Here is a 221630-nt window from a genome sequence, read left to right as displayed (position 1 = left end):
GTAGCTTGCGGCGTGTGGACGGCAAATCTTGCCGCCGGGCAAAAACGAGACCCGTCGGGAACCCGTTTCAAGTCACGGTGACGCTCGTAACTAACTGAAATAGCTCATTGTTTATTGCACCCGAGGGTTGGCCCGCTCCTTGCTGACATAACGCCGGAAGTCTCATTTGCGAGGGTTGGCAGTGGTCAGCGTGACGTCGGAAGCATTGGCAAGCCGGTCTTTTCAGGCCACGACGCGGTCGGCGCGGCCCGATCCCGCCCCGCAGGCGGGGAACGACGGCTTTGCCGCGCTGGTCGACAGCAGCACAGCGTCCGCGAGCGACAGCAGCCGCTACGACTCGCCGCCGGCGCCGGCGCCGGCGCGCCGTTCCGACGATTCGTCCTCGGCGACCGACACCGGCTCCCGCGACGCCAGCACGGCCCCCGACGGGACGTCACGCGACGACAAGACCGTCGCCGATGACAGCGACACCGGCACGCCGCGCAAGACCAAGTCGAAATCGAAATCGGACGACTCGAACTCGAGCACCGATGCGCCATCTCCTGGCGACAAGTCCACCACGACACAAGCGACCCCGACGCAGGACCCAGCCGGTGCGGCAACGGCCGCCACCTTGATTGCTCCGGTCGCCGCGGCGGCGACTGCCCCTGCAACAACGCCCACCACGCCATCGGACCAGCCCACCGCACCGCTTGCGATTGCAGCGGCGGCCATCGCAGCAAGCTCCGCGATCGCCGGCACCGGTGCCGTGACCGGCACCGGCGTGCCGGCCGGCGCAGACACCGCAACCGCGGCGACCACCACAGCGAATGCCGACAAGGTCACCAAGGCGGCCGGCGTCAAGACCGAGGCGCAGCTGGTCACTCCCGATGCGGCAACGGTTTCCGGCGCAGCAACCGCGACTGGCGATGCGACACTCGCCGCCGCCGTTGCCGCCGGAACGCCGGCCGCGAAAACACCGACACAGGCCAAGGCGCAGATCGCCGCCAACGACGCAACCTCCGCAGCGCCCGCCGACCCGGATGGCCCGGCCCCGAGCAGCATCACCACCGCGCCGACCGACCCGACGACAATCGTCCCCGCGGTCGCGCAGCCGGCTGCGGTCTCCGGCAGGGCCAAGGCCGCCGCGGACGGTGCCGCCGATGCCATCAAGGCCGATACGAGCGGCAGCGACGGCGCCACGCCGACGCCTGCGGTCGGCGGCCACACGGCGGCGCAGGCCCAGGTCACGACAGCAGATCCGAGCGCGCCGGCCGCAAATACGTTCCAGGCGCAACTGGCGAGCAGCCAGACGACACCGTCTGCGACCGCGCCCTTGACCGTGACCAGCGCCGCGCAAAACGCCGCCGTGCCGCTCGCCGGGCTGGCGATGCAGATCGCCGCCTCCGCCAAGAGCGGCAAGAGCCGCTTCGAGATCCGGCTCGACCCCGCCGAGCTCGGCCGCATCGATGTCCGCATCGATGTCGATCGCAACGGCCAGGTTACCTCGCATCTCACCGTCGAACGCCCGGAGACGCTGTCGATGCTGCGCCAGGACGCCAACCAGCTGCAACGCGCGCTCGACAATGCCGGCCTGTCGACCGGCAACGGCGGATTGCAGTTCAGCCTGCGCGATCAGTCGCAGGCGGGCCAGCACAACAATGGTCAGTCGAATCCGAACGCCCACCATTTGATCGTCGCCGAGGAGGACAGCGTTCCTGCCGCGGCGGCTGGCCGCTCCTACGGCCGCGCAACCGGCGCCCTCGGCGGCGTCGATATCAGAGTGTAAGGAGTTCACCATGGCAGTCGATGCAACCATGCCGACGCCCGTCGTCTCGGCACCGGGCACCAGCAACGGGACGAGCACCGGAGGCAGCAGCAGCGGCAGCGGCCTGACCACGTCGTCGCAGGGCATCGCCGATAATTTCCAAACCTTCCTGACGCTGTTGACCACGCAGCTGCAGAACCAGAACCCGCTCGACCCGCTCGACACCAACCAGTTCACCCAGCAGCTCGTGCAGTTCGCCGGCGTCGAACAGCAGCTGAAATCCAACGATCAGTTGAAGCAACTGATCGCGATCGAGAAGAGCGCGCAGTCGACCCAGGCACTGGTCTATGTCGGCAACACGGTCGCGGTCGACGGCAGCAAGACGCAGCTCGACAAATCCGCGACCTGGAATCTGGTGTCCCCGCAGGCCACCAGCGCCACCATCACGATCACGAGTTCGACCGGCCAGACCGCCTATTCCGGCAATTTCAACCTGAAGCAGGGCAACGCCAGCTTCGTCTGGGACGGCAAGGGCAATGACGGCACGCAATGGCCGCCTGGCACCTACACGCTGACCGCCACCGGCAAGGATTCCAAGGGCAACGACCTCGCGATCTCGACCGAGATCCAGGGCATGGTCGACTCCGTCGACCTCACCGCCTCCCCGCCGCTGCTCTCGATCGGCGGCCAGACCTACACCACCGACAAGATCAAGCGCGTGGTGCGCGGCGCGACGAGCTCGAGCTGATCGCGCCTGCTGGCGCTGTGCGCATCGGGACGAGCGGGCAACAGCTGCGCGACAGGCAGCCGCAGGCTGACCGGCCCGCACAGTCTCTTCCATCTATCGATCAGGGCCGCCGGCTCAGTGAGCCGCCTTTCGCGCGAGCCTGACGCCGCGTGGAGAATCGCCGAAACGAGTTCGGAACAAGCGATTGAAGTACGAAACATCGGAGAAGCCGACCTCCAGCGCGATATCAGAAATTCGCCGGCCCCCCGCCTCAGTCTCGGTCAGCAACGCGTGCGCCCGCTGCAGACGCAATTCATTCAAGCGTTCGGTGAACGATGTTCCGGATGACGCCATCAGGCGCTGCAGATAGCGAGGCGAGATGCCCTGGCACCGTGCGACTGCTTGAACGCTGAGCCCGGGCTCCTGGAAGTGGACGGCTATGTAGTCGAGTGCCGCGTCGTGCCGTGCAGCCACCACGGCGCTCGTGCTGCTCTCTCCCAAAGCAGGGCCCTCGTCGAGTGCGAGCGCGACGAGATCGTGGATGTGGGTCACGACCGTATGACGAAGCCTGGGGGCAGTCAGCGCTCGCGCCTTGAGTGCCGACTTCAGGTAGGCCGTCAACAACCAAAACGCCTCTGTGCGGTGTCCGATCGGCCGCATCACCAGGCTTTCGACGTTGGTTAGCCGTTGCTCGAGCGCCTCGCGCGGAACGGCCAGGCCGAATTGCAATCCATCGACATAGGTCACGCTGGCTGGCTCCGAATGCAGAATTGCGATCGCATCGCCCGTGCGGAGTTCGACGTCGCGGCCACGTTGCGACATCTGACTGCTGCCGGGAGAGCAGAAGATCACGCCGACGGAATCATCGCCGTCGGCGAGGTTCGCCTGCAACCGCCTGAAGCACATCGACGTGCCCTTCAGCGCCAGCATGCGCAAGCCGTGCACTGCTTGGAGGCAGGCATCGGCCTGGAGCGGAATACGCGACAGAGGCTCGATATCGGCATGCACGACGCATCGACCAAAGTGCTCGCGCCATGCGGGAATACGAATCCGCTCTGGAAGAGCGCGCGTCGAAAATCGATAAGATACAACATCGGCTGCGTCCGTAGGCATCGGGACCTCCAGCCTTCACTGAAAATCGGAATGCACCGTTGCGTGCACACCAGAATAAATGCGTCTGCATTTGCAATTCACGCACCGGCCTGCCCTCGATCCGTGCGCGCATGTCCAAGAAGCGATGCTATCGATCTGCTAGTCTCAACTGCTTGTGATCGTTGCTGATGTGAACTGGTTCACTCATCGATCAGAATATTACGTTTATACTGATCGCGAAAGCCGCGGCTTCCATTTTCTCCCTCAGGAGGAGCCGGCCGCGATGGCACTATCTGTAATTGCCGCCATCGGATTCATCGGAAATCCCATGCGGTGTGCAAGTGCAAATCGGCCTTACGTCCGTGTTCGCAATTGATCCGGCTTACGGAGCCGCGAGCAGGCTACTTTGGAAGATGGCGATACCGATTTTATTTCGCTGCTCAGCCAAATCGCTAGCAGACTTCGTCGGACATAAATGCCTGCGGCACTGTTGGCTTTGGCCGCCGGTTGAAATGGTCGAAATCTGTCACGTGGTAATTCAACCTTAGTGATCAAGAAGGCGTTCGATCATGTCCACCATATTCGACATGCTTTATCATGAGTACTGTCGTGCCCGCCTCGCCGAAATGCGAAAGCAGCTTTTGATACCGATCGTCGGCGAAGTCTTGCAGGCACCGCCGCAAGACGGCGATTCTTCCGGGCCCCGTGATTGTGGCTGGCCGGCGGAAGCGCCGCCAACCCTCGGGTAGCTGGAGCGCACCATCCCATTGGTTACGCCGGAGGCTCGTCCGGCACGCGCACGCTTCGGAGCACCTGGGAACGTCCCATGGACCGATGCCCGCTCGAGGCCGTGCGCACGCCCGATAGATCGACAGATGCATGATCGAACCCACACCTCGAAGCGATTGATCGGCGAGACTCCGCCGGAGTTCAGATCGACCGGTCGCGACCCGCGCATCGACGTCTGCCGCGGCATCGCATTATGGTGGATCTTTCTCGACCACGTTCCAAACAACGTCGGAAGCTGGCTGACATTGCGCAGCTACGGCTTCTGCGATGCCGCCGAGATATTCATGTTCATCTCGGGCGTGACTTGCGCGCTGGCCTACGGCAGGACGCGGCAGCGGGACGGCTGGCGAGGCATGATCGGCCGCTCGCTGCGGCGGGGATGGGATATCTATGCCGCCTTCCTCCTGCTTACGCTCGCCTGCGCCATCCTCATCCACCTTGCGGGCAGCGACGATCTTGCTGACAACAGCAATACGCGGGTTCTGTTCGAACATCCGGGCGAGGCATTTGCGCACGCCGCGATCCTGCAATACCGCCCTGTCAACACCGACGTGTTGCCCGTGTTTGTGATCTGCCACGTGCTGTTCGCGCCGCTGTTGTGGCTGCTGCTGCGCGCACCAAATGTGACGCTCGGCCTTTCGTTGTCGCTTTATGCACTGGTGCAGGTGTTCGGCTGGAGACTTCCCGCCTGGCCCAACGGCGTCTGGTTCTTCAATCCGCTGGCCTGGCAGCTGCTGGTCGTGCTCGGTGCATGGTACGTCATCGAGGTCGACAAGATCCGAAAATGGCTGACGTCGCGCTCCGCGCTCGTGGTTTCCGTTCTCTATCTGGTGCTCGGCCTGATTGTTGCGCTCGGCCATGACATCCCGCTGCTGCCGCAGACCTGGACGGATCGCGTGCTTCCGTTGGACAAGTCGAATCTGAGCCCATTGCGGCTGCTGCATTTCCTGGCTCTTGCGATCGTGGCGCTACGGCTCGTTCCCGCGGGCTGGCGAGGGCTATCGACGCCTGTGCTGCGCGGCGCGCGGTGCTGTGGCGAGAATTCGCTGCCGATCTATTGCCTCGGCGTCCTGCTCGCGCTGGTCAGCCAGCTGGATATGCTCGACATCTCGAACCGGGTTTCGATGCAGATCGCGCTCAGTCTCGGTGGGATCATGGTGATGATCGTCGGCGCGACGCTCCTGAACGCGCTCGGCACGAAACACAAGTCCGCGGTGGGCGAGATCGATCGAGAAATGGCCACCGCTGATACAAGCCCCAAGGTTGAGGATCGCACGCGCAGGACCGCGCTTGATCCACGGCCGAGAGCCGTCATCGTTCCATCGACATACTGCCCTTGAAAGCTTGAATCGCGGCGGACACGGTGCGCACATCCTCTGGACGCATGCAGAACGGCCCCGAAAACGTCTCGACGTTTCCGGGGCCGTTGCGTTAGCTACGCGCGGAGGAGGCGCCACTCACTCCACCTGTCCGGCGGCGGCGAGGATCAACCGCGCGATCGGCTCGGGCTGCGAGATCAGCGCGAGATGGCTCGCTTTCACCTCGATCGTGGTGGCGCCCATCCGCTTCGCCATGAAGCGTTCGAGATCCGGATTGATGGTGCGGTCTTCGGTCGAGACAGCGTAGTAGCTCGGCTTGCTGCGCCAGGCCGCGTGGCTGGTCTTGCCGGTGAGCAGCTGCTTGTGGAACGGCTGCTGCACGGCATAGAGCACCTTTGCCTTCGCTTCCGGCAGGTCGCCGGCGAAATCACGCAGGAAAGCCGCTTCGCTTAAGCGGCCCTCGTCGCCATCGAACACGATGCCGGCGCTCGCCGGTGGCGTCGGATAGGTTTTTGCCAGCGCAGTGTAATCCTCATCCGCATCGGGCGCGCGCGCCGCGACATAGACCAGCGCCGACACATTCGGATGCACGCCGGCCTCGGTGACGATCATGCCGGAGAAGGAGTGGCCGACGAGGACGGTCGGACCATCCTGGCGATCGAGCACGCGCTGCGCCGAGGCGACCGCTTCCGGCAGCGTGGTCAGGGGATTTTGCACCGACGTCACATTGAGTCCGGCCGCCTGCAGGCGCGGAATGACTTCGGACCAACATGAGCCGTCGGCGAACAGGCCATGCACCAAAACGACGTTGCGCGCCTTCACCGGCGGCGTGGTTGCGGCCATGCCGCGCGAGGACACCAATGAGGCCGCAGCTCCAGCGAGCAAGGCGGTCGAGAAAGTGCGTCTGTTCATCATCATGACAAGGGCTCGGATCGTAGGGATTGGCCCACCGGCGGTGAGCTGACAATCTCTCCTACGCAGGAAAAGGCGCATGGTTACGCGCGGTGCCGATGGGGCGATCAAGGATCGGTGAACGGGATGCGGACACGACTTTCGGCGTGTCGCGTGGTGTGCAGCCGAGATTGCGAGAGCAAGTCTCAAATCGGTCATCGCGCCCGGGGCCACCCCTCTCCCCAGCCCTCCCCCGCAAGGCCCGCAAGGGGGGAGGGAGCCTGCCCAGCGTGCTCACCTCACATGGCGCCCACTTATGGTGCGCGAGAAATGTCAGGGATGCGCTGGCGGATGGGTTCCCTCCCCCCTTGCGGGCGAGGGGTAGGGAGAGGGGTGCCGCTTGCTCCGCCGCTCGACGAAACCCCTGAAAATCAGCAGCGCGCGCGGGGCGCCCGGCGGCCAATCCAACCCCTCCCCGGCCCCTGTTCCCGGCCATTCCAACGAGATTCGTATTGAACGCTTGGGCTTAGGCAAATTTTAAACCGGGAGGCGTAGCTTACCTCTTGCGAGTTCAGTGGTTGAGAGTTTGTGAGTACGCCATGACAGAACCCCATCGCCCGAGGGTGAAATACGTCATCGGGCCTGACGGCAGCCCGTTAACGATTGCGGATTTGCCGGCCCCCGGTACCAAACGGTGGGTCATCCGCCGCAAGGCCGAAGTTGTCGCTGCGGTCCGCGGCGGCCTGCTCTCCCTTGAGGAGGCCTGCAGCCGCTACACCTTGACCGTCGATGAATTCCTTTCCTGGCAGTTCTCGATCGACCAGCATGGTCTGGCCGGGCTGCGCACCACACGTATCCAGCAGTACCGGCAGTAAGTTTCGCCTGAAAAGGTGCATTTGAAGAAAACCGGCCTCGCTTTGCGAAGCCGGTTTTTTTCATGTCCGCGTTTTTGCCGCGGTTCTTAACCTTCGTTAACCATATGGAAACCATACCCTAGGCAATATTTGCCCAGTCGGACCCGCGTGGGCCGAATCCCTGGGGGCCGTTGGTGCAAAGTCTGGTTGCTTTCCTGAGAGGTCTTGGTGCGGCCCGCCTCGCGGCGATGGTTGCGGTCACCGCGGCCCTGATCGGTTTCTTCGCGTTCGTCATCATGCGCGTCACCACGCCCCAGATGACCACCCTCTTCACCGACCTGTCGACCGAGGATTCCTCTGCAATCATCAAGGAGCTGGAGCGCCAGGCGATCCCGTTCGAGCTGCGCAATGACGGCGCCGCGATCATGGTGCCGAAGGACAAGGTGACGCGGCTGCGGATGAAGCTCGCCGAGGGCGGCATGCCCAAGGGCGGCGGCGTCGGCTACGAGATCTTCGACAAATCGGATGCCCTGGGCACCACGAGCTTCGTCCAGAACATCAATCATCTGCGCGCGCTGGAGGGTGAGCTCGCCCGCACCATCCGTGCCATCGATCGGGTGCAGGCCGCGCGCGTCCACCTCGTGCTGCCGGAAAAGCCCTTGTTCTCGCGCGAGACGCCGGAGCCGTCGGCCTCGATCGTGCTCAGGGTGCGCGGTGCGCTCGAGCCGCAGCAGATCCGCGCCATCCGCCACGTCGTCGCCTCCGCGGTCAACGGGCTGAAGCCGCAGCGGGTCTCGATCGTCGACGAGGCCGGCCAGCTCTTGGCCGACGGCGCCCAGTCCGACGCCGACGCCGCGGTCGGCGACGAGCGCCGCGCCGCCTTCGAGAAGCGGATGCGCAAGCAGGTCGAGGACATCGTCTCCTCGGTGGTCGGCACTGGGCGCGCCCGCGTCCAGCTCTCCGCCGACTTCGACTACAACAAGATCACCCAGACTTCGGACAAGTTCGACCCCGAGGGTCGGGTGCTGCGCTCGACCCAGACCCGTGAGGAATCGAGCCTCACCGCCGACAATTCCGGCCAGGTCACCGTCGCCAACGAGCTGCCGGGCAACCAGAACCAGGACAACGCCGCCCGCGCCCGCGACCAGAGCAAGAAGAGCGAGGAAACCAACAATTACGAGATTTCCCGCACCACCAAGACCGAGGTGACCGAGGCCGGCCGCGTCAACCGCATCTCGGTCGCGGTCTTGGTCGACGGCGCCTATTCCAAGAACGAAAAAGGCGAGATGGTCTACCAGGACCGCAGCAAGGAGCAGCTCGACCGCATCGCCGCGCTGGTCCGCTCCGCGATCGGCTTCGACCAGAAGCGCGGCGACCAGGTCGAGGTCGTCAACCTGCGCTTCGCCGAGCCGCCGACTGCCCAGCCGATCGCTGAACCGACCGGCCTGCTCGGCATCCTGCAATTCACCAAGGATGACGTGATGTACGTCATTGAGCTCGGCGTCATGATGATGCTCGGCCTCGTCGTGCTGTTCATGGTGGTCCGTCCGCTGGTCAAGCGCATCGTCGCGGCCGACGCCATTCCGTCGCTGGCAGGCAGCGGCCTGCCGGCCGTCGCCGAAGCCCGTGCCGAGAGCGCCGGCGCGACCGGCCAGGCGCTGATCCCAGCCGGCAGCGGCGCGGCGCAATTGATCGACGTCGCCCAGATCCAGGGCCAGGTCCACGCCCAGGCCGTGCACCGGGTCGGCGAGCTCGCCGAGCGCAATCCGAACGAAACCGTCTCCATCGTCCGTCAATGGCTGAGCGAGCCGGTAGAGAACTGACATGGCCGCCGTACCCCAGACCACCAACGCCAACGACATCGCCACCGTGCTCTCGACGCTGGCGAACCGGCAGAGCGCCCGGCCCAAGGGCAAGCCGCTGCCCGGCCCGAAGCGCGCCGCGATCCTGATGCTCGCGCTCGGCGAGCAGTATGGCGGCAAGATCTGGTCGATGCTCGACGACGAGGAGGTCCGCGAGCTGTCGGTCCACATGTCGACGCTCGGCACCGTCGAGGCCGACGTGGTCGAGGATCTGATGCTGGAATTCGTCTCGCGGATGTCGGCGTCGGGCGCGCTGATGGGCAATTTCGACGCCACCGAGCGGCTGCTGCAGCAGTACCTGCCGGCCGAGCGCGTCTCCGGCATCATGGACGAGATCCGCGGTCCCGCCGGCCGCAACATGTGGGAGAAGCTCTCCAACGTGCAGGAAGAGGTGCTCGCCAACTACCTCAAGAACGAGTACCCGCAGACCATCGCCGTGGTGCTGTCGAAGCTGAAGCCGGAGCACGCCGCCCGCGTGCTCGCGATCCTGCCCGAGGACATCGCGCTCGACGTGGTCGGCCGCATGCTGCGGATGGAGGCGGTGCAGAAGGAAGTCATCGAGCGCGTCGAGCAGACGCTGCGCACCGAGTTCATGTCGAACCTGTCGCAGACCCGCCGCCGCGACGCCCATGAGGTGATGGCCGAGATCTTCAACAATTTCGACCGCCAGACCGAGACCCGCTTCATCACCTCGCTGGAAGAAGAGAACCGCGAATCCGCCGAGCGCATCAAGGCGCTGATGTTCACCTTCGACGATCTGATCAAGCTCGATTCCGCCTCGGCCCAGACGCTGATGCGCAACATCGACAAGGACAAGCTCGGCGTCGCGCTGAAGAGCGCCAATGAGGAGGTGCGCAGCTTCTTCCTCGGCAACATGTCCTCGCGCGCCGGCAAGATGCTGATGGACGACATGGCCGCGATGGGTCCGGTCAGACTGCGCGACGTCGACGAGGCGCAGGCCCTGCTGGTCAACCTCGCCAAGGACCTCGCCGCCCGCGGCGAGATCACCCTGACCAAGAACCGCGCCGACGACGAGCTGGTGTACTGATGGCCGCACCCGCAAAATTCCTGTTCGACACCGACTTCTCCGCCCCCGACCGCGCCCGCGAGCGCGCGCCGACCCCGGCCGAGGTCGCCCAGAAGGTCGCCGACGCCGAGGCCCGCGCCTATCGCGCCGGCTACGAGGCCGCGCTGCGCGAGGCCAAGGTCGAGAGCGACCGCCGCATGGCGCAGGCGCTGGAGGCGATCGGCGCCGCGATCAAGGGCATCGCGGCGCGCTTTGCCGGCATCGAGACCCGGATGGAGACCGAGGCGGTCGATGTCGCGGTCGCGGTCGCCCGCAAGCTCTGCAATGAGCTGGTGGCGCGCGAGCCGCTCGGCGAGATCACCGCGCTGGTCTCCGACTGCTTCTCGCATCTGGTGGCGACCCCGCATCTCGTGGTCCGCATCAACGACGCGCTCTACGAGGCGGCGCATCACAACATCGAGCAGTTGGCGGCGCATTCCGGCTTCCAGGGCCGGCTGGTGATCCTGGCCGAGCCGACGATCGCGACCGGCGACTGCCGGATCGAATGGGCCGATGGCGGCGTGGTGCTGGAGCGCGCTGCGATCGAAGGCAAGATCAACGAACTCGTCGGGCGCTATCTGGCGTCCCGCGGCCAGACCGGCTGAAGGGCATTGAGGGCTGAACCATGAGCGACACCGACACCCAAGTCCCGCTTCCCGACCTCAACGCCGCCGACGCGCCTAATATCGACGACATCGGCTACAACGAGGATGAAAATGCCGCGCGCATCGCGGCCGACCTCGAGGCCGTGTTCGACGTGCCAGTGCAGGTCTCGGCGGTGCTCGGCCGCTCCAAGATGGACGTCGGCGACCTGCTGAAGCTCGGACCGGGCACCGTGCTCGAACTCGACCGCCGGGTCGGCGAGGCGATCGACATCTACGTCAACAACCGCCTGGTGGCGCGTGGCGAGGTGGTGCTGGTGGAAGACAAGCTCGGCGTGACCATGACCGAAATCATCAAGGCAGAACGCTCTTAAACGAATGCAACGGTAGCGCGCGGAACCTGCGCGACCAGACCAACAGGAGATCATCATGCGGCTTCTCATCGTTGGCACCCTGAAGGGCCAGCTCACGACCGCGACCAAGATCGCGATGGACAACGGCGCCTCGGTGACCCACGCCGAAGCCGCCGAACAGGCGATGAACGTCCTGCGCGGCGGCAAGGGCGCCGACCTCCTGCTGGTCGATGTCGGCCTCGACATCCGCGACCTCGTGATGCGGCTCGAGGCCGAGCACATCCATGTTCCGATCGTCGCCTGCGGCATCTCCAACGACGCCCGCGCCGCGGTCGCCGCGATCCATGCCGGCGCCAAGGAATACATCCCGCTGCCGCCCGATCCCGAGCTGATCGCAGCGGTGCTCGCCGCGGTCGCCAACGACGCCCGCGACCTGATCTGGCGCGACGAGGCGATGGGCCGGGTGATCAAGCTGGCGCAGCAGATCGCAAGCTCCGACGCCTCGGTGATGATCACCGGCGAGTCCGGCACCGGCAAGGAAGTGCTGGCGCGCTATGTCCATTCCCGCTCGGCCCGCGCCAAGCGACCGTTCATCTCGATCAATTGCGCCGCGATCCCGGAGCACCTCTTGGAATCCGAACTGTTCGGCCATGAGAAAGGCGCCTTCACCGGCGCCGTGGCGCGCCGGATCGGCAAGTTCGAGGAAGCCACCGGCGGCACACTGCTGCTCGATGAAATCTCCGAAATGGACGTGCGGCTCCAATCCAAGCTGCTGCGCGCGATCCAGGAGCGGGTGATCGACCGCGTCGGCGGCACCAAGCCGGTTCCGGTCGACATCCGCATCATCGCGACCTCGAACCGCAATCTGTCGGAGGCAGTGCGCGAAGGTACCTTCCGCGAGGACCTGCTGTTCCGCCTCAACGTCGTCAATCTGAAGATTCCGCCGCTGCGCGACCGCCCGGCCGACATCCTCGAGCTGGCGCAGCATTTCGCCAAGAAATATGCCGAGGCCAACGGCCTTCCGGTCCGCCCGATCTCGACTGATGCCCGCCGCGTGCTGACCGCGAACCGCTGGCAGGGCAACGTCCGGGAGCTCGAGAACACCATCCATCGCTCGGTCCTGATGGCGCAGGGCGACGAGATCGGTCCCGACGCGATCCTCACCCCCGACGGCGACCGCCTCGACCTCGCCAAGACCGCACCCGCGGTGGCGCATGCAACGCTGGCCGCCGAGCAGGTCACCCGCGCGCTGGTCGGCCGCACCGTCGCCGATGTCGAGCGTGACCTGATCCTGGAAACGCTGAAGCACTGCCTCGGCAACCGCACCCATGCCGCCAACATCCTCGGCATCTCGATCCGCACGCTGCGCAACAAGCTGAACGAATATGCCGACGGCGGCATCCCGATCACCCCGGCCGGCAACGGCGCGCCCGACTATCAGCGCGTGGCGAACGCCGGCTGAGAGAAAACAGGCGGCGGCGCGATCCCGCCGCCTGCCCCACCTCACGAATAGCTGGGCGCGTCGGGCTTGCGAAAGATCCGGATCGGATCGCCCGGCGTGATGTCGCGGCCGGTGAACATCACATAGGCATAGAGCGCAAGATACGCGACGGCGATTGCGCCGACGAGATAGAACAGCCAGGTTCCCAGGCGCTTCATCGAACCGTCACGTCTCCGAAATCTCGCGCGCTTTTAATGTGGTGATCAAGAAAACGCCACGGCCAACATGCGCGCCAAGCGCCTTGGCCGTTCCTCCCTTGAATCTTGGGAACAGTTGCCCTATTCAATCTCCTATTGCGCTTTTATATTTCGACAACTGGAGAGTGATATGGCCCTTTACGCGCAGACCAGCGGCACCCTGTCCACCAACTCCGGCACTTTCACGCCGATACAAGGCCTCAGCCTGGCGATCCCGGAGGGTGTCGGCACCACCGCAATCGTCACGCTCAACGTTCCGAATCCCTATGCCACCGGCACCGATATCCCGGGCGGCATGTTCGGCGTCACCATCAATGGCAAGGTCTCGCCAGTCGTCGCGAGCTTCACCTATAACGAAACCCCGTCGAGCTTTGGCCGCATCCCGACCACGCTCGTCGTCGGCATTCCGCTGGGTAATGCGGCTCAGACCATCCAGGCCGTATGGGGTGGCGTTCGCGGCAGCACTGTGATCATCGACAGCCCGGCGTCACTGAGCGCAGTCTTCTAAAGGCCGATCCGAACACGCAACGCGGGCTAGCGCACGCCTCTGGCATGGACGTGACGCGACGGCAGGCTGACCTCGGCCAGCCTGGCAGCGTCTTCATCATGGTCGATCGCGACGTATTCGCCGTGCCAATAGGCCAGCGCGGCGGTGCGTTGCGACGCGATCACGTCGAGCACGCGGCCGATGACGATCGCGTGCGAGTGCCGCTCGATGATCTCCTCGACCTCGCAGTCGATCGCGGCCAGCGCCCCGACCAGCAGCGGCACGCCCGATGCGCGCGTGGTCCATTCGGCGCCGGTGAACCGCTCCGCGCCCTTCAGGCCGCCCTTGCCGGTGAAGCGCTCGGCGATCTCGAGCTGGTCCGCGGTCAGGATGTTGACGCCGAACGCGCCATGGCGCGCGATCAGCTGATATGACGAAGCCGCTCGGTTGATGCTGACGATCAAGGACGGCGGCTCGACCGACAGCGACGACACCGAGGTCACCGTCATTCCCGAGATCTCCTTGCCCCGCCCGGCCGTGATGACGCTGACGCCGCCGGTGAGATGGCGCATCGCGCCCCGGAAGTCGGCGGCCGCCACCGCAGGCTCGATCGAAACATTGCGGACGAGGGAATTCATGGCGACCTCACAGAGTATCTTCGCTGCCTTCGAGCAGATGCTTCAAAATCTCGCCTTCCAGCGCAGCGAGTTCGGCCGAGCCGCGCCGGCGCGGCCGCGGCAGGTCGATCGTGACGTCCTGCGCGATGCGGCCATCCTCGATGACCAGCACGCGGTCGGCGAGCGCAACCGCCTCGGCAACGTCATGGGTCACCAGGATCGCGGTGAAGCCCTGGTCGCGCCAGACCCGCTCCAGCAATTGCTGCATCGAGATCCGCGTCAGCGCGTCGAGTGCGCCAAGCGGCTCGTCGAACGCCAGCACGCGCGGCTGGCTGACCAGCGCCCGCGCCAGCGCCACGCGCTGCTTCTGGCCGCCTGACAGCACCGACGGCCACTGCCCGCGCTTGTCGCCGAGGCCGACCTCGACCAGCGCACGCTCGGCGCGCGCCTGCGCGTCGGCCGACGCGCGCTCGCGCCCCAGCCCGACCTCGACATTGGACAGCACCCGCGCCCAGGGCAGCAGGCGCGGCTCCTGGAACATGACGCGGACGTCCTGCGCCCGCGGCTCCTCGCCAAAGGCAATGCTTCCCGCCGTCGGCGCGTCGAGCCCGGCGACCAGGCGCAGTAGCGTGCTCTTGCCGCAGCCGCTGCGGCCGACGATCGCGACGAACTGGCCGGACGGGATATGCAGGTCGATGCCCCGCAGCACCTCATTGTCGCCGAACGACTTGCGCAAGCCGCGAATGGTCAGCGACAGGCCGCGGGCCGCGCCTTCCGCCACGCGCCGCAAATGCCGCGGCTTCACGACGATGTCGGCGTGGTCGACCGGCTCAGCGTCAACGGGCTGGAAACGAAGCGCTTCGTGCATGCTCATTCTCACTTCTTCTGGAAAGCTGGGTGCCACGACAGGGTCAGCCGCTCCAGCGCCCGCGAGGCGCTGTCGGCGAGTTTGCCGAGCAAGGCGTAGATCAGGATCGAGAGCACGACGACGTCGATCAGCATGAACTCGCGCGCCTGCATCGCCATGTAGCCGAGGCCCGACGAGGCCGCGATGGTCTCGGCGACGATCAAGGTCAGCCACATGATGCCGAGCGCAAAGCGCAGGCCGACGAAGATCGAGGGCAGCGCGCCCGGGAAGATCACCCGGCGGAACAGCTCGCCGTCGGTCATGCCGTAGATGCGGCCCATCTCGATCAGCTGCGGATCGACGGTGCGAATGCCGTGCAGCGTGTTGAGATAGATCGGGAAGAACACGCCGAGCGCGACGAGAAAGAGCTTTGCCGATTCGTCGATGCCGAACCACAGGATGACCAGCGGGATCAGCGCCAGATGCGGGATGTTGCGCACCATCTGCAGCGTAGTGTCGGTGAGCTTGGCCGACAGCTGCGACAACCCGTTGGCCAGGCCGAACGCGAAGCCGATGCCGCCGCCGATCACAAAGCCGATCGAGGCGCGCCAGAAGCTGACCCAGATGTTGCGGATCAGTTCACCTGAGAGCAACAGCTTCCAGCCGGCGAGTGCGACATCAGTCGGCGCCGGCAGCACCCGCGACGGCACGTAGCCGGTGACGCAGGCGAGCTGCCAGATCAGCACGATCGCCAGTGGCACGATCCACGGGATCAGGCCGTCGACCTTGGGCAATTTGGGCGCGCCGACGCGCGGGAGTGAATCGATCAAGCTCATGATTGCGATGCCTGTTTCTGCGGCCGATATTCATTGCCGATGGTCTCGCCGAACGGTCCGGTGTTGACCCGAATCGGCGTCACATTGTTGCCGTGCCCGAGCGACAGCAGCGGGAACACCAGCTCGGCGAAGCGATAGGCTTCCTCGAGATGCGGGTAGCCCGACATGATGAAGGTATCGACGCCGATGTCCTGATACTCCTTGATGCGTGCCGCGACGGTCTCGGGATCGCCGACCAGCGCGGTGCCGGCGCCGCCGCGCACCAGACCGACGCCGGCCCACAGGTTCGGGCTGATCTCGAGCTGGTCGCGCCGGCCACCATGCAGCTGCGCCATGCGCTGCTGGCCGACCGAGTCCATCCGCGAAAAGATCTTCTGCGCGGCGGCGACGGTGTCGTCGGTGACGTACTGGATCAGCTCGTCGGCCGCCTTCCAGGCCTCGGCATTGGTCTCGCGCACGATCACATGCAGGCGGATGCCGAACGACAGCTTGCGGCCGCGCTGCGCGGCCACGGCCTTGACCTTGGCGATCTTCTCGGCGACCTGAGCCGGCGGCTCGCCCCAGGTCAGGTACTTGTCGACGGTGTCGACCGCGACATCGATGCCGGCGTCCGACGAGCCGCCGAAATACAGCGGCGGGCGCGGCGATTGCACCGGATTGAACAGCAGGCGGCCGTCCTCGATCCTGATGTGCCTGCCCTCGACATTGACCGTCTTGCCGGCGAGCAGATCGCCGTAGACGTTGAGGAACTCGCGGGTCACCGCGTAGCGCTCGTCATGATCGAGGAAGATGCCGTCGCCCTTGTTCTCGACCGGATCGCCGCCGGTGACGACATTGATCAAGAGGCGCCCGCTCGACAGCCGGTCGAGGGTCGCGGTCATGCGCGCGGCGACGCTCGGCGATTGCAGGCCGGGCCGCACCGCCACGAGATAGCGCAGGCGCTCGGTCCAGGGCGCGACGGCCGAGGCCACCACCCAGGAGTCCTCGCAGCTGCGGCCGGTCGGCAGCAGCACGCCGTAATAGCCGAGCTGGTCGGCGGCCTGCGCGATCTGGCGCAGATAGTTGAAGTTCACCTCGCGGCCGCCGATCGACGTGCCGAGATAGCGGCTGTCGCCGTGGGTCGGCAGAAACCAGAGGATGTTGGCGTTGGTTGCGGTGCTCACGTGCCCGGCCTCCATGCGACGTCGGAAATCTTGATTTGTTTCGGGATCAGGCCGAGCGCGAAGAACGTGTCGGCGACCTGCTGCTGATCCGCGATCACGCCATCGGTGACCGGCTTGATGCCGTAGGCCTGCCGCTTCAGCGCGACCTCGACCACTGGCACCGACAGGCCGATGCTCGGCGCGAGCTGCTCGGCGACGGCGTGGATGTCGCCCTTGGCCCAGTCATCGACCTCGCTGAGCTGCGCCAGCACCAGCTCGACGATCTTCGCATCGCTCTGCAGGAACTTCTTCGAGGCGAAATAGAACTGATAGTTGGCGACGACGCCGGTGCCGTCGGCGAGGGTGCGCGCGCCGGTCGCAGCCTCTGCCGCGGCCTGGAACGGATCCCAGATCACCCAGGCATCGACCGCGCCGCGCTCGAACGCCGCGCGCGCGTCAGCCGGCGCCAGGAACACCGGCTCGATCTCGGAATATTTGACGCCGGCCTTCTCCAGCGCCTTTACCAGCAGATAGTGGACATTGGAGCCCTTGTTCAGCGCGACCTTCTTGCCCCTGAGGTCGGTGACCGACTTGATCGGGCTGTCCTTCGGCACCAGGATCGCCTCGCCTTTCGGCGCCGGCGGCTCGTAGGCGACATACTGCAGCGGCGCGCCGGCGGCCTGCGCGAAGATCGGCGGCGCCTCGCCGGTGTTGCCGAAATCGATCGCGCCGACATTGAGCGCCTCGAGCAGCGGCGGCCCGGACGGAAATTCGGTCCAGACCACCGCGTAGCCGACCGACTTCAACTTCTGCTCGAGCGAGCCCTTGCTCTTGAGCAGCACCAGCTTGCCGTATTTCTGGAAGCCGATGCGGACCACTTTGTCCTGGCCATAGGAGGCGCCCACGCTCGCGGCCACGATGCTGACCGACAGCACCGCGCGGGCGACCCAGCGTCGAAACAAACGCGTCATGGGAATATCCTTTGCATTGAATTGACCAAGGAACTGAGCAAGCAATTGAGCAAGGCGCGCGATCAGGTCTGGGTATTGCGCCAGACGATGTCGCGGATCGCGATCTGCTTCGGGATCAGGCCGAGCTTGAAGAAGCGGTCGGCGACACCCTGCTGGGTCGCGATGATGTCATCGGTCACCGGCCCGACCGAGAAGCCCGCCCGCCGCGCCGCGATGGCCTGGATATCGAGCGGCACGCCGGTGACGGCGGCAAGCGACTGCGCGACCTCGTCGGGATGTGCCCCTGCCCATGCCGCCGTCGACGTGGTGACGTCGACGATCTGCTGCAACAGGGCACCGTGCTTGTTCGCGAAGTCGCGATTGGCGATGTAAAACGAATTGGTCTTGGTGATGTCGCGGGTATTGACCAGAATGCGGCCGTTCTGCTTGGTCTCGGCGATCGCGAAATACGGATCCCAGATCGCCCAGGCATCGATGCCGCCATTGGCAAAGGCCGGCCCGGCATCCGGGGGCGTCAGATAGACCGGGGTGATGTCGTCATAGGTCAGCCCCGCCTTCTCCAGCGTCTGGATCACGACGTTATGGGCGCTCGATCCCTTTGTGAAGCCGACACGCTTGCCCTTGAGACCGGCGATGTCCTTAATTGCCGAATTTTGCGGCACCAGGATGCCCGAGCCGTTGACGATCGGCTGCGCTGCGGCATAGACGATGGCCGCACCGGCGGCCTGCGCGAAAATCGGCGGGGAATCGCCGACCGCACCGTAATCGACGCTGCCGACATTCATCGCTTCCATCATCGGCGGACCCGAGGAGAACTCGACCCATTTCACGCTGATGCCCTGCGGCTTGAAATGTTTTTCCAAGGCTTCGCGCTGCCGCGTGATGACCAGCACGCCGTTCTTCTGGTAGCCGATACGAATTTCCTTCGCGTCGGCCTGTGCCTGCGCGCCCCGTGCCAGCGCAGCAGCGGCGGCTGTGACCAACGACAGTTGAAGGAACTCACGACGCTTCATTCCAAGACTCTCCTGACGATCAAGCGCGCTGTCGCGCTGCACGATCATGCGATGTCGGGATGATGGGGCGCGCGAATGAAGCTGTCGAGCACCGCACAAAAATAGCGATGCCTGCACTTCGGTGCGGGCATCGCGCGTGCGGTTTCTTTTAAAGCGCGGATCGGGTGTAGCGAATTATTTTCCTCACGAGATCGCGAGGACGCTGCACAAAAATAGATCAGCCTGCCGCGGCGACTTTCGACCCGACATTGACAGCGAGTTTACCGTAGCGGTCGGTGAATGCCTGGGTGTCGATCTCCTCGAGCTGGATCGAGCCGTCGAGCACGCCTTTCTTCCAGGCATCGTGCTCGGGATCGTGCTGGAACTCCGGCATCACTTCCTTGCCGAACAGCTCGAGCGACTCGCAGATGTGCTCATGCGTGTTCTTGCCGGCCTGGTTGAGCAGGATCACCTGGTCGATATGCGAGGCGCGGAAGCGGCGCAGCTTCTTGGCGATCGTCTCCGGCGAGCCGATCAGGCCGCCGCGCAGCGCCGCCTCCTGCGCCTCCGGATTGTCGCGCTTCCACTTGTTGTACTCGTCCCACATGTTGACGGTGCCGGGCGCCGGCCGCTGCCGGTTCTGCGCCTGACCGTAATAGCGCAGCGCGAACTGGAAGAAGGTCGCGCCGTCGGCACGCCGGCGCGCTTCTTCGTCCGTCTTCGCGCACATGAAGAACGAGACCAGCGCCATGTTCGGATTGATCTCGTAATCGGCGAGCTTCTTCAGCCGCTTGGTGATCGCGTTGTAATAGGCGTGCACCCAGGCATGCGCCGCCTCGGCGCTGACGAACTGGAAGCCGAGCGCGCCGAAGCCGTTCTGCCCGGCGCGTTCGATGGTCGGCAATTGCGAGCACGCCATCCAGAGCGGCGGGTGCGGCTTCTGCACCGGCTTCGGCACCACATTGCGCAAGGGGATGTCGAAATATTTGCCGTGATGCTCGGTGCCGACCTTGGTGAACATCGGGAAGATCGCTGCGACAGCCTCCTCGAACACCTCGCGCTTGGTCTCCATGTCGCGGCCGAACGGGGTCAGCTCGGTGATCGAGGCGCTCTCGCCCATGCCGAACTCGCAGCGGCCGTTGGAAAGCAGGTCGAGCACCGCGATCCGCTCGGCAACGCGCGCAGGATGATTTGTCGTGAGCTGGAAGATGCCGTGCCCGAGCCGGATGTTCTTGGTGCGCTGGCTCGCGGCGGCGAGGAAGGATTCCGGCGCCGGCGAATGCGAATATTCCTCGAGGAAATGATGCTCGACGACCCAGGCGTAATCGTAAGCCAGCCGGTCGGCGGTCTCCAATTGGGTCAGCGCGTTCTGGTAGAGCCTGAGCTCGTCGCCATCGTTCCAGGGGCGTGGCAGTTGCAGCTCGTAGAAGATGCCGAATTTCATGGCGTCACTCCCAAGGTCCGTCCCCGACCGTTTGTTGTTTTCGGTCAGTCTAGTGCCACCCCGGATCAAGTCTAGCCTTGGGGACGAAACCCCAATTCCGCGCAGCGGAAGCACGCTTGATTGGGATGCACGAATGGTTAGCTTGTGCTGGCCTGAGTCGCGGCGTTATTGATCGCGCGCTCATCCCTCCGAAAGCTCATGACCACTTTTACGCCGCACCAGGATTCCGCGCTGAAAGCCGTCGCCGATTGGCTGAAAGCCAAGCCCGGCCGGAACGGCACGCCGCCGGTGTTTCGCCTGTTCGGCTATGCCGGAACCGGCAAGACCACGCTCGCCCAGCACATCGCCGAAGGCGTCGACGGCGAGGTGAAGTTCGCGGCCTTCACCGGCAAGGCAGCGCTCGTGATGCGCAACAAGGGCTGCGACGGCGCCTCGACGATCCACTCGCTGATCTACCGCGCCCGCGAGTCCGGTGTCGAGCAGCCGAGCTTCGAGCTCTGGGACGATGCGCCGGCGTCGAAGGCCAAGCTGATCGTGATCGACGAATGCTCGATGGTCGACGCCGAGCTCGGCCGCGACCTGATGTCGTTCGACTGCCCGCTGCTGGTGCTCGGCGATCCCGCACAGCTGCCGCCGATCCAGGGCGGCGGCTTCTTCACCGATGCCGAGCCGGATGCGATGCTGACCGAGGTGCACCGCCAGGCGCAGGACGATCCGATCGTGCGGATGTCGATGGATATCCGCGAGGGCCGCGAGCTCGAGATCGGCCGCCACGGCGAGAGCGAGGTGGTGTCGCGCAAGGAGCTCGACCCGGATCGCGTGATGAGCGCCGACCAGGTGCTGGTCGGCCGCAACAACACCCGCCGCGCCTACAACATGCGGGTGCGGCAGCGGCTGAACCTGGAGGATCCCTTGCCGGTTGCCGGCGACAAGCTGGTCTGCCTGCGCAACAACCGCAAGAAGGGCCTGTTCAACGGCGGGCTGTGGCGGGTCAAGGCGCGCGCGCAGTCGAAATCCAAGATCATCACCATGCGCGTGATGCCGGACGAGGATTTCGGCCACAAGGTCACCAAGGTCTCGGTGCGCGGCGAATGCTTCGACGGCGGCGTCGAGGGCGTGCCGTGGGAGCAGCGCAAGCCCTATGACGAGTTCGACTACGGCTATGTGCTGACCGTGCACAAGTCGCAGGGCTCGCAATGGGACGACGTCGTGCTGTTCGACGAGAGCTTCGCGTTCCAGGATTCGCGCGCGCGGTGGCTCTATACGGGCATCACGCGCGCGGCGAAGCGGCTCAGCGTGGTGGTATGAAAGTGCGACGCACTTTATAGACCCGTCATCCTGAGGAGCCGCGGAGCGGCGTCTCGAAAGGATGCGCGGCCCGGCTGGTGGCCGTCGATCCTTCGAGACGGCCGCTTTGCGGCCTCCTCAGGATGACGGGAGCACGTCACCTACCCCCTGAACCACCACTATTTCCCTCACGAAACCGTGTGGCCGGCGCCGTAACAAAACGTGCCCTCGCCCGTATTTTGAAGCGTCGGAGCAGCCCGGCCGATTTGCCAATGCCGGCTCCCGCTCTAGACTGGCCCCCATTGCGATCCCACGAGGAACCCATGTCCAAAAGCTCCCTCAGCCGCGTCTCGCTGTGCGCCGCCGCGATCGGCGCGCTGGCCGTTGCGGCGTTTGCCGTCGCGCCCACGCTTGCTGCCGAGGACGCCGTGATCATCCCGCCGCCTGCCGTGAGCGCGCCGGAAACCGGCATCAAGACCGCGGTGCTCGCCGGCGGTTGCTTCTGGGGCGTGCAGGGCGTGTTCCAGCACACCGCCGGTGTCGTCAGCGCGGTGTCCGGCTACTCCGGCGGCAGCAAGGCGAACGCCGACTACGAGAAGGTCTCGACCGGCACCACCGGCCACGCCGAGTCCGTCGAGATCAAATACGACCCGCAGAAGATCTCTTACGGCAAGATCCTGCAGATCTTCTTCTCGGTCGTGCACGACCCGACCCAGCTGAACCGCCAGGGCCCGGATTCCGGCACGCAATATCGCTCGGCGATCTTCACCACCAGCGACGAGCAGAAGAAGGTCGCGGACGCCTATATCGCGCAGCTCAACGCCGCCAAGGTCTACAAGAAGCCGATCGTCACCAAGGTCGGTGCGCTGGAGGCGTTCTATCCGGCGGAGGGCTACCACCAGGACTATCTGACGCTGCACCCGAACCAGCCCTATATTGCGTATAACGACATCCCGAAGGTCGAGAACCTGAAGAAGATCTTCGCGGAGAACTACATCGAGAAGCCGACGCTGGTGGGCAGCAGCAAGGTCACCAACTGAGCATCTCGCAAAGGAGGTTGAATGTCCGATACCAAAACCGACGGCAAGGTCCGCAAGAGCGAGGCCGAGTGGCGCAAGGAATTGACGCCGATGCAGTACGCCGTGCTGCGCGAGAAAGCGACCGAGCGGCCCTTCACCGGCGAATACGAGCATGATCCGCGCAAGGGCACCTATGTCTGCGCCGGCTGCGGGCAGACGCTGTTCGAATCCGACCAGAAGTTCGATTCCGGCTGCGGCTGGCCGAGCTTCTCCAAGCCCGCGGTCGAGAGCCATGTCGACGAGGAGCGCGACATGAGCCACGGCATGATCCGCACCGAGGTGCTGTGCTCGAAATGCGACGGCCATCTCGGCCACGTCTTCAACGACGGCCCCGGCCCGACCGGCCTGCGCTACTGCATCAACTCGGCGGCGCTGAAGCTCAACGAGACGAAGTAACGGCAGCGATCAAAGCCCCGCGCGCGACCACAACCGGTCCCGCGGGCTTTGTTTCGGCGGGCGGCGCAACTACATCCTTAAGGGTCGGCCGGAGGCTTTAACGACTCGCGGGCCGGAATGTGCTTTGATCCGGAATCGCGGGGCCGTAGGCGTCTCGCCGTGCGGCTGCCCGCCTGTTCTGAGGAGGGCGCCATGTCGCTTGGACTGATCCTCATCATCCTTCTGCTGATTATCCTGCTTGGCGGCTATAGCGGCCGGATCCGCGGCTATGGCTATGGTCTCGGCCACTCCGGAATGGGGCTTTTCGGGGTGATTTTGATCGTGGTCGCGATCCTGGCCTGGCTCGACAAGATATGAGCGCCGTAAGATATTGAAACATAATGCCTTATTTGATTGGAGCCCGTGCTATGCGCGGATTCAGCATGTGCCCTGTCAAGGGCGCTTCTGGGGTCGCATTTTTGTCAAAGAGGCCTATATTAGGGATCGAAATGACATGTACGGCGCGTCGCCAAGTATGGCCGCCGTCCCCAAATCCCTTACGCCACGCCAACTGCCAAGAACACAAGAGGTCGTCGACCATGCGTCCCCTGCGTCCGTTCAACTACAACACGTCTGCCGAACTGTTCCCTGCCGCGATCCGCAAGAAGAAGCGGGCGGGCTTCGCCTACCGCCGTTTCGGCACCGCTGCCGAGGCCGTGCAGTTCGCGATGGAGCAGCTGCCGGCGGATTCGCTGAACGGCGCCTATCTGCAGGTCGAGGAAGCCCGTTTCGATCAGAACGGCATCCGCTCGCTCTATGAGAGCGAAGCCTTCCCGCTGCCGCGCCGTCCGCGCCCGGCCGCCAGCCAGACCGACGCCGACGCCGCCTAAGATTTCTGCTCGTCGCCTAACGAAAAGCCCTCGGACCGATCCGGGGGCTTTTGTTTTGGAGCTGCGCTCCCTCGCCCCGTTCTTACGGGGAGAGGGCTGGGGTGAGGGGCTGTCACCGCGCATACGGTGACAGCTGCGTTTGCGGAGACCCCCTCACCCGGAACGCATCCAACGATGCGGCATAGCCGAAGCTTTGCTTCGGCGTTCTCGAGAACGGCCACCAAAGGCGGCCTACGCCTCTCCCGCACGCGGGGCGAGGTGAAGCAGAGTCCGTTCGATCGAAGGACTGTCGTCTCGAACTAGAATCTCGGCTGCTTGTCGAGCCAGCGCCGCAGCATCCGCACATTGCGGATATTGGCGCGGAACATGACGTCGAACGCATCACCCGCCACCGGCACCATGCCGATCACGCCGTCGACCGCGACATTGGCGAGCATCCGCGCGGTGATGTGCCAGGGCGCGCCGAGCAGACGGGCCTCGCGCACCAGCCACAGCGAGATCGCGGTCGTGATGATGTCGCCGACCACCGGGATCAGGCCGATCAGTCCGTCGATGCCGTAGCGGACATTGGTTCCCGGCACCACGAAGGCGATGTCGAGCAGCCTTGCGATCATCTCAAGCCGCTTGAGCCGCTCCTCGCGGGTCAGATTGCCGAACGGATTGGCGCTGGAGTTGCGGAAGTCGAACTGAAAGCCTTGATGAAACCCATCGAACTGCGGATGCAGCGGGCCATCGGCGAGCTCGCGCCCGTCCTGGTCGATCACCTTGCCGCGCGCCTCCGCCCCGCCGAACGGCGGCCGCGATCGCTTGGCGTTGGGCGTGAAGATGTCGTCCTCGGGCATGGCCATCACATGGTAACGCACGCAAGCGGTTCAAGTTGCGTCACATTACCACTGTGTCACCTTCAAGGTCCGTTACCTTCGCGTTCGCCTGGAGCGCGATGAAGTTAAGTTGAATCGGTTTGGCCACGGATACGGTCGACCTCTCCCCATTGGGGAGAGGTCGGATTGCGCCTGGCGATGCGAAGCATCGTCCAGTGCAACCCGGGTGAGGGTCCAGAGTCCTAATGAGAGACCGTAATCCCTCACCCGGCGCTACGCGCCGACCTCTCCCAAAGGAGGGGAGAGGTGAACCTCCACTGCCGCTCCGCGCCAACCCAATCTCATCGCGCCTTAATACACACCCTTGTTCATGGTCCTGAGCCGCTGCGCCAGCGTTCTCATCACCTTCAAGGCGAAATGCGGCGTCTGGCTGACGAGGAAGAGAAACTGCTTCTCCGAGACCGGGACCAGCTCGACATCGGTGAGCGCGGTGGCGCTCGCGCTCCTCGGCTCGTTGTCGATCAACGCCATTTCGCCGAAGATCGTGTCGGGCGCCAAGTCCGCCATGGTCTTGTTGCCGACCTGGATGCGCACATAGCCGCTCTTGATCACGAACAGCTCGTTGGCCTGCTCGCCCTCGCGAAAAATCACGCCGCCGGCCCGCACCAGCCGCGTTTCGATATCGTTGCCCGTCAGAAGGCTGAAGCTTGCGTCTGCCACTCGAAATCCCCTTTCCCGAACCGGGACGCAGGCGTCCCTGTTGTCTGCGGCTCCGGCTAGAATACATGGGCGAAAACAAGATAGAGCGTGCCCGAGATCAGCATCGCCATCGGCAAGGTCAGCACCCAGGCCATCGCGATGTTGCGCACGGTCGACCATTGCAGGCCGGAGCCGTTCGCGGTCATGGTGCCTGCGATGCCTGACGACAGCACATGCGTGGTCGACACCGGCAGGCCATATCCGTCCGCCGCGGCGATGGTCGCGGCCGCCGTGATCTCGGCGCAAGCACCCTGCGCGTAGGTCAGATGGGTCTTGCCGATCTTCTCACCGACCGTCACGACAATCCGTTTCCAGCCCACCATGGTGCCGAGGCCGAGCGCGATGGCGACCGCGATCTTCACCCAGGACGGAATGAATTTGGTGGCGGCATCCAGCGAGCCCTTGTAGCGATTGAGCGTCGCGAGATCGGCATTGCTCAGCCCATGGTCGCTGCTCTTCATCAAGAGGCGCAACGCCTCCGAGACCAGATACATGTCGTTGCGCGTGTTGCCGACGGTGTCGGCCGGGAATTTCGCCAGCGACCCGTACTGCACGACCTGGTCGCGGATCTCGCCGACCAGAACGGCAAGCGAGGGATAGGTATCGTCGGTGAGCTGCCGGAGCGCGATGTAGTTTGTCACCGCCGGACGCGGATTGCCCGCGACCTTGCGATCGGCGCCCTTGTCTTCGATGACCTTGCTCGCCGCCGCCGAGTTCGCGGTGAACGCCTCGATCTGGCTCGCAGGCATCGCGCGGTTGAGCGCGTAGGCGGTCGGCACCACGCCGATCAGGATCAGCATGATGAGGCCCATGCCCTTTTGGCCGTCGTTCGATCCGTGAAAGAAACTGACCAAAGTGCAGGTCAGGATCAGGATGCCGCGGATCCACCAGGGCGGCGGCTGATCGCCCTTCGGCTCGCCGAACAGCGCCGGCGTCGCGCGCATCAGTGCGGTCTTCAGGCCATAGAGCAGGATCGCGGCCAGCATGAACCCGAACAGCGGCGACAGCAGCAGCGCCTTGCCGGTGTTGACCGCCTGCGACCAATCCACGCCTGACGTCCCTTCCCTGCCGTGCATCAAGGCGTTCGCGATGCCGACGCCCATGATTGATCCGATCAGGGTGTGCGAACTCGAGGCGGGCAGTCCGAAATACCAGGTGCCGACGTTCCAGACGATCGCGGCGATCAGCAGCGCGAACACCATCGCGAAGCCGGCGCTGCTGCCGACCTGGAGGATCAATTCGACCGGCAGCAGCGAGACGATGCCGAACGCAACGGCGCCGCTCGAGAGCAGCACGCCAATCAAATTGAACAAGCCCGACCAGACCACGGCGATGTGGGCCGGCATCGAGCGCGTGTAGATCACGGTTGCGACAGCGTTGGCGGTGTCATGGAAGCCGTTGACGAACTCGAAGCCGAGCGAGATCAACAGCGCAACGAACAGCAGCAGGAAGGCGAGATAGGAGGTCTTACCTGCGCCGGTCGCCCCGACATCGGCGTAGATGCTGTAGGCCACGAACAGCAGCGCGGCGCCGATGATGCCGAGATAGAGGATGCCGGTGAGCGGATGAAAGCCCTTCTCGAGATCGGGCCCGCCACGCCGCGCGGGTTCGATCGAACCAGGTAATGCCAAATCGCTCATGTAAATGCCCTCATAGCCGCGGGAGGACAAAAGCGGCCATGTGACATTGGGACTACGTTTACATGACGCGCATATGACAGTTACATGAAGGTGGACGGACCCGGCTTGCGGCCGAAGCCTAATGCACTAATAGGGCTGGCATTACCTGCCCTAATGCTGGGACACCGGCTGCGCCGGCGCATGCAGCTCTTCGGCATATTTGTGCGCCAGCCAGGACGAGATCATGCTCGGGATGGACCCGACCAGCCCGTACAGGATGAACTGCACCGCGCCGCTTTCGGAGCCGTGCGAGGCGTAGGTCAGCGCCGCGCCGACGAACGCCACGAGACCTACGATCAGCATTCGCAGCGTCGGCGCGATCCGCCGCACATGCATCAGGATGTCGTCGACGGCAGCGAACATCAGCGACGGCACGATGCCGAACAGATAATTGTATTGCAGCGACTTCACGAACACGACGAGCAGCTTCGCCACCTCGCCGCCATTGGTCTCGGTCCAGTAGCCGGATTGATAGGTGGTCATCAGCAACAGCAGGAAGCCGCCGATGAACGGCCCGATGGCTGCGAAGATCAGATAGCGTTTCATGGCGTGCCCTTGCCCGACGTCGGCTAAGTGTAACGCAGTCACGCGATGGTTCTAGGGAAAATAGAAAGCGCCCGGCAAATGTTCGGTAAGCGCGTCGATGCGCTGCAACAACCCGCCGCCGATGTCGCTGCGATACGGAATCGCCGGACGAGGCCGGGCGATGACACCGTGACGCATCGAGGTGAGCGTAACGCTCGCTACTCACCCCACGCCGCGAACGCGTCGTTGAACGCCCGCTCGCCGGGGGCGCCCTTTTCGATCGCGATGATGGCGCGGCGCTGGTTGGTGTAGACCAGCGGCACGTCGAACCAGGAGCGCTCCTTCAGGAGCTGCAGATTGCGCGAGCGGTCCGCGTCGACGTTGGAGAGGCCGACCAGGAAGAAGCCGTCGGTAACCTTGACCGCGAGGCCGGCCAGCGGCGTGCCGCGCGCCTGCTCGTTGGACTTCATCAGGATGCCCGGCACGTTGCCGACGCCGCCATTGGCGAAGTCCTGCGGCAGGATGAAGGTCAGTTCTGCGGTATGGCTCGCCGGCAGCGATGAATCGGTGTTGCGGCGGAACGACATCGTCATCTTGAACTTGCGGTCGGGGATGTCGATGTCGGCGCGCACGGCAATGTCTGGCTTCTGGTTGCCCGATCCCTTGACCTGTTCGGTGCGCCAGACCACCGACCCGACATATTGCTTGCCCTTCGGATCCGACGGGTCCTCGTCATAGAGCACGACGCGTTGCGCCACCGGCGCGACCGGCTCGCCCGATGACGACGGCTGGCCGACGCGGTCGGTGATCTTCTTGCTCGCGGGCGCCGTCGAGGCATCCTTCGGCGCCTCGACCGGGGCGGAGGATGTGAACAGGCTGCTGGCCAGAGTGGTGAGCTGCTGCCGCATCAGGATGCCGGTGCCGACCAGAATCAGCAAAATGCCGATCACGATCGCGGTCTTGAACGGGAACATCGACCCGACGCGCGGCCGCTTCGGCTCGCGCTCGCCATTGCCGACCCGCGAGCGCTGCGGCGGCGCGCCCTGCGGCGCGTAGCGCTCGGCCTCTTCGATCGACTCGTCGTAGGAATACGGCGCCTCGGGATCGCCGCCGCGGTTTTCCAGGCTCGGCTCGAGCCGGTCGAATTCCGGCGAGGGCGACGGCACGTTGGCGTAGGTCTTGCGCGCGTTGCGGCTGGCCTGTGCCGCGGCACGGCCGAGATCGTCGGCGTCGGCGGTGATGTCGCGGAAACCGCGAACGCCCGGTGCGGCCGGCGGCACCGGCGGCGGCGCGCCTTCCGGACCGCGGCGCGGCGGACCCGGCGGACGGGCCTGCGGCGCCTGCGTCTCGGGAGCAGGCGGGTTTTGCGGCCGCGGCGGGGTCGGCTGCGGTGCATCGGGGCGCAGATTGCGCGGCGGACGGGGCTCGGCCGGCGGCCGCGGACGCGCGGCGTCGGCGGCATTGGCCTCGGGCGGCCGTGTATTTGCCTCCGGCGGTCTTGCACCTGCCTCCGGCGGTCTTGCGTTGGCGCGGCTGCTGCGGGCAGCGGCACCGCCGCCCGGGCGCGAGGCGTCGCGGGAGCGCTGCGCGGCCTCTGACTCGACCTTGCGAACCGCCTCCTCCAGCGACAGCCGTTCCCGGGTGATCTCGGATTCGGAGAGCGGCGGCTGCACGCCGCGGAGCTGCTGAATCAACGCCGTTCGCGCCCGCGCATACAGCGCACGGCGGGCTTCGCCGGGGGCGTTGGGGTCCAATCCGGCGATGGCGCGGGCGATCAGCGGGTAGTAGTCAGCCATTTCCACACAATTGGAGGGATATAGGTAATATCCCGTTAAGCCTCGAACGGATTCTGTACCAGAATAGTATCTTCACGCTCCGGGCTGGTGGACAGCAGGGCGATCGGACACCCAACCAGTTCCTCGACCCGGCGCACATATTTGATGGCCTGGGCCGGCAGGTCCGCCCAGGACCGCGCATTGGCGGTCGGCTGCTTCCAGCCCTCGATGATCTCATAGATCGGCTCGACCCGGGCCTGCGCGCCCTCGCCCGCCGGCAGATGGTCGATTTCCTTGCCGTCGAGCTTGTAGCCGATGCAGACCTTGATACTGTCGAAGCCGTCGAGAATGTCGAGCTTGGTCAGCGCCAGCCCGGCAATTCCGCAGGTGCGGACGGTCTGCCGCACCAGCATGGCGTCGAACCAGCCGACCCGGCGCTTGCGCCCGGTGTTGACGCCGAACTCCTTGCCGCGGCGGCCGATTTCCTCGCCAATCTCGTCGTGCAGCTCGGTCGGGAACGGCCCCTGGCCGACGCGGGTGGTGTAGGCCTTGCAGATGCCGAGCACATAGCCGACCGCGCCCGGGCCGAGGCCGGTGCCGGTCGCGGCCTGCCCCGCCACGGTATTGGACGACGTCACATAGGGATAGGTGCCGTGGTCGACGTCGAGCAGCGCGCCCTGCGCGCCCTCGAACAGGATGCGCTTGCCGGCGCGGCGCTCGAGGTCCAGGAGCCGCCACACCGTCTCGGCATAGGGCAGAAGCTTCGGTGCCAGCGCCGTCAGCTCGTTCAGGATGCCCTTGCCGTCGATCTCCTCCAGATTGAGGCCGCGGCGCAGCGCATTGTGGTGCGCCAGCAGGCGTTCGATCTTGTGCGGCAGGGTGTCGAGGTCGGCGAGGTCCATCAGGCGGATGGCGCGGCGGCCGACCTTGTCCTCATAGGCCGGGCCGATGCCGCGGCGGGTGGTGCCGATCGAGGTGATGGCGTTGGAGGATTCACGCAAGGAATCCAGCTCGCGATGCAGCGGCAGGATCAGCGTGACGTTCTCGGCGATGCGCAGATTGTCCGGTCCGACCGCAACCCCCTGTCCCTTCAGCTTGGCGACCTCGTCGAGGAAGGCCTGCGGATCGAACACCACGCCATTGCCGATCACCGCGAGCTTGTTCGGGCGCAGCACGCCGGAGGGCAGCAGCGCCAGCTTGTAGGTCTCGCCATTGATCACGAGCGTATGGCCGGCATTGTGGCCGCCCTGGAAGCGCACGACGATGTCGGCCTGCTCCGACAGCCAGTCGACGATCTTGCCCTTCCCCTCGTCACCCCACTGGGCGCCGACGACGACAACATTGGCCATTGCGAAGATGTTCCCTTCAGCTGTTTCAGAGACCATGATCGCGGCGAAAACGCGTCCGCCCACAGGATCATGCATTGATATGCCCAGCCCAAATCGCGGCGCCCGGCCGCGCACACGCAAGGCGCCTACCGGATAACGGAAGCGGCTCGGCTGCGCAAGCAAGAAGGGGGTCGTTTACGCCTTTTAGGCGAGCTACAACCCTTTGATATCCCCTGAAAATTCCACGCCGCGCCTGACGGAACCGGGCTGGCGGCAATTTAATGTTGGCGGGGCCCGAGGCTGACCCTAGGGCCGATTGATCGCCGGGCCCATTGCGGCGATCATCCAGCCTGATCAACCGGCAGGGTCCATGCCCAATTCGACACCAGCGACGATGGCACTGCGCAAGCTGGGCATTGCCTTCAAGCTCCACACCTATGTCTACGATTCCAGCGCCGCGAGCATCGGCCTGCAGGCGGCCGAGGCGCTCGGCGTCGAGCCGAACCGGATGCTGAAGACGCTGATGGCGGAGGTCGACGGCAAGCCGGTCTGCGCCGTGGTGCCGTCCGACTGCGAGGTCAGCATGAAGAAGCTTGCCGCGGCGCTTGGCGGCAAGTCGGCCAGGATGATGCGCCCGGCCGATGCCGAGCGGCTGACCGGCTACCATGTCGGCGGCATCAGCCCGTTCGGCCAGAAAAAGAAGGTGCCGACCGCGATCGACGAGACCGCGCTCACCCACGTCACCGTGTTCGTCAATGGCGGCCAGCGCGGCCTGCAGATCGAGATCGATCCGAACGACGCAGCACTTGCCGCCGGCGCCTCGATGAAGGCGCTGGTGGCGACGCAGGACTGACCCGAAGTCCGATGATCGCGATCAGTGTGAGGACTTGTCGCGGAAAAACTCCGCGCCGACGAAGTCGGACAGGCCGGTCAATTCCTCTGCCGAAATGTCATTGACGTTGAGCCTGAGCTGCATGATCGCGAGGTCGAGCAGATGTGCGGCAAAGCCTGCGCCGGCCGCCATCACGATGCTGCGTTGCTCGACCAAGACCGCGATGACGTCGCGCAGACTGCGCACTTGCACTTGATCCATGGCCCTTTGCCCGATGCTGGCCGTCGTTATCTGTGTTGTCATGGGGATACCGATTGTAGTGTGCTGATGGACGCCGCGGCGACCGGTGATCGTTCACCAGGAACACCGGTGCGGGACCGAGCCGCAGCGGCACCAGCCCGAGCTCGGCCTCGTTGCCGCGCGTCAGCAACAGGCGCAGCGGATCACGTTGGAACGCTCGAACGTCCGAGAACATGTGTGGCGTCGTGGATCTCCAGTTGCCCCCAAGGTCGAGGAATTTGGTCAGACCGGGATTGTCGGCGGGACCAAGGGGGATTTCTCCGGCGAGCGCCGTCAGCGGGCGGCCCCTGCGATCGCTGCCGGTCTCGCTTCGATCAGCCCACTTGAGGTGCCCCCTGGCCATGCCAAATCTCTCTGGTGCTGAGAGACATCATCATGACCGGCTCGCGAACATGGAAATCGTCTTTATGGATCAGGGCTGATCAGCTTTCGTTATGACCCGGAATATCGCGGGCCAAAGCCGCAATTGCGCCAGGCAATCCCTCGCCGGGAAAAGCCAGCAGGCAAAGAAATTCAGTTTCGGCAATCGAACAGCCGCTTGCGCAGGCGCATCATTCGCCTCGACATGGGCCGGATCCAGTTCAGGGTCCATGCCCAATTCGACACCAGCGACGATGGCACTGCGCAAGCTGGGCATTGCCTTCAAGCTCCACACCTATGTCTACGATTCCAGCGCCGCGAGCATCGGCCTGCAGGCGGCCGAGGCGCTCGGCGTCGAGCCGAGCCGGATGCTGAAGACACGCGCTCACCCACGTCACCGTATTCGTCAATAGCGGCCAGCGCGGCCTGCAGATCGAGATCGATCCGAACGACGCCGCGCTCGCCGCCGGCGCCTCGATGAAGGCGCTGGTGGCGACGCAGGACTGACCCGAGGTCCGATGATCGCGATCAGTGCGAGGATTTGTCGCGGAAAAACTCCGCGCCGACGAAGTCGGACAGGCCGGTCAATTCCTCTGCCGAAATATCGTTGACGTTGAGCCTGAGCTGCATGATCGCGAGGTCGAGCAGATGTGCGGCAAAGCCTGCGCCGGCCGCCGTCACGATGCTGCGTTGCTCGACCAAGACCGCGATGACGTCGCGCAGACTGCGCACTTGCACTTGATCCATGGCCCTTTGCCCGATGCTGGCCGTCGTAATCTGAGTTGTCATGGGGATACCGATTGTAGTGTGCTGATGGATGCCGCGGCGACCGGTGGAACGTAAGGCAGATGCTCCGCTTCCTCACCGAGATGCGGGACGCGCGACGGCACCTCGCGAACTTCGATGTCGATCTTCATCGGCGGCGGAATCAGCGTCACCGAGGCTTTCGGCCACGGCGCCGGATTCGGCGTGACGGCGGTGAAGCGATAGGCGGCGGCGATCTCGAGCGCGAGCAATTGCAGCTCGAGCATCGCAACGCCCATGCCGGCGCAGGCGCGCGGGCCGGCGCCGAACGGGATGAAGGCGTCGGTGTTGTAGCGCCGCGTCATCAGGAAGCGGTCCGGCTCCTCGAAATGCCTGGGATCGCGCTGCAATTGCCAGGGGCAGATCAACAGCGAGGTGCCGACCTTGAGGTCGCATCCGCCGATCGTCACCGGCTGCATCACCTCGCGCGAGAACCACCAGGCGCTGGGATAGAGCCGGCAGACCTCCTTGACCAGCGTCGCGCTCAGATTGGCGTGCTTCACCGCGTCGAGCCGCAGCTCGCCGTCGTCGCCAAGGCATTCCGCCGCCTCGTCGGCGATCTCGTCCATCAAAGCGGGATTGGCGGCCATCTGGTAGAACATCCACGCCGCCGTCGAGCCCGTGGTGTGATGGCCGGCCAGCAGCAAGGTCAGGATCTCGTCCTCGAGATCGCGATCGGTCAGGCCGAGCGCCTCGAGATCGCGCAGCGCGCTGCTCGAGCCCGCCTTGCGCCGCAGCCGCTGCACCACCGTCGACATCGCGAGCTTGGCGCAGACCCGGTTCTGGCGACGCCGGTACCAGGCCAGCGGACCGAACGGCAAGGCGCGGAACATCTCCTCCGCCAGATCGTCCTCGATGGTGCCGACCGCCTGGACCAGGGCCTCCTCGTCACCCGACGACATCACCTGGGAGCCGAAGATCGCGACGCAGATCGTGCGCAGCGCCAGCATCGCGGTGACATGGTGCGGATCGAACGAGCCGAGCCGCGCCAGGCTGGCGCCGACCGCGCGGATCTCGGCGCATATGTGCGGCAGGAATTTCTCGACGCTGCCCTTGGCCATATGCTTCTGCAGCACGGCCCGCCGCCGCTTGTGCTCCTCGCCGCTCAGCATCAGCGAGCTGCGGCCGAGCACCGGCGTCAGCTTCTTGATCAGCTTGCCCTTGCCGATGTCGGTCTCCGGCGCCTTGAGGATCGGGCGCAGCAGGCCGGGATCGTTCACCAGAAAGACAGGCGCAGGACCGAGCCGCAACGGCACCAGCCCGAGCGCGGCCTCGTTGCCGCGCGTCAGCAACAGGCGCAGCGGATCACGCTGGAACGCTCGAACGTCCGAGAACATGTGTGGCATCGTGGATCTCCAATTGCCGTCCAAGGTCGAGGAATTGGGTCAGGCCGGGATTGTCGGCGGGACCAAGCGGGATTTCTCCGGCGAGCGCCGTCAGCGGGCGGCCCCTGCGATCGCTGCCGATCACCTGCGGCGGGCCGTAGCGGCGGGTGCGGATGTCCATGCGGGTGAGGAAACGCTCGTAGGAAAGGTCGGCCAGCGCCACCAGCGCCTTCGCTCCGCGCAGCTCGGCGAAGCGGAACATCAGCGCGTAATTGACCCGTGCCGCCTGCGGCCGCGCGACGTTCGACAGCACGCCGAAACGGCTGATCTCCCACACCTCGCGGCTGCTCGGAAAGCGCAGCACCGCAAGCTGCGGGAACACCGACCTGGTGAGATAGGGATAATCGGTTCGGATCGCCCGGAAGCCGCCGACGAGCTCGACCCCGGAGAACAGCAGGCAGTGCTCCGTATACCAGCAGTCGAACTGATCGCGTTCGAGATCCCCGGTCGTGGTCAAAAGCCAGCCGCAATGGTCGACGAACAGCCGCTTGCGCAGCCGCATCATCGCCTCAACATGGGCTGGATCAAGTTCTTCCCTGGTAATGAGTGCGTGAAAACCGTTCAATGAATAAAGCATTTGTCCCTTCCTCCAAATGCGGGAACATCTGGGACAAAAGGGCTCAACTGTGATACCCCCGGAAACCGGGGGTTTTCGGCAATGGGCCTGGTAGACGCGATTTCGACCATCGAGGCGTCAGACACCATCGACGAGCTCAGCTCGTCCCTGCACCGTATTGTCCAGAATTACGGCTTCTCGGGCTTCGCCTTTGTCGATGCCGGCCGGCCTGATCTCGATCTGCCCTACCATGTCGGCACATTTCCCGACGCCTGGAAGCGCGCGTATGTGCAAAATGAGTTCGTCCACGCCGATCCGGCGCTGGCGCGGTCGCGACGCACCAACACGCCGTTCAGCTGGAGCAGCCTGAAGCTGCCGGAGCGAAGCGGGCACAAGCGCGCGCCCGAGGCCAAGACGATGGATGCCGCCCGCGAATTCGGATTCAAGGACGGCTTCGTGGTGCCGTTCCACTATCGCGACCGGCTCGGCGCCGTGCATTCGAGCTCGACGGTGTTCTTCTGGGAAGACGAGCAGCGCGAGTTCGACAAGCTGTTCATCTGCCATCGTCACGAGCTGCATCTCTTGATGATCTACTGGGTGCAGCGGGCGATGGACATCGTCAACCGCGACCAGCGCAACGCGCCGACCATCCTGAAGCCGGCCGACGCGGCCGAGACCATCAAGCTCACCGGACGCGAAAAGGAAGTGATCGCCTGGGCCGCGCGCGGCAAGACCGTGGCCGACACCGCGCAGATCCTCGGCATCTCGCCGGAGACGGTGGAAGGCTTCATCAAACAGGCGCTGCGCAAGCTCGAGGCCTCCAACAAGACGCATGGGGTGGCAAAGAGTATCGCGCTCGGGATCATCGACCTGTGAGCGGCGCCGCGCTATGTGGCAAGGTCACACATCAGGATTGGGTTCTTTTCAAGTATCCCTCAAAGGTTGCATTCGGGCCCGGTCTTGGTAATAAGCCCAGGCCGATAAGGCGAAAGCCGGATGACGCGAAGGCGCGCGTCTCAGACCATGGGCGCGGACGACACCGCCCGCCCCGCGCGACAGCCCGGCCGACGTGGAGGCGCGGATCGAGCTGTATGCCGCCGGTCGCGGCGAGGCCAGTCGTCGATCCCGGTAATCCGTAGAAGTCCCGTCACGACGAACCGCAGTTCCATTTGCTACCAATCTATCTCTGGGAATCGCCGCCCACGGACATAGCTGGAGATCACCTGAGCGCACCATGAGCACATCGCAGGACGACCAGATCGATCAACTGGTGCAGGCGCGTTGGCGCGCGATCGGTCTGTCGCAGGCAGATCTCGCCGCGATCCTGTGCGCGGGCGCCTCGCTGCAAAAGAACGGCGTCGACGGCGCGGTGAAAGTCGATACCGGACGTCTGGCGACCGTCGCCGAGATGCTCGGGATCGCCGCCGACATGCTCAATCGCCGGCCCGCCGCGACCGCGCAGAGCCACGGCGGCCAGGCAGCGGAATCGCTGCAATCCCTGCTCGAACTGCGCATGCTGCGGGTGTTCCGCGAGGTGCAGGACCCCGACACCAGGCGGATCCTGATCGAGCTCGCCGAGCAGATCGTCAAGCGCCAGACCACGTCGCCGAAGTCTGGGTAGGGAGCGGGCAAAACGCCGGCAGGCTCTCCTTAAGGGGCGTTCTCGCATGGTCGCGATGCGTCCATCTCCATTGATGGAATGGCGGAATCGGTGTCTGTGACAGGGGCCGGGGAGATCCATTCCGGCCCGGCGCCATCAGCCGGGCGGGCCGCGGCGTCGTGAACCCGGGCCTCATCGAATGTCTGCCTCCGATTCCACCGCAACGCCTGCCTCCGGCTCCTGGATCGCCAACCAGCCGTATCTGCTGCTCTGCATCACCGCGATGTGCTGGGCCGGCAATGCGATCGTCGGCCGGCTCGCCGCCGGCCACATCCCGCCGGTGACGCTGTCGTTCCTGCGCTGGACGGCGGCGTTCCTGATCATCCTGCCGTTCGCCTGGAAACACCTGGTGCGCGACTGGCCCACGATCCGCAGGAATCTCGGCATCATGATGCTGCTGTCGGTCACCGGCATCAGCGCCTTCAACACGTTGCAATACTGGGCGCTCGAGCACACCCAGGCGCTCAACACGCTGCTGTTCCAATCCGCGCTGCCGCTCCTGGTCGCGCTGTGGTCGTTGATCCTGCTCGGCGCGCGGCTGACGCTGGCGCAGCTGTTCGGCGTGCTGCTGTCGCTCGCCGGCGTGCTGGTGATTCTGCTGCATGGCGATCTCACGACGCTGTCGAAGATCGAGTTCAACAAGGGCGATTTGATCTTCATCGTCGCGCTGGTGATCTTCGCGTTGTATTCGGTGCTGACCTTGAAACGGCCCAACATCCACAGCCTGTCGGTCGCCGCCTTCACCTTCGGTTGCGGCGCGCTGGTCCTGATCCCGTTCTTCGTCTGGGAACTCGACGCGCGGCCGGTGATGCAGCTCACAATCAATAACCTGCTGTCGCTGTTCTATGTCGCGGTGTTCCCCTCGACGTTGGCCTATCTCTGCTTCAACCGCGGTGTGCAGCTGATCGGCGCCAACCGCGCCGCGCCGTTCTTCCACATGGTTCCGGTGTTCGGCACGGTCATGTCGATCGTATTCATCGGCGAGAATCCGCAAGCCTTCCATTTCATCGGCTTCGCGCTGGTCCTGGCCGGCGTGTTCGCGGCCTCGCGGAAGCAGAGCGCGTAGCTTCCGCTCCCTCGCCCCGTTCTTACGGGGAGAGGGTTGGGGTGAGGGGCTCGCTCCGCAGAGACGGCAAGAGATGAATGCGCGGAGACTCCCCCTCACCCGAAACGCATTCCGCTGCGCTGCATGCGTTCCGGCCTCTCCCCGCACGCGGGGAGAGGCAAGCACGGGCGCGGTGACTATCGGCGGCAAATCCGCTATGTCTTGAGGCCTTCTTCGCGGACAGGTTTTACGCATGGCGCGCGCCAGCAATCTCGTGATCGGCACCCTGACGCTGGCCCTTGTCGCCGGCTCGCTCGGTGGCTGGCTCGGCTATCAGCGCTATGCCGGCATCAAGCGGATGGTGCCGTTCCGCGTCGTGTTCGAGGGCTCGGCGTCGGGCCTGCGCCGCGGCGCCAGCGTCAACTTCGCAGGCGTGCGGATCGGCGAGGTGGTTTCGATCCGGCTCGACCGGCACCGCGTGGTGGCGATGACGCGAATCGAGGGCAACGCTCCGATCAAGAAGGACACCCAGGCCGGCCTCGAATTCCAGGGCCTCACCGGGATCGCCTCGATCTCCTTCACCGGCGGCACCGACGAGGCTCCACCGCCGGCGCTCGGCGCCGACGGCATTCCGGAGCTGACCGCCGACGCCGATGGCACCATGGGGATCCAGGAGAAGCTGCGGGTCGCGCTGCGCAATGTCGACCGCGTCATCACCGAGAACGAGGCCGACATCAAGGACTCGCTGCTCGGCCTCGAGACCTTCACCAACTCGCTGTCGGGCAATGGCGAGCTGATCGCCGGCTTCATCGACGCCGCCGACGACGGCATCAGCGCGGTCGACGCCAAGATGACCTCGGCCGACAAGTTCCTGAAGAGCTTCGGCAGCGACAAATATGGCGGCGAGCTGTTGCCGACCGTGATCTCGCTGCGCGAGCTGATCCAGAGTTTCGACAAGAAATCCGGCGCCATGATCGCCGAGACGCGCAAGACGCTCAGCGACGTCAGCCAATCCGTCAACGCGTTCAACGCTAAAATTGCCGGGCCCGCCAGACGCTAGGGCACGTCAGCGCGCTTCAGCCCTGTGTTGAACCATGATCTCCGCGCAACGCGTTCCGCGCTTGCCGCGAGGCAAAACCGCTTCGCACTTGTCCGGTTCGTGCTCTAGACTGCCTGCGTCAAGAACCAAGAACAACGGAAAACGCTAGACGTGCACGACCGGACCGCAGCCCTTTCCCCGCCTCCCGCAACCGTCAATCGCGCCCCGCCCGCCGTGCCCCGGCATTTGCGGCGCTATCTCACGCTCGACGATTTCGAGCCGCAGGCGCGGCGGCTGCTGCCGAAATTCCTCTACGGCTACATTTCCGGCGGCGCCGAGACCGACACGGCGCGGTCAGACAATCGCAGGGCGTTCGACGAATACGGCTTCGTGCCGCGGGTGCTCAACGACGTCTCCGGCCGCGACCAGACCACGACGCTGTTCGGCAAGAGCTACGCCTCGCCGTTCGGGATTCCGCCGATGGGCTCCTCCGCGCTGTGCGCCTATCGCGGCGACATTGTGCTGGCGCGCGCCGCCGCTGCCGCCAATATCCCGATGATCCTCTCGGCCTCCTCGCTGATCCGGCTTGAGGACGTCCGTGCCGCAAACCCGCAGGCCTGGTACCAGGCCTATCTCGCCGGCCTCCCCGAGCGGATCGAGCCGCTGGTCGATCGGGTCGCGGCCGCCGGCTACGACACTTTCGTCGTCACCGCCGACGTGCCGGTCCCGCCCAACCGCGAGAACAACATCCGCAACGGCTTCCAGGTGCCGCTCGAAATCACGCCGCGGGTGTTCTGGGACACCATCACCCATCCGGACTGGCTGCTCAACACCTGGGCGCGCACCGTGTTCAACCACGGCATGCCGCATTTCGAGAACATGGACGCCAAGCAAGGCCCGCCGGTGCTGTCGAAGAATTTGATGCGCAACATCGGCAGCCGCGACCAGCTGGCCTGGAAGCATGTCGCGCTGATCCGCAAGCGCTGGCGCGGCAAGCTCGTGGTCAAGGGGCTGATCTCGCCGGCAGACGCGCGGCTGGCGCGCGAGCATGGCTGCGACGGCGTGATGGTCTCCAACCATGGCGGCCGGCAGCTCGACTACACCGTCTCCGCACTGCGCACGCTGCCGGAGATCGCCGCGCAGAAGGGCGACATGACCGTGATGGTCGACGGCGGCATCCGCCGCGGCACCGACGTGATCAAGGCGCTGGCACTCGGCGCGGACTTCGTCTGGGTCGGCCGCCCGTTCCTCTACGCCGCCGTAACCGCGGGCGAGGCCGGCGTGTCGCGCGCGATCTCGCTCTTGCATGCCGAGATCGACCGCGACCTCGCGCTGCTCGGCATCCGCAGCCTGAAAGAGATCACCCCGGACCTGGTGCGGAAGTTCTAGAGCATGAGATTGGGTCGAGCTGGAGCGGCGTCGAAACTCCACCTCTCCCTTGGGAGAGGTCGATTTGCGCAGCAAATCGGTGAGAGGTTACGGCCCATCGAGAGAGCAAGAACCCTCACCCGGATTGCACTGGACGATGCTTCGCATCGCCAGGCGCAATCCGACCTCTCCCCAACGGGGAGAGGTGAACCGAAACCGCGCCAGGCCGATTTAGCCCAATCTCATCGCGCTCCAGGTTCACGCATAACGCGCCGCGCCCATGCAGAGCGCGGCGATCGCCAGCAGCCCGGCCGCGATGCGCTGCGCGATCGCCAATCGCGAGCGTGCGGCTGAGGTATCACCCGCATCGCTGCGCAACTGCCGGACGGCGCCGCCGCCGACGATGATCTGCACGGCGATCGCGGCAAGTGCCGCGATCGCGCCGCCGGCCAGGATCCGTTCCGACAGCGCGAACGAGCCTTCGTGAACCAGGCGCCACAGCGTGGCGCCGGTGACGATCGCAACCGTGGCCGCGCCGATCTGCGGAAACAGCAGCTTTTCGCCGCCAAGGGCGCCGGTGCGCGCCAACGTGAAGCTGGAGCCGGCCCAAAACACCGATGACAGGACGTGAAGGGACAGCGCTATGATGAGGACGGTCTGCATGATCTCGCTCCAAATGCGCATTGGAAATTAGATATACATAATGTATAGTCAATCTGACGAAAGCAAGGCAAGCCGATGCCGCCGCGCAGCTATGTGAGCCCGGCGCGCAGCGCCGCCGCCGCCGAGACGCGCGAGCGCGTGATCGAGGCGGCCTCGCGCAGGTTGCGCGAAGGCGAGAGCATCGCGCGCTTCTCGCTGGATACGGTGGCGAAGGCGGCCGGCGTGACCCGGCTGACCGTCTATAACCAGTTCGGCTCGCGGCGCGGGCTGCTGGAAGCGGTGTTCGATGAGATCGCGCGTCACGGCGGGCTGCATCAGCTGGCCGATGCCATGACGATGGCCGATCCGCGGGCCGCGCTCGACCGCATGGTCGAGATCTTCTGCGGCTTCTGGAGCCGGGATTCCGCGGTCGGACGCCTGCACGACGCGATGGCGACCGATCCCGAATTCGCCGAGGCGATCCGCGAGCGCAACGAGCGCCGCCGCCGCGGCGTCACCGCACTGATCGAGCGCATCGCGGACAAAGGCGCCTCGCCGCAGGCCCGCAAGGACGCCGTCGACCTGATCTTCGCGCTGACGAGTTACCCGACCTTCGCTTCGCTCAGCGCCGGGCGATCGAAGGACGAGGTCTGCCGCCTGGTGCAGGCGGCCTGCCAAGCAGCGTTGGCGCCGCTCACGCTCTCAAACCCGTCATCCTGAGGAGCGGCGAAGCGGCGTCTCGAAGGATGAATCGGCCACAGTGGGGCCGTCGACCCTTCGAGACGGCCGCGTTGCGGCCTCCTCAGGATGACGGAGATGGGTTTGCAGACGCGGGGGCAGTCAAGAGGAGGCGCGTCTCTACGCGCCCACCTTGAACTTGCTGTAGGCCTCGCGGGTCGCGATGATGACGTGTTCTTCGCAGCCATTGCGGCGATGCGGGTCGCAGCGGTTCTCGTAGTCGGCCGAGGTCATCATGTCGATGAAGGCGGCGACGCTTGGATAGAAGACCAAAGCGAGATAGTCCCAGCGCTGGCCGGCCGGCTTGCCGAGCGCGACCGTCTCGGCATTGCCGGTCCACAGCAGCGTGCCGCCGCGCGCCTTGATCATCGGCACGGTGAGCGCGCTGTAGCGCAGATAGGCGTCCCAGCCGGAACCGTCGCCATCGAGCGACCGTACGCGAAACCGCATCAGGTTGACCATCACGACCGGAGCCTCCCGGTCCAGCTCGCTCAAGCCTTTGACGTTCAAGAGATCGACGCCCATCACCCGCTCCGCCCGAAGGTCGTATCTGCCCGGCAGCAAACATTATGTCACATCGCGGGACTACCCTGAAATGCCGGCAGGCCGTAAGCTCACCACCTGATCTCGGAGGTCAATGCCGTGATGACCCTTCCCGAACTTGCGGCCGACGCGCTCGGCAAATTCCTCGGCGAATACATGCAGCGCCGGTTCGGCTCGTCGCAGACCGAGCTGGTGGAGATGGTGCCCTCGATCGCGCGGATCGCGCTCGAATGCATCGGCAACAGCGATGCGCTCTATCACAATGTCGAGCACACCATGCTGGTGACGCTGGCCGGCCACGACATCCTGCGCGGCCGCGCGCTGCATTCGCATATGAGCGCCGAGGATTATGCGCATGTCATCATCGCCTGCCTCACCCATGACATCGGCTATGTGCGCGGGCTGTTCGATGCCGACGACCAGAACGGCTATTTGGTCGATGCCGATGGCCGCAAGGTGATCCTGCCGCGCGGCTCGTCGGATGCAGGACTGATGTCCTGTCACGTCGACCGCTCCAAGATCTTTGTGATGGAGCGGCTCAAGGGCGTCGCTCTACTCGACAAGGAGCGCATCGCGCGCGCCATCGAGGGCACCCGCTTTCCGCTCACCGCTCCTGACGACGATGAGGATTTCGGCGAAGAGGCGACCCTGCTGCGGGCCGCCGATTTGATCGGCCAGCTCGGCGATCCCCATTACATCCGCAAGGCCAACGCGCTGTACCTCGAATTCGAGGAGGCCGGACTGAACCGCCAGCTCGGCTACGATTCGCCGGCCGATCTCGTCGACCGCTATCCGCGCTTCTACTGGGACAGCGTCGCGCCGCATGTGCAGAAGGCGATCCGCCACCTCAACATCACCTCCAGCGGACGGCAATGGATCGCCAATCTGTACAGCAACGTATTTCGCGCCGAGCGCGACATCTCGCTGTCGGGGCCGCAGAAGTAGGCTCATCTCGCAAGCCGCGTCACCGTCACCCTGAGGAGGCCGCATCGCGGCCGTCTCGAAGGGTCGACGGCCACCAGCCGGGCCGTGCATCCTTCGAGACGCGCTACGCGCTCCTCAGGATGACGGAATCCAGTTCTCTTGCTGCCGCGAGTGCTGTCGAGTTCGGCCACGCATGGCTCCAATCCGCACTTTCGTCTTGTCGCCGCAGCAGATTCGGGCACAACATCCACCGAATAATGACTGCCTTGCCCGCACCCGCAACCACCCCGCATCGCTCCCCGCTGCACTGGCTCAACAGCCAGCCCTATCTGCTGCTCAGCCTGACGTCGCTGTTCTGGGCCGCCAACATCGTGCTGGCGCGGCATGTCGGCAGCCATGTGCCGCCGGTCACGCTGACCACGATCCGCTGGTTCGGCGTGTTCCTGATCCTGTTGCCGTTCGCCTGGCCGCATCTGAAGCAGGACTGGCCGAAGCTGCGCGGGGCGCTGCCGCTGATGCTGCTGTTGTCCGCGGTCGGGTTCGCCTTCAACAACGCGATCTCCTACTGGGCGATGCAGTACACCGAGGCGCTGAACGCGCTGTTGATCCAGTCGGCGGGACCGCTGTTCGTGGCGCTGTGGTCGCTGATCCTGTTTGGCGTGCGGCTGACGCCGGCGCAGCTGGCCGGCATCGCGATCTCGCTGGCCGGCGTGCTGACCATCATCCTGCGCGGCGACTTCGCGGCGCTCGCCCGCATCTCTTTCAACCGCGGCGACATCATGTTCGGCGCCTCGCTGGTGTCGTTCGGGCTCTATTCGGCGCTGATCCCGCGACGGCCGAAGATCCATCAGCTCTCGCTGATCTCGTTCACCACCTGCTGCGGCGCGCTGATGCTGCTGCCGGTGGCCGTCTGGGAATTCGCCAATGGCGTGACGCTGAAGCTCGACATTCTGACCTTTGCCACGCTGGGCTACGTGCTGATCTTCCCGTCGACGCTGGCCTATCTGTTCTTCAACCGCGGCGTTGCGCTGATCGGCCCGAACCGCGCCGCGCCGTTCTTCCATCTGGTGCCGGTGTTCGGCTCGGCGATGGCGATCCTGCTGCTCGGCGAGACGCTGGCCCCGTTCCACCTGATCGGCTACGCGCTGGTGCTCGCCGGCGTCATCATCGCCTCGCGGCAAGGATCGGCAAAGGGCTAGCTGGCGCCGAGGATATGGCTGATGAGATCAGGTTGAGCTGGAGCGACGTCGAAAGTTCACGTCTCCCTTGGGAGAGGTCGATTTGCGCAGCAAATCGGGTGAGGGATCACGGTCTATCGAGGGAGCAAGAGCCCTCACCCGGCTTGCTCTGGACGATGCTTCGCATCGCCAGCCGCAATCCGACCTCTCCCCGGCGGGGAGAGGTGAACCGAGGCCGCGCTGAGCCGATACAACCAAAACTCATCCCGCTCTAACCTACCTTGCGCAGGCCGGCGGATTTGCGTGGCGAATGAGGCCTTGCCGCTAGCGTTTCCGTGATGAAGTCGATAAACCGCCGCACCTTGGCCGGCACGTGGCTGCGCGACGCGTAATAGACGTAGAGCGGAAACCGCTCGTCGGGCCAGTCCGGAAACAGCTCGATCAGCGCGCCGCTCTTCAGATGATCGTCGAGCCCGATATCGATGACCTGGGCGATGCCGAAGCCGGCGAGGCAAGCGCCGAGCTTGGTTCCTGAATCGGTCACGGTGAGCCGCCCGTTGACTGCGACCGGCACGACCTCGGCGCCGCGCCTGAACTCCCAATCGAACGGACGCCCGGTCGCCGCGTCGATGGCATGGATGCACTGATGGTCGCGGCTCGCCAGCTCCCGCGGATCGCGCGGCCGGCCGTGTCGCTCGAGATAGATCGGCGAGGCCACGGTGAGCACGCGCGCATCGAGCACGCGCCGCGCAATCAGCGCCGACGGCGCCGGCTCGCCGAAACGCACCGCCAGATCGAAACCGTCGCTGACCAGGTCCGCGATCCGGTCGCGGGTCTCGATCCGCAGCTCCATGCCCGGATTCTGCAGCAGGAACTCGCTCAGCTTCGGCGACAGCACCATGCGGGGGAACAGCGGGTCGACATTGACCCGCAGCCTGCCGCGCACCGCATCGCGCGATTTCGAGGTTTCCGCCGCCGCCTCGCCGATCCCGGCGAGATGCGCGGCCACCCGCTCGACCAGCGCGCGTCCCTCCTCGGTGAGCTCGACGGCGCGGCTCGTGCGGTGAACCAGCCTGGCATCGAGGCGCGCCTCGAGCTTGGCGATCGCCTTGCTCACCCCGGATTGCGTCATGCCGAGCCGTTCGGCGGCGCGGCCGAAGCTGCGCGCATCCGCCAGCGCCGCGAGCACCACCAGGCCGCCAACCAGCCGACCGTCAACTTCGTCCATGCCGATGCCTCTCAGTCATCCAAGAGATGACCGCCCAGTCGTAGCACTCCGCCACCATATCGGCCACTGTCGGCGCAGATGCGGCCACCGCCACATCTCGCCCGAGGAGATCTTGCAATGAGCGACATCCAGGCCATCGCGGCCGCGATCGATGGATATTTCGACCTGATGTATGACGTCGACGACAGCCGGTTCCGCGACGTGTTCGCCGATGCATCCATCGTGCACGGCATCCGGGACGGCAAGCACACCGTGCGCTCGGCCGCGGAATTCCGCGACTTCATCCGCAGCCGTCCCTCGCCGGCGTCGATGCAATCGCCGCGCGAGGAGGCGATCATCAGCATCGACCAGACCGCGCCCGATCTGGCCATCGCCAAGGTGCGGGTCAGGGCCGGCCAGACCGGCTTCATCGACCATCTGGTGTTTCACCGGATCGACGGCAGGTGGCTCATCACCACCAAGGCGTTTCACATCGCGCAGGTGTTCCCGGAGGGATCGTAACGCCCTCCGCAGCCAATATTTCGGAATATTAGAATTATGATACTGATTTGCCCGACGTGTCAAGTCGGCCGGTCGTAGCCGGCCGTCACCGGCTCCTTTGCATGGGGTTGTTTTCGCTGTTTTTGGCAGCGCGCCCCGAGCAGCTCGTATTGTGGGAAAAGCTGATCGCCGACGCCGGGGGTCGACAAGCAGTGACTGCGTCGGCTACGGAGGAACGGCACCCGTCCACTCTGCTCGGCTTGCAAGCCTGCCAACTCCGTCATCCTGAGGAGCGCGTAGCGGCGTCTCGAAGGATCGACGGCCACCAGCCGGGCCGTGCATCCTTCGAGACGCCGCTTCGCGGCTCCTCAGAGTCTGACTCATAAATCACCCAACCTTAGCTGCAGCCGCGATTCTGCGGGTCAGGAGCCTGATGTGTGCAATCAGCAGCCAGGCAGCTTCGGTTGCCACCGTCGCCTCGAAGTCCTTGGCGAGACGGCGGCATCTGCCGAACCAAGCGAATGTGCGTTCAACCACCCACCGCCTCGGCAGAAGCTGGAAGCCTTTGACGCCGTGAGGCCGCTCGACGATCTCGATAGTCCATGGACCGCAGTCTGAGAGCGCGTCGAGGAGTTGATTTCCGCGGTAGATCCGGTCGGCAAAGACGTGGCGCAGCCGGGGGAAGTTCATCCGCACGTTCTTCAGCAGCGGTACGGCGCCATGGCAGTCCTGAACGTTGGCCGGATGAACATGAACCCCAAGGAGGAGGCCATTGGTATCCGTCACGATATGCCGCTTGCGGCCGTAGATGCGCTTGCCTGCATCGTAGCCGCGCGGTCCGCCAGCTTGCGTGGTTGGCGCACTTTGACTGTCGATCACGGCTGCCGTCGGCTTCGGTGTCCGTCCAAGCTTTTTTCGCGCCCGTCGGACAAGCACGCTGACAATCCTCTGCCACCGGCCTGTATCCCGCCATCTATAAAAATAGCCCTGCACCGTCGAATAGGGCGGGAACTCCTGCGGCAACGCCCGCCACTGGCAGCCGGTCGAAACGATATAGAGGATCGCTTCGATCACACGACGCAGCTCCGTCTTACGCGGCCGGCCGCGCCGGTTCGCTCGCGGCAACAGGCGTCTGATCACCGCCCACTCCGCATCGGTCATATCGCTTGCATAACGCAGATCGTCCCGCCGATATTGCTCCCGAGTGATCTTGGTCCAGGGCATCGTGCTCTCCCTCGAATCTTTGCAAATCCGATGGAATCACACCCACTGAGATCACTCACCCATTTTTCAGTCAGGCTCTCAGGATGACGGAGCAGAAAATCGCAGGGTAGGCTCGCCGAAGGCATAACCCACCCTGCGCACATACGATCCGTTACGCCGCCCGCACCTTCTGCAGGAACTCGTCGACCGCGTTGCGCAGCATGCCGGACTGGGTGTCGAGCTCGCGCGCGTTCGACAGCACGTCGCCGGCCGCGGTGCCGGTGGCGGCGGCCGCCGACGTGACGCCGCCGATATGGGCGGAGATCTCGCTGGAGCCGGCCGCGACCTGCTGAATGTTGCGCGCGATCTCGCGCGTCGCGTCGCCCTGCTGGTCGATCGCGGTCGAGATCGAGGCCGTGATCTCGCTCATCTGTGCGATCGTCGCGGTGATGCCGCCGATCGAGGTCACCGCCTCGCCGGTGGAAGCCTGCATCGCGGCGACCTGCGCCGAGATTTCCTCGGTCGCCTTCGCGGTCTGGTTGGCCAGCGCCTTCACCTCGGAAGCCACCACCGCGAATCCGCGGCCGGATTCGCCGGCGCGCGCCGCCTCGATGGTGGCGTTGAGCGCGAGCAGGTTGGTCTGGGCGGCGATCGAATGGATCAGCTTGACCACCTCGCCGATCTTCTCGGCGCCGGTGGAGAGCGCCTGCACGGTCGCATTGGTGCGCTCGGCGTCGGCCACCGCCTGGCTCGCGACCTCGCTGGAGCGCGCCACTTGGCGGGAGATCTCCGCAACCGAGCTGGAGAGCTCTTCCGCCGCCGCGGCAACGGTGCCGACATTGTTGGAGGCCGAGTCGGACGCTGCGCCCACCGTCGCGGCCCGCGCGCTGGCGTCGCTGGCGGTCGCGGTCATCGACTGTGCCGTGGTCTGCATGCCGGCAGCGGCGGAGGCCACCGTCCGGACGATGCCGTTCACGCTGCGCTCGAAATCGCTCGCAAGATTCTGCATCGCGCTGCGGCGCTCGGACGCGGCGCGCGCCTGGGTCTCGGCCTCGGCCTGCTCGAGGCCGCGGATACGGATCGCATTGTCCTTGAAGACCTGGACGGTTGCCGCCATCCCGCCGACCTCGTCGCCACGGCCGACGCCGGGAATGTCGCCATCAAGCTTGCCGTCCGCGATGTCGCGCATGCGGGCACCGAGCAGGTTCAGCGGCCGGGAAATGCTGCGCCCGATCAGCCAGGCGATCGAACTCGAGATGATGCCGATGCCGATGATCGCAAGGCCCAGCAGCCAGGCGATCGGCCGCATCTTGGCGTCGATATCGTCGAGATAGGCGCCGGTGCCGAGATACATGTCGAAACCGGGGACCGCGACGGCGTAGCCGAGCTTGCGGATCGGCGTCTCCTGGCCGGGCTTCACATATTCATAGAACAGCAGGATATCGCCCTTGGCCTTCACGCCGTCCATCAGTTCCTGCGACAGCTTGCGGCCGTTGGTCACGACGTCCATGCGGTTGGTGCCGACCTGTTTCGGATCGGGCGCCAGCACCGTGATGCCGTTGTAGTCGGTGCCGAACAGATAGCCCGAGCCGTTGTCGTAGGTCATCGCGTTGCCGCGCTTGCTTAACTCGGCGAGTGCCGCTTCCTTGGTCATCTTTCCGGCGTCGACATCCTTCTTGAGGCTCGCCGCCATGTTCTTGGCCATCTCGACCATGGCCTTGGCCTGGTCGATGCGCGCATTCGTCATCTCACGCTGCATCAGATTGATTGCCAGGATGCCGGCCGTGCAGAGGCCAAGGAGCGCCACGCCCACCAGAATGCCGAGCTTGGGAGTGATCTTCAGATTTGACAGCTTCACGGGGATCTCCAGAAGAGGCGGGGAACGCGACGCGATTGGCGGATTGATTCCATTCACCGTAATGTGAGACCCTTTACTCGATGGTTACGCAGGTTCCCCGTAGAAGCCCGGAGAATCGGGCCGCGGACCAACCGGCAATTGTGGAGAGAACAGCAGAGCTCGCGTAGAAGTATGGGAAGGCGGCGCGACAAGCCGCGCTGCAAGACCAAGAAGACAAGAATCAAGAAGACCAAGCATCAAGACCAAGAAGCAAGAACAGAAGACCTCACATCGGGAGCAGACAATGTCGAAATTCAGGGTGGTGACGCCGAAGGGCGCGAGCTTCACGGTTGCCGGCGGCGGCTATGATTACGAGCGCGAGGCACTCGATCCGATCGGCGCCGAGATCATCGAGGCGCCGGCCAACGAGGCCGATTTCATCACAGCCGCCCGCACCGCGGACGCGATCTACGCCAAGGGCATGCCGATCACCAAGGCTGTGATCGATGCGCTGGAGAACTGCAAGGTGATCACGCTCGGCAGCGTCGGCGTCGACTCGGTCGACGTCAAGGCCGCGACCGCCCGAGGCATCCCCGTCACCAACATCCCCGACACCTTCATTGAGGAAGTCGCCGACCACGCCATGATGCTGCTGCTGTCAGGCTTCCGCCGCCTGATCGAGCAGGACAGGATGGTGCGCAGCGGCCGCTGGTCCGAGGGCCGCCCGGCGCTGTTGAAGATTCCGCGGCTGATGGGCCAGACGCTCGGCTTCATCTCGTTCGGCCGGGTCGCTCGTGCGGTGGCGAAGCGCGCCGCGCCGTTCGGCCTGCGGATGATGGCCTATGATCCCTTCATCCAGGAAACGCTGATGTACGACCACGGCGTGATCCCCTCGACCTTGTCGGAAGTGCTGTCGCAGTCGGATTTCGTCTCGATGCACGCCCCGGCGCGGCCCGAAGTACATCACATGCTGACCGAGAAGCATTTTCGCCAGATGAAAAAATCGGCCGTCTTCATCAACACCGGCCGCGGCGCCACCGTCGACGAGGAATCGCTGATCAAGGCGCTGCAGGAGGGCTGGATCGCCCATGCCGCGCTCGACGTGCTGGAAAAGGAGCCGCCGTCGCACAACAATCCGTTGCTCGGGATGGACAATGTTACCTTGACCGCCCACGTCGCCTCGGCATCGGCACGTTTTGACGAGGCGCGCAAGCGCCGGGTGGGCTACGAATTGTCACTAGTGCTGCAAGGCATGTGGCCGGTAAGCTGCGTCAACCCGTCGGTGCTGCAAAACACCGCGCTGCGCCGCTGGCAGCCCGTCAGCATGGATCGCGGTCCGAACAGCTAAGGCGGGACGACGCTCTTCGCGCGAGGACCCGTCTCATGCGGGCCCTTCGCGCGGCGGGCGCACCGAGACCACAAGACCCTTCACCGGCGGCCAAACGCCGGGAAGGAACAAGAAAAAAGGGAGTGCGAACGACATGAAGTACGAGATCACGCGTCGCGACGCGCTGGCGCTGGGGGCATCTGCAGCGGCACTGGCCGTCACCGGCGCTGCGGCGCAGGAGGCGTCGAAGGTCAAGGCTGCCGACGTGGCGGCGCCATCGCTGCCGATCGAAAAGGGCGCGAGCCTGCGCATGCTGCGGCCGGTGCGCTTCGTGCAGGCCGACGAGGACGTGTTCCGCGCCAACGCCAAGCGCTTCACCGACAAGACCGGCGTCGAGGTCAAGGTCGATTTCGTCGGCTGGGAGGACATCAACCAGCAGACCGCCGTGACCTCGAACTCCGGTGCCGGCCCCGACATCATCATCGGCTTCGGCGATGCGCCGCACATCTATATCGACAAGCTGATCGAGCTGACCGACGTCGCCGATTATCTCGACAAGCGCTACGGCGGCTGGCTCATGCTGGCAAAACGCTACGGCATGCGCTCGAAGTCGAAGAGCTGGGTCGGCCTGCCGTTCGGCGCCTCGGGCGGCCCGCTGGTCTACCGCAAGTCGCTGGTCAATGCGGCCGGCTTCGACAGGGTGCCGGAGGACCACGCCGGCTTCCTCGAGCTCTGCAAGAAGCTGAAGGCGGCCGGCAAGCCGGCGGGATTTGCGCTCGGCAATGCCGTCGGCGACGGCAACGGCTTCGCCAACTGGCTGCTGTGGTCGCACAACGCCGCGCTGCTGGACGAGGAAGGCAATATCATCATCAACAGCAAGGAGACGATCGCCGCGCTGAAATATCTGAAGGAGCTGTATCCGACCTTCATCGCCGGCACGCCGTCCTGGAACGACGTCTCCAACAACCGCGCCTACTCGTCGCAGGAAATCGGCCTGACCGCCAACGGCGTCTCGTTGTATTTCTCGCTGAAGAACGATCCCGCGACCAAGGCGATCGCTGACGACACCGAGCATCAGTTTCTGATCAAGGGGCTGGCACCTGTCGCGCCGATGTCGGGCCTGACGCTGAACGCGATGGCGTTCAAGCACAGCCCGTATCCCAATGCGGCGAAAGCGTTCCTGCAGTTCATGCTGGAGCACGAGCAGTACGAACCATGGCTCAACGCCAACTCCGGCTACTGGTCGCAGCCGCTCGCCGCTTACGCCGACGCTGCGGTGTGGTCGGGCGATCCCAAGGTCGCGATCTTCAAGGACACCATGAAGAGCCCCTACTACAACGGCTACAAGGGGCCGATCTCGACCGCGACCGGCGCCGTCAATGCCGACTACGTGCTGGTGCAGATGTGCGCCTCGGTCGCGACCGATGCGGCAACGCCGGAGGCCGCCGCAGCGGAAGCCGAACAGCGCGCCAAGCGGTACTTCCGGCGGCAGGGCCGGTAACGGCGGTCCAAAGCCGCTGTCATTCCGGGGCGATGCGCAGCATCGAACCCGGAATCTCGAGATTCCGGGTCTGGTGCTGACGCACCATCCCGGAATGACCTTTGAAAAAATCAGACCGGGACTAGGATCTGATGTCTGTCACGACACTGCCCTCACGAGGACAAGCACTGCACCAGCCGGGCTGGCTCACGCGCCTGTTCGACTACAAGCCGTTCCTGATCGTGATGTGCCTGGCGCCCGCGGTCGGCCTGCTCTTGGTGTTCCTCACCTATCCGCTGGGCCTTGGCATCTGGCTCGCCTTCACCGATACCACGATCGGACAGCGCGGCATCTATATCGGGCTGGAGAACTTCCAGTATCTGCTCAAGGATCCGCTGTGGTGGAACGCGGTGTTCTACTCGATCTTCTATACTGCGGTCGCGACCTTCGGGAAGTTCGCGCTCGGCTTCTGGCTGGCGCTGCTGCTCAACAACCATTTCCCGCTCAAGAGCCTGATCCGGGCGATCGTGCTGCTGCCGTGGATCGTGCCGACGGTGCTGTCGGCGCTGGCGTTCTGGTGGATCTACGATCCGCAGTTCTCGATCATCTCCTATCTGCTGGTCGACGTGCTGCATTGGCGTGACAGCAATGTCGACTTCCTCGGCTCGCCCTGGCCGGCGCGGTTCTCGCTGATCGCGGCCAATATCTGGCGCGGCATCCCGTTCGTCGCGATCTCGCTGCTGGCCGGCCTGCAAACCATCTCGCCCTCGCTCTACGAGGCGGCGATGCTCGACGGCGCCACCTCCTGGCAGCGCTTCCGCTACATCACCTTCCCGATGATGATGCCGATTCTCGCGATCGTGATGACGTTCTCGATCATCTTCACCTTCACCGATTTCCAGCTGGTCTACGCCATCACCCGCGGCGGTCCGGTCAACTCGACCCACCTGCTCGCGACGCTGGCGTTCCAGCGCGGCATCGCCGGCGGCGAGCTCGGCGAAGGTGCCGCGATCGCGGTCTCGATGATCCCGTTCCTGGTGTTCGCGACATTGTTCAGCTACTTCGGCCTCGCCCGCCGCAAATGGCAGCAGGGAGAAGCCAATGACTGACGTCGCAGCCCAATCCTCCAACGCCGCCAGCGCCACGCCCGACACGATGGCGTGGGATTCCCGCGCCCGGCGCGTGGTGATGATCTATCTGCCGCTCGCCTGCTTCATCCTGATCCTGCTGTTCCCGTTCTATTGGATGGCGATCACCTCGTTCAAACCGAACGCCGAGCTCCTGAACTACAAGGAGCACAATCCGTTCTGGATCACCTCGCCGACGCTCGCGCATGTCAAGCATCTGTTGTTCGACACCTCGTATCCGCGCTGGCTGAAGACCACGATGCTGGTGGCGATCGGCTCGACCTTCCTGTCGCTGTTTGCTTCCACGCTCGCCGCCTACGCGATCGAGCGGCTGCGCTTCCGCGGCAGCCCCTATGTCGGGCTCGGCATCTATCTTGCCTATCTGGTGCCGCCGTCGATCCTGTTCATCCCGCTCGCCACCGTGATCGTGCAGTTCGGCCTGTTCGACTCGCCGCTCGCGCTGATCCTGGTCTATCCGACCTTCCTGGTGCCGTTCTGCACCTGGCTGTTGATCGGCTATTTCAAGTCGATCCCCTACGAGCTCGAGGAATGCGCGCTGGTCGACGGCGCGACGCGGCTGCAGATCCTGTGGCGGATCACGCTGCCGCTCGCGGTGCCCGGCCTGATCTCGGCCGGCATCTTCTCCTTCACGCTGTCCTGGAACGAGTTCATCTACGCGCTCGCCTTCATCCAGAGCGGCGCCAACAAGACGGTGCCGGTCGCGATCCTGACCGAGCTCGTCACCGGCGACGTCTACCAATGGGGCGCGCTGATGGCGGGCTCGCTGCTCGGCTCGCTGCCGGTCGCACTGTTCTATTCGCTATTCGTCGACTACTACGTGTCGTCACTGACGGGGGCTGTGAAGGAGTAGCGGGATTCCGGTGATGATCGACGTTACACCGCAGCGGTCCTCGCCCGCTCAGTGATCAGCACCTGGAATCCTTCGAATTTTGGGTGTCCGAGATAAAGGCTGCCGCCGGTCTCGTTACCGGCGCGCGCATGGGCGCGGCGGAACGCATCCGACCTAGTCCAGTCCTCGAACGCCGACTTGCTGGCCCACACGGTATGAGTTGCATAGAGCGTGTGGTCCTCGGCCTCGGGTCCCTTCACCAGGTGAAACTCGATGAAGCCCGGGACATCGTCGAGATAGGAATCGCGCGTGTTCCAAACCGTCTCGAACGCCTCTTCCTTGCCCTTGATGACCTGAAACCGGTTCATTGCGATGAACATCAAAGCCTTCTCCTCTACGCAGCGGATGCCTTCGCATCCTGCCAGCTGAACTCGTCGATAGCACGATCTATCCTGCGACATTTTGCGACCATTCACAAAACTGTCAGCCGGCTGTAACAGGCGGCTCGGAGAACACCGCATCGTTTATCCTTTGGGAGATCAACCATGCGCTTGTCCCTGCTCTGCTCCGTCACCTCGCTCCTGCTCGCCACCTCGGCGTTCGCGCAGAGCGAGGGTGAATTCCCGGCAACGCTGGCGGGACATGTGGTAACGCCGGCGGAGAGCTTCATCGACGCGCCGGCCGATGCGCCTGATGATCTGAAGACCTCGGGCAAATACACCACCGGCAAGCGCGTCGACGCCATCGGCACCGTGATGGGCAAGTCCTACGAGCGGCCGACCGGCGTGTCGCTGCCGTTCAAGGGCCAGCCGTTGCAGGGCCACTCCGGCATCAAGGCGATGCCCGACGGCTCGTTCTGGGTGATTACCGACAACGGCATGGGCTCGCGCTACAACTCGGCGGACTCGATGCTGTACCTCAACCGCTACAAGATGGATTGGGCCGGCGGCACGATCGAGCGGCAGGAGACCGTGTTCCTGCACGATCCCGACAGGAAGGTGCCGTTCCGCATCGTGCATGAGGACACCGCCAAGCGCTACTTGACCGGCGCCGACTTCGACACCGAGGGCTTTCAGATCATCAACGACACGTTCTGGATCGGCGACGAGTTCGGGCCCTACATCCTGAAGGCCGACAAGACCGGCAAGATCCTCGCGGTGTTCGAGACGCTCGCCGACGGCAAGCCGGTGCGCTCGCCCGATCACTGGGCGGTGCAGTCGCCCGGCGCGCCCGGCGCCACCTACAACAACGTCAATCTGCGCCGCTCCAAGGGCTACGAAGGCTTTGCCTCCTCGAAGGACGGCAAATTCCTCTACGGCCTGCTCGAAGGACCGCTGTGGGACGCCGACAAGAAGGACTGGGAGAAGGTCGACGGCAAGGAAGCCTCGCGCATCCTCGAATTCGACGTCGCGGCGGAGAAGTTCACTGGACGCTATTGGCACTATGTATTCGAGCAGAACGGCAATGCGATCGGCGACTTCAACATGATCGATCCGGCCCAGGGGCTGGTGATCGAGCGCGACAATGGCGAAGGCACCGCCGACAAGGCCTGCCCGCAGGGCCGGCGCGGCGAGACCTGTTTCCCCGACCTCGCCAGGTTCAAGCGCGTCTACAAGATCGAGCTGTCCGACGCCAATGTCGGCAAGCCGGTGCGCAAGATCGCCTATGTCGACCTCTTGAAGATCCGCGATCCGAACAAGAAGGCGCGCAAGCCGCTGAATGACAGCGTCTACACCTTCCCGTTCTTCACCATCGAGAACGTCGACCGGGTCGACGACACCCACATCATCGTCGGCAACGACAACAACCTGCCGTTCTCCTCGAGCCGCGATCCGAACAAGGCCGATGACGACGAGTTCGTGCTGCTGGAAGTCGGCGACTTCCTGAAGGCGAAGTAATGCAGTTCTCGCCACAAATAACGGTGTTGTCGCCCGGTTCAACCGGGCGACCCAGTATTCCAGAGGCGTTCGAGTTCAATAGATAAGCCGCGGCGTACTGGGCGGAGCATGACAGTGAATTTGTGGATGGCTAGTCCCGTCATCCCCGCGCAAAGGCTTCGCCTTTGTCCTGGAGGAGCCGCGAAGCGGCGTCTCGAAGGATGGACGGCCCCATGCGCGGGGCAGAGACAGCTCGGCCGTCGCCCTTCGAGACGGCCGCTTTGCGGCCTCCTCAGGGTGACGGTGATAGAGCTACGACGCCTCGCTTTGCGCTCCGGTCGTCACAAAACGTCGTATCGCACCTGCGAGCATGCGCATGCGCCGTCTGGCTTCGCCCATTCCCAACGGTTGTTCTACAATTACCCTTCTAGCAACGCGCTAGACGATGATAGCCTCCGCCTATACTGAATCGCTTCGGGGCAAAGCATGAGCGAGAAATCCACGCTAACCTATGTTGAGGCGCTGATCGCCGCGGGCTTCATTGCGTACCTGGCCTGGGACCAGAGCTGGGGCCTGCCGCCGCCATGCACTGCGTTGATACTCGGCGTGATCGTCTACTTTGCCTATCTGTGCCTGATGCGATGGTTGGTGCGGCTTCATCAGAACACCTATCAGGTCGTGGCGACAATCCTGGCCCTTGCATGGGCCGTACTGGCCTATTTCGCAACGGGCGCGCTGCAGGCGGGATTTGCCAACCAGATCCCCGGCTCGCTGCTGATGCATCTATGGCCGTGGATCGTGGCGCTTGCGGCTTTCTTCGGCGCACTCGCCAGCAAGGTGCGCTTCATGGATGATGCCCGCGACCATGTCCTCGGCCGCCGCGCGCATTGGGACAATCAGCAATGGCTGGAGGAGAACGCCGGCTTCTAGCCGGCGTCGACCGCGTCATTCCGCCCGACGCCCGATCTCGGGCTTTTTGCACTTGGCAAAGTGATGCCTGAGATCGGTAGCGATGTCATCGGCTACCAGCGCGGCCTCAGCCCGCCGGCACCATCACCACGCCCTTGTCCTTGGGCCAGCGCATCCGCCAGGCGAAGTTGATATCGCGGACCTCACCGGCCTTGGCCTCGAACGCCCATTCCAGCACGCCGCGCTTATCGCGCAGATTGGTGGTCGTCGCAGCCGTCGACGACGGCAACATCTCGACCACGATATCGTCGTTCTCGCTGACCGGGAGCTGATCCTGGATCGCGACCTTGATCGGGAAGTCGTGGCCGTTGCGCACCGTGGTCTTGAACGCGCGCTCGTCGGTCTTCGATGTGGTGACGATCAGGCCGGCCGAGCCCTCGTTGCGTTTCACCACCGTGCGCTCGATCTTGACCTTGTCGTCGGCGCCGAAGCCGAGCCGCACGGTCTCGTCCTTGGCGGCGGTCGCCATCCGGCTGCGGCCGACAAAGATGCCGTCGCGATAGATCGCGACCAGCCCCGGCAGCAGCGGCGCGTCGTCGGCCTGCACGAAGCTCGCCTCCAGGAATGCGGTCGGATCCAGCACAGGTACCGCACGCACCGCGAGATCGGGCGTAATCGTCGCCGTCGAGATGCGCAGGCTCTTTGCGCCCTCATTGGCGGCGACGCTGACCCGGCCCGGAATCCTGAAGCTGGCCTGGAAGGCCCCGACCTCGGCCGCAGCTTCCTGCTCCTCGGCCTTCTTGAACAGATGCTGCTCCATCGAAGGCGTCGCCGGTGCGGGCATCAGCGCCGAGGGCTGTTGCACGCTGTCAAACGCTCGGCCGGCCGCCAGCGGCCGCGGCAGCTGCGGATATCGCACGATCAGCGAATTGAGATCGGGCGCATTGCCGCCGCGGGCGACGCGTACAGTGGAGACGACAAGTGCCACGTTCGACCAGTCCTCCCCGGTCGACTGGGTGATCTCGGCGCGCCGCACCAGCTCGATCGCGGGCTTGCGGTCCTTGGCGCCGGTATCGAGACGAGCGTCATAGATCGGCATCCAGCGGGCGTTGCGCACCGCATAGGTCACGCGCAGCGTGGCCTTCGTCGCCGCCGCTGATGCCAACTCGATACGGACTTCGAGCTTGCTCGGCGGCTTGGCGGCGCGATCGGCCTCCAGGCGCGCGATCTCGCGATCGATGTCGCGCTGCTTGCGCGTAGCGTCGCGGATCGCGTTGTCGGCGGTTGCGACCTCGTCCCCGACCGCAGAGAACGCGGCACGCCATTCGCTCACCGGGCGCGCCTCGCCCTTCTCGCCGATCCCGACCGGCGCGGCCTCGGCGAAACGCTCGGCGAATTTGCGCCGCGCCTCGGCCGACGTGATCATCCCCTGCAAATCCTCGCGCTGGTCGCGCAGCGCCTCGATCCGCTTGTCGATCTCGGGCAGGTTGGCCGGCTCCACCGGGCGTGGTGGCCGCGCGTCGATGGCCCCGATCGTGAGCTTCGCTCCGCCCTCACCCTCGACCCGCAGCGAGGACGGGTCGAGCCCGATCGGGAAATCCTTCGCGATGAGCGTGTTGTCGCCAGCGGGCAGATCCAGCGTGATGACGCGGCTGACGCTGGCGCCATCGGGATAGACGGTGACGGCGTCGACCTGCGAGGCCGCATCGAGATTGGCCGCATGCAGCGGCCCGGCAACCAGCGCCCCCGCCAGCACCAGGCCGGTGGTGACAAGATAATTCGTAATCCTTGACATGACATCCCTCCGGAAAAGCGCCGCATCGCGCGCGAGATGAACGGCGCGCCGGACTCGAAGGCGCGCCGTTTCTCGTGGTGAGACGCAGCGAGGAAGGGACTGGTTCGAATGAGGTTTCGCTGCGGCACGACCATGGCACCACCGCGGCCGCCGGATGGCGCGGCGATGTCTTTCGGGCGTCAGCGACCTGTCCGGCGCCGGATGAACAGAACATTCGGCACGAAACCGGCAACCGTGATCGCGATCATGATCCACCAACCGCGATGAAACGCCGCGATCCGCTCAGTCATCGTGGCGGGCGTAGCCAGGATCGCGATGAAGATCGCGACGCCGATCGCCAGCGCCGCCTGCCGGATCATGTTGATCACGCCGGAACCGGTGGCGAACGACGACGGCGGCAGCGAACCGGCGCCGACGCCCATCAGGGTCGGAAAGGTCAGCCCGACGCCGATACCCGTGAGCATCATACCGAGCACAAAAGCAGGCACGTTGGGCTCCGCCCCAAGCAGCGTTGCCCAGATCGCAAGCCCACCCGCGAATGACGTGATGCCGGCGGACACCACGGCGGCCGCACCAAATCGCGCGATCAGCCGACCGGCAAACAGCAGCGAGGTGAACGGGACAAGCAGCGGACCCGGCGCGATCGCAAGACCGGTCTTCAGCGCCGACCACCCCCACACGGTTTGCTCCCAGAGCGCTACCGACAGCAGCATCGCGCCGAAAGCCGCCGAGTAAGGCGCCATGACCAGCGTCGCCCCAGTAAACGGCCTGACTGCGAACAGCGCCGGGTTGACGAAGGGATTCTGCGATCGCAGGCAGTGCCATGCGAAGGCGGCGAGCGAGAGGCCTGCGACGACGAAGCCGAGCACGACGCCGCGCGAGCTCCAGCCCCAGTCATCCGTCTTCACGATGGCGAATGTCAGCGCGCCGATGCCGCAGGTCACCAGCAGCGCCGCCCACCAGCTCGGCCGCGGCACGTCGTGGCCGGGCACGTCGGGCAGTTTGAGCCAGCCGATGATCAGCGCAACGACGCCGATCGGGACATTGACGATGAAGATCCAACGCCAGTCGACGGTGACCAGCACGCCGCCAGCGAGCGGCCCGAGCGCTGCGGCAAGGCCGCCGATCGCGGTCCAGGTGCGCACCGCGCCGGCGCGCTGCTCGGGCGGGAACGAGGCCAGCAGCAGGCCGATCGAGGTCGGCGTCATCAATGCCGCACCGGCGGCCTGTGCGATGCGGGCGACGACCAGGAGCTCGACGCTGGATGCCAGCGCGCACGCCGCCGACGCGGCCGTGAACAGCGCCACACCGAGCAGGAAGCTCAGATTGCGACTGTGGCGTTCGGCGAGCCGGCCGAAGAACACCAGCAATGCCGCATAGACGATCGCATAGGCATTCAGGATCCAGGACAAATCCTCCAACGAGGCGCCGCGAAATTCCTGCGCGATGTTCGGCAGCCCGACATTGACAATGAACAGGTCGAGATTTGCCAGGCAGATCCCGACCGAGACAATTGCCAAAACCTGCCGCGGGGTTGCGGTCGCCGCGCGGGGCCGCGGCCGCGCTTCGGGTCCGGCCGCCAGCCCGATGGTCTCCGCCTCGACCTCCGACATCACACCCTCCAGCTACGTGCATATGCATCTATTGCCATTAGGTGTATATGCATGTATCTGTCAAGCCCAGTTTGGAGGCAGCCAATGGCGAAGACGGAAGCCACAAGGTGCAATCTGACCGCGTTGCGCAAGGCGACCCGGCGGGTGTCGCAGCTCTACGATCAGGTCCTCGCAACGTCGGGGCTGCGCGGCACCCAGCGCGCCATCCTGGTCCATGTCAGACGAACGGGAGCTCCGACGATGGGAGAGCTTGCCGCAGCTTTGGTGCTCGACCGCACCGCGCTCAATCACAACCTCAAGCCGCTCGCGCGCGACGGCCTGTTGACCATCGCCGTCGACAAGAATGACCGCCGCAGCCGGCTGGTACGGCTGACCAAGCGCGGCGAAGCCAGGCTTGAGGAGTCGCACGCCGCCTGGCTTGAGGCGCAGGACCGCTTCGAGACGGCGTTCGGCGCCGGGCAGGCGGCTGATCTCAGGCACAAGCTCGAACTGGTCGCCGCGCTCGAATTCGGCGAACCCGCGGCGGATGTACCGGCGTCATGACTGGCCTCAAATGAAAAGCGGCCCGGCGTTGTCGCCGGGCCGCTCCTCTTACACGATCAATATCGATCGCGCTTAGCTGTAGATCTCGAACAGGCCGGCGCCGCCCTGGCCGCCGCCGATGCACATGGTCACGACGCCCCACTTGGCCTTGCGGCGACGGCCTTCCTGTAGCAGGTGGCCGGTGAGCCGGGCACCGGTCATGCCGAAGGGATGACCGATCGCAATCGAGCCGCCATTGACGTTGTACTTCTCGGGATCGATGCCGAGCTGGTCGCGCGAATAGAGGCACTGGCTGGCGAAGGCCTCGTTGAGCTCCCAGAGGTCGATGTCGTCGACCTTGAGGCCATGGCGCTTCAGCAGCTTCGGCACGGCGAACACCGGCCCGATGCCCATCTCGTCGGGCTCGCAGCCAGCCGAGGCCCAGGCCACGAAGCGGCCGAGCGGGTTAAGGCCGCGCTTCTCGGCATCCTTGGCTTCCATCAGCACCACGGCGGCGGCGCCGTCGGAGAGCTGGCTGGCATTGCCGGCGGTGACGAACTTGCCCGGGCCCTTGACCGGCTCAAGCTTGGCGAGGCCCTCCAGCGTGGTCTCGGGACGATTGCACTCGTCGCGATCGACCACATAGTCGACGATCGACTCGGCCTTGGTCGCCTTGTCGACCACCTTCATCTTGGTCTTCATCGGGACGATCTCGTCCTTGAACTTGTTGGCCTGCTGCGCGGCCGCCATGCGGCGCTGCGACTCCAGCGAATACTCATCCTGGTATTCGCGGCTGAGCTTGTAGCGCTCGGCGACGATGTCGGCGGTGTCGATCATCGCCATGAAAATGTCCGGCGCGGTCTTGAGCAGGTCCGGGTCGATCGACTCCTTCGGCGTGCCGCCGCCGGGAATCGAGATGCTCTCGACGCCGCCGGCGACGATGCAATCGGAGCCATCGGAACGAATCGAGTTGGCGGCCATCGCAATGGTCTGCAGACCCGACGAGCAGAAGCGGTTCACCGAGACGCCGGCGGTCGACTTCGGCAGGCCGGCGAGCAGCGCCGCCTGGCGGCCAATGTTCGGCGCGCCATGCGCGCAATTGCCGAGATAGCAGTCCTCGACATACTCCTTGTCGACGCCGGCGCGGTCGACCGCGTGCTTGATGGCGTGCGCGGCGAGCGACATCGGCGGGGTGATGTTGAATCCGCCGCGGCCGGACTTCGCCAGGCCGGTGCGCGCGTAGGAAACGATGACGGCTTCACGCATTGTTTTCTCCCTCTGAGTGGATGATTTCAGCTTGGATGCTGTCTTCGTACACATGGGGCGTCAAGGCAACAGAAATAAGCGCCATCAAAATACCGCTCTGCGGAACGGAAGCGGCCCGAAGCGACCGACGAAGCAGGATCACGTGGCGGCGCGGATGAAGCCTACAATCGTGCCTGGAATTCCGAGGTGCTTCTCACAGGGCCGATTTCGCAAGCATCATGTGAATTCCCTTGTTTGCCGTCGACCAATTGCGTCACGCGCAGATTGCCGGCGAGAGAACACAGCATATAGGCCTCGTTGCGCGTGAGATTCGTGCGCGCGCAGATGTGGTTGACCATCTCGCGGACGGCTTGTTTGGCGGCGTCGTCCAGGTCTTCGTCCAGTCCGATCGAGATGAGATGGGTTGCATTTTCTGCAAACGGCCATTTGACCCGCATGTCCTTCCGCACGGTCAGGCGGACCATACCTGTGACTCCGGTCTCCAGGGCCGTGATGCAGACTTCGCCATCACCCTGAACGGCGTGCCCATCGCCGGCAAAAAACAGAGCGCCCTCATTGAATACCGGCAGATACAGCGTGGTGCCCGCACGGAGCTCCTTGTTGTCCATGTTGCCGCCGAACGCGCGCGGGACCGGAGATCCGCACCGGCCCCACGCCGGCGGTGGCGCGGTTGCCAGGATTCCGAAAAACGGACTGAGTTCGATCTTGCTGCCCCAGGGCATCTTACAAAAATTCCCATCGCGGTCGATGGTCGGATGAATGGTTTCGTAGTCGGTGAATTCGTCCGGCAGCGTGCCGAGCAGAGGCAGGATCGAAACAAATCCCCAGTCCTGTCTGACCTTCACGTCGAGAATGTCGACCTGAAGCGTGTCGCCGACCTGGGCACCCTTCACGTAGATCGGCCCGGTGATGAAATGCGGCCCGGGTCCCGGCGACAGCGTATTCAGCGCATGGAGATAGTCGGCGGGGACCCGACCGAAATCGTCCGGCAAGGTTTCTTTCCCACCCGCCGGGAAACTATGCAGCGTGACCGAGTCACCGGACTCCACGGCAAGGATCGGCTGACTGGCACTGTCCAGGTACCCCCATACCATGTTCTCAGGGGTGGCGGGAATTTCATGGCGGCGCGGCATCGCTCCTCCAAAGCAGTTACCTTCGGGAAATGTCGGCCATCATGCTAGGCAGGACTGGCTGTCAAAAACAGCCGCAGGTTTGGGCCCCTTTGAGCATGGCTGGTCCGTGGTAGGGTATGCGCGGACGCCATGCGCCACCTTTCCGGGGCAGCCGCACGACAAAAGGAGACTCTGATGAGGCGGTCTCAATTCACCGAAAATGAGATCCGGCATCTCCTATACGAGGCGAATACCGGCGTCTCGGTGGCCGAGATTTGCACGACATCCGGCATCTCGCTTCGAACATTCTACCGATGGAAGCGACGGTATGGCGGTCTAAACCACCCAGCCGTGCTCGACATGCGCGGACTTGCCGTCGAGAATGTCAGGCTGCGAAACGTCATAGACAATCTATCGGCATGCCTGAAGGCGACGCCGGCCGGCGAAATCGCAAGCGGCAGCACGCCGCAAACAAGCACGCCGAAGGACCTCGACGACCGGGGCCGTCGTGCGATCAGCATCGCCGCGGAAAAGTGCGGAGGCGCTGTGACGGGCCGTTTCGCATCGATCCGCGTCAATCGCTGATCTCGACGATAACAATTCGGGCAGCCATTCTGGCAAAAGTGACATAATGCGCTGCCCCGTGGTGGGGATTTGATCAAGCTGCCCCTGCATCGAGCGCAATTTTTCGATCCGGGAGCAGACTCCCGGCAAGAGCTGGCACACCGCTGACGCAAATCCAAATCTTGCACAAAACCCGGCAGCAGCTGTCTGCTCTTTCTTCTTGTCGCAAATCCGAACGACCGATTACCCTCGCCGCCAACGCCAACGGTCCTGCAGGGAGTTGAGATCATGACTGGCCTCGTCCGCGATTTTTCCGACGTCAAGACCGGCATCAGCCGCCGCAACATCCTGACAGCTTCCGCTGGTCTTGCTTGTGGTTTCGCGCTCGGCGGACCGACGGCGATCAGGACGGCCGCGGCGGCTGGCTTGAAGGAAGTTCGTTTCAGCGAAGCGGTTCACAACCTCGGTTACATCAACCTTTACGTCGGCATGCATGCCAAAATCTTCGAGAAGAACGGTCTCGACATGAAAGTCAGCGCCGCGGGAGGCGACACACAGACCTTCGCGGCGGTGCTTGGCGGATCGGCGGATTTTGCCATCGGCGATGCGACGATGGCGCAGATCTCCCGCGAGAACGGTGGCCCGGGCGTCGTCGTCGGCACGGTCGTTCAGCGCGCGCACTATTTCGGCGTCTCAAAGACATTGAAGCCCATCACCGATCCAAAGGACTTCAAGGGCCTGAAGATCGTAACCTCGCCGGAGCCGAATACGAACTACAGCGTCGCGAAGCGCTTGTTGGAAAAGGCCGGCCTCAAGGTTGGCGTGGATGCGACCATCGTCCCTGTGAATCCTGGAACCGAGATCGCGGCCATGCTTGCCGGTCAGGCAGACATCGCTATCGCTTATCAGCCCAGTGTGGCCGCGGCCGAGGCCCAAGGAGCAAAGGTGGTGTTCGACTTCTCCACCTACATCGGCCCGTTCTGCAATACGGGAATCATGGTTCTTCCATCGACGATCCAGAAAGACCCCGCGATGGTTCAAGCTCTGGTGACATCGTTCGAGGAAGCCTCGCGCAAGACCTACGCAGACCCCGCCTTCGCAAAGGAAGTCGCCCGCAAGGAATTTCCGGATCTGCCAGGCGAGGTTGTCGACAAGGCGATCGATGCCGAATTGCAGTATCTGATCCCGGCACAGTCCGTGGTGACCAAGCCGGATCAATGGAAGAATCTGATGGAGATGCAGGTCTACCTCGGCAACGCCAAGGGCACGATCCCGTTCGACCAGATCATCGACAACTCCTTTGCCGACAAGGCCGTCGCCAGTCTGAAATGACGGTTACGATCACCACCGGTCACGGCGGCACCGGAGCATCCGCAGCGTCCCTGGTGCCGCTGACCGTCGAAGGCGTCGCCAAAGGTTACGATGTTGCGGGGCGATTTGTCCCGGTGATCGGCAATCTTAGCCTGACGCTGAAGAGGGGCGAGATCGTCAGCGTCGTTGGCCCATCGGGATGCGGAAAAACGACACTGCTCAATACGCTGTGCGGACTGATACCGGCGGACTCCGGGCGTATCCGCTGGTACGGCCAGGAGATCGCCGGCCAGCCGCAGAACGTAGGCTACATGCTGCAGAAGGATCTGCTGTTTCCCTGGCGCACTGCATTGAGCAACGTCAAGCTGGGACTGGAAATCCGCGGCATTGCGGCGAGCGAAGCGCATGACCGCAGCCGCGCGATGCTGGACCAACTCGGATTGCACGGCTTCTCTGATCACTATCCGTCGACATTGTCAGGCGGCATGCGCCAACGGGTGGCACTCGCCCGCACATTGGTGAATGATCCGGAGGTGCTGCTTCTCGACGAGCCGTTTGCCGCGTTGGACTTTCAGAACAAGCTGCTGATCGAAAGTGACACGGCAAAGCTGGTTCGCGAGCGCGGGCGCTCCTTGTTGTTGATTACCCACGATATCGAGGAGGCCGTCTCTCTGGCGGACCGGGTCATCGTGCTGTCGAAGAGGCCGACAACCGTCAAGGCGACGTACGACATAGATCTGGACGGCGAACGAACTGACATGATCGCCGCTCGCGAAAGCCGGCACTTCAGCGCCTACGTTCGGCAGATATGGGCCGATCTCGACGTCGTATTCCAATGACCACGAATGCACAGGACGATTTTGGGAGCATCGTGCAAGGATCACCACCCTCGCCTGCGCAGCGCTGGAAGCGTTGGCGGGTAGCCGGACTCGTCCTGCTCACTCAGGTCGCGCTCCTGGCCGCGCTGCTTGCGTTGTGGGAGCGCGCAACAGGGCAGGACAAGCAGGCAGCCTTCATGTTCGGGTCGCCCTCGGCGATCTTCGGTTTTCTGGGCCAGTCGGCGCGCGACGGCTCGCTGTGGCGCGATATCTACGTCACCGGCTTCGAAACCCTGCTCGGCTTCGTGATCGGTAATTTCTTCGGAACGCTGATTGGGCTTTTGCTCTGGTATTCGCGTTTCGTATCGCGCGTAGTCGAACCTTTCATCATCGCCTTGGGATCGATTCCCATCATCGCGCTTGCGCCGATCATCATAATTTGGTTCGGCACAGGACTGATCTCGAAAGTCGCGATGTCGACGTTGTCGGTCGTGATCGTGGCGCTCGTGACGTCCTACAAGGGCGCGACGGGTGTTGACGCCGACCAGATCAACCTGATGCGGACGCTGGGAGCCTCCAAGTTCCAGATATTCCGCAAGTTGGTGGTGCCCGCATCGCTCACCGATATTTTTGCAGGATTGAAGCTCACCGTCGGATTTGCGCTGATCGGTGCGATCGTCGGCGAATTCATGTCGTCGTCAGAAGGCCTGGGACACGCAATCTTCAAGGCCGGCTCGCTCTACATCATTCCCAAGGTGTTTGCAGCGCTGATTGCAACGATCGGCCTGGCATTGCTGCTGACGTTCGTGGTCGGCCGCCTTGAACGGTTGCTCATGCCCTGGCGCAAGGTTCAATAGACCCCTCTATTTCGGCGACAGCAAGAAAAGGAACGTGGAGATGTCGCAGCGCGTCGCGAAAGAAGGCAATATCAAGTATGCCCTGTCGGGCTTGGACCGTTTCATTGCCAGCGTCTCTCCCGGCGAAACGTTCGTCGTCGAATGCGCGCTCAATGCAAACGACGGGACGATCCGTCATCTCGGGCAGCAGCTGATCGAAGCCGACATCACTATGCCGTTCGTCAATGGGGCGACGGGGCCCATCGAGGTTCGCGGCGCCAAGGCCGGCGACATGCTGAAGGTCGAGATCGTCAACATGGACGTTCGGGGGCTTGGATTTACCGCGCTGTGGCCCGGCATCGGTATGTTTCCGGACTGGGTGCGCCGCAAGGAATTCGGCATTCAGACGCGTGTTGTTGAGGTCAAGGATGGCCTTGTGCACTGGAACGAGCATCTGAAACTTCCGGTTAAACCGATGATAGGCGTGATCGGAGTCGCACCGCTTCATGGCGCGGTTCTCACCGTGGACAACGGCACGCACGGTGGAAACCTTGATGTTCAGGAAATCACCACCGGCAACACCGTCATGCTCCGGGTCCATGCCGACGGTGCGCATCTGTTCCTCGGCGACTGCCACGCAATCCAGGGGGACGGGGAATGCAACGGCATGGGTGCCATCGAGATCGCAGCCACCCTCACCGTCAAAGTGTCACTCGAAAAGGCTCCAGCGCGCCTGAACCATCCCCGGATCGAAACGCCAACCCACATCTGCACGCTCGGCTGTGCGCGTCCGCTCGAAGACGCCATGCGGCTTGCATTCGAAGAAATGGTTTACTGGCTTGAAGACGAATGGAAGATACCCGCAGCCGAAGGCTACATGTTGCTCGGTCAGATCGCGGAAGCGCGCTGCACGCAGGTGGTCAATCCGAAATACACCTATATCTGCAAGGTGAATAAGGACATCGTCCGAAAATACTTTGGGTGATCTGGTGGAGCGCGCGTAGCTTCGTCGCTGAATCGATACCGTCGGGCTTGCTCACCCACCCCGATGGAAGGGCGAAACCATCTTGGCGCAAGCAAACGTCCATGCAGATGGTCCGCCGACGCCGGACCTGGCCCGGCGTCGCCCGAGCCAGGTTAAAACGTCAGCGCCTTGGCCTGCTTCACCTGCGGCAGCGCCTGCACCTTGTTGAGCAGCTCCGCCGGCACCGCACCGTCGACCTCGACCAGCGCAATGGCGTCGCCGCCCTGCTTGACGCGGCCGAGATGGAAGGTCGCGATATTGATTTTCGCATCACCCAGGAGGCTCGCGAACGCGCCGATGAAGCCCGGCTTGTCCTCGTTGGTGACGTAGATCATCGACTTGCCGAACTCGGCGTCGACCCGGATGCCCTTGATGTCGACGAGGCGCGGCTTGCCGTCGGCATAGACGGTGCCGGACACCGAGCGTTCCTGGCGCTCGGTGGTGACGGTGACCGTGATCAGGCTTTCATAGTCGCTCTGCGCGGCGCGAACGACCTCGTCCACTACCATGCCGCGCTCCTTGGCGACGACCGGCGCCGAGACCACGTTGACCTCGCCGAGCATCGGCCGCAGCAGGCCGGACAGCACCGCCGAGGTGATCGCCTTGATCTTCATCTCGGCGACATGGCCCTCATAGGTGATCGTGGTCTTGAGGATGCCGCTCTCGGTCAACTGGCCGGCGAACGAGCCGAGCTTCTCGGCGAGCTCGATGAACGGCTTCAGCTTCGGCGCCTCTTCCGCCGTGATCGACGGGAAGTTGACCGCGTTGGAGATCGCGCCCGACAACAGATAGTCCGACATCTGCTCGGCGACCTGCAGCGCGACGTTCTCCTGCGCTTCCGTGGTGGAGGCACCGAGATGCGGGGTGCAGATCACGTTGGGATGGCCGAACAGCACGTTCGACGTCGCCGGCTCCTCGGAGAACACGTCGAAGGCGGCGCCGGCGACATGCTTGGAATTCAGCGCGTCGACCAGCGCCTGCTCGTCGACCAAGCCGCCGCGGGCGCAGTTGATGATACGCACGCCCTTCTTCATTTTGGCGATCGCGGCCGCGTCAATGACGTTGCGGGTCTTCTCGGTCAGCGGCGTGTGCAGCGTGATGAAATCGGCGCGCTTCAGCAGGTCGTCGAATTCGACCTTCTCGACGCCGATGTCCTTGGCGCGCTCCGGCGATAGGAACGGATCGAACGCGATCACCTTCATGCGCAGGCCGAGCGCGCGGTCGGCGACGATCGAGCCGATATTGCCGCAGCCGATCACCCCAAGCGTCTTGGCGGTGATCTCGACGCCCATGAAGCGGTTCTTCTCCCACTTGCCGGCCTGGGTCGAGGCGTCGGCCTGCGGGATCTCGCGCGCCAGCGCCAGCATCAGGGTGATGGCGTGCTCGGCGGTCGTGATCGAATTGCCGAACGGGGTGTTCATCACGATGATGCCCTTGGCGGTCGCGGCCGGGATCTCGACATTGTCGACGCCGATGCCGGCGCGGCCGATCACCTTGAGCCTGGTCGCCTTCTCGATGATCTTGGCGTTGGCCTTGGTGGCCGAGCGGATCGCAAGGCCATCATAATTGCCGATGATCTCGGCGAGCTTGTCCTTGTCCTTGCCAAGGTTGGGCTGGAAGTCGACCTCGACGCCGCGATCCTTGAAGATCTGCACGGCGGCGGGAGACAGCGCGTCGGAAATCAGAACTTTGGGCTTTGTCATGTGACTGTTCCTCTGCCCTGCAGCGGGCGGGTCTCTCGGACCAAGATGGTGAAGTCTCTGATAACGTCTCCCGCTCCCCGCATTTACGGGGAGAGGGTTGGGGTGAGGGGCAGCCACAGGCGAGGAAAAAGCAGAAAGGGCCCCTCACCCGGATTGCTGCGCAATCCGACCTCTCCCCGTAAGAAAGGGGGACAGGTGACAAGAGAAAACTCAGGCCGCCTTGGGTAGCGCGGCCTTGGTCTCGGCAAAGGCCCAGTCGATCCACTGCGTGAGCAGCTCGACGTCCTTCGCCTCGACGGTGGCGCCGCACCAGATCCGCAAGCCCGCCGGCGCATCGCGGTAATACGCGAAGTCGAAGCCGGCATTCTCCTTCTCCACCAGCGCGACCAGCTTCTTGCAGAAGTCGGCCTGCGCGTCTGATGGAAGCGAGGTGATCGCGGGATCGGTGAACTTCAGGCACACCGAGGTATTGGAGCGGATCGCGGCATCCTTGGCGAGGAAGTCGATCCAGGGCGTCTTCGCCTTCCAGTCGGCGATCGCCTTGGTGTTGGCGTCGGCGCGCGCGATCAGGGCCTTCAGGCCGCCGATCGACTTTGCCCAGTTCAGCGCATCGAGATAGTCCTCGACGCACAGCATCGACGGCGTGTTGATGGTCTCGCCTTCGAAGATGCCCTGGTTGAGCTTGCCGCCCTTGGTGAGGCGGAAGATCTTGGGCAGCGGCCAGGCCGGCTTGTAGGTCTCGAGCCGTTCCACCGCGCGCGGCGACAGGATCAGCATGCCGTGCGCAGCCTCGCCGCCGAGCGCCTTCTGCCAGGAGAAGGTGACGACATCGAGCTTGGCGAAATCGAGCGGCTGCGCGAAGGCGGCCGAGGTCGCGTCGCAGATCGTCAGGCCTTCGCGGTCCGCGCTGATCCAGTCGGCGTTCGGCACGCGCACGCCCGAGGTGGTGCCGTTCCAGGTGAAGACGACGTCGGACTTGGGATCGACCTTGGCGAGATCGGGGATTTCACCGTATGCTGCGTTCAGCTTGGTGACGTCCTTCAGCTTCAATTCCTTGACGATGTCGCTGACCCAGCCTTCGCCGAACGATTCCCAAGCGAGCGTGGTGACGGGCCGCGCACCGAGCAGCGACCACAGCGCCATCTCGACCGCGCCGGTGTCTGACGCCGGCACGATGCCGATCTTGTAGTCGGCAGGCACCTCAAGCACCTCGCGCGTCAGTTCGATCGCGAGCTTGAGCTTGGCCTTGCCTACCTTCGCGCGGTGCGAGCGGCCGAGGGCGGCGTCCTTGAGATTGTTGGGGTTCCAGCCGGGGCGCTTGGCGCAGGGGCCGGAGGAAAAATGCGGCACGTCGGGCCGCGAAGCGGGCTTCGCTGCAGTCATAATCTACCCTTCCAGATAGCTGCCTCTCGGTGGGGAGAGGTTTCCCGCGGCCGGGGATATTGGAAAGGTGCCGAAACGTCAAGGAAGTTCGGACTTGTCCGGAACAATCGCGCGATCACGGCTGATTGATGGGGTGTCTCCGGCTTGCTGCACCGTGTCCCGATCGAGCAAATCCGCCGCCAGAGTCATGATCTTAACCGCCCTGCGCCGGCTCGATATTCTCAAAATGCGCTTATCGCCGGCCTGCACGACGTACTCGTTGCCGACCCGCACGATCGAATATTCCGACATTCCAATCCCCAGTTGCCCGCCGCCACGTGGGAGACGTCCGACATACCGGACTCGTTCCGCCCCGTAAAATCACGGAGGCCGGCTTAGTTTACCGGCTGTTAACCGGATCGCCGAGCGGCGGCTACCGCAGGCATTGCCTTGTGTGCGGCACACTTCGCGCGCCCATGTCAAAAGCGGAGCGTCATGCCGACATGGCTGCGCGCAAATCCAAGCCGCTCATAGAAGCGCTGCGCATCGACGCGGGTGTGATGCGTCAACAGTTCGACGAGCATGCAGCCTCGCGCACGCGCCTCCGCGACCGCCCACTGCACCAGTTTCTCGCCGATGCCGCGGCTGCGGCAATGCTTTGCGACACGGACATCCTCGAGCAAACCGCGCGAAGATCCCTGCGAGCTGATGCCCGGCAGCACCGCGAGTTGCAGGCAGCCGACGACGGCGCCCTCCCCGTCGACGGCGACGACGAGCTGCAGATTGGCATCGCGCTCGACCCGCGCGAACGCGTCGTAATAGCCTTGCGGCAGCGGATCCTCGATCCGCTCGCGCGCACTGCCGAGCGGATCGTCCGCCAGCATGCCGACGATGGCGGCGACGTCCGCGCGGTGCGCAGGGCGGATCGTGATGGACGAGGATTCGATCATGGCAACATTCACCTGCGGTCAGCGGACCGGCGGCAGCGCGAGCACATGCTCGGCAGCCGCGATCCAGCGGCGGATCATGGGATAGGCTTCGAGCGTAAGGCCGCCGTCCTCAGCCATGCGCGTATAGGCAAGCAGCGACACGTCGGCGAGTGAGAACTGGTCCCCGACCAGGAATTGCGCGCCGGCAAGATGCCGCTCCAGATGGTCGAGCGCTACATAGCCGCGCTTGATGAGGTTCGGATCGATCTCCGAGACAGGCTTGCCGAGATAGACGGCCTGAAAGCGGCACACCGCGACATAGGGCTCGTGGCTGTTCTGCTCCCAGAACATCCAGGCATCCATCTGCGCCGCGCGATAGGGATCGCCGGGAATCAGATCGCTGTCGCGCGCGAGATAGCGGATGATGGCGTTGGACTGCGCCAGCGTGCGGCCGTCATCCAGCTCCACCGTCGGCACCTGGCCCCAGCCGTTCAGCTTGAGGAATTCCGCGGTCCGGCTGCCGCCCTCCATGGTGTCGATCTCGACCCATGTGTATGGCAGCGCCAGCCTGTCGCACACCCATTTCACCTTCAGGCAATTGCCTGAATTGGCGTCGCCGTAGATCTTCATGTGAGGTTGCTCCGCTTGCGGAGCGATATCGGACCAGCCGCGCCATACGCTGTCAAGCTGCGCGGCTTTGCCTCAGAACTTGTAGCCGAGACCGGCACGCACGCTGTTGAGCGAGATGCTGGTGTCCTTGATCGGCGAGAACTTCACGTATTCCCATTCGCCGCGCATGAACAGGCCGCCCCACAGGCAGTATTCGAAACCGAGACCGGCGGTCCAGCCTGCCACGAAGGCGTTGGACTTATGCTCGCTGGCGGTCTGCGTCAGCGACGGAACCTGGGTGAATGACGTCGATACAATCGATGTCGTCTGGTTTCCGAATGCATCGGTGGTCGTCGCGGTCACGTCGTCACGCAGCACTACATTGGTGGACACCGAACGCGACACGTCCATGCGCCCCACCGCAAGGCCGCCGAACATGTAAGGCAGGAAGCCGTCGAACGCCCAGCCCGCGCGGCCGCGGAACGTGATCACGTCCTTGATCGTCGCCGCGGCAGCGCCATCCAGCGACGTGTTGTAGGTGTAGGTGTGATTGGGCGGCGCGGCCGAGCCCGGCGGGCTCACGATCGCGAGCGCCATCGACCCTTTCGACGAGCTCGAGATCCTGTTCATGTAATTGTAGTTGGCCTCGACGCCGAACACGACATCTTCCCACTGCCAGTTGCGGCCGACGAAGGCGCCGAAATTGGTGCCTTGCGCGGTGTTCTTGTTCAACAGCGTCCATGCCGACGTCGGCTGCGCAAGCACGCTGTTGCGGAAGATGAAGTTGGTCAGCGACACGATGCTGTTGCCGAAGTTCATGTCGGCGGCCGAGTAGCCGACCTGGCCGCCGGCGTACCAGCCTTCCCAGCTTCTCGCGGGCGCCGGTTGGGCGGAAATACTGCCGCGAAGGAAATCGGGCATGTCGGCCGCATGCGCGCCGGTCACCGCCCCGAACATCATCGCCGCCAGCAAGAACCTACGCATCGCAACGCTCCAATCCACTCACCGAATGCGCGTTGATCATCGCCTGTTAACCTTAACCAATCGTTGTCGCCGGCGGATTTCGAGCACGCAAGTTGCACGACTTCGCGATGCGAGGTGCAAAGCAAAACGGCGCGGGATGATCCCGCGCCGTTGCAATCGTTAACCGCGAAGGGCCGAAATTAACCCTGATCAGCCCTTGCGGATCAGCGGGGGCGGCGGCGGCGGGGGCAGCACGTCGCAGCAGGGCAGAGCGAAGCGTACGCCGAGCTTGACATCCTGCGAGGTCAGGTCGCGGTACTGGAAGCTCGAGGGTCCGGTCGGCGTGTTGTCGAAGAAGTGCCCCTGGCCCTGCCCGACGGTGCCCATGTCGAGGTAGCGATAGGCCAGTTCAACCGTGAAGTTGTTGGTGACCTTGTAGGCGACACCCGCATGCAGCGCCCAGGCGAAGTTGGTCTTGGTCGCACCATCGGCGATGTAGGAACTGGTCAGGCCGGAACCGCTCGGGAAGGTGGCGACATCGGAGAACGCCGAGGTCTTGAGCACAGCGGCACCGACACCGGCGCCGATGAACGGGGTCAAGCAGCCCCAGGTGCCGAGATCGGCATAGATGTTCGCGAGGCCGACCCAGCTCTGAACGCCGCCGTGATAGGTATCGCCGAGCGAGCTCGGCCCGGGGAACGTGAAGAAGTCGGTGCCGTTGAAGCTCACCTTCGAGCGATACTCACCGGTGATGTCGGCGCGGAACCAGCTGTTGAACTGATAGCCGACGCCGAGGCCGAACAGCATGCCGCTGTCGAAACCGTGGCCGTACTGGTTGAACGCGGTGCCGGCCGGCAGCGTGTCGTAGCCGTTGACGTGCAGCCTGGCCTTGGTGTTGGTCATGCCGATATCGCCGCGCAGATACCAGCCGCCGAAATCCTGGACCGGCGGGGGGGCATACGCCATCGGGGGCGGCGGCATGATGGGCATGTCGGCGGCGAACGCCGACGCCGAGGACAGCAGAGATGCCGCGCCTGCGGCAATCAGGATCTTTACGCTACGCATTGGCTTCGTCCTTTTGGGCCAAGTGAGGCGACACGAAAGCCCCACGTCTGAAACTCACGGGCGGACGATGGCAGCAAATGTTTAAGCGGCACTTAACCCTAATTTTTAAGGTTGATTTTCTCTCACCTGTTTCTGCGACTGTTGCTTATGGGTCCATAAATGGGCGCGCATGCCGGTGAAAAATGGCGATTTCGCCACAAGTGCTAATGAAGCGTTGACGCGTGCACGCCGTTTGCGGCGCACGCAAGCCGGGTTCGTTAGCGAATGCTTAATGCCGGCGAAGTGGACGCGCCCTCGCCGCCGGGAAGCTCAGCGAGCCGCCTTCGGCATCTTCGGCAGGAACACCGCGAGCAGGCCGATCGCCGGCAGGAATGCGCACAGCTGATAGACGAAGGCGATCGAGGTGTGGTCGGCGAGCTTGCCGAGCACGGCAGCGCCGAGGCCACCGATCCCGAATGCTACGCCGAAGAACACGCCGGAGATCATGCCGAAGCGATGCGGCATCAGTTCCTGCGCAAACACGATGATCGCCGATGTCGCCGACGAGATGATCAGGCCGATCACCACCGTGAGTACGGCGCTGGCGAACAGGCCGGCATAGGGCAGCGCCAGCGTGAACGGCAGCGCGCCGAGGATCGAGAACCAGATCACGTATTTGCGGCCGAAGCGGTCGCCGAGCGGCCCGCCAATGAACGCGCCCGCGGCGTTGGCGGCAAGGAAGATGAAGAGATAAAGCTGCGCGGCCTGGGTCGAGACGCCGAACCGGTCGATGAGATAGAAGATGTAGTAGCTCGACAGGCTCGAGACGTAGAGCTGTTTGGAGAACAGCAGCGCGACCAGCACGATGAGCGCGATCATCACGCGCCGCTGATCCGGATGGTCCGGATGCCGCGCGTTCGTCGCCGCCTTCTTGCCTGCGATCTGCGGCTTGTACCAGACGCCGATGCGCCACAGGATCACGATGGCGAGGAACGCGATCGAGGAGAACCAGGCGATCGAGGGTTGGCCGAACGGCACCACGATCAATGCGGCGAGCACCGGCCCCATCGAGGTGCCGAAGCTGCCGCCGAGCTGGAACACCGATTGCGCGAAGCCGTAACGTCCGCCGGACGCCAGCCGCGCGATGCGCGAGGATTCCGGGTGGAACACCGCGGAGCCCAGACCGACCAGCGACGCCGCGACCAGGATGATCCCGTAACCATGGGCGACGCTGAGCAGCAACAGCCCGAAGAAGGTGAAGCCCATGCCGATCGACAGCGAGAACGGCTGCGCCTTCTTGTCGGTGAAATGCCCGACCAGCGGCTGCAGCAGCGACGCAGTGAACTGAAATGCCAGCGTGATCATGCCGATCTGCGCGAAGTCGAGCGCGTAATTGTCCTTCAGGATCGGATAGACCGAGGCGATCAGCGACTGCATCGTGTCGTTGAGAAAGTGCGAGAAGCTGATGCCGGCAAGCACGACATAGGCCGGCCCGGCGGCCGCCACTTTCGCGGCCGGCGCAGAGGTCAGCTCGGCGACCTCCACCGGTTCCCCCAGTGCCTGTTCGCTCACGACGGGTTTGTTCACTGCAGCATTCCCGGACAGTTTCGCAAAAATACCTCCGCGTCGTACGACGCGGAGGTGAGCCGGACCAGTTGCGTTAGTCGATAGCAGCGATGCGCTGCGGGCTCCGCATAACGGTGCGGCCTCGCCGTCATCCTGAGGAGCGGCCACTTGGCCGCGTCTCGAAGGATGAATCGGCCACCGGCCGGGCCGTGCATCCTTCGATACGCGCGCAAGGGCGCGCTCCTCAGGATGACGGATCAGTAGCTGATGCGGCCGGACGGCCTCAAGCCGCCGCGGCGTGGCCGAGGGCGCTGACGATGTTGTCGACGATCTCTTCCACCAGGATGCGGTCGTCACCCTCGCCCATCACGCGGATCACCGGCTCGGTGCCGGAGGGACGGATCAGCAGCCGGCCATGGCCGTTGAGGCGGTTCTCGCCGTCGGTGATCGCGGACTTGACCTCGGCGTCGTCGAGCGGCTTGCCGCTGCGATAGCGCACGTTCTTCAGAATTTGAGGCAATGGATCAAAGCGCCGGCAGATCTCCGACACCGGGCGGCGCAGCTTCTGCACCACGGCCAGCACCTGCAGCGCCGCGACGAAGCCGTCGCCGGTGGTCGAATAGTCCGACATGATGATGTGGCCCGACGGCTCGCCGCCGAGATTGTAGCCGCCGCTCAGCATCTGCTCGAGCACATAGCGGTCGCCGACCGGGGTGCGGACCATCGAAACCCCGAGGCCTTGCAGGAAGCGCTCCAGCCCGAGATTGGACATCACGGTCGTGACGATGCCGGGCTTGGCGAGGCGGCCCTCTTCCTTCCAGCTCTGCGCAATCACCGCGAGCAGCTGGTCGCCATCGACGATGTGGCCGCGCTCGTCGACCAGGATGACGCGATCGGCGTCGCCATCGAGCGCGATGCCGATATCGGCGCGCATCTCGCGCACCTTGCGCGACAGCGCTTCCGGCGAGGTGGAGCCGCATTCCTTGTTGATGTTGAAGCCGTCGGGTTCGACCCCGATCGGCACCACGTCGGCACCGAGCTCCCACAGCGCTTCCGGCACCACCTTGTAGGCCGCGCCATTGGCGCAATCGACCACGACGCGCAGGCCGTCGAGCGAAAGGTCGCGCGGCAGCGTGCGCTTGGCGAATTCGATGTAGCGGTCATGGACGCCGTCGATGCGGCGGGCGCGGCCGAGGCTCGCGCTCTGCGCCAGGCGGCGGTCGAGCGATTCGTCGAGCAGCTGCTCGATCTGCTTCTCGACGTCGTCGGAGAGCTTGAAGCCCTGCGGGCCGAACAGCTTGATGCCGTTGTCCTCGAACAGATTATGCGACGCCGAGATCATGACGCCGAGATCGGCGCGCATCGACTTGGTCAGCATCGCGATCGCAGGGGTCGGCATCGGGCCGACCAGCAGCACGTCCATGCCGACCGAGGTGAAACCCGCGACCATGGCGTATTCGATCATGTAGCCGGACAGCCGCGTGTCCTTGCCGATCACGACGCGATGGCGATGATCGCCACGCTGAAACACCAACCCTGCGGCCTGCCCCACCTTGAGCGCGAGCTCCGGCGTGATCAGCCCATTGGCGCGGCCCCGAATTCCATCGGTCCCGAAATATTTGCGGCTCATGTAACCCCCAAGGTGGACCTCTCGAACCACCCGGCGAGAGAGTCCTGAACGCCTACCAGTGTAGCGTGCATCGGCCTTATAGACTGCCAGACGCTAAAATGACTTCAAAAAATATGATGAATCATTACCGCGGACGAACTGCCTCTTTGGACCTTAAGGTGCTGAAAATATAACATTTTTTCTCCTCCGGCAATCCCCGGCAAGAAGCGCTGTCCACTATCCTTTGCCGTCGCGTTTGACGTACCGGTCGCCCTTGGTGGGGGCCGGCTGGGTGACATTGACGGGGTCGGAACCGGGAAACGTCTCCTCGAGCCCCTCTTCCAGGGCCTCGTCGAGCCGGCGCTTCTCGGCGTCGTCTGCTTTCGGCTTGGAGCCTGATTGCGTCATCGCACTCTCCCATCCGTCTTCGATTTGGCGGGCCACCCAACCATGCTAGATGACGGCAAGACCGAACACCCGCAAGACTGACTCGTCGAACCTGCGGCATAGAAGAAGGCCGGGAACGTCCATGAAGCACATTACCTGCATCGAAGACCTGCGCCAGTTGCATAAGCGCCGGGTGCCGAAGGCGTTTTTCGACTATGCGGATCGCGGCTCCTACACCGAGGACACGCTGCGCGCCAACTCGGAGGACCTGCAGCAGATCAAGTTTCGCCAGCGCATCCTGGTCGACGTCTCCAAGCGCAGCCTCGCGACCACCATCCTCGGTGAGCCCTCGGCGATGCCGCTGATCCTGGCGCCGGTCGGCCTGCTCGGCATGCAGCATGGCGACGGCGAGATCTACGCCTGCCGCGCCGCGCAGGCGGCCGGCATTCCCTTCACCCAGAGCACGATGTCGATCTGCTCGATCGAGGACATCGCGGCCGCCGTCGACAAGCCGTTCTGGTTTCAGCTCTACGTCATGAAGGACCGCGGCTTCATCAAGTCGCTGATCGAGCGCGCGATCGCGGCGAAATGTTCGGCGCTGGTGCTGACGGTCGATTTGCAGGTGATCGGCCAGCGCCACCAGGACATCAAGAACGGCATGACTGTGCCGCCGGAATGGTCGCTGTCGAAGCTGATCGATTTCGCGACCAAGCCGGCCTGGGTGTCAGGCGTGCTGCAAGGCAAGCGCCGCACCTTCGGCAACATCGCCGGCCACGTCAAAGGCATGGACGACATCGTCAAGCTGTCGGAATGGACCGCGTCGCAATTCGACACCACGCTGAACTGGAAGGACATCGACTGGATCCGCAGCATCTGGCCGGGCAAGCTGATCCTGAAAGGGATTCTTGACGTCGAGGACGCCGAGCTCGCTGCCAAGACCGGCGCGCAGGCGATCGTGGTCTCCAACCATGGCGGCCGCCAGCTCGACGGTGCGCCGTCCTCGATCGAGGTGCTGCCGGAGATCGTCGACGAGGTCGGCTCCAAGCTCGAGATCATGTTCGATGGCGGCATCCGCACCGGCATGGACGTCATGCGCGCGCTCGCGCTCGGCGCCAAATCCTGCATGATCGGCCGCGCCTATGCCTACGGCCTCGGCGCCGGCGGCCAGGCCGGCGTCGCCAAGGCACTCGACATCCTCGGCAAGGAGCTGACCACCACGATGGGGCTGTGCGGCGTCAACACCATCGCCGAGATCGACGACAAGGTGCTGGCGGTTTAAGCTGACGGCTACCTAATCTTCGTCGTCCTGGGCAAGCCAACGGGTCGGCGCAAAGCGCCGCCCGATGACAGGCTCCGCGCGACCCGGGACCCATAACCACCGATGGTGATCGCTTCGCAACGCTGTGGCCACAGCGTGCTTCAACGACTCAACCCTGTGGTTATGGGTCCCTGCTTTCGCGTTGCTTTCGCAGGGACGACAGCGAGGCTGCCTCCGCCTCACATCGGCGGCGCAATTCCGTCGCGGCCGACATTGACGCGGTTGGCTTCCAGCGTGCCGTCGTCCTTCTGCACCGCGCCGAAGATGATGATCTTGGCGCCCGGCTTCAGCTCCGACTTTTCGCCGGAGACGAACGTCACCACCGGTGTACCCGGCGGCACCACGACCTTCTTCTCACCGTCCTTGTATTTCACCGTGATGTTCTGGCCGTCGGTGCCCTTCACGGTCTCGGCGACGGTGGCGTTGGTCATGGTCGAGTTGGCGCGCAGGTCCCATGGGCGGAAGCCTTCGGCAGCGCCGCGCTGGTTCTCCGGGAAAATGTGAACCGCGACCGCCTTCTGCGTTCCGTCGGGCTCGGGCATCGCGGTGACGCCGATATAGGAACCGGGCTTGATCTCCGACAGATCGGTCTTGGCAACACCGAAGACCGCGACGTTATCCGTCGTCCGAACCTTCATGTCGGCACCGTCGCGCGACTTGATCGACAGCATCGCGCCGTCGACGGCCTCGATGGTGCCGCGAATGCGCACCGTCGGTGGCTGCTGCGCGGAGGCAGCCGAGGCAAAGGCAACGACAAGGAATGCGGCGAAGAGCGGCGATTTCGGCATGGTGTCCCTCATGGGTTTGGCTGGCTACTCAGGGAACACCGGGGAGTTGGTGGTATTCCGTGCAAGCCACAACTCCGCGCGGGAGCGACGGCTCACACGACAAATACGCGCCGGATGAGAGGCCGTTACTGCGGTAACGGACAGGTGATGCGTTTGAGGGTTCTGCCGTAGCCCGTTCAGATCGTCATTCCGGGATGGTCCGAAGGACCAGACCACAGATGCGCAATTGCGCATCGGGGAATCTCGAGATCCCGGGTTCGATGCTTTGCATCGCCCCGGGATGACGCTGCGCATCACATCGGCGGCGTAAGCCCGTCGCGGCCGACGCTGACGCGATCGGTTTCCAGCGAGCCGTCGGGCAATTTCTTCATGAAGGCGATGATCTTGGCGCCGGCCTTCAGGTCGGCCTTGTCGCCGGGAACATAGGTCACGACAGGCGTATCAGGCGGGACCTGGACCGTCTTCTCGCCGTCCTTGTACTTGACCTGCAATGTATGACCGTCATTGCCGACCACGGATTGCGCGACGGTCGCGTTGGTCATGCTGCTGTTCGGTTTCAGATCATAGGGACGCGAGCCTTCGCCGGTGCCGCGCATGTTTTCGGGGAAGACATGCACCTCGACCGCCTTCGGCGTGCCGTCGGGGCCGGGCACCGTGGTGGTGCCGATGAAGGAACCGACCTTGATGTCGGACAGCGCGATCTTGGTGAGGCCGAGCACCACCATATTGCCCGTCATATGCAGCTTGACGTCCTCGCCGCTGCGCGACTTCACCGCCAGCGTATCGCCGTCGACGCCTTCGACGGTTCCGCGCACCCGCGTCGGTGTCGGCGGCTGCTGCGCGAGCGCGTAGAGCGTGGATGCCGTCACCATCGCAAGCGCAATGAACGGACGAACGAGATGGGAACGGCGGGCAGGCATGGTTGATCTCCGGGAGGGAACGCGAGGGCCTAACACGAGACCCCGCCCCGGAGACGCTATTCCAGGCCTCAAGTCTTTGTGAGATCGGCTTCCACGAGCGCGCGCAATTCCGGCGTGACCTGCGGGCGCTGCCCGAACCACAATTCGAAACCGCGCACCGCCTGGTGCAGCAGCATGCCAAGCCCATCGGCGGTCTTGAGGCCGCGTGCCTGCGCCGCGGCCAGCAGCGGCGTCACCAGCGGCACATAGACAATATCAGAAACAACCGCGCCCGGCGGGAGCAGGCCGACTTCGATCTCGAGCGCGGGCTGGCCGTGCATGCCGAGCGACGTCGTGTTGACGAGCAGGCCCGCGCGCGGCAGCAGCTCGCCGACCTTGTCCCAGGTCGCGGGATGAACACGCGCACCATATAGTTCTGCCAGCGCGCGGGCGCGGTCGATGCTGCGGTTGACCAGATGGACGCGCGCGATGCCGCGCTCGATCAGGCCGAACACCACCGCGCGCGACGCGCCGCCGGCCCCTAACACCAGCGCGTCCTCCGTCTTGTCCCAGCCGGGCGCACAGGCATCGAGATTGTTGATGAAGCCTTCGACATCGGTGTTGGTCGAGCGCAACTCGCCGTCGGCAAACCACAGCGTGTTGGCGGCGCCGATCGCGCGGGCGCGTGCGTCCGGCGCCGTCAGCGCCAGCGCCTGCTCCTTGTGCGGAATGGTTACATTGGCGCCGACGAAGCCGCGCAGCGACAAGCGGAACAGGAAATCCTTGAAATCCTCCGGCGGTACCGCCTCGATCACATAACCACCCTCGAGGCCGAGCGTGCGCAGCCAGTAATGATGGATCAGCGGCGAGCGGGAATGCGCCGCCGGCCAGCCGATCAGGCACGCGGCGCGGGTCTTGGTTGCGGAGGTCATGATCGTGACATCGGCCAAGCCAGGCGCGCTGTCAATCCGTCCGCTTCGCGGTTGCGGCAACCAGCGCGCTGAGGGCGAACGCCGTGCCCGCGGCAAACCAGATCGCACCGAGATTGATCCAGCGGTAGGCCAATGCGCCGGCGAGCGCGCCCGCGACCAGCGCCGCCCAGAGCAGGACGTTCGGCAGCCACGCCCAGCCCGCGCCGCCGGTCAACGCGGCTGCGATGAGCTGACCGGCCTTGATCAACGCTCCGGTGACATAGGTCAGGCCGAGCCCGGCCCCGCCTTCGAGCTGGAACACCGCGTTCTCAAGCCCCATCGCCAGCACGATGGCCGCGACCGCGGCGTTCGGCAGGCCGTAGGCATAGGCCAAGGCCGCTGCCGTGAGTAGCAGCCCCTCGGCGAACAGGATCAGGGGCTGCCGATGCGCGATGCGGCTGAGCACGACCAGGCTCCCGGCCGCAGCCCCCGCGACGAACAGCACGATCAGCTCCAGCGCCTCCAGCGCGTGCTGCCAGTGGCCCTCGGCCAAGGTCACGCCGAGCCGCGTCGAGTTGCCGCTCATGAAGGACACGAACAGCCCGCCGAGATGCAGATAGCCGATGCCGTCGACATAGCCGGCCAGCGCGCTGAGCGCGCAGGCCAGCGCCAGGTTGCGGCGGGATTCAAGCATGGGGGCGGAAATCGCTGCCTTTGTTCAGAGCGACAATGTTCATGAAAGCGATCGGCTTGGGAGAGAAGGAAGAGAAGCACCCTCCCCCGTCATTCCGGGGCGATGCGACAGCATCGAACCTCAGATGCGCAATTGCGTATCGGGGAATCTCGAGATTCCGGATTCGCTCGCTGACGCGAGCGCTCCGGAATGACGGAACAATTTACGCCGCGTCGCGATGCGCGGCGATGATCTGGTCGGCGGCACGGCCCGTCACCTCGGCCATGCGGTCGAACTGGCGGGTGAAGGTGCCGGCGCCGGCGGTGGCCGAGCGCAGCTCGACGATGAGGTCGCCGATCTCGGATTCCGGCATCGTGGCGCGCACGCAGTCCCAGCCGTTCCAGCCCTCGCGGGTGTCGAAGCCGAGGATCTGGCCGCGGCGCGCCGACAGGATCGCGTTGATCTTGGCGGTCGCATCGGTCGGACAGACGATCTCGACCATGTGGATCGGCTCCAGCAGCACCGGCTGGCACTGCGGCAGCCCTTCGCTGACGCCGATCCGCGCCGCGGTGCGGAACGCGAGATCGGAGGAGTCGACGCTGTGATAGGAGCCGTCGGTCAGGGTGACGTCGACGTCGATCACCGGGAAGCCGAGCGGTCCCCGCGCCAGCGCGTCGATGACGCCCTCCTCCACGGCACCGATATAATTGCGCGGCACCGCGCCGCCGACCACCTTCTCGTGGAATTCAAAGCCGCTTCCGCGCGGCCTCGGCTTGATGTCGAGCACGACGTCGCCGAACTGGCCGTGGCCGCCCGATTGCTTCTTGTGCCGGCCGCGCTGGGTGATGGCTTTGCGGATGGTCTCCTGGTAGCCGATCGCCGGCGGATGCGATTTGACGTTGACGCCGTAGCGGTCCTTCAGCCGCTCCTGGGCGACGCGCAGATGCATCTCGCCCTGCCCCCACAGCACTGTGTCGTGGGTGCGCGGGTTCTGGATCATGGTCAGCGAGGGATCCTCCTCGTTCAGCCGCAGCAGCGCCTGGCCGAGCTTGACGTCGTCCTTGCGGTCGATCGCGGCGATCGAGATCGACAGCACCGGCGCCGCCGGCTCGACCTTGACCAGCGAGGCCGGCGCCGTCTTGCCGCTCGAGACCGTATCGCCTGTCTTGATCGCGTCGAGCTTGCCGAGCGCAACCGTGTCGCCGGCTTCCGCCGACGGCCGCTTGCTGTCATGCGCGCCGGAGACCGCGAGGATGCCGGAGACGCGCCCGCTCTCGCCGGATGAGGATTGCAGCGTTGCGCCGTCGTCGAGCCGGCCCGTCAGCAGACGCACCAGCGACAGCTTGCCGCCGTGCTGCAAATGCACGGTCTTGAACACATAGGCCAGCGCGTCCTTCTGATCCTTGACGCCGAGCCGGCTGGCGGTCTCGGCGACGCCGGGCGCCTCGTGGCGCAGCGCCTTCATCAGGCGAAGCACGCCGTTCTCGCGGCTCGCAGCACCGAGCAGCACCGGACAGATCAGCCCGTCGCGCAGTTCGCGCGCGAGGTCGTCGAACACGGCATCGCGCGGCGGCTGGATGTCCTCCAGCAACTGCTCCATCAGCGCGTCGTCATGATCGGCGAGCTTCTCCAGCATCGAGAAGCGGGCTTCCTTCTCGCGGTCGAGATTGCCGCCCTCCAGCTCCATCACCTCCGACGGCTTGTGCTCGCGATAGACGAAGGCGCGCTCCAGCGCGAGATCGACGAAGCCCTCGATCAGATCGCCGTTCCAGATCGGGATCTGGCGCAGCACCAGCGGCACGCGCGAGGCCGGCTGCAGCGTCGCAAGCGTCTCGCGGACGCGCTTGTTGGCGCGATCGATCTTGTTCAGAAACAGGAAACGCGGAATCCCGAGCTCCTCGAGCTCGCGCAGGATGATCTGCAGCTGCGGCAGCTTCTTCTCGTCAGCCTCGCAGACCACGACCGCGGCATCGACCGCCGGCAACGCGGCACGCATGTCGTGCGCGAATTCGATCGAGCCGGGGCAATCAATAAAGGTGTAAATGTCCCCCATAAAGCTGGTGGTGGCGGCGGTCAGGCCTACGCCCATCTTGTGTTGACGCGCCTCGGGGCTGGCATCGCCGACGGAGGTTCCGGCATCGACACTGCCGCATGACTTGATGGCGCCGGTGCGCGCCAGGATCGCTTCCAGAAGTGTGGTTTTACCGCTTTGGAAAGGGCCCACCAGCGCGATGCACCGTGGACCTCGGGGACTTCTGACGTCTTGTCCCATTGCCGCCTCCTCGTTTTGGAGCTCGGCCCATGATTGGGTCGGCGACCGTTCATGCTCTGCCTGCGTTTGACTTTTGGCAAGCGGGAAAACGTCGCTGCGGTGCGGCGCGCGTGGCGCGGCGTAAGGCCACGCGCGGTTGGCTAGATCATGATGCGTTTCCACGGAATCGCATCATGATCTCATCTCTTTGTTTGAGCATGATCTTTTCGGAAAGCCGGTTTCCACTTTTCCGGATCATGCTCTTAAGCCTGGTGCCGCCCTTAGCGACCCGGGCGCAGCTCCAGACTTTCGAGGCCCGCGGCGACGTTGACGCCGACCTGGCCCTGCACGCTGAGGGGCTGCAGGGCGATGGTGTTGTCGGAGCCACCGACCAGCACGTTGCCGCCGACACCGATACCGAGCGTCGCACTGCCTTGCGCGCCGGCGTAATTGCCGGAGAGCGCACCCGGTCCGAGCCGCTCCACCGGCGCGTAGACGCCCCAGGTCAATGCCGACTCCTGCGTGATGCCAAGATCGACGCCGACCTTGCGGATGGTCGCGATGTAGCGGTCCTCAGGCATGCCGTTGGCGCGCAGCACGCAGCCGAGATTGGTCACGGAACCGACGATGAAGCCGATGCTCGCGCCACCGCGGCATTCCAGGACGCCGACCTGAACGCGCTGGCTCGGCTGTTGGGCGTTAACGCCAACGATTGCGGTCAGCGTGGCAATGGCAGCACCGGCGAGGAGAGTGAAGCGACGCATGTTGGGGAGTCTCCGGCTGAGAGGCATGACGCGAGCAGAGAACAGAACGGCGCCGTGTCTGCGGCGCCGTTCGCATCCTATGCCATAACATCGCATGGTCAGGCAGAATTTGCGGTGTTCGGCCACCGATTGTTGGGAGATGTTGCGGCACTGCTATGTTTCCTCCAAGCCTGCCGGTCTGGTCGAGCAACAAACAGCAAACCACCGACAACAAAAAAGAGGCCCGCTTTCGCGGGCCTCTCTGTTCGAACACCGACCGGCTTAGCGGTGGTGATGGTGACGGTGGTGACGATGATGACGGCGCGGACCGTAGGTCACCGGCTCGAGATCGATCCCGGCGATGCCGGCCGCAACGTTGAGTCCGGTCTGACCCTGCACGCTGATCGGCTGCAGCGCATAGGCGTTGTTCGGACCGCCGAACAGGAAGTTACCGCCGGCGCCGAGACCGACCGAGGCGTTGAGGCCGACACCGCCGTAGCTGCCGGCGAGCGCGCCGCGCGGAAGCTGCGTGGTCGGCGCGCTGACGGCCCAGGCGAGCTGGGTGGTCGCGGTGACGCCGAGATCGACGCCGATGCGCTTCACGGTCGCAGCATAGGGCTCGGGACGGCGGCCGCCGCTCTGGAACACGCACTCGAGGCGGGCAACAGAGCCGACGACGAAGCCGACATTCTCGCCGCCCTGGCATTGCAGAACCCCGGCCTGAACCTGCTGAGGTGCCGCGTTGGCGGTGGCGAACGGCGCCAGCAACGCAAGCGCTGCAAGGGTGAGAGTCGAAAGTCGCATTATCTGTCTCCGCAAGGTGAACTGAACTGGAATTTGAGCGGCGGACACAAGGCAAGGCTCATGTCCAAAACAAGGCAGCTCGCAAAGAGGCCGTAAAAACTTCCCGCGTGTGGCATCGATGTTCGCACACACGCGCGTGAAGTGAGCTGCTCGTGATTTGACTCTGCGATTTTACCGGCGGGCGATTGAGCCCCACAAATAAAAACGCTCCCGCATGTGGTGCGGGAGCGCTTTTTCTAGATCGAAAACGATCAGCGCAGATTGCCGCAGAAGCGCTGGATGCGCTTGCAGGCATCCTCGAGATCCGAGGTCTTGGTGGCGTAGGAGATGCGGAACGCCGGCCCGAGACCGAACGCCGATCCCTGCACCACGGCGACGCCTTCGCTCTCGAGCAGCTCGGTGACGAACGCCTCGTCATTGTCGATCACCTTGCCGGTCGGCGCGGTCTTGCCGATCGTGCCGGCGCAAGACGGATAGACGTAGAACGCGCCTTCCGGCCGCGGGCATTCGATGCCGCTCGCCTGGTTGAGCATCGCCACCACGAGGTCGCGGCGCTCCTTGAACACCTTGTTGTTCGCGGCGATGAAGTCCTGCGGACCGTTCAGCGCCTCGACCGACGCCCATTGCGCGATCGACGACGGGTTCGAGGTCGACTGCGACTGGATCGTCGCCATCGCCTTGATCAGCTGCGCCGGGCCACCGGCATAGCCGATGCGCCAGCCAGTCATGCAGTAGGCCTTCGACACGCCGTTCACGGTCAGCGTGCGATCGTACAGGCTCGGCTCGACCTGCGCCGCTGTCGTGAAGACGAAGTCGTCATAGACGAGGTGCTCGTACATGTCGTCGGTCATCACCCAGACATGCGGATGCCTGACCAGCACGTCGGTCAGCGCCTTGAGCTCGCTCCTGGTGTAGGCCGAGCCGGTCGGGTTCGACGGCGAGCACAGGATCACCCACTTGGTCTTCGGCGTGATCGCCTTCTCGAGATCCTGCGGACGCAGCTTGAAGCCGGTCGAGGCCGGGCACACCACCGGCACCGACTCGCCGCCGGCGAGCGCCACCATCTCGGGATAGCTGACCCAGTACGGCGCCGGGATGATCACCTCGTCGCCCGGATTGATGGTCGCCATCAGCGCATTGTACAGCACCTGCTTGCCGCCGGTGCCGACGATGATCTGGTTCGGCTTGTAGCTCAGGCCGTTCTCGCGCGAGAACTTGTTGATGATGGCTTCCTTGAGCTCCGGAATGCCGCCGACATCGGTGTACTTGGTCTTGCCGGCCTCGATGGCGTGGATCGCAGCCAGCTTAATGTTGGCGGGCGTATCGAAGTCAGGCTCGCCGGCGCCGAGGCCGATGACGTTGCGGCCCGCGGCTTTCAGCGCGCGTGCTTTGTCCGTGACCGCGATCGTTGCGGACGGCTTCACACGGTCGAGCGCAGCGGACAGGAAGGCCATTATCATCTCCTGGCAAACGTCGTGAGCGGTTGGGCCACGACTTGATTTGAATGGGATCGCGGCACCCTAGGCCGGTCGCCGCTGCACCGCAAGAAGCTTGGCGGTAAAGCACGAAAACTTTCACGCATGGCTCGCGACACGCGCAATTTTCCGCAAGTTCCGGAGCCCAAAGGCTCATATCCGGCAAGACCTGCGGCGGCGTGCATCGGCGTGAATTGCTCCGAGGACAATCTGTCCCGCGGTGCGTCCTGGCCACACCGGCTGCGCACCATCCGTTGCAGCTTCCGGACGCCACCGCGGGCGTTAACGTCTGTGGACCACAACGCATACGCCGAGCGATCGAACGCGGCATCGACCGGCACCGTGCACAGCGTCGCGCAGCCGTGATCTCCTGTGTTCGGCCGTGTTGATGGAATCGTTCTGCACGCGTGCAGTGCGGTAGAGGTTTCGACTTTTTCCACTCTCCAGGGCTTGCGACACACCCCTGTCCGCATCATTGTTTAGCGGCGTTGCGGTGTGACAGGCCGCGCAATTTCGAGCGTACCGTCTCCCTGATCCGAGTGAACACCGACGCAATGTACAAGCTCTATTCGATGCAGCGCTCCGGCAACAGCTACAAGGTCCGGCTGGCGCTTGCCGTGCTGAACACGCCGTACCAGGCAATCGAGATCGACATCCTGCGCGGCGAGAGCCGCACCCCGGACTTCCTGGCCAAGAATCCGAGCGGCCAGGTGCCGCTGCTCGAGGTCGCCGACGGCCGCTATCTCGCCGAGTCCAACGCCATCCTCTGGTACGTCGCGATCGGCACGCCGCTGGCGCCAGAGTCGCGGATCGAGCGCGCCGAGGCGCTGCAATGGATGTTCTTCGAGCAGCATGCGCTGGAGCCGAATATCGGTGCCGCCTATTTCTGGCTGTCGCTGGTCAAGGGCGGGCGCGACCTGCAGACCCACGCGCTGGAGGACTGGATGGAGCGCGGCTACGCGGCGCTTCAAGTGATGGAAAATCACCTCAAGGGGCACACCTATTTCGCCGCCGAGCAGTTCACCGTCGCCGACATCGCCCTCTACGGCTACACCCATGTCGCCGACCGCTGCGACTTCGACCTGACGACATTCCCCTCGATCCGCGCCTGGCTGAAACGGGTCGAGCAGACCCCCGGCTTCGTCTCGATGGATTGGCAGCCCGATGCCGCGCCGCAGGCCCGCCTTGTGGCAGGCCTCTGAACAACCGGGGGTGGAGAGCGGGGAGAACGGGGAAACTGCCTAAACAGCGGGCAAAACCACCCGTTTTGCCGTATTTCGGCCATTTTCAAGGGGCCCCGCCGCCGCAATGTTGCCGGTGACCATCGGCAGATTCGCTCGGATGTCGCGAGTGATTCGCTCGCGGCCTGAGGGATTTAGACCCATGACACGGTGGTCCGGCACGGCAGGCTTCCACGGCCGCCCTGCCCCGGTGGCATCGTCCCGGCTGACCAACGCGATCGCCGCGTCGCTCGCGCTCGGCGCGCTGACGCTGTGGCTGATCGTCGCCGTGACGGTGCTGTCGAGCGGCCTGAGCATGGCAACGGCGATCCCGGCGTAATCAGACAATTCCAGTTGGCACCTGATCCGCGGCAAGGCGCGGGAGAGACAGCGGCGCGACATGATGAAGACCCCCGTCGGACTTGTGACCGTGACGCTGTCAGCGGCGATCCTGCTGGCGGCATCGCTCCTGATCGTGACCGGCACGCAGGGCGAAGACCGCGGCCACCCCGCGCAGGTGACGACCCCCGCCGCCAGGCAGGCTCCGCATCATTGAAGCGCTTCCGCGCTAAAGCGCGGTGAGATTAGGTTTGAACTGGAGCGGCAGCGGAGGTTCACCTCTCCTTTGTGGGAGAGGTCGGCGCACCCGGATCGGCGCTTCGCGCCGTCCGAGCACAGGCTCCGCGCCGGGTGAGGGATTCCGGTCTCTCGTTAGAACTGCGGCCCTCACCCGATTTGCTGCGCAAATCGACCTCTCTCCGCCGGGGAGAGGTGAATCGGGTCAGTGGCCAAACCGGAGCAATCTAATAATTTCGCCGGCACTAGCTCCATTTGTGGAAGATGAAGAACGCGCCGGCCGCGATGAAGGCAAAGCCGAGCGCGTGATTCCAGCCCAGCGGCTCCTTCAGGTACAGCACCGAGAAGCCGGCGAACACGACCAGCGTGATCACCTCCTGCATGGTCTTGAGCTGCGCCGCCGAGTAGAACGCGCTGCCCCAGCGATTGGCCGGCACCGCCAGCCAGTATTCGAAGAAGGCGATGCCCCAGCTCACCATGATGACCAGGGGAAGCGAATGATCCTTGAACTTGAGATGGCCGTACCAGGCGAAGGTCATGAAGACGTTCGAGGCGAACAGCATCAGGATCGGCTGCAGCGAAGGCGAAATGGCGGGCATCGATGTCCTCTTGCAAGCAAAGCCGGCGGTAACCCGCAGGCCCGGAACCGGGTTCCATGGTGATCTCCATATCATTTGATTTGAAAGCAGCGAAAGCTCGTTCAGCCCGCGCAAGACCCGCTTAACGCTCGGGACCGAAATGCCGGCGCCGTTGCGGCCCTGTCGTCAAACTAACGCTTTATCGTTTGTTCGGCAGATAGCGAGAACGCGCATGCGGTTCGACTGGCGTGCAATTTCAGGCCCGGCCCTGACGGCGATCACGGCGCTTGGCGCCTTGCTGATCGATCGCCTGATCGTCACCGTCCCCAATCCCGCACCGCTGTTCGTCTGCATCGTGGCGCTGGCGAGCTCGATCAGCGGCATCACCTCCGGGCTGATCTCCGCCGCGATCGCGGTGGCCGGCTCGGCGCTGTTCTTCCTCGATCATCGCGCGCTGCCCGGTTATGACACCGCCGACGTCGTGCGGATGCTGCTGCTCGCGATCACTGCTGCCGGCACCGCTGTGATCACCGGCATGCTGCGGCAGAAATGGATCGACGCCTTTGCCGCCGACCGGCAGCATCACGCTACGTCAGAGCGGCTCGCCGCCGCGCTCGACCAGGTCGACATCGGCATCGTGCTGCTCGACGCCGATACCCGCGCCGAGTTCATCAACCGCGCCTTCCGCGATTATTTCGCGTTGTCGGATGCGCAGGCCGAGAGCAAGCCGCCCTTCGTCGCGCTGATGTATCATGGCCGCGATACCGGCGCCTATGAGCTGCCGGAAGACGAGCTCAGCGCATTCATCGCCGAGCGCATCGCGATGATGCGTTCAGGCGATTCCACGCCGATCAACCTCAATCTCGCCGACGGGCAGGTGCTGCGCTTCAGCTGCACCGCGCTGCCCGACGGCGGCCGCATGCTGAGCTATACGCCGGTGACCGACCTGGTGCGGCACACCGACGATCCGGCAAAGGCCGACGAATATCGCGCGCAGCGCGCCGGGCGCGAGCGGCATCCGGCGCGCTTGCTGCGCGCTGCCAAGTGAGGCGCGACCTCGTCCGCAATTGATCCCGTACAACGGCGGCGATAAAACGCGGCAGGCGATGCGCAACGCATCGTGCAATGCGGGATCATCCAACCCATGTCCGACGACGTCACCATCCGCTTCGTCACATCAGACGATTACGCCCAGTGGCTTCCGCTCTGGGACGGCTACAACGCTTTCTATGAGCGGTCCGGACCGACCGCGCTCGCGCCCGAGATCACCGCGATGACGTGGCAGCGCTTCTTCGATGCCTATGAGCCGGTGCATGCGCTGGTCGCCGACGCCGGCGGCACGCTGCTTGGTCTGACGCACTATCTGTTTCATCGCTCGACCACCGCGATCGCGCCGATCTGCTACCTGCAGGATCTCTTCACCAGCGAGGCCGCGCGCGGCAAGGGCGTCGGCCGCGCCTTGATCAATGGCGTCTACGCGCAGGCCAGGCTCGCGGGATCACCGCGCGTCTACTGGCAGACGCACGAGACCAACCGCACCGCAATGCAGCTTTATGACAAGGTCGCGGACAGACCCGGCTTCGTGATCTATCGCAAGATTCTCTGAGCGCGCATGCTTGGCCTGTGGATCGAACAAAGCTGTCACCGGCACGTTACAAAGCCCGGCTAGGCTTCGCCCTGCGTAAGATCAGGCCCCCCGTCTCAGATCTCGCGCCCCGAGCGGTCCCCGTCAGTCGCCGCGTCTGACCGGGACCGCTTTTTTTGCCGCACTGCTTTCGTGACATTGCGTTTGTGACATTGCCCTGCGCGGTCGGCGGAAGGACGGCACCTTGCGGGCTCTCGTTCTTATGATAGTGCGCAGCATCCTTGCCTGCCCCACATACCTCGTCATTCCGGGATGCGCCGAAGGCGCAGGCCCGGAATCCATTTCACCGTGTGCGCCGTGGCCCGATGGATTCCGGGCTCGCGACTTCGTCGCGCCCCGGAATGACGGTAGAGCGAGATCTAAGCCACCAGCCCCTTCATCGGCTTCACCGGGGCGCTATCCGGAAACACCGCATCGGCCAGCACGCGCTCGCCGAGGCCGAACTGATCGTGCAGCAGGCCCTTGATCACGGCGCGGAGGTCGGTGGTCGGGGCGAGGTCGCGGGACTGGTAGAGATTGGCGGGCTTCAGCCCCGGCCAGTCGGTGATCATTCGGCCGCCGTTCACCGCGCCGCCGGCGAGCAGCGCGATGGTGCCGGTGCCGTGGTCGGTGCCCTCGGTGCCGTTGATGCGCGCAGTGCGGCCGAACTCGGTGGTGACCACGATCACGGTGTCGCGCCAGCGCGCGCCGAGGCCGTTCTGGAATTCCGCCAGCGCACCGTCGAGGCCGCCGAGCAATTGCGCGAGCCGGCCGACCGGCCCGCCTTCATTGGCGTGAGTATCCCAGCCGTCGAAGGCCAGCGCGCCGATCCGCGGGCCGTCATCGGACGCCATCAGCTTGGCGGCGCCACGCGCCACCAGCCGCATCGCCGCCACGCCACCGCCACCAGGCTTCGGCTTCATCTCGTCGCCCTGCGCCTGCTTCTCGAGCTGCAAGCCCTGCGTCAATGCAGTCGCCAGCGCCGGATCGCGGTGCTGATAGAGATCGAGCAGCCGCATCGCGGTGTCATCGGCGGCCTGCGGCAGCGCGGTCGGCGCCCAGCCGACGGTCGGCGCGGTGCCACGCAACACCAAAGGTGTGGTCGGGCCGACCGCAAGCGCGCTCGTCACCCGCTCGCCCTTCGGCAGCGCTTCGAGCGCGCGATTGAGCCAGCCGGACTGCACCCGGCCGGGACCGGGGAAGCCACTCTCCAGCACATCCTGGCCATCAAAGTGCGAGCGATCGCGATACGAGGTCGCCACCGCATGCACCACCGCGGCCTGCTTGGCGCCATACATCTTTGCAAACTCAGGCATCGCCGGATGCAGGCCGAAGAACGGATCGAGCATCACCGCAGCATTCGGCCCATCGGGACGCAGCGCGATCGCGCCGTGCAGCCCGGCATAATCGGGATCTCCGACCGGCGCCACGGTGGCGAGGCCGTCGAGCGCGCCGCGCAGGATGATGGTGACGAAGCGCGGATCGCGGCCATCGGCCGCGCGGGCGAATTTCGGCAAGTAAGCCCAGGCGGCAAACGAGGCGCCGCCGAGCAGCAACGCGCGGCGCGACGTGGCCCGCATCATCAGGCTCTCGGAGCAATCCATCGTCATCTCCTCTGGAATTCCGGCGACATCAGCAGCAGCGCCAGCGCCTGTTGCCGCGATTCCGCGCGCTCGATGGTGCGCCGCGTCTCCGCCGACGCGGCGTCAGCGGCAACCAGCTCGAGCAGTTCGCGCGGATCGAACTTGTCCGCAAACTGAGAGGCGACCTGCGCCGAGATGTCGAGCCTGAGCTTGAGGCCCTCAGGAGCGGCCCAGGCCGCGCTGGTATCCGGAAAGCCGTTGGGTCCGGCCGGCGACCACAGCGGCTGACCGAGTACATTGAGTCCATTGAGATAGCGCCCAGGGTCCTCGGGATTGCGCGCCAGCAGGCGGCCGGAGGCGACGAGGAATTCGTAAGGCGAGCGCATCTTGGTCAGCGGCGCCTGCCAGGCCTCGTTGGACTGGACCAGCGTCGTGGCCAGCGCCCTGAGACCGCCGTCGGTTTTGGTGAATGTGTCCTGCAGCTTCGCCACCAGCGCCGGCGGCGGATCGTCGGCGACGAAATGGCGGGCGAATTTGATCGCGATGAATTTTGCGGTCGAGGGATGCCGCGCGATGTCGGACAGCACCGCCTCGCCCTGCGCCACGCCGGCCTGCGCATAGGTCTTGCCCAGCACCTGCTGCGGACCGGGCTGATGCGCATTGGCGTTGAACACGAAACTGCCGGGCGTGCCGAGCTGGCCCTGGCGGCCGGCAAAGGTCCAGCCGGTGATGACGCGCGCCAGCGAGGTCACATCGTCCTGGCTGTAGCCGCCGCCGACGCCGAGCGTATGCAGCTCCATGATCTCGCGCGCGAGGTTCTCGTTCAGGCCGCGATGGCGGTTGATGCCGGCGCGCGACTCCGGCCCGAGCGATTGCTGGTTGTCGAGGAAGAACAGCATCGCCGGATGCTGCTCGACGGTCTTCAGCATGTCCGCGAAACGACCGAGCACGTGCGGGCGGATCGCCTCGCGCTCGAACGAGCCGGCCCACATCCGCGCCAGCGCGCCCTTGTTGGCGGAGATGCAGAAATGGTTGGACCAGAACACCACCAGCCGCTCGACGAAGCCGCAATCGGCGACCACGCCGCGCTGCAGCCGTGCCAGCGCCTCCGCTCGGAACGTCTTCTGGATGATGTTGGGCGGCTCCGCCGGCGGCTTGGGTGGATTGACCACCGTCTGCATCGTCGGAGGCTGCATCGTCGCGGATGGAGTCATCGCCGCGTTGGCGTTGTCGACCGCCTGCGGATCCTTGCCGGCGATCTCCTTGGCCGCCGTGGACAGCGACAGATTGCGCCGCTGCGGCGGCGTTGCGTCGGACCCTTGCGGCGCTGTCTCGCTCGCGCCCTGCTGCGCAACCTTCGCGGCATTGCGCGCCTGCTGCATCTCGAACTGATAGTCGAACACCTGCCGGCCGAGCTCCGGCGTCGAAAGCAGGCCCGGCACTTCGAGCAGCGCGCCGTTCGGACGCGCCAGTTCCGCCAGCACGAAGCCGCGCGGATCGGAGGCTGCATTGATGAAGTCGCCGGCCGCCCCGCCGCGGGCGCCAAATCCAAACCGGTTGAGGGCGGTCAGCGCGGCTTGCGAATCACGTGCCATCAGAATTTCCTTTGGCGGCCTATTCCGGCTATATCTGTTGCAGGGCATGATAGCGCGGACCAGGATGAACCCGAGATTAATTCGCGCATTAAATCGCGGTTAGAATGGACCTCTCGTCAGACGACGTTTCCGAACAAATCTCGCCGCGCCGGCTGGCCTGCACGGCATGCGGCAGCGAATTTTCCTGCCAGCTCGGAGGACCGTGCTGGTGTTCCGACGAGAGCTTTCGTTTACCGATGCCGACCGATGGCAGCGACTGCCTCTGCCCGTCATGCCTGCGCAAGCTCGCGGAACAGCAAGCTGACGTGAGCGGCACGTGAACGCACCCTGGACCGTCGACGCCATCCTGCTCGACATGGACGGCACGCTGCTCGACACCGAAAAGGTTTACTTCGACAGCCTGGTCGCGGCGCTAAACGCGTGCGGCTACACTGACGGCGTCGTCGCGCTGTGCCATTCGATGGTCGGCCTTCCCGGCCCCGTCTGCGAAGCGATGCTGCTTGGCCGCTATGGCGCGGCGTTTCCGCTCGCCGAGGTCAACCGCGTCTTCACCGTCACCCGCGATCGCATGTTCGACGCCGGCCTGCCGCTCAAGCCCGGAACGATCGAGCTGCTCGACGGCCTCGCCGACCGCCAGACCGCAATCGTAACCTCGTCATCCCGCCGCACGGCCGAGCGTCATCTCACGCTCGCCGGTATCCGCGACCGCTTCGAGACGCTGCTGACGCTCGACGACGTGACCCACGGCAAGCCGGATCCGGCGCTCTATCTCAAGGCCGCCGCGCAGCTCGGCGTGACGCCCATGGCCTGCGTCGCGGTGGAAGACTCCAACCACGGCGTCGCTGCCGCCCACGGGGCCGGCGCGATCACGCTGATGGTGCCGGACATGGCGCCGCCGACCGAGGAGACCCGCGCGAAATGCGCCGCCGTGCTGCCCGACCTCAACGCCGTGCTGGCGTTGCTGCAGGAGCGCGGCGCGCTTTAGCTGTCATTCGCACGCTCGCGTCGCTACCGCCGCGACAGATTCAGCCTTCAGCACTGAGCGCCAGCGTCAGCGTCACCGGCGCCGCTATTTGGTGAATCTGGGCCTTGTGGATGTCGGCGGCGTTGGCGCCGCGGGCTGAAGATTGAACGTCAGCCAGACGTTCCAGCCTGCCGGCCGATTTTCATTGGCGAATTCGCCGTAGCCCTTCAGGTTCAGATATCCCTGCATGTCTCCGACCGGGAAAATGTAGCCGACCTGCGGGCCGACGCCGGCCACACGCGACCGGAAGCAGCCGACGCGATCGCCGGAGCCGCTGTCGCAGCCGAGTTGCTGATAGAGGTAGCCGACGAGGCCGACCTGCCACTGCTTGGTCAGGAACTGCGATGCGCCCCAGTCGAGATGCATGTCGACGCCGCTTTGATATTGAGTGTCAGGATTGACGAAGTTGTAGGTGAATCCCAGCACCGACGAAAACTCATGTCCGGTCTTTGGATCGAAATAGGTGTAGCCGCCGCCCGCGTCGACCGCCCAGTGCCCAATGCCCAAATTCGACAGGCGGCTCGACTGGTAGGCGCCGGCTGGGAGGTCGGCGGTAACGTAGGTCATGTAATTGTTGACACCGGCATTCCAGCGCAGCGCGAACTGCGGGATCAGGTCGCCGAATGCAATGAGCGAGCTGTCGATGCTGTCGAACCGGGAGAAGGGAAACGTGGCGCCGCCCGGTCCCGTCAATGTCCCAGCGAGCGATCCCGCCAGCGACGTGGAGTTGGAGCCGTAGGTCGCCAGCAGGCTCGCAGAAGCCTGACCTCCCAGCACCGGTGTTGCAAAGGTATAAGTCCCGGCCACCAGGCCAAGATTCACGTTCGCATTGACGTTCGCGTTCACGGTGGCGGTCAGGTTCGCGGGAAAACGACCAAGCGTGATTTCGCGCGACCGCGCCACGTCGCCGCCGGCGGAAACAGAGGTGTGATAATAAACCGTTGTCACCGACCAGCCCGGCGCCTGCTGAGGCACCGCCGCGAGGCTGCCAAAAAATCCGGGCAGCCAAAAGCTGATTCCATTTTCGTCGGCATGAGCCACTTGGGCGGACAGCACCAGCAGAGCAGCAAGCGCCCCAACTCTCAAATGCCGCTGCGAAAAAAATCTGCGTCCCAAATCCGGTCCAAAGCACCGCATCGCCGATCCCCCGACTGTCGCGATCCCGCCATTGCTCCGGCGGGTTAGACACTCGGAAAATAATAGGCCGACGCTGCCGTTCGTCCACGCGAAATCAGCATGCTTGAGTTCAGCCGGAGGTTTATTGAAACGCTGTATCCATGACGCCACAACCTTGGCACTTTTTGCATAACCGTCAGGGCTCTCGCAGGGAAGAGGCGACTTGCTCGCTTGATCTAGATCAATAATGGGGGTTGTGCCGCTGCGAACGTACCGCCGCTTCAGATGTTCGCTCGTAACCTCGAAACTCGTTCAGCGAGTAGTCCATGCACGACGTTGGTATTGCGGCAGGCGGACCTTCGTCGGATGGACCCAGTGAGGGCGGTATGGTCTGGATACCGGGCGGCACGTTCCGCATGGGCTCCGACAGGCACTATGCCGAAGAGGCGCCGGTCCATCGCGTCTCGGTGAGCGGCTTCTGGATGGACCGGACACCGGTCACCAATCGCGAATTCCGCAAGTTCGTCAACGCAACAGGCTATGTGACTTCAGCGGAGATTCGGCCAGAAGCCAAGGATTATCCGGGCGCGCTGCCGCACATGCTCAAGGCAGGCTCGCTGGTTTTCACAGCACCGAAGCGTCCGATCGATTTGCGCGACTGGTCGCAGTGGTGGAATTTCAAGTTTGGTGCCAACTGGCGCGGCCCATATGGTCCCCGTAGTTCGATCAGCGGCCTCGACGATCATCCCGTGGTCCACATTGCCTATCGCGACGCGGAGGCCTACGCGACATGGGCCGGCAAGGACTTGCCGACCGAAGCCGAATGGGAGTTGGCCGCGCGCGGCGGCCTCGACGGCGCCGAGTTCGCCTGGGGCGACGAGCTGATGCCCGGCGGCAGGCCAATGGCGAACACCTGGCAAGGTGTTTTTCCATACCAGAATCTTAGCGGCGATGGTCGCGCGCGCACCTCGCCGGTGATGGCGTTCCCGCCGAATGGCTACGGCCTGCATGACATGATCGGTAACGTCTGGGAGTGGACCACGGACTGGTGGTCTACCAAGCACGAGCCCGATGCCGCCAAGGCGTGCTGCATTCCGGACAATCCACGCGGCGGGCGAGAGCAAGACAGCCACGATCCGTCTCTGCCCAAGATCAAGATTCCCCGCAAGGTCCTCAAGGGCGGCTCGCATCTCTGCGCGCCGAACTACTGCCGTCGTTATCGCCCGGCTGCGCGCCATGCGGAAGCGGTGGATACGTCCACGAGCCATGTTGGCTTTCGATGCATCATTAGGAAGGGAGCAAGTGATGAGCGACGACAAGGATAACGCCTCGCGCGATCTGAGCCGCCGAAATGTTTTGCTCGCGACGACAAGTCTGGCGGCGGCATCCGCGTTAGGCGCCGCCGCATCGGTCGAAAAGGCACTGGCCCAGGCGCAGCAGGCAGCGACCGGTCAGCGGCCCAACATCGTCGTCATCATGGGGGACGATATCGGCATCTGGAATATCGGTGCTTACCATCGTGGCATGATGGCCGGCCGAACGCCGAACCTCGACAAGATCGCCGCAGAAGGCATGTTGTTTACCGATTACTACGCCGAGGCGAGTTGCACCGCAGGCCGCGCCAACTTCATCACCGGCGAGCTGCCGATCCGCACCGGCATGACAACGGTCGGCCAGGCCGGCGCGCCCACAGGCTTGCCTGCGGAGGCCGTGACGATTGCCACCGCGCTAAAGGGCATGGGCTATGCCACAGGCCAATTCGGCAAGAACCACCTTGGCGACAAGAACGAGTTTCTGCCGACCGTTCACGGCTTCGACGAGTTCTTCGGCTATTTGTATCACCTCGACGCGATGGAAGATCCGGCTCACCCCGCCTATCCGCAGGAGCTGTTGAACAAGGTCGGCCCGCGCAACATGATCCATTCGTGGGCGACCGATGTGGACGATGCCACCGTGGATCCCCGCTGGGGCAAGGTCGGCAAGCAGAGGATTGAAGACGCCGGAACGCTCTATCCCAAGCGGATGGAAACGGTGGATGATGAAATCCGCGACTTCGCCTTGTCGTTCATCGAACGGGCCAAGGCCGATAACAAGCCCTTCTTCCTGTGGCTCAACCCGACCCGGATGCATATCGTCACGCATTTGTCGCCGAAATACGAGGCGATGCGCAACTCCAAGAACGGCTGGTCGATTCATGAAGCCGGCATGGCGCAACTCGACGACGATGTCGGCCTCGTCATGAAAAAACTCAAGGACATGGGCGTTGATGACAACACCATTGTCATCTTCACCACCGATAACGGCACCGAGGTCTTCACTTGGCCGGACGGCGGACAGACGCCTTTCGCGCAGAGCAAGGGTACGGTCATGGAGGGCGGCTTCCGCGTGCCGGCGATGATCCGCTGGCCGGGCAAGGTGCCGGCGGGAAAGGTCGAGAACGGCATCATCTCCGGTCTGGACTGGTTCCCGACCTTGCTGGCGGCTGCCGGCAACCCGAACATTGTCGAGGAACTGAAGAAGGGCAAGCAGATCGGTGATCGCACCTACAAGTGCCATCTGGATGGCTACAATCAGATGGACATGATCACCGGCAAGGGGCCGTCCAACCGACACGAAATCTGGTACTTCGGCGAGAGCGAGCTGGGAGCCGTGCGCATCGACGACTACAAGTATCGCTTCATCGACCAGCCCGCTGGCTGGCTAGGTGCAAAAACCAAGGTTGACGTCCCCTACCTGATCAACCTCCGCCTTGATCCGTTCGAGCGAACGGGCTGGCCCGAGAGCGGGACCAAAGACGGCGCCCAACAATACTTCGACTGGTTCAAATATGAGTTCTGGCGCTTCGTGTTCGTTCAACAGGAGGTCGAGAAGCTGGCCATGACCGCAATCGAGTTTCCGCCGATGCAGAAGGGCGCGAGCTTCAACCTAGATGCGGTGAAGGCGAAAATCGAGGCCGCGAGGACGGCAATGGCAAAGTAAGATCCATAATCGTGTTGGGCGGTGTTCATGCCGCCCAAGACCGTCTTCTGCGGCCTTTCGATACCGCAGATCGGTTCACCGGAAGTCGCTACCGGGAGTGGACCGGACCAAGGGCGGACGGGGGCCCGATCGTCGCCTTTACACAGACCGGGCTCAAGGCCGACGTACTTCAGTCCGGATTCTGTGTCGTCTTTTCGGGCGCGCCGAAGCCGCCATCGGACCGCGCTTTTTGCGCAGACCGGTGGGCTAACCCACCATAGGAAGCATCGCGATGCCGCTCAGGTCGTTCGCACCTTGGATGACTTCGCGGTCTTTGCGCGTTTCACCGCGGCGCGATCGGCGTGCGATGCGTGGCGGCTGCGCGTCTTCGCGTCCCGCGCCGCCTGCCGCGTTTTGTCGCCACCGCGGTGAGCGGCATATTCCTTGCCATCGATCGGCGCCAGATGAGGCGGGTCAAAATCGAGATAGGGGCGCGCGACGCCAAACTCCTTGCCGTGCGCGTCGATCCATTTCCAGAGCCTTTCGGACGATTTCCAACGGCCGTCGCGCGTCGCACCGTCGATGCTGACGATGTCGGCCGCGAGCCCATGGCCGTAGCCGCCACGGAAGCTGCCGCCGTGATACGACTTATTGCTGGCCGCCTTGAGCCCGCTTGCAATCGACTGGCGATAGTCATCGCGGAAGGCGCTGGTGATGCCGGGCGACAGTCCGGCCTGTTCCGCCGCCAGAAGCGCACGAAAGAGCTTCAGCTTGAAGCTCCGATCAACGCCTCCGATGACGTAGTCCATCATCGGCATGCCGACCCTTTCGGCCGCCTTGGTGTCCTTCCAGGCGAAATCCTCATCGACAAGCCTGGTGAAGGTTCTGGTGACCGTCACCATTTTCTTTTTTCTCTTGATCGTCACCTGCCTCTGCTCAGGCACCTTGATGGTGTCTTCCTTGGGCGTCCTTTGATAGAGCGCCCAGAGGTAGCGATCGATGCAGACATTGATGTCCCAGCACTCGTCGAGGATTTCGACGGAGTCCACCGCGGGCTTGACCACGCGAGGCTGCGGATCCGGCGTGTGCGCTGCCGGCGCCTGCAGCGGCTGAATGTCCGGCGGCAGCGCCGGATCGGTCAATGCGGCCTCGACGACAGGTTCCGTCTCGCGCACGGTCGGCGCGGCAGGGGCAGTCGCCACCACTTCCTGTTCACTCATGGTCGGAGCACGAGGGCCCTCGGCGGCGTTCGACGTGGCCGTCGCCAGCGATGTCACCGATACGCCATCGGCGACGACAGCGGGTGCGCGGGATTCATCAACCGATGCAACGGTGACGGACGCATCGGTGACTGACGCGCCGATCTTCTCGATACCGGCCGAACCGAACGCCGCAAACCACGAGACAATGCAGCCCGACAGAACGACCGTCCCGCCCAACGTCGCCGCCCGCACCCGCCGCAAGTTCATCATCCCAGCCTCCACGGGCTCCTCGGGAGCCAGATTGCAAGCATGTGACGATGCGATCATCCGCTCAGGGCGTGGTCGCGCAATGGCAAAAGACGGTTAACGATCCATCTTTCCGGACGATGTTGCCCGAATGCAACTCGCGCCCGACCCCTATTTTCGCCCCCTCTTCAGCGCCGTCTCGATCAGCGAGCGCGCGGCTTCGCCCGCGGTTTCCATGTAGCTGGCGTCGCGATGCAGCAGCACGACGGCGAATGAGCCGTCCAGCAGCAGCAGGATCTGCCGCGCCAGTGTCAGCGGATCGGCGATTCCCTGCTCGGCGAAGGTCGCGCGCAGCCAGTCCTCGAACTTCTTCTTGTGCGCGGCGCCGATTTTGATCGCGGGATGGCCGGGCATGTTGGCGAGTTCAGCCGAGGTGCGCAGGAAGCCGCAGCCCTTCCACTTCGGATGCCGCGCCGAGCGCGCCAGATTCCCAAAGATCGCCTCGACCTTTGCCGGCACGCCGCCCTCGGCCTCCGCGAACCACTTCCGGAACAGCGTCAGATTTGGCTGGTCGCGCGCGGCGAGATAGGCGGCGACCAGATCGTCCTTGCTCTTGAAGTGATAATACAGCGTGCGCTTGGTAAGGCCGGCCTTGGCGGCGACCTCGTCGACGCTGACGCGGCGGATGCCTTCACTGTAGAACAGCGAATTCGCCGCCTGGACGATGCGCGCGCGGGTGGGTTCGGAGGGTCTGGGCATGCTTCGTATGTATACTAACCAGTGAATATACACAAATTGCAGCCTGCCCTACATTCGGCCCCGCGATACGCCAATGCTGGAGACTGCATCATGCCCGCCCCCATCCTGCTCGACACCCAAGACGGGATCGCCCTGATCACCCTGAATCGTCCCGAGCAACTCAACGCGCTGAACTACGCGCTGATCGACGCGCTGGTGGCGGCGCTCGACCGCATCGAGGGCGATGCCGCGGTGCGCGCCGTGATCCTGACCGGCGCCGGCGAGCGGGCGTTCTCGGCGGGCGCCGACATCAAGGAATTCTCCGAGAGCGTCAAGCAGGGCGCCGCCGTCGCGGTGCGCGACTTCGTCCGCCGCGGACAAGCCATGACCGCGCGGCTCGAGGCGTTCAAGAAGCCCGTGATCGCCGCGGTCAACGGGATCGCTTTCGGCGGCGGCTGCGAGATCACCGAAGCCGTGCATCTCGCCATCGCCAGCGACCGCGCGCTGTTTGCAAAGCCCGAGATCAAGCTCGGCATGCCGCCGACCTTCGGCGGCACGCAACGGCTGCCGCGGCTGGCTGGACGCAAGCGTGGCCTGGAATTACTGCTGGCGGGCGATCCGTTCCCGCCCGAGCATGCGCGCGAGATCGGCCTGGTCAACCAGATCGTGCCGCACGATCAGTTGCTGGCGGCCGCGCGCGAACTCGCCGGCCGCATCACCAGGCACTCGCCCGGCTCCGTCGCCGGCACCATCACCGCGGTGACCCGCGGGCTCAACATGCCGATCGCCGAGGGCCTCCTGGTCGAGAGCGAACAGTTTGCCGCACTGGTGCCGAGCCGCGATCTCGCCGAGGGGCTTGCGGCCTGGAAGGAGCGGCGGCCGGCGAAATATGTTGGGGCGTAAGGCGCTGGTTCCGCAGCCGCGAATCCGTACGGTGGGCAAAGGAGCGTAGCGACGTGCCCACCGTCACGAGCCGTGCAAGGATGGTGGGCACGCTGTCGCTTTGCCCACCCTACACTCCCCGCAACAGGCTACCGCACCACGGCCGCGGTCTGCCCGAACAGCAGCTTGCGCTCTTCCTCGGTGCGAATCGCGGGCTGGCCGAAATTCGGGTTGACCTCCTTCGCCTTGGCATAGGCGCGCTCGGTCGCCGGGCGCTTGCCGATGGTCTCCAGCCAGCGCTTCAGATGCGGGAAGTCATCGATGTTCTGGCCCTGGTTCTTGTAGGGCACGACCCAGGGATAGCTCGCCATGTCGGCGATCGAATAGTCGCCGGCGATGAATTCGCGGTCGGCCAGCCGCTTGTTGAGCACGCCGTAGAGCCGGTTGGTCTCGTTGACATAGCGGTCGATCGCGTAAGGCAGCTTCTCGACCGCGTAGTTGCGGAAGTGATGGTTCTGCCCGGCCATCGGCCCGAGCCCGCCCATCTGCCAGAACGTCCACTGGATCGCGTCATAGCGGCCGTAGAGATCCGCAGGCAGGAATTGTCCGGTCTTCTCGGCGAGATAGAGCAGGATCGCGCCGGACTCGAACAGGGAGATCGGCTTGCCGCCGCCCTTCGGCGCATGATCGACGATCGCCGGGATGCGGTTGTTCGGCGCGACCTTCAGGAAGTCCGGCTTGAACTGATCGCCCTTGCCGATGTTCACCGGGAAAATCTTGTATTCGAGCCCGGTCTCCTCGAGGAATATCGTGATCTTGTGACCGTTCGGCGTGGACCAGTAGTGGAGATCGATCATGGGCGTGATCCTGCATGTCAATGATGCCGGCGCATCGGCGAGACCGATGCGCGAGAAAGATGCGATTGCATTGACTTGGGCGCATAACCGCAGCCAAGTCAATGGCGCGCGCATTGCACCGCGCGCGAATGTGATCTGCAAACAACGCAAGCGCCCGATTGAGCCCCGCCCCGATTGCACCTAGGCTCCGCATGCTTCTTGCTTAAGAAATTTCAGAACATGGGGGATTCTCATGACGAGAGATTTGGCACGACGTGATTTCCTGAAAGGTACCGCGGCGATCGCCGGCGCTGCGGCCGCGGGCGCATTCTCCTGCGTCGAGATCGCGAGCGCGGCACCGATCGAGGTGCCGACGGTCGACAAGCTCTCGATCCGCGTGCTGGTCGATTCCAGCTTCGACCTGTTCCTGCGGCCAAAGCAGGCGCACGGCGTCTCGATCGCGCCGGCGGCGCGCGGCGCCGACTTCCGCAAATCGCTGCACAACGAATGGGGCCTGTCGCTGTGGCTGGAATCGGAGGCCGCTGGCCAGCAGCGCAGCCTGATGCTGGATTATGGCTATACGCCCGACGTGCTGCTCAACAACATGGAGCTCGTCGGCGTCGATCCGTCGAAGCTCGACGCGCTGATCGTGAGCCACGGACACTACGATCATTTCGGCGGCCTCAACGGCTTCCTCGACAGGTTCCGCGACAAACTGCCGGCCGACGTCAAGCTCTATGCTGGCGGCGAGGACAATTTCTGCCACCGCGTCAACGCGACCCCGACCAAGGGCCAGTTCACCGATTTCGGTACGCTGGACCGCCGCCAGCTCGCCGCGCAGCGCGTCACCACGGTGCTGTGCGAGACACCGACGGTGATCGCAGGCCACGCCTTCACCACCGGCAAGATCACCCGCCGCAGCATCGAGCGCGTGCTGCCGCAGACCTGGGTCGAGTTCGGCATCAAGGACGGGCTCGGCTGCAATTCCAGCCACTATCTGCCGGCCGAGCTGGACGGCAAGATCGTGCCCGACGAGCACATCCACGAGCATGCGACCTGCTTCAACGTGCGGGATTTCGGCCTGGTCGTGATCTCGTCCTGCGGCCATGTCGGCATCGTCAATTCGGTGAAGCAGGCACAGGAGGTCTCAGGCATCCAGAAGGTGCATGCGATCGTCGGCGGCTTCCATCTCGGCCCGGCGCCGAAGGACTATCTCACCGAGGTGGTGGCCGAGATCAAGAAGCTCGATCCCGACGTGCTGATCCCGATGCATTGCTCTGGCCTCAACTTCGTGCAGGAGGCGACCGCGCAGATGGGCGACAAGGTGCTGGTCACGACAACCGGCAGCCGGCTCTCCTTCGGCATATGATCGCGCCGATGCTGCGCGCTATCGCATGCGCCGGCGCCGGCCTGTGGCTGACGCTGGCGGCGGCGCTGGCCGGCGACACGCCGACGCAATCGGCGCGCTCGGCCGCCGAGATCATGGACATATTGATGTGGAACAGGGAGCCGGTCGGCGGCCCTTTCACGCTGACCGATCAGGCCGGCCACGTGCACACCGACAAGGATTTCCGCGGCAAACTGATGCTGGTCTATTTCGGCTTCACCACTTGCCCCGACGTCTGCCCGACCGATCTGCAGGCGATCGGGCTCGCGCTCGACAAGCTCGGCCCCGACGGCGATCAGGTGCAGCCGATCTTCATCACGGTCGATCCGGAGCGCGACACCACTGCGCATCTCGCCGACTATGTGCCGATGTTTCATCCACGGCTGATCGGGTTGACCGGCAGCCGTGAAGCGATCCGCACGATCGCCGATGCCTACAAGGTCTATTACGCCCGAGTGCCGCTCGAGGGCGCCGGCGACTACACCGTCGATCACACCGCCTACATCTACCTGATGGACCGCGACGGCAATTATCTCGGCTTCTTCCCGCCGGGCACCTCGGCCGACCGCCTGGTCGAGATCATCCGGCCGAGACTCGAGCACTGACGGTAAGGATCGGCCGCTCGATCGGTCCACCTCTCCCCTTGTGGGAGAGGTCGGATCGCATCGCAAGATGCGGTCCGGGTGAGGGGTTACGGTCTCTCGTGGGACGTGCCTCCCTCACCCGGCGCTTCGCGCCGACCTCTCCCCGATGGGGAGAGGTGACGAATGCACCGCCTCCGCGGCCTCAATGCATCCGCCCATGCGCGCGCAAAAACGTCTCGCCGCTTTCGGTCACCATCACCCGCATGCCCTCGACCGAGGGACGGCGCGCGACATAGCCGCGGTCGACCGCGTCTTCCCAGATCGTCAGCCGCGGGCATGAGGTGCGCCAGACCTCGAGCACTTCGGCATAGGGCCGCGGCTCGCGCGCGACCCATTCGACGAGATCAAGCACCAGGGCGTCTGACGTTTCGGTCATGTGGTCCTCTCCGATCATTCCGCTCCGACTTCCCCTTCTCCCCGCTTGCGGGGAGAAGGTCGGGATGAGGGGGAGTCTCCGCAAGGGAGGTGCAGTGGGACTCGCGGAGACTCCCCCCTCACCCGGCGCTTCGCGCCGACCTCTCCCCGCAAGCGGGGCGAGGTGAAATCGCACTCGGATTAGACACGGGCCACCGCTGCATATTTCTGCGCCGCTTGGCCTCTTCCCGCAAACTGAGTTATCTTGCCCTTGCATCAGTTTTCCTGAGGGTTCATGCGGCGGCTGCTCTTTCTCAACGGCATCAAGGCATTCGAGGCCGCGGCGCGAACCGGCAGCTTCGCGGCCGCAGGCAGCGAGCTCAACGTCTCGGCCGCCGCGATCAGCCGGATGGTGCATCTGTTGGAAGAGCGGCTCGGCGTCGCGCTGTTCGAGCGCAAGGCCAACCGCCTCGTCACCACACAGGCTGGACGCGCCTATCAGAGCGGGCTGACGCCGATCTTCGATGCGCTGGCGAGCCTCACCGCGCAGGTCACAGCGTCGGCCAGCGCGCGGGTGCTGACCGTCGGCGTCGGGCCGACATTCGCGATGAAATGGATGATCCCGCATCTCGCCGAGTTCCGCAAAGCCGAGCCCGATATCGAGGTGCGGATCACGACCGGCGGCATGGCGGTGCCGTTCGCCGACGACTGGAGCTGCGGCATCCAGCTCGGCGACGGCGAGTGGCCGGGCCTGGTCGCCGAGCCGCTGTTCGCCGCCGACCTGATGCCGGTCTGCACAGCGCGGCTCGCCGGCACCTTGAAGCGCCCCGCCGATCTCAAGGGGCCGAGCCTGATCCGCGTCGCGCATTCGCCCGACGACTGGCCATCCTGGCTGAAGGCCGCGGGCGTGCCGCGGCTGACCGCGCGCGGGTCGGAATTCCAGTTCTACGGCCAGGCGCTGCAGGCGGCCAGCGACGGGCTCGGCATCGCGATGGGCATCCGGCCCTATATCGATGACGATCTCGCCGCCGGCCGGCTGGTGGCGCCGTTTGCGCTCAGCGTGCCGAAGGGGATGCGCTGGTATCTGGTCTATCGCGGCTTTCACGCCGAGCAGCGCGACTTCGCCGCGTTCCGGCGCTGGATCATCCGCGCCGCCGCCGAACCCGCCGCTCGCCGCAAGGGAGCGCGCAGTGCCTGACGAGACCATCGACACGCTGGTGATCGGCGGTGGCCAGGCCGGCCTCACGATGAGCCATCGGCTGAAGCAGCGCGGGATCGGCCATCTGGTGCTGGAGCGGCGGCGGATCGCCGAGCGCTGGCGCAGCGAGCGCTGGGACGGATTGATGTTCCAGTTTCCGAACTGGTCGGTGCGGCTGCCGGAGTTTGCGTTTCCGCACGGCGATCCCGACCGCTTCTCGGACACCGCGGCCATCATCGCCTTCATCGAAGCCTATGCCGCCTTCGTCGCGCCGCCGCTTCGCTGCGGTGCCGAGGTCACGAGGCTACGCCGCGACGGCGCCGGCTTCGTTGCCGAAATGGCCGGCGGCAGCATCCATGCTCGCAACGTCGTGGTCGCCACCGGCCCCTATCAGCGGCCGCTGCGGCCGGCGCTGCTGCGCGATCACCCCGGCCTGTTTCAGGTCCATGCCAGCGCTTACAAAAATCCCGCGCAATTGCCCGATGGTGCGGTGCTGGTGGTCGGCGCTGGCGCCTCGGGCGCACAGATCACCGACGAGCTGATGCGCGCCGGCCGCCGCGTCTTCCTCTCGGTCGGCCGTCACAACCGGCTGCCGCGCCGCTATCGCGGGCGCGACCTGTTCGGGTGGCTGGCCGCGATGGGCATCGACCAGACGCCGGTCGAGCAACGCGGCCCGACGCGCCTGCTGCGGGTGATCTCGGGCGCTCATGGCGGCCACACCATCGATTTCCGCCGCTTCGCCGCCGATGGCGTGACGCTGCTCGGCCGCATCCTTGCGGCGCGCGACGGCGCGCTCGAGATCGCGCCCGATCTCGCCACCAATATCGCCGATGGCGACGCCTACTACGCGACGTTCCTCGGCATCGTCGACGACTTCGTCGTGGCCCGCGGCCTCGATTTTCCCGACGATCCCCAGGCACGCATGCGCTTGCCCGACCCATCGTGCCTGTCTGCGCCGCTTGCGACGCTCGACCTCCACGCCGAGCGGATCAACTCCGTGATCTGGGCCACCGGCTATGGCCTCGACCTCGACTGGATCAACATACCGGTGCTGGATGCCGACGGCGCACCACGGCACCGCCACGGCGTCTCCGACGTGCCGGGCCTCTATTTTCTCGGCCTGCAATGGCTGTCGAAGATGAGCTCCTCGTTCCTCTCAGGCGTCGGTGACGACGCGGCCGTGCTCGCCGATCACATTGCAGCCCGCGGCTAGGGGACGCAGCTGAGTCAAGTTGAATCGATCGTGCGGCAGACCGCTGTACCTCTCCCCGCTTGCGGGGGAGGTCGTATCGCATCGAAGATGCGATACGGGTGGGGGCTCTTTCCACATCGTGACTCGCGGTGATACTCCCACCCAGCCCTCCCCCGTAAGCGGGAGAGGGAGCGCACCCCGGCCGCTACGCTTTCGAGTATCTTGTCGCGCTCCAGCCCAAAGTTGCTTTGCTCGGAAATAAACCGCGCGATTTGTGATCTGGTTCACAGAGGGCACGGTGCGCCCGTGCTTCCTATGAGAAAGGGCATCCCGAGGTCGCCATGATCTACAGCGGTTTTGAGATCACGTCGTTTGAGGTGGGGAAGGGGCAATGGCACGCCAGGATTCAACGGGTCGATCAAAGGCCGGTCGTCATCGATGGCATGCCGTTTCCGACGCTCGACATCGGCTTTGCGTGGTCCGATCCGGATGCGGCGATCAACGACGCGAAGCGAACTATCGACCGGTTCCCACAACGGTCTGGCATGACATTGCCGGAAGCCAAAGTGTCGGCGTGACCGGCAACGTCGTGATTGCCGCCGTTCCGCAATGCGAGCCGGATCCGGTCTGGCCGGCACAGGTCCGCACCGATTGTCCGGAATGCGCCGCCCAGCTCTCCCTGTTGCGGGTCATCCCGGGCCGTGCTGCCGAGTACTGGACGATGCGCTGCGACGGCTGCGGCGGCATCCATCTCGATATCGTGGACAAGCCGCGGGTGTGAGAGGGTGAAACCTTGTCCTCATCCGCTGTTGTCGTCGCACGGCTTGACCGGGCGGCCCCGTACGCTGCGGCTTATCGGCTCAAGCCGCGATCTCTGGAATACTGGATCACCCACATGCGAGCGGAGCGAGCCTCGAAGGATGAATCGGCCCCGGACGGGCCGTGCATCCTTCGAAACTCGCTACGCGCTCCTCAGAGTCTGACTCATAAATCACCCAACCTTAGCTGCAGCCGCGATTCTGCGGGTCAGGAGCCTGATGTGTGCAATCAGCAGCCAGGCAGCTTCGGTTGCCACCGTCGCCTCGAAGTCCTTGGCGAGACGGCGGCATCTGCCGAACCAAGCGAATGTGCGTTCAACCACCCACCGCCTCGGCAGAAGCTGCAAGCCTTTGACGCCGTGAGGCCGCTCGACGATCTCGATAGTCCATGGACCGCAGTCTGAGAGCGCGTCGAGGAGTTGATTTCCGCGGTAGATCCGGTCGGCAAAGACGTGGCGCAGCCGGGGGAAGTTCATCCGCACGTTCTTCAGCAGCGGTACGGCGCCATGGCAGTCCTGAACGTTGGCCGGATGAACATGAACCCCAAGGAGGAGGCCATTGGTATCCGTCACGATATGCCGCTTGCGGCCGTAGATGCGCTTGCCTGCATCGTAGCCGCGCGGTCCGCCAGCTTGCGTGGTTGGCGCACTTTGACTGTCGATCACGGCTGCCGTCGGCTTCGGTGTCCGTCCAAGCTTTTTTCGCGCCCGTCGGACAAGCACGCTGACAATCCTCTGCCACCGGCCTGTATCCCGCCATCTATAAAAATAGCCCTGCACCGTCGAATAGGGCGGGAACTCCTGCGGCAACGCCCGCCACTGGCAGCCGGTCGAAACGATATAGAGGATCGCTTCGATCACACGACGCAGCTCCGTCTTACGCGGCCGGCCGCGCCGGTTCGCTCGCGGCAACAGGCGTCTGATCACCGCCCACTCCGCATCGGTCATATCGCTTGCATAACGCAGATCGTCCCGCCGATATTGCTCCCGAGTGATCTTGGTCCAGGGCATCGTGCTCTCCCTCGAATCTTTGCAAATCCGATGGAATCACACCCACTGAGATCACTCACCCATTTTTCAGTCAGGCTCTCAGGATGACGGAGGAACGGCATGCCACTGGTTGTTGACAGCTCCACATAAAGGTCGCAGACGGTCGGAGCTTGCTGCCCGAACCGATGGACTGCCCGATGACTGCCTCCGAACAAAAAGTCGTCCTCGTGACCGGCGCCGCGCGCGGCATCGGGCTGGCCGCGGCGAAACGCTTTCTCGCCGACGGCTGGCGCGTCGCGCTGCTCGACATCGAGGCTGAATTGCTGCACGCCGCCGTCGCGGCCTTGAAGCAGCCCGACGACACGTTGGCGCTGACCTGTGACGTATCGGATGCCGCCGGCGTGGCAGCCGCGGTCGCTGCGATCGCAAACCGCTTCGGCCGGCTCGATGCGCTGGTCAACAACGCCGGCACAGCGGTGTTCGCGCCGGTGCTGGAAACTTCGGACGCCGACTGGAGCCGCATCATGGCGGTCAACCTCAACGGCCCGTTCCTTTGCACCAAGGCGGCCGCGCCCCTGATGCGCGAGCATGGCGGCGCGATCGTCAACATCACCTCGATCTCGGCGGTGCGCGCCTCGACGCTGCGCTCGGCCTACGGCACCAGCAAGGCGGGGCTTGCGCATCTCACCAAGCAGCTCGCGGTCGAGCTCGCCTCGCTCGGCATCCGCGTCAACGGCGTGGCACCGGGCCCGGTCGAGACCGCGATGGCGAAAGCCGTGCACACGCCGGAGATCCGCGCCGACTATCACGACGCGATCCCGCTCAACCGCTACGGGCTCGAGGAGGAATTAGCGGAAGCGATCTTCTTCCTGTGCTCGGATCGTGCAAGCTACATCACCGGGCAGATCCTCGCCGTCGACGGCGGCTTCGACGCCGCCGGCATCGGCCTGCCGACCCTGCGCGGCCAGCGGCGCAATGGGTTGCCCTAGCAGCGCATTCGTTCCAACACCGTCACCCTGAGGTGGCCGCTTCTTCAGCGGCCCTCGAAGAGTCGACGGCCCGGCTGGTGGCCGATTCATCCTTCGAGACGCGCTACGCGCTCCTCAGGATGACGGTTGAAATAGGCGGAAAACTCTATCGCCCATTCACGGCAACCACGCGCCAAGCATTCGCCAACCGATCGATCCGCGTCAGCGACAGCGGGTCGATGACGAAGCGCAGCGCGAGCTCCGGTGCGAGCTCGAGCGCGATCGCGAGCACCGCGCGGATGGTGCCGGAGTGCACCACCAGCACCACGTCGCCCGCAGGCAGGCGCGCCAGCCCTGCCCGCGCCCGCGCGATCTGGTCGGCAAAGCTTTCGCCGCGCGGCGGCCGGTTGGTCCCCGGCGCATTCCAGAACGCGCGATAGGCCGCGCCGAGCTCGGCCTCGATCTCGCTGTGGCGACGGTCGGTCCAGTCGCCGAAATCCTGTTCGCGGAAGGCGTCGTCCTCAGTTGCCGCGAGGCCGAGCGTTGCTGCGGTCTCACGCGTGCGGCGCGCCGGGCTGCAAACTGCAAGCGCGCCGCTCGGCAGCCGCGCCTGCAACGCGGCGAATGCCGCAGCATCGCCGAGGTCCGCCGGCGCATCCGGCGGATGGATCACGCCGCGCGGTCCGTCGACCGGCGCGTGGCGGATCAGCCAGAAGCGGGTTTCACGATCCATCACGGCTTACCCAAATCGCGCCGCGAGCAGCACCAGGATCGCAGTCTCTGCGACCTGCTCGGCGCCGCCAAGCACATCGCCCGTTTGCCCACCGATCTGCCGCTTTGCCACCAGCGCCATGATCAGCGCGCTCGCACCGGCCATGATCGCTGCCAACAGCGCACTGCTGAACGGCAGCGCTACGATAGCGATCACGAGCGCGAGACCTGCTGCGACCACGGCAATCATGCCGTCAGGCCGGCCGGCATTGGCTGCAAGCCCATCCGCGCGCGCATAGGGCAGGCTGATCGCGATCCATGGCAGCACGCCGCGGCCGAGCGCATGCGCCGCGATCAGGCCCTGCACCACCATGCCACCGGGGAGTGCCGCCAGCGCCGCGAGCTTGGTGGCAAAGCTCACAAGCAGCGCCAGCGCGCCATAGGTGCCGAGCCGGCTGTCGCGCATGATCGCAAGCTTGGCCGCGACATCGCGGCCGCCGCCGAACCCGTCGGCGACATCGGCGAGCCCATCCTCATGCAATGCCCCGGTCAGCAGCGCGCCGCCGCCGAGCGCGAGCGCCGCCGCGGCAAGGTCCGGCACGCCGATCGTCCGCAGCAGCAGGCAGACCAGGCCGATCGCAGCGCCAATGCCGGCCCCGACCAGCGGAAACAGCCGCTGCGCCCGCGCAAAGCTCTCCGGCCGCGCGCCGTCCGGATGCGGCATCGGCAGCCGGGTCAGAAAGGCGATCGCGGTCCTGAGATCGTCGAGCAATTCACGCATGGTCGCGGTCCTGGAATTGAGCTAAAGCGCGCTGAGATCGGGCTGAATCTCACCGCGCTTGAGCTTCTTGTTTGAGCACGATCCGTTCGGAAAACCGCTTCACACTTTTCCGGATGGTGCTTTAGCTTGCGGCCCGCTCGACGAGGGAATCGCATGCAGTTCAGTACTCTAGACGACATCCGCAGCTTTTGTCGCGACCTGCCCCGGGGCGACGAGGCCAGTGCCGCGGCCGCTACGGTTCGCCAGCAGAACCTGACCAAGCCGCCGGGCAGCCTCGGCCGGCTGGAAGAGGTTGCGATCTGGCTGGCGCGCTGGCAGCAGCGCGAGATCCCCCTGCTCGACAAGGTCACGATTGCGGTGTTCGCCGGCAATCACGGCATCGCCGAGCGCGGCGTTTCCGCCTTTCCCGCCGAAGTCACCGCGCAGATGGTCGCGAACTTCGCCGCGGGGGGCGCTGCGATCAACCAGATCGCAAAGCTCGCCGGCGCCGAGCTGCGCGTCGAGCCGCTCGAGCTCAAGCGCCCGACCCGCGATTTCACGATGGCGCCCGCGATGGACGGCGCCGATTTCCTCGTCGCGTTCGACACCGGCTGGCGCACGGTGCCGGAGCAATGCGACCTGCTGGTGGTCGGCGAGATGGGCATCGCCAACACCACGGTCGCTGCAACGCTGTGCGCGGCGTTGATGGGCGGGCGCGGCGCGCGCTGGGCCGGCCGCGGCACCGGCGTCGACGATGCCGGCCTGCTGCGCAAGCGCACCACGATCGATACCGCGCTCAAGATGCATCGTAACCTGCTCGATGATCCGCTCGCGGTCGCGGTCGCGCTCGGCGGGCGCGAGCTTGCGGCGATCGCCGGTGCCGTGCTGGCGGCGCGCGCAAGGTCCATCCCGGTGCTGCTCGACGGCTTCGTGGCGACATCGGCGGTGCTGCCGCTGGCGCGGCTTGCGCCCGGCGGTCTCGCGCATTGCCGCGCCGGGCATGTGTCGGCCGAACTCGGCCACCGCGAATTGCTGCGCGAGCTTGGGCTCGCGCCCCTGCTCGATCTCGAGATGCGGCTCGGCGAAGCCTCCGGCGCCGGAATTGCGATCCTGCTGCTGCGCGCCGCGCTCGCCTGTCACGGGGGCATGGCGACCTTTGCCGAGGCCGGCGTCTCCAGCAAAGGCTGACAAACTCTCGCCGCATGCGTTAGCCTAACTGGAGCCGGCAACGGAAGGAACGGCCGCATGCGCATCGGGGCGATCTGGACGATCTCGACGATCTTGGGATTGGCGGCGCTGTTCGCCAGTATCTCCTCCGCACAAGCCGATGTTCGTATCCTCGCGAGCCCCGGCGGGCAAGTCGGCCCGTTCATCGACCTGTTCGACAAGGTGCGCGAGTCCGGCGAGCGCGTGGTGATCGACGGGCCATGCCTCTCGGCCTGCACGCTGGTGCTTTCGATGGTGCCAAGCAACCGCATCTGCGTGACGCGGCGCGCCGTGCTCGGCTTCCACGCCGCGCGCTCGATCGACCAGCGCGGCCGGACCTATGCCGAGCCGGAAGCGTCCGAGGCGGTGCTGGCCGCTTACCCTCCGCCGGTGCGCGGCTGGATCGTGCGCCGCGGCGGCCTGACCTCACACCTGCTGCTGCTGCGCGGCCGCGACCTCACGGCAATCTATCCGCGGTGCAGGTAGGCTATGTGGGTCTCGTAGGGTGGGTTAGCGAAGCGTCACCCACCGTCTTTGGTCCGCGTGACCGGCGGCGGGTCACGGCTTCGCCTAACCCGCCCTACGATTCTGACTTTGATCCGCGACCTACATCTGCGCCGGGCAGTCGTAGCGCGGATGGAGCGAAGCGCAATCCGGTTCTGCCATGCCGGATCGGACGCCCCCGGATTTCGCTGCGCTCCATCCGGGCTACGGTTCTAGCTGCGATCCCGGACTCGTCATCGATCCCGGACCCGTCATCCTGAGGAGCCGCGCAGCAGCGTCTCGAAGGATGCACGGCCCGAATTGTGGCCGTCGACCCTTCGAGACGCGCGCAATGCGCGCTCCTCACGGTAACGGTGGTGGAGTGCGCGACGGACGAAGGTCGCCCTACATCTGCTGCGGGCAGTTCACCATCCAGGGGATGCCGAACTGGTCGAAGCACATGCCGAAGCCGTTGGAGAAGAAGGTCTTGCCGAACGGCATGGTGACGGTGCCGCCTTCCGACAGCGCCTTGAAGCGGCGTTCGGCCTCCGTGGGATCCTCGACCTGCAACGCGACGTGAAAGCCCTGCGGCTTCTGGAAGTGGCCGGGCGGCGCGTCGGAAGCCATGATGATCTCCCCATCGATCGTGAGGCGGGCATGCATGATCTTGTCCTGCCAGCCGGGCGGCGTCTGCATCTCCGCATTGCCCTCGCCATAGGGGAAGGTTTCCTCGATCCGCGCGCCAAGCACCTTCTCGTAGAATTTCAGCGCGGCGCCGCAATTGCCATCGTAGGAGAGATAGGGGTTGACCTGCATGACATACTCCCTGTGATAACTATTTTTCAGTCAGCTTCTTCAGATTGGCGAGACCCGTCTCGAAATCCCTGCCGATCATGTGATCCAGGTTCATGAACACCTGCATCACCTTCGACATGAAGACGGCCGGACCATACATGGTCCATGTGACGCTCGTCGCATCGCCCTGCGGCAGCATTGTGAACTCGGCGGTGTTGTGGCCCTCGAACGGCTTGATGAAGTCGAGCTTGATGACGATCTTCGACGGCGCGGCGGATTGCAGGATCTCCATGCGGCCGGCCCCGACATTCTTGTTGCCGTCCCAGGCATAGGCCGCGCCCTGCCCGCGTCCGGCGCCGCTATAGATGCGCTTCATCGCCGGGTCGCGGTTCTCGTAGGGCGACCAGACCGTCCACTGCCGGAAATCGTCGATCAACGGAAAAATCCGCTCGGCCGGGGCGTTGATGCTGATCGCTCGCGTCACCCGCAAGGTGCTCGGCTTGGTCGCCGCGAGGACGAGAATGACGGCGATCGCGGCCGCGAGGATGACGGCGATAATGGCGATGGTCTCGAACATGATGGTCTCCGGAATGACTTGAGAAAACTTAGCGGCGGAACGGCAGCAGCGCGCGCAGATTGCCGTCGCGCAGATAGAGCCCGCCCCACAGCATCAGGCCGAGATAAAGCCCGAACAGCGTGTGGGTGAACAGCGGGCTGCCGATCCGCACATGGGAAGCGATCGCGCCGCCGAGATAGCCGGTGAACAGGATGGCGCCGAGGATCGAAGTCGGCGGCACCGAGTACAACAGCGTGCAGAAGATGGTGATGATGCCGAGGCTGCGCGCCAGCGTATCGCTCGCGCCCCAGCCCATCTTGTCCATGGTCTCGGTGACGACCGGCAACGGCAGCAGCTTGAGCGCGCCGTCGAACAGCAGGAACAGGATGACCACGCCGCTCATGACACGGCCGGTGATGCGGGCGGGCTTCGAGATTTCGGTGTCGACGATCGTCGGCATGACAGGCTCCGTGACCCTTGGTGATGCTCTCTGCCTTCATGACGAACGGGGGATTGCGGGGCCGACAGGGCGCGGGAAGAATTTTTGGAAAGCGAGCCGCGAGAGCAACGCATACATTGACGGATTCGCCCGGGGCTTATACCCCTCTCCCCAGCCCTCCCCCGCAAGGTAGGGCTATCGCATATGGCCGAGGGTCGAGAGAAGGAAGTCGTTGTTCCACCTGGCTTGGAGCATTTTGTGGCTGATGCGCGCGGGGCCGGGTGTTGCCTGCAGAGCATTGATAGCCAGCTTGCGGATAAGAGCAAGATTTTCCGCAGCGTGATCCTTGCGGCTGCGGCAGGCATCCTCGTCGAACAGAACGTCGAGGACCCAGTGCAGGTTGTTCTCGATGCTCCAATGAGCGCGCACGGCCTCGAGCAGCTTTTTGGCCGACAGCAGGCGCGATGCCAGGAAGTATCGGACCGTGTGTTTGACAGCCTTGCCAGAGTTGGCGCGCCAACTGTCGATGCGACCGACTGCGGCGATGGCGGGGAAGCCGTATTGTTTCGCCAACCGAGGCGCCGGCGCGACGAGGGCCTGTCGGCGCTCGACGCGGCCGTGGGCGGTGGCTCTTCGTTGACTCGCTCGCGCGGGCTTTCGGGCTGTGTCGACCAGCGTCTTGGCGGCCTTGAACAGCCGGCCACGATTGCTCTTGATGGCCAACACGTAGTGCCCCTTTCGGTCGCGGATGGCCTGCGCGGTGTCAGGCCGGCAATGCAAGGCATCGGCGGTGACAAGAGCCCCATCCAGATCGAGCAGGGCGAGGACTTCGAGAGCCCCGGCAACCTCGTTGCGGTTGGGAGCCTTTCTCTGAGCCAGCGCCATGCGAGTGCCTGCGGCCCAGACATTGACCATATGCAGCGGCGTGGCCTGCCGACCTCGTGTGTAGGCTCCGCGCAGCGCCTTGCCGTCAATGCTGACCACCCCTTTGACGCCGAAGCTCTTGCTGAACTTGCGCAAAACCGCTTCAAGCCCCTTCGGGTCCAGAGCACGGAAGACATTGCTGAACGTATCGTGGCTCGGGATGCCGTGCTCGAGCTTCAGGAAGCGCCGCAACAGCTCCTCGCGGCCTTGGCCAAAGAACTCGAACTCGGTGCAGGTCTTGGCGCCAGCCAGCGTCGCCGCCAAGGCGATGACGAGGATCTCCACCAGATCATGTCGGGTGTTGCTAGCGCGCGGGTCCTTGAGCGGTCGAAACAGGCGCTCGAGCTTGCGCATTCAGGGCTCCCTCGGGAATCGAGAGACACCCAAAGAATCCAGTTCCAATCGCTTGGCAACACCCCGCTAGCGCCATATGCGATTCCCCTACCCCGCAAGGGGGGAGGCAGCCCGACCATCGTGCTCACCTCACACAATCGGCCCGCGACATTCTTGCCTTACGTAAGGGAATCACCGGCGGAGGGGTTCCCTCCCCCCTTGCGGGGGAGGGTTAGGGAGTGGGGTGTCACACGGGAAGTTTCTCAACTTGCACCCGGACGAGTGCACACCAACCAAGCGCTACCTCGCCTTCGCATTGCGCGGCTGGCTGTCGCGCATCAGGCGGTCGATATGCATGCGGATGTGGGCGGCCTCGGCCGTGGTGTTGGCGAGTGCGATGGCGCGATCGAAGGCGACGTGGGCTTCCTCGTTGCGGCCGAGCTGCATCAGGAAGGCGCCGCGCACCCCGAAATAATGGAAGTAATTCGCAAGCCGCGGCGCCAGCGGCTCGATCATCTCGAGCGCCGCTTCCGGCCCCTTCACCTTGGAGACCGCAACCGCGCGGTTGAGCGTGATCACCGGCGACGGCTGCATGATCTCGAGCGCGCCGTAGAGCAGGTCGATCTGGGTCCAGTCGGTATCCTCGGGCTTTTCCGCGCGGGCGTGCAGGGCCGCGATCGCGGCCTGCACCTGATAGGGTCCGCTGCGGCGATGGCGCATCGCCTTGTCGATCAGCGCGAGGCCCTCGGCGATCAGCTTCTGATTCCAGAGCGTGCGGTCCTGGTCGTCGAGCAGGATCACCTGGCCATCGGCGTCGAAGCGCGCCTCGGCACGGGCGTGCTGCAACAACAATAGCGCCGTCAGCCCCATGATCTCCGGCTCGCTCTGGAACAGCCGCAGCAGCAGGCGGGCCAGCCGGATCGCCTCCTCGCACAGCGGCGCGCGGATCTCGGCGGTGTCGCCGCTCGCCGAATAGCCCTCGTTGAAGATCAAATAGATCATCGCTGCGACCGAGGCGAGCCGCTCGCTGCGCTCGACCGCGCCCGGCGTCTCGAACGGCACGTTGGCATCGGCGACGCGGGCCTTGGCGCGGGTGATGCGCTGCTCCATCGCGGCTTCCGAGACCAGGAAGGCGCGCGCGATCTGCTTCACCGTGAGACCCGAGACGATGCGCAGCGCCAGCGCGATCTGCTGCGTCGCCGGCAGGTCCTTGTGACAGCAAATGAACAAGAGCCGCAGGATGTCGTCGCGGTAATGCGAGCCGTCGAGCCGCTCGGCGATCTCGTCCTCGGCGTCGTCGAGATCGGAGATCACCCGGTCGTCGTCGGGCAGCGCTTCCTGCTTCTTGCCGCGCCTGATGTCGTCGATCGCGACATTGCGGCCGACCATGATCAGCCACGCCGCGGGATCGCGCGGCGGGCCGTTCTGCGGCCAGCTCTTCAGCGCCCGCAGGCAGGCGTTCTGGAACGCCTCCTCGGCGGTATCGAGATTGCGGAAGTAGCGCAGCAGTGCGCCAACCGCCTGGGGACGCGCCGACGTCAGCGCGGCGTCGATCCAGGCGGTGTCGGTCACGCTCACGCTTTGGTACCTCCCTGATTGAAGTAGCCGACCGGGCGGATCTCATAGGTGCCGCCGGGATTGGCCTCGCCGAGGTCGCGCGCGATGTCGAGCACCTCGTCGAGGTTCTTGCCCTCGACCAGGTAGAAGCCGAGCAGCTGCTCCTTGGTCTCGGCGAACGGGCCGTCCAGCACCACCGGCGGGTTTTCCTTGCGCAGCGTGGTCGCCGCGGTGGTCGGTAGCAGCCGCGCCACCGGGCCGAGCTTGCCCTGCTTGGCGAGCTTGTCCTGCACGACGGACAATTTCTGCATGACCGAGGCGTCGTGCTCCTTGCTCCAGGAACCGACCATATCTTCGTCATGATAGCAGAGGATGGCGTACAGCATCGAAAAGGCATCTCCGTTCATTGCAAGAACGAACGATTATGCCCGCTGCCGACAGGCGGCGCGAAAGAAATTTGGGTTCCTGATGCCGGCGTTGGATGTCGATCGCGCGCCGGGACATTGGATGCGGCGATGACGCATCACACCATCACCGCAACGATCATGGTGCCGTTACCAGTAGACGCCGTAGCGCGCGGCGATGCGGCGCGCCTTGGCTTCATCGCTCTCCCGGCGATGGACATGGCTCTTCTGCACCGGCCGAGACTCCTGCTGCCGTGGAGCCTCCGCCGGCTGCGCCTGCTGGGTCTCGGCCTGAGCCGGAGCAACGGCCGGTTGCGCCTGAGCGGGCGCATCGGCGTTTGCGAGCACCAGACCGCGGCTCTGGCCGGCGTGGGCGGTGGCCACGGCTGCGAGGACGAGAGCCGAGCTCAGGATCAGTTTGCGCATGGAAGTTCTCCCCTGTTGATGGCAGGAGACTAGGGAGTGGGCCGCGCCCGCTCTGTGACATAAGTCACATTGGTATTGGAGGTATCTGAATGGGTAAGGGCGCACTCGCGCTGCTGATCAATGGCGGCTCGGAAAACTGGTCGCCGGCGCGCTGGAAGGCGCGGTTCGACACCGTCTGCGCCGACCGGGCGGTGGTGCTGCTGCCGGACGGCGCGCTCGATCCCGCGGAGGTGCATTACGCCGCGGTGTGGAAGCCGAAGCCGGGCGAGCTCGCGGCGTTCAGGAACCTGCGCGTGATCTTCAATCTCGGCGCCGGCGTCGACGCGCTGATGGCCGACCGCTCGCTGCCCAACGTGCCGCTGGTGCGGGTCTCGGTCTCCGATCTCACCGACCGCATGACCGAATATGTCGTGCTGCATGTGCTGATGCATCACCGCCAGGAGCTGTACCTGCGCGAGTCGCAGCGGAAGAAGTACTGGGCGCCGAATTATCAATGGGCGGCGAACGCGATCACCGTCGGCGTGATGGGGCTCGGCACGCTGGGCGCAGCCTCGGCGCAGGCGCTGCGCGCGCTCGGCTTCCGGGTTGTCGGCTGGAGCCGCAGCGAGAAGCGGATCGACGGGATCAGTTGCTACCACGGCACCGACGGGCTCGACGCGTTCCTGCGCGCGACCAACATCCTGGTCTGCCTGCTGCCGCTGACACCGGATACCCGCCACGTGCTGAACCGCGACGCGTTCGCCAAACTGAACCGCAACAGCCCGCTCGGCGCGCCCGTGATCATCAATGCCGGCCGCGGCGGCTTGCAGAACGAGCAAGACATCCTGCGCGCGCTCGACGACGGCACGCTGGGCGCCGCCTCGCTCGATGTGTTCGAGACCGAGCCGCTGCCCGAGGCGAGCCCGTTCTGGAGCCACCCGAAGGTGGTGCTGACCCCGCACAACGCCGCCGACACCGACGCCGACGAGATCTCGAAATACGTCGCGCAGCAGATCGCGCGCTTCGAGCAGGGCGGCGAGCTGGAAAACGTGGTCGATCGCAAGCGGGGATATTAGGGGCAATCGCGTAGCCCGGGTGCAGCGAAGCGAAATCCGGGGTCCTTCGTAGGACAGACTGCTCCCGGATTGCGCGGAGGCCTGTCATCGGGCGCGCATTCGCGCGACCCGTTGGCTCCATCCGGGCTACGAAGCTAACTACGACCGTCGTTCAATTCTTGCGCGCGAAGCTGACGTGGGTGGCGTTCGGGCTCGCGACATGCGAGACGACGCCATAGCCGAGCGCGGGCAGGTCGAGCCCCGCGAACAAGCTCTCGCCGGCGCCGAGCACGACCGGCGGCAGCACCAATTGCAGCTCGTCGAGCAAACGCGCCTCTAGGAATTGCCGCACCACCGACACGCCGCCACCGACCCGGATGTCCTTGTCGCCGGCAACGGCGCGCGCCCGCTCCAGCGCAGCGAGCATGCCGTCGGTGACGAAATGAAACGTGGTGTCGCCCGCCATCGGAAGATCGGGCCGCGCGTGATGCGTCAGCACGAAGACCGGCGTGTGATATGGCGGCACGTCGCCCCACCAGCCCTTCCACGAATGATCCGGCCACGGCCCACGGATCGGACCGAACATGTTGCGGCCCATGATCCAGGCGCCGATGTTCTGCATCGACTTGCGGGCGATCTCGTCATCGAGCCCGGTGGTGCCGCCGTCCTGTCCGGTCATCTGGCGAATGTTCGCGTCTCGAAGAACCAGGCGGCGGGCAGCACGAGACCGCCTTCGCCGAATGGATTTTCCAGACTCTGGCGCGGCGCCGCGCCAAATCCGTCGATCGATACCATGAAGAGTGAAGTCCTGACTTTTCCCATGAAGTTCCGCTTCCGTGTGCGAGGAGACCTGACGGAGGACGGCGGGGAAAACCAGCGCCCGACATTTGCTGCGGAGAAAATTCGCGGCGGCTATTTCGGCCCGCACATCACGTCGATGGCGCCCTGCACGATCGCCTCGAGCTCCTTGCGCGGCACGCGGGCGCGGGCGCGGATCGCGATGGTGTGGATGGTCGCGGAGGCAAGATGCGCCAGCGACGCCGGATCGGCGCCGTCAGGCAGCTCGCCGCGCTCCCTGGCATGGCGGAAGCAGATGCCGAACGCCTTGTCGAGCTCGGTCAGGCCCTCCAGCACCATGGCGCGGATATCCGGATCCGACACCGCTTCGGACGCCGCCGTCATCACCGTGAAGCAGCCGCGCGGGCCGGATTCGCCGGAGAGATAGATATCAAGCGCGATGCGATAGATGCGCTCCAACCGCTCGCGCAGCGGCGCCTCGGCGCGGAAGATGTCGGCCATCGCGGCGCGCGCATCGTCCCGATAGCGCTGGTAGCTCTTGATGTAGAGCTCGCGCTTGTCGCCGAACGCGCCATAGAGGCTCGGCCGGTTCATGCCGGTCGCGGCGCTGAGATCATCGAGCGAGGTCGCGGCAAAGCCGTCTCGCCGGAACAGATCGAGCGCCTTGCCGAGCGCGACATCGGGCTCATAGGCGCGCGGCCGCCCGCGGCGCTTCGGTGCGACCGGCGCCTCGATTTTGGCAGCAGATGGCGGCTGCTTAATTTTTTGTACCATTTCGCACTAAATTCCTTGACCCCGATAATATTATCCAGGACAGTACAAAAATCAACAATGGCCGGGACACCCGTGCCAGACGCCCCAAGGAGGCACACATGGACCTTTATTTCTCGCCGCTCGCCTGCTCGATGGCGACCCGCGTCGCGCTCTATGAAGCCGGCCAGCCGGCCAATTATCTCGAGGTTGATCCGAAGACCAAGCAGGTGCGCAACGACGGCTCCGACTTCAACACGATCAACCCGCTCGGCCTGGTGCCGACGCTGCGCACCGACGATGGCGTGGTGCTGACCGAGAACGCGGCGATCCTGCAATATGTCGCCGACCAATTCCCGCGGGCCGGCCTCGGCACCACGTCGAACGCCGAGCGTTCGAAGCTGCATCAATGGCTGTGCTTCATCGGCACCGAGCTGCACAAAGGCCTGTTCCTGCCGCTGCTCGACAAGAAGGCGCCGGCGGAGGCCAAGACCTATGCGCTGGAGAAATACGTTTCGCGGCTCGACTATGTCGAAAATCATCTCAACGGGCGCGAGTATCTGCTCGATCATTTCAGCGTCGCCGACGCCTATCTCGTCACCGTCATCAACTGGACCATGGCGACACCGCCGATCGAGCTCGCAAAATGGCCGACGCTGAAGGCCTATTACGAGCGGCTGCGCGCGCGGCCCTCGATCGCGAAGGCGGTCGCGGAAGAGTTCGAGCTCTACAAGGCCGAGATCGCCCGGCACAAGGCGGCGGCGTGATCTTCTCCCCGCGTCCGGGGAGAAGGTCGGAATGAGGGGGAGTCTCCACAAGATCGCCGTCAGTTGAACTCGCGGAGACTCCCCCTCACCCGGATCGCATCTTGCGATGCGATCCGACTTCTCCCCGCAAGCGGGGCGAGGTGCAACACACCGTCAGAACGGCTCCTGCGCCAACCCCGGCACATCGGCCGGACGCGGGCCCGGCGCGGGCCAGTGGAAGCGGCGATCCTTCTCCGCGATCGCGATGTCGTTGATCGAGGCTTCGCGGCGGCGCATCAGGCCGTGCTCGTCGAACTCCCACTGCTCGTTGCCGTAGGAGCGAAACCAGTTGCCGGCGGCATCGTGCCATTCGTACTGGAAGCGCACCGCGATGCGGTTGCCGTCGAACGCCCAGAGATCCTTGATCAGGCGGTAGTCCTGCTCCTTCTCCCATTTGCGAGTCAGGAAAGCGACAATCGCCTCGCGGCCTTGAAACACCTCGGAACGATTGCGCCAGCGGCTGTCCTCGGTATAGGCGCCGGCAACCCGAACCGGGTCGCGCGAATTCCAGGCATCTTCCGCCATGCGCGCCTTCTGCGCGGCGGTCTCGCGGGTGAACGGCGGCAGCGGCGGACGTGACATTGGCGATCCCTCGGTTGGTTGTCGCGCAAATCTACCGCCGCGGGATCAAGAGTCGATGGGCTGTTTCCTATCGCCCGATAGTTAGGCCAGATCAGCCTTCATCAGCATACGGATGGACTTCGGGATCGGCTGCGCGCGGCCGCCGCTGACGAAGGCGACGCGCACCTGCGCCTTCACAAGCACGTCATCGCCGCGCCTGACCTCCTGCGCCAGCATGATGGAGGCGCCCTTCACCGCGATCGGCCAGGTTACCACGTCGAGCATGTCGTCCATCCGCGCAGGCTTGAGGAAATCGAGCGTCATCGAACGCACGACAAAGGCAAAGCCGCCGGTCTCGGCCTCGGCTTCCTCGAACAGCGCGTTCTGCTCGGCGCCCATCAGGCGGAGATGATTGGTGCGGCCGCGCTCCATGAAGCGCAGGTAGTTGGCGTGGTAGACAATGCCGGAAAAATCGGTGTCTTCGTAATAGACGCGGACCTGCATATGGTGGCGGCCGTCGCGGATCGCGCCGTCGATATGGGGGAAGGTCAATTGCGGCCCCTCGATTGAGGTCGTTTGAGCATGATCTCTCCGGAAAGCCGCTGCGCACTTTCCGGATCATGCCTCGGAAACGACTATCGTGTTGCGCAAATTGCGCGATCACGCAAGCGCGGTCAGGACACCACCGGCGCTTTTGCACCCAGCGTCACCTGCACGATCTCGGGCGGCACGCCGAGGCGGAACGGCATAATGCTGCAGCCGAGACCGCCGGAGACGACAACGTCGCATTTCAGCTTGATGTGGCCGTAGGCGAGCCGCATGCCGTGCTTGACCGGCACCGCCGGCGACCAGCCGAGCAGCCGGATCTGGCCGCCATGGGTGTGGCCGGAGAGTTGCAGCGCGACGCGCGAGGGCACGCGGAGCGCAACGTCGGGCTCATGCGCGAGCAGGATCACCGGCGCATCGTCGGTGACTTTTGCGAGCGTTCCGTTGAGATCGTCGACGCCGATCCGCCGGATCTCGCGATAGCGCCGCGCCGCCATGAAGGCGAGTTGGTCGCCGAGGCCGGCGAGCCAGAACGGACGGCCGTCCTTGACGAGCCGCACCGTGTCATTCTCGTAGACCGGGATGCCCGCGCGCTCCAGCGCACGGCGTGCGACGGGGGTGCCCTGCCCTTGCCGCTGCACCGTCCTGTCGTCCCAATAATCGTGATTGCCGAGCACCGCATGCACGCCGAGCGGCGCCTTCAGGCCCTTGAGCACCGCGGCCCATTCCGACGCCGGGATGAAACGCGTGACGTGGCGCAGCCCGGCGACATAGTCGCCGAGCAGCACGATGATGTCGGGGTTGAGCGCGTTGGTGCGCTCGACGATCTCGGCGACGCGATCGAGCGGCATCCAGGGATCGCAGGCATGAATGTCGGCGAGCGCTGCGATCCTCAGCGGAAAGTCCGCCGGCCATTGCCGCGGCGATAGGTCGTAGCGCGTCAGCGTGAGGCGAACGACCGGCTCGCTCAGGCCATAGGCCGCGGTCGAGGCGGTGGCGGCGGTCAAACCGCCGAAGCCGCGAAGCAAATGACGACGTGAAATCATGGACGTTCGATCGGTGATGCCGAGAGCATGATCCGATCGGATCATGCTCTTATCCCTTCTTTGGTCGCGTTTTCTTCTCGCGAACCGGTCTCCACTTCGCTTGAAAACGCTCGAAGCATAGGCCCTTGATTGGAGCGAAATTTGGCCCCGTTTGTGCAGACGGCCTGCAGAGATGCAGTAATGGTTAGCGCGCAAGGTTACCGGCAGCGCAAATGCGCTGCACCAACACGATTCTTCACGTCTTCGAGAGCAGAAGCTCAGTCCTCGTCGCCATTGCCGCCGAACAGGCCGAACTGCCCGGGATCGCGGTTCGGCTCAGCGAGGCCGAGATGGCGGAAGGCGTGCGAGGTCAGCAGCCGTCCGCGCGGGGTGCGTTGTAGATAGCCGCACTGGATCAGATAGGGCTCGATGATGTCCTCGATCGCATCGCGCGGCTCCGACAGCGCCGCCGCCATGGTCTCGACACCGACCGGACCGCCGCCATAGTTCAGCGCGATGGTGGAGAGATAGCGCCGGTCCATCGCATCGAGCCCGGCGCTGTCGACCTCGAGCGCACTCAGCGCGCGATCGGCGATGCCGCGATCGACGGAATCGGCGTCGGCCGCGGATGCAAAATCGCGCACCCTGCGCAGCAGGCGACCGGCGATGCGCGGCGTGCCACGGGCGCGGCGCGCGATCTCGTTGGCGCCGTCGGGACTCATGCCGATGTTGAGCACGCGGGCGCCGCGGGTGACGATCTTCTCCAGCTCCTCCACGGTGTAGAAATTGAGCCGGATCGGAATGCCGAAGCGGTCGCGCAAGGGATTGGTGAGCAGGCCTGCGCGCGTCGTCGCGCCGACCAGGGTGAATTTCGACAGCTCGATCTTGACCGAGCGCGCCGCGGGACCTTCGCCGATGATCAGATCGAGCTGGAAATCCTCCATCGCCGGATAGAGCACTTCCTCGACCGCAGGACTCAGGCGATGAATCTCGTCGATGAACAATACGTCGCGCTCTTCCAGATTGGTGAGCAGCGCCGCTAGGTCGCCGGCCTTCGCGATGACCGGGCCCGAGGTGGCGCGGAAGCCGACGCCGAGCTCGCGCGCGACGATCTGCGCCAGCGTGGTCTTGCCGAGGCCGGGGGGACCGACGAACAGCACGTGATCGAGCGCCTCGCCGCGCTTCTTCGCGGCCTCGATGAAGATCGAGAGATTCTTGCGCGCCTGGGCCTGGCCGACGAACTCGGTCAGCGACTGCGGCCGCAGCGCGGTGTCGCCGACATCGTCGGAGCGGCGTTCGGGCGAGACCATGCGCGAGGGCGGGTTCACTTCGACAATTCCTTAAGCCCCAGCCGGATCAGCTGCGCGGTCTCGGCCTTCTCGCCGGCACTGCGCGAGGCGGCGGCGATTGCGGCGGCGGCCTGCGGCTGGCCGTAGCCGAGATTGACCAGCGCGGAGATCGCATCCGTCACCGGGCGCGGCGCGCGGTTGTTGTCGATCGCGCCCGAGAGCTGCACCACCGCGGGATCGACATCGGCAAAGCCCGGGGCCTTGTCCTTCAATTCGCTGACGATGCGCTCGGCGACCTTCGGCCCGACGCCCGGCGTGCGCGCCACCGCCGCCTTGTCGCGCAGCGCGATGGCGTTGGCGAGATCGGTCGGCGGCAGCGTGCCGAGCACCGCAAGCGCGACCTTGGCGCCGACGCCCTGCACGGTCTGCAGCAGGCGAAACCATTCGCGCTCGTGATCCGAGCGGAAACCGAATAGCTTGATCGCGTCTTCGCGGACATAGGTCTCGATCGACAGCACCGCGGCGCCCCCTGGCTGTGGCAGCGCCTGCAGCGTGCGGCCGGCGCAATGCACCTGATAGCCGACGCCGCCGACGTCGAGGATCACATAATCCTCGCCGTAGGAATCGATCAGGCCCTTCAGCTTGCCGATCATGCGAGCCACCCGGACTCAGTAAGGGAGGCACCAGCGGACGGGTTCCCTCCCCCCTTGCGGGGGAGGGTTAGGGAGAGGGGTGCCGCTTGCTCGATTGTCCAACGCTTCGCGCGAACAACGTTCGCACCGCGCTCAATTGGCTCGCGAAGTTTGTTGATACATCGTGGTCGCACATCGTTGGTCCGAGCCCGTGGCTTACCCCTCTCCCCAGCCCTCCCCCGCAAGGGGGGAGGGAGCCCAACCGGTGTGCTCCCCTCACCTGGCCGTACGTCGGAAGACCCCATCATAGGTTCGCCACCCTGAGCCGCAGCACGGCGCTCTGGCGGTGATGGGCGTGGGTGATCGCGATCGCGAGTGCGTCGGCGGCATCGGCGGATGGCGGCTCGGCTTTCGGCAGCAGGATCTTCAGCATCACCTGGATCTGGTTCTTCTCGGCATGGCCGGCGCCGACCACGGTCTTCTTGACCTGGTTCGGCGCGTATTCGGCGACCGAGATACCGAACATTGCGGGCGCCAGCATGGCGACGCCGCGGGCCTGGCCGAGCTTCAGCGTGGCCACACCGTCCTTGTTGACGAAGGTCTGCTCGACCGCGGCCTCGGCCGGCCTGAAGTCGCCGAGCACGGCGGCGAGCCCCTCATGGATCGCGAGCAGCCGGCTCGCCAGCGGCAGACCGTCCGGCGGCTCGACCGAGCCGCAGCCGATATAGACCAGACGGTTGCCTTCGGTCTCGATCACGCCCCAGCCGGTGCGGCGGAGACCCGGATCGATACCGATGATGCGGACGGGAGAGCGAATCGGCTGCGATGTCATGCGGTAGTGATACCGCCTGGCCTGCGAGAACGAAACACAAACGGAGCCTCATCCCCTGCCGCGGTCGCGGTCGGCCCCTGATCATCATCCCGCCTTTGCGCGTCATCCCCCGCGAAAGCGGGGGATCCAGTACGCCGCGGCTTATCGGCTCAAGCACTACGGCCTCTGGAATACTGGATCGCCCGGTCGATGACAGCGGAGCAAGTGGATCAGCCGCCCATCTTCGCGATCAGCGCGTCGGACACCTCGAAATTGGCGTAGACGTTCTGGACGTCGTCGTGCTCGTTGAGCAGGTCCATCAGCTTCAACAGCTTTTCGCCGGTCTCGTCGTCGACCGCGACGGTGTTCTGCGGCTTCCAGGTCAGCGCCGCCTTGCGCGGCTCGCCGAACTTCGCCTCCAGCGCTTTTGCGACGTCGCGGAAGGTGTCCGGCGAGGCGTAGACCTCGTGGCCGGCCTCGCTGGAGACGACGTCGTCGGCGCCGGCTTCGATCGCGGCATCCAGCATGGCGTCGTCGGAGGCGATCTTGGCGTCGTATTCGATGATGCCAGTGCGGTCGAACATGAAGGCGACCGAGCCGGTTTCGCCGAGATTGCCGCCCGATTTGGTGAAGAAGGAGCGGATGTCGGAGGCGGCGCGGTTGCGGTTGTCCGTCAGCGCCTCGACGATCACGGCGACGCCGCCGGGGCCATAGCCCTCGTAGCGGATCTCGTCATAATTCTCGCCCTCATTGCCGGCCGCCTTCTTGATGGCGCGGTCGATATTGTCCTTGGGCATGTTCTCGGCGCGGGCCGCCACCACGGCGGCGCGCAGCCGCGGGTTCATCGCCGGGTCCGGGGTGCCGAGCTTGGCCGCGACGGTGATTTCGCGGGCCAGCTTGCCGAAAAGCTTCGACTTCTGGGCATCCTGCCGGCCCTTGCGGTGCATGATGTTCTTGAATTGGGAATGGCCGGCCATGCGACGTCTCTTCGGAGCTTAGGGTCTGAACGGGGATGGAAAACGCGGCCTTATAGGCCCCTGGCGGTCAAAATCAAAGATCGGCTGGGGGCCGTCCGGCGGAGGAATACTACCGCAAGCCGGAACATGAGGCACTTGTTAACCATGACTTCATGCCCGGATGCGAGGATCGCGCCCGTCCCGCCGCAACTTTCCATAAGCCCGCAAAAGAGCTCCCATGGCGTTCGGTTTGTTTCGCAAGCAAGTGCCGGAGCCGGTCGCGCCGGCCGTCGCGCCGCAGGTTCCGACCGAAACTGATTCGGCCCAGGATTCGTCCAGGGATTCGTCCGCGGATTCCTCGAAGGAGATCCTGGAACTGCTGGAACTCGAGCTGGGCGCGATGATCCGCCAGCTCGAGCGCGCCGCGGGCTCGGTGGCCGACGGCGCCGAGGCGACGGCAGCCAAGCTTGCCGCCATCCGTGCCCGCACCGATGCGCTGACCGGCCACAGCAGCGATGCGCAGAGCACCGCGACGACCTTCTCGGAGGCCGCCGACCGTTTCACCCATTCCGCCGAGGGCATCGGCCAACAGGTCCGCAGCGCGAGCCAACTCGCCGACGACGCCGCGGCCGCGGCGCGCGAGGCCACCGCCAATGTCGATCGCTTGCGCGAATCCTCGGCCGCCATCGGCAACGTGGTCAACCTGATCGCGCAGATCGCCCGGCAGACCACGCTGCTGGCGCTGAACTCGACCATCGAAGCGGCACGCGCCGGCGCCGCCGGCAAGGGTTTTGCGGTGGTCGCCACCGAGGTCAAGGCGCTCGCGGTGCAGACCCAGAGCGCGACCGAGGAGATCACCCGCAAGATCGAGGCGTTGCAGAAGGACGCCACCGGATCGGCGGATGCCGTGCACCGCATCTCGGAGGCGATCGACAAGATCCGCCCGGTGTTCGACAACGTCAACGGCGCGGTCGCCGAGCAGAACCAGATCACCGGCGAGATGGGCCAGAACGCCGCCTCCGCCTCGAACTTCATCGTCTCGGTTGGCACCAGCGCCGGCGAGATCGACAGCGCCACCCGCGAAGCCGCCGCGCATGGCGACGATGTCGCCAAGGCCGGGAAGGCGGTGACCGCCTTCGCGCAAAAGCTCAAGGCGCGCTGCGCGGTGCTGCTGCGCCAGGACGAGCGCGGCGATCCGCGCAAGGACGAGCGGCTGCCTTGCAGCCTCACGATCGAGATCACCACCGCGCGCGGCGTCATCACCGCGCCGGTCTACGAGCTCGCGATGGACGGCATCCTGATCGGCGGGCCCGATGCCGGGACGCTGCCGGCGCACGAGACCCTGAGCGCGACCTTGCAGGACATCGGCGCATGCCGGATCAGGATCGCCGACCGCGCCAAGGCGGGCGCACAAGCGCGCTTCGAGGCCGCGACATCAGCGCTGCGCGAAAAGATCGAAGACCGGATGTGGGCGATCCACGAGGAGAACGCCGAACTGGTCACCCGGGCGATGGAAGCCGGCCACGCGCTGAGCAAGATCTTCGAGAACGGGCTCGTCAGCGGCGCGATCACGCTCGCCGATATGTTCGACACCGACTATGTCGAGATCGCCGGCACCAATCCGGTGCAGTACCGCACCAAAATGCTGGACTGGGCGGATCGCGCGCTGCCCGCGCTGCTCGAGGCGTTCCTTGCCAGGGACAAACGGCTGGCATTCTGCGCAACCGTCGACCGCAACGGCTATTTGCCGGTCCACAACAAGATCTATTCGCATCCCCAGCGGCCGGGCGACGTCGCCTACAACACCGCCAATTGCCGCAATCGCCGCATCTTCAACGATCCGGCCGGCCTCGCCGCCGCGCGAAATCAGCGCGCCTATCTGGTGCAGAGCTACGCGCGCGACATGGGCAACGGCACCACCGTGATGATGCGGGAGATCGACGTGCCGATCCGGGTCCGCGGCCGGCACTGGGGCGGGTTCCGCACCGCCTACAAGCTTTGAGTGCACGCTCAGGCAAGACGGCCTTAGCGAATCACGCTCTGGATCGGATTGGGGAATGCTGCGGCGGCTTGACGGGCCGCCGTGACGGGAGGATGTGCTGACATGTCGGCTGCGCAGCTTGCAGTGCTGGATACATCATCGAACCAGACGCTGGCCGAACGGCTGGTCGACCAGCTCGCCGACCGCATCGGCGGCCTCGGGGTCGAGCTGGCCGACATCGCCGGCAACGTCCAGGAGGTCGCGAACCGCGTCAGCAACCAGTCGGAGCGGTTCCACCACTTGCAGGAGACCGCCGAGATCATGGTCTCGGCCAATCACGACATCGCCAACGCCTCGCAGGCAGTGCAGTCGACCGCCTCCGCGGCGGTCGGCCAGATCGCCGAGTCGCGCGACGTGGTCGAGACCGCGGTCAGCCACATCGCCGAGCTCGTCGCCGCGGTCGGACGCATCGAGGCGCGGCTTGCCGCTGTCGGCTCCGCGCTGAGCCAAGTCGCCAAGGTCTCCGGCTCGATCGAGGCGATCGCCAAGCAGACCAACCTGCTCGCGCTCAACGCCACCATCGAGGCGGCGCGCGCCGGCAATGCAGGCCGCGGTTTTGCGGTGGTCGCGAGCGAAGTGAAGAACCTCGCCGAGGCGACCCGCCAGGCGACGCATCAGATCTCCGACACCGTGCGCGATCTCGACGGCCAGATCGGCAGCCTGATCGGCGAGAGCAGCGATGCCTCGCTGCGCGCCAAAAGCGCCGGCGAAGGCGCCCGGCAGATCTCGGGCATCATCAGCCGCATGCAGGAAGGTTTCTCATCGGTCGGCGCCGAGATCGGCAACGTGGCGCGCGCCGCGACCTCCAATCTCGGCCATTGCGACAGCGTGATCACCGAGCTCAACGAGCTCGCCAAGGGCGTCGACCTCTCTTCGCGCGACCTCAAGCACGCCGACAGCCGCGTCGCGAAGCTGCTCGAGCTGTCCGAGAGCCTGATCGTGACCATCGCCGACAGCGGCGTCGAGACCACAGATACGCCGCTGATCCGCGTCGTGATCGACACCGCGAAGCAGATCTCCGAGCTGTTCGAGACTGCAATCGCACGCGGCGAGATCACGCTCGCGCAATTGATGGACGAGAAATACCGCGAGATCGCCGGCACCAACCCGAAGCAGTATCTGACCGACTATGTCGCCTTCACCGACCGCGTGCTGCCCGCGATCCAGGACCCGATCCAGAAGATCGATCCGCGCATCGTGTTCTGCGTCGCCTGGGCGCGCAGCGGCTACCTGCCGACCCACAATCCGAACTACCGGCTGCCGCAGGGGCCGGACCCGGTGTGGAACAACGCCAATTGCCGCAATCGCCGGCTGTTCAACGACCGCGCGGTGAGCAAGGTCGCGGCGAATACCAAGCCGTTCCTGCTGCAGACCTACCGCCGCGACATGGGCGGCGGCAATTTCGTGCTGATGAAGGATGTGTCATCGCCGATCGTCGTGAACGGCCGCCACTGGGGCGCATTCCGGATGGGCTTTCGGCAATCGTAGATCAGTAGCCCGGATACAGCGAAGCGTAATCCGGGAACAGTCGCGCAACCGGTCAGAACCCCGGATTTCGCGGAGCCTGTCATCGGGCGCGCGTTCGCGCGACCCGTTGGCTGCATCCGGGCTACAAGCATCAAATCCAAAACCCCGGCACCGCGGGCTCGAGCCGTCCGCCGGCGCGGACCGGCGCGACCTTGAGCGCAAGGCCGGTCGCATCGTCGGTCTCGACCGCGACGCCGCTCAACGTCGCGACGCCGCCGGCCGGCTCGAAACGGCCGGAGGGAATGCCAGTGAGGAAGCGCTGCAGCGGCTCCTCCTTCTGCATGCCGATCACCGAATCATAATCGCCGGTCATGCCGGCATCGCTCATATAGGCGGTGCCGCCCGGCAGCACCTGATGATCCGATGTCGGCACATGGGTGTGGGTCCCGACCACGAGGCTGACGCGGCCGTCGCAGAAGAAGCCTATGCCCTGCTTCTCGCTGGTCGCCTCGGCGTGGAAATCGACCACGATGGCGTCAGCGCCCTCGCGCAGCGGGCACGCCTCGAGCTCGCGATCGATCGCGCTGAACGGATCGTTCGACGACGGCTCCATGAACACGCGGCCGATCGCGTTGAGAACCAGCGCGCGCTTGCCGTTCTTGGTGTCGACCAGCGTGGCGCCGCGGCCGGGCGAATGGCGCGGGAAATTCAACGGGCGAATCAGGCGCGGCGCGCGCTCGATGAAGACCAGCGCCTCCTTCTGATTCCAGGCGTGATTGCCGAGCGTGATCGCGTCGGCTCCGGCATCGAGCAGCTCCTGATAGATCGCCTCGGTGATGCCGAAGCCGCCGGCGGAATTCTCGCCATTGACGACGACGAGATCGAGCGACCAGTCCCTGATCATGCCGGGCAGGTGGTCCGAGATGGCGGTGCGGCCGGTCCTGCCGACGACGTCACCAACGAAAAGGATACGCAAGGCTAGCTACTCCGGAAATCGAACGTCTTGCGCTCCGTTAGCACATAATCGAGCGGGACGTCGTGCGACAGCGCCGGAATGGCCTTGGTTTCCTGTGCAGCAAAGGCAATCCCGACCCCGATCACATGCTTGGCCTTGCGCAGATGCGCAAAGGTATAGTCGTAATAGCCGGCGCCATAGCCGATGCGGTGGCCGAGCTTGTCGAATGCGGCAAGCGGCACCAGCATCACGTCGGGATGCACCTCGGCCGCGGCCGGCGACGGCTCGGGAATGCCGAGCGGCCCCAGCATCAGGCGGTCATGCGGCGACCAGCTGCGGAAGGTCAGCGACTGGCCGCGCGCATTGATGCAGGGCAGCGCGAGCCGCGCGCCCTTGGCGGCCAGCTTCTTCATCAGCGGCGCCGGATCGAGCTCGCTGCGGATCGGGGCATAGCCCGAGATGATCATGCCCTGCGCGATCTCGAACGGGGCGCCACGCTTGGCCAGTGCCTCGGCCGCGGTCGCGCGCTGCTCGTCGCTCAGCGCGTCGCGCTTGGCGAGGGCAAGCGCCCGAAGCTCGGCCTTCGATGGAGATGCGTGCATGATCCATCTTCCGCTGTCGTCGTCCGCGACAACGGACGATCCATCATTCAGAGACGCAAGCATTCAAAGGGCCACGCCGCGGCGCACTGGACGCCCTGCTTCGCAGGGGACAGCGCTGCACCACAATCGAACCGCCGCCGCGCGACGACCAGGCAACAGCAAAACAAAAATAGTGCGAAGCCGCAGAGGCCGTTGGAGCGCTCGATCCCGGAGTTCCCTACGAAAGTAGGTGGGCACCATATGTCCGGGTCCACGGACCCGGCCAGGGACAGTTCCCTAAAGGATCGATAAGGCCCCGGGGATATATGGCTCCTGACGCACGACGCAGCTTCGCGAGGGTTAATCTAGCCATCGTTGCCGCAATCCGCCAGCGGTAAGGAAGACGCAGTCCACGCTCGTATGATCTTGCTCACCCTCCCCCGGAGCGGCGCCCTGCCAAAATATCGAAAACAACCCCATGCAAAGGAGCCGGCAGCGTGCCGGCATCCGACATGGCAGCTTGACACGTCGGGCAAATCAGCGGCATTATTCTATAATTCAGAAATCGTGTGACTGACCTCACCCCGCGGGATCGATCACCCGCTGGAGGGCCGGGCAATCGCATATGGCAAAAGAACTTCGTCGTCCCGGACAAGCGCAGCGAAGCGGAGCGCAGATCCGGGACCCATAACCACAGGGCGTAGTGATAAAAGCGAGCTGGGGCCACAACCTTGTTCAACAACAAGGCCCTTTGGTTATGGGTCCCGGCCTACGCCGGGACGACACCGAACTTTGCATATGCGATTGCCCTACCTCCAGGGGAGGGTGAAGCCAAATCACCCGATCGCGATGCCGCCGCCGATGGTGCGGTTGAGCACCTGCGTGGTGCGCTCGATCCGCTCGGCCGCGGCGTTGAGCGCGTTGGAGACCGCGGTCTGGGTGGCGCGGGCGCGGTCGGTGGCGGCGGTGCGGGCATTGCGCAACTGCTCGACCTCTTCCTCGAGGCTGCGGATGCGCGCGCTGGCATCGACCAATTCGTCGCAGGCGGTGAGCGCCGCCATCACCGTGAGCCTGGCATCGCCGATCTCGCCGAACTTGCCGCGCAGCGATTCGACGCGCTGCTGCAGATTTTCCGCGAGCTTCAACAGCCGCACCTCCTGGCCCTCCTCGCAGGCCATCCGGTATTGCCGGCCATTAATGGTGACGTTGATGTGGCTCATCGACCCTCTCCGCCGTCGAGCACGGCGCGAATGCTGCCGATCGCCGCGTCGAGCTTTTCCGCGATGTCGCGATTGACGCGCTCGAGCTTGCGCGTCTTGACCAGCGATCCATCGAGCTCGTCGGCAAGCCGTGAGCGATCGGCGCCGAGCGCCTGGATCCGGCTCGCCAATTCGTTCTCGTCGCGGTCGGCCTCGCGCCGCCGCTCCACCGAACTTTCCAGCGCATCAAGTGCTGCCATCAGCCGCTTTGTCGCAGCATCGATATCGGCAGACGGTGCCTCGGTATTGCCAGACCCGTTGGCGAGACGATCACTCATGACACGCGGCGTGGACCCCTCAGGTAGGCCGTTAGAGATGGCTGCCGCACGGCAAAACTGGCGGTTCGGCAAGCGTTTACGGGACGAAATTTACGTGGCGAGCGAGCCAAGCGCAACGGCGGCGCGAAACTATGCACCGTTCAATGAAATAGGGCCATTTCGAGCAACTTTTCCCCGTTTGGGGGCGTTTCATCGCCTTGGACTTGCGGAATTGAGGTGCTAATCCACCCACCAACCCGTAAGGCCATCCACGCACGTATCGCGGCTGCCCGCCCCGATGCGTCCCGCAATCAGCTCCTCATTCCAAGCGGACTTTTCAACATGACGCAGGTCGATCACACCCGTATGGCCAATGCGATCCGTGGCCTTGCCATGGACGCCGTCGAGAAGGCGAATTCCGGCCATCCCGGCCTGCCGATGGGCGCCGCCGACATCGCGACCGTCCTGTTCACGAAATTCCTGAAATTCGATGCCGCCGACACGGCGTGGCCCGATCGCGACCGCTTCGTGCTGTCGGCCGGCCATGGATCGATGCTGCTCTATGCGTTGCTGTACCTGACCGGCAACAAGGACATGACGCTCGACCAGATCAAGCGTTTCCGTCAGCTCGGATCGCTGACGCCGGGGCATCCCGAGAATTTCGAGACCAGCGGAGTTGAGACCACCACCGGTCCGCTCGGCCAGGGGATTGCGACCGCGGTCGGCATGGCGCTCGCCGAGAAGATGCTGGCCGCCGAGTTCGGCAAGAAGATCGTCAACCACCACACCTATGTGCTGGCCTCCGACGGCGACCTGATGGAAGGCATCTCGCAGGAAGCGATCGCGCTCGCCGGCCACTGGCGTCTCAACAAGATGATCGTGCTGTACGACGACAACGGCATCTCGATCGACGGCCCGACCTCGATCTCCGACTCGGTCGATCAGGTGAAGCGCTTCAAGTCCGCCGGCTGGGCTGCCGAGCTGATCGACGGCCATGACCCGCAGGCGATTGCCGCTGCGATCACCCGCGCGCAGAAGTCCAACAAGCCGTCGATGATCGCCTGCAAAACCACGATCGGATACGGCGCGCCGCACAAGGCCGGCACGGCGAAGGCCCATGGCGAGGCGCTCGGCGCCGACGAGCTCAAGGCCGCCAAGGAAAAACTCGGCATCTCGCTCGAGCCGTTCTCGGTGCCCGACGACGTGTTGAAGGCCTGGCGCGAGGCAGGCGCCCGCGGCGCCGCCGCGCACAAGGCGTGGGACGAGCAGTTCGCGCAGCTCGGCAACCGCAAGCGCGCCGAGTTCGAACGTCGCATCCGTCACGAGCGGCCGCAATCGCTCGCCAAGGGACTGCGCGCCTTCAAGAAGGGCCTGTTGGAAAATCCGCTCAACGTCGCCACCCGCAAATCGTCGGAAGCCGCGATCGAGGTGATCGCGGCCGCGATGCCGATGGAATTCGTGGCCGGCTCCGCCGACCTCACCGGCTCCAACAACAACAAGGCGAAGTCGGCGACGGCGTTCGGCGCCAAGACGCCGAAGGGCCGCTTCATTCATTACGGCATCCGCGAACACGGCATGGCGGCGTGCCTCAACGGCATCTTCCTGCATGGCGGCTTTGCGCCGAACGGCGCCACCTTCCTGGTGTTCACCGACTATGCGCGCGGCGCGATGCGGCTGTCGGCGCTGATGGGCACCGGCGTCGTCTATGTCATGACCCACGACTCGATCGGCCTCGGCGAGGACGGCCCGACCCACCAGCCGGTCGAGCACCTCTCCGCGCTGCGCGCAATGCCCAACATGCGCGTGTTCCGTCCCTGCGATGCGGTCGAGACCGCCGAGTGCTGGGAACTGGCGCTCAATCGCGTCGACGGGCCGACGGTGCTGGCGCTGACCCGCCAGAACCTGCCGCAGCTCCGCACGTCAGCGCCGAACGACAACCCGTGCAGCCACGGCGCCTACGAGCTGGTCGCGGCCCAGGGTGACGCAAAAGTGTCATTGTTCGCCTCCGGTTCCGAGGTCCAGATTGCGGTCGAGGCGCAGAAGCAGCTCGCCGGACGCGGCATCGCGACGCGGGTGGTCTCGGTGCCGTCGCTGGAATTGCTGCTGGCGCAGCCTGCCGAGCGGCAAAACGCCATTATCGGCAAGGCCCCGGTCAAGATCGCGATTGAGGCCGCGGTGCGCTGGGGCTGGGATGCCGTGATCGGCCATGATGGCGATTTCATCGGCATGCACGGTTTCGGTGCCAGCGCCCCGGCGAAGGACCTTTTCCCGCATTTCGGCATTACTGCTGAAGCCGTCGTTAACGCTGCCACCAAGCGCGTCTGACGCCGGCCTGACGCCCGCGGGCCACGGTTGAGCTTGTCGTAAAAAAGGATTACCAAAGCTCCATCTTTTCCGTACGCGCCCGGCCGAACCGGGCGTTCCGCCGTAAGAACCTCGTGGGAGCCCTCCCGCGGGGCTGACAACAGCTTTAGAGGAGACGAGCATGGCAATCCGCGTCGCGATCAACGGGTTTGGGCGTATCGGCCGCAATGTGTTGCGCGCCATCGCCGAGTCCGGCCGCAAGGACATCGAAGTGGTCGGCATCAACGACCTCGGCCCGGTCGAGACCAACGCACATCTGCTGCGCTTCGATTCCGTGCACGGCCGCTTTCCGGGCACCGTGACCGTCGACGGCGACTCGATCAGCCTCGGCGACAACAAGATCAAGGTTTCGGCCGAACGCGATCCCTCCAAGCTGCCGTGGAAGGCGCTGGGCGTCGATGTCGCGCTGGAATGCACCGGCATCTTCACCGCCAAGGACAAGGCCTCGGCGCATCTCGCCGCCGGCGCCAAGCGCGTGCTGGTCTCGGCGCCCGCCGACGGCGCCGACGCCACCATCGTCTACGGCGTCAATCACGACACGCTGAACAAGGATCAGCTCGTCGTCTCCAACGGCTCCTGCACCACCAACTGCCTCGCGCCGGTCGCCAAGGTCCTGAACGACACCGTCGGCATCGAAACCGGCTTCATGACCACGATCCACGCCTATACCGGCGACCAGCCGACGCTCGACACCCTGCACAAGGACCTCTATCGCGGCCGCGCTGCGGCGATGTCGATGATCCCGACCTCGACCGGCGCCGCCAAGGCGATCGGCCTGGTGCTGCCGGAACTGAAGGGCAAGCTCGACGGCGTCTCGGTCCGCGTGCCGACCCCGAACGTGTCGGTGATCGACCTCAAGATCGTCGCCAAGCGCGCCACCGACGCCAAGGAGATCAACGAGGCGATGAAGCGCGCCGCCGAGCAGCAGCTCAAGGGCATCCTCGGCTACACCAATGCGCCGAACGTCTCGATCGACTTCAACCACGATCCACACTCGGCCACCTTCCACATGGACCAGACCAAGGTGCAGAACGGCACGCTGGTGCGCGTGATGGCCTGGTACGACAATGAGTGGGGCTTCTCGAACCGCATGGCGGACACCGCCGTCGCGATCGGCAAGCTGATCTAAGCTCGACTGTTCGCGATGCCCGGCCCAAAGCCGGGCATCATTGTTTTGCTCCTCCGTCATTCCGGGATGGTCCGAAGGACCAGACCCGGAATCTCGAGATTCTCGGTGCGCAATTGCGCACCTGAGGGTTCGATGCTCCGCGTTGCCCCGGAATGACCGCTCAGAATTCGAGTTGACCCCATGACAAAATCGTTCCGTACCCTCGACGACGTCAACGTGAAGGGCAAGCGCGTGCTGCTGCGCGTCGACCTCAACGTCCCCATGGAAGGCGGCCGCGTCACCGACGCCACCCGGCTCGAGCGCGTTGCCCCGACCATCACCGAGATCTCCGACAAGGGCGGCAAGGTGATCCTGCTCGCCCATTTCGGCCGCCCCAAGGGCCGCGATCCCAAGGAGTCGCTGAAGCCGGTCGCCGAGGCGCTGTCGAAGGTGATCAAGCGCCCGGTCGGCTTCGCCGAGGATTGCATCGGCGAGGCGGCGGCCAATGCGGTTGCAGCCCTCAAGGACGGCGACATCCTCTGTCTGGAAAACACCCGCTTCCACAAGGAAGAGGAGAAGAACGACGCCGGCTTCGTCGCGGAGCTGGCCAAGCTCGGCGACATCTGGGTCAACGACGCCTTCTCCGCCGCGCATCGCGCCCATGCCTCGACCGAGGGCCTCGGCCACAAGCTGCCGGCCTATGCCGGTCGCACCATGCAGGCCGAGCTCGACGCGCTGGGCAAGGCGCTGGAAGCCCCGACCAAGCCGGTGATCGCGATCATCGGCGGCGCCAAGGTTTCGACCAAGATCGACCTGCTGGAAAACCTCGTGAACAAGGTCGACGCGCTGGTGATCGGCGGCGGCATGGCCAACACCTTCCTGCACGCGCAAGGCGTCGCCGTGGGCAAGTCGCTCGCCGAGAAGGACCTCGCGGCGACCGCGCTGCGGATCATGGAAAAGGCCAACGCCGCCAATTGCGCAATCATCCTTCCCGTCGACGCCGTCGTCGCCAGCCAGTTTGCCGCCAACGCGCCGTCGCACGCCTATGGCCTCGACGCGATCCCGGCCGACGGCATGATCCTCGACGTCGGCCCGCAATCGATCGCGCGCATCCATGCCGCGATCGACGATGCGGCGACGCTGGTCTGGAACGGGCCGCTCGGCGCCTTCGAGCTGACGCCGTTCGACCGCGGCACCGTGGTATCGGCCAAGCATGCCGCCGAGCGCACCAAGGCGAAGAAGCTGATCTCGGTCGCCGGCGGCGGCGACACCGTCGCGGCGCTGAACCAGGCGGGCGTGGCCGGCGATTTTTCCTACGTCTCGACCGCGGGCGGCGCGTTTCTTGAATGGATGGAAGGCAAGCCGCTGCCGGGCGTCGAAGTTTTGAAAAACGGTTGAATGAGTTCAAATCCGAACGTGCTTTAGAGGGAGAAATCGAATGGCTCGCATCACGTTGCGGCAACTGCTCGACCACGCGGCCGAGCACGACTACGGCGTACCTGCCTTCAATATCAACAACATGGAGCAGGCGCTGTCGATCATGGCGGCGGCCTCCGAGGTCGACGCGCCGGTCATCATCCAGGCTTCGCGCGGTGCGCGGTCCTACGCCAACGACGTCATGCTCAAGCACATGATGGACGCCGTCACCGAGATCTACCCGCAGATCCCGGTCTGCGTGCATCTCGACCACGGCAACGAGCCCGCCACCTGCATGACCGCGATCCAGGCCGGCTTCACCTCGGTCATGATGGACGGTTCGCTGAAGGCCGACGGCAAGACCCCCGGCGACTGGGACTACAATGTCGGTGTCACCAAGACCGTGACCGGCATGGCCCATCTCGGCGGCATCTCGGTGGAAGGCGAGCTCGGCGTGCTCGGCTCGCTCGAGACCGGCATGGGCGACAAGGAAGACGGCCACGGCGCCGAGGGCAAGCTGTCGCATGACCAGCTGCTGACCAATCCGGACGAAGCCGTGAAGTTCGTCAAGGAGACCAAGGTCGACGCGCTGGCGATCGCGATGGGCACCTCGCACGGCGCCTACAAGTTCACCCGCAAGCCGGACGGCGACATCCTCGCCATGAACGTGATCGAGGAAATCCATCGCAAGCTGCCGAACACGCATCTCGTCATGCACGGCTCCTCGTCGGTGCCGCAGGAGCTGCAGGAGATCATCAACGCCAATGGCGGCAAGATGAAGCCGACCTGGGGCGTGCCGGTCGCCGAGATCCAGCGCGGCATCAAGAACGGCGTGCGCAAGATCAACATCGACACCGATAACCGGATGGCGATGACCGGCCAGATCCGGAAAGTTCTGAAGGACAATCCGGAAGAGTTCGATCCGCGCAAATACCTGAAGCCCGCGATGGACGCGATGACCAAGCTGTGCAAGCAGCGCCTGCAGGAGTTCAACACCGCGGGCCAGGCCAGCAAGATCAAGAAGGTGCTGACCACGGCCGAGATGGCCAAGCGCTACGCCGCGGGGCAGCTCGACCCGAAGGTGGCGTAAGCGCTCTTCTCGCCGAGGACTGCGATCACCTCTCCCCATCGGGGAGAGGTCGGATCGCGCCAGCGATCCGGGTGAGGGGTTCAGGTCCTCGATAGAGCACATCCCCTCACCCGCGCCTTCGGTGCGACCTCTCCCAATGGGAGAGGTGGAACGTTCAAACGCCGGCCGCGACGAACGTTTTCTAGGCATTTGCCCGAGAACCGCCTATTTTGGTTTGCAAAGGCAATGCGCTCTGGAGGACGCTTTCATGAACCTCGCTGACCTCAACAAAATCGCCCTCGCCATGGTCACCCCGGGCAAGGGCATCCTTGCCGCCGACGAATCCTCCGGCACCATCAAGAAGCGGTTCGACGCCATCAAGGTCGATTCGACCGAGGACAATCGCCGCGACTATCGCGAGATGCTGTTCCGCTCGCAGGAGGCGATGAGCAAGTACATCTCCGGCGTCATCCTGTACGACGAAACCATCTGGCAGAATGCCAAGGACGGCACGCCGCTGATCAAGCTGATCGAGCAGGCAGGCAGCATCCCCGGCATCAAGGTCGACGAAGGCACCCAGCCGCTGCCGAACTGCCCCGGCGAACTCGTCACCGTCGGGCTCGACAGGCTCGCCGAGCGGTTGAAGAAATATTACGAGCGCGGTGCGCGCTTTGCGAAATGGCGCGCGGTGATCGATATCGGGCCGCGTATCCCGACCCAGACCGCGATCCGCGTCAACGCCCACGCGCTGGCGCGCTACGCCGCGCTGTGCCAGGCCGCGCAGATCGTCCCGATCGTCGAGCCCGAGGTGCTGATGGACGGCGATCACGACATCGACCGCTGCTATGAGGTGACGCAGCGCGTGCTGAACCGCACCTTCCAGGAATTGCGGGTGCAGCGCGTCGCGCTCGAAGGCATGATCCTGAAGCCGAACATGGCGATCTCGGGCAAGAAATGCCCGAAGCAGGCCTCGGTGCAGGAAGTCGCCGAGAAGACCATCCGCCTGCTCAAGAGCTGCGTGCCGGCCGCGGTGCCCGGCATCGCCTTCCTCTCCGGCGGACAGAGCGACGAGGAAGCGACCGCGCATCTCGACGCCATGAATAAGATCGGCCATCTGCCCTGGCGGCTGACCTTCTCCTATGGCCGGGCCTTGCAGGCCGCGCCGCAAAAGGCGTGGTCCGGCAAGCCCGACAACGTCCCGGCCGGCCAGCGCGCCTTCTCGCATCGCGCCCGGATGAACGGGCTGGCGAGCACCGGCAATTGGGAAGCCGGCCTCGAAAAGCAGGCGGCATAATTGGCCAGCAAGCCCGTTCCGCCGCGCCCGGCGCCGCGCCTCTATCTGGCAACGCCGCCGGTCGACGAGCCGTCGCGGCTCGCGGCCGAGCTCACCGAGTTGCTCGCCGCGGCCGATGTCGCGGCCGTGCTGGTGCGGCTGCGCGAGAGCGACCCGCGCAGCATGATCTCGACCGTGAAGGCGCTCGCGCCCGCGATCCAGAACGCCGGTGCCGCGCTGTTGATCGACGGCCATCCCGACATCGTGGCCCGCGCCGGCGCCGATGGCGCGCATCTGACCGGCCTTGCCGCGATGGAAGAGGCCGCGCCCGCGCTGAAGCCGGACCGCATCACAGGCGTCGGCGGGCTCGTGACGCGCCACGATTCCATGGCCGCGGGCGAGGCCGGCGCCGACTATGTGCTGTTCGGCGAACCCGACGCCAAGGGACAGCGGCCGTCGCGTGAGGCGATCGCCGAGCGGCTGGAATGGTGGGATGAATTGTTCGAGCCGCCCTGTGTCGGCTTTGCGGCCTCGCGCGAGGAAGCCGAGGCGTTCGCGGCGGCCGGCGCCGATTTCGTGCTGGTCGGAGATGTCATCTGGGCCGATCCGCGTGGCGCCAAGGCTGCGCTGGTCGAGATCGCAGCGGCGATTGCGCAGGCCCATGCCGGCGCGTTCGGCAAAGCCAAGGCCGAGGGAAAGGCCGAGGGATGACGGCGGAATGAAATGCCTGCATCCGATAGCTGTTGCGCTCGGCTGCACGATGCTGGCGAGCGGCGCGATGGCGCAGCTCTCGATCACGCCGCCAGCCCAGACGCCGCCGCCCGCGAAGAAGGAGGCGTCGAAAGAGAAGCCGAAGGTGCATTCGCCGGTCGCCAAGCAGCCGGCGCCGAAGCCTGCCGCGTCCGCGACGCCAAAGCCCGGCGCATCCGCGACGCCCACCCCGACGCCGTCAGCAACCCCGATGCCGGACGATCCCAACGTCGACACCGTCTACGGCGCCTATCAGCGCGGCATGTACAAGACCGCGTTCGACCTCGCGACGATGCGCGCGCAGAACAACAACGATCCCAAGGCCATGACGATGCTGGGCGAGCTCTATGCCAACGGGCTCGGCGTCAAGCGCGACTACGCCAAGGCCGACGACTGGTACAAGCGCGCCTCCGACGCCGGTGACCGCGAGGCGATGTTCGCGCTCGCCATGATGAAGATCGCCGGCCGCGGCGGCACCGTCGACAAGGATGGCGCGGTCAAGCTATTGGCGTCGGCGGCCAAGCTCGGCGAGCCCAAGGCGGCCTATAACCTCGCGCTGCTCTATCTCGACGGCCAGACCCTGCCGCAGGACCTCAAGCGCTCGGCCGAGCTGCTGCGCATGGCCGCCGACGCCGGCAGCCCTGAGGCGCAATACGCGCTGGCGACCTTCTACAAGGAAGGCACCGGCGTGCCGAAGGACCTCGAAAAGGCGGCGCGGCTGCTGCAGGCGGCCTCGCTGGCCGACAATGTCGATGCCGAGGTCGAATACGCCATCGCGCTCTACAACGGCGCCGGCACGCCGCGGAACGTGCCGGCGGCGATCGCGCTGCTGCGCAAGGCGGCCCGGCAGAACAGCGCGATCGCGCAGAACCGCCTCGCCCATGTGCTGGCGACCGGCGCCGGCGCCCCGGTGGACAAGGTCGAGGCCCTGAAATGGCACACCGTCGCCAAGACCGCCGGCAAGGGCGACCCCGATCTCGACGACATCCTCGCGGATATGACCCCGGAAGACCGCGCCAAGGGCGAGGCAGCCGCGCGAAAATGGATCGGAAACAACGTCAAATGACGCCTTGACGGCGCCACGTCCAGAGGGCACCCAGTCCGGAAATCCGGTGCGGCCCTGCCGTCCCCTCTTGACCCGTCATCCTGAGGAGCGCGTAGCGCGTCTCGAAGGATGAACGGCCCGGTCCGGGGCCGTGCACCCTTCGAGGCTCGCTGCGCTCGCACCTCAGGATGACGGGATTGGATTTGAACCCGCAGCCAGCACAATCGCATAAGAAATCATCCTCATGCTCTACTCCGCCCTCATCAATGTCATGGTCAAGGCCGCGCGCCGCGCCGGACGCAGCCTAAAGCGCGACCTCGGCGAGATCGAACACCTTCAGGTGTCGCTGAAGGGTCCGGCGAACTTCGTGTCGCTGGCCGACAAGCGCGCCGAGGAGATGCTCTACACCGACCTCGAAAAGGCCCGCCCCGGCTACGGGTTCCTCGGCGAGGAAGGCGGCAAGCGCGAAGGCCCGGACAAGACCCACACCTGGATCGTCGATCCGCTCGACGGCACCACCAACTTCCTGCACGGCATCCCGCAATTCGCGATCTCGATCGGGCTGCTGCGCGAAGACACCGTGATCGCCGGCGTGATCTACAATCCCGCCAATGACGAGCTCTACATCGCCGAGCGCGGCAAGGGCGCGTTCCTCAACGACCAGCGGCTGCGTGTCGCCGGCCGCCGCCAGCTCAACGAATGCGTGGTGGCCTGCGGCCTGCCGCATATCGGCCGCGGCAATCACCAGCTGGCGCAGCAGGAGATGGCCGCGCTGCAGACCAAGGTGGCGGGCTTCCGCCGCTTCGGCGCCGCCTCGCTCGACCTCGCCTTCGTCGCCGCCGGCCGCTTCGACGGCTATTGGGAGCGCAATTTGCAGCCATGGGACATCGCGGCCGGCCTGTTGATGGTCCGCGAAGCCGGCGGCACGATCTCCGGCATCCAGGGCAATGACGACCCGCTGCAGACCGGCCACGTGGTCTGCGGCAACGAGTTCGTGCACGGCGAGCTGATCAAGATCCTCAAGCCGCTCGGGCAGTAATGCGACGACGACGTTCAATCGTCGTCATCGTCGTCGTCCTCGTCGTCTTGTCCGTCACGAAACTCGCCGCTGAGGGTCAGGCCCTCGATGGCGGTGGCGCCCTTTGCCTTGATCACTCGGCGCAGCGGCACCGAGCTCGCGCTGCGCAGCGCCTCCATCAGCTGTTCCGAATGGGTGACGATCCAGATGTCGGCGCGGCGCGACGCCTTGGCGATCAGCCGGGCCAACGGCGCGAGCAGCGACGGATGCAGGCTGGTCTCGGGCTCGTTCAGCGCGATGAACGGCGGCAGCCGATAGCCCATGAACACCGCGAGCAGGCAGATATATTTCAGCGTGCCGTCGGATAGTTCGTGCGCCCTGAACGCGCGCGGCATGTCCGCCTGCCGCAGCTCGAATTCGCACCGCCCGTTGTCGTCCCATGCCCGGAGCTCGGCACCCGGAAATGCATCCTCGATCGCATCCTGCAAGTCGACCGCATCCTGCCGGATCGCGCTGAGCGTTGCCAAGGCGGCGGCCAGATCGCTGCCATCGGCGCTCAGCGACGGCGTCGTGATCGCAAGACAGGGCTTGCGGATCGGCGACGCCGGATCGGTGCGGAAGTCGTGATAGAAGCGCCAGCTCTGCAACGCGTTCCTGATCAGTCCGACTTCGGGACAGGTCTGGCCGTCGATGAAATCGGCGAGCGCGGTTTCCGACGGCAGCACCGCATTCTTGTGCTCGCTCCAGGCCCCGCTCTCGCCGCGGACGCTGACGTGCGAATTGGTCCGTTCCATCATCAGCACCTTGCGCTTGCCGTGGATCGCCTCGATGCGTTCGGACTTGATCATCGGTTCGCCGGGAAACGCCGCCTCGACCGGGCCGGGATGTCCGAGCTCGATTGCGTAATTGACGTGCTCGAATCTGACCGCCAGCCGCAGCCGCGCATCCTCGCCCCGCCGGCGGACGCCGGACCAGCACACCGAGTTCAACCCACCCTCGTCGGCGATCGTGCGGGTGATCCGGCCGGTCGCCGCGTCGCGCAGCAGCGACAGCGACTTGTAGAGATTGGATTTGCCGACGCCGTTCTCGCCGACAAAGACGGAGAGCGGTTGAATGGGCATCGAGAGCCGTCGGATCGAGCGATAGTTCGAGATCGCAATATCGCTCGGCCGCATCACATGCTCTCAATCCTCGGGTTGCCTGCACGCCCCCCGTTCAATCCAGAGCTGCAATCTGGATTGACTGCCTCGCGAAAGCAAGCCGGAGGCGTCGCCGACGGACATCAGTGGCCTCCCCTTGCCGGCGCAGGCGGGCCGTAGACTTCGGCGTTCTCCGGCGCCTTCTCCCGGTCACCGGCCAGCACGCGCTGCACGCTGACGAAGAACACCGGCACCAGGAGCAGCGCGAGGATCACCACGGCGATCATGCCGCCCATGACAGAGGTGCCGAGCGCCTGCTGGCTGGCGCCGCCGGCGCCGGCCGCGATCGCCATCGGCAGCACGCCGCAGACGAAGGCGAGACCGGTCATCAGGATCGGGCGGAAGCGGAGACTGCACGCCTCGATGGTCGCCTCGACCAGCGGCTTACCCTGCGCCCGCAGATCCTTGGCGAACTCGATGATCAGGATCGCGTCCTTGGCGGCGAGGCCGATGATGGTGATCAGGCCGACGGTGAAATAGACGTCGTTCGGCAGGCCGCGCAGCGTCGCCGCCACCACGGCGCCGAGAATGCCGAGCGGCACGGTGAGCAGCACCGCGAGCGGAATGGTCCAGCTCTCGTAGAGTGCGGCAAGCAGCAGGAACACCACCAGCACCGACAGGGCGAGCAGGAACGGCGCCTGCGAACCCGACAGCTTCTCCTGCAACGACTGGCCGGTCCACTCATAGCCGAAGCCGCGCGGCAGCTTGTCGGCGAGCCGCTCCATCTCGGCGATCGCATCGCCCGAGGTGAAGCCGGGCTTCGCCTCGCCGGAGATGCGCACCGCCGGATAGTAGTTGAAGCCCGCGATCTGCGTCGGCCCCTTGGTCCATTCGATGCTGGCGAAGGCTGAGAACGGCACCAGCTGGCCGCGGCTGTTCTTGACGTTGTAATTGAGGATGTCGTCCGGCTTCATCCGGCTGGCCTTGTCGGCCTGCACGACGACGCGCTGCATCCGCCCGCGGTTCGGGAAGTCGTTGATGTAGTTCGAGCCGAGATTGGTCGAGATCGTGTTGTTGATGTCCTCGAAGGTGAGGCCGAACGCACCCGCCTTCTCGCGGTCGATCATCAGATTGACCTGCGGCGCCGGCGGCAGGCCCTCGACATAGACCTTCTGCAGCACAGGACTGGCATTGGCTTCCGCGACCAGGCGGTCGCTTGCGGCGATCAGCGCCGCATAGCCCTTCTGGCCGCGATCCTGCAGGCGGAACGAGAAGCCCGAGGAGTTGCCGAGATTGTCGATCGGCGGCGGCTGCAGCGCCGAGATCCTGGCGTCGCGGATCGACGACAGGTCGCGGTTGATGTCGGCAACGATCGCCGCCGCGGAATCCTTCGACCCGCGCTCCGACCAGTCCTTCAGCGTGATGAAGGCCTGCGCGGTGTTCATGCCCTGGCCGAGGAAGCTGAAGCCGGTGAGGAACGTCACGTTCTCGATGCCGGCACGGTCCTTCAGGTATTTCTCGACCTGCTCGACCGCAGCCTCGGTGCGCGCGTAGGACGATTCCGACGGCGTCTGCACGTCGGTCGTGATGAAGCCCTGGTCGTCGACCGGCAGGAAGCCGCCGGGCAGCCGCACGAAGCCGTAGGCGACGCCCGCAAACAGCACGAGATAGATCAGCATCAGCCGGCCGGTGCGCTTCAGCGAGCCCTGCACCGTGCGGGTGTAGCCGGCGCGGCTGGTGTCGAGCACGCGGTTGAACCAGCCGAACACGCCCTTGCGGGCATGGCCGTGGCCCTTCTCGACCGGCTTGAGCAAAGTCGCGCAGAGCGCCGGCGTCAGCGACAGCGCGAGCAGCGCCGAGAACGCGATCGCCGCCACCATGGTGACCGAGAACTGCCGATAGATGATGCCGACCGAGCCCGGGAAGAACGCCATCGGCACGAACACCGCCATCAGCACCAGCGTGATGCCGATGATGGCGCCGGTGATCTGCGACATCGCCTTGCGGGTGGCTTCCTTCGGTGGCAGGCCTTCCTCGGCCATGATGCGCTCGACGTTCTCAACCACGACGATGGCGTCGTCGACCAGGATGCCGACCGCCAGCACCATGCCGAACATGGTCAGCATGTTGATCGAATAGCCCACCGCCATCAGCGTGGCGCAGGTGCCGAGCAGCGCGACCGGAACCACGATGGTCGGAATGATGGTGTAGCGGATGTTCTGCAGAAACAGGAACATCACGACGAACACCAGCACCACCGCCTCGACCAGCGTCATCAGGACCTTCTCGATCGAGGCCTTCACCACGGGCGTGATGTTGTAGGGGATTTCGTAGGAGATGTTGGCCGGGAAGAAGCGCGACAGCTCCTGCATCTTGTCTTCCACCGCGCTCGCGGTCGCCAGCGCATTGCCCTTCGGCGACAGCAGCACCGAGAGGCCGGCCGTCGGCCTGCCGTTCACGCGGGTGTTGAACTGATAGCTGAGGCCGCCGACCTCGATCCGCGCGACGTCGCGCAGCCGGACCGTCGAGCCGTCGGGATTGGCGCGCAGGATGATCGCGCCGAATTCGTCCGGCGAGGAGAGCTGGCCCTTGACCAGCACCTGCGCCGAAATCTTCTGCGTGTCGGTGCTCGGCTCGGCGCCGATGCTGCCGGAGGCGACCTGGGCGTTCTGCGCCGCGATCGCCTTGTTGACGTCGTCGGCCGACAGGCCGTAGCCGACCAGCTTGGCCGGATCGATCCAGACGCGCAAGCTGCGCTCGGTCGAATACAGCGTGGCGCGGCCGACGCCGGGGATGCGGCGCACCTCGCCCAGCACGTTGCGGATCATGAAGTCGCCGAGGCCCACTTCATCCAGCGAGCCGTCGGTCGAATTCAGCGTGATGATCTGCAGCACGGCGGAGGAGGCTTCCTCGACCAGGATGCCCTGCTGGATCACGGCACGCGGCAGCCGCGCCTCGACGCGCTTGAGGCGGTTCTGCACCTCGACCGAAGCCTGGCTGGTGTCGGTGCCCGGCTTGAAGTTGGCGATGATCTCGACCTGGCCGAGCGAGTCGGAGGTCGATTCGAAGTTCAGGATGTTGGCGGCACCGTTGAGCTCCTCCTCGATCAGCCGCGTCACGCTGTTGTAGAGGTTCTCCGGCGACGCGCCGGGATAGCTCGTCGAGATCGAGATCGAGGGCGGCGCGATGATCGGATACTGCGCCACCGCAAGCAGCGGAATCGAGATCGCGCCGACCAGACAGATGAACAGCGCCACGACCCAGGCGAAGATCGGCCTGTCGATGAAGAAGCTAGGCATGTCGGATCACCGCACCGCGTGCGCGGTCTGCGGAGAATCCGTCGCTGCCGCAGCGGCATCGACCTCACGCCAGGCCAGCGGCCGGACCTTGTCGCCGGCGGCGAATTTCTGGAAGCCCTCGACCACGACCTTGTCGCCGGCCTTCAGGCCCTCGGTCACGAACCAGGTGCCGCCCTGCAGCGAACCGGTGCGCACCGGCTGCACCGCGACGAGATTGTCGTCCTTGACGACGAACACCTCGCTGCCGCCGCCGCCATTGCGCTGGATCGCCTGCTGCGGCACCGCGATTGCGTCCGAGTCGATGCCCTGCTCGATCTGCACGCGGACATACATGCCCGGCAGCAGGATACGATGCGGGTTCGGGAACTCGCCGCGCAGGGTCACCTGCCCGGTGTAGGCGTCGACCTTGGCGTCGGAGAACAACAGCTTGCCCGGCAGCGGATAGATCGAGCCGTCGTCGAGCACGAGGCGAACCTTCATCGCGTCGGGCGCGATGCGGTCGAGATCGCCGCTCTCGAAGGCGCGGCGGAGCTGGTTCATCTCTGTCACCGACTGCTGGAAGTCGGCATAGATCGGATCGAGCTGCTGGATGGTGGCAAGGCTGGTGGGGTCGTTCTGCACGACCAGCGCGCCCTCGCTGATCACGGCAGCGCCGATGGTGCCGTCGATCGGCGCACGGATGGTGGCGTAATCCAGATTGAGCTTCGCACGCGCGACGTCAGCCTCGCGGCCCTGCACGTCGGCTTCGGCCTGCTTCAAATTGGCGATCGCCCTCTCGTTCTCGGCTTCCGAGGTCGCACGCTGGTTGGTCAGGGTCGCGATGCGGCGGGCCTGCAGCGCAGTCTGCTCGAGCACGGCCTTGGCGCGCGCCAGCGCCGCCTCGGTCGACTGCAATTCGACCTCGAACGGCCGCGGATCGATCTGGTACAGGGGGTCGCCGACCTTCACCTCGCTGCCCTGATGGAACATGCGGTTGACCACGATGCCGGAGACGCGCGGGCGCACCTCGGAGACGCGGGTCGGCGCGATACGGCCCGGCAGCTCGCGCACCATCGCGCGGGCCTGCGGCTTCACGGTGACGACACTGACGTCCGGCTCGGGTGCTTGTGCGGCGGCGGTTGCGGTGGTCGGCTCGTCGCAGCCTGCAAGCAGTGGCGCCGTCACGGCCAGCATCAGAGCAATGCATGCCGATTGCGCGCGAAGTCCAGACATTGAGATGATCGCCCCTGTGGTTGGCTGGGAATAAACAAACGGCGGCGCCACAGCGGCACCGCTTCTGCCGCCAAAAATAAATCCTGCTTGCTGCGACGCAATGCGTTTGTCGGGCGGCTCAATGTCACACAAACCTATCGTTCTGATTTTGCGGCATGTTTTGCCGACTCACTGGATTGTGAGCGGGTTCCATCGGAGGCTGTGGGAATGCGTTAAGGACTGCGGGAGCGGGAACGCGGCCTTCGCTTGTGCAGGAATGTCGCAGGTTACCAACGCGTCATGCGCGGCGCGCGAAATCGCGATCGCGCCCCCGATCGTGGTGCACCCCCGTCGAAGCACCCCGCGTTCGTCTCGCGATCTGCACGCGGGATTGGCACCTTCTGCACACGCCGATGCGCCGGCGCCCCGGAAAGCTGCGCAAAGCGGCAACAGTCCGCTCCGTATCAACCCGAGGTTCTGCCGACAGCCTTTGGATTCGGCTTTCCTCACTGCGCCGCTGTGCCATATTGCTGGCAGATGCGGCCTTCGCGAACGGATGACCCGGCAATGCCCCCTTCCCGCTCCGACATGGAGATCGAACTGAGCAAGCTGTCCTCGCCCAGGATCTTCCTGGTGCGGATGCTGGTGTTCCTGGTGCTCTGCGGCCTGGTCGGGGTCGTGCTGTACAAGCAGATCGTCACCGCCTTCTTCGCCAATCCCGGGCTGAACGCCCTGATCGGCGCGGTGCTCCTGATCGGCATCATCCTGGCGTTCCGCCAGGTGATCCGGCTCTATCCCGAGGTCGCCTGGGTCAATAATTTCCGCATCGCCGATCCCGGCCTTGCGATCGACCGCCGCCCGACGCTGCTCGCCCCCATGGCGGCCATTCTCGGCGGCGAACGCAGCGGGCGGATGTCGATCACGCAGCAGACCATGCGGCATCTCTTGGATTCGATCGCAACCCGGCTGGATGAGGCCCGCGACATCTCGCGTTACATGACCGGCCTTCTGGTGTTTCTCGGCCTGCTCGGCACCTTCTGGGGCCTGATCGAGACGGTCGGCTCGGTCGGCAAGGTGATCGACGGGCTCAAGGTCGGCGGCGATTCCGGTGCGCTGTTCGACACGCTGAAGGAGGGCCTCGCCGCCCCGCTCGGCGGCATGGGCATCTCGTTCTCGTCCTCGCTGTTCGGCCTCGCCGGCTCGCTGATCCTCGGCTTCCTCGATCTGCAATCGAGCCAGGCCCAGAACCGCTTCTACACCGACCTCGAGGACTGGCTCGCCACCACCGTGCGCGGCATTTCCGGCGACGAGGCCGGCGCTGGCGGCGCCGAGATGCAGGGCGCGATCGACCGGCTGCGCGCCACGCTCGAGGAAGGCGGCGGCGGCGCGGGCGGCCGCAACACCACGGCGGCGATGGCCAATCTGGCCGAGGCGATCCAGGGACTGGTCGCGCATATGCGCACCGAGCAGCAGATGATCCGCGAATGGGCCGACGGCCAGGGCGAGCAGAACCGCGAGATCAAGCGGCTGCTCGAACGCCTCGCCCGTCAGCCCGAGAAGAGCTGAGCCACGGAGGCCGATGTGCTGGACCACGTGACCATCGGCATCGGCGATATCGAGCGGTCCAAGGCCTTCTATGATGCGGCTTTGCGCTCCCTTGGCATCAGCCGCCTGTATGCGGAGGGTGACGCGTTCGCCGGCTATGGCGTGCATCCGAAGGCCTTCTTCTGGATCGGCCGGCGCAGCACGCCGCAGACCGGCGCCCACATCGCCTTCACGGCAAACGATCGCGCCACCGTCGATCGCTTCTACGAGGACGCGATCAAGGCCGGCGGCAGGGACAATGGGCGGCCCGGAATTCGGCCGCACTATCATGCAAACTACTACGGTGCTTTCGTGCTGGACCCCGACGGCCACAACATCGAGGCCGTCTGCCATGCGCCGCACTGACTGGAACTAAAGGGAAACCAGATGGCTCTCGCCCGCTCGCGCCGCAGCGAATCCGGCTTCAACTACTGGCCCGGCTTTGTCGACGCGCTGTCGACGCTGGTGCTGTCGATCGTGTTCCTGCTCTCGGTGTTCCTGGTCGTGCAGTTCTTCCTGTCGCAGGAGGTTACCGGCAAGGACAAGGCGCTGGAGCAGCTCACCGCCAAGATCGCCCAGCTCAATGAGCTGCTGTCGCTGGAGAAGTTGTCAAAGCTGACGCTCGATGACCAGGTGTCGCAGCTGCGCGCTGGCCTTGCCTCCGCCGAGAGCGAGCGCGACCGCATGAAGGGGCTGTATGAGGGGCTCGCCAATTCCGGCAACGACGCACAGGGCCGCGCCGCCGAGCTCAACAAGGCGCTGGAGTCCGAGAAGAGCGTGTCGTCGCGCGCGCTGGCGCAGATCGAGGTGCTGAACCAGCAGATCAGCGCGCTGCGCCGCCAGCTCGCCGCGCTCGAGGAGGCGCTCGACGCCTCCGAGAAGCGCGACAAGGAATCGCAGAACCGGATCGCCGATCTCGGCCAGCGCCTCAACGTCGCGCTGGCGCAGCGGGTGCAGGAACTGTCGAAATACCGCTCGGAGTTCTTCGGGCGGCTGCGCGCGATCCTCGGCAACCGCCCCGATATCCGCATCGTCGGCGACCGCTTCGTGTTCCAGTCGGAAGTGTTCTTCGACACCGGGCAGGCAACCTTGCTGCCGGAGGGCAAGACCGAGCTCGATACCGTGGCGAACGCGCTGATCGACCTCGACAAGCAGATCCCGGCCGAGATCGCCTGGGTGCTGCGCGTCGACGGCCACACCGACGTGCGGCCGATCACCAACAGCCCGCTGTTCAAGTCGAACTGGGAATTGTCCTCGGCGCGCGCGATCTCGGTGGTGCAATACCTGATCTCGCGCGGCGTGCCGGCGCAGCGCCTGGTCGCCGCCGGTTTCGCCGAATTCCAGCCGCTCGACACCGCGCAAACCGAAGACGCCTACAAACGCAACCGCCGCATCGAGCTGAAGCTGACGGAGAGATGAGGCCGCTGCGATAAACCATCCGTCGGGCCCGCTGCTCACCCAGCGGTATTCCGGGGCTCGCGAAGCGAGAACCCGGAATCCATCAGGCCGCATCGCTTGGGGAGAAATGGATTCCGGGCTCGACGCTTCCCGTCGCCCCGGAATGACGAGAAGAATTTGCGGTGTCATCACCCGCGCATGCGGTCGAGCAACCCAGCGGCACGCGCGCGTGAGGGAGCCACCGGCGTGAGGGTTCCCTCTCCCCTTGCGGGAGAGGGTTAGGGAGAGGGGTGCCACACGGCGCTCTCCGCATTCGTCACGACGACAACGGAGTGGGATTGCACGGGTTGTGCTTTTCGTCGATCATCTCGCCCGGAGCCACCCCTCTCCCCAGCCCTCCCCCGCAAGGGGACCGCAAGGGGGGAGGGAGCCTAAACAGCGTGCCCTCCTCACGCGTGACGCACGTACGAGAGATGCGTTTTCTTCACGCGATCCGGTATCCACTTCGGTCGAAAACGTTCTAGCGAGCTTTTCCCTAACGCCCGACCAATCCGAGCAATTGCTCCGGATAGCGCGCGCCCTGCACCTCGAGCGCGGCGACGCTCGGCGAACAGCTCGCCAAGGACATGATCGCGGTGCGGATCGGGCCGGATTTCCGCATGGTCGTGGTCGGTGCCCCCTCCTACTTCAAGCGGCGCGAGCCCGAGGCGGCCGCAGGACCTGACCCAGCATGCCTGCATCAACATCCGCCTGCCGACCCATGGCGGCATCTATGCCTGGGAGTTCGAGCGGCGCGGCCGCCCGCTCAAGGTCCGCGTCGACGGACAATTGGTGTTCAACAGCACGACCTTGCGGATCAAGGCGGCGCTGGCCGGACTGGGACTTGCCTATGTCGCCGAGGATCAGGTGCGCACGCAGCTCGGCAAGGGCCAATTGATCGAGGTGCTCGACGACTGGTGCGCGCCGTTTCCCGGCTATCACCTGTATTATCCAAGCCGCCGCCAATCCGCTCCGGCCTTCGCCCTTCTGGTCGATGCGCTGCGCTATCGCGGCTGATATTCGCCGAGGTCCGACACACGCAGATGTGCTTCACGGTTGAGCGACGGCCCTTGCAACGGGACCAACACGTCCGACGTTATCCGTGATATCATCGCGCGGGTTTGACGGACGTCACATCTTCCGCCGCGGCTGCCGCGCCATCCCGGAACAGATCATGCTCAAGACCACATTCGCCATCATCATCGTCGCCGCCGGCCTCACCCTCGCGCCGGCCCAGCTTCTCGCCCAAGGCGTCGGCGGCTCCCCGCTGCCGCCGCAGCCCGGCGACCGCGCCGCTCCGTCGGGCGGCATCGGCGGCAGCGCGCTTCCGACCCAGAGCGGCCAGCGCTATGCACCGTCATCCGGCGGCAATTTCAGTGCGGCGCCGGCGCTTCCGGGCTCCACGACCGGCAATGCCGGCAACAGCAACAACGCGGGCGACGCTCAGACGCCGCCTGCTCGCATACGCCGTTGAAGGCACACTGATGCGTCCGGCGATGCGCCAGGCCGAGCACTCAGTTCAACATTGTTCGATAGATGCGCCGCGTTAGATCGCGCCGGCCGGCTCCGCGGCCGGTTCATCCGGCTCGGCTTCCGTCATCACGAATTTGAGCCCGTAGGTGTTGCCGCGACGCCAGACCACCTCGCAGGGGTAGCGCTTGGCATGATCGGCAAGCAGCGTCAGCGCAAGGCGGTCCTTGACGTCGAACGCGACCTCGGTGGTGATCTTGGCGCCGCCCGGCGAAATATCCACCACGGCGCATTCGTTCTCTGTCACGCCATCATCGACCGTGATCCACGCCGCACGGTTGTTGAGCTGGCGCCGCGGCTCGCGACTGACCTTGATCCGTGCTCCATTGCTCGCCATCGTCATCGTCCTTGAAGACATTGGTCATTGAAAACTGGAGTCCGCGCGCGCCGATCGACGCGCCGGCACAGAACCGCACCGGCCACAATGCCGTCCCCCCGTAAAGTCCGGCTTAGCGCGATCGCTTGAACTTTACCGGAATCTTGACGGGGCTTTTAGCAAACGGGGATTCCACAATTCCATCAGCGGGATACCGGCTGCGCGAACAGCCATCGGCTTGACATGGCGACCGCTTAATTGGTGAAGTGGCGGCCGTGGCCCCCGCCACATCCCTGCAACAAGAGCGCTTCAAGCCGCCTTTTCCGACGGAAACGACCCATGCTTCTCCCCCTCGCCGACGTGCCGCGCTGGTATGCCGAACGCAAGCCCGCTGATGCGATCGCGATCAGTCATGGCACGGAGACGCTGACCTGGCATCAGCTCGAGCACCGCGCCAATGCGCGGGCGCGCGCCTTCGCCGCCAAAGGCGTCAAGCCCGGCGACTTCGTCGCGATCGGGTTGCCCAACAGCAACGCATTCTTCGAGACGACTTTCGCGGTGTGGAAATGCGGCGCGACGCCGACCTCGCTGTCGTGGCGGCTGCCGCGCGGCGAAGCCGCCGCGGTGCTCGAGATTCTCAAGCCGTCATTGGTGGTCGGCGGCGAGGCCGACTGGAATGCGCCGAACTCGCTGCCGGTGAATTTCGTGCCGGATGGATTTTCCGAGGAGCCGCTCGATGCGCCGGTCGCGCGCTACTGGAAGGCGATGACCAGCGGCGGCTCGACCGGCCGGCCGAAGGTGATCCTCGATCACAACCCCGCCGTGATCGAGACCACGACGCCGCTGATGCTCGGGATCCCGCATCAGGCCTCGCTGCTCAACCCGGGCCCGCTGTATCACAACGCACCGTTCATCCTGGCGCACTCCGCGCTGTTCGGCGGCGGAAAGCTGACCGGCATGGTGAAGTTCGACGCCGAGGAGACGCTGCGGCTGATCGAGCGCGAGCGCGTGCAATGGGTCAATTTCGTGCCGACCATGATGCACCGGATCTGGGCGCTGCCTGAAGAGGTGCGCAACCGCTACGACGTCTCCAGCCTGCAGATCGTGTTTCACATGGCTGCTCCGATGCCGCCCTGGCTGAAGGAGAAATGGATCGAATGGCTTGGCCCAGAACGGGTCTGGGAGCTCTATGGCGGCACCGAGCGGCAGGGCGCCTGTGTGATCTCGGGCGTCGAATGGATGGCGCACAAGGGCTCGGTCGGCAAGATCGGCGACACCGCGAAGCTGCGCATCATCGGCGAGGATGGCAACGACGTTAAGCCCGGCGAGACCGGCGAGATCTATTTCCTGCCCAATGACGGCGCCGGCACCACCTATCACTATCTCGGCGCCACGCCGAAGCGGCGGCCGGACGGGTGGGAATCGCTCGGCGACATCGGCCGGCTCGACGAGGAGGGCTACCTCTATCTCGGCGACCGCCTCGCCGACATGGTGCTGCGCGGCGGCGCCAACATCTATCCGGCCGAGGTCGAGGCCGCGGTCAGCGAGCATCCCGAGGTGCGTTCCTGCGTCGTGGTCGGATTGCCCGATCCGGAATTCGGCCAGCGCGTGCATGCGATCCTCGAACTCGCCGAGACTGCCGATGCGCACGCGATCGCCGACGGCATGGGCGATTTCCTGAAAGACCGGCTCAGCCGCTACAAGCATCCGGAAAGTTTCGAGCGCGTCGCCACCGCGCCGCGCGATGATTCCGGCAAGGTCCGCCGTACCATGCTGCGCGACGAGCGCGCCGCCTGGATCAAGGACAACCGCGCCTTCCGCATCATGCCGGCGCGCGCGAAGGCATGATCCGGAAAAGTGCGAAGCGGTTTTCCCGCGCGACAAACCCGGAACGGGTTTGCGCGGAGATCATGCCCAACAAAAAGCAAAAAGCGAACAGGTTCGTTTGATCTTGCGACGGGCAGGTCTGCACGCCAGATGAGCTGTGCAGGCCGCCGCGCAGGGTATATCATTCCATCTTCCCTGCCGGCAGAACCTCGGACTACCATGAGGTTCCAGCACGCTGCACGCCAGGAGATCCCCAATGCCGTCCACGACCGAATGGAAAGTGCCAGCGGCCTTTCAGCCTCGCCCCGAGGACTATCGCTATGACCTCGATCGTGCACTGATGAGTGTGGTCGGGCTGCATTCGATCATTCCACCTGACGCGTTCAGTGCCGAGACGCTCGGCACCGAGCGTACCGGCAACGGCGTGGTGATCGACCGCGGGCTGGTGCTGACGATCGGCTATCTGATCACCGAAGCCGCCACGGTGTGGCTGCATCTCGGCGACGGCCGCGCGGTCGAGGGCCATGCGCTCGGCTTCGATTTCGAATCCGGCTTCGGCCTGGTGCAGGCGCTGGGACGACTCGACATCGATCCGCTGCCGATCGGTTCGTCGGCTGCGACGCAGGTCGGCGACAACGTCGTGCTCGGCGGCGCCGGCGGCCGCACCCGCTCGGTCGCAAGCCAGATCGCGGCCAAGCAGGAATTCGCCGGCTACTGGGAATACCTGCTCGACGAGGCGATCTTCACCTACCCGGCACACCCGAACTGGGGCGGCACCGGACTGATCAACAAGGACGGCGAGCTGATCGGCATCGGCTCGCTGCAGCTCGAACGCGAGCGCTCGAGCCGCTCCGAACACGTTAACATGATCGTGCCGATCGATCTGCTGCGCCCGGTGCTCGGCGACCTGTGCAGGTTCGGCCGCGTCGACCGGCCGGCACGGCCGTGGCTCGGCATGTACACGACCGAGATCGACAACCGCCTCGTGGTGGTCGGCGTCGCGAGCAAGGGACCGGCGGCGCGCGCCGAGCTGAAGACCGGCGACGTGATCCTCGCGGTCGACGGCGACAAGGTGACGAGCCAGACCGGCTTCTACCGCAAGCTCTGGTCACTCGGTTCGGCCGGCGTCGACGTGCCGCTGACCGTCTACCACGAGGGCGTCACCTTCGACGTCACGCTGACCTCGATCGATCGCATGAAGCTGCTGAAGGCACCGCGGCTGCACTGAGCAAAAAAGAAGAGGCAGTGGCGATGAGCGAGGCCGTGGTCGACGACATCGTGGCCGTGCTGCCGCCGCTGTTGCAGACGCTGGAATCGCTGGCCTTTGTCGCGCGCAACCTCAACCCGCCGGACTTCGATCGCGTGATGCAGATCGCGGGCGCGCCGGAGCAAGCCTTGCAGGCGGTGCGGCCGCGGCTGGCCGATTGGCCGGAGAAATTCGCGCACATCAAGGCGGCGCTGGAAGCTGCGATCGAACCGGCGCTCGCCGGCTATGCGGGGCTGCGCGCGGTGCAGAACGGCGAAGGCGACCTCGTCAGCGTGTTCCGCGCGCTGCGCTATCTGCCGCGCGCGCAGGAGGCGCTCTATCCGCTGACCGAATTGCCGCCGGTCAGCGGCTTCTTCATGACGCCCGATTTGCGCGAGGATGCCGGGCTGCTGGCGAAGCTCGCCGCCAAGCCCAACGCCGACACCGGCATCTTCCACGAGCGCAACGAGCCCGGCAGCCGCGGCGGCTTCTCGATGTACGTGCCGGAATATTACACGGCCGACCGGGACTGGCCGCTGGTGATGGCGCTGCACGGCGGCAGCGGCAATGGCCGCGGCTTCCTGTGGAGCTGGCTGCGCGACGCGCGCAGCCGCGGCGCCATCCTGGTGGCACCGACCGCAACCGGCCAGACCTGGGCGCTGATGGGCGACGACAGCGACACGCCGAACCTCAACCGCATCCTCGACCAGGTACGCGAACGCTGGAACATCGACGAAACGCGCATGCTGCTGACCGGGATGAGCGACGGCGGCACGTTCAGCTATGTCAGCGGGCTCGACGGCGCCTCGCGCTTCACGCATCTGGCGCCGGTCGCGGCGACCTTCCATCCGCTGATGGCCGAGATGGCTGATGCTGACAGGCTGCGCGGCCTGCCGATCTTCATCACCCACGGCAAGCTTGACTGGATGTTCCCGGTGCAGACCGCGCGACAGACCCAGGGCTTGCTGTCGGCCGCCGGCGCCAAGGTGACCTATCGCGAGATCGACGACCTCAGCCACACCTATCCGCGCGAGATCAATGCGGAGATCATGCAGTGGCTGAATGGTGGGTGAGCGAACGGTACTTGAGGGACTATCTCCCCGTCATTGCGAGGAGCGAAGCGACGAAGCAATCCATGCCACCACTTGCGGGACGATGGATTGCTTCGCTTCGCTCGCAATGACATGGGGAAAGCGCCGGGCCACTCATTCACCCGCGGCTTGAGTAGGTCGGAGAACCCGACCCGGTGCAGCATCTCGTTGCGGACGCGGTCGATCACGCCGAAGGCAACCTCGGCACCGTCCTGGGTCGGATCGATGTGGACACGGAACGGCCGCTTGCCGAACGGCGTGTCGACCACCTCAACGATCGCATCCGCAACCAGCGACGCATCGGCATCCTCCGGCACGATCGCGGCGAACGCCTTCATGATCTCCTCGCCGAAGCCGGCATAGGGACCGGCCTCATATTCGGCGACCCGCGCTTCATCGGCCGGACGGCCGGAATGCGCGAAATGGTTGGTGCCGCCGGTGAAGGCGCCGGGCACGATGATCGAGGTCTCGATGCCCCAGCGCGCGAGTTCGCGAGCATAGATCACCGCCATCGCATCCATGCCGGCCTTCGCCGCGAAATACGGCGCGAGATAGGGCGGCGTGCCGCCAGCCGAAGAGCTGCTCGACACCCAGATCACCAGCCCCCTGCCCTGCTTGCGCAGTTGCGGCAACGCTGCGCGATTGACGCGCTGGGTCGAGAGCACATTGACATCGTAGAGCTCGGCGAGCTGCTCGGGCGTGAAGGCTTCCGCCGGCCCGAACACCATATGGCCGGCATTGTGCATCACGACGTCGAGGCGGCCTTCCTCAGTGATGATCTGCGCAATCGCCTGATCGACAGATGCCTGCGAGCCGACATCGAGCTCGAGCGCGCGCAGATCGACCTTGTTGTCGCGGGCGAACTCCTCGATGTCGGCGACCGCGGCGGCGTTGCGGCCGGAGGTGTGGCGCATCGAGGCGTAGACGGTGTGGCCGGCCCGCGCGAGCGCAATGGCGGTGAGGCGGCCGAAGCCGCTCGAGGCGCCGGTGATGACGATGACCTGTTTCATGACACATATCCTTGTGAAATCGGGTTGAACGCGCGTTGGATTGAAGGCGAAGACGTCAGACCAGGCCGCCATTGGCGCGCAGGGTCTGGCCGTTGATCCAGGAGCCATCGGGACCGGCGAGGAACGACACGGCATTGGCGACGTCGTCGGGCGTGCCGAGCCGCTCCAGTGGCACCATCTTGGCGAAGCGCTCGATCAGCTCGTCCGACTTGCCGTTGAGGAACAGGTCGGTCGCGGTTGGGCCGGGCGCGACGGCATTCACGGTGATGCCGCGGCCGCGCAATTCCTTGGACAGGATCGCCGTCAACGATTCCACCGCCGCCTTGGTCGCGACATAGATGCCGTAGGTCTCGAGCTTCGTCCCGACGACGCTGGTCGAGAGGTTGACGATGCGGCCGCCATTGCGCAGCCGGCGGGCCGCCTCGCGCATGGTGTTGAAGCTGCCCTTCAGGTTGATCGCGACCTGCTGGTCGAACGCCGCGTCATCGCTGTCGACGATCCTGCCGAGCTTCATGATGCCGGCATTGTTGACCAGCACGTCGACGCCGCCGAACGCCGCTTCCGCCGCGTCGAACAGGCCGCGCACCGCGTTGGCGTCGCTGACGTCGGCCTTCGCGGTCAGCGCCCGGCCGCCGGCGGCTTCGATCCTGTCGGCCACCCCCTGGGCGGCCTTGGCATCGCCGGAGTAGTTGATGACGACGATGAAGCCGTCCCTGGCGAGGCGTTCGGCAACCGCCGCGCCGATCCCGCGCGAAGCGCCCGTCACCAGGGCTACCTTGTTGGTTTGGTTGGTCATTTCCAGTCTCCATCGGGTTGTGCGGCTCAGCCGCGTTCGATGGGAGGACACTACCCTTTGGCATTATCCGGATAATCATGCATTATCCGGCATCACTATTCGTTATTTTCGGATAATGGAATGGACCGTTTCGACGCGATGCGCGTGTTCGTCCGGGTGGTGGAGCGGCGCAGCTTTTCGCTGGCCGCCGACGATCTCGCTCTGCCGCGATCGACGGTGACGGACGCGGTGAAGGGCCTGGAAGCGCGGCTCGGCGTGCGGCTGCTCGAACGCACCACGCGCACGGTGCGCCCGACGCTCGACGGCGAGGCGCATTACCGGCGCTGCCTGTCGCTGATCGCAGACCTCGAAGACGCCGAGGGCGCGTTCGGCGGCGCGCGGCCGAAGGGCCTGCTGCGGCTCGAGGTGCAGGGCACCTTGGCGCGGCACTTCCTGCTGCCGAACCTGCCGGGCTTTCTCGCTGAGTATCCCGACATCGAGATCAACATGAGCGAGAGCGATCGCTGGGTCGACCTGATTCGCGAAGGCGTCGACTGTGTGCTGCGCTTCGGCCAATTGCCGGACAGCGACATGATCGCGCGGCAGGTGACGATGTTGGAGCGGCTGACCTGCGCCACGCCGGATTATCTTGCGCGCTTCGGTACGCCGACCGATCCGCTCGCACTCGACGGTCATCGCATGATCGGCATCCGCTCGCTGACGACGGGCCGGTTGCGGCCGATGGAGTTCGTGATCGACGGCGCGCTCAAGCAATTTCCGCTACCCTCGCCGATGTCGGTGACCGGCCCCGAGAGCTATCTGGCGAGCGCCAAACTCGGTCTCGGCCTCGTACAGGTGCCGCGCTTCCATGCCGAAGCCGATCTCGCCAACGGCACGCTGATCCCGGTGCTGCAGCAATGCCCGCCGCCGTCGGTGCCGGTCTCCCTGCTCTACCCGCGCAACCGCCAGCTCTCGCCGCGGGTACGCGTGTTCATCGATTATGTCATGCGTGTGTTCGCGCGCAGTTGATCGATCGCCGGAACCACAGCGAACCCTCCAACGTTATTCCGCCGACACCGGAGGGATTGAGCGATGCGGACGTTTTTCGGCATGATCTTGGGCGCGCTGCTGCTGGTTTGCGGCGTCTATGTGGCCGATTCGATGCGGACATCGAGTGTGGCCAATGGCGAGGTCGCGCAAGACACCCGCACCATCGTCAATTGGGACGTCGCGGCCCATGACTGGAATCTGCTGAAGACGCGTACCCGCGAGCAGTGGGACAAGATCGCGTCGAAGTAATCGCTGCCGTCACCATCCGATCGTGGACGCCGCTAGCGCAGCGCCAAACCCGGCTCCCAATGCGGCCCATTCCCGCGCCGTGATCGCCATCGTCACCAGCGCGACCACGGTCCCGACCAAGCCTGCCGGCCCGCCCGACAGGCAGCCGCCGACAATGAATGCGATGAACAGATTGCCGGGCGCGAGCCGGAGAAACCGCGCGGCGATGCCGTCCTCGCGCATAGATGCGGCGAGGACGTATCCGCCGGCGCGCATGGCATAGCAGGTGACGCCGAGGATGCAGATGACGCCGAGGACCTGCAAGTCATGCATCGCTCGGCTCCATCATGCTCACCAGCGTGCCGCAGCCGCCTCCGATCAGCATCGACCAGCTGGGATCCACGAAGCGGGCAACGAGCAGCGCTACGACGGCCGAGGTCAGCCACGGCCAGGGCGATCGCGCGTTCTTCCATTGGCTCGGAATAAGGGTCGCGATGAACATCGTCGGCAGCAACGCGGCGGCAAGCCTGAGCGGTCCGTTCGCCGCGAGCGGCGCGGCATAGGCGAGCGCAGTGCCGCCAACCCAGCCGACCGCCATCGGGATGCTTGATCCCAACAGATAGCCCGCGTCGGGCCCGTTGCGGTCCGCGTCCGAGCTCGTCATCAGCCACGACGCATCCGCGAGCAGAAACAGGCTGGGCAGCATCTTCCGGGGTGCCAATCCGCCAAACAGCTGGCGCAGATGGGCGCCCATCAGTAAGTATCGTGAATTCGTGGCGATGCAGGCGACCACCATGGCGACGATCGGCAGCGGACTGGCCCACATGCTGAGCGTGATCGCCTGCGCCGTGGCGGAGTAGACCAGCAGGCTGAACAGGATTGCATGCGCAGCTCCCAGCCCAAGCGCCTTGTAGGTCAGTCCCATCACGAGGCCGGCGGCGCCGTTGCTGAGCAGGAAAGGCAGCGCCGCGACCAGGCCACGCCGGAATCCAGCTGACGTCATCGTCGGGACGGATCGGGGTGGCTGGGCACTTGTAATGGTCATGACCATTATATTAGACTGGGTGGGAGGCCGTGATGTCAAGAGACCCCGCGCGGGCAGCGACGCAGTTTTTTGGAGGACGGGTCTGCCTCGACTTCGCCAACACGCTGGACTGGCGCACCTCCAACGATCCGCAGGAGCTGATCCCGGATTATGCGGCGCTGCTATCCTGGAGCGAACGCCGCGGGACCTTGCCGCTTGCCGCGACCAAAAAGCTGAAAGCGCGTGCGGCGAGCCGCGAGGCCGCTAGCGCGATGCAGACGGCGTATGATTTGCGCCGCGACATCTGGAGCATCTCGGACGCGCTGCGCGGCGGCCGCGGCGCGAACCTTGGTCTCGTCAATCGGTTGCTTGCAGCGACGCCCCGGCAACCCGACCTGGTGCGGCAGGATCGCGGCTATCGCCACGCGCTGGCAGGGACCGACGTGACGGAGCCGTTATGGCCGGTGCTGTGGTCGCTGACGGCCCTGCTGGCGTCCGACGACGCCGGCCGCATCGGGTGCTGCGAGGCCGATGGCTGCGGCTGGTTCTTTGTCGACGAGAGCCCGAACCGAACCCGCAGATGGTGCTCGAGCGAAGTCTGCGGCAATCGCGAGCGTGCGCGGCGCGCCTATGCCAAGCGCAAGGGCTCCGCGTGAGTCCACGCGAAGGGGCTTAGTTCTGCTCGATCTTGCGGCCCATATTGGCCTTGCGGGCGTCGGCGATCGCCTGCTCGAACTGATCCATGCTGAGCACACCAGGCACTCGATACTTGCCGACGATGAATGACGGCGTGCCGTTGAAGCCGAACGCCATCGCCTGCTCGTTGTTGCGCGACAGGATCGCGTCGATCGCCTTGGCGTTGGTGTTGAGATCCATCTTCAGCCGGTCCATGTCGAGGCCGGCGCCCGAAAGCAGCTCGGCGATGCGCGGCTCGGTGATGCGCGAATTGACCGAGATCATCGCCTCATGCGCGGCCTCGAACTTGTCCTGGTACTTCGCCGCCAGCGCCATCCGCGCCGCGACCTTCGAGACGGGCCCGAGGATCGGCCAATCCTTCAGCACCACGCGAACCTTGCCGTCGTCCTGCACCACCTGACGCAGCTCCGGGGCGAGCTTGCGGCAATACGGGCAGTTGTAGTCGAACCACTCGACGATGGTGATGTCGCCCTTGGCGTTGCCGATCACAGGAATATCCGGATCGCGCAGCACCTGATCCTCGGTCAGGACGTTGTCGTCCTCGGCACGCGCGCCGCCCGCGGCCAAGAGCGCGATGCCGGCACCAAACAGGCCGAGCGCGGCGCGGCGGGTGGTTCCGGCCTTGATCAAGGGCGATGTCATCGGGTGGTTCATGGCTGGCTTTCGGAAGGGCTCTTGGCCCTTCTACGTTCAGGACACGTTGATGTTACGCAGCAGCATATAGATCGCCACCACGATAATCACAGTCGCAAAGATAATATTCAGGGCGCCGCGGCGTTCCGACAAGTGCCGGGCACTGCGTGTGCCCAACAGGCCGCCCGCGATGCCACCGGCGACGAATAGCCCCGCCAGGCCCCACGACACCAGCCCGGACCACGCATAGCTCAGGGCCGTGGTCATGCCGAAGGCGGTGACGGCCACCAGCGAGGAACTGACCGCGTTCATGATCGGCATCCCGGTCGCCAGCATCAACGCCGGCACGATCAAAAAGCCGCCGCCGATGCCGAAGAAACCCGACATGGTTCCGGTCGCAAGGCCAAGGCCGATGATCGCGGGCATGTTGGACATCGAGACCTTGACGTCGGTCAGCCCGAGCCGCGCGCGGGTCTTCAGCATCAGGCCCGCGATGACCAGCATCACGATCGAGAACAAGGCGAGCAGCTTCTGGCCCTCCAGCATCTTGCCGAGGATCGAGCCGCCGAACGCCCCCAGCATCCCCGCCAGCGCGAACACCAGCGCACAGGACCAGATCACGGTGCCGCCACGGGCATGGTTGGAGAGATTGATCGCGGCATTGGCGGCGACCGCGATCGCCGAGGTACCGATCGCGACATGCGGCTCGGGCACGCCGACCACATAGACCATCAGCGGCACGGCCAGGATCGACCCGCCGCCGCCGACCAGGCCCAGCGAAAAGCCGACCAGCATGCCCGACGCCAGCCCAAGCACGCTTTGAGTTGCAGAGAAGACCAAGGGGAACAGACTCGCGTTTGCGGCCGCACCCTAGAAGGATTTGCTATTCTTTGCCATAGCAATAGCACAAAACTGCCATGTAACGGCGTCTCTCTATTTGAGCATGATCCTTTCGGAAAGCCGGATGCCACTTTTCCGGCTCATGCTCAGCGCAGCAGATATGTCACCGCCAGCGGCACCAGCAGCGAGGTGACCAGCGCATTCAGGCTCATCGCGATGCCGGCAAAGACGCCGGCGACCTCGTCGACCTGGAAGGCGCGCGCCGTGCCGATGCCGTGCGCGGCGATCCCGGCGGCAAAGCCGCGGCCGCGATAGTCGGTGATCCCGCTGAAGTTCATCAGCGGCGTGACGATGATCGCCCCCATGATGCCGGTGAGGATCACCGAGACCGCCGTCAGCGAGGGATCGGCATGCAGGGATTCGCTGATGCCCATCGCGACGCCGGCGGTGACCGATTTCGGCGCCAGCGACAGGATGATGTCGCGCGGCAGGCCGAACGCCCGCGCCAGCAGCACCACCGAGACGATCGCCGTCAGCGAGCCGACTGCGAGCGCGACCAGCATCGGCAGCACCGCGGCCGCGACCCGCTTGCGGTTCTCGTAGAGCGGCACCGCGAGCGCCACCGTCGCCGGCCCGAGCAGGAAGTGCACGAACTGCGCACCGGCGAAATAGGTGGTGTAGGAGGTGTGCGTCAGCAGCAGGAAGGCGCCGATGATCCACAGCGAATGCAGCACCGGATTGGCGAGCGGATGCCGCCGCGTCTTCAGCGATACCGCATCGGTCACGGCATAGGTCAACAGCGTCACCGTCAGCCAGAGCAACGGCGACTGCGAGAGGTAGACCCAGAGCGAGAACGGGTTGTCGCTCACGGAGCCTCCTCGTCGCGCGAGAACAGGCTGCTCGCCGCGACGAAGGTCGCAACCGTCGCCAGCAGCGTGACGATGACCGATACCGCGAGGATCGCCAGAATCGCCGTGCCGTGCTCGGCGAGCAGATCGAGTTTCTGCACCACGCCGACGCCGGCCGGGATGAACAGCAGCGACAGATTGGCGAGCATGCCGCGGCTGGCGCTCTCGACGCCGTCATTGCCGAGCGGCCCGCGCGCGAGCGCCGGATACCGGTCGCGCGCCAACAGCAGCAACAGCAGCAGAACCAGCCCGATCACCGGGCCCGGCACCGGCACCGCGAGCGCCCGCACCGCAACCTCGCCGACGAGCTGGCAGAGCAGGATCAGACTGAGGCTGGCGATCATGGCAGGGCGCTCGCGCGAAGCATCCAGCTATCAGGTCGCCGGGACGATGGGTTGTCAATGCGTCTGCATGCACACTCGCGTCATCGCGCTCGATCGAACGGCAAGACCCGTCATCCCCGCGCAAAGGCTTCGCCATTGTCGCTGGAGGTGCGAGCCTTGCGGCGCAATTGCGCCGCTGAGCAAGCCTCGAAGGATGCACGGCCCCCGGTACATCCGCGCGTTGCATCTCCGTCTGCCGAGAGTGTGTGGCCGTCGACCCTTCGAGACGCCGCTTCGCGGCTCCTCAGGGTGACGGTGATGGAGTCTGAGTCGTGTCTCTCTGCTCCCGTCGCTGCAGCGCCATCAGCGTCCCGCTCATGGTCGCGACCAGCGTCTCGATGCCGTCCGTCACCGCATAGGCGCGGCCGTCGCAGACGGTCAGCGTGCGGCCGGGCTTGATCACGACGCCGCGGAACACGAACCGCTCGCCGCGGGCCGGCGCCAGCAGATTGGTCTTGAACTCCACGGTGAGGACGTCGGAGCTCTCGGGCATCAGCGTGAAGGCCGCGATCCCGCAGGCATTGTCGAGACCCGCGGTGATGATGCCGGCATGCACGAAGCCGTTCTGCTGGCAAAACTCCGCCGCATAGGGCATCGCGAGATCGACCTCGCCGGGCTCCATCCGCGCGATCGAGATGCCGAGCGTCTGCATCGCACGCTGGCGCGCGAACGTATCGGCCGCGACTGCGCGAAAATCGGGATTCTTCGGCTCGAAGCGAGGCATCGTGGTCACGCGCTCACCGGTTCGGACGGCACGAGATGCGGCATCGCGGCGTAGCGGATCGCCGGCGCGAACGGCGCTGCCTTGCGCGCGGCGCGGTCGATATGCACGGCCGTGATCTCGCAGGTCGCGGCGATCTCGCCGGCTTCGGCATTGCGCATCTCGTGCAGGATGCGGATCGACTTGTCACGGAACTCGACCAGCCGGCTCTTGACCTCGACGAGGTCGCCGGCGAGCAGTTCACGCTTGTAGGAGATGTTCTGCTGCACCGCGGCCATGCCGCGGCAGGACTCGCGCAGATAGCTCGGCGTCAGGCCAAGCCGTGCGAACATGTTCCAGCTCGCCTCATCGAACTTGCCGACGTACCACATGACGTTCATGTGGCCGATGTGGTCGCAGTGCCAGGGATAGACCGTGCCGCGATAGGTCGCCTCGCCCTCCATGGTACTCCTCCTTCGATTTTTGATACGGTAGCGTATCAAGGACGAAGCAGGCTAGCAATACGGTACCGTATCAAAGCATGATCGGGAAAAGTGCGGAGCGGTTTTCCGAAAAGATCATGCTCAAACAACAAATTAGAGACTCGCTCGCGATGACGGTCCTATCGCGCATGAGGATCCGCGGAGATGACATGACTGAAAGCAAGGGCGATGCCTGGGTCGCGGCCGGCTTTGCCGAACTCGCGCATAGCGGCATCGACGGCGTGCGGGTCGAGGTGCTGGCGAAGAATCTCGGCGTCACCAAGGGCGGCTTCTACCGCCGCTTCAGGGATCGCGCCGCGCTGCTCGAGGCCATGCTGACGCGCTGGCGCGACGGCCGCATCGCAGCGATCGAGAAGCAGACTGCGCTCGACGGCGCCAGCGCACGCGAGCGGCTGAAGGCGATCATCACGCTCTATTCGGAGCGCATGAACACCGAGGCGATGGCGGTCGAGCTCGCGATCCGGCAATGGGCACGCACCGACGAGGCCGCCGCCGCGGCCGCCGCGAGCGTCGATGCCGCGCGGCTGAAGCAGGTCGGCCAGCTCTACCGCGCCGCCGGACTGTCGAGCGAAGAGGCCGATGCGCAGGCCTTCCTGTTCTACTGCTTCATCTTCGGGCAGAGCCTCCTGTTCCCACAGCGCGGCGCACGCAAGCGGGCGCAACTGCTGGCGCAATCGGCGGACAAGCTGCTGGCGGAAAGCCGGTAGTAGCGGCGTCGACCAAAAGCGGCCGGCTTGCGCCGGCCGCTGGTGTCAGCTCCGGCCGGGCTCAGGCGCCCTTCAGCTTCTTGTTGCATTCGCTGTAATAGCCGCCGCCCTTCTGGATCCACTTCATGCCGCCATTGCCGCCCGTGGTCTTGTTGGCGTTGTACTGGTCGAGGCAGCTGTGCATGCGCTGCTTGCCTTCGGTCTCCTTGGCGTATTTGGGATCGACCGCGTTCGGAAACACGGCGGGTCCTGACGGGGCAGCCGGCGTCGTGGGCGCGGCAGCCGGCGCCTGCTTGGCTTCCTTCGGCGCGGCCGGAGCCGGCGCGGCGGCGGCGGGCGGCGGAGCAGCGGCGGGGGCCGCAGCCGGGGTCGCGTCGGCGCCGCACTGGGCTTTGCGGAAATCATTCCACTTCTGGCCGCCGAGGGCGCCGGCCGACTTGGCCGCCTGGTACTTGGCGCTGCATTCCTGCGCGGTCAGGGCCTGCGCCGGCGCGCTCACCGCAAAGGCTGCAAAGCCCGACACCGCAATCACGCACAACAATCTGGTCTGAATAGTCATCCCACGTCTCCCATCATCCCTGGTTTCCCGTCGGTTTCCCTTTGGAGGCTTCCCTTGGGGAGCATTGGCATAAGACCATTATCCTAGCGCAACCCCAACTTGCGACAACGTGCGGGCGCGCCTGGGCGCTAAAATATTGTGGTGGCAGCACCTCGGCATGTTCATCCACGGTTCAGCATCGCCGCGCGACGTTTCGGCTCCTTTCCTCACGAGGTGCCCCATGAAGACGATTTCCACGCTCGCGACCGCAACTGCCCTTGCCTCCCTGCTATTGATGGGCGGAGTCTTCGCGCAAACTGCCGCGCCCGCCGCCAAGGACGCCGCTCCCGCGGCCACTGCGGCCAAGGCGCCCAAGGAAGCCAAGCCGCGCACCGCCGAGTCGCTGGAATGCTCGAAGGAAGCCGATGCCAAGGGCCTGCACGGCAAGGAGCGCAAGAAATTCCGTTCCGAGTGCAAGAAGAACGCGGCAGGCGGCGCCGCCGCCGCGCCCGCACCGACCAAGTAATACGCAGATAGATCTCGACGTTCGTCACCCTCCCCATCGGGGAGGGTGAAAATCTGTGCGCCGCACGAGTCGCCCGCGTTTTCCGGCGCAATGCTGCAATCGCGAGATGCATTTGTCGCGCGGTTGCGAATTTGCCATAAGGCGGCGTGACCCTGATCCGCGCTTCGATGGCGTCAGCCATTCCCGACCGCAGCAAAGTTCTGAACGGGCTCGAGACTCTCGTCATCGGCGCCGGCGGCGGCTTGCTGTTTTTATGGGCGGAGTTGCCGGGCGGCCTGATCTCGGGCGCGATGGTGGCGGTCGCGATCGCCGCACTGGCTGGCCGGCCGCTCGCGGTGCCGCCGGTGCTGACGCAGTCGGTGCTGCTGCTGCTCGGCGTCTCGCTGGGCTCGCTGATGTCGCAGCAATTGCTGCAGCATATGAGCTCCTATCCGCTGACCATCGGCCTGTTGGCGCTGGCGACGTTCTGCTCGACCTTCGGATCGAGCCTCTATCTGCAGCGCGTCCATGGCTGGGACCAGACCTCGGCCTTCCTCGCCGGCAGCCCCGGCGCGCTGTCGCAGATCACGATCCTGGCCGCGGAGAAGGGCGCCGACGTCGCGGCGATCGCCGTGGTGCAGACGATGCGCGTCATCATCCTGACCGCGGCGCTGCCAATGGTGCTGGCACTGACCGGCGTGACGCATGCCGCGCCGCCGCCACTGCCGACCACGGTCGCCTCGCCGTTCGGGCTCACGGCCCTGATCGCGCTCTCGATCGGCGTGTCGCTGCTGCTGCGCTGGATCAAATTCCCCGCCAGCTGGATGTTCGGCGCGATGCTCGCCTCCAGCCTGCTGCACGGCTCGGGCCTGATCGATGGCGGCCTGCCGCCCTGGCTCCGCAACATCGCGCTGGTCGGCATCGGCGCCATTATCGGCACCCGCTTCGCGCGGATGAAGACCTCGACCCTGCTGAGCCACGTCAATGCCGGGCTCGGCTCGTTCGCGATCGCGATCATAATCTCCGCAGTATTCGTCGCGGTGATCGGCTTCACCACCCATGTGCGGCTTGCCGATGTCGTGGTCGCCTTCGCGCCCGGCGCGATGGACGCCATGCTGGCGCTGGCGCTGACATTGCACATCGACCCGATCTTCGTCGGCGCGCATCATCTGTCGCGCTTCCTGTTCGTCACCATCTCGACGCCGGGCATCATCCATCTGTTCGGCCGGCCGCAGGACGACGTCGACGATTGAGTCTACCAACCGTCATCCCCGCGCAAAGGCTTCGCCTTTGTCGCTGGAGGAGCGCGGAACGCGGGTCTCGAAGGATGAACGGCCCGGCTGGTGGCCGTGCATGCTTCGAGACGCGCTACCGCGCTCCTCAGCATGACTGATAACGCGCAAGCGTGGGTGTCGAATTCACGCCTTCGCGGCCCGCATCACGCCCCAGCCGGCGATTGCGGCCATCAATAGCGAGATCAGCACGTTGTAGCCGGCGAGCGAAATGCCGAGGAAGCGAAACTGCACCTCGTCGCAGCGGACCACCTTGACCTTGTCGAGCTGGTCCAGCAGCGAGCCGGCCTTGCCGAAATCCACCATCGGGCCGGTGCAATCGGTCGGTCCCGGCCAGAATCCCCATTCGACGCCGGCGTGATAGGTGCCGAGTCCGGCATTGGCGAGCGCGGCGAGGCCGAGGATCGCGAGGCCCGCGAGCAGCAGCGGGCGCGGCGTGCCGCGGGCGGCCGCCAGCGCCACCACGGCACCGAGCGGGACCGCGAGATAGTAGGCATAGCGCTGCTCGAGGCAGAGCGGACAGGGCATGATCTCCAGCACGAGCTGGAAGAACCAGGCGCCGGCCAGCGTCGCGGCCGCGATCACGGCAATCGCCAGGGCCGAGGTCAGCGCCGGATTGCCGGCGGCAGAAGCATGCGACGGATGGGCAGTGGCAATCGTCACGTCGATCCTCCTGCGAGCATCGTTCCGGAAGGTCATGGCCGTCCTCCATGCTCAATCCGGGTCGTATCGCGCGAAATTACCGCTGTCGAGGCGCGGGACAATCACATCCACGCGGGTTGACCGTGACGGGCCGCCCGCTATAGTCCGCCGCGCTTCGCGACCCCGGCCTTATCCCGGCCTGGACCATCGCGAATGCCCCTGTGGCGGAACTGGTAGACGCGCTCGACTCAAAATCGAGTTCCGCAAGGAGTGCTGGTTCGATTCCGGCCAGGGGCACCAACTAGGTCGTTCGGGCCCGTTCGCGAGCGTCCGCAGCCGTCCGCACAGCACTCCAAGCCCTTGAAAAATCGGCACTTCTGCATAAATCGGTGTTCGTCACCGTTTGTTCTCATCCAACCCCAGCCGCGCGATTTGTTGGTATTTTTGTTGGTATCGGGAGAACAGACGTTCACGGTGACTTCCGCTATTCCGAACTATGGAATTGAGCAGATGGCTCGCAAGAACGACGGCGCGTACTCAAACCCCAAGCAGATCAGGAGCGACGTCGACTGCCGCGCCGCCCGACCGAAATTCGGCGGCGGCGCGTGGAGCCCGGCCAAGATTTCCGACGTGACCGGCGGCGGCCTCTATCTATTCGTCACGCCCGACGTGAGTAGGCCCGGGCACGCTGCTTCCAAACTCTGGCGGATGGGCTACCGATTCCACGGCCGTCAGAAAACCTACTCCATTGGCCCTTACGGCAATGGCAGTGATGGCTCGTTCTCTCTTGCTGACGCGCGGCGCGAGCGCGACAAGGCCAAAGAGCAGCTTAAGGAAGGAAAAGATCCGAGCACCGAGAAGCAGCTGGACAAGCACAGGCAGGCGGCCGCCCGGTCTTTCGGGCAATGGGCGGACGAGTGGCTCGCGAAGAAGAAAGTGGAGAAAGTCAAACGCGGCAGGGTCGTAGCGGTGCGCGATCCCAAGACCATCGAGGTGCTTGAGCTTCGCGTCGGCTACGTCAAGGGCCGCTTCGGCAAGCTGTGCAGGCAGGACATTAAGCGTCCGGACGTGCTCGCTTTCATGCGTTCATATGAAGCCGACGGGAAGCTGGAAACCCGCGACCGCGTGCGCAGCATCGGTGAGCAAATCTGCGACTATGCCGATGTCGAAGGAGACGGCTACAATCCATTCCGTAACCTGAATGGACAGATGATTGCGAACATTTCGACGCCGCGTCCTGGCGTCACCGAACCACGCGACGTGACGCGCGTTTTCAAGCTCATCAGCGCACCGTGGACGAGAGCGAGGTTTAGTGACGTTGTTGGCCTTGCCTTACGCTTCGACGCGCTGACCGTTCCTCGCCCCGGGATGGTCAATGAAATGGAGTGGACCGAGGTCGATTGGGACACCGAACGCTGGACTGTTCCAGCCGCCAAGATGAAGACTGGCTGGGACCACGTCGTGCCTCTGTCACGCCAGGCACTTGCGATTCTTAGGAGCGTTCAGAAGCTAACGGGTCATCGCCGGTACGCGTTCTCCTGCTCCAGGGACACGCCTCTGTCGAACAATACGCTCAACAAGCGCTTACGGCTGCTTGGCATTGACACCAAGACTGAACATTGTGCCCACGGATTTCGGACCACCTTCTCGACCTTGTCTCACCACGAAGAGATCAAGGACGCCAAAGCGTGGGACGGTGATGTCGTCGAGCTGCAGCTCGCGCATCTCGATAGCTCTACCGTCGAAGGTCTCTACAAGAAGCACGGACCGCTCGCGCTGATCGGCTCGCGCACAAAGCTGATGCAGCATTGGGCCGATCGGATTGACCACTGGCTCAATCCCAAGAGGGTCATTCCGATCAAGGGAGGCGCGCAGCGCTGAGCGCGCGCCTATCAGGCTGATTAAGGCTTGGTCACGCCGAAATAGTTGTGCCCACAAGTTCAAGAAGCGATCGCACTATCACCAAGCGCCGACGCCCAATCGTTGTTGTGGCAAGTTGGCCCGATCCAATCAACTCATAAAGCTTCGTGCGTCCCAAGCCCGTTACCGTGCAGGCCTCGTCCACCGTGCAGCTGAGTCGCTCCCGAAACGGGACCACTTTCACGTCGCGATCGCTCGTAGGAGAAAGCGGGTTTCTGGGCGAGCTCCGCCCATCCTCTTCCAATAGATCATCCGTCATAGTCTCTCCTTGTCACGAGAGCAGTCGCTTGATTGCAGCACGCGGGAGACAGATCGGATTAGCAAAACCCAATAGTGAAGGCAGTTCAACAGCTCCGAAAATTCACGAGCTGAGCTGTCGCAATTTCAATCGAGTTACGCCACATGCACATCAAGCTCTGGCAAGCTTCAGCGCATGTGATGAAACCGTTCAATAAGGCGTGAGCGGTGCAGGCGTGATAAACTGCCTCGCGTAAGAACGGGAGAAGATTGATGCGCGAAGATTTTGTCAAGCGACGTCAGCCCGACCGCTCATAACGGTCTGGTTGCAGGTTCGAGTCCTGCCGGGCCCACCAATGGGATCAATATCTTACTTGGCTCTCGTTGCTCGCAGAACGACCACCGCACCAGAAACCGCACCAGATGCGTCCACTTTTCGTTCGTGTGCAGGCTCGCGTGCCACAATCATTGGCGTGCCAGACAGACCGTTTGCCCAGACCGTGGCCGGACCCGGCATCTCTTGTCGTGCGCCGGTCGGATACATCTCAAAGAACTGACTTAGAATGATGGTTTCGTCACGTAGGTCAGTCCAGTAGAGAAGCGTACGCGCCGCGAGTGTGTGTTCTTTGGGCAAGAATGCGCAACCACGCGTCATACCAACCTGCTTCATCAAAACCTCCACATGAGACGATTTTAGGAAGGCGATATAGCGACAGGCATCAGGCTTCCTTCAAATGCAAACTTGCTTTTGAACAAATGGGTGGGCGCTGCGCAACCGCAGGTATACGGTGCAAGCGCGCCCCGAAATATCACTAGCCGCAGATCTCAGATTCTGGGTTGACACGGTTGACAGGTTGACACGCTGCTCCCTTGGGTTCGGCCGGTTGGAGGAAGAGTGCTCCCGCCGATCTAGGAGCTTTCCCGAACACTTCTCGGTGGAGGGAGAGAATCTAGAAAAAGAATTGCTCTTCTGCTGCGGCTGGGGTGCCCTCGGTAGGGAGAACATCCGAATCTCCAGGGCTCTCGGTATCACTTGGGCCATGCAAATTAGCCCGAATCCGCCAGCCCGGACAGTTGCTGCCCCTAAAGGAATGCGCTTTCAGTCCTGTAAGAGCGACCACTCATAAAGCCGGTGATGTCCGCTTCCGAGGGCAAAGCCGACACGTGCCCCCTACCCCGGGGATGTCGCTTTGTGATCCATAGGGGACCTCGCGTGCCGCTAACTCGGTCATTTCATCGTTACCAGCGATCACGCTGATCACCTCCCCCAGCCCAGTCTGTCTCTTCTGACTTGGCGAACTTTGCGGCTCAGCGCGTGAGGATGCAATCCACTAGGAGGAACGCATCAACCCGTCAGGCCCGCCTTCCTCAAACCCACAAGAAAGTGCTCGCGATCCAAAGGATCTCGGTATCTGTCCGTCCGCGACAGCACAAGGTCGAGACGGCTCAGCGGTAGCGCTTCGCCTCGCTCCCTCAATTCGCGCTCCCGTTCCCCGATAAACGCGTCTAATTCAGTCCGGGCTTCGTCGAGCCTGTCGATCTGCCCATAGCAGGCGGCCAGCAGGCAATGCGACCAGCGGTCGAGGGTCCGAATCTCTCGAAGCGCTCTGATGGCTTGCTCGTATTCGCGTGCCGAATAGAGGGCAAGCGCGTGGTACCAATGGTAGATATTAGGCGGCAGCGGGTTGAGACGTTTAGCTGTCTCGATCCATGTGAGCGCCTCTCGCCACCTTCCCCAGTAGACGAGAACATTGCCGAAGACGGCGGCGACGTCTGCGTCGTTGGGATTGAATTCAAGCGCGCGCTTGAAGTGGATTTCGGCCTCGTCGTCCCTCTTGAGCAGGAATAGCAATTGCCCGAAGACACCGTGAGACCAGGCATCACTGTCGTCGATGTCGAGGGCTATCTCCACATGTCGCAGCGCCTCGTCCAGCGATGACGCGTCCGCGGCCTCGAGGAACACGTTGCAGACATGCGTCCAGGCCACGTTCGCGTGGGCGCGCGCATAATGGGAGTCAAGGGCCACTGCGCTGCGGAAATAATCCAGCGCGTCGGCCAGGTCTTTCCGCGTCAGACGCCGCCATCGTTCGTTACCAAGCAAGACCAGATCGTATGCGGTGATGTTCGAAGTCTGCTTGCGCTTGGCGAGGTCGCGGTCGGCGTTCTCCAGCCTGCCTGGCAGGGTCGAGACAACGGCTCGGGTGATCTCATCCTGGACTACGAAGATGTCCTCAAGCTTGCGGTCGTAGCGCTCGCCCCACAGGTGATTGCCACTTGCCGCATCAAGGAGTTGGACTGTGACCCGCACCCGTTTATCGGCCTTGCGAACGCTGCCTTCAACCAAGTATCGGATACCGAGCCGGCGGCCAACTTCATTAACATCCGTCTTGCCACGCAGCGAGAACGACGAATTGCGCGCGACCACGAACAACGATCGGAACCGCGAAAGCTCGGTGATGATGTCCTCTGCAATCCCATCGGAAAAATAGTCCTGCGCCGGATCGCCACTCATATTCTGGAATGGAAGCACAGCGATGGAGGGCTTCTGCGGAAGCGACAATGTCGGCAGTGGGCTCGCTGCCGCACCTGCGCCCTTCACTCGGTACACTTTCGCCGGACGCGCTATATTCTTGAGCTGGTGCTCGCCTCTATCTTCGAAAATCACATCAAGCTTGTCGCGCACCTGCTGATACGCGGCGTCGGAGATGTAGATGCTGCCCGGCTCGGCAATGCCTTCGAGGCGGGCGGCGATATTGACGCCATCCCCGAGGATATCGTCACCCTCAATTAGCACGTCGCCAAGATTGATACCGATCCGGAACAACATTCGCCGATCCTCCGGAACATCGACGTTCCGTCCCGCCATGAGGTTCTGGACCGCCAAGGCGCACTCGACTGCGGCCACAATGGAAGGAAACTCCACGAGGAGGCCGTCGCCCATTGTCTTGAAGATGCGACCGCCATGGCTCGCCATGATTGGATCGATTGCCTCGCGATGTTCGCGGAGTGCCCTCGCTGTGCCGAGTTCGTCGGCACTCATGAACCGGCTATAACCGGCGATATCGGCGGCCAGGATGGCGGCTAGTCGGCGATCAATGCGACCCTGCTGAGAAGTGACCATGGCGGTGCCCTTTGAGCGGGTATTCTACACCAACGGCAGCGGCGGTGCATGGCTCGCCAGGCTCGAGCCTGCTCTGGGGCCGAGCCTGACAGAGGTGTGCTGGGCTCACCCCGGGGTCTTGGAGGTCGGCACTTGGCCCATCGCTTCCGTTGGCGCATCGCAGCGACATGCCCGAAGCCAGAGTAAACCGGAAGCGCTCCGGCGTGCTCAAAGGGCGCTTTTGACCCATACGACATGGCCGGATGGTCAGCAGCAACTGTTGCCACTGTGTTATGATTGTAAGCTGGCCCGGCGGCTGATAGCCTGAACGGTCGACGAAGTTGACAGATTGTTACCGTCGAGAGCTGGCGATGACATCCATTGACGAACGGCTTCTTGAAGCCAGGATGACCCAGATCGAGCAGGCCCGTGCCTGGAGCCCGCGCGTCATCTCCAAATTCGAAACGCTGATCCGCAGCGGCGACGAGGTCAGTGTCTACCGCGCCAATCCCCTGGCCTTTGCGCGTGATCGCGGCGTGGCCGAGCCTGAGTCGATCGATCTGTTCCTCCACGCCGCTCGCGCCGGGTTGGTCGACCTGCATTGGGACATTTTGTGCCCCCACTCCGGCCTGGTGTTGGAAAGCTTCGGCAAGCTCCGCGCGCTCCGAAGCCATTTCGTCTGCGGCCTGTGCGATATCGACGGTCAGACGGACCTTGACGACTTTATCGAGGCTTCTTTCTCCGTCTCGCCGCAAGTCCGGCGCCTCGCGTTGCATGACGTTGACAACCTGTCGATTGAAGACCTGCACTGGAAGTTGAAATTCGCCGACAGTGGGCGGCTGCCGGGCGGACAAACCCGATTTGTTGATGTCCTGCGTACCCTCGTGCGCGGCATGACATATCTGCCACCCAGCGTGACGACGACGCAGTATGCCGAGATTGGACCCGGCGCTCTCTCGGGCGTCAACGTCCAGACGCAGGCTGGCTTCATGCTACCGGTCGTGGATTCATCTGCGGCTGCCGGGTCGGCGCCCAACACGCCGACGATTGTACGCGTCACCTACGATGGGCAGCGTTTCACGTCCGCTCTTTCGGCCCTGCCGTTGGGGCCTGCGGTCTTCGAGGTCAGCAACACCGGCCCCAAGCGCGGCTCGCTACTTCTGATCAACTGGCCGCCAGAGATAGTGACCATGCCAGAGAAACCGACGCTCGAGTTCGACCCCTACGTGTCCGGCGGCATGCTGTTAACGCGGCAGACCTTCCGCAAGCTCTTCCGCTCCGAGCGTGTGGACGAGGAGGAAGGCCTCGGCATCCGGCAGGTCACCCTCCTGTTCACCGACTTGAAAGGCTCGACCGCGCTCTATGAGCATCTCGGGGATCTTAATGCCTACGCGCTGGTGCGGGAACACTTCGCCCTGCTCGATGCAGTTGCCCACAAGCATGCCGGTGCAATCGTGAAGACCATCGGTGACGCCGTAATGGCGGCGTTCTCCCGGCCGGTCGACGCGGTGGCGGCGGCGCTCCACATGTTGCAGGAAATCGGCAGCTTCAACCGCGAGCACGGCCAGCCAGCGATCATTCTCAAGATGGGCGCACACTGCGGGCCGTCCATTGCCGTGACCCTCAACGACAATCTCGACTACTTCGGCCAGACCGTGAACATAGCGGCGCGAGTGCAATCATTCGCGGATGCCGGCGAAATCTGTCTGTCGGAGGCACTCTTCACAGCGCCCGGCGTTCGTGAGCTGTTGACGGCCCGGCACGTCGAGGGATTCGAGGCGCCGCTGCGCGGTGTCGAGGGGAGCGCACGAGTCTATCGCGTTACTGGTCGATCGTAGGGGCGAGATTCGCAAATCCGCTCCATGAACCGTTTCGATCAGACTGTGCTTCGGGAATTTCGTGGACGCCTACTGGGATCGCCAGCCGACCCTGAACACGCGTCAGAATGTTAAGGAGCGGGCGATGAGTGAACTCCATCAGAGATGACCGTCGCCCCCCTTCGGTGTGAACGTCCGGAAATGGCCCAAAAACTGACATCCGCAGCGACGCCTACAGTGCTCGCAAAGCTCCGGGCACTAAAAATGCTTCCGCCGACGCTGTGGTCTCGCGTCGGCGGAGTTCAGCTGTTCTATTCAGTCAACCTTGATCACCTGCGGCACTTTCCAGCTTCCGTCGATGATCGAAGGGGCAGTGTCCTTGGGCCAGTACATTCGCAGCATCAGGACAAAATCGCCCTTGGGCGCCGGCAACCAGTTCAACTCCTTTTCAGCACCCGGCGACTCGTTCTGGAAGTAGAGGGTCAGCGAGCCGTCCGGATCGAACTTTGGATTGTCGCGCATGCTCACGGTGAATCTGTTCAGCGGATTGGGAACGAACCACCAGCCCTGGTCAATCATGTACATGGTGAACGACCAGAAGCCATTGACGGGTGGTGTCGCATCCTTTGCAAACGTCAATGTGTATTTGTTTGCACCGCTCAGCTTCTGTCCTGTCGAGTCCTTCTCGGTATTCGGATAGACCGCATCACGCTCCTGATTTGCGGGCCAACCGAAGGCCGCCACAACTGCGCGCTTCATGTAATCAGAGGGACCGTAAGTGCCGAGACCCTTCGTGACCGACCAGCCGTCGACGATCCCACCGAGGTTTTCCTTGTTAGCCTCGATTTTTTTTAGAGCGATATTTGGGATGTCTTTCAACGCTTCCTGTACTGCCGGATCGAGCTTGCTCATCTCGAACGGCTTGCCGGGCACGATGCCGATCTTCGCCATGCTTGCGAGCATCGGTGCATCTGCCGCGGCGGCAGGTGCCGTAGAAGCCATGAGCTTGGCCATCAAACTAAAGTAACCCTCCGTTCCCATGGCGAGAATGACCGTCTGCGGCTTGTCGGTCATGCTGAAGCCGGGATTAGGATTCACCGGAGGCGCGACCGGCGTGTATGGTTTGCCCCACGACGAAAGCGGCGTGATCTTGTATTGAGCCTGCAGCGCGTTGACGGCCTTGTAGTCACCCTCGGTGCCGTCCGCATAGGTACGACCGAGAATGACCATGTTACGCGTCGCCATCGGGAAATGCTTCATATCCGCCGGAACGTCGCCCTTCCAACCCGGGCCGGTGAAGAGATAGTTGGCGGCCTTGCCGCTGGCCGTTCGCTTGCTCGGCGAGTGCTCGGAATCCGACATCCACAGATCGGTGATTTCAAAAAGATAGAAGCGATCGCCCATATCCGGGTGGCTGAATACCTGCGGCTCGGTAAGGTCGAGCCAGGCAACGGAATACAGCGTATCGGCATTGGGCGCGGAAACGCCACGATAGTCCGCAGGCGGATAGCGAGGAACGTTGACGAACTCACCGGTGGGACTTGTGAACCCCTCGACTTTGGGCACGTTGCTCATCTGCACGCGGGTTACTTCAGTCGTGATCAGCGAATAGCCGTAGACATAGGCATCGGTGGCAATCTGCTGCGCTTCCGCAGCTGATATGGATTGCGCGCGCGATGGTTCGGTAGCCGCAAAACAAATCGATATAGCGAGGCTAACAGCGGGAAAAATCCGTCGATTAATCGCGTTCATGCAGTTACCCTTCGGTTTTCCGAATAAACATTGGAGGCGATCGACCCGGCTCAGGATCTAGAAATAAGTATCTACGCAAAGCCATCCTATAGATTTAGACCAACAGTTGTCTACCGGGCCGTTGTCAACCAGAGGCTCACCGCCCGTCGTCTTTTCAGAAAGCGATATCGGTCGAAGCTCGCCCGATGTCCCGCAACGGGGCCAAAAGCTGACATGATTACCTGCGCTGCGTTGGTCACTTAGGCACGTTTGCGCTATTGATCAAAGGCCAGGTACTGCTGATCGCATCTCTGAAGATGCAATGTCCAACTCTCGGCCGCACGCCGTTCTTCGCGAGGTGTCTGCGCGCGCCGGCGACGCCAGCGGCGGCATGGCAGCCTGATAGAACGCGAGCTCGGCACATCCGATGTTATGGAAACAGAATAAGAGCTTCACGGAAAGCTGGTTCTCTGTCCCCTCCGCGCGGCGGGATGTTTGCCTGTCTTTTCAGCACATTGGATTTGGAACCCGCTGCGTTGATCCAACTTATTGCACACCAACGCAACGAGGCAAGACCATGGAAATCGAAGCCGGTTACGATATAGCCTTCCACTGCCTTCAAGACGTGCCCATGGTCCTCATGCTTACCGTTCATCCGTCGCGGCACGCCGACTTGTTGACCCAACATAAAGTCAGCTTTTCTCCCGATGTCGCGCATCGCGATTATCGCGATTCGTTCGGCAATATATGCACGCGCTTGACCGCGCCAGCCGGCCTAATTGAGATACACAATCGCTTCATCATTTCGGATAGCGGCCGACCGGATGAGATCGCCCCTGATGCCCGGCAGGTCGAGATTGATCAAGTGCCGGACGACGCGTTAATCTACCTGCTCGGTAGCCGCTACTGCGATATGCAAAAGCTCAGCGATTTTGCTTGGTCTAAGTTCGGCACCATCATCGGCGGCTGGCAACGAGTACAGGCCGTCTGCGACTATGTCCATAACCGGCTCGAGTTCGGCTATCACCATGCGCGCTGCGACCGAACAGCCGCCGAGGGACATGACGAACAACGAGGCGTATGCCGGGATTTTGCTCATCTAGCCATCACACTTTGTCGATGCCTGAACATTCCCGCTCGTTATTGCACAGGTTATCTCGGCGACATTGGTGTGCCAAAAGATCCTGCCCCAATGGACTTCAGTGCTTGGTTTGAAGCCTATCTTGACGGCCGATGGTACACCTTCGATGCTCGACACAATCATCCGCGCATCGGTCGTATTGTGATTGCGCGAGGCCGCGATGCTGCGGACGTTGCTATATCGACGGCTTTTGGACCCGCGCAACTGTCGAGCTTTGCCGTCATCACCGAAGAACGCTCCACGCCAAACGAGCAGCAGACGTGCAATCATGCTCCCCCTGGACGCGAGGCAGCGTTTGCCTGATTGGGATATTCCTGCGCCTTGACACTCCAGCGCCTGCTCAGCTTTACCGGCTAGGTGATCGCAGAACGCGCGCCGCTGCGCTTCACATTGAGCTCCAAGGATCCGTGAGCGTACCTTGAGGAGCAGGTCGTCGCCGACATACGATCAAAGCGGAAAACTAATCCGGCATACCATACCCTCGGGACGCCAATCAAAAGTCACGGCTCCCTTTCGCTCGACAGCCATTACATGAATGATTTTGCTGCCAAAGCCTGTATGCCTCGGCGCCTCCACTTTCGGACCATTGCTCTCAGCCCAGACAAGCTGCAACTTCCGGTCGGAATCGGACCACGTCACGTCAATACAGCCGTGGCTTGTGGATAGAGCGCCGTATTTAGAAGCGTTCGTCACCAATTCGTGGACGACAATGGCAATCGCTTGCGCCAGGTCCGGTTCAAGCAATACTTGCGGTCCGTTCGTGCGAACGCGATCATTCGCGCCAAATGAATAGGGGGCCATCTCCTGCTTGAGGATCAGCGTCAGTTCCGCTCCGGTCCAGCGACTCGCTGCGAAAAGCGAATGAACGTTCGCGAGAGCCTGGATGCGTCCCTGCACCGACCGTTTTAGCTCATCGACAGAATCGGCCTGCGACAGATTGACCATAGCGCTCACATTGGCGAGCACATTCTTGCTTCGGTGTTCGGCCTCCCGTGCAAGCACGGAAATTCGCTCCTGTATTCGTTTCTGCTCGGTAATATCGCGAGCGATCTTAGAAGCGCCGATGATAACGCCCGCTTTGTTCTTGATTGGAGAAATAGTCAAAGAGACCACAATCTGAGTACCGTCTTTACGCTGACGAATTGTCTCGAAATGTTCGATGCGTTCTCCGCGCCGTACCTTCGACAGTATTTCCCGTTCCTCAGCATGGCGGGTTTTGGGAATGACGATTGTAATGGGCTGTCCGATTGCCTCCGCCGCCAAGTAACCGAACACGCGTTCGGCACCCTCATTCCAGCTCGAGATGATGCCATCCAAAGTTTTGCTTACGATGATGTCGTCGCTTGAGTGGACTATCGAGGCAAGTAATCTCAGCTGCTCTTCGCTATCACGAAGCGCGCTTTCGATCTCTCTGCGCTCGGTAATATCCGTGTTCGTTCCGTACCAACGAACTATCTGGCCCGCAGCATCACGAAACGGGAGCGCTTGCACAAGAAACCATCGATAGGTGCCATCCCTACCCCGCAATGGAAATGTGTCTTCCCACGGCGTTCCGGTTGCGAATGACGCTTTCATCTTCGCGACGACGCGATCCACATGGTCGGGGTGATGAACCTTCTGCCAACCCCAGCCGCGCATCTGTTCGAAATCAGTGCCCGTGTACTCGTACCAGCGACGATTGTACCAATACCTGTCGCCGGAGGCGTCTGCGATCCACGCAAGTTGTGGGATGGCGTCAACCAACGCGGCAAGCGCGACCCGACTAGGCTCATCCAAACGATCGTCCAACATCCGCCCTCGCTCGCGCCATCGCCTCTCTCTACGACGGCCGCAGTTAAAGACGAGAGATGGCTGCGTTCGGACATTTTACCTCAAAAGAGGCCGCTTTTGAATACTTGCAGCTCCTTATGCCTGAGGGTCCGAGTGCGACTGGCTAAACATTGACGACAAATGCCGCGAGGCGGCGGACGGCAGGGACAGCGCCTGGTGGGCTATCAGCATAAGTTATTACCGATTCGGGACTTTCTGGCGAGATAACGGCTGGAATGGCGGCATTGCCAAACCTGGCCAAGAGTTGGTTCTCGATCGGTGAGGACGAATACCTGATCCGAATGGATGCGGTCGTTGTTCCGGAGCGATCCGGCTTGGACGTAAGGCCCTGAGGACGTGGCGCTCGTCGTCACCTACATCCAGATGCCGGGCCTTATTGATGGCTTGGAGTCTGGTCCTGATCGTGAGCGATCGATAGCCGACGGTCGCAATCATCCGCAACATTAGGGTTAGCGTCGGTCGCCGGTGGTTGACGCAAGGCGCGAGATTCTGCCCGAGCCCGATTCAAAGGAGGTGATGCTACATTTTTGTTCTTGGCGTCCTGAACAACATGGAATGCTTCAGTAGCAAATCACGGCGCAGCGAACGCAGTAATGACTGGAGCGGCGGTCTTCAACTTCATTGGGTCGTCTTAAAAAGCATGAGGCCGTTAAGCCTCTTTGAACTCACAGCCAAAATTGCCACTTGTTCCCGATTTGATTGGAACCGCGCGTCGCTCACCGGGTTCATTCGGGGACAACCAACGGAGCTGAGATGGATGGCCGCAAGGAAGCGCGAATATCCGGTCTGGCTATCACGGCGGGTTATATGTGCTTGATGCTCGCGGCCATCGGGACTGCATAGAGGTCATCATATGTCTTCGCAGATCACCACGGCTTCATTTGCTCTATTGTTTGTCGCAACGCTCTTCCTGAGTAGTCAGAGGTTCATAGACAGTCGCGCGCCCAAACTCAATCTAGCGGTACCCTCGCGCTCGTTGCAGTGAGGCTGTGGGTAGACAATCAAGAATTCCAACAAACGCTATAATTTTGCGGGCGCGTCTGCCGCGATCTCGGCGTCCTTAAAAATCAAGGCAGTCGGGATGCCGGTCCGCACGTCATGGTGTCGGCCGGCTTTCACTCAGTGAATCACCGCCTTTAGGGATGGGCTCCCACTGTAGCTGGTGCTCACGCGACGCCGCCTTATTGCTCCCCGCGGACAGATATCTGCTATCCACTTATTTACATTGGGCGGTCAGCCATCAAGCAAGTCCAACTAGTCAGCGACGTTTCTTCATCGCATTTTCTAGCCCCTGCCGGAGGGACTCTGGGGTGTAAGGCTTCACGATTAATAGCGCGCCCAGTCGTGCGGCTTCAGCTTTTACTCCGCTGTCACCTGTTGCGAGAACCAAGCGTAGATCGGGCCGACGCGCCTCGACGTCCCTTGCGAGCTGCAGCCCCGAGACTCCAGGAAGGCCGACGTCCGTGAGTAAAATGTCCACAGGTTGCGCATCAAGGATCTTCAGGGCCTCCTGTGCCGTGCTGGCCTCTTCTACCTCGCATCCGAGGTCGCTCAGCATCTCCTTCGTCGTTAGGCGGATGAGCGGGTCGTCTTCGACGAGCAACACGGTCGCATCCTTGATAGTCTTTGCGTTGGCCGAGTGTTGTGACCCTTGAGCCACGCGCCTTAGAGCTTGATTCGCCAATACGTGTCTGATTTTCCGCGCGAGTGCCTCGCGCGTGTAAGGCTTGGCCAGGAGCTCCACCCCGGGATCGAGCCGTCCGCCGTGCACGATTGCGTTCTGCGTGTACCCGGATGTGAATAGTACGGCGACATTGGGCAATCGATCCTTGGCCTTTCGCGCCAAGTCTGGGCTACGCACGCTGCCGGGCATCATGACATCGGTGAATACCAAGTCTATCGGAATGCCGCTATCGATGACGACGAGTGCGCTTGCCGCATCTCGCGCCTTAACCACGCGGTAGCCGAGCTCGGTGAGCATCGAGACCGCAACCTCGCGCACCTCATCGTCATCTTCAACCACGAGGACGGTTTCCTCTCCGCCTCGAACCTCACCAGCCGGAGCCCCGACTAGAGTGTCTTCGCGCGCTACCGCTCGCGGGAAGTATAGTTTGACCGTAGTCCCGGCACCGACCTCGCTGTAGATTTTGACGTGTCCGCCGGACTGCTTGAGGAAGCCGTAAACCATAGCGAGGCCGAGGCCCGTGCCCTTGTCCTCCGTCTTGGTTGTGAAGAATGGTTCATAGACACGTTCCAGAATATCCGGCGGAATGCCGACGCCGGTATCGGTTACCGCAATCATCACGTATTGCCCCGCGGACAATTCGTCATGCTGCCGGACATATTCGTCGTCGAGGAAGGCATTGCTTGCCTCGATCGTGAGCCGGCCTTCGCCATTCATGGCGTCGCGAGCGTTGATCGCGAGGTTCAAAATCGCATTTTCCAGTTGATCTGGATCGACGAGGCTGTTCCACAGTCCACCCGCGACCACCGTCTCGACTTCGATTTCCCCACCAATGGCGCGACGAAGCATCTCGTCCATGTTCTGGATGAGACGGCCGGCGTTCACGACTCTTGGCTCCAATGGCTGTCGCCTCGCGAAAGCTAGCAATTGAGAGGCCAGTTTCGAACCACGGGCGACACCCGCGAGGGCGCTTTGGACCCGCGTCTCAGCCCTAGCATTGCCGGCGATATCCTTGCTCAGCAGTTGTAGGTTTCCACTGATGACCTGAAGCAAGTTATTAAAGTCATGAGCAACGCCGCCGGTGAGTTGCCCGATTGCCTCCAGCTTCTGCGAACGGATCATGCTCGCTTGCGCGGCCCGCAGTGCCGCTTCCGCCTCGCGGCGTTCGGTGATATCCCGCGTCACCTTGGCGAAGCCAAGGAGCTCGCCCGTGTCGTCCCGGATCGCGTCGATCACGACGTGCGCCCAGAATACAGTGCCATCCTTTCGGACTCGTTGACCTTCGTGCTCCCAGCGCCCGTCTCGGGCTGCTGTCTCCAGGCCTATAAGCGGCAGCCCAGCAACACGGTCGGCTTCCGTGTAGAAGTCGGAAAAGTGCCGACCGATGATCTCTTCAGGGGCATACCCTTTGATGTGCTGCGCGCCCGCGTTCCAACTCGCCACGTGGCCGCTGGTATCCAGCATGAAGATGGCGTAGTCGGTAACACTTTGGACAAGCAATCGAAACTGTTCTTCGCTTTCGCGCAGCTTTGTCTCGGCAGCCTTTCGCTCGGTCAAGTCGCGGGTGATTTTGGCGAAGCCGACAAGCTCTCCCTCAGGCGAGCGGATCGCGTCGATGACAACATGCGCCCAGAACTGCGAGCCGTCCTTGCGAACGCGCCAGCCTTCGCGCTCGAAACGACCGGTACGCTCAGCCTCTGCCAGCGCCTGGGCAGGGACGTTCTGCGACCGTTCAGCATCTGTGTAAAAGGTCGAGAAATGTCGACCGATGATCTCATCCGCATCATACCCCTTGAAGCGCCTGGCGCCCGGGTTCCAACTGGTCACGCGGCCCTCGCGATCCAGCATGTAGATCGCGTAGTCAGTGATTGCTTCGACGAGAAGACGGTAACGGTCGTCGCTGGTCGGTGAGGCTTCGAAGCGGTTTGAGGTGTCCATGCCGATCCTATCCCTGACCCCGCGGGTTAGGACGTAACCTACAGAAACACCGTCCGACCAATTCGGTTCCGTAAACACCGGTGCGGCACTGAAAAGAGCCAAGCTATTGCGCAAGCCGAAGCGCCTTCCACGCCAATCAATACCGTTTCTGCGGCTGAACATCGCTCAACCGCGGTAATACAGTGGGAGGCAGCGGCGTCCTGTTCTTGATGGGCAGCGGGCCGACCAGATCATCGGCGGCGGCAGGGTTGATTATGGCTGCAGTGGCGCGGATACCTACAATATCAGCGCTGCTAGTCGAGAGATCATTTCATCAATGACTTTAACCAAGGCGCGAACGACGTCGTTAACTTCGCGGGTACATCGCTGAATTCGTTAGCTGTCCAAGCAGCTGAGTTCGATAAGTCAACTCCACGATCATCACCGATGTCGCCGGGAGCGCCGTCTAGGTGATTGGGATCGCACCAGGACGGCACGCGAGCATATTCAGGTTCCGGCAGTGTAAGAAACAAAGATGGGGCTCGCGTATGAGACGTTATGGAAGAAGTCGACCGCTGGCCGACCAAAGCCCGTATCAGTGACAGGAAGGCCACCGAGCTTCCCGCGCAAGAATCCAGGACGCTAGGCTGCGGTGCCGCATGGTCGGGTATCGATGCCCATAACGTCAGTATTGGGAGCAACGGCCCACAGATTGACACGGCACCGCTTCCGGCCCGCGCGCAGTTCCTCAATGTGATCGAGTCGGTCTTCAGCGGCATGGCTCGGGCCATCATTCACAACAGCAACTATGGATCGATTGATGAGGCTAAAGCGGCTATCGACCGATACTTTTGCGAACGCAATGCTCACTTCAAGGGTAACCCACGACGCGCGGGCGGCAAGCTCTGGGGCAAGGAACGGGAGCCGGCCGAGTTCTCTCCTTCAAACAACTGCAAAGACCCTCGGTTTGGATAAACGACGGTGGTGCTCCTTTGGCCAAGGCGCAACCACAATTTACGAACGTTCCACCTCGGTGAGCCGCAGGGCAGTCTCTGTACCGGCGACATGCCCGCGATTGGACCTTAGCCTGAGCCTCAGTCTTGGCCCTTCCGCGATGCATGCGCCCCCATGTCTTCGAAGGCTCGGGAGATTCATCCTGCGCATCAACGCGCAAGAGACACGCCGTGCGACTTCTCTCGGTCAAACGGACGGTTCGGGGACGGGCGAGCACTTCGGTTTGCGGCCATAATGTTCGACGAGAAACCATGGCCTGCTTTTGAACCGGCGGCGACGCCTGCGAGCAGCGCGAAATTTCTCGGCCAGATTTCACTGATCGCTCCGATGTGTTTCGCGAGGCTTAGAACTTACCCCTCCCCGATACAGACGTTATTCATCATTGAGACGAAGCGTGTGGCGATTTTGTAGCGACGCCCCACCCACCGCTAGCGACAAATCCTGGATGTGCAGACAACCACTTGGCCGCCCTTTGGTGCTAGTGCTTTTATCTTGCCCTACGCCCTACCCTACCTACCCTGCTCTGTCCTCAGATTTGGTTGCTCTGACTTTTGATCAAATTGCCAGGTCGATCCATCCGCATTCAATCTCGGCAACATGAAATCGAGGCCTTTCGCGCGACAAATGGCAAGCAATTCGAGCTCCGAAAGCGCGTCACTAGTGCTCGTTAGAGCCGATGAAATCGCACGCTGAAGATCAAAAATCAAAGCCAGATCCGATGCGAAATCTCGTTCGCTCAGGCCAAACCACCGCCCGAAAAGCGATCCGATCAATCGCATTTTGAGCAGCGGAGGAGCCTCGCTTCTGAACGCAAAAATGCCCTTCCGCTCTCTCCCCAAGCGGTGCAGGAAACGCAAAAAAAGCCCCGCCTCCGAAGAGGCGGGGCCGCTGATCCGTCAGGTTAGTCGGCGCTGCGGCGCGACCAGATCAGGCTGAAACCCTCGTCGCCTTCGACCTTGACCAGCGAGGCGTAGATCGGGGTGGGGAAGCTCGGATCGTCGAGCTTGACCGAGAGGTATTCGCGCTCGCTGTCGCGGACGGTCTTCTTCCAGGCGGCGCCGAACTCGGTCGCCCCCGCGAAGATCCGGTAGTCGGGAGCCTTGTCGTTGTCCTTTTCGGATGCGACGAGCTTGGCCTTGATGTTGAGCGTCAGCGTCTTGATCGAGCCGGTGTAGCCGTTCTCTGATGCGGTGAAAGTGCCGATGGTCGCCATGATAATCTCCGTCTGTTTTGCTCGGGCCGCGTCCATCGCAGCCTCGATGGCGATCCCTTGCCTGGGGAGCGATCGGCCCGCAGCCGCAAGGCCCGCAGCGCCAGCGGAGGACAGCGAAAGCCTGCTTTTTTGTCTTCCCGGGAGGAATGCCGCCACCTGGCGGCAGGGGAAAAAGGCAGGCGTGAGCCGTTGCGGGAAGGCGATCGAGGCTGTTGCCGTCCCTCGGGCCTGATCAGCCCAATCGAGGATGCGTTGGACGCGAGCCCGTGCCCGGACTGATGGCGATGACCATGGCTGCCGGCGTTCACCGCGGCATCGGAAAGCGGCGGGATCGTTCGAGGAAAAGCCGGCGTCTGCGCATCAATGGAAGGAACGAAGCACCGGGCAAACGAACGCGAACGAACCGCATTGTTCGTAAGGAACCGACGTCGCGGCCAGGACTATCCGCCCGCTTTGCGCTCTCGCACGAGGTTCTGGGCACGACCAAAGCTTCCGGCCCGATTGCCTCGTCCCCGCAAAAAGAAGGCGCGGCACAGCCGCATCGGCCGCTGCAAACAGCGTGACTCGGACGGATCGTGGCCCGGATTTGGGAGGGTCCAGCGTGCGCAGTCGCCGCTGTGCATTGATTGAACCGGCCGCGCGCCGTCAGGTGCGCGGCCGAAAATTTTGGAGCCTGCCGGAGCCGCCATGCGGCCCCAGCGCGCATCTTACTCCGCAGCCTGCGAGCGAAGTTCGCTGCCCTGCACCTCGCTTTGCGGATCGGTTTGGCCCTGCGGCGCGGCCGTCCGCAGCAACATCGGCAGCCAACCGGTTGCCGCCAACAGCTGTTCGGCAGCTTGCGCCATGTCGGCCTTTTTCAGCGACGACAGGCGCTCTGCCGCCTCTTCGCTGACGCCTTCTCTGACCGCTTCCAGAATGCCCGCCTTGGTGACGCGGCCGAGATAACTGCGCACGGTTGGACACCAATAGGAGGTCATGTCGAGGCCCGCGGCCTCGGCCAAACGGTCGGCTGCCGCCATGGCGCGCGGCCTCCGGTCAAACGGCAGTTTGACCGCATTGACGGTCAAGGCGACACAATGCGCGAACAACGCCATGCGGCTGTCGTGGTCGAGATCGGCCACGAATTCCCATAGCCCGGCGACGTCCTTGGGCATCTGCCTCGCCCAATTGGCATGGCGATCCGACCACGCCTTGCCGGCCGGAGTGTCCTCGATTCCGACCGCATGCACGGACAAATCCGTCTTCACCGGCTGGATACCGACCACATGCGCATTGGCTCCGAAATAGAAGATTTGCGCGGCGAGCGCATGCGTCACCGCCACGATGGCAACGTCAGGCTGCTCACTCAGATTGAGCCGCAGCCCTAAGGTGCGGTGCGCAGCGAGGTCGCGGACCAGCGTGTCAGAGAGACGCTGAGCCTCCTCCTCCTCGTCATTTTCACCGTCTTCCCCCTCACCGTCGCGCTCGGCTGGATCGCCTCCGCCGCCCTCCTCTTCCGATGCCTGCGCTTCGCTGTCCTGCCCGGTCTCAGCATGGGGTTTCTCGTCCTCAGGGCGGATGAAGCCCCGTTCGATCCGGACGGTGCCGTCATGACTAAGGATCACAAAGGCGCCGCTGCGCCCGATGTCATCGGGATCGTAGCCCTGCCGTTTTGCCTCCAGCCGGTCGATCTCGGCCTCCAGTTCACCGAACCGCGCGTCCACCTCGTCGGGCAGTTCGTCGGCCGTCTGATGCTGCTCGGTCAGCCGGTCGAACTCGCTCTGGACCGCCTGAAGCGAGGCCTGATCTTCGGCCGAAAGCTCGACCGGATGCGGGTAGACGCGGCGCATGCCGTTGGCGTGCGGGAAGTCGAGATGGGCTTCCGTCCACCGCCATCCCTCGGCCGCCCGCAAGCTATCCGCCTCGCGGCCGAGCCTTGCCGTCACGAAGAGATCGAGCAGCGAGACGTCCTCCAGATAGCCGCCGCGATCGTCGGTGAAGAGGTCGCGCAAGATCGTTCCGCCCGCTTCCGTATAGGCCTCGAGCCCGACAAAACGTGCACGGCGATCGGTGGCGGCGACATGTGTTTCAGTGAGCAGACGACGGATGGTAGGGGCATCGCGGTCATAGGAAAGACGCTCGTAAACAGCCTCCTGCCGTGCCTGATCATCGGTAATGGCAAAGGCCATCACCTGCTCAAGTGCGAGATCGCCGTCGCGATAGAGCTGGATCAATTTCGGGGAAACGGCGCCCAACCGGAGCCGTTGCCGCACCACATTGGGCGTGACACCGAACCGTGCGGCGATCTCCTCCGCGCCAAAACCACGCTCGTCCGCGAGCTTCCTGAACGCCTCGAACTGGTCGGCGGGATGCATGCTTTCCCGGGTGACGTTCTCGTCCAGGCTGATCTCGTGGGGGTCGTTCGCGGTGTCGACAATGCAGCGGATCGGCTCAGACTTCTTGATCTCCTTGCGCTTGACCCGCAGCAGCTGGGCCAGCCGCCTGCCTTCGCCGATGGTCACCAAATAGAACCCGGTCGCCGCTCCCTCTCCGTCCAGCTCCGGCTCGACGACCAGATTCTGCAGGATGCCTTTGACCGCGATGCTCGCCGCCAAGGCCTCGATCGCCGCCTCGCTGTGCGGCTTCTTGCGCGCGTTCTTCGGCGACTTCTTGAGCTTGCCGAGCGGAATGCGAACCTCTGTTCCATCAGGTATTTCAAACGTTTTGGCCGACATGATCATTCTTCCTTTTGCTTCCATGGGTGCAGGGCGCACTCCGCGCCTGCGCCCCTGCCCGTCGGCGAGATCGGGGGTAGCAAGTGCCAGGGCGACCCGGGCGGAGGGGTTTCGCCCGCCCGAACAGGGCCGCTTCGCAAGAAGCGGGTCTGCACAAGCGTGTGCGCCATGTCGTCCAAAGTCGGCAGCGTGAAAACAGCGCGGAAGACCGGGGAGACCGCCCGGGTCGGCGGCGGCGAGCCGGCGCTTTACCCTGGCGCGCGCGAGGGGCAGCGCCCCTTAGATCTAACAATGAGAAAGATGGGCGACCCTGCGGACGTGAAGACAACGCAAAAGTGAGAGAAACCAAAAGAGGCAGCCGGCGAGAGGGCAGTGATAGCGACGCGGGCATGCAATGACCGCGGGCACCGAGGCGACTGCAGTCGCGAGACCGGTTAACAAGGCACCCGAGCGCGGGACAGCGATAGCGACGCCGGCATGCAATGCCGGCGGGGCCCGCGGGCGAGTGCCTCCGGCGAGCGACTCATTATACTCTCTTACTTGCGCGAGGGATCGAAGCCGAATGGCCGAGACGCTATGCGGCTCGGTTGACAAGAGCCCGATGCGGCCATAGCCGCACGCGCCCATCCCCTTAACTTGCGCACAGTGGGACTTTTGGGACTTCGCATCGGAGCGACGTCCTACCCATCGAACCGGTGGATTTGCCCCTCCGAAGGCAAAGGTCACACGTTCGAATCGTGTCGGGTGCGCCAGCATTTCAGGCACTTGGCGGTGTTTTCCGACTCGGCCGTTTCTCTTCGCGTAAGCAGCCCGGCAACAGGACGGCCGCTGGACTTTCCCGACGACGATGCCGGTCGCTTCCATCGATCACGGATGATCGGTCGGAGCCTCTGGAATGCCCCCACCGGGTGACGTTCGCAGAGCTGCCCGTTACCTGGGACAGTAGCTAGGCTCGCTATTGCTTCTCGGCTGGAGCGAGCACCACCGAGGCCTCGGTAGTCAGCACCCGGAAAGTGAACGTCTCCTGGAAATAGAGCTCGACGGTTGTGTCGGTGTGGTTGAGATAACCGATCGAGAGGTCTTGGCCGATATCCAGCGCGAAATCGCCTCCTCGCGTCGTCAGAACAAAAGCGCCGTTGATAGCGGGCGCCCAGAAGACGCCGCCGTCAACGACCCGTTCGACGTGGTGAAAGACGGGGTATCCTTCATCGCTTCCGCCGCTGGCCGCCGTGTACGCGTCCGCCCCAAGGACAAGGGCATACGGCCCATTGCATCCGGCAAGCCTGAGTTCACTGACCGCTTGTGCGACTGCACTTGGATAGGCTCCTGCATTTGTAGGAAGAATAAGCCCCGCATTGCTGCTGGCCTGGCGAATGCCCTCGATCCCGGCAGCCGCATATCCATCGAAAATTGCCCGGTCCTCCGCAAATGCAATTTTGCGGGCAGCGTCCTTGACCGGCGTCCAATCGGCGTCCAGGGCTCCGCGCTCAACGTCATCAATCTGTTGGCGGGAGAGCTGGAATGGGACGCGCAATTCGACGAGCGCCTTCACCTCGCGCTGGTGTGCCGTGATGCCCTCACCGGGAGCCTGGAGTTGCTTGACATGGCCAGTGCCTACCCCCGAAAAGCCACTCCCCTTGGCTTCGGGCACGTCGACAACACGCCGGCCGGCAAGGTGTCGTTTCAGGGTACGGGAGGCTTCCTCCTCGATTTGAGCCCATGCAGCGTCGGATATTGGAGCGAGTTGCCGGTGGAGATTATTCATGGTTCGCCTTCTTGTTTAAGGAGCCAATTCCAAGCGACCCGTCGCTGACGGGCGGATGTTTACGAGCGACATCTGACGAATCTGCCTCACGCCGCTCCGCCTCGACCGGCGCCTCCTCGCTGGACGGCGTGATGCCGATGTCTTCCGGCGAAACATCGTCGAGAAACGTCGCTGACGGCACGAAGAACAGCGAGCCCGTAGCGGCGCGGCTGAAATCCAGCAGCCGATCGTAGTTGCCAGGCGGTCGACCGACAAACATGTTCTCGAGCATCTGCTCGATCCGGTGCGGCGAGCGAGCGTAGCCTATGAAATAGGTGCCAAACTCACCCTTGCCGATTTCACCGAAAGGCATGTTGTCGCGCACGATCTCAAGCTGCTCGCCATCTTCGACGATTGTCGTCAGGACATTATGGGCGTAGGGCGCTTTAGCCGAGTCCTGCTGCTCGATGTCGGACAGCTTGTGGCGACCGATGATATTCTCCTGCTCCGAGATGGATATGGCGTTCCATCGCTTCAGATCGTGCAAATACTTCTGGGTGATGACGTAGCTTCCGCCAGCGAATGCTGGATCCTCTTGCCCGATCGTCGTCGCGTTGACCGCATCCTGATCGACCGGGTTCTCGGTTCCGTCGACAAACCCGAGCAAGTCGCGATCATCAAAGTATTTGAATCCATGAACCTCGTCGATCGTCGCGACGGCCGCGTCCAGTCGGGACATGATCTGGGAGGCGAGCTCGAAACATAGGTCCATGCGGACCGACCGAATATGAAAAAGGATGTCGCCTGGCGTGGAGACCGCGTGATGCACCCCATGGATTTCCTTGAAGGGGTGGAGATCCCTGGGCCGCGGAGCGCCAAACAGTCGATCCCAGGCATCGGAGCCGAGGCCCATCACACATGACAACCGCGCTTCGAGATCGCGAAATCCAACGGCTCGCAGTAGCGCAGACAGATCGGCACATAGACTACGCACCACAATTTCGTTGTCCCGTCCGGGGTTGATCCTGATGACGAGAAATATGGCAGCTCGCGTCAGTTTCGCGACGATTGGCTGCGGGACGACAGATGGCACGCATAACTCCCTGGCAATCTTCCAATACCTGCTCTTGCTCGATTGTCTTCGCTTGTGACAACGATGATTTGCCGAGCAGCGGCTTGCTCAAGTCAGCTGATAGGACTTGATGCTCGAAAGCCGAGCGGCGCCCGCGGAGATGGCACTGGCCACATCCGTCCGCGTGGTCGGCGATGATCGGGATTTCCGACCGCGTGTAGCTCGTCGGATGGCCTGCAACGAGATTTGGATAGAGGACACACAGAACCGTTGCCATCGACAGGTCGCCTGCTCTCCAATCGTCGGACGGAGGCCTTGTCAATCCATGTCCCGAAAGGCATAGCCATCGGCTTTGACGCCTTCAATCACGCCGGGCGGCAGGAGATCTTGGGCGGCGGTCCCATCAAAGACCCAGTCCGCCTTGTCGGCGAGGTCCGGAAGTTGAGCTCCCTTCCGCACATAGAGTCCGATCGCGGGCTTCTTCACATTGATGTAGAGGTCATACTCGTCCATTGCGTCTGGCTCTCTGTTTTCTGACGGGTTACCGAACCTTCTGAGCAACCGCCGTGCCAGCTTCGAGGCGGCTCCATTTCAATAGGTTATGGTGGCCGGACTGGTCGGCTCCGACAATCTGTCCGGATCCGCGAGGACAAATTGTCCACGCCGTGCACGAAGCCCGCGTCACATCGGCATCAGCCAACAGCGATGTGGCACGAGCCAGATTACATCGATAGCGCTAGCCGAGATCGACAGGCCGTCCTGACGGTTCTTCCTCCAGGGTCAGCGCAATGTCTGCGTTGGCGGACAAGCGCACCTTGTCGCCCTCGACGCCTGCGACGAAGCCCAATTCGATATAGTGCTGATGACCTTTGTGATGCCCGAAACTGTCGCTCTTCTTCAGCCTGATGCGATCGCCTTCGACCCGATCGACCGTGCCGACATGCACGCCGTCCGCGCCGATGATTTCCATTCCGCCGTTGATCTTGTTCATGGCTGTACCTCTCCCTTGGGGTCCATTGCGAGCTTGTGTGAGCTATCATCCGCCTACCAACTGCGTGGCTTGCGGACTGTCCGTACCGATTGCTATTTTACGGGGCGTCCGGACTTTTCCTCCTCAAAGAGTTCGACGATGTCGGCATCGGAGCAAAGCCGCACCCGGTGGTGATCCGTGACGCTATCCACGAAATCCATGCCGATATAATGGTGATGCCGCTTGTGATGACCGCCGCCGCTGTCGCTCTTCTTCAGCTTGATCCGGTCACCCTCGATGCCGTCGACGACGCCGATCTGCACGCCGTCAAACCCGACGACCTCCATGCCCTCTTTGATCTGATGCTTCATTGGTTTCACCTGCTCGTTCCATGTTACTCCCACGCCTGACGCTTAGATCGCCTCGTCATCATCCGGCGGCTTCACGGCCTTCCCGTTGAACGTCAAACCGTCTTTCCCGGCGGAGATCTGCACCGTGGAGCCATCGCGGACGTCGCCGGCCAGCAACATCTCAGCCAGCGGATCCTGCACATACCGCTGGATGACTCTCTTCAGCGGCCTGGCGCCATAGGCCGGATCCCAGCCTTTCGCAGCCAGCCAGTTCTGGGCCTTGGCATCGAGCGACAACGCGATCTTGCGTTCGTCGAGGAGCTTGCGGAGCCGCGCAAACTGGATATCGACGATCCGGCCCATGTCCTTCTTCTGCAACCGCTGGAACAGGATGATCGCGTCGACGCGGTTGAGGAATTCCGGCCGGAAATGCGCGCGGACCATCTCCATGACCTTCTCGCGAACGACGCTGGTCTTTTCGCCTTCGCCCTGATTGACGAGGTATTCCGCGCCCAGGTTCGAGGTCATGATGATGAGGGTGTTGCGGAAATCGACCGTACGGCCCTGGCCGTCGGTTAGGCGGCCGTCATCGAGGACCTGCAACAGCACGTTGAAGACGTCCGGATGGGCCTTCTCGATCTCGTCGAACAGCACGACCTGATAGGGCCGCCGCCGCACCGCTTCCGTGAGGACGCCGCCCTCGTCGTAGCCGACATAACCCGGGGGCGCGCCGATGAGCCGCGCGACCGAGTGCTTCTCCATGAACTCCGACATGTCGATGCGCAGGATTGCGTGCTCATCGTCGAACAGGAACTCCGCGAGCGCTTTCGCTAGTTCCGTTTTGCCAACACCGGTGGGACCGAGGAACATGAACGAGCCCATCGGCCGGTTCGGGTCCTGCAGTCCCGCGCGTGCCCGCCGCACCGCCGTCGACACGGCGCGGACGGCCTGTGTCTGCCCGACCACGCGCTTGGCGATCATCTCCTCCATTTGGAGCAGTTTTTCCCGTTCGCCCTCCAGCATCTTGTCGACTGGAACGCCGGTCCAGCGTGAAACCACCTGAGCTATGTTGTCCGCCGTGACCGTCTCGCTGATTGAACTGCTCTCGCTGGCCTCGACGGTGGCCAGCTTCTTTTCGAGCTCGGGAATCGCGCTGTAAGACAGCTCGCCTGCCCGCTGGTATTCGCCCTTGCGTTGCGCGTTCGCCAACTCCGTGCGCAGCTGCTCGAGCTGCGCCTTCATCTTCTGGGCGTCCGAGAGCTTGCTCTTCTCGGCCTGCCATTTCGTCGTCATGTCGGCGGAGCGCTTCTCGAGATCGACCAACTCGCCGTCGAGCGTCTTCAGACGGCTCTTCGACCCGGCATCGCTTTCCTTCTTGAGCGCCTCCTGCTCGATCTTGCGACGCACGATTTCGCGGTCAAGCGAATCCAGCTCCTCCGGCTTGGAGTCGACCTGCATCTTGAGCCGTGCCGCCGCCTCGTCGACAAGATCGATGGCCTTGTCGGGAAGAAACCGATCGGTGATGTAGCGGTTGGACAGCGTTGCGGCGGCGACCAGCGCGGCGTCCGAGATCCGCACGCCATGATGCTGTTCATACTTGTCCTTGAGGCCGCGCAGGATCGATATCGTGTCCTCCACCGTGGGCTGCGACACGAAGACCGGCTGGAAACGGCGGGCAAGCGCGGCATCCTTCTCGACATGCTTGCGGTACTCGTCGAGCGTGGTCGCCCCGACACAGTGCAACTCGCCGCGCGCCAGCGCCGGCTTGAGGAGATTGGACGCATCCATCGCGCCGTCGGTCTTGCCCGCACCGATGAGGGTGTGCATCTCGTCGATGAAGAGGATGATTCCGCCGTCTGCCGACGTCACTTCGGAAAGCACGGCCTTCAGTCGCTCCTCGAACTCGCCGCGGTACTTGGCGCCCGCGATCAGCGCGCCCATATCGAGCGCGAGCAGCTTCTTGTCCTGCAAGCTCTCGGGAACGTCGCCGTTGACGATCCGCGAAGCAAGCCCTTCGACGATGGCGGTCTTGCCGACGCCCGGCTCGCCGATCAGGACGGGATTGTTCTTGGTCCGGCGTGACAGGACCTGGATGGTGCGGCGGATCTCCTCGTCGCGGCCGATCACCGGGTCGAGCTTGCCTTCCCGCGCGGCCTGCGTCAGGTCGCGGGCGTACTTCTTCAGCGCGTCATATGCATTCTCGGCCGACGCGCTGTCCGCGGTACGGCCCTTGCGGAGCAGGTCGATCGCGGCACCGAGCGCCCGGGCATTGACGCCGCCCTGCGCCAGGATCTTCGCCGCCTCGCTGTTCTTGTCCGTCGACAAGGCCTGCAGCAGCCGTTCGACGGTGACGAAGCTGTCGCCGGCCTTTTCGGCCAGCTCCTCGGCAGCGGTAAACAGGCGCGCGGTGTCGGGCGCCATATAAACTTGTCCCGCACCCGAGCCGGACACCTTCGGCAATTTCGCCAGAGCCGCTTCCGTCGCGTGCAGGATCGCCCGCGAGTTTCCGCCCGCCCGATCGATCAGACCGGCGGCCAGCCCTTCATTGTCGTCGAGTAGCACCTTGAGCACGTGAAGCGGCGTGAACTGTTGGTTACCCTCTCTTGTTGCCAGCGACTGCGCCGACTGGATAAAGCCCCTCGCGCGATCGGTGTATTTTTCAGCATTCATGGAGCTACCCTTCAAACCCGCGGTCTGTCGTCAAATGGTCAGGAACGGAGTTGCGATCCGGCTTGTATCGGTGCAGGTGGGCTGCATTCCCGGCAGCTTCGGCCTCACCTCTTCGGCATTTGGTCTCGGTGGGATGGACGACGACGGCGCGATCGGACATGACGGTTGCTCCCTGCCTCAGCGCGGCGCTGCTCGAGCGGCCGCTGATCGCGCGATCTTTGCATCGAGGCGCTGTTGCAGCCTGGCGACCTCGACGACCATCCGCTCGTGGGTCCCCTTGCCGATTTGCTCGATTTCATCGGACGCGCTGACGGCAAATGCGATCTGGCGACCCTGGACTCCTGTGACTTCGGCCGTCGCCGTCACCGTCTGCCCGACGACGGTCGCGGCCAGATGCTGCACGTTGACCATGGTGCCGACCACGCTTTCACCCGGCTCGAGATAGTCACGAACGGCGTTCAACGCGGCATTCTCCATCGCCATGATCATGACCGGCGTCGCCAGCACCGGCGGCAGGATGCTGTCCTTGACGCGGTTGGCCAAATGTTCGGGCTTCACGACAAGCGCGAAGCGTCCGGTTGCGCCGTTCGGTATCACCTTCATGGGTCACGCCGCGTGCCTGAAGAGATCATCGACATGGTCCCAGTTCACAAGGTAGTCGAGAAACGCCTTGATGTAGTCGGGCCTTCGGTTGCGATAGTCGATGTAGTAGGAGTGCTCCCACACGTCACAGCCCAGTATGGGCTTTGCACCATGGACGAGCGGGTTCTCGCCATTGGGTGTCTTCATGACGACGATCTTGCCATCCTTGACCGCTAGCCAGCACCAGCCCGAGCCGAACTGTCCGACGCCGGCGGCGATGAACTCTTCCTTCATCTTCTCGATCGAGCCGAAGTCCGCCTTGATCTTCTTTTCAAGAGCCCCCGGCAACGTACCCCGGGCGTGCGGCTTCATCCATTTCCAGAAGTAGGTGTGGTTCAGGTCCTGGCTCGCATTGTTGAAGAGGGGAGCGTTGTGCCCGAAGGAGCCGATCACGACGTCCTCCAGGCTCATTCCTTCCCATTCGGTACCTTTGATGAGGTTATTGAGCGCATTCACGTACGCGGCGTGATGCTTGTCGTGGTGATATTCCAGCGTTTCCCTCGACATGTAGGGGGCGAGCGCGTCATGGGCGTAGGGCAGATCGGGAAGCGTGAAAGACATGGACATCTCCTCTGGAGAGAACATCCGCGACGGCGGTGTTTGCGACAAACGCGCGCCGCCGCGGATCTCGTGGTTCAGATGCCGCCGTCACACGCCGGCGGCCGGCTCCTTGGGCCTCTCGGCCACCATCGCTTCAGTTGTCACCATCAGGCCGGCGACCGATGCAGCATTCTCCAATGCCGTTCGCACGACCTTCATGGGGTCGATCACGCCCTCATTGTAAAGGTCGCCGTATTGATTGGTCTGGGCGTTCCATCCGTAGCTGAAGTCTCCCGCTTCGCGCAGCTTGCCGACGATGACGGACCCCTCCTCGCCGGCATTGTCGGCGATCTGTCGAACAGGCGCTTCGAGCGCCTTGCGTACGATCTGAACGCCGTGCTGCTGGTCGGCGTTGGCAAGCTTCAACCCGTCGAGCGCCCTGGACGATTTCAGGAGAGCGACCCCGCCGCCTGGCAGGATCCCTTCCTCGACCGCGGCGCGCGTGGCATGCAGCGCGTCATCGACGCGATCCTTCTTTTCCTTGACCTCCACCTCGGTCGCGCCGCCAACGCGAATGACGGCGACACCGCCCGCCAGCTTCGCCAATCGCTCTTGCAGCTTTTCGCGATCATAATCCGACGTCGTGTCCTCGATCTGCCGCTTGAGCTGCGTGATCCGGCTCTGAATGTCGGCCTTCTTGCCGGCGCCATCGACAATCGTCGTGGTCTCCTTCTCGATGCGGACGTGCTTGGCACGGCCAAGCATGCTGAGCTCGACGTTCTCGAGCTTCATGCCGAGATCGTCCGAGATCAGGCGACCGCCGGTCAGAATGGCGATATCCTCAAGCATGGCCTTGCGCCTGTCACCGAATCCCGGCGCCTTGACCGCCGCAACCTTGAGGCCGCCACGGAGCCTGTTGACGACGAGCGTAGCGAGCGCCTCGCCCTCGACATCCTCCGCAATGATGAGAAGCGGGTTGCCTGACTGAACGACCGCTTCCAGCACGGGAAGCATGGCCTGAAGATTCGACAGCTTCTTTTCGAAGAGAAGAATGTAGGGATCGTCGAGCTCGACCAGCATGCGGTCGGGATTGGTGACGAAGTATGGCGAGAGATAGCCCCGATCGAACTGCATCCCTTCGACGATTTCCAATTCCGTCTCGGCGGTCTTGGCCTCTTCGACGGTGATGACGCCCTCGTTGCCGACCTTCTGCATGGCTTCAGCCAGGTATTGGCCGATCTCGCTGTCGCCATTTGCGGAGATGGTCCCGACCTGGGCGATCTCGTCGTTCTTGGCGACTTTCCGGGTGTTCTTCCACAGCTCGTTAATCACAGCTTCGATGGATTTGTCGATGCCACGCTTCAGATCCATCGGGTTCATGCCCGAAGCGACCGACTTGGCGCCCTCCCGGAGGATCGCCTGCGCGAGGACCGTTGCCGTCGTGGTGCCGTCGCCAGCGATCTGGCCGGTCTTGGCGGCGACCTCGCCGAGCATCTGCGCGCCCATGTTCTCGAACCTGTCTTCGAGCTCGATACTCTTGGCGACGGTTACGCCGTCCTTGGTGATGCGGGGGGCACCAAAGGACTTTTCGATAATGACGTTGCGGCCCCTCGGCCCCAAGGTCACCTTCACCGCGTCGGCGAGGACATCGACGCCCCGCATCATCTTCTCGCGGGCTTCGGTATCGAAGATTACGTCTTTGGCTGCCACGAATCGTCTCCCGGATCATTCTTGAATGCTTGTTCAAAAGCGGCTGCTTGGGACTAGGGGCCCTTCTTTCCTTTCACGGGCGCATCGACGATGCCCATCACGTCGGATTCCTTCATGATCAGGAGTTCTTTTCCGTCGAGGATCACCTCGGTCCCCGACCATTTGCCGAAAAGCACGCGATCACCCGGCTTGACGTCCAACGGAACAAGCTTGCCGCTCTCATCGCGACCGCCCGGACCAACAGCGACGACCTCGCCCTCCTGCGGCTTCTCCTTGGCGGTATCGGGGATGATGATGCCGCCGGCCGTTTTCTCTTCGGCCTCGATCCTTCGGAGCAGAATGCGGTCGTGTAACGGATGGAACGCCATGGGGTCCTCTCAGGGTTGAACAGCGGTGCCGACGTGATCCTTGCTTGCTGATGTCCGGGCCGGAAAGCTGACAGTGCGTAACGGATAGTGATTGCCGCGCGACCGCGCTGCTGCTCCAAGATGCTGAGCAACTCATGTGCCAGATCGGATGTTCTACGATATCAAGCAGTTGCTGCGCGGGAGCGAGGTGCTTTCGGACAACTTGTCGAAAGCAAGCCGGACAAAATGTCCTGCGTCTCGCTTGGGAGCACTGCTCACCAGCCAGAGGATCAAAGCTCGCTTGTCGAAAGGAGCGTTCGATATGGGTCGAAATCGAATGAGAACGATCGGCGAGCACCCGCGAGACCGTCTACGCTCCCGGCGCACATGGAGCGGGCGTGCCTCGATGGGGCCGTGTCGATGAATTCACCCGTGCCGGCCATGGCCGGTTGCCTCGCTGGATCGGCAAGGCGGCGCGACTAGTCGGCCTCGTCGAGCGGCGGTCGGGCCACGCGAAATCCGTGCGCATCCGCAAAACGCAGCGCCTCGACGATCATCGTCTTCACGACCTTGGGCTCGTCATCGTGATTGAGCTCATATTCCAACAGCATCGAGGCAAACGCTTCCTCGTCAACCTTGTCCAGCGCGTCAGCCAGTTCAATCAGCGTCATCACGCATCTCCTCGGTCGCGATCTCACCCGCTGCTCGTGCAGCGCGCCGCCCGGCCAGCCTAGTTCGCCTGATCATACATGACCGCGAGGGCGGCAAGGGCAAGCAGGATGTACTCGCCATTGTAGTCGGCGTCCTCGTCAGTCGAGAGATCGAATTGCTTCCACACGCCGTCCAGATTCCCGGCGTCATGCTCGGTAACGACCTTGACGGCGACTTCGCGGATGGGATCGAACTGCGAGAAATCGAAGTGCAGCCCTTCGTCGTCCATGAACAGTCCGTGGCTTTTCAAGAACGCAGCCATCGGCACCGTCGTCTCACTGATGTAGAAGAGCAGATCATCCGCTTCCAATGGCCGATCCAGCGCCTGGGGCATGAGACCGACCTGATTAACGAGCAGGTGCGCTTTGGCCTGCATATCCTTCGAAAGTTGCGGGGTAGATACAACGGTCATTTCTGAGATCCTCTCTTCACACCGATTGAGAGACGCTGCTGCCGGACATCATTTTGTACGGCGCCCCTGGAAATAGCCTTCATTGGTGGTGTTCTCGCGAATGTTTGCGGTATCGCCTTGTTCCGCGTAATTGTCTTCGCGCTTCTTCGACGACGTATCCTGCTTGACTTCGGGGTCACCGCCGGTGCCCTTCGGGCTGCGGTTGGCCGGCGGAACGGGAGGCATCTTCCCATGATGACGTGGCATTGCTGCGTCTCCTTGACCTCAGACTCGTTGTTGCACGCGGTTGAAGTTCCGACCGCCCTCGGCGATTCCAGCAACAGCCGTGCCAAGCGAGGCATCACGCGATATCAATCGCTTAATGACTGCAATCAAGAGCCGGCGGACAATTTGTCTTTGCAGCGGGACGAAATGTCACCAGCCCTTCGGTCGCCGTCAGCCCTCCGCAGGCAGCCAGACCGTAAAGGTCGTACCCTTGCCGGGTTCGCTCTCGACGGAGATCTTACCACCTTGGCGCGTGACGAGCATCTGGCTGATCGACAGCCCCAAGCCGGTTCCCTCCCGCCTCTTGGTCGTGAAGAATGGATCGAAGATCCGCTGCATCACGTCCGGCGTCATACCGCCACCGGTGTCCGTCACATCGATCACGACGCCGCGGCGCCTGCCCTCATTCCGATCGAAGGTTCGGATTGTCAAACGCCCGCCTCCCGATGTCGCGTGAATTGCGTTGACGAGGAGATTGACCAGCACCTGCTGCAACTCGGTGCGATTCATCGAGATCAGGCGTGAGGCGTGATAGTCCGTTTCGACGCTGATCGTCGTCTTGTTCAGCAGATGTTGAACGAGCGGCAGCGTGTCGGTGACGACGACCGCGGGATCGTATTGATCGGTAAAGCCGGCATATTCCTGCGGCTTGGCGAATTGCAGGAGCCTCGTCACGATTTCACTGACGCGGTGCATCTGCTCGTCGATAAGCCGAAACTCGGTTTTTGCTTCGTCGGCCCTGGTGCCCATCATGTCCCTGATGATCTCCAGGTTGCCCTGCATCACCGCAATGGGATTGTTGATCTCATGGGCGACGCCCGCGGTGATTTCACCAATCGCAGCGAGCTTTTCCGACATGATCAGCTGCTTGGTGGTTGCTTCGAGCTGCTGGTTCGCATGCACGAGCTTGTTTGTGCGTTCCTCGACGCGCTGATTGAGTTCCTGGTTCCATTGTCGCAGCTGGGCGTCGCGCTCGTGGATCTGATCGAGCAGCCGATCCAGATGAACCGCAACCTGCTCGATCTCGTCGCGTCCATCGACGGGTCCGGTTCGCGCGCCCAATTCACCGCTTTCGACCTTTGAAATCGTCGTCGTCATCCGCTCAAGCGGCCGGAAGATGCTTGCCGCCCATGTCAAGAACAGCGGGACAGTCAGCGCAACCGCAACGACAAACGCCAGGGCGATTTCCAGAACCGTCCCGCGCTTTGCTGCGGTGAACGGTTGCCGAAGATAGCCGGCGTAGAGCATTCCGACGCGACGATTATAGCTGTCACGGATCGGCTCATAGGCGGAAATGTACCAGTCGTTGACGACGAATGCGCCATCGAGCCAGGTCTGGCCGCGATCGAGAACCGTATCTCGAACTTCCGCAGAGACACGCGTGCCAATTGCCCGCTGCCCCTCGAACATCCTCACATTGGTACTGATACGTACGTCATCGAGGAACAGTGTCACGGTCCCGCGACTGCCCTCCGGCAAACCCGCCCCGAAATAGATGAGATCGTTGATCGCATCGACGAACGCGAGGTTCTGATTGAGCAGCATGCCACCGACCAACGCGGCCTTTCGTCCATTCGGCAGCGAAACCGGCGTCGCCGACTGCAATACCAGCCCTCGGCTCTCTTGCGTCCGCGTGGTCGGCGCGCTTCCGGGTGTCGCCACGATGTCGATCTGAGCGCGCTTCGGAAGGTCGGCGGAGATCGCCGCGAGCTCGATGGATTGAAACACATCAATCGCGGTTCGTGTCCGCCCCTCAAGCGCCGAGCTGATGACGGGCCAATTCCATCTTGGCGCGGCCGCCATCAGATACTCGCTCGCGATCACTGCGCCATCGTCGGCGATAATGTAGAGAAAGTCGAAGCCGCGAGCCTGTGCGATGTCCTTGAGATAGTCGCTCAGGGCGCCACGCCCATAGCCCGGGGTTTGAACGATCGACTGAAAGCGCGCGGAGCTCACCGACGATACCAGATAATCCTCGGTGTTCTCGAAAATTCGTCCGAGATACTGTCTGGCGATCGTCAGATCGTCATGGACCTTGGATGTCAGTACCGCGTCGAACCTCACGTTCCAGCGGTAAATGCTGATTGCAAGAAGCAGCGGAAGAATGACGAGCATCGGCAGCAGCGCCATCGCCAGCAGGCGATACCGCACGGAGGCCTTCGGGGAAAAGCTCGCTATCAGAGTTGCCAGCTTGCGCATTTGCGGTCGATCGTTTTGCGCGAAATCCCGAGACGGCGTGCCGCCTCCTCACGGTCGCCCCCCGACTCACGAAGCACAAAAAGGATATGCCGCCGCTCCACATCGGCGAGCGTGATATCGCTTGTCGATCTTTCGCCGCGTGACTTGAGATAGTCCTCCCGGAATTCACCGAGGATCACCGTCCGCTCGATCAGATTGCGCAGCTCCCGTATGTTGCCTGGCCAATCGTACTGCAAAAGGAACGTCCGCATCCCGGCGTCGATTGGAACGCGCGGCATGCCAAGCTGTTCGGAAATCTCGCGCATAAAGATCTCGGCAAGCTCGAGCACATCCTGATCGCGGTCCCGAAGGGACGGAAGTTCGATCTGCATGATGTTGATACGAAAATAGAGATCCGCCCGAAAGGTGCCTGCGGCAACCCGCTTCTGCAGATCGGCGTTGGTCGCGAAGACATAGCGGGCGTCGATCGGCACCTCGCGCTCCGAGCCGACGGGACGCACCCGACGATCCTCAAGCACACGCAACAGCTTGCTTTGCAGCTGGTATGGCAGCTCGCCGATCTCGTCCAGGAAAAGAGTGCCTCCTTGCGCGAACATGAACAGCCCCTCTCGGGCCTTCCCTGCGCCCGTGAACGCGCCCTTCACATGGCCGAACAGTTCGCTTTCGATCATTTCCGAGGGGATTGCCCCGCAGTTGACCGGCACGAACAGCTTGTCCGCTCGGTTGGACAGCGAATGGAGCGATCGAGCGGCAACCTCCTTGCCTGTTCCGGACTCGCCGGTAAACAGAACCGGCGTCGGCAAAGGCGCCACCCGAGCGATAGTTTCGCGCGCCTTTTGAACTGCTGCGGACGCTCCAATAAGCTTGTTTCGCAGGTACAGCTGCTGTGAGGACGACTTCAGCTCATGGCGCAGCACGAAATTCTCCCGCTGCAGTCGTGCCCGATCGAGGCAACGTGCAACGGCATTCAGCAATTGATTGGATCGAAATGGCTTGATGACAAAATCTATGACGCCGATGCGCAGTGCGCCAATTGCCGTATCCAGATCGGCATAGGCGGTCATCAGGATGACATCGGTGAAGAACCCGATCGCTCGCTGCTCAGCAAGCCAGTCGAGGCCGCTCTTTCCGGGCATGACGTTGTCGAGGATCACGACGTCGAAATGCTGCCCGTCGAGCTTCCGCGACGCGTCCTTGGCGTCCGCCGACTCCTCGATCAGCCTGCAGCGCGGGCGCAGGAGCTTAACGAGGAAATTGCGCATCCCCGGCTCGTCGTCAACGATCAAGATCGAGGCTTGCGCGAGCCAAGGCCCGAATTCCGGGTCGACCACCGGTTCGGCAACGTCACGCGGGGCTTCCTCAGACATCGATATCTCTCCCGACTCCGCTCTTGACGAGCACCATCTCAACGCAGCGCGATGGCCTTCTCCAGCGCAATGAAAAAGCGAAGGCAAAACGATATGCCTACCACAAGCCGCGCCAGGCCATAAGTCATTCCGCCCCGGGCCGGATCGCGAACATCGCAGCAGGCACAAGCCGGCGATTGACGCCGTCGTCCGCGATCGTCGATCCGCGATAGAGAAAACGTCCTGACGTTGGCATCCTGTTCCCGCCCATCTCTGGGTTGTTCTCCAAGGCGACGACGCGCCCACGTTAACGCTCGCGCGGGTTACTTTTCTTCGGTCGGTATCGGGGTCAACTCCCCCCAATCGACCGTAGTAACGCGTTCCGTCAGACCTTCCGTGAATCGTCGTCCAGCACGGCGCGCACCAACGCGAAGGCATGCCGGACACCATGCAGTTGATCGATGAGATGGAGGATGACGTCGATCCCCTCGTCGTTGACGCCCAGGTCGCTCTTGAGATCGCGGATCAGGTGCGCGCGAGCGACATCCGCATCAGAGAACTGTGTACCTGAAGTCGCCTCGGTCGGAATCAGCCATCGTTGCTCCAGCCAGAATTCGAGCGTCTGCACCCGCAGTCCCGAAGAGATCAGAAATTCCTGTTTGTTCAGGGTCATTACAAGGTGCCTTCGCGCGGATCGAATTCCTTCCCCTTGGCCCAGTTCTCGACGAACGCTTCCAATTCCGGATCCGGCGACTTCGGCAGGACGATCGTCAGCTTCACCAGTTCGTCGCCGGCACTGCCCCCTCGGCGCGGCGCGCCCTTGCCTCGGAGGCGCAGTGTCGTGCCGGTATTCGATCCCTTCGGCACCGCCATGGTCACATCGCCGGTCGGCGTCGGCACCCGGATTTGACCGCCCAGAACCGCCTCGGTCAACGAGATCGGTAATTCGAGCAGAATGTTGTCGCCGTCACGCGTGAAGCGCCGATCCGGCGTGACTTCGACTTCGATGAGGGCATCGCCTGGTCCGCCCTTGCCGGCGCCGGACGCTCCCTTGCCCTTCAGGCGCAGGACCTGCCCGTCCACCAGCCCTGGAGGGATTTTCACTTCCAGCGTCCCGCCGTCGGGCAGCGTGATTCGCTTGGTTGCACCGCTGATCGATTCGACGAACTCGATAGGCAGGCGATAGTGCAGATCTTCGCCGCGTCGATTTGCGCGTGCGCGCTGTCCACGCCTCAGCAGATCGGCGAACGCACCCTCCGAATCCATGAAGTCGGCAAACCCGGCCCCGCTGGTGTAGGCATGCGGGTCTTCGGCATCGGCGTAGTCGCGATAGAAGTGATGCTGCGGCCGTTCAGCTCCGGTCGCGTCGATCTCACCATTATCGAAGCGCTTGCGCTTGTCGGCATCGCCGAGCAGGTCATAGGCGCCGGCTGCTTCCTTGAACTTCTCCTCCGCGGCCTTGTCGCCGGGGTTGAGGTCGGGATGCAGCTTCTTCGCAAGCTTGCGATAGGCCTTCTGTATCTCGGCGGCCGAAGCTGAGGAGGACACCCCCAACACGTCGTACGGGTTCTTGGCCACTCACCGCTCCCGACCACGATCATGCTTCGACACGGCGGAGACCGCGCCTGTTACTGGCAGCCGACGACCAAGCTGCAAATCCAGATTATTCGACATGGCCGGGCTCCACATATTTGGGGTAGTTCTTCAGTTGTTGAGGCGTCATTCGTGCGGGATCCGGCGCGCCGGGGACACCGCGCGGACCCAGCTGAGCCCGCACGATGTCGTCTTCCGTCAACCGCGGCTTGCCGTCGTCGAGTTGTCCATTGCCTCCGAGACTCGCTGTCATCGCCTTCCAACCTCTGCACGCTTTTTCTTCAACGATGTTCCAGTCGTCGCTGGCCTGACAAGAACCGCGCGCGTCACGCTCAGCGCTGCTCGGGCCGCCGCTCCTCGGGCCTTTCACCGGAACGCTCCTCTCCCGCGGGCCCACGGCGTGGAGGCGCCCCCATCTCCTCCCGCTGCGGTTCAGGCCTCACGGCTGGGGCAGCAGGTCTGGCCTCGATTTCCGGCCTGGCTGCCGGACGAGCCATGGGTTGGGGGCGAGGCTCCGGCCTCGGCGCAGACTCCGGCCTTGCCTCCGGCACGCGGATGTCCTCGCGCCTTCGCTCTTCCGGAGGAAGAGCTCTCGGGGCCGCCTCAGGCTGCGGCGTTCGTTCACGCTCAGATTCGCGAGGCGCAGCTTTTCCGGCTTCATCCGCTGGTGACTTGCGCTCCGGCGCGGGCGGCTGCGCTGGACGCCGAGAGTCTTCGAGACGCTGCCGCGCGGGATCCTCGGGACGCGCGCCCTTCAGATCCTCAGGTCGAGGCTTGTCCGTGTTCGACGGCATCGCCTCGGCGGGCGGGCGGGGCCGAACAATGTCTCGCCCGTTCAGCACTGCTGGACGTGGCGTGGCCACCACGGGCGGGGCGCCGCCATTTGCCCTGTTGAACAAACGGCTGTCGTGGCTCGCGACCTCGACGTGCTTACGTTGCACCGGCGTAGGCGCGAAATGTTGTTCCTTGGCTATGGTTCTGTCCGCAGCGGTCGGACGAGCCTCGACGCCGCCTCGTCCGCCATTGTAGCTGACGTTGTTCACCGTTTCATTGACAACGACGGCTTTCTGATAGACGTTTCTGATCGTCACATTCCGTATATTGTTGACCGTGCTGTTGTAGAAGAATTGGCCACGATCCCAGCGGCCGCCTTCGTAGCCAATGCCCGAATAGCCGAAGCCATAGTTGACGCCGCCGTAAAAGCCGACGCGCTCACCCCAATAACCCGGGTGGAAAATGTAGGCTCCCGCAAGCCAGCCCCAGTAGCCTGGGGTCCACAACAGGCCCGGTCGCGGCGGCTGCACCCAGGTTCCCGGCACCCAATAGTAGTCACCGGCATCCTCATCCCACGACCAATATCCCGGAGACCAGAGATATCCCGGCGCAGGCACGGGAGGCTGTTCGTAACGAGGCAATGGCGGCGGCGGCGTTTCCACAGCCGTGACCTGAGAGCAAGCTGCTTCCTGGGACAACGCAACCGTCGGCATGACGCAAGCACTTCCGAGCAGCAAGACAGCGAAAACCGCGGGAGATGTCGTCGTCAACAGTCGCTTCAACATGTGGGAGCCTTGGCGAGAAATCGTGACCATTCGCGTGATGCACGACACCGTTCGCACCGGCGAACGGTGTTGCTTCAGAGCGTTCCTAGCGACCCGGCTGCAGCGTCATGCTCTCCAATCCTGCAGCGACGATCAGGCCGGTTTCCGCCTGCACGCTGAGGGGTTGCAGCGCGATGCTGTTGTTCGAGCCACCCAGCAGCACATTGCCGCCCACGCCGACGACCGCCGCGGCCATCGCGTCGACGCCGACATAAGTCCCGGCGATATCACCGCGGCCGGGCTGGGCAATGGGTGCGAACACCGACCAGGCAAGCGCAGTGCTCTCGGTAATGCCGATGTCGAGACCGACCTTCTGGATCGTCGCGATATAATAATCTTCAGGCAGTCCGTTGATGCGCAAGACACACGCCAGATTGGTGACCGCGCCGACGATAAAGCCGATGCTTGGGCCACCCTTGCACTCAAGCACGCCGACTTGCACCTTTTGCACGGGCTGCTGGGCTTGCGCGGTTGATACCAGGGCGGCCAGCATTGCTCCGGCAAAGGCAGTGAGGACCGTCAAACGTCGTCGCATAAGAAAGCTCCTACAAAATGAAGGCGGAATGCCTTCAAGACATCTGCTGAAGTTTGAGTACAAAGACGCAACCGGGATTGCAGTCCAGCACTTGAGAGCCGGCGTTTCGTCCCGACAGCGGTGTAAAAGCGCGATTGGTCGCCGCGGGCTCGCGCCCGCGCTGACAGAAGCGCGTTATTTCGAATTCTTCTTGTCGTCGTCGATTTCGGTGAATTCGGCGTCGACGACATTGTCTCCGCCCGAACCCGGCGCAGCACCGGGAGCCGCTCGCGCGGCACTCTGCAGGGCCTCCGCGAGCTTCATCGTGTGCTGCTGCAAGGCGTTCACCTTGGTATTGATCGTCGCGGCATCGTCGCCCTTCAACGCTTCGCGAAGATCGGACATCGCGCTTTCGATCGCGCTGCGGTCCGGTGGCGCGAGCTTCGAGCCATGCTCGGCGACGGTCTTCTCGGTTGCATGGAGCAGTGCCTCGGCGGCGTTCTTCGCCTCGACCGCTTCCTTCCGCTTCTTGTCCTCGGCAGCATGCGCCTCGGCATCCTTGACCATCTTTTCGATGTCGCTCTCCGACAGGCCGCCCGATGCCTGAATCTGGATATTCTGTTCCTTGCCGGTGCCCTTGTCCTTGGCCGACACGTTGACGATGCCGTTGGCATCGATGTCGAACGTCACCTCGATCTGCGGCACGCCGCGCGGCGCCGGAGCAATGCCGACGAGATCGAACTGGCCGAGGAACTTGTTGTCGGAGGCCATCTCGCGCTCGCCCTGGAAGACGCGAATCGTCACCGCGCTCTGGTTGTCCTCGGCGGTGGAGAAGACCTGGCTCTTCTTCGCCGGAACCGTCGTGTTGCGCTCGATCAGCCGGGTGAACACGCCCCCCAGCGTCTCGAGGCCGAGCGACAGCGGCGTCACGTCGAGCAGCAGCACGTCCTTGACGTCCCCCTGCAGAACGCCGGCCTGGATTGCCGCACCGACCGCGACGACCTCGTCAGGATTGACGCCCTTGTGCGGCTCCTTGCCGAAGATCTTTTGCACGACCTCCTGGATCTTCGGCATGCGGGTCTGGCCGCCGACCAGTACGACTTCGTCAATGTCCTTGGCCGTGAGCCCGGCGTCCTTGAGAGCATTGAGGCACGGCTCGATCGTCCGCTGAACGAGGTCCTCGACCAGGGACTCGAACTTCGCGCGCGTGATCTTGACCTGAAGATGCTTCGGGCCGGAGGCATCCGCCGTGATGAACGGCAGGTTGACTTCGGTCTGCGTGACCGTGGAAAGCTCGATCTTGGCCTTTTCAGCCGCCTCCTTGAGGCGCTGAAGCGCGAGCTTGTCGTTGCGCAGATCAATCCCTTGCTGCTTCTGAAACTCGTCGGCCAGGTAATTGACCAACCGCATGTCGAAATCTTCGCCGCCCAGGAAGGTGTCGCCGTTGGTCGCCTTCACCTCAAACACCCCATCGCCGATATCGAGAACGGAGATGTCGAAGGTGCCGCCGCCGAGATCGTAGACGGCGATCTTGGCCTGTTTCTTCTTGTCGAGGCCGTAGGCGAGCGCCGCCGCGGTGGGTTCGTTGATAATGCGCAGGACCTCGAGGCCGGCGATCTTGCCGGCGTCCTTGGTGGCCTGACGCTGCGCGTCGTTGAAATAGGCGGGAACGGTGATGACGGCCTGCGTGATCTTCTCGCCGAGATTGGCCTCGGCCGTCTCCTTCATCTTCTGCAGGATGAAGGCGGAGATCTGCGAAGGCGAATACGGCTTGCCTTCAGCCTCGACCCAGGCGTCGCCGTTGGACGCCTTGATGATCTTGTAAGGAACAAGTGTCTTGTCCTTCTCGACCGTCGGATCATCGTAGCGGCGGCCGATCAGGCGCTTCACCGCGAAGATGGTGTTGGTCGGATTGGTCACCGCCTGCCGCCGGGCCGGCTGCCCGACGAGACGCTCGCCATCGGACGTGAACGCCACCACGGATGGTGTCGTGCGCGCGCCCTCGGCGTTCTCGATGATGCGCGTGTTCTTGCCATCCATGACCGCGACGCATGAATTGGTCGTCCCGAGGTCGATTCCGATCACTTTTGCCACGTCGCGCTCCTCTGACTTTTTCGTTGATCGACTATGTGCGGCTTGCGCCCTGCGCCACTCCCGTTGAGCAACACATGTGCCACATCGCGCCTCACGTGATTTCAACGGCTTACGCCGCGAGCTCGTGAGACGTCGGACATTTTGTCCGGAGCGCGTCGGACAAACTGTCTATTGGTTTAAGCGCATGTGATACGTCGGCCTGCCTGGCCATTGCCGATGACCGCGGAAGGCTTGTCCATTGTAGTCGGACCAGCTGTCCTTCGCGGATCCGGCCAGGTCAGCGCGACGCGCCGGAAGATTACTCCGGACGTCCGCTACCCAGTAGCGCGGAATCCCAACCCGCTGCGGTCGCGCCGGCGACGTAAGTGGATTCCAGGAAGGCAAGTAGATCGCCGTCAGGATTACCCGACTGGCGCAGGTCGTCGTAGTCGAGGAGAAACTCGCCTTGGCCGGCGTGCCATCGCGCGGCGCCTGGACCGATCTTCGCGTTTTCGATGCCTTGCGGCTGCGGGTAGGTGAAGGAGTAGAATGCGGGTCTGGGATAGGAGGGATCACCCGACCACCATCCCATCTCCATCAACTCCGCATTCATCGCATTGCGCCGGATAAAATCAGCGTTCGGCGCCGGTGATGCGGGCTTGCCGTTATAGAACGGCACGCGAATGTCGAACGTCCCCCACATCAGGCCGATGGGTTGCGTCTTGCCCGTGAACCGCCCCTGAAAGATCTGCATGACACGTTGCGTGCTGAGGAGAATGCGCCACCAGGCGTTGACCATGTCGCGGTCGTATGGGCGCTTTTGGTTATCCTGGTCGAACGGGATCGGGTTGGACACTTCCTGCGGCATGAGCGTGATGGACGCATCGATCCCCGCATGGCGAAGCCGGTCGAGCAACGTGTCGACCAGCGTTGCGACCGACGTCGGGCCGAGCGGCAATTGTCCCGATCCGCCCGAACTCGTGAACCATTGCAGCTCGTGCGAGATAAAGTCGGCGCGGACCTCGTAGACGCCGCCGGCGTAAGGGATCGGGCCGGTGGTCAGACCTCTCGCACCGAGCCACAGCGGAACCTCGGCCCATTGCGCCTGGAACGGTCCGGCCAGCTTGAGCTTGCCAACCGCTTGCAACACCATGTGGAGAAGATACCCGGTCTGCTCGAAAGCCTGGCCGGACAGAGCCGGCCACAGATCGCCAGCAGCGGGATTGGAAGATGACTTGCCGGAAGACGACTTGCTGGCACTCATAGCATGTCCTCGCACAGTTTTTGCGTGGGGAGAATTCGCGCCTCAGCTCCAATGTCTGATCATGACGGGCTCATTCACCTGTCGCAAGCCATACCAAGGCTTCACGCCCGCCGCCTCGGCAGGCTTGCGACGAACTGAAACCGCGGCGCACGGCTGCGATGGCGAACGCACCGGAACCACCTCAGACAATCTGTCCCATCGATTTTGACAAAGTGTCCGCGGTCGAACTGACCGACACCTTAAGCTGTTGGTGCGACTTGCCACGCGTGTGGCACGCGGATTGCTGCCAGTCCATCACGTCGACGATCTCTACCGTCGCCTGTTGGACCAGGATGGTTCGTAATGCTCAATGTTGACGTGAACGAAACAGATGATGAACTGCAAATCGTTGCAGAGCTGCATGGTCTAACGGCAAACGACATCGATGTGTCCGTTGAGCATGGTGTACTCACCATTATCGCTGAGAGGCAAATCAACGACGGCCGCGGCGCCGAGCGGACAATCAGAGTCTTGAGCTCGATGCTGCTACCTCGTTGGGTCGACGCTCATGAGATAAGCGCGTACTTCGAGGATGGTTTAGTAACTGTGACGTTTCCCAAGCGCGGGTAGTCGATCCAAGCTGGCTTCACCAAAATCATCGGATCGTCTTGGACACGAGCAGACATCTCAGCTCGCCACGCCAACTTTCGCAGGCCGCAACGAACGTGACCCGATCGCGTAACCAGGCTGCACGACGGTCGTGACCGTGCCGCTCGGCACGGACGGATCTTGCACCTGGAACATGGCTTCGTGAAAGTGAGGGTCAAATCGGCTTCCGGTCGGATCAAGCTTCTTGACGCCGTGCGCCTCCAATGATCGCAGCAGGTCCTTTTCGGTCAGCTCCACACCCTCGACAAACGTCTTGAAGGGGCCAGCATTGCCGCGCAGCTCCGCAGGAAGACTGGACATCGCACGTTCTAGATTGTCCGCGACGTTGACCATATCGCCCGAGAACCTGGTCACGGCGTATTGCCGCATGTCGCTCAACTCGCGCTCGGCCCGCCGGCGTACATTCTCGGCGTCCGCGAGCGCCCGAAGCAGGCGATCCTTCAGATCGACATTTTCCGCCACGAGCCGCGCAATCGCATCATGTGCGTCTTCTGCTGCGCCCGGCCCGGCGCTTGCAGCGTCTGGCGATCCGGAGGCTGCTTGCGCCGCAGGATCCTCAGGCGTTACCTTCTGTGCATCTTCTCCCGCCTGAGTCCCTTCCTGAGAGGGACGTGGGTGAATCTGTCTGGTGTGATAGGGATTCTTCGGCGGGCCGTTGATTGTCATGGCAGCTCTCCTATCTCGCCGTCGATATGTCGTTTGAGGGGCAGTCGAAAGATCGCCGCCTTTCGCGCGCCCGAACCGGCCACTACCGCGTATCGCGAAGTTGCAGGCCCAAGCCAATCAGCGTGCAGCCCTGGAAAACCAGGTCGACCGACAACAACAGACCAAGCAACCAGAGACTGTTGAGTGGCCACCCTAGGAGAAATGCCAATCCGGCGATCGCGGTGAGCAATCCGGAGGCAAATAGCCAGCCCCAGCCACCATCTCCCCTTGCTCTAAAGCTAAGCAGCAGGCGCATAAGGCCGGACGCGATCGTGAAAATGGCCAATATGAGAGTCAGAACCAGCGAAGCGATTGCAGGATCCAGAACGATTGTCGCACCGGCCGCAGCATAAAAAAAGCCTCCCAGCCCCCAAAGAAAGAACCCGCGCCAGTTCTTGACCCTGAACGCATGGACGATCTGGAAGGCGCCCGCGACGATCATCAAGACGCCGATATAGAAGATCGTCGCGATGGTCGCCAACAGCAGGTTGCTGAGAGCTCCGAAGCCCAGCACAACGAAGAGAATGCCCAAGGCGACGAACCAACCCCACTTCCCTCGCGCTTCGGTCATCAATCCCGTGAACGCTCGCCTCGGTTCCGACATTCCGGTTGTCTGCGTCATGAATGAATTACCCAGAGGTTGAGTTGTTGGTGGCTCGCTGCACACGGGCTGTGCCCTACGATGCAGACGACGACATTCTTGCAACCGACGACAACGCAATCGACGTGCCAGACGGCAAACGCCGTGATTTCAATCTGTTATGACAATCGACATCGCCGAACGGTCATTTTGTCCGGAATCGCCGGGACAAAATGACCGATTCATGTCACGCCCCCTTCGGAACGATCTTGCTCGCGAGCTGCATCCCGTTCGTCGGATCATTGCTCGGCGCGGCATTGTGAGGAAACAGCTCGATCCCTGTTGGGACCGTCTCCACGTAGAGCGACTGGCTTGGGAAGGCGAAATCAGAGCCGGCCTTTGTCACGATCGTCTTGATCGCATACGCCAACTCCTCCTTAATCTTCAGCCAATCTCCCCAGACCGTGGTGTGGGTAAAGCAGTAGACCATGAGATCGATCGACGAGTCATTGAACTTGTCGACGCGTACGAACGCGACGGCTTCAGGAGGATGCACAAAATCCTGACTGCCGAGGATGTAACCCTCAATTCCATCACGGACGACGCGGAGCTGATCGATGGTCGTGCCGTAATCGAGGCCGATGATCCAGGAAATACGGCGGAACCTCATCTGAGAGAAGTTGGTGACGGCATTGTCCGCCAGATACGAATTCGGGACGAATACGGGCGCCTGATCGAACCGGCGAACTTTCGTTGTTCGCAGACCAATGGTCTCGACCGTGCCCTCGACGATGTTCTCGGCGAGTATCCAATCGCCGTTGCGAAAGCGCTGCTCGCCAATGATGAAAATCCCGGAGATCAGGTTCTTGAACAGATTCTGGGCGCCCAACGCCACCGCAACGCCTACCAGCCCGAAGCTCGCCAGTACAGGCCCGACGTGAATGCCCCAGACCTCCAGGACGGCGGTCGCGCCGAGCGCCACGATGATGGCGCGTCCGACCCTGACCGTCCAGCCGATCATGGCTTGACTGAATATCGGCGTCCGGCCATCGAGAACCGCGCACAGCGGCCCGATTACCTCGAACAACGCCCAGAAGATCGTGAATGCGGTCAACGAGCGATCGATCTGGAGAAGGCCATCCTTGAGCCTCTGATTGGTCAGCACGAATTCGCCGATAATGAATACGGCCAGAACGATCGGAATAAACTGAATCGGCGGGGCCAGCGCCTCGACGATAGTGCGGTTGAGCCCCACTTTGCTCGACGACCAGGAGTGGATGCGAGAGACGATAAAGCGGCTAAAGAACCGCCGGATCAGCACCGCGATCGCGAGAATGACGATCGAAACGATGAAGTGTCCGACAGTCAGGTCCAGGACGCTTCGCTGCCAGAACGAAAGCAAGATTGTCCAGAGCGTGTCGAGTTCGCTATACGGAGCATGCGTCATGCGGGAACATGCCAGAGACGGCGGTGCTGTCCGCCTGAACTTGCGGCGCTGCAACAAGCGAGGCGGTCAGATGACCAGGCTGGGCGGAACTGAACTAACGTAACCACAGCCTGATCACGCCTGAGACGAAGCCACCCGCCACAACGCTTGCGATCCAGATCGCGACCAGCCACGCGAGCCGTTGCCATAGCGGAAGCCGCGCCTGCATCAGTGATATCCTGCGGTGCCGGCTTTGCCACGAAACACCCAGTAGGCCCAACCCGTGTAGGCGAGGATGAGCGGAATGATCACGCAGGCGCCCACCAGCATGAACAATTGGCTTTCGACCGGTGCCGCGGCATCCCAGATCGTAACCGCGCGAGGAACAGCGTAAGGATAAATGCTGATGCCGAGCCCGATGAAGCTCAGCAGGAAGAGGGCCAGCGCCATGAGGAACGGCAGCCGCTCGAGCTCACGCTTCAGACTCCAGAAGAAGGTTGCCGCGCAGATCAGCACCAACAGCGGCACCTGAGCCGTCAACAAGACACCGGGCATCGCGAACCATCGCCGCCAATAGTCATAGTCGAGAAACGGCGTCACTGCGCTGACGGCCGCCAACGCCAGCAGCGTACCGGCGCCGAGCCAGAACGCGGCACGGCGCGTGTGACGTTGGCTCGTCCCCTCCGTCTTCCAGATCAGCCACGTCGCGCCGAGTAGCGCATAACCGATCACAACCGCGACGCCGGTCAGGATGCTGAATGGGCTGAGCCAGTCGAGCCAGCCACCGGCATAGGCATCATTGACGACATGAATGCCTTGCAGGATTGCCCCAAGCGTCACGCCTTGCGCGAAAGCCGCAATCAGGGAACCTAACCAGAAGGCAACATCCCACAACGGACGATGCCCTGGATCGCGCCAGCGGAACTCAAAGGCGACGCCACGGAAGACAAGCCCGAGCAGCATGGCAATCATCAACGGATAGGTGGCCGGAAGGATGATGGCATAGGCCAGCGGAAACGCCGCCAGCAGACCGCCGCCGCCCATCACCAGCCACGTCTCATTGCCGTCCCAGACCGGCGCGATCGAATTCATCGCCTGGTCGCGCTCGTCGCCGACCGCGAAGGTCGGGAACAGAATCCCGATGCCGAGGTCGAACCCGTCCATGACGACGTAGGCCATCACCGCAAAGCCGATAATGGCAGCCCAGAAGGTGGTAAGGTCGATGCTGTACATGGCCTCACTCCGCCGCGGTCAAAGGCACGCCGACACTCCCCGCCGGCGTAATGCCTGCAGCACGCTGCGGCACCTTGGGCGGCTCCTTCTCGCCCGGTGCGGGCGGCTTTGCCATCAAGCGCAGGAGATAATAGGTGCCGCGCCGAAGGCTGCGAAGTACACCAGCACGAAAGCAACAAGGGAGGCCGCCACAGCCGGCGCAGCCAGCGGCGAATGCGATTCCGCCGTTCGCAACAGCCCGTAGACCGTGAAGGGCTGCCGACCGACCTCCGTCGTCACCCATCCAGCGACCACCGCGACGAAGCCGGCCGGTCCGAGCGCGACACAGGCGCGATGCAACCAGGCCCAGTCGTAGAGCATTCCCCGGAAGCGCGCGAGCAGGCTCCAGAGACCGACAGCGAGCATCGCAAATCCAAGGCCGACCATGATCCGGAACGACCAGAACACGATCGGCACCGGCGGCCATTGATCCCTAGGGAAGTCGCTGAGCCCCGGCAGAGGTGCGTCCGGATCGTGTTTAAGGATCAGCGATCCGAGGCGCGGCACCTCGAGCTTGTATCGGACCTGCGCCGCCTCGTTGCTGGGGAAACCAAAGAGGATAAGCGACGCGCCGTCAGGACTGGGTTCGTAATGCCCCTCCATGGCGAGAACCTTGGCGGGCTGGTGTTCCAACGTGTTGAGCCCATGGGCATCACCCGCGAGGATTTGGATCGGGGTCACGATCGCAGCCATCCACATCGCCATCGAAAACATCTTGCGCGCGCCGGGATTGGTGCGGTCCCACAGCAAATGCCAGGCGCCCACACCGCCGACCACGAACGCCGTCGTCAGATAGGCCGCGATCACGGTGTGGACGAGGCGATACGGAAAGCTCGCGGTGAAGATGATCGGGATCCAGGATCCGGCAGGAACGAACTGGTCCTTCGCATTGATCGCAAATCCCGCCGGCGTCTGCATCCAGCTGTTCACGGCGATGATCCAGGTTGCCGAGATCAGTGTACCGAGCGCAACCATGCACGTTGCAAAGAAATGCAGGCCTTTGCCGACCTTGCTCATGCCGAACAGCATGACGCCGAGGAAGCCGGCCTCCAGAAAGAAGGCCGTCATCACCTCATAGGCCATCAGCGGCCCGATGATCGGACCGGCGCGCGTGGAGAATACCGACCAATTCGTACCGAACTGATATGAGAGCACCACTCCCGACACGACGCCCATCCCGAACACGACGGCGAAGATCTTCAGCCAGTAGCGGAACAGGTTGGCATAGACGCCTTGTCCCGTCTTCAGCCACAACGCCTCGAGCACCATCAGGTAGCTCGCAAGCCCGATCGAGAACGACGGAAATATGAAATGGAACGAAACGGTGAACGCAAACTGAGCACGCGCCAGAATCACCGCATCGAGATTGTCCAGCAATGTCCCCTCCTTGCCTCAGGATATCAGTCCCGGCACTTCGTCACCGGCATCCGGCCGACTAAGCGGCAACAACCCGTACCGGAATGGACTTGGCTGCGGGCGTCCCGCTAATCTTGTCGTAGTAATCGAGAGGCAGCAGCGGATTGAGCTCGGGGTAATATCCCGCAACCGATCCGGGCGGCATCGGATAATCCAACACCTTCAATCCGCTGACGCGCCTTTGGATGCCGTCATCGCTGATCGTCTCGAGCGCAATGCTGGAGCCGTGTTCGAGCCCGCGCGCCGCACGATCCTCGGCATTCATGAAGAGAACCATACGGTCGTTGTAGACACCGCGGTAACGGTCGTTGTTGCTGTAGATCGTGGTGTTGAATTGATCGTGCGAGCGAATGGTTGCCAGTCGCAGCATCCCGGGATCCGAAACGGATGCGTTCACTTCCAGACCCGGCAGAAGCAGAAAGTTCGCCTTGCCGTTCGGGGTCGGCCACACCCGTTCGCGTGGCGGCACTTCGAGATGAAATCCTCTCGGGCTTTCGATCCGCTCGGAGAAATCGCTGTAGATCTCCGGATAGACTTCCGCGATCTTGTCGCGGATCAGGCCGTAATCCTTGCTGTAG

Annotated in this window: 219 protein-coding genes, 1 tRNA gene, 1 other RNA gene and 5 pseudogenes (1 of these 226 running past the window's edge); 91 read left to right on the top strand and 135 right to left on the bottom strand. The window is 64.0% G+C overall.

Annotated elements, in window-relative coordinates:
• The first annotated feature begins 166 nt into the window (after positions 1-166).
• Both ACVIW0_RS06105 and ACVIW0_RS06100 read left to right on the top strand, forming a co-directional pair.
• Positions 167-1768, top strand: a complete 1602-nt coding sequence (locus ACVIW0_RS06105) for a flagellar hook-length control protein FliK (RefSeq protein WP_461351520.1) — start codon at positions 167-169, stop codon at positions 1766-1768.
• Positions 1769-1778: 10 nt separating this feature from the next.
• Complete coding sequence (locus ACVIW0_RS06100) at positions 1779-2495, top strand: flagellar hook assembly protein FlgD (protein WP_461351519.1); 717 nt, start codon at positions 1779-1781, stop codon at positions 2493-2495.
• Between the two features lie 114 nt (positions 2496-2609).
• Here the strand turns inward: ACVIW0_RS06100 and ACVIW0_RS06095 are convergent, their stop codons facing one another.
• A complete protein-coding gene (locus tag ACVIW0_RS06095) occupies positions 2610-3587 on the bottom strand; it encodes a helix-turn-helix transcriptional regulator (RefSeq protein ID WP_461351518.1) in 978 nt (325 codons plus the stop codon).
• An 854-nt stretch (positions 3588-4441) separates the two neighbouring features.
• Here ACVIW0_RS06095 and ACVIW0_RS06090 point away from each other — a divergent pair.
• The gene (locus ACVIW0_RS06090; RefSeq protein WP_461351517.1) at positions 4442-5695 is read left to right on the top strand and encodes an OpgC family protein; all 1254 of its coding nucleotides are present in this window, start codon (positions 4442-4444) and stop codon (positions 5693-5695) included.
• Between the two features lie 117 nt (positions 5696-5812).
• Here the strand turns inward: ACVIW0_RS06090 and ACVIW0_RS06085 are convergent, their stop codons facing one another.
• Positions 5813-6592, bottom strand: coding sequence for an alpha/beta fold hydrolase (locus tag ACVIW0_RS06085; RefSeq protein WP_461351516.1), 780 nt, complete (start codon positions 6590-6592; stop codon positions 5813-5815).
• A 572-nt stretch (positions 6593-7164) separates the two neighbouring features.
• Between ACVIW0_RS06085 and sciP the strand changes: the two genes are divergently transcribed.
• The 6 genes from sciP to flbD all read left to right on the top strand — a co-directional run bounded on the left by sciP (position 7165) and on the right by flbD (position 12764).
• The gene (gene sciP / locus ACVIW0_RS06080; RefSeq protein ID WP_002714638.1) at positions 7165-7440 is read left to right on the top strand and encodes a CtrA inhibitor SciP; all 276 of its coding nucleotides are present in this window, start codon (positions 7165-7167) and stop codon (positions 7438-7440) included.
• 173 nt (positions 7441-7613) lie between these two features.
• A complete protein-coding gene (gene fliF / locus ACVIW0_RS06075; RefSeq protein ID WP_461351515.1) occupies positions 7614-9242 on the top strand; it encodes a flagellar basal-body MS-ring/collar protein FliF in 1629 nt (542 codons plus the stop codon).
• 1 nt (position 9243) lies between these two features.
• A complete protein-coding gene (gene fliG / locus ACVIW0_RS06070) occupies positions 9244-10329 on the top strand; it encodes a flagellar motor switch protein FliG (protein WP_456752461.1) in 1086 nt (361 codons plus the stop codon).
• The gene (locus tag ACVIW0_RS06065; protein ID WP_461351514.1) at positions 10329-10952 is read left to right on the top strand and encodes a FliH/SctL family protein; all 624 of its coding nucleotides are present in this window, start codon (positions 10329-10331) and stop codon (positions 10950-10952) included. Before fliG ends, ACVIW0_RS06065 begins: the two co-directional genes overlap by 1 nt.
• 20 nt (positions 10953-10972) lie before the next feature.
• The gene (fliN, locus tag ACVIW0_RS06060; RefSeq protein WP_461351513.1) at positions 10973-11323 is read left to right on the top strand and encodes a flagellar motor switch protein FliN; all 351 of its coding nucleotides are present in this window, start codon (positions 10973-10975) and stop codon (positions 11321-11323) included.
• A 55-nt stretch (positions 11324-11378) separates the two neighbouring features.
• Positions 11379-12764, top strand: a complete 1386-nt coding sequence (gene flbD / locus ACVIW0_RS06055) for a sigma-54-dependent transcriptional regulator FlbD (protein WP_461351512.1) — start codon at positions 11379-11381, stop codon at positions 12762-12764.
• Positions 12765-12805: 41 nt separating this feature from the next.
• Here flbD and ACVIW0_RS06050 read toward each other — a convergent pair whose 3' ends face one another.
• Positions 12806-12961, bottom strand: coding sequence for a hypothetical protein (locus ACVIW0_RS06050; RefSeq protein ID WP_461351511.1), 156 nt, complete (start codon positions 12959-12961; stop codon positions 12806-12808).
• Positions 12962-13130: 169 nt separating this feature from the next.
• Between ACVIW0_RS06050 and ACVIW0_RS06045 the strand changes: the two genes are divergently transcribed.
• Complete coding sequence (locus ACVIW0_RS06045; RefSeq protein ID WP_461351510.1) at positions 13131-13508, top strand: hypothetical protein; 378 nt, start codon at positions 13131-13133, stop codon at positions 13506-13508.
• Positions 13509-13534: 26 nt separating this feature from the next.
• On the opposite strand, the gene ACVIW0_RS06040 is transcribed toward ACVIW0_RS06045, so the two are convergent.
• From ACVIW0_RS06040 to ACVIW0_RS06010, 7 genes are all read right to left on the bottom strand, one after another.
• Positions 13535-14125 carry a flavin reductase family protein gene (locus ACVIW0_RS06040; protein ID WP_461351509.1) on the bottom strand — a complete coding sequence of 197 codons (591 nt, stop codon included), beginning with the start codon at positions 14123-14125 and terminating at the stop codon, positions 13535-13537.
• Between the two features lie 7 nt (positions 14126-14132).
• A complete protein-coding gene (locus ACVIW0_RS06035) occupies positions 14133-14972 on the bottom strand; it encodes an ATP-binding cassette domain-containing protein (RefSeq protein WP_461357253.1) in 840 nt (279 codons plus the stop codon).
• Between the two features lie 8 nt (positions 14973-14980).
• Positions 14981-15787, bottom strand: a complete 807-nt coding sequence (locus ACVIW0_RS06030; RefSeq protein ID WP_212017140.1) for an ABC transporter permease subunit — start codon at positions 15785-15787, stop codon at positions 14981-14983.
• Positions 15784-16965, bottom strand: coding sequence for an FMNH2-dependent alkanesulfonate monooxygenase (ssuD, locus tag ACVIW0_RS06025; RefSeq protein WP_461351508.1), 1182 nt, complete (start codon positions 16963-16965; stop codon positions 15784-15786). Before ssuD ends, ACVIW0_RS06030 begins: the two co-directional genes overlap by 4 nt.
• A complete protein-coding gene (locus tag ACVIW0_RS06020) occupies positions 16947-17900 on the bottom strand; it encodes a sulfonate ABC transporter substrate-binding protein (RefSeq protein WP_461351507.1) in 954 nt (317 codons plus the stop codon). Before ACVIW0_RS06020 ends, ssuD begins: the two co-directional genes overlap by 19 nt.
• Positions 17901-17962: 62 nt before the next feature.
• A complete protein-coding gene (locus tag ACVIW0_RS06015) occupies positions 17963-18913 on the bottom strand; it encodes a sulfonate ABC transporter substrate-binding protein (protein WP_461351506.1) in 951 nt (316 codons plus the stop codon).
• 217 nt (positions 18914-19130) lie between these two features.
• Positions 19131-20336: an LLM class flavin-dependent oxidoreductase gene (locus ACVIW0_RS06010; RefSeq protein ID WP_461351505.1), complete on the bottom strand. Its 1206-nt coding sequence runs from the start codon at positions 20334-20336 to the stop codon at positions 19131-19133.
• A 198-nt stretch (positions 20337-20534) separates the two neighbouring features.
• Between ACVIW0_RS06010 and ACVIW0_RS06005 the strand changes: the two genes are divergently transcribed.
• The 5 genes from ACVIW0_RS06005 to ACVIW0_RS05985 all read left to right on the top strand — a co-directional run bounded on the left by ACVIW0_RS06005 (position 20535) and on the right by ACVIW0_RS05985 (position 23967).
• Positions 20535-21644, top strand: coding sequence for an ATP-dependent DNA helicase (locus ACVIW0_RS06005; RefSeq protein ID WP_461351504.1), 1110 nt, complete (start codon positions 20535-20537; stop codon positions 21642-21644).
• Between the two features lie 302 nt (positions 21645-21946).
• Positions 21947-22663: a peptide-methionine (S)-S-oxide reductase MsrA gene (gene msrA / locus ACVIW0_RS06000; RefSeq protein WP_461351503.1), complete on the top strand. Its 717-nt coding sequence runs from the start codon at positions 21947-21949 to the stop codon at positions 22661-22663.
• 21 nt (positions 22664-22684) lie between these two features.
• Complete coding sequence (gene msrB, locus ACVIW0_RS05995; RefSeq protein WP_461351502.1) at positions 22685-23098, top strand: peptide-methionine (R)-S-oxide reductase MsrB; 414 nt, start codon at positions 22685-22687, stop codon at positions 23096-23098.
• Between the two features lie 192 nt (positions 23099-23290).
• On the top strand, positions 23291-23455 hold the full coding sequence (locus ACVIW0_RS05990; RefSeq protein WP_016844323.1) for a DUF3309 family protein: 165 nt from the start codon (positions 23291-23293) through the stop codon (positions 23453-23455).
• Between the two features lie 221 nt (positions 23456-23676).
• On the top strand, positions 23677-23967 hold the full coding sequence (locus ACVIW0_RS05985; protein ID WP_016844322.1) for a hypothetical protein: 291 nt from the start codon (positions 23677-23679) through the stop codon (positions 23965-23967).
• A 299-nt stretch (positions 23968-24266) separates the two neighbouring features.
• On the opposite strand, the gene ACVIW0_RS05980 is transcribed toward ACVIW0_RS05985, so the two are convergent.
• The 6 genes from ACVIW0_RS05980 to ACVIW0_RS05955 form a co-directional block, all read right to left on the bottom strand.
• Positions 24267-24815 carry a DUF4112 domain-containing protein gene (locus ACVIW0_RS05980; protein ID WP_461357252.1) on the bottom strand — a complete coding sequence of 183 codons (549 nt, stop codon included), beginning with the start codon at positions 24813-24815 and terminating at the stop codon, positions 24267-24269.
• A gap of 324 nt (positions 24816-25139) precedes the next feature.
• Positions 25140-25508: a Crp/Fnr family transcriptional regulator gene (locus ACVIW0_RS05975; RefSeq protein WP_461351501.1), complete on the bottom strand. Its 369-nt coding sequence runs from the start codon at positions 25506-25508 to the stop codon at positions 25140-25142.
• A gap of 56 nt (positions 25509-25564) precedes the next feature.
• Positions 25565-27187 (bottom strand): inorganic phosphate transporter, encoded by a 1623-nt coding sequence (locus tag ACVIW0_RS05970; protein ID WP_461351500.1) that lies wholly within the window; start codon positions 27185-27187, stop codon positions 25565-25567.
• 150 nt (positions 27188-27337) lie between these two features.
• Positions 27338-27772 carry a DUF5413 family protein gene (locus tag ACVIW0_RS05965; protein WP_461351499.1) on the bottom strand — a complete coding sequence of 145 codons (435 nt, stop codon included), beginning with the start codon at positions 27770-27772 and terminating at the stop codon, positions 27338-27340.
• A 197-nt stretch (positions 27773-27969) separates the two neighbouring features.
• Positions 27970-29547: a hypothetical protein gene (locus ACVIW0_RS05960; RefSeq protein ID WP_461351498.1), complete on the bottom strand. Its 1578-nt coding sequence runs from the start codon at positions 29545-29547 to the stop codon at positions 27970-27972.
• 35 nt (positions 29548-29582) lie between these two features.
• On the bottom strand, positions 29583-30875 hold the full coding sequence (locus ACVIW0_RS05955) for an adenylosuccinate synthase (protein ID WP_461351497.1): 1293 nt from the start codon (positions 30873-30875) through the stop codon (positions 29583-29585).
• A gap of 349 nt (positions 30876-31224) precedes the next feature.
• Here ACVIW0_RS05955 and ybaK point away from each other — a divergent pair, with 349 nt between their 5' ends.
• Positions 31225-31707: a Cys-tRNA(Pro) deacylase gene (ybaK, locus tag ACVIW0_RS05950; RefSeq protein ID WP_461351496.1), complete on the top strand. Its 483-nt coding sequence runs from the start codon at positions 31225-31227 to the stop codon at positions 31705-31707.
• 21 nt (positions 31708-31728) lie between these two features.
• On the opposite strand, the gene ACVIW0_RS05945 is transcribed toward ybaK, so the two are convergent.
• Both ACVIW0_RS05945 and ACVIW0_RS05940 read right to left on the bottom strand, forming a co-directional pair.
• Complete coding sequence (locus tag ACVIW0_RS05945; RefSeq protein ID WP_461351495.1) at positions 31729-31947, bottom strand: hypothetical protein; 219 nt, start codon at positions 31945-31947, stop codon at positions 31729-31731.
• A gap of 451 nt (positions 31948-32398) precedes the next feature.
• Positions 32399-32578 carry a hypothetical protein gene (locus tag ACVIW0_RS05940; protein ID WP_461351494.1) on the bottom strand — a complete coding sequence of 60 codons (180 nt, stop codon included), beginning with the start codon at positions 32576-32578 and terminating at the stop codon, positions 32399-32401.
• Positions 32579-32600: 22 nt separating this feature from the next.
• Here ACVIW0_RS05940 and ACVIW0_RS05935 point away from each other — a divergent pair, with 22 nt between their 5' ends.
• On the top strand, positions 32601-32759 hold the full coding sequence (locus ACVIW0_RS05935) for a hypothetical protein (protein WP_461351493.1): 159 nt from the start codon (positions 32601-32603) through the stop codon (positions 32757-32759).
• A gap of 115 nt (positions 32760-32874) precedes the next feature.
• On the opposite strand, the gene ACVIW0_RS05930 is transcribed toward ACVIW0_RS05935, so the two are convergent.
• From ACVIW0_RS05930 to ACVIW0_RS05920, 3 genes are read right to left on the bottom strand one after another with little or no spacing between them, the layout of a single operon-like run.
• Complete coding sequence (locus tag ACVIW0_RS05930) at positions 32875-33093, bottom strand: hypothetical protein (protein ID WP_461351492.1); 219 nt, start codon at positions 33091-33093, stop codon at positions 32875-32877.
• A gap of 38 nt (positions 33094-33131) precedes the next feature.
• The gene (locus tag ACVIW0_RS05925; RefSeq protein ID WP_461351491.1) at positions 33132-34496 is read right to left on the bottom strand and encodes a cytochrome P450; all 1365 of its coding nucleotides are present in this window, start codon (positions 34494-34496) and stop codon (positions 33132-33134) included.
• Positions 34456-35112: an acyl-homoserine-lactone synthase gene (locus ACVIW0_RS05920; protein ID WP_461351490.1), complete on the bottom strand. Its 657-nt coding sequence runs from the start codon at positions 35110-35112 to the stop codon at positions 34456-34458. The genes ACVIW0_RS05925 and ACVIW0_RS05920 overlap by 41 nt, the downstream gene beginning before the upstream one ends.
• Positions 35113-35193: 81 nt before the next feature.
• On the opposite strand from ACVIW0_RS05920, the gene ACVIW0_RS05915 reads away from it, so the two are divergent.
• The 5 genes from ACVIW0_RS05915 (at position 35194) to ACVIW0_RS05895 (ending at position 40224) form a co-directional block, all read left to right on the top strand.
• Positions 35194-35967 carry a LuxR family transcriptional regulator gene (locus tag ACVIW0_RS05915; RefSeq protein ID WP_461351489.1) on the top strand — a complete coding sequence of 258 codons (774 nt, stop codon included), beginning with the start codon at positions 35194-35196 and terminating at the stop codon, positions 35965-35967.
• A gap of 358 nt (positions 35968-36325) precedes the next feature.
• Positions 36326-36712: a hypothetical protein gene (locus ACVIW0_RS05910; RefSeq protein ID WP_461351488.1), complete on the top strand. Its 387-nt coding sequence runs from the start codon at positions 36326-36328 to the stop codon at positions 36710-36712.
• A 178-nt stretch (positions 36713-36890) separates the two neighbouring features.
• Entirely contained in the window at positions 36891-37817 is a 927-nt protein-coding gene (locus tag ACVIW0_RS05905) for a DMT family transporter (RefSeq protein WP_461351487.1), read from the top strand.
• 232 nt (positions 37818-38049) lie between these two features.
• Positions 38050-38856, top strand: coding sequence for an MlaD family protein (locus ACVIW0_RS05900; RefSeq protein WP_461351486.1), 807 nt, complete (start codon positions 38050-38052; stop codon positions 38854-38856).
• A gap of 213 nt (positions 38857-39069) precedes the next feature.
• Positions 39070-40224 (top strand): alpha-hydroxy acid oxidase, encoded by a 1155-nt coding sequence (locus ACVIW0_RS05895; RefSeq protein ID WP_461357251.1) that lies wholly within the window; start codon positions 39070-39072, stop codon positions 40222-40224.
• A gap of 237 nt (positions 40225-40461) precedes the next feature.
• Here the strand turns inward: ACVIW0_RS05895 and ACVIW0_RS05890 are convergent, their stop codons facing one another.
• Complete coding sequence (locus ACVIW0_RS05890) at positions 40462-40866, bottom strand: hypothetical protein (RefSeq protein WP_461351485.1); 405 nt, start codon at positions 40864-40866, stop codon at positions 40462-40464.
• A gap of 75 nt (positions 40867-40941) precedes the next feature.
• Between ACVIW0_RS05890 and ACVIW0_RS05885 the strand changes: the two genes are divergently transcribed.
• Positions 40942-41565: a TetR/AcrR family transcriptional regulator gene (locus tag ACVIW0_RS05885; protein WP_461351484.1), complete on the top strand. Its 624-nt coding sequence runs from the start codon at positions 40942-40944 to the stop codon at positions 41563-41565.
• Positions 41566-41703: 138 nt separating this feature from the next.
• Here ACVIW0_RS05885 and ACVIW0_RS05880 read toward each other — a convergent pair whose 3' ends face one another.
• Entirely contained in the window at positions 41704-42108 is a 405-nt protein-coding gene (locus ACVIW0_RS05880) for a DUF1330 domain-containing protein (RefSeq protein WP_461351483.1), read from the bottom strand.
• Positions 42109-42225: 117 nt separating this feature from the next.
• On the opposite strand from ACVIW0_RS05880, the gene ACVIW0_RS05875 reads away from it, so the two are divergent.
• Together ACVIW0_RS05875 and ACVIW0_RS05870 are read left to right on the top strand one after the other, a co-directional pair.
• Positions 42226-43071 (top strand): metal-dependent phosphohydrolase, encoded by an 846-nt coding sequence (locus tag ACVIW0_RS05875; protein ID WP_461351482.1) that lies wholly within the window; start codon positions 42226-42228, stop codon positions 43069-43071.
• 236 nt (positions 43072-43307) lie between these two features.
• Positions 43308-44249, top strand: a complete 942-nt coding sequence (locus tag ACVIW0_RS05870; protein WP_461351481.1) for a DMT family transporter — start codon at positions 43308-43310, stop codon at positions 44247-44249.
• 250 nt (positions 44250-44499) lie between these two features.
• Here the strand turns inward: ACVIW0_RS05870 and ACVIW0_RS05865 are convergent, their stop codons facing one another.
• On the bottom strand, positions 44500-45456 hold the full coding sequence (locus ACVIW0_RS05865; RefSeq protein WP_461351480.1) for a LysR family transcriptional regulator: 957 nt from the start codon (positions 45454-45456) through the stop codon (positions 44500-44502).
• 117 nt (positions 45457-45573) lie between these two features.
• Between ACVIW0_RS05865 and ACVIW0_RS05860 the strand changes: the two genes are divergently transcribed.
• Positions 45574-45957 (top strand): nuclear transport factor 2 family protein, encoded by a 384-nt coding sequence (locus ACVIW0_RS05860; protein ID WP_461351479.1) that lies wholly within the window; start codon positions 45574-45576, stop codon positions 45955-45957.
• A 366-nt stretch (positions 45958-46323) separates the two neighbouring features.
• On the opposite strand, the gene ACVIW0_RS05855 is transcribed toward ACVIW0_RS05860, so the two are convergent.
• Entirely contained in the window at positions 46324-47160 is an 837-nt protein-coding gene (locus tag ACVIW0_RS05855) for an IS5 family transposase (RefSeq protein WP_461350771.1), read from the bottom strand.
• 151 nt (positions 47161-47311) lie between these two features.
• A complete protein-coding gene (locus ACVIW0_RS05850) occupies positions 47312-48997 on the bottom strand; it encodes a methyl-accepting chemotaxis protein (RefSeq protein WP_461351478.1) in 1686 nt (561 codons plus the stop codon).
• A gap of 283 nt (positions 48998-49280) precedes the next feature.
• On the opposite strand from ACVIW0_RS05850, the gene ACVIW0_RS05845 reads away from it, so the two are divergent.
• The 4 genes from ACVIW0_RS05845 (at position 49281) to ACVIW0_RS05830 (ending at position 53781) form a co-directional block, all read left to right on the top strand.
• Positions 49281-50324: a C-terminal binding protein gene (locus ACVIW0_RS05845; protein WP_461351477.1), complete on the top strand. Its 1044-nt coding sequence runs from the start codon at positions 49281-49283 to the stop codon at positions 50322-50324.
• 133 nt (positions 50325-50457) lie between these two features.
• Positions 50458-51804 (top strand): ABC transporter substrate-binding protein, encoded by a 1347-nt coding sequence (locus ACVIW0_RS05840; protein WP_461351476.1) that lies wholly within the window; start codon positions 50458-50460, stop codon positions 51802-51804.
• 131 nt (positions 51805-51935) lie between these two features.
• Positions 51936-52892, top strand: a complete 957-nt coding sequence (locus ACVIW0_RS05835) for a carbohydrate ABC transporter permease (RefSeq protein WP_461351475.1) — start codon at positions 51936-51938, stop codon at positions 52890-52892.
• Positions 52885-53781: a carbohydrate ABC transporter permease gene (locus ACVIW0_RS05830; protein WP_461351474.1), complete on the top strand. Its 897-nt coding sequence runs from the start codon at positions 52885-52887 to the stop codon at positions 53779-53781. The genes ACVIW0_RS05835 and ACVIW0_RS05830 overlap by 8 nt, the downstream gene beginning before the upstream one ends.
• 23 nt (positions 53782-53804) lie before the next feature.
• Here ACVIW0_RS05830 and ACVIW0_RS05825 read toward each other — a convergent pair whose 3' ends face one another.
• The gene (locus tag ACVIW0_RS05825) at positions 53805-54140 is read right to left on the bottom strand and encodes an antibiotic biosynthesis monooxygenase family protein (protein WP_461351473.1); all 336 of its coding nucleotides are present in this window, start codon (positions 54138-54140) and stop codon (positions 53805-53807) included.
• A 165-nt stretch (positions 54141-54305) separates the two neighbouring features.
• On the opposite strand from ACVIW0_RS05825, the gene ACVIW0_RS05820 reads away from it, so the two are divergent.
• Positions 54306-55658: an esterase-like activity of phytase family protein gene (locus ACVIW0_RS05820; protein ID WP_461351472.1), complete on the top strand. Its 1353-nt coding sequence runs from the start codon at positions 54306-54308 to the stop codon at positions 55656-55658.
• A gap of 465 nt (positions 55659-56123) precedes the next feature.
• Positions 56124-56567: a hypothetical protein gene (locus ACVIW0_RS05815; protein ID WP_461351471.1), complete on the top strand. Its 444-nt coding sequence runs from the start codon at positions 56124-56126 to the stop codon at positions 56565-56567.
• A 106-nt stretch (positions 56568-56673) separates the two neighbouring features.
• Here the strand turns inward: ACVIW0_RS05815 and ACVIW0_RS05810 are convergent, their stop codons facing one another.
• Entirely contained in the window at positions 56674-58341 is a 1668-nt protein-coding gene (locus ACVIW0_RS05810) for a mucoidy inhibitor MuiA family protein (RefSeq protein ID WP_461351470.1), read from the bottom strand.
• Between the two features lie 179 nt (positions 58342-58520).
• The gene (locus ACVIW0_RS05805) at positions 58521-59954 is read right to left on the bottom strand and encodes an MFS transporter (protein ID WP_461351469.1); all 1434 of its coding nucleotides are present in this window, start codon (positions 59952-59954) and stop codon (positions 58521-58523) included.
• A gap of 84 nt (positions 59955-60038) precedes the next feature.
• Between ACVIW0_RS05805 and ACVIW0_RS05800 the strand changes: the two genes are divergently transcribed.
• Complete coding sequence (locus ACVIW0_RS05800; RefSeq protein WP_461351468.1) at positions 60039-60497, top strand: MarR family winged helix-turn-helix transcriptional regulator; 459 nt, start codon at positions 60039-60041, stop codon at positions 60495-60497.
• Positions 60498-60569: 72 nt separating this feature from the next.
• On the opposite strand, the gene ACVIW0_RS05795 is transcribed toward ACVIW0_RS05800, so the two are convergent.
• Both ACVIW0_RS05795 and ACVIW0_RS05790 read right to left on the bottom strand, forming a co-directional pair.
• Positions 60570-61742, bottom strand: a complete 1173-nt coding sequence (locus tag ACVIW0_RS05795) for a thiolase family protein (RefSeq protein ID WP_074128524.1) — start codon at positions 61740-61742, stop codon at positions 60570-60572.
• A gap of 193 nt (positions 61743-61935) precedes the next feature.
• Positions 61936-62875: pseudogene (locus ACVIW0_RS05790) on the bottom strand (acetamidase/formamidase family protein).
• A gap of 174 nt (positions 62876-63049) precedes the next feature.
• Here ACVIW0_RS05790 and ACVIW0_RS05785 point away from each other — a divergent pair.
• The 5 genes from ACVIW0_RS05785 to ACVIW0_RS05765 all read left to right on the top strand — a co-directional run bounded on the left by ACVIW0_RS05785 (position 63050) and on the right by ACVIW0_RS05765 (position 67368).
• Complete coding sequence (locus tag ACVIW0_RS05785) at positions 63050-63439, top strand: transposase (protein ID WP_461351467.1); 390 nt, start codon at positions 63050-63052, stop codon at positions 63437-63439.
• 267 nt (positions 63440-63706) lie between these two features.
• On the top strand, positions 63707-64750 hold the full coding sequence (locus tag ACVIW0_RS05780) for an ABC transporter substrate-binding protein (RefSeq protein ID WP_461351466.1): 1044 nt from the start codon (positions 63707-63709) through the stop codon (positions 64748-64750).
• Complete coding sequence (locus tag ACVIW0_RS05775; protein ID WP_461351465.1) at positions 64747-65568, top strand: ABC transporter ATP-binding protein; 822 nt, start codon at positions 64747-64749, stop codon at positions 65566-65568. Before ACVIW0_RS05780 ends, ACVIW0_RS05775 begins: the two co-directional genes overlap by 4 nt.
• On the top strand, positions 65565-66404 hold the full coding sequence (locus ACVIW0_RS05770; protein WP_461357250.1) for an ABC transporter permease: 840 nt from the start codon (positions 65565-65567) through the stop codon (positions 66402-66404). The genes ACVIW0_RS05775 and ACVIW0_RS05770 overlap by 4 nt, the downstream gene beginning before the upstream one ends.
• Positions 66405-66444: 40 nt before the next feature.
• Positions 66445-67368, top strand: a complete 924-nt coding sequence (locus ACVIW0_RS05765; protein WP_461351464.1) for an acetamidase/formamidase family protein — start codon at positions 66445-66447, stop codon at positions 67366-67368.
• A 152-nt stretch (positions 67369-67520) separates the two neighbouring features.
• On the opposite strand, the gene serA is transcribed toward ACVIW0_RS05765, so the two are convergent.
• From serA to ACVIW0_RS05715, 10 genes are all read right to left on the bottom strand, one after another.
• Entirely contained in the window at positions 67521-69110 is a 1590-nt protein-coding gene (gene serA, locus ACVIW0_RS05760) for a phosphoglycerate dehydrogenase (protein ID WP_461351463.1), read from the bottom strand.
• A gap of 210 nt (positions 69111-69320) precedes the next feature.
• Positions 69321-70493, bottom strand: coding sequence for a phosphoserine transaminase (locus ACVIW0_RS05755; RefSeq protein WP_461351462.1), 1173 nt, complete (start codon positions 70491-70493; stop codon positions 69321-69323).
• 78 nt (positions 70494-70571) lie between these two features.
• Positions 70572-70784 carry a hypothetical protein gene (locus ACVIW0_RS05750; protein WP_461351461.1) on the bottom strand — a complete coding sequence of 71 codons (213 nt, stop codon included), beginning with the start codon at positions 70782-70784 and terminating at the stop codon, positions 70572-70574.
• A 167-nt stretch (positions 70785-70951) separates the two neighbouring features.
• On the bottom strand, positions 70952-71422 hold the full coding sequence (locus ACVIW0_RS05745) for a GNAT family N-acetyltransferase (protein WP_461351460.1): 471 nt from the start codon (positions 71420-71422) through the stop codon (positions 70952-70954).
• Between the two features lie 18 nt (positions 71423-71440).
• Positions 71441-72031, bottom strand: a complete 591-nt coding sequence (locus ACVIW0_RS05740) for a glutathione S-transferase family protein (protein ID WP_461351459.1) — start codon at positions 72029-72031, stop codon at positions 71441-71443.
• A 72-nt stretch (positions 72032-72103) separates the two neighbouring features.
• A complete protein-coding gene (locus ACVIW0_RS05735; protein WP_461351458.1) occupies positions 72104-72994 on the bottom strand; it encodes an outer membrane protein in 891 nt (296 codons plus the stop codon).
• Between the two features lie 189 nt (positions 72995-73183).
• Positions 73184-74038, bottom strand: coding sequence for an outer membrane protein (locus tag ACVIW0_RS05730; protein ID WP_461351457.1), 855 nt, complete (start codon positions 74036-74038; stop codon positions 73184-73186).
• Between the two features lie 309 nt (positions 74039-74347).
• Positions 74348-75604, bottom strand: a complete 1257-nt coding sequence (locus ACVIW0_RS05725) for an MFS transporter (protein WP_461351456.1) — start codon at positions 75602-75604, stop codon at positions 74348-74350.
• Positions 75605-75866: 262 nt separating this feature from the next.
• Positions 75867-77213, bottom strand: a complete 1347-nt coding sequence (gene glmM, locus ACVIW0_RS05720; protein WP_461351455.1) for a phosphoglucosamine mutase — start codon at positions 77211-77213, stop codon at positions 75867-75869.
• A 216-nt stretch (positions 77214-77429) separates the two neighbouring features.
• A complete protein-coding gene (locus ACVIW0_RS05715) occupies positions 77430-77600 on the bottom strand; it encodes a hypothetical protein (RefSeq protein WP_461351454.1) in 171 nt (56 codons plus the stop codon).
• A gap of 121 nt (positions 77601-77721) precedes the next feature.
• Between ACVIW0_RS05715 and ACVIW0_RS05710 the strand changes: the two genes are divergently transcribed.
• A complete protein-coding gene (locus tag ACVIW0_RS05710) occupies positions 77722-78858 on the top strand; it encodes an alpha-hydroxy acid oxidase (RefSeq protein WP_461351453.1) in 1137 nt (378 codons plus the stop codon).
• Positions 78859-79076: 218 nt separating this feature from the next.
• On the opposite strand, the gene ACVIW0_RS05705 is transcribed toward ACVIW0_RS05710, so the two are convergent.
• The 8 genes from ACVIW0_RS05705 to ACVIW0_RS05670 form a co-directional block, all read right to left on the bottom strand.
• Complete coding sequence (locus tag ACVIW0_RS05705; protein WP_461351452.1) at positions 79077-79685, bottom strand: single stranded DNA-binding domain-containing protein; 609 nt, start codon at positions 79683-79685, stop codon at positions 79077-79079.
• Between the two features lie 293 nt (positions 79686-79978).
• Positions 79979-80557: a hypothetical protein gene (locus tag ACVIW0_RS05700; RefSeq protein ID WP_461357249.1), complete on the bottom strand. Its 579-nt coding sequence runs from the start codon at positions 80555-80557 to the stop codon at positions 79979-79981.
• A 116-nt stretch (positions 80558-80673) separates the two neighbouring features.
• On the bottom strand, positions 80674-81516 hold the full coding sequence (locus tag ACVIW0_RS05695) for a shikimate dehydrogenase (protein WP_461351451.1): 843 nt from the start codon (positions 81514-81516) through the stop codon (positions 80674-80676).
• Positions 81517-81547: 31 nt separating this feature from the next.
• Positions 81548-82189 carry a YoaK family protein gene (locus ACVIW0_RS05690; protein WP_461351450.1) on the bottom strand — a complete coding sequence of 214 codons (642 nt, stop codon included), beginning with the start codon at positions 82187-82189 and terminating at the stop codon, positions 81548-81550.
• Positions 82190-82391: 202 nt separating this feature from the next.
• A complete protein-coding gene (locus tag ACVIW0_RS05685) occupies positions 82392-84440 on the bottom strand; it encodes an elongation factor G (RefSeq protein WP_461351449.1) in 2049 nt (682 codons plus the stop codon).
• 260 nt (positions 84441-84700) lie between these two features.
• Entirely contained in the window at positions 84701-85183 is a 483-nt protein-coding gene (locus ACVIW0_RS05680) for a DUF992 domain-containing protein (RefSeq protein ID WP_461351448.1), read from the bottom strand.
• A gap of 261 nt (positions 85184-85444) precedes the next feature.
• Positions 85445-85966: a DUF992 domain-containing protein gene (locus ACVIW0_RS05675; protein WP_461351447.1), complete on the bottom strand. Its 522-nt coding sequence runs from the start codon at positions 85964-85966 to the stop codon at positions 85445-85447.
• Positions 85967-86217: 251 nt separating this feature from the next.
• Positions 86218-87420, bottom strand: coding sequence for a pyridoxal phosphate-dependent aminotransferase (locus tag ACVIW0_RS05670; protein WP_461351446.1), 1203 nt, complete (start codon positions 87418-87420; stop codon positions 86218-86220).
• Between the two features lie 575 nt (positions 87421-87995).
• Here ACVIW0_RS05670 and ACVIW0_RS05665 point away from each other — a divergent pair.
• The 3 genes from ACVIW0_RS05665 (at position 87996) to ACVIW0_RS05655 (ending at position 89217) form a co-directional block, all read left to right on the top strand.
• Entirely contained in the window at positions 87996-88643 is a 648-nt protein-coding gene (locus ACVIW0_RS05665; protein ID WP_461357248.1) for a glutathione S-transferase family protein, read from the top strand.
• 181 nt (positions 88644-88824) lie between these two features.
• A complete protein-coding gene (locus ACVIW0_RS05660) occupies positions 88825-89001 on the top strand; it encodes a hypothetical protein (protein ID WP_461351445.1) in 177 nt (58 codons plus the stop codon).
• 60 nt (positions 89002-89061) lie between these two features.
• The gene (locus ACVIW0_RS05655) at positions 89062-89217 is read left to right on the top strand and encodes a hypothetical protein (RefSeq protein ID WP_461351444.1); all 156 of its coding nucleotides are present in this window, start codon (positions 89062-89064) and stop codon (positions 89215-89217) included.
• 265 nt (positions 89218-89482) lie between these two features.
• On the opposite strand, the gene ACVIW0_RS05650 is transcribed toward ACVIW0_RS05655, so the two are convergent.
• Positions 89483-89836, bottom strand: a complete 354-nt coding sequence (locus tag ACVIW0_RS05650; protein WP_461351443.1) for a DMT family protein — start codon at positions 89834-89836, stop codon at positions 89483-89485.
• Between the two features lie 211 nt (positions 89837-90047).
• Here ACVIW0_RS05650 and ACVIW0_RS05645 point away from each other — a divergent pair, with 211 nt between their 5' ends.
• Both ACVIW0_RS05645 and ACVIW0_RS05640 read left to right on the top strand, forming a co-directional pair.
• A complete protein-coding gene (locus ACVIW0_RS05645; RefSeq protein WP_461351442.1) occupies positions 90048-90863 on the top strand; it encodes a PAS domain-containing protein in 816 nt (271 codons plus the stop codon).
• Positions 90864-90959: 96 nt separating this feature from the next.
• Entirely contained in the window at positions 90960-91421 is a 462-nt protein-coding gene (locus ACVIW0_RS05640; protein WP_461351441.1) for a GNAT family N-acetyltransferase, read from the top strand.
• Between the two features lie 398 nt (positions 91422-91819).
• On the opposite strand, the gene ACVIW0_RS05635 is transcribed toward ACVIW0_RS05640, so the two are convergent.
• Both ACVIW0_RS05635 and ACVIW0_RS05630 read right to left on the bottom strand, forming a co-directional pair.
• Entirely contained in the window at positions 91820-93049 is a 1230-nt protein-coding gene (locus ACVIW0_RS05635) for a DUF1501 domain-containing protein (protein ID WP_461351440.1), read from the bottom strand.
• Entirely contained in the window at positions 93046-94617 is a 1572-nt protein-coding gene (locus ACVIW0_RS05630) for a DUF1800 domain-containing protein (protein ID WP_461351439.1), read from the bottom strand. The genes ACVIW0_RS05635 and ACVIW0_RS05630 overlap by 4 nt, the downstream gene beginning before the upstream one ends.
• 104 nt (positions 94618-94721) lie before the next feature.
• Between ACVIW0_RS05630 and ACVIW0_RS05625 the strand changes: the two genes are divergently transcribed.
• Positions 94722-94937, top strand: coding sequence for a cysteine-rich CWC family protein (locus ACVIW0_RS05625; protein WP_461351438.1), 216 nt, complete (start codon positions 94722-94724; stop codon positions 94935-94937).
• Positions 94934-95602, top strand: coding sequence for an HAD family hydrolase (locus ACVIW0_RS05620; protein ID WP_461351437.1), 669 nt, complete (start codon positions 94934-94936; stop codon positions 95600-95602). Before ACVIW0_RS05625 ends, ACVIW0_RS05620 begins: the two co-directional genes overlap by 4 nt.
• An 84-nt stretch (positions 95603-95686) precedes the next feature.
• Here ACVIW0_RS05620 and ACVIW0_RS05615 read toward each other — a convergent pair whose 3' ends face one another.
• A complete protein-coding gene (locus ACVIW0_RS05615; RefSeq protein ID WP_461351436.1) occupies positions 95687-96757 on the bottom strand; it encodes a SphA family protein in 1071 nt (356 codons plus the stop codon).
• A 326-nt stretch (positions 96758-97083) separates the two neighbouring features.
• On the opposite strand from ACVIW0_RS05615, the gene ACVIW0_RS05610 reads away from it, so the two are divergent.
• Together ACVIW0_RS05610 and ACVIW0_RS05605 are read left to right on the top strand one after the other, a co-directional pair.
• The gene (locus ACVIW0_RS05610; RefSeq protein WP_461351435.1) at positions 97084-98082 is read left to right on the top strand and encodes a formylglycine-generating enzyme family protein; all 999 of its coding nucleotides are present in this window, start codon (positions 97084-97086) and stop codon (positions 98080-98082) included.
• The gene (locus ACVIW0_RS05605) at positions 98063-99736 is read left to right on the top strand and encodes an arylsulfatase (RefSeq protein WP_461351434.1); all 1674 of its coding nucleotides are present in this window, start codon (positions 98063-98065) and stop codon (positions 99734-99736) included. Before ACVIW0_RS05610 ends, ACVIW0_RS05605 begins: the two co-directional genes overlap by 20 nt.
• A 278-nt stretch (positions 99737-100014) precedes the next feature.
• Here the strand turns inward: ACVIW0_RS05605 and ACVIW0_RS05600 are convergent, their stop codons facing one another.
• Both ACVIW0_RS05600 and ACVIW0_RS05595 read right to left on the bottom strand, forming a co-directional pair.
• A complete protein-coding gene (locus ACVIW0_RS05600) occupies positions 100015-101199 on the bottom strand; it encodes a peptidase M15 (RefSeq protein WP_461351433.1) in 1185 nt (394 codons plus the stop codon).
• A gap of 135 nt (positions 101200-101334) precedes the next feature.
• On the bottom strand, positions 101335-101922 hold the full coding sequence (locus tag ACVIW0_RS05595; RefSeq protein WP_461351432.1) for a TetR/AcrR family transcriptional regulator: 588 nt from the start codon (positions 101920-101922) through the stop codon (positions 101335-101337).
• 90 nt (positions 101923-102012) lie between these two features.
• Between ACVIW0_RS05595 and ACVIW0_RS05590 the strand changes: the two genes are divergently transcribed.
• The gene (locus ACVIW0_RS05590; protein WP_461351431.1) at positions 102013-102804 is read left to right on the top strand and encodes a crotonase/enoyl-CoA hydratase family protein; all 792 of its coding nucleotides are present in this window, start codon (positions 102013-102015) and stop codon (positions 102802-102804) included.
• Positions 102805-102932: 128 nt separating this feature from the next.
• Here the strand turns inward: ACVIW0_RS05590 and ACVIW0_RS05585 are convergent, their stop codons facing one another.
• Positions 102933-103640: a glutathione S-transferase N-terminal domain-containing protein gene (locus tag ACVIW0_RS05585; protein WP_461351430.1), complete on the bottom strand. Its 708-nt coding sequence runs from the start codon at positions 103638-103640 to the stop codon at positions 102933-102935.
• Between ACVIW0_RS05585 and ACVIW0_RS05580 the strand changes: the two genes are divergently transcribed.
• The 3 genes from ACVIW0_RS05580 to ACVIW0_RS05570 are packed head-to-tail and all read left to right on the top strand — an operon-like array spanning position 103639 to position 105611.
• Positions 103639-103824: a hypothetical protein gene (locus ACVIW0_RS05580; RefSeq protein ID WP_461351429.1), complete on the top strand. Its 186-nt coding sequence runs from the start codon at positions 103639-103641 to the stop codon at positions 103822-103824. The genes ACVIW0_RS05585 and ACVIW0_RS05580 overlap by 2 nt on opposite strands.
• Positions 103825-103872: 48 nt before the next feature.
• The gene (locus ACVIW0_RS05575; RefSeq protein WP_461351428.1) at positions 103873-104988 is read left to right on the top strand and encodes an MBL fold metallo-hydrolase; all 1116 of its coding nucleotides are present in this window, start codon (positions 103873-103875) and stop codon (positions 104986-104988) included.
• A gap of 8 nt (positions 104989-104996) precedes the next feature.
• Positions 104997-105611: an SCO family protein gene (locus ACVIW0_RS05570; protein ID WP_461351427.1), complete on the top strand. Its 615-nt coding sequence runs from the start codon at positions 104997-104999 to the stop codon at positions 105609-105611.
• Between the two features lie 181 nt (positions 105612-105792).
• On the opposite strand, the gene ACVIW0_RS05565 is transcribed toward ACVIW0_RS05570, so the two are convergent.
• The gene (locus ACVIW0_RS05565) at positions 105793-106026 is read right to left on the bottom strand and encodes a hypothetical protein (RefSeq protein WP_461351426.1); all 234 of its coding nucleotides are present in this window, start codon (positions 106024-106026) and stop codon (positions 105793-105795) included.
• Positions 106027-106299: 273 nt separating this feature from the next.
• Here ACVIW0_RS05565 and ACVIW0_RS05560 point away from each other — a divergent pair, with 273 nt between their 5' ends.
• The 4 genes from ACVIW0_RS05560 to ACVIW0_RS05545 all read left to right on the top strand — a co-directional run bounded on the left by ACVIW0_RS05560 (position 106300) and on the right by ACVIW0_RS05545 (position 109175).
• Positions 106300-107202 carry a LysR substrate-binding domain-containing protein gene (locus tag ACVIW0_RS05560; protein ID WP_461351425.1) on the top strand — a complete coding sequence of 301 codons (903 nt, stop codon included), beginning with the start codon at positions 106300-106302 and terminating at the stop codon, positions 107200-107202.
• Positions 107195-108415 carry an NAD(P)-binding domain-containing protein gene (locus ACVIW0_RS05555; protein WP_461351424.1) on the top strand — a complete coding sequence of 407 codons (1221 nt, stop codon included), beginning with the start codon at positions 107195-107197 and terminating at the stop codon, positions 108413-108415. The genes ACVIW0_RS05560 and ACVIW0_RS05555 overlap by 8 nt, the downstream gene beginning before the upstream one ends.
• Before the next feature lie 320 nt (positions 108416-108735).
• Positions 108736-108972, top strand: coding sequence for a hypothetical protein (locus ACVIW0_RS05550; RefSeq protein WP_461351423.1), 237 nt, complete (start codon positions 108736-108738; stop codon positions 108970-108972).
• Entirely contained in the window at positions 108969-109175 is a 207-nt protein-coding gene (locus ACVIW0_RS05545; RefSeq protein WP_461351422.1) for a hypothetical protein, read from the top strand. Before ACVIW0_RS05550 ends, ACVIW0_RS05545 begins: the two co-directional genes overlap by 4 nt.
• A gap of 210 nt (positions 109176-109385) precedes the next feature.
• Here ACVIW0_RS05545 and ACVIW0_RS05540 read toward each other — a convergent pair whose 3' ends face one another.
• A complete protein-coding gene (locus tag ACVIW0_RS05540) occupies positions 109386-110222 on the bottom strand; it encodes an IS5 family transposase (RefSeq protein WP_461351421.1) in 837 nt (278 codons plus the stop codon).
• Positions 110223-110398: 176 nt separating this feature from the next.
• Between ACVIW0_RS05540 and ACVIW0_RS05535 the strand changes: the two genes are divergently transcribed.
• Positions 110399-111190, top strand: a complete 792-nt coding sequence (locus ACVIW0_RS05535) for an SDR family NAD(P)-dependent oxidoreductase (RefSeq protein WP_461351420.1) — start codon at positions 110399-110401, stop codon at positions 111188-111190.
• Positions 111191-111335: 145 nt separating this feature from the next.
• On the opposite strand, the gene ACVIW0_RS05530 is transcribed toward ACVIW0_RS05535, so the two are convergent.
• Positions 111336-111902: a histidine phosphatase family protein gene (locus ACVIW0_RS05530; RefSeq protein ID WP_461351419.1), complete on the bottom strand. Its 567-nt coding sequence runs from the start codon at positions 111900-111902 to the stop codon at positions 111336-111338.
• A gap of 6 nt (positions 111903-111908) precedes the next feature.
• A complete protein-coding gene (cobS, locus tag ACVIW0_RS05525) occupies positions 111909-112661 on the bottom strand; it encodes an adenosylcobinamide-GDP ribazoletransferase (protein ID WP_461351418.1) in 753 nt (250 codons plus the stop codon).
• A gap of 153 nt (positions 112662-112814) precedes the next feature.
• Between cobS and cobT the strand changes: the two genes are divergently transcribed.
• Complete coding sequence (gene cobT, locus ACVIW0_RS05520) at positions 112815-113828, top strand: nicotinate-nucleotide--dimethylbenzimidazole phosphoribosyltransferase (RefSeq protein WP_461351417.1); 1014 nt, start codon at positions 112815-112817, stop codon at positions 113826-113828.
• A 57-nt stretch (positions 113829-113885) separates the two neighbouring features.
• A complete protein-coding gene (locus ACVIW0_RS05515) occupies positions 113886-114332 on the top strand; it encodes a hypothetical protein (protein WP_461351416.1) in 447 nt (148 codons plus the stop codon).
• Between the two features lie 402 nt (positions 114333-114734).
• On the opposite strand, the gene ACVIW0_RS05510 is transcribed toward ACVIW0_RS05515, so the two are convergent.
• The 7 genes from ACVIW0_RS05510 to ACVIW0_RS05480 form a co-directional block, all read right to left on the bottom strand.
• Positions 114735-115145 (bottom strand): VOC family protein, encoded by a 411-nt coding sequence (locus ACVIW0_RS05510; RefSeq protein ID WP_461351415.1) that lies wholly within the window; start codon positions 115143-115145, stop codon positions 114735-114737.
• A 19-nt stretch (positions 115146-115164) separates the two neighbouring features.
• Complete coding sequence (locus ACVIW0_RS05505; RefSeq protein WP_461351414.1) at positions 115165-115701, bottom strand: SRPBCC family protein; 537 nt, start codon at positions 115699-115701, stop codon at positions 115165-115167.
• A 28-nt stretch (positions 115702-115729) separates the two neighbouring features.
• Entirely contained in the window at positions 115730-116140 is a 411-nt protein-coding gene (locus ACVIW0_RS05500; protein ID WP_461351413.1) for a DoxX family protein, read from the bottom strand.
• Between the two features lie 174 nt (positions 116141-116314).
• Positions 116315-117397, bottom strand: coding sequence for an ISAs1 family transposase (locus ACVIW0_RS05495; RefSeq protein WP_461351412.1), 1083 nt, complete (start codon positions 117395-117397; stop codon positions 116315-116317).
• Positions 117398-117676: 279 nt separating this feature from the next.
• Positions 117677-118954, bottom strand: coding sequence for an RNA polymerase sigma factor (locus ACVIW0_RS05490; RefSeq protein ID WP_461351411.1), 1278 nt, complete (start codon positions 118952-118954; stop codon positions 117677-117679).
• Positions 118951-119319, bottom strand: coding sequence for a YciI family protein (locus ACVIW0_RS05485; RefSeq protein WP_456752275.1), 369 nt, complete (start codon positions 119317-119319; stop codon positions 118951-118953). The genes ACVIW0_RS05490 and ACVIW0_RS05485 overlap by 4 nt, the downstream gene beginning before the upstream one ends.
• 168 nt (positions 119320-119487) lie before the next feature.
• A complete protein-coding gene (locus tag ACVIW0_RS05480; RefSeq protein WP_461351410.1) occupies positions 119488-119763 on the bottom strand; it encodes a hypothetical protein in 276 nt (91 codons plus the stop codon).
• Positions 119764-119852: 89 nt separating this feature from the next.
• Between ACVIW0_RS05480 and ACVIW0_RS05475 the strand changes: the two genes are divergently transcribed.
• Positions 119853-120818, top strand: coding sequence for a 2-hydroxyacid dehydrogenase (locus tag ACVIW0_RS05475; RefSeq protein WP_461351409.1), 966 nt, complete (start codon positions 119853-119855; stop codon positions 120816-120818).
• Positions 120819-120969: 151 nt separating this feature from the next.
• Here ACVIW0_RS05475 and ACVIW0_RS05470 read toward each other — a convergent pair.
• Together ACVIW0_RS05470 and ACVIW0_RS05465 are read right to left on the bottom strand one after the other, a co-directional pair.
• A pseudogene (locus ACVIW0_RS05470) lies at positions 120970-121619 on the bottom strand (dihydrofolate reductase family protein).
• Positions 121620-121709: 90 nt separating this feature from the next.
• Positions 121710-122369, bottom strand: a complete 660-nt coding sequence (locus ACVIW0_RS05465) for a TetR/AcrR family transcriptional regulator (RefSeq protein ID WP_461351408.1) — start codon at positions 122367-122369, stop codon at positions 121710-121712.
• A 98-nt stretch (positions 122370-122467) separates the two neighbouring features.
• On the opposite strand from ACVIW0_RS05465, the gene ACVIW0_RS05460 reads away from it, so the two are divergent.
• Positions 122468-123112, top strand: coding sequence for a glutathione binding-like protein (locus ACVIW0_RS05460; protein WP_461351407.1), 645 nt, complete (start codon positions 122468-122470; stop codon positions 123110-123112).
• 153 nt (positions 123113-123265) lie between these two features.
• Here the strand turns inward: ACVIW0_RS05460 and ACVIW0_RS05455 are convergent, their stop codons facing one another.
• The 7 genes from ACVIW0_RS05455 to ACVIW0_RS05425 form a co-directional block, all read right to left on the bottom strand.
• Positions 123266-123733: a nuclear transport factor 2 family protein gene (locus tag ACVIW0_RS05455; RefSeq protein WP_461351406.1), complete on the bottom strand. Its 468-nt coding sequence runs from the start codon at positions 123731-123733 to the stop codon at positions 123266-123268.
• 81 nt (positions 123734-123814) lie between these two features.
• Positions 123815-124264 (bottom strand): tol-pal system-associated acyl-CoA thioesterase, encoded by a 450-nt coding sequence (gene ybgC, locus ACVIW0_RS05450; protein WP_456752267.1) that lies wholly within the window; start codon positions 124262-124264, stop codon positions 123815-123817.
• A gap of 122 nt (positions 124265-124386) precedes the next feature.
• Positions 124387-125304 (bottom strand): metallophosphoesterase, encoded by a 918-nt coding sequence (locus ACVIW0_RS05445; RefSeq protein WP_461351405.1) that lies wholly within the window; start codon positions 125302-125304, stop codon positions 124387-124389.
• Between the two features lie 257 nt (positions 125305-125561).
• Positions 125562-126611, bottom strand: a complete 1050-nt coding sequence (gene ruvB / locus ACVIW0_RS05440) for a Holliday junction branch migration DNA helicase RuvB (RefSeq protein WP_461351404.1) — start codon at positions 126609-126611, stop codon at positions 125562-125564.
• The gene (gene ruvA / locus ACVIW0_RS05435; RefSeq protein WP_461351403.1) at positions 126608-127225 is read right to left on the bottom strand and encodes a Holliday junction branch migration protein RuvA; all 618 of its coding nucleotides are present in this window, start codon (positions 127223-127225) and stop codon (positions 126608-126610) included. Before ruvA ends, ruvB begins: the two co-directional genes overlap by 4 nt.
• Before the next feature lie 283 nt (positions 127226-127508).
• Positions 127509-128036, bottom strand: coding sequence for a crossover junction endodeoxyribonuclease RuvC (ruvC, locus tag ACVIW0_RS05430; RefSeq protein ID WP_461351402.1), 528 nt, complete (start codon positions 128034-128036; stop codon positions 127509-127511).
• 209 nt (positions 128037-128245) lie between these two features.
• On the bottom strand, positions 128246-128992 hold the full coding sequence (locus tag ACVIW0_RS05425) for a YebC/PmpR family DNA-binding transcriptional regulator (protein ID WP_461351401.1): 747 nt from the start codon (positions 128990-128992) through the stop codon (positions 128246-128248).
• A gap of 217 nt (positions 128993-129209) precedes the next feature.
• On the opposite strand from ACVIW0_RS05425, the gene ACVIW0_RS05420 reads away from it, so the two are divergent.
• A complete protein-coding gene (locus ACVIW0_RS05420; RefSeq protein ID WP_461351400.1) occupies positions 129210-130973 on the top strand; it encodes a methyl-accepting chemotaxis protein in 1764 nt (587 codons plus the stop codon).
• A gap of 102 nt (positions 130974-131075) precedes the next feature.
• Positions 131076-132500, top strand: a complete 1425-nt coding sequence (locus ACVIW0_RS05415) for a methyl-accepting chemotaxis protein (protein ID WP_461351399.1) — start codon at positions 131076-131078, stop codon at positions 132498-132500.
• Between the two features lie 130 nt (positions 132501-132630).
• Here ACVIW0_RS05415 and ACVIW0_RS05410 read toward each other — a convergent pair whose 3' ends face one another.
• The 5 genes from ACVIW0_RS05410 to ACVIW0_RS05390 form a co-directional block, all read right to left on the bottom strand.
• The gene (locus ACVIW0_RS05410) at positions 132631-133455 is read right to left on the bottom strand and encodes a TIGR00282 family metallophosphoesterase (RefSeq protein ID WP_461351398.1); all 825 of its coding nucleotides are present in this window, start codon (positions 133453-133455) and stop codon (positions 132631-132633) included.
• 2 nt (positions 133456-133457) lie between these two features.
• Positions 133458-134036: a 5-formyltetrahydrofolate cyclo-ligase gene (locus ACVIW0_RS05405; RefSeq protein ID WP_461351397.1), complete on the bottom strand. Its 579-nt coding sequence runs from the start codon at positions 134034-134036 to the stop codon at positions 133458-133460.
• A gap of 173 nt (positions 134037-134209) precedes the next feature.
• Positions 134210-134370: non-coding RNA, 6S RNA (ssrS, locus tag ACVIW0_RS05400), on the bottom strand.
• A 481-nt stretch (positions 134371-134851) separates the two neighbouring features.
• On the bottom strand, positions 134852-135235 hold the full coding sequence (locus ACVIW0_RS05395) for a cell division protein ZapA (protein ID WP_021076488.1): 384 nt from the start codon (positions 135233-135235) through the stop codon (positions 134852-134854).
• Entirely contained in the window at positions 135232-135552 is a 321-nt protein-coding gene (locus tag ACVIW0_RS05390; protein WP_461351396.1) for a DUF4164 domain-containing protein, read from the bottom strand. Before ACVIW0_RS05390 ends, ACVIW0_RS05395 begins: the two co-directional genes overlap by 4 nt.
• Before the next feature lie 300 nt (positions 135553-135852).
• On the opposite strand from ACVIW0_RS05390, the gene tkt reads away from it, so the two are divergent.
• From tkt to ACVIW0_RS05350, 8 genes are all read left to right on the top strand, one after another.
• Positions 135853-137856 carry a transketolase gene (tkt, locus tag ACVIW0_RS05385; RefSeq protein WP_461357247.1) on the top strand — a complete coding sequence of 668 codons (2004 nt, stop codon included), beginning with the start codon at positions 135853-135855 and terminating at the stop codon, positions 137854-137856.
• A gap of 160 nt (positions 137857-138016) precedes the next feature.
• Positions 138017-139024, top strand: a complete 1008-nt coding sequence (gene gap, locus ACVIW0_RS05380; protein ID WP_461351395.1) for a type I glyceraldehyde-3-phosphate dehydrogenase — start codon at positions 138017-138019, stop codon at positions 139022-139024.
• Positions 139025-139204: 180 nt separating this feature from the next.
• Complete coding sequence (locus tag ACVIW0_RS05375; protein ID WP_461351394.1) at positions 139205-140401, top strand: phosphoglycerate kinase; 1197 nt, start codon at positions 139205-139207, stop codon at positions 140399-140401.
• Positions 140402-140441: 40 nt separating this feature from the next.
• Positions 140442-141509: a class II fructose-bisphosphate aldolase gene (fba, locus tag ACVIW0_RS05370; RefSeq protein ID WP_461351393.1), complete on the top strand. Its 1068-nt coding sequence runs from the start codon at positions 140442-140444 to the stop codon at positions 141507-141509.
• Between the two features lie 247 nt (positions 141510-141756).
• Positions 141757-142782, top strand: coding sequence for a class I fructose-bisphosphate aldolase (locus tag ACVIW0_RS05365; RefSeq protein WP_461351392.1), 1026 nt, complete (start codon positions 141757-141759; stop codon positions 142780-142782).
• Positions 142783-143472 (top strand): thiamine phosphate synthase, encoded by a 690-nt coding sequence (locus tag ACVIW0_RS05360; protein WP_461351391.1) that lies wholly within the window; start codon positions 142783-142785, stop codon positions 143470-143472. It begins immediately after the preceding gene.
• Positions 143473-143479: 7 nt separating this feature from the next.
• Positions 143480-144577 (top strand): tetratricopeptide repeat protein, encoded by a 1098-nt coding sequence (locus ACVIW0_RS05355; RefSeq protein WP_461351390.1) that lies wholly within the window; start codon positions 143480-143482, stop codon positions 144575-144577.
• A gap of 223 nt (positions 144578-144800) precedes the next feature.
• Positions 144801-145595, top strand: coding sequence for an inositol monophosphatase family protein (locus ACVIW0_RS05350; RefSeq protein WP_461351389.1), 795 nt, complete (start codon positions 144801-144803; stop codon positions 145593-145595).
• Positions 145596-145609: 14 nt separating this feature from the next.
• Here the strand turns inward: ACVIW0_RS05350 and ACVIW0_RS05345 are convergent, their stop codons facing one another.
• From ACVIW0_RS05345 to ACVIW0_RS05335, 3 genes are all read right to left on the bottom strand, one after another.
• On the bottom strand, positions 145610-146749 hold the full coding sequence (locus ACVIW0_RS05345) for an AAA family ATPase (protein WP_461351388.1): 1140 nt from the start codon (positions 146747-146749) through the stop codon (positions 145610-145612).
• Positions 146750-146856: 107 nt separating this feature from the next.
• Positions 146857-150012 carry a multidrug efflux RND transporter permease subunit gene (locus tag ACVIW0_RS05340; RefSeq protein ID WP_461351387.1) on the bottom strand — a complete coding sequence of 1052 codons (3156 nt, stop codon included), beginning with the start codon at positions 150010-150012 and terminating at the stop codon, positions 146857-146859.
• Between the two features lie 6 nt (positions 150013-150018).
• Positions 150019-151224, bottom strand: a complete 1206-nt coding sequence (locus ACVIW0_RS05335) for an efflux RND transporter periplasmic adaptor subunit (protein ID WP_461351386.1) — start codon at positions 151222-151224, stop codon at positions 150019-150021.
• 546 nt (positions 151225-151770) lie between these two features.
• Between ACVIW0_RS05335 and ACVIW0_RS05330 the strand changes: the two genes are divergently transcribed.
• The 3 genes from ACVIW0_RS05330 to ACVIW0_RS05320 are packed head-to-tail and all read left to right on the top strand — an operon-like array spanning position 151771 to position 154206.
• Entirely contained in the window at positions 151771-152769 is a 999-nt protein-coding gene (locus ACVIW0_RS05330) for a flagellar motor protein MotA (RefSeq protein ID WP_461351385.1), read from the top strand.
• A gap of 15 nt (positions 152770-152784) precedes the next feature.
• Entirely contained in the window at positions 152785-153153 is a 369-nt protein-coding gene (locus ACVIW0_RS05325; protein ID WP_461351384.1) for a VOC family protein, read from the top strand.
• Positions 153154-153174: 21 nt separating this feature from the next.
• Positions 153175-154206, top strand: coding sequence for a peptidoglycan -binding protein (locus ACVIW0_RS05320; protein ID WP_461351383.1), 1032 nt, complete (start codon positions 153175-153177; stop codon positions 154204-154206).
• Positions 154207-154720: 514 nt separating this feature from the next.
• Here the strand turns inward: ACVIW0_RS05320 and ACVIW0_RS05315 are convergent.
• A complete protein-coding gene (locus ACVIW0_RS05315) occupies positions 154721-154846 on the bottom strand; it encodes a hypothetical protein (RefSeq protein ID WP_461351382.1) in 126 nt (41 codons plus the stop codon).
• Here ACVIW0_RS05315 and ACVIW0_RS05310 point away from each other — a divergent pair.
• Positions 154788-155241: pseudogene (locus tag ACVIW0_RS05310) on the top strand (LysR substrate-binding domain-containing protein); the annotation flags it as partial. The gene ACVIW0_RS05315 and the pseudogene ACVIW0_RS05310 overlap by 59 nt on opposite strands.
• Positions 155242-155398: 157 nt before the next feature.
• Positions 155399-155698: a hypothetical protein gene (locus tag ACVIW0_RS05305; protein WP_461351381.1), complete on the top strand. Its 300-nt coding sequence runs from the start codon at positions 155399-155401 to the stop codon at positions 155696-155698.
• A gap of 72 nt (positions 155699-155770) precedes the next feature.
• Here the strand turns inward: ACVIW0_RS05305 and ACVIW0_RS05300 are convergent, their stop codons facing one another.
• On the bottom strand, positions 155771-156091 hold the full coding sequence (locus tag ACVIW0_RS05300; protein WP_461351380.1) for a PilZ domain-containing protein: 321 nt from the start codon (positions 156089-156091) through the stop codon (positions 155771-155773).
• Positions 156092-156409: 318 nt separating this feature from the next.
• Between ACVIW0_RS05300 and ACVIW0_RS05295 the strand changes: the two genes are divergently transcribed.
• The 3 genes from ACVIW0_RS05295 (at position 156410) to ACVIW0_RS05285 (ending at position 160216) form a co-directional block, all read left to right on the top strand.
• Positions 156410-157918 carry an AMP-binding protein gene (locus tag ACVIW0_RS05295; RefSeq protein ID WP_461351379.1) on the top strand — a complete coding sequence of 503 codons (1509 nt, stop codon included), beginning with the start codon at positions 156410-156412 and terminating at the stop codon, positions 157916-157918.
• A gap of 235 nt (positions 157919-158153) precedes the next feature.
• Positions 158154-159125 (top strand): S1C family serine protease, encoded by a 972-nt coding sequence (locus tag ACVIW0_RS05290; RefSeq protein ID WP_461351378.1) that lies wholly within the window; start codon positions 158154-158156, stop codon positions 159123-159125.
• 23 nt (positions 159126-159148) lie between these two features.
• Positions 159149-160216 carry a carboxylesterase family protein gene (locus ACVIW0_RS05285; protein WP_461351377.1) on the top strand — a complete coding sequence of 356 codons (1068 nt, stop codon included), beginning with the start codon at positions 159149-159151 and terminating at the stop codon, positions 160214-160216.
• A gap of 137 nt (positions 160217-160353) precedes the next feature.
• On the opposite strand, the pseudogene ACVIW0_RS05280 reads toward ACVIW0_RS05285, so the two are convergent.
• Positions 160354-161244 (bottom strand): annotated as a pseudogene (locus tag ACVIW0_RS05280) (SDR family oxidoreductase); the annotation flags it as partial.
• Between the two features lie 55 nt (positions 161245-161299).
• The gene (locus ACVIW0_RS05275) at positions 161300-162040 is read right to left on the bottom strand and encodes an SDR family oxidoreductase (protein ID WP_461351376.1); all 741 of its coding nucleotides are present in this window, start codon (positions 162038-162040) and stop codon (positions 161300-161302) included.
• Positions 162041-162160: 120 nt separating this feature from the next.
• On the opposite strand from ACVIW0_RS05275, the gene ACVIW0_RS05270 reads away from it, so the two are divergent.
• Both ACVIW0_RS05270 and ACVIW0_RS05265 read left to right on the top strand, forming a co-directional pair.
• Positions 162161-163048: a LysR family transcriptional regulator gene (locus ACVIW0_RS05270; protein WP_461351375.1), complete on the top strand. Its 888-nt coding sequence runs from the start codon at positions 162161-162163 to the stop codon at positions 163046-163048.
• 63 nt (positions 163049-163111) lie between these two features.
• A complete protein-coding gene (locus ACVIW0_RS05265; protein ID WP_050629757.1) occupies positions 163112-163318 on the top strand; it encodes a hypothetical protein in 207 nt (68 codons plus the stop codon).
• A gap of 9 nt (positions 163319-163327) precedes the next feature.
• Here the strand turns inward: ACVIW0_RS05265 and ACVIW0_RS05260 are convergent, their stop codons facing one another.
• Both ACVIW0_RS05260 and ACVIW0_RS05255 read right to left on the bottom strand, forming a co-directional pair.
• The gene (locus tag ACVIW0_RS05260) at positions 163328-163630 is read right to left on the bottom strand and encodes an AzlD domain-containing protein (protein WP_461351374.1); all 303 of its coding nucleotides are present in this window, start codon (positions 163628-163630) and stop codon (positions 163328-163330) included.
• The gene (locus tag ACVIW0_RS05255; RefSeq protein ID WP_461351373.1) at positions 163623-164300 is read right to left on the bottom strand and encodes an AzlC family ABC transporter permease; all 678 of its coding nucleotides are present in this window, start codon (positions 164298-164300) and stop codon (positions 163623-163625) included. The genes ACVIW0_RS05260 and ACVIW0_RS05255 overlap by 8 nt, the downstream gene beginning before the upstream one ends.
• A gap of 74 nt (positions 164301-164374) precedes the next feature.
• Here ACVIW0_RS05255 and ACVIW0_RS05250 point away from each other — a divergent pair, with 74 nt between their 5' ends.
• A complete protein-coding gene (locus ACVIW0_RS05250; protein ID WP_461351372.1) occupies positions 164375-164977 on the top strand; it encodes a CGNR zinc finger domain-containing protein in 603 nt (200 codons plus the stop codon).
• Positions 164978-164993: 16 nt separating this feature from the next.
• Here the strand turns inward: ACVIW0_RS05250 and ACVIW0_RS05245 are convergent, their stop codons facing one another.
• The 6 genes from ACVIW0_RS05245 to ACVIW0_RS05220 all read right to left on the bottom strand — a co-directional run bounded on the left by ACVIW0_RS05245 (position 164994) and on the right by ACVIW0_RS05220 (position 168945).
• The gene (locus ACVIW0_RS05245) at positions 164994-165659 is read right to left on the bottom strand and encodes a DsbA family protein (protein ID WP_461351371.1); all 666 of its coding nucleotides are present in this window, start codon (positions 165657-165659) and stop codon (positions 164994-164996) included.
• A gap of 48 nt (positions 165660-165707) precedes the next feature.
• Positions 165708-166445: a sulfite exporter TauE/SafE family protein gene (locus ACVIW0_RS05240; RefSeq protein ID WP_461351370.1), complete on the bottom strand. Its 738-nt coding sequence runs from the start codon at positions 166443-166445 to the stop codon at positions 165708-165710.
• 191 nt (positions 166446-166636) lie between these two features.
• Positions 166637-167359 carry an LrgB family protein gene (locus ACVIW0_RS05235; protein ID WP_461351369.1) on the bottom strand — a complete coding sequence of 241 codons (723 nt, stop codon included), beginning with the start codon at positions 167357-167359 and terminating at the stop codon, positions 166637-166639.
• Positions 167356-167742 carry a CidA/LrgA family protein gene (locus ACVIW0_RS05230; RefSeq protein ID WP_461351368.1) on the bottom strand — a complete coding sequence of 129 codons (387 nt, stop codon included), beginning with the start codon at positions 167740-167742 and terminating at the stop codon, positions 167356-167358. The genes ACVIW0_RS05235 and ACVIW0_RS05230 overlap by 4 nt, the downstream gene beginning before the upstream one ends.
• A 283-nt stretch (positions 167743-168025) precedes the next feature.
• Positions 168026-168505 (bottom strand): PaaI family thioesterase, encoded by a 480-nt coding sequence (locus tag ACVIW0_RS05225; protein ID WP_461357246.1) that lies wholly within the window; start codon positions 168503-168505, stop codon positions 168026-168028.
• A 5-nt stretch (positions 168506-168510) separates the two neighbouring features.
• Positions 168511-168945, bottom strand: a complete 435-nt coding sequence (locus tag ACVIW0_RS05220) for an acyl-CoA thioesterase (protein ID WP_461351367.1) — start codon at positions 168943-168945, stop codon at positions 168511-168513.
• 188 nt (positions 168946-169133) lie between these two features.
• Between ACVIW0_RS05220 and ACVIW0_RS05215 the strand changes: the two genes are divergently transcribed.
• On the top strand, positions 169134-169691 hold the full coding sequence (locus ACVIW0_RS05215; protein WP_461351366.1) for a TetR/AcrR family transcriptional regulator: 558 nt from the start codon (positions 169134-169136) through the stop codon (positions 169689-169691).
• A 61-nt stretch (positions 169692-169752) separates the two neighbouring features.
• Here ACVIW0_RS05215 and ACVIW0_RS05210 read toward each other — a convergent pair whose 3' ends face one another.
• Positions 169753-170250 carry a hypothetical protein gene (locus tag ACVIW0_RS05210; protein WP_461351365.1) on the bottom strand — a complete coding sequence of 166 codons (498 nt, stop codon included), beginning with the start codon at positions 170248-170250 and terminating at the stop codon, positions 169753-169755.
• Positions 170251-170470: 220 nt separating this feature from the next.
• On the opposite strand from ACVIW0_RS05210, the gene ACVIW0_RS05205 reads away from it, so the two are divergent.
• Together ACVIW0_RS05205 and ACVIW0_RS05200 are read left to right on the top strand one after the other, a co-directional pair.
• A complete protein-coding gene (locus ACVIW0_RS05205; RefSeq protein ID WP_461351364.1) occupies positions 170471-170755 on the top strand; it encodes a PsiF family protein in 285 nt (94 codons plus the stop codon).
• 146 nt (positions 170756-170901) lie between these two features.
• Positions 170902-171987, top strand: a complete 1086-nt coding sequence (locus ACVIW0_RS05200; RefSeq protein ID WP_461351363.1) for an AbrB family transcriptional regulator — start codon at positions 170902-170904, stop codon at positions 171985-171987.
• A 165-nt stretch (positions 171988-172152) separates the two neighbouring features.
• Here ACVIW0_RS05200 and ACVIW0_RS05195 read toward each other — a convergent pair whose 3' ends face one another.
• A complete protein-coding gene (locus ACVIW0_RS05195) occupies positions 172153-172725 on the bottom strand; it encodes a disulfide bond formation protein B (RefSeq protein ID WP_461351362.1) in 573 nt (190 codons plus the stop codon).
• A 158-nt stretch (positions 172726-172883) separates the two neighbouring features.
• Here ACVIW0_RS05195 and ACVIW0_RS05190 point away from each other — a divergent pair.
• Positions 172884-172968, top strand: a tRNA-Leu gene (locus ACVIW0_RS05190).
• Between the two features lie 210 nt (positions 172969-173178).
• A complete protein-coding gene (locus ACVIW0_RS05185) occupies positions 173179-174549 on the top strand; it encodes a tyrosine-type recombinase/integrase (RefSeq protein ID WP_461351361.1) in 1371 nt (456 codons plus the stop codon).
• 31 nt (positions 174550-174580) lie between these two features.
• On the opposite strand, the gene ACVIW0_RS05180 is transcribed toward ACVIW0_RS05185, so the two are convergent.
• The 3 genes from ACVIW0_RS05180 to ACVIW0_RS05170 all read right to left on the bottom strand — a co-directional run bounded on the left by ACVIW0_RS05180 (position 174581) and on the right by ACVIW0_RS05170 (position 177946).
• Complete coding sequence (locus ACVIW0_RS05180; RefSeq protein ID WP_461351360.1) at positions 174581-174847, bottom strand: helix-turn-helix domain-containing protein; 267 nt, start codon at positions 174845-174847, stop codon at positions 174581-174583.
• A gap of 348 nt (positions 174848-175195) precedes the next feature.
• Positions 175196-175495, bottom strand: a complete 300-nt coding sequence (locus ACVIW0_RS05175) for a hypothetical protein (RefSeq protein WP_461351359.1) — start codon at positions 175493-175495, stop codon at positions 175196-175198.
• Positions 175496-176170: 675 nt separating this feature from the next.
• Positions 176171-177946, bottom strand: a complete 1776-nt coding sequence (locus ACVIW0_RS05170; RefSeq protein WP_461351358.1) for an adenylate/guanylate cyclase domain-containing protein — start codon at positions 177944-177946, stop codon at positions 176171-176173.
• 350 nt (positions 177947-178296) lie between these two features.
• On the opposite strand from ACVIW0_RS05170, the gene ACVIW0_RS05165 reads away from it, so the two are divergent.
• A complete protein-coding gene (locus ACVIW0_RS05165) occupies positions 178297-179763 on the top strand; it encodes a DUF5939 domain-containing protein (protein ID WP_461351357.1) in 1467 nt (488 codons plus the stop codon).
• Positions 179764-180057: 294 nt separating this feature from the next.
• On the opposite strand, the gene ACVIW0_RS05160 is transcribed toward ACVIW0_RS05165, so the two are convergent.
• Positions 180058-181494: a DUF1254 domain-containing protein gene (locus ACVIW0_RS05160; RefSeq protein WP_461351356.1), complete on the bottom strand. Its 1437-nt coding sequence runs from the start codon at positions 181492-181494 to the stop codon at positions 180058-180060.
• A gap of 556 nt (positions 181495-182050) precedes the next feature.
• On the opposite strand from ACVIW0_RS05160, the gene ACVIW0_RS05155 reads away from it, so the two are divergent.
• The gene (locus tag ACVIW0_RS05155; protein WP_461351355.1) at positions 182051-182917 is read left to right on the top strand and encodes a transglutaminase-like domain-containing protein; all 867 of its coding nucleotides are present in this window, start codon (positions 182051-182053) and stop codon (positions 182915-182917) included.
• Positions 182918-183061: 144 nt separating this feature from the next.
• On the opposite strand, the gene ACVIW0_RS05150 is transcribed toward ACVIW0_RS05155, so the two are convergent.
• Positions 183062-184405 carry a sensor histidine kinase gene (locus ACVIW0_RS05150; RefSeq protein WP_461351354.1) on the bottom strand — a complete coding sequence of 448 codons (1344 nt, stop codon included), beginning with the start codon at positions 184403-184405 and terminating at the stop codon, positions 183062-183064.
• A 1297-nt stretch (positions 184406-185702) separates the two neighbouring features.
• Positions 185703-188066 carry a hybrid sensor histidine kinase/response regulator gene (locus ACVIW0_RS05145; RefSeq protein ID WP_461351353.1) on the bottom strand — a complete coding sequence of 788 codons (2364 nt, stop codon included), beginning with the start codon at positions 188064-188066 and terminating at the stop codon, positions 185703-185705.
• A 537-nt stretch (positions 188067-188603) separates the two neighbouring features.
• On the opposite strand from ACVIW0_RS05145, the gene ACVIW0_RS05140 reads away from it, so the two are divergent.
• Positions 188604-189020 carry a hypothetical protein gene (locus ACVIW0_RS05140; protein WP_461351352.1) on the top strand — a complete coding sequence of 139 codons (417 nt, stop codon included), beginning with the start codon at positions 188604-188606 and terminating at the stop codon, positions 189018-189020.
• Positions 189021-189960: 940 nt separating this feature from the next.
• On the opposite strand, the gene ACVIW0_RS05135 is transcribed toward ACVIW0_RS05140, so the two are convergent.
• The 24 genes from ACVIW0_RS05135 to ACVIW0_RS05020 form a co-directional block, all read right to left on the bottom strand.
• Positions 189961-190272, bottom strand: a complete 312-nt coding sequence (locus ACVIW0_RS05135) for a DUF736 domain-containing protein (RefSeq protein WP_461351351.1) — start codon at positions 190270-190272, stop codon at positions 189961-189963.
• Positions 190273-190979: 707 nt separating this feature from the next.
• A complete protein-coding gene (locus ACVIW0_RS05130) occupies positions 190980-192986 on the bottom strand; it encodes a ParB/RepB/Spo0J family partition protein (RefSeq protein WP_461351350.1) in 2007 nt (668 codons plus the stop codon).
• Positions 192987-193941: 955 nt separating this feature from the next.
• Positions 193942-194751, bottom strand: coding sequence for a family 1 encapsulin nanocompartment shell protein (locus ACVIW0_RS05125; protein WP_461351349.1), 810 nt, complete (start codon positions 194749-194751; stop codon positions 193942-193944).
• A complete protein-coding gene (locus tag ACVIW0_RS05120) occupies positions 194744-195823 on the bottom strand; it encodes a Dyp-type peroxidase (RefSeq protein WP_461351348.1) in 1080 nt (359 codons plus the stop codon). Before ACVIW0_RS05120 ends, ACVIW0_RS05125 begins: the two co-directional genes overlap by 8 nt.
• Positions 195824-196120: 297 nt before the next feature.
• Complete coding sequence (locus tag ACVIW0_RS05115; RefSeq protein ID WP_461351347.1) at positions 196121-196315, bottom strand: hypothetical protein; 195 nt, start codon at positions 196313-196315, stop codon at positions 196121-196123.
• A gap of 223 nt (positions 196316-196538) precedes the next feature.
• The gene (locus tag ACVIW0_RS05110) at positions 196539-196793 is read right to left on the bottom strand and encodes a DUF2171 domain-containing protein (RefSeq protein ID WP_461351346.1); all 255 of its coding nucleotides are present in this window, start codon (positions 196791-196793) and stop codon (positions 196539-196541) included.
• A 92-nt stretch (positions 196794-196885) separates the two neighbouring features.
• Positions 196886-197143, bottom strand: a complete 258-nt coding sequence (locus ACVIW0_RS05105) for a DUF2171 domain-containing protein (protein ID WP_461351345.1) — start codon at positions 197141-197143, stop codon at positions 196886-196888.
• A gap of 42 nt (positions 197144-197185) precedes the next feature.
• Positions 197186-199792, bottom strand: a complete 2607-nt coding sequence (gene clpB, locus ACVIW0_RS05100) for an ATP-dependent chaperone ClpB (protein ID WP_461351344.1) — start codon at positions 199790-199792, stop codon at positions 197186-197188.
• A 177-nt stretch (positions 199793-199969) separates the two neighbouring features.
• Positions 199970-200395 carry a thioesterase family protein gene (locus ACVIW0_RS05095; protein ID WP_461351343.1) on the bottom strand — a complete coding sequence of 142 codons (426 nt, stop codon included), beginning with the start codon at positions 200393-200395 and terminating at the stop codon, positions 199970-199972.
• 3 nt (positions 200396-200398) lie between these two features.
• Complete coding sequence (locus ACVIW0_RS05090) at positions 200399-200995, bottom strand: superoxide dismutase (RefSeq protein WP_461351342.1); 597 nt, start codon at positions 200993-200995, stop codon at positions 200399-200401.
• A gap of 87 nt (positions 200996-201082) precedes the next feature.
• Complete coding sequence (gene groL / locus ACVIW0_RS05085; RefSeq protein ID WP_461351341.1) at positions 201083-202684, bottom strand: chaperonin GroEL; 1602 nt, start codon at positions 202682-202684, stop codon at positions 201083-201085.
• A gap of 53 nt (positions 202685-202737) precedes the next feature.
• Entirely contained in the window at positions 202738-203052 is a 315-nt protein-coding gene (locus ACVIW0_RS05080; RefSeq protein ID WP_461351340.1) for a co-chaperone GroES, read from the bottom strand.
• Between the two features lie 458 nt (positions 203053-203510).
• Complete coding sequence (locus tag ACVIW0_RS05075; protein WP_461351339.1) at positions 203511-203702, bottom strand: hypothetical protein; 192 nt, start codon at positions 203700-203702, stop codon at positions 203511-203513.
• A 59-nt stretch (positions 203703-203761) separates the two neighbouring features.
• Positions 203762-204154 (bottom strand): hypothetical protein, encoded by a 393-nt coding sequence (locus ACVIW0_RS05070; protein ID WP_461351338.1) that lies wholly within the window; start codon positions 204152-204154, stop codon positions 203762-203764.
• Positions 204155-204202: 48 nt separating this feature from the next.
• Complete coding sequence (locus ACVIW0_RS05065; protein WP_461351337.1) at positions 204203-204400, bottom strand: hypothetical protein; 198 nt, start codon at positions 204398-204400, stop codon at positions 204203-204205.
• 189 nt (positions 204401-204589) lie between these two features.
• Positions 204590-206617: a sensor histidine kinase gene (locus ACVIW0_RS05060; RefSeq protein ID WP_461351336.1), complete on the bottom strand. Its 2028-nt coding sequence runs from the start codon at positions 206615-206617 to the stop codon at positions 204590-204592.
• Positions 206596-207984 carry a sigma-54-dependent transcriptional regulator gene (locus ACVIW0_RS05055; protein WP_461351335.1) on the bottom strand — a complete coding sequence of 463 codons (1389 nt, stop codon included), beginning with the start codon at positions 207982-207984 and terminating at the stop codon, positions 206596-206598. The genes ACVIW0_RS05060 and ACVIW0_RS05055 overlap by 22 nt, the downstream gene beginning before the upstream one ends.
• Positions 207985-208348: 364 nt before the next feature.
• The gene (locus ACVIW0_RS05050; protein WP_461357245.1) at positions 208349-208630 is read right to left on the bottom strand and encodes a chaperone modulator CbpM; all 282 of its coding nucleotides are present in this window, start codon (positions 208628-208630) and stop codon (positions 208349-208351) included.
• A gap of 5 nt (positions 208631-208635) precedes the next feature.
• Complete coding sequence (locus tag ACVIW0_RS05045; protein WP_461351334.1) at positions 208636-209541, bottom strand: DnaJ C-terminal domain-containing protein; 906 nt, start codon at positions 209539-209541, stop codon at positions 208636-208638.
• Positions 209542-209626: 85 nt separating this feature from the next.
• Positions 209627-209809: a hypothetical protein gene (locus ACVIW0_RS05040; RefSeq protein WP_461351333.1), complete on the bottom strand. Its 183-nt coding sequence runs from the start codon at positions 209807-209809 to the stop codon at positions 209627-209629.
• Between the two features lie 79 nt (positions 209810-209888).
• Positions 209889-211043: a YXWGXW repeat-containing protein gene (locus tag ACVIW0_RS05035; protein WP_461351332.1), complete on the bottom strand. Its 1155-nt coding sequence runs from the start codon at positions 211041-211043 to the stop codon at positions 209889-209891.
• Positions 211044-211200: 157 nt separating this feature from the next.
• Complete coding sequence (locus tag ACVIW0_RS05030) at positions 211201-211689, bottom strand: DUF992 domain-containing protein (RefSeq protein ID WP_461351331.1); 489 nt, start codon at positions 211687-211689, stop codon at positions 211201-211203.
• A gap of 174 nt (positions 211690-211863) precedes the next feature.
• The gene (dnaK, locus tag ACVIW0_RS05025; protein ID WP_461351330.1) at positions 211864-213762 is read right to left on the bottom strand and encodes a molecular chaperone DnaK; all 1899 of its coding nucleotides are present in this window, start codon (positions 213760-213762) and stop codon (positions 211864-211866) included.
• Between the two features lie 298 nt (positions 213763-214060).
• Positions 214061-215005 (bottom strand): DUF5996 family protein, encoded by a 945-nt coding sequence (locus ACVIW0_RS05020; RefSeq protein WP_461351329.1) that lies wholly within the window; start codon positions 215003-215005, stop codon positions 214061-214063.
• A gap of 342 nt (positions 215006-215347) precedes the next feature.
• On the opposite strand from ACVIW0_RS05020, the gene ACVIW0_RS05015 reads away from it, so the two are divergent.
• The gene (locus ACVIW0_RS05015) at positions 215348-215614 is read left to right on the top strand and encodes an Hsp20/alpha crystallin family protein (protein WP_461351328.1); all 267 of its coding nucleotides are present in this window, start codon (positions 215348-215350) and stop codon (positions 215612-215614) included.
• Between the two features lie 57 nt (positions 215615-215671).
• On the opposite strand, the gene grpE is transcribed toward ACVIW0_RS05015, so the two are convergent.
• The 7 genes and pseudogenes from grpE to ACVIW0_RS04980 all read right to left on the bottom strand — a co-directional run.
• Positions 215672-216319, bottom strand: coding sequence for a nucleotide exchange factor GrpE (gene grpE / locus ACVIW0_RS05010; RefSeq protein WP_461351327.1), 648 nt, complete (start codon positions 216317-216319; stop codon positions 215672-215674).
• Positions 216320-216401: 82 nt separating this feature from the next.
• The gene (locus ACVIW0_RS05005) at positions 216402-216980 is read right to left on the bottom strand and encodes an HdeD family acid-resistance protein (protein WP_461351326.1); all 579 of its coding nucleotides are present in this window, start codon (positions 216978-216980) and stop codon (positions 216402-216404) included.
• Between the two features lie 205 nt (positions 216981-217185).
• The gene (locus tag ACVIW0_RS05000; protein ID WP_461351325.1) at positions 217186-218385 is read right to left on the bottom strand and encodes a mechanosensitive ion channel family protein; all 1200 of its coding nucleotides are present in this window, start codon (positions 218383-218385) and stop codon (positions 217186-217188) included.
• Positions 218386-218479: 94 nt separating this feature from the next.
• Positions 218480-218593, bottom strand: coding sequence for a DUF2474 family protein (locus tag ACVIW0_RS04995; RefSeq protein WP_461351324.1), 114 nt, complete (start codon positions 218591-218593; stop codon positions 218480-218482).
• Entirely contained in the window at positions 218593-219597 is a 1005-nt protein-coding gene (cydB, locus tag ACVIW0_RS04990) for a cytochrome d ubiquinol oxidase subunit II (RefSeq protein ID WP_461351323.1), read from the bottom strand. Before cydB ends, ACVIW0_RS04995 begins: the two co-directional genes overlap by 1 nt.
• A gap of 4 nt (positions 219598-219601) precedes the next feature.
• Positions 219602-221013, bottom strand: a pseudogene (locus ACVIW0_RS04985) (cytochrome ubiquinol oxidase subunit I).
• Between the two features lie 58 nt (positions 221014-221071).
• Positions 221072-221630 carry the end of an FdhF/YdeP family oxidoreductase gene (locus ACVIW0_RS04980; RefSeq protein ID WP_461351322.1) on the bottom strand. It continues 1709 nt past the right edge of the window, so only the last 559 of its 2268 coding nucleotides appear in the window; its start codon lies beyond the right edge, outside the window — the gene reads right to left on this strand; it ends in the stop codon at positions 221072-221074.

The organism is Bradyrhizobium sp. USDA 4454 (genome assembly GCF_054822705.1).
The sequence above is the reverse complement of the archived record's forward strand: the minus strand, read 5'-3'. Positions and strand labels throughout refer to the sequence as shown.

What these genes read in the sequence shown, in the direction of transcription:
- ACVIW0_RS05155 (WP_461351355.1), top strand. Translation starts at nt 182,051, where the DNA reads ATGGAAATCGAAGCCGGTTACGATATAGCCTTCCACTGCCTTCAAGAC.
- ACVIW0_RS05985 (WP_016844322.1), top strand. Translation starts at nt 23,677, where the DNA reads ATGCGTCCCCTGCGTCCGTTCAACTACAACACGTCTGCCGAACTGTTC.
- ACVIW0_RS05065 (WP_461351337.1), bottom strand. Translation starts at nt 204,400, where the DNA reads ATGCCACGTCATCATGGGAAGATGCCTCCCGTTCCGCCGGCCAACCGC.
- ACVIW0_RS05505 (WP_461351414.1), bottom strand. Translation starts at nt 115,701, where the DNA reads ATGTTCGAGACCATCGCCATTATCGCCGTCATCCTCGCGGCCGCGATC.
- ACVIW0_RS05150 (WP_461351354.1), bottom strand. Translation starts at nt 184,405, where the DNA reads ATGTTGGACGATCGTTTGGATGAGCCTAGTCGGGTCGCGCTTGCCGCG.
- ACVIW0_RS05715 (WP_461351454.1), bottom strand. Translation starts at nt 77,600, where the DNA reads ATGACGCAATCAGGCTCCAAGCCGAAAGCAGACGACGCCGAGAAGCGC.
- ACVIW0_RS05635 (WP_461351440.1), bottom strand. Translation starts at nt 93,049, where the DNA reads ATGACGATGGATTGCTCCGAGAGCCTGATGATGCGGGCCACGTCGCGC.
- ACVIW0_RS06005 (WP_461351504.1), top strand. Translation starts at nt 20,535, where the DNA reads ATGACCACTTTTACGCCGCACCAGGATTCCGCGCTGAAAGCCGTCGCC.
- ACVIW0_RS05590 (WP_461351431.1), top strand. Translation starts at nt 102,013, where the DNA reads ATGCCCGCCCCCATCCTGCTCGACACCCAAGACGGGATCGCCCTGATC.
- flbD (WP_461351512.1), top strand. Translation starts at nt 11,379, where the DNA reads ATGCGGCTTCTCATCGTTGGCACCCTGAAGGGCCAGCTCACGACCGCG.
- ACVIW0_RS05405 (WP_461351397.1), bottom strand. Translation starts at nt 134,036, where the DNA reads ATGCACGCATCTCCATCGAAGGCCGAGCTTCGGGCGCTTGCCCTCGCC.
- ACVIW0_RS05740 (WP_461351459.1), bottom strand. Translation starts at nt 72,031, where the DNA reads ATGAAGATCTACGGCGACGCCAATTCAGGCAATTGCCTGAAGGTGAAA.
- ACVIW0_RS05820 (WP_461351472.1), top strand. Translation starts at nt 54,306, where the DNA reads ATGCGCTTGTCCCTGCTCTGCTCCGTCACCTCGCTCCTGCTCGCCACC.
- ACVIW0_RS05220 (WP_461351367.1), bottom strand. Translation starts at nt 168,945, where the DNA reads ATGGAGGGCGAGGCGACCTATCGCGGCACGGTCTATCCCTGGCACTGC.
- ACVIW0_RS05780 (WP_461351466.1), top strand. Translation starts at nt 63,707, where the DNA reads ATGACTGGCCTCGTCCGCGATTTTTCCGACGTCAAGACCGGCATCAGC.
- ACVIW0_RS05605 (WP_461351434.1), top strand. Translation starts at nt 98,063, where the DNA reads ATGAGCGACGACAAGGATAACGCCTCGCGCGATCTGAGCCGCCGAAAT.
- ACVIW0_RS05955 (WP_461351497.1), bottom strand. Translation starts at nt 30,875, where the DNA reads ATGGCCAATGTTGTCGTCGTCGGCGCCCAGTGGGGTGACGAGGGGAAG.
- ACVIW0_RS05675 (WP_461351447.1), bottom strand. Translation starts at nt 85,966, where the DNA reads ATGCGACTTTCGACTCTCACCCTTGCAGCGCTTGCGTTGCTGGCGCCG.
- ACVIW0_RS05345 (WP_461351388.1), bottom strand. Translation starts at nt 146,749, where the DNA reads ATGCGGCCGAGCGATATTGCGATCTCGAACTATCGCTCGATCCGACGG.
- ACVIW0_RS05245 (WP_461351371.1), bottom strand. Translation starts at nt 165,659, where the DNA reads ATGACATCGCCCTTGATCAAGGCCGGAACCACCCGCCGCGCCGCGCTC.
- ACVIW0_RS05845 (WP_461351477.1), top strand. Translation starts at nt 49,281, where the DNA reads ATGTCGAAATTCAGGGTGGTGACGCCGAAGGGCGCGAGCTTCACGGTT.
- ACVIW0_RS05750 (WP_461351461.1), bottom strand. Translation starts at nt 70,784, where the DNA reads ATGTCGGAATATTCGATCGTGCGGGTCGGCAACGAGTACGTCGTGCAG.
- ACVIW0_RS05000 (WP_461351325.1), bottom strand. Translation starts at nt 218,385, where the DNA reads ATGACGCATGCTCCGTATAGCGAACTCGACACGCTCTGGACAATCTTG.
- ACVIW0_RS05700 (WP_461357249.1), bottom strand. Translation starts at nt 80,557, where the DNA reads ATGGTGACGGCATCCACGCTCTACGCGCTCGCGCAGCAGCCGCCGACA.
- ACVIW0_RS05495 (WP_461351412.1), bottom strand. Translation starts at nt 117,397, where the DNA reads ATGCGCAAGCTCGAGCGCCTGTTTCGACCGCTCAAGGACCCGCGCGCT.
- ACVIW0_RS05465 (WP_461351408.1), bottom strand. Translation starts at nt 122,369, where the DNA reads ATGGTACAAAAAATTAAGCAGCCGCCATCTGCTGCCAAAATCGAGGCG.
- ACVIW0_RS05535 (WP_461351420.1), top strand. Translation starts at nt 110,399, where the DNA reads ATGACTGCCTCCGAACAAAAAGTCGTCCTCGTGACCGGCGCCGCGCGC.
- ACVIW0_RS05650 (WP_461351443.1), bottom strand. Translation starts at nt 89,836, where the DNA reads ATGCCCGCCATTTCGCCTTCGCTGCAGCCGATCCTGATGCTGTTCGCC.
- ACVIW0_RS05815 (WP_461351471.1), top strand. Translation starts at nt 56,124, where the DNA reads ATGAGCGAGAAATCCACGCTAACCTATGTTGAGGCGCTGATCGCCGCG.
- cobS (WP_461351418.1), bottom strand. Translation starts at nt 112,661, where the DNA reads ATGCGTGAATTGCTCGACGATCTCAGGACCGCGATCGCCTTTCTGACC.
- msrB (WP_461351502.1), top strand. Translation starts at nt 22,685, where the DNA reads ATGTCCGATACCAAAACCGACGGCAAGGTCCGCAAGAGCGAGGCCGAG.
- ACVIW0_RS05160 (WP_461351356.1), bottom strand. Translation starts at nt 181,494, where the DNA reads ATGAACGCGATTAATCGACGGATTTTTCCCGCTGTTAGCCTCGCTATA.
- ACVIW0_RS05575 (WP_461351428.1), top strand. Translation starts at nt 103,873, where the DNA reads ATGACGAGAGATTTGGCACGACGTGATTTCCTGAAAGGTACCGCGGCG.
- ACVIW0_RS06020 (WP_461351507.1), bottom strand. Translation starts at nt 17,900, where the DNA reads ATGACGCGTTTGTTTCGACGCTGGGTCGCCCGCGCGGTGCTGTCGGTC.
- ACVIW0_RS06100 (WP_461351519.1), top strand. Translation starts at nt 1,779, where the DNA reads ATGGCAGTCGATGCAACCATGCCGACGCCCGTCGTCTCGGCACCGGGC.
- ACVIW0_RS05055 (WP_461351335.1), bottom strand. Translation starts at nt 207,984, where the DNA reads ATGTCTGAGGAAGCCCCGCGTGACGTTGCCGAACCGGTGGTCGACCCG.
- ACVIW0_RS05655 (WP_461351444.1), top strand. Translation starts at nt 89,062, where the DNA reads ATGATGAAGACCCCCGTCGGACTTGTGACCGTGACGCTGTCAGCGGCG.
- ACVIW0_RS05945 (WP_461351495.1), bottom strand. Translation starts at nt 31,947, where the DNA reads ATGGATCAAGTGCAAGTGCGCAGTCTGCGCGACGTCATCGCGGTCTTG.
- ACVIW0_RS05530 (WP_461351419.1), bottom strand. Translation starts at nt 111,902, where the DNA reads ATGGATCGTGAAACCCGCTTCTGGCTGATCCGCCACGCGCCGGTCGAC.
- ACVIW0_RS05005 (WP_461351326.1), bottom strand. Translation starts at nt 216,980, where the DNA reads ATGACGCAGACAACCGGAATGTCGGAACCGAGGCGAGCGTTCACGGGA.
- ACVIW0_RS05645 (WP_461351442.1), top strand. Translation starts at nt 90,048, where the DNA reads ATGCGGTTCGACTGGCGTGCAATTTCAGGCCCGGCCCTGACGGCGATC.
- ACVIW0_RS05905 (WP_461351487.1), top strand. Translation starts at nt 36,891, where the DNA reads ATGTCTGCCTCCGATTCCACCGCAACGCCTGCCTCCGGCTCCTGGATC.
- ACVIW0_RS05175 (WP_461351359.1), bottom strand. Translation starts at nt 175,495, where the DNA reads ATGAAGCAGGTTGGTATGACGCGTGGTTGCGCATTCTTGCCCAAAGAA.
- ACVIW0_RS05225 (WP_461357246.1), bottom strand. Translation starts at nt 168,505, where the DNA reads ATGCCTCGCTTCGAGCCGAAGAATCCCGATTTTCGCGCAGTCGCGGCC.
- ACVIW0_RS05230 (WP_461351368.1), bottom strand. Translation starts at nt 167,742, where the DNA reads ATGATCGCCAGCCTCAGTCTGATCCTGCTCTGCCAGCTCGTCGGCGAG.
- ACVIW0_RS05330 (WP_461351385.1), top strand. Translation starts at nt 151,771, where the DNA reads ATGCCCCCTTCCCGCTCCGACATGGAGATCGAACTGAGCAAGCTGTCC.
- ACVIW0_RS05580 (WP_461351429.1), top strand. Translation starts at nt 103,639, where the DNA reads ATGGGCGTGATCCTGCATGTCAATGATGCCGGCGCATCGGCGAGACCG.
- ruvC (WP_461351402.1), bottom strand. Translation starts at nt 128,036, where the DNA reads ATGACATCGCAGCCGATTCGCTCTCCCGTCCGCATCATCGGTATCGAT.
- glmM (WP_461351455.1), bottom strand. Translation starts at nt 77,213, where the DNA reads ATGAGCCGCAAATATTTCGGGACCGATGGAATTCGGGGCCGCGCCAAT.
- ACVIW0_RS05295 (WP_461351379.1), top strand. Translation starts at nt 156,410, where the DNA reads ATGCTTCTCCCCCTCGCCGACGTGCCGCGCTGGTATGCCGAACGCAAG.
- ACVIW0_RS05445 (WP_461351405.1), bottom strand. Translation starts at nt 125,304, where the DNA reads ATGATTTCACGTCGTCATTTGCTTCGCGGCTTCGGCGGTTTGACCGCC.
- ybaK (WP_461351496.1), top strand. Translation starts at nt 31,225, where the DNA reads ATGCCCAATTCGACACCAGCGACGATGGCACTGCGCAAGCTGGGCATT.
- ACVIW0_RS05810 (WP_461351470.1), bottom strand. Translation starts at nt 58,341, where the DNA reads ATGTCAAGGATTACGAATTATCTTGTCACCACCGGCCTGGTGCTGGCG.
- msrA (WP_461351503.1), top strand. Translation starts at nt 21,947, where the DNA reads ATGTCCAAAAGCTCCCTCAGCCGCGTCTCGCTGTGCGCCGCCGCGATC.
- ACVIW0_RS05060 (WP_461351336.1), bottom strand. Translation starts at nt 206,617, where the DNA reads ATGCGCAAGCTGGCAACTCTGATAGCGAGCTTTTCCCCGAAGGCCTCC.
- ACVIW0_RS05970 (WP_461351500.1), bottom strand. Translation starts at nt 27,187, where the DNA reads ATGAGCGATTTGGCATTACCTGGTTCGATCGAACCCGCGCGGCGTGGC.
- ACVIW0_RS05080 (WP_461351340.1), bottom strand. Translation starts at nt 203,052, where the DNA reads ATGGCGTTCCATCCGTTACACGACCGCATTCTGCTCCGAAGGATCGAG.
- ACVIW0_RS05185 (WP_461351361.1), top strand. Translation starts at nt 173,179, where the DNA reads ATGGCTCGCAAGAACGACGGCGCGTACTCAAACCCCAAGCAGATCAGG.
- ACVIW0_RS05745 (WP_461351460.1), bottom strand. Translation starts at nt 71,422, where the DNA reads ATGATCGAATCCTCGTCCATCACGATCCGCCCTGCGCACCGCGCGGAC.
- ACVIW0_RS05670 (WP_461351446.1), bottom strand. Translation starts at nt 87,420, where the DNA reads ATGGCCTTCCTGTCCGCTGCGCTCGACCGTGTGAAGCCGTCCGCAACG.
- ACVIW0_RS06010 (WP_461351505.1), bottom strand. Translation starts at nt 20,336, where the DNA reads ATGAAATTCGGCATCTTCTACGAGCTGCAACTGCCACGCCCCTGGAAC.
- ACVIW0_RS05660 (WP_461351445.1), top strand. Translation starts at nt 88,825, where the DNA reads ATGACACGGTGGTCCGGCACGGCAGGCTTCCACGGCCGCCCTGCCCCG.
- fba (WP_461351393.1), top strand. Translation starts at nt 140,442, where the DNA reads ATGGCTCGCATCACGTTGCGGCAACTGCTCGACCACGCGGCCGAGCAC.
- gap (WP_461351395.1), top strand. Translation starts at nt 138,017, where the DNA reads ATGGCAATCCGCGTCGCGATCAACGGGTTTGGGCGTATCGGCCGCAAT.
- ACVIW0_RS05180 (WP_461351360.1), bottom strand. Translation starts at nt 174,847, where the DNA reads ATGACGGATGATCTATTGGAAGAGGATGGGCGGAGCTCGCCCAGAAAC.
- ACVIW0_RS05130 (WP_461351350.1), bottom strand. Translation starts at nt 192,986, where the DNA reads ATGTCGGCCAAAACGTTTGAAATACCTGATGGAACAGAGGTTCGCATT.
- ACVIW0_RS05690 (WP_461351450.1), bottom strand. Translation starts at nt 82,189, where the DNA reads ATGCTTGAATCCCGCCGCAACCTGGCGCTGGCCTGCGCGCTCAGCGCG.
- ACVIW0_RS05865 (WP_461351480.1), bottom strand. Translation starts at nt 45,456, where the DNA reads ATGGACGAAGTTGACGGTCGGCTGGTTGGCGGCCTGGTGGTGCTCGCG.
- ACVIW0_RS05585 (WP_461351430.1), bottom strand. Translation starts at nt 103,640, where the DNA reads ATGATCGATCTCCACTACTGGTCCACGCCGAACGGTCACAAGATCACG.
- ACVIW0_RS05830 (WP_461351474.1), top strand. Translation starts at nt 52,885, where the DNA reads ATGACTGACGTCGCAGCCCAATCCTCCAACGCCGCCAGCGCCACGCCC.
- ACVIW0_RS06040 (WP_461351509.1), bottom strand. Translation starts at nt 14,125, where the DNA reads ATGAATTCCCTCGTCCGCAATGTTTCGATCGAGCCTGCGGTGGCGGCC.
- ACVIW0_RS05770 (WP_461357250.1), top strand. Translation starts at nt 65,565, where the DNA reads ATGACCACGAATGCACAGGACGATTTTGGGAGCATCGTGCAAGGATCA.
- ACVIW0_RS05910 (WP_461351488.1), top strand. Translation starts at nt 36,326, where the DNA reads ATGAGCACATCGCAGGACGACCAGATCGATCAACTGGTGCAGGCGCGT.
- ACVIW0_RS05930 (WP_461351492.1), bottom strand. Translation starts at nt 33,093, where the DNA reads ATGGATCAAGTGCAAGTGCGCAGTCTGCGCGACGTCATCGCGGTCTTG.
- ACVIW0_RS05510 (WP_461351415.1), bottom strand. Translation starts at nt 115,145, where the DNA reads ATGCAGGTCAACCCCTATCTCTCCTACGATGGCAATTGCGGCGCCGCG.
- ACVIW0_RS05685 (WP_461351449.1), bottom strand. Translation starts at nt 84,440, where the DNA reads ATGGGACAAGACGTCAGAAGTCCCCGAGGTCCACGGTGCATCGCGCTG.
- ACVIW0_RS05625 (WP_461351438.1), top strand. Translation starts at nt 94,722, where the DNA reads ATGGACCTCTCGTCAGACGACGTTTCCGAACAAATCTCGCCGCGCCGG.
- ACVIW0_RS05860 (WP_461351479.1), top strand. Translation starts at nt 45,574, where the DNA reads ATGAGCGACATCCAGGCCATCGCGGCCGCGATCGATGGATATTTCGAC.
- ACVIW0_RS05480 (WP_461351410.1), bottom strand. Translation starts at nt 119,763, where the DNA reads ATGCGCAAACTGATCCTGAGCTCGGCTCTCGTCCTCGCAGCCGTGGCC.
- ACVIW0_RS05870 (WP_461351481.1), top strand. Translation starts at nt 43,308, where the DNA reads ATGACTGCCTTGCCCGCACCCGCAACCACCCCGCATCGCTCCCCGCTG.
- ACVIW0_RS05390 (WP_461351396.1), bottom strand. Translation starts at nt 135,552, where the DNA reads ATGAGTGATCGTCTCGCCAACGGGTCTGGCAATACCGAGGCACCGTCT.
- ACVIW0_RS05425 (WP_461351401.1), bottom strand. Translation starts at nt 128,992, where the DNA reads ATGGCCGGCCATTCCCAATTCAAGAACATCATGCACCGCAAGGGCCGG.
- ACVIW0_RS05665 (WP_461357248.1), top strand. Translation starts at nt 87,996, where the DNA reads ATGTACAAGCTCTATTCGATGCAGCGCTCCGGCAACAGCTACAAGGTC.
- ACVIW0_RS06090 (WP_461351517.1), top strand. Translation starts at nt 4,442, where the DNA reads ATGCATGATCGAACCCACACCTCGAAGCGATTGATCGGCGAGACTCCG.
- ACVIW0_RS05105 (WP_461351345.1), bottom strand. Translation starts at nt 197,143, where the DNA reads ATGAAGCATCAGATCAAAGAGGGCATGGAGGTCGTCGGGTTTGACGGC.
- ACVIW0_RS05900 (WP_461351486.1), top strand. Translation starts at nt 38,050, where the DNA reads ATGGCGCGCGCCAGCAATCTCGTGATCGGCACCCTGACGCTGGCCCTT.
- ACVIW0_RS05990 (WP_016844323.1), top strand. Translation starts at nt 23,291, where the DNA reads ATGTCGCTTGGACTGATCCTCATCATCCTTCTGCTGATTATCCTGCTT.
- ACVIW0_RS05855 (WP_461350771.1), bottom strand. Translation starts at nt 47,160, where the DNA reads ATGCCCTGGACCAAGATCACTCGGGAGCAATATCGGCGGGACGATCTG.
- ACVIW0_RS05630 (WP_461351439.1), bottom strand. Translation starts at nt 94,617, where the DNA reads ATGGCACGTGATTCGCAAGCCGCGCTGACCGCCCTCAACCGGTTTGGA.
- ACVIW0_RS05765 (WP_461351464.1), top strand. Translation starts at nt 66,445, where the DNA reads ATGTCGCAGCGCGTCGCGAAAGAAGGCAATATCAAGTATGCCCTGTCG.
- ACVIW0_RS05215 (WP_461351366.1), top strand. Translation starts at nt 169,134, where the DNA reads ATGACTGAAAGCAAGGGCGATGCCTGGGTCGCGGCCGGCTTTGCCGAA.
- ACVIW0_RS05290 (WP_461351378.1), top strand. Translation starts at nt 158,154, where the DNA reads ATGCCGTCCACGACCGAATGGAAAGTGCCAGCGGCCTTTCAGCCTCGC.
- ACVIW0_RS05250 (WP_461351372.1), top strand. Translation starts at nt 164,375, where the DNA reads ATGTCAAGAGACCCCGCGCGGGCAGCGACGCAGTTTTTTGGAGGACGG.
- ACVIW0_RS06035 (WP_461357253.1), bottom strand. Translation starts at nt 14,972, where the DNA reads ATGCACGAAGCGCTTCGTTTCCAGCCCGTTGACGCTGAGCCGGTCGAC.
- ACVIW0_RS05270 (WP_461351375.1), top strand. Translation starts at nt 162,161, where the DNA reads ATGGACCGTTTCGACGCGATGCGCGTGTTCGTCCGGGTGGTGGAGCGG.
- ACVIW0_RS05315 (WP_461351382.1), bottom strand. Translation starts at nt 154,846, where the DNA reads ATGCGGAAATCCGGCCCGATCCGCACCGCGATCATGTCCTTGGCGAGC.
- ACVIW0_RS04995 (WP_461351324.1), bottom strand. Translation starts at nt 218,593, where the DNA reads ATGCAGGCGCGGCTTCCGCTATGGCAACGGCTCGCGTGGCTGGTCGCG.
- ACVIW0_RS05560 (WP_461351425.1), top strand. Translation starts at nt 106,300, where the DNA reads ATGCGGCGGCTGCTCTTTCTCAACGGCATCAAGGCATTCGAGGCCGCG.
- ACVIW0_RS06095 (WP_461351518.1), bottom strand. Translation starts at nt 3,587, where the DNA reads ATGCCTACGGACGCAGCCGATGTTGTATCTTATCGATTTTCGACGCGC.
- ACVIW0_RS05110 (WP_461351346.1), bottom strand. Translation starts at nt 196,793, where the DNA reads ATGAACAAGATCAACGGCGGAATGGAAATCATCGGCGCGGACGGCGTG.
- ACVIW0_RS05460 (WP_461351407.1), top strand. Translation starts at nt 122,468, where the DNA reads ATGGACCTTTATTTCTCGCCGCTCGCCTGCTCGATGGCGACCCGCGTC.
- ACVIW0_RS05800 (WP_461351468.1), top strand. Translation starts at nt 60,039, where the DNA reads ATGGCGAAGACGGAAGCCACAAGGTGCAATCTGACCGCGTTGCGCAAG.
- ACVIW0_RS05275 (WP_461351376.1), bottom strand. Translation starts at nt 162,040, where the DNA reads ATGACCAACCAAACCAACAAGGTAGCCCTGGTGACGGGCGCTTCGCGC.
- cobT (WP_461351417.1), top strand. Translation starts at nt 112,815, where the DNA reads ATGCAGTTCAGTACTCTAGACGACATCCGCAGCTTTTGTCGCGACCTG.
- ssuD (WP_461351508.1), bottom strand. Translation starts at nt 16,965, where the DNA reads ATGGAGGCCGGGCACGTGAGCACCGCAACCAACGCCAACATCCTCTGG.
- ACVIW0_RS05095 (WP_461351343.1), bottom strand. Translation starts at nt 200,395, where the DNA reads ATGAAGGTGATACCGAACGGCGCAACCGGACGCTTCGCGCTTGTCGTG.
- ACVIW0_RS05320 (WP_461351383.1), top strand. Translation starts at nt 153,175, where the DNA reads ATGGCTCTCGCCCGCTCGCGCCGCAGCGAATCCGGCTTCAACTACTGG.
- ACVIW0_RS05090 (WP_461351342.1), bottom strand. Translation starts at nt 200,995, where the DNA reads ATGTCTTTCACGCTTCCCGATCTGCCCTACGCCCATGACGCGCTCGCC.
- ACVIW0_RS05170 (WP_461351358.1), bottom strand. Translation starts at nt 177,946, where the DNA reads ATGGTCACTTCTCAGCAGGGTCGCATTGATCGCCGACTAGCCGCCATC.
- ACVIW0_RS05880 (WP_461351483.1), bottom strand. Translation starts at nt 42,108, where the DNA reads ATGGGCGTCGATCTCTTGAACGTCAAAGGCTTGAGCGAGCTGGACCGG.
- ACVIW0_RS06085 (WP_461351516.1), bottom strand. Translation starts at nt 6,592, where the DNA reads ATGATGATGAACAGACGCACTTTCTCGACCGCCTTGCTCGCTGGAGCT.
- ACVIW0_RS05205 (WP_461351364.1), top strand. Translation starts at nt 170,471, where the DNA reads ATGAAGACGATTTCCACGCTCGCGACCGCAACTGCCCTTGCCTCCCTG.
- ACVIW0_RS05145 (WP_461351353.1), bottom strand. Translation starts at nt 188,066, where the DNA reads ATGGACACCTCAAACCGCTTCGAAGCCTCACCGACCAGCGACGACCGT.
- ACVIW0_RS05015 (WP_461351328.1), top strand. Translation starts at nt 215,348, where the DNA reads ATGCTCAATGTTGACGTGAACGAAACAGATGATGAACTGCAAATCGTT.
- ACVIW0_RS05485 (WP_456752275.1), bottom strand. Translation starts at nt 119,319, where the DNA reads ATGCTGTACGCCATCCTCTGCTATCATGACGAAGATATGGTCGGTTCC.
- ACVIW0_RS05695 (WP_461351451.1), bottom strand. Translation starts at nt 81,516, where the DNA reads ATGACCTCCGCAACCAAGACCCGCGCCGCGTGCCTGATCGGCTGGCCG.
- ACVIW0_RS05075 (WP_461351339.1), bottom strand. Translation starts at nt 203,702, where the DNA reads ATGACGCTGATTGAACTGGCTGACGCGCTGGACAAGGTTGACGAGGAA.
- ACVIW0_RS05115 (WP_461351347.1), bottom strand. Translation starts at nt 196,315, where the DNA reads ATGGACGAGTATGACCTCTACATCAATGTGAAGAAGCCCGCGATCGGA.
- ACVIW0_RS05610 (WP_461351435.1), top strand. Translation starts at nt 97,084, where the DNA reads ATGCACGACGTTGGTATTGCGGCAGGCGGACCTTCGTCGGATGGACCC.
- ACVIW0_RS05375 (WP_461351394.1), top strand. Translation starts at nt 139,205, where the DNA reads ATGACAAAATCGTTCCGTACCCTCGACGACGTCAACGTGAAGGGCAAG.
- ACVIW0_RS06045 (WP_461351510.1), top strand. Translation starts at nt 13,131, where the DNA reads ATGGCCCTTTACGCGCAGACCAGCGGCACCCTGTCCACCAACTCCGGC.
- ACVIW0_RS05785 (WP_461351467.1), top strand. Translation starts at nt 63,050, where the DNA reads ATGAGGCGGTCTCAATTCACCGAAAATGAGATCCGGCATCTCCTATAC.
- ACVIW0_RS05135 (WP_461351351.1), bottom strand. Translation starts at nt 190,272, where the DNA reads ATGGCGACCATCGGCACTTTCACCGCATCAGAGAACGGCTACACCGGC.
- fliG (WP_456752461.1), top strand. Translation starts at nt 9,244, where the DNA reads ATGGCCGCCGTACCCCAGACCACCAACGCCAACGACATCGCCACCGTG.
- ACVIW0_RS05210 (WP_461351365.1), bottom strand. Translation starts at nt 170,250, where the DNA reads ATGACTATTCAGACCAGATTGTTGTGCGTGATTGCGGTGTCGGGCTTT.
- ACVIW0_RS05570 (WP_461351427.1), top strand. Translation starts at nt 104,997, where the DNA reads ATGCTGCGCGCTATCGCATGCGCCGGCGCCGGCCTGTGGCTGACGCTG.
- cydB (WP_461351323.1), bottom strand. Translation starts at nt 219,597, where the DNA reads ATGTACAGCATCGACCTTACCACCTTCTGGGCTGCCATTATCGGCTTT.
- ACVIW0_RS05475 (WP_461351409.1), top strand. Translation starts at nt 119,853, where the DNA reads ATGGGTAAGGGCGCACTCGCGCTGCTGATCAATGGCGGCTCGGAAAAC.
- ACVIW0_RS05395 (WP_021076488.1), bottom strand. Translation starts at nt 135,235, where the DNA reads ATGAGCCACATCAACGTCACCATTAATGGCCGGCAATACCGGATGGCC.
- ACVIW0_RS05340 (WP_461351387.1), bottom strand. Translation starts at nt 150,012, where the DNA reads ATGCCTAGCTTCTTCATCGACAGGCCGATCTTCGCCTGGGTCGTGGCG.
- ACVIW0_RS05125 (WP_461351349.1), bottom strand. Translation starts at nt 194,751, where the DNA reads ATGAATAATCTCCACCGGCAACTCGCTCCAATATCCGACGCTGCATGG.
- ACVIW0_RS05165 (WP_461351357.1), top strand. Translation starts at nt 178,297, where the DNA reads ATGACATCCATTGACGAACGGCTTCTTGAAGCCAGGATGACCCAGATC.
- ACVIW0_RS05335 (WP_461351386.1), bottom strand. Translation starts at nt 151,224, where the DNA reads ATGTCTGGACTTCGCGCGCAATCGGCATGCATTGCTCTGATGCTGGCC.
- ACVIW0_RS05640 (WP_461351441.1), top strand. Translation starts at nt 90,960, where the DNA reads ATGTCCGACGACGTCACCATCCGCTTCGTCACATCAGACGATTACGCC.
- ACVIW0_RS05840 (WP_461351476.1), top strand. Translation starts at nt 50,458, where the DNA reads ATGAAGTACGAGATCACGCGTCGCGACGCGCTGGCGCTGGGGGCATCT.
- grpE (WP_461351327.1), bottom strand. Translation starts at nt 216,319, where the DNA reads ATGACAATCAACGGCCCGCCGAAGAATCCCTATCACACCAGACAGATT.
- sciP (WP_002714638.1), top strand. Translation starts at nt 7,165, where the DNA reads ATGACAGAACCCCATCGCCCGAGGGTGAAATACGTCATCGGGCCTGAC.
- ACVIW0_RS05240 (WP_461351370.1), bottom strand. Translation starts at nt 166,445, where the DNA reads ATGCTGGTCGGCTTTTCGCTGGGCCTGGTCGGCGGCGGCGGGTCGATC.
- ACVIW0_RS05595 (WP_461351432.1), bottom strand. Translation starts at nt 101,922, where the DNA reads ATGCCCAGACCCTCCGAACCCACCCGCGCGCGCATCGTCCAGGCGGCG.
- ACVIW0_RS05755 (WP_461351462.1), bottom strand. Translation starts at nt 70,493, where the DNA reads ATGACTGCAGCGAAGCCCGCTTCGCGGCCCGACGTGCCGCATTTTTCC.
- ACVIW0_RS05705 (WP_461351452.1), bottom strand. Translation starts at nt 79,685, where the DNA reads ATGCCGAAATCGCCGCTCTTCGCCGCATTCCTTGTCGTTGCCTTTGCC.
- ACVIW0_RS05550 (WP_461351423.1), top strand. Translation starts at nt 108,736, where the DNA reads ATGATCTACAGCGGTTTTGAGATCACGTCGTTTGAGGTGGGGAAGGGG.
- ACVIW0_RS05940 (WP_461351494.1), bottom strand. Translation starts at nt 32,578, where the DNA reads ATGGACCCTGAACTGGATCCGGCCCATGTCGAGGCGAATGATGCGCCT.
- ACVIW0_RS05020 (WP_461351329.1), bottom strand. Translation starts at nt 215,005, where the DNA reads ATGAGTGCCAGCAAGTCGTCTTCCGGCAAGTCATCTTCCAATCCCGCT.
- ACVIW0_RS05935 (WP_461351493.1), top strand. Translation starts at nt 32,601, where the DNA reads ATGGCACTGCGCAAGCTGGGCATTGCCTTCAAGCTCCACACCTATGTC.
- ACVIW0_RS05835 (WP_461351475.1), top strand. Translation starts at nt 51,936, where the DNA reads ATGTCTGTCACGACACTGCCCTCACGAGGACAAGCACTGCACCAGCCG.
- ACVIW0_RS05960 (WP_461351498.1), bottom strand. Translation starts at nt 29,547, where the DNA reads ATGGCTGACTACTACCCGCTGATCGCCCGCGCCATCGCCGGATTGGAC.
- ACVIW0_RS05925 (WP_461351491.1), bottom strand. Translation starts at nt 34,496, where the DNA reads ATGCCACACATGTTCTCGGACGTTCGAGCGTTCCAGCGTGATCCGCTG.
- ACVIW0_RS05885 (WP_461351484.1), top strand. Translation starts at nt 40,942, where the DNA reads ATGCCGCCGCGCAGCTATGTGAGCCCGGCGCGCAGCGCCGCCGCCGCC.
- ACVIW0_RS05515 (WP_461351416.1), top strand. Translation starts at nt 113,886, where the DNA reads ATGCGCATCGGGGCGATCTGGACGATCTCGACGATCTTGGGATTGGCG.
- ACVIW0_RS05920 (WP_461351490.1), bottom strand. Translation starts at nt 35,112, where the DNA reads ATGCTTTATTCATTGAACGGTTTTCACGCACTCATTACCAGGGAAGAA.
- ACVIW0_RS05735 (WP_461351458.1), bottom strand. Translation starts at nt 72,994, where the DNA reads ATGCGTAGGTTCTTGCTGGCGGCGATGATGTTCGGGGCGGTGACCGGC.
- ACVIW0_RS05365 (WP_461351392.1), top strand. Translation starts at nt 141,757, where the DNA reads ATGAACCTCGCTGACCTCAACAAAATCGCCCTCGCCATGGTCACCCCG.
- ACVIW0_RS05500 (WP_461351413.1), bottom strand. Translation starts at nt 116,140, where the DNA reads ATGCCGACGATCGTCGACACCGAAATCTCGAAGCCCGCCCGCATCACC.
- serA (WP_461351463.1), bottom strand. Translation starts at nt 69,110, where the DNA reads ATGACAAAGCCCAAAGTTCTGATTTCCGACGCGCTGTCTCCCGCCGCC.
- ACVIW0_RS05305 (WP_461351381.1), top strand. Translation starts at nt 155,399, where the DNA reads ATGCTCAAGACCACATTCGCCATCATCATCGTCGCCGCCGGCCTCACC.
- ACVIW0_RS05035 (WP_461351332.1), bottom strand. Translation starts at nt 211,043, where the DNA reads ATGCCGACGGTTGCGTTGTCCCAGGAAGCAGCTTGCTCTCAGGTCACG.
- ACVIW0_RS05795 (WP_074128524.1), bottom strand. Translation starts at nt 61,742, where the DNA reads ATGCGTGAAGCCGTCATCGTTTCCTACGCGCGCACCGGCCTGGCGAAG.
- ACVIW0_RS05775 (WP_461351465.1), top strand. Translation starts at nt 64,747, where the DNA reads ATGACGGTTACGATCACCACCGGTCACGGCGGCACCGGAGCATCCGCA.
- ACVIW0_RS05915 (WP_461351489.1), top strand. Translation starts at nt 35,194, where the DNA reads ATGGGCCTGGTAGACGCGATTTCGACCATCGAGGCGTCAGACACCATC.
- ACVIW0_RS05805 (WP_461351469.1), bottom strand. Translation starts at nt 59,954, where the DNA reads ATGTCGGAGGTCGAGGCGGAGACCATCGGGCTGGCGGCCGGACCCGAA.
- ACVIW0_RS05980 (WP_461357252.1), bottom strand. Translation starts at nt 24,815, where the DNA reads ATGGCCATGCCCGAGGACGACATCTTCACGCCCAACGCCAAGCGATCG.
- ACVIW0_RS06050 (WP_461351511.1), bottom strand. Translation starts at nt 12,961, where the DNA reads ATGAAGCGCCTGGGAACCTGGCTGTTCTATCTCGTCGGCGCAATCGCC.
- ACVIW0_RS05260 (WP_461351374.1), bottom strand. Translation starts at nt 163,630, where the DNA reads ATGCATGACTTGCAGGTCCTCGGCGTCATCTGCATCCTCGGCGTCACC.
- ACVIW0_RS06015 (WP_461351506.1), bottom strand. Translation starts at nt 18,913, where the DNA reads ATGAAGCGTCGTGAGTTCCTTCAACTGTCGTTGGTCACAGCCGCCGCT.
- ruvA (WP_461351403.1), bottom strand. Translation starts at nt 127,225, where the DNA reads ATGATCGGCAAGCTGAAGGGCCTGATCGATTCCTACGGCGAGGATTAT.
- ACVIW0_RS05255 (WP_461351373.1), bottom strand. Translation starts at nt 164,300, where the DNA reads ATGACGTCAGCTGGATTCCGGCGTGGCCTGGTCGCGGCGCTGCCTTTC.
- ACVIW0_RS06030 (WP_212017140.1), bottom strand. Translation starts at nt 15,787, where the DNA reads ATGAGCTTGATCGATTCACTCCCGCGCGTCGGCGCGCCCAAATTGCCC.
- ACVIW0_RS05455 (WP_461351406.1), bottom strand. Translation starts at nt 123,733, where the DNA reads ATGTCACGTCCGCCGCTGCCGCCGTTCACCCGCGAGACCGCCGCGCAG.
- ACVIW0_RS05070 (WP_461351338.1), bottom strand. Translation starts at nt 204,154, where the DNA reads ATGACCGTTGTATCTACCCCGCAACTTTCGAAGGATATGCAGGCCAAA.
- ACVIW0_RS06065 (WP_461351514.1), top strand. Translation starts at nt 10,329, where the DNA reads ATGGCCGCACCCGCAAAATTCCTGTTCGACACCGACTTCTCCGCCCCC.
- ACVIW0_RS05965 (WP_461351499.1), bottom strand. Translation starts at nt 27,772, where the DNA reads ATGAAACGCTATCTGATCTTCGCAGCCATCGGGCCGTTCATCGGCGGC.
- fliN (WP_461351513.1), top strand. Translation starts at nt 10,973, where the DNA reads ATGAGCGACACCGACACCCAAGTCCCGCTTCCCGACCTCAACGCCGCC.
- ACVIW0_RS05540 (WP_461351421.1), bottom strand. Translation starts at nt 110,222, where the DNA reads ATGCCCTGGACCAAGATCACTCGGGAGCAATATCGGCGGGACGATCTG.
- ACVIW0_RS05350 (WP_461351389.1), top strand. Translation starts at nt 144,801, where the DNA reads ATGCTCTACTCCGCCCTCATCAATGTCATGGTCAAGGCCGCGCGCCGC.
- ACVIW0_RS05030 (WP_461351331.1), bottom strand. Translation starts at nt 211,689, where the DNA reads ATGCGACGACGTTTGACGGTCCTCACTGCCTTTGCCGGAGCAATGCTG.
- ACVIW0_RS05730 (WP_461351457.1), bottom strand. Translation starts at nt 74,038, where the DNA reads ATGCGTAGCGTAAAGATCCTGATTGCCGCAGGCGCGGCATCTCTGCTG.
- ACVIW0_RS05300 (WP_461351380.1), bottom strand. Translation starts at nt 156,091, where the DNA reads ATGGCGAGCAATGGAGCACGGATCAAGGTCAGTCGCGAGCCGCGGCGC.
- clpB (WP_461351344.1), bottom strand. Translation starts at nt 199,792, where the DNA reads ATGAATGCTGAAAAATACACCGATCGCGCGAGGGGCTTTATCCAGTCG.
- ACVIW0_RS05040 (WP_461351333.1), bottom strand. Translation starts at nt 209,809, where the DNA reads ATGACAGCGAGTCTCGGAGGCAATGGACAACTCGACGACGGCAAGCCG.
- ACVIW0_RS05565 (WP_461351426.1), bottom strand. Translation starts at nt 106,026, where the DNA reads ATGACCGAAACGTCAGACGCCCTGGTGCTTGATCTCGTCGAATGGGTC.
- ACVIW0_RS05195 (WP_461351362.1), bottom strand. Translation starts at nt 172,725, where the DNA reads ATGACCTTCCGGAACGATGCTCGCAGGAGGATCGACGTGACGATTGCC.
- ACVIW0_RS05265 (WP_050629757.1), top strand. Translation starts at nt 163,112, where the DNA reads ATGCGGACGTTTTTCGGCATGATCTTGGGCGCGCTGCTGCTGGTTTGC.
- ACVIW0_RS05415 (WP_461351399.1), top strand. Translation starts at nt 131,076, where the DNA reads ATGTCGGCTGCGCAGCTTGCAGTGCTGGATACATCATCGAACCAGACG.
- ACVIW0_RS05680 (WP_461351448.1), bottom strand. Translation starts at nt 85,183, where the DNA reads ATGCGTCGCTTCACTCTCCTCGCCGGTGCTGCCATTGCCACGCTGACC.
- ACVIW0_RS05355 (WP_461351390.1), top strand. Translation starts at nt 143,480, where the DNA reads ATGAAATGCCTGCATCCGATAGCTGTTGCGCTCGGCTGCACGATGCTG.
- ACVIW0_RS05825 (WP_461351473.1), bottom strand. Translation starts at nt 54,140, where the DNA reads ATGTTCATCGCAATGAACCGGTTTCAGGTCATCAAGGGCAAGGAAGAG.
- ACVIW0_RS05285 (WP_461351377.1), top strand. Translation starts at nt 159,149, where the DNA reads ATGAGCGAGGCCGTGGTCGACGACATCGTGGCCGTGCTGCCGCCGCTG.
- ACVIW0_RS05710 (WP_461351453.1), top strand. Translation starts at nt 77,722, where the DNA reads ATGAAGCACATTACCTGCATCGAAGACCTGCGCCAGTTGCATAAGCGC.
- ACVIW0_RS05140 (WP_461351352.1), top strand. Translation starts at nt 188,604, where the DNA reads ATGGAAGAAGTCGACCGCTGGCCGACCAAAGCCCGTATCAGTGACAGG.
- ACVIW0_RS05890 (WP_461351485.1), bottom strand. Translation starts at nt 40,866, where the DNA reads ATGCAGACCGTCCTCATCATAGCGCTGTCCCTTCACGTCCTGTCATCG.
- ACVIW0_RS05420 (WP_461351400.1), top strand. Translation starts at nt 129,210, where the DNA reads ATGGCGTTCGGTTTGTTTCGCAAGCAAGTGCCGGAGCCGGTCGCGCCG.